Source organism: Paenibacillus sp. JT31N7 (assembly GCF_059692095.1).
Genome location: NZ_JCAUAT010000003.1, coordinates 1 through 229,187, shown reverse-complemented (window position 1 = coordinate 229,187; position 229,187 = coordinate 1). Strand labels below are relative to the sequence as shown.

230 protein-coding genes, 1 tRNA gene, 1 rRNA gene, 2 pseudogenes, 1 riboswitch and 1 other annotated feature (1 of these 236 running past the window's edge) are annotated in these 229,187 nt (G+C 54.0%); of the genes and pseudogenes, 41 read left to right on the top strand and 193 right to left on the bottom strand.

From position 1 onward, the window contains the following. The 43 genes from aroB to AC58P5_RS15405 all read right to left on the bottom strand — a co-directional run. A protein-coding gene (gene aroB / locus AC58P5_RS15615) for a 3-dehydroquinate synthase (RefSeq protein ID WP_497387991.1) crosses the window boundary here: on the bottom strand, positions 1-567 show its 5' portion. 528 nt of this gene lie to the left of the window's left edge; 567 of the gene's 1,095 nt are visible here — the first part of the coding sequence; the start codon lies at positions 565-567; its stop codon lies beyond the left edge, outside the window. Position 568: 1 nt separating this feature from the next. Further along, positions 569-1,732: a chorismate synthase gene (gene aroC / locus AC58P5_RS15610; protein WP_497387989.1), complete on the bottom strand. Its 1,164-nt coding sequence runs from the start codon at positions 1,730-1,732 to the stop codon at positions 569-571. Between the two features lie 195 nt (positions 1,733-1,927). Then, entirely contained in the window at positions 1,928-2,092 is a 165-nt protein-coding gene (locus AC58P5_RS15605) for a hypothetical protein (RefSeq protein WP_181024370.1), read from the bottom strand. A 62-nt stretch (positions 2,093-2,154) separates the two neighbouring features. Further along, complete coding sequence (locus AC58P5_RS15600; protein ID WP_497387987.1) at positions 2,155-2,934, bottom strand: CheR family methyltransferase; 780 nt, start codon at positions 2,932-2,934, stop codon at positions 2,155-2,157. Positions 2,935-3,052: 118 nt separating this feature from the next. Next, the gene (gene ndk, locus AC58P5_RS15595) at positions 3,053-3,496 is read right to left on the bottom strand and encodes a nucleoside-diphosphate kinase (protein WP_497387985.1); all 444 of its coding nucleotides are present in this window, start codon (positions 3,494-3,496) and stop codon (positions 3,053-3,055) included. Positions 3,497-3,620: 124 nt separating this feature from the next. Continuing rightward, positions 3,621-4,595, bottom strand: a complete 975-nt coding sequence (locus tag AC58P5_RS15590) for a polyprenyl synthetase family protein (protein WP_497387983.1) — start codon at positions 4,593-4,595, stop codon at positions 3,621-3,623. Continuing rightward, on the bottom strand, positions 4,592-5,455 hold the full coding sequence (locus tag AC58P5_RS15585; protein WP_497387981.1) for a menaquinone biosynthesis protein: 864 nt from the start codon (positions 5,453-5,455) through the stop codon (positions 4,592-4,594). The genes AC58P5_RS15590 and AC58P5_RS15585 overlap by 4 nt, the downstream gene beginning before the upstream one ends. Continuing rightward, positions 5,415-6,050 (bottom strand): UbiX family flavin prenyltransferase, encoded by a 636-nt coding sequence (locus AC58P5_RS15580; RefSeq protein ID WP_497387979.1) that lies wholly within the window; start codon positions 6,048-6,050, stop codon positions 5,415-5,417. Before AC58P5_RS15580 ends, AC58P5_RS15585 begins: the two co-directional genes overlap by 41 nt. Then, positions 6,047-6,931: a UbiA-like polyprenyltransferase gene (locus AC58P5_RS15575; protein WP_497387977.1), complete on the bottom strand. Its 885-nt coding sequence runs from the start codon at positions 6,929-6,931 to the stop codon at positions 6,047-6,049. The genes AC58P5_RS15580 and AC58P5_RS15575 overlap by 4 nt, the downstream gene beginning before the upstream one ends. Beyond that, positions 6,912-7,661, bottom strand: coding sequence for a demethylmenaquinone methyltransferase (locus tag AC58P5_RS15570; protein ID WP_497389092.1), 750 nt, complete (start codon positions 7,659-7,661; stop codon positions 6,912-6,914). Before AC58P5_RS15570 ends, AC58P5_RS15575 begins: the two co-directional genes overlap by 20 nt. Before the next feature lie 14 nt (positions 7,662-7,675). Further along, complete coding sequence (locus tag AC58P5_RS15565; RefSeq protein WP_497387975.1) at positions 7,676-8,539, bottom strand: heptaprenyl diphosphate synthase component 1; 864 nt, start codon at positions 8,537-8,539, stop codon at positions 7,676-7,678. Between the two features lie 82 nt (positions 8,540-8,621). Further along, entirely contained in the window at positions 8,622-9,155 is a 534-nt protein-coding gene (locus tag AC58P5_RS15560) for a hypothetical protein (RefSeq protein WP_497387973.1), read from the bottom strand. 71 nt (positions 9,156-9,226) lie between these two features. Continuing rightward, positions 9,227-9,448 carry a trp RNA-binding attenuation protein MtrB gene (mtrB, locus tag AC58P5_RS15555; protein WP_009672001.1) on the bottom strand — a complete coding sequence of 74 codons (222 nt, stop codon included), beginning with the start codon at positions 9,446-9,448 and terminating at the stop codon, positions 9,227-9,229. Positions 9,449-9,534: 86 nt separating this feature from the next. After that, positions 9,535-10,824, bottom strand: coding sequence for a PQQ-dependent sugar dehydrogenase (locus AC58P5_RS15550; RefSeq protein ID WP_497387971.1), 1,290 nt, complete (start codon positions 10,822-10,824; stop codon positions 9,535-9,537). 181 nt (positions 10,825-11,005) lie between these two features. Then, positions 11,006-11,082, bottom strand: a tRNA-Pro gene (locus tag AC58P5_RS15545). Positions 11,083-11,206: 124 nt separating this feature from the next. Next, positions 11,207-11,479: an HU family DNA-binding protein gene (locus AC58P5_RS15540; protein WP_009671985.1), complete on the bottom strand. Its 273-nt coding sequence runs from the start codon at positions 11,477-11,479 to the stop codon at positions 11,207-11,209. A 283-nt stretch (positions 11,480-11,762) separates the two neighbouring features. Beyond that, positions 11,763-13,241, bottom strand: coding sequence for a stage IV sporulation protein A (spoIVA, locus tag AC58P5_RS15535; RefSeq protein ID WP_009672005.1), 1,479 nt, complete (start codon positions 13,239-13,241; stop codon positions 11,763-11,765). Positions 13,242-13,530: 289 nt separating this feature from the next. Continuing rightward, entirely contained in the window at positions 13,531-14,289 is a 759-nt protein-coding gene (locus tag AC58P5_RS15530; RefSeq protein WP_497387968.1) for a YphF family lipoprotein, read from the bottom strand. A gap of 42 nt (positions 14,290-14,331) precedes the next feature. Then, a complete protein-coding gene (locus AC58P5_RS15525) occupies positions 14,332-14,685 on the bottom strand; it encodes a 2Fe-2S iron-sulfur cluster-binding protein (RefSeq protein WP_497387966.1) in 354 nt (117 codons plus the stop codon). A 118-nt stretch (positions 14,686-14,803) separates the two neighbouring features. Next, positions 14,804-15,439: a nucleotidyltransferase family protein gene (locus AC58P5_RS15520; RefSeq protein WP_497387964.1), complete on the bottom strand. Its 636-nt coding sequence runs from the start codon at positions 15,437-15,439 to the stop codon at positions 14,804-14,806. Between the two features lie 10 nt (positions 15,440-15,449). Then, positions 15,450-15,743: a 2Fe-2S iron-sulfur cluster-binding protein gene (locus AC58P5_RS15515; protein WP_497387962.1), complete on the bottom strand. Its 294-nt coding sequence runs from the start codon at positions 15,741-15,743 to the stop codon at positions 15,450-15,452. A 153-nt stretch (positions 15,744-15,896) separates the two neighbouring features. Next, a complete protein-coding gene (locus AC58P5_RS15510; protein WP_497387960.1) occupies positions 15,897-16,169 on the bottom strand; it encodes a stage VI sporulation protein F in 273 nt (90 codons plus the stop codon). 88 nt (positions 16,170-16,257) lie between these two features. Beyond that, positions 16,258-17,298 carry an NAD(P)H-dependent glycerol-3-phosphate dehydrogenase gene (locus AC58P5_RS15505; RefSeq protein WP_497387958.1) on the bottom strand — a complete coding sequence of 347 codons (1,041 nt, stop codon included), beginning with the start codon at positions 17,296-17,298 and terminating at the stop codon, positions 16,258-16,260. Positions 17,299-17,333: 35 nt separating this feature from the next. Beyond that, the gene (gene plsY / locus AC58P5_RS15500; protein ID WP_497387956.1) at positions 17,334-17,930 is read right to left on the bottom strand and encodes a glycerol-3-phosphate 1-O-acyltransferase PlsY; all 597 of its coding nucleotides are present in this window, start codon (positions 17,928-17,930) and stop codon (positions 17,334-17,336) included. A gap of 12 nt (positions 17,931-17,942) precedes the next feature. Beyond that, entirely contained in the window at positions 17,943-19,265 is a 1,323-nt protein-coding gene (gene der / locus AC58P5_RS15495; RefSeq protein ID WP_497387954.1) for a ribosome biogenesis GTPase Der, read from the bottom strand. 105 nt (positions 19,266-19,370) lie between these two features. Then, a complete protein-coding gene (locus AC58P5_RS15490; protein WP_497387952.1) occupies positions 19,371-19,553 on the bottom strand; it encodes a capping complex subunit for YIEGIA in 183 nt (60 codons plus the stop codon). A gap of 3 nt (positions 19,554-19,556) precedes the next feature. Further along, positions 19,557-20,465, bottom strand: coding sequence for a YIEGIA family protein (locus tag AC58P5_RS15485; protein WP_497387950.1), 909 nt, complete (start codon positions 20,463-20,465; stop codon positions 19,557-19,559). Next, the gene (locus AC58P5_RS15480; RefSeq protein ID WP_497387948.1) at positions 20,462-21,088 is read right to left on the bottom strand and encodes a YphA family membrane protein; all 627 of its coding nucleotides are present in this window, start codon (positions 21,086-21,088) and stop codon (positions 20,462-20,464) included. The genes AC58P5_RS15485 and AC58P5_RS15480 overlap by 4 nt, the downstream gene beginning before the upstream one ends. Before the next feature lie 54 nt (positions 21,089-21,142). Beyond that, positions 21,143-22,198 carry a type 2 isopentenyl-diphosphate Delta-isomerase gene (fni, locus tag AC58P5_RS15475; protein ID WP_497387946.1) on the bottom strand — a complete coding sequence of 352 codons (1,056 nt, stop codon included), beginning with the start codon at positions 22,196-22,198 and terminating at the stop codon, positions 21,143-21,145. 27 nt (positions 22,199-22,225) lie between these two features. Continuing rightward, on the bottom strand, positions 22,226-23,482 hold the full coding sequence (gene rpsA, locus AC58P5_RS15470) for a 30S ribosomal protein S1 (protein WP_497387944.1): 1,257 nt from the start codon (positions 23,480-23,482) through the stop codon (positions 22,226-22,228). Between the two features lie 107 nt (positions 23,483-23,589). After that, the gene (locus AC58P5_RS15465; protein ID WP_497387942.1) at positions 23,590-24,177 is read right to left on the bottom strand and encodes a lysophospholipid acyltransferase family protein; all 588 of its coding nucleotides are present in this window, start codon (positions 24,175-24,177) and stop codon (positions 23,590-23,592) included. Beyond that, the gene (cmk, locus tag AC58P5_RS15460) at positions 24,174-24,857 is read right to left on the bottom strand and encodes a (d)CMP kinase (protein WP_497387940.1); all 684 of its coding nucleotides are present in this window, start codon (positions 24,855-24,857) and stop codon (positions 24,174-24,176) included. Before cmk ends, AC58P5_RS15465 begins: the two co-directional genes overlap by 4 nt. 129 nt (positions 24,858-24,986) lie before the next feature. Continuing rightward, a complete protein-coding gene (locus AC58P5_RS15455; protein ID WP_497387938.1) occupies positions 24,987-25,223 on the bottom strand; it encodes a hypothetical protein in 237 nt (78 codons plus the stop codon). Positions 25,224-25,285: 62 nt separating this feature from the next. Beyond that, the gene (locus AC58P5_RS15450; protein WP_497387937.1) at positions 25,286-25,945 is read right to left on the bottom strand and encodes a flagellar brake protein; all 660 of its coding nucleotides are present in this window, start codon (positions 25,943-25,945) and stop codon (positions 25,286-25,288) included. A 127-nt stretch (positions 25,946-26,072) separates the two neighbouring features. Next, positions 26,073-27,458, bottom strand: a complete 1,386-nt coding sequence (gene ypeB / locus AC58P5_RS15445; RefSeq protein ID WP_497387935.1) for a germination protein YpeB — start codon at positions 27,456-27,458, stop codon at positions 26,073-26,075. Positions 27,459-27,576: 118 nt separating this feature from the next. Beyond that, positions 27,577-27,741: a hypothetical protein gene (locus AC58P5_RS15440; protein ID WP_497387933.1), complete on the bottom strand. Its 165-nt coding sequence runs from the start codon at positions 27,739-27,741 to the stop codon at positions 27,577-27,579. A 64-nt stretch (positions 27,742-27,805) separates the two neighbouring features. Beyond that, positions 27,806-28,504: a glutamic-type intramembrane protease PrsW gene (gene prsW / locus AC58P5_RS15435; RefSeq protein WP_497387931.1), complete on the bottom strand. Its 699-nt coding sequence runs from the start codon at positions 28,502-28,504 to the stop codon at positions 27,806-27,808. 42 nt (positions 28,505-28,546) lie between these two features. Next, the gene (locus AC58P5_RS15430; protein ID WP_497387929.1) at positions 28,547-29,797 is read right to left on the bottom strand and encodes a Glu/Leu/Phe/Val family dehydrogenase; all 1,251 of its coding nucleotides are present in this window, start codon (positions 29,795-29,797) and stop codon (positions 28,547-28,549) included. Positions 29,798-29,985: 188 nt separating this feature from the next. Further along, positions 29,986-30,591, bottom strand: a complete 606-nt coding sequence (locus tag AC58P5_RS15425) for a genetic competence negative regulator (RefSeq protein WP_497387927.1) — start codon at positions 30,589-30,591, stop codon at positions 29,986-29,988. A 248-nt stretch (positions 30,592-30,839) separates the two neighbouring features. Next, a complete protein-coding gene (locus tag AC58P5_RS15420) occupies positions 30,840-31,202 on the bottom strand; it encodes a hypothetical protein (RefSeq protein WP_497387925.1) in 363 nt (120 codons plus the stop codon). A 224-nt stretch (positions 31,203-31,426) separates the two neighbouring features. Further along, positions 31,427-31,657, bottom strand: coding sequence for a hypothetical protein (locus tag AC58P5_RS15415; protein ID WP_497387923.1), 231 nt, complete (start codon positions 31,655-31,657; stop codon positions 31,427-31,429). Positions 31,658-31,663: 6 nt separating this feature from the next. Continuing rightward, positions 31,664-32,275: a CPBP family intramembrane glutamic endopeptidase gene (locus tag AC58P5_RS15410; RefSeq protein ID WP_497387921.1), complete on the bottom strand. Its 612-nt coding sequence runs from the start codon at positions 32,273-32,275 to the stop codon at positions 31,664-31,666. A 265-nt stretch (positions 32,276-32,540) separates the two neighbouring features. Beyond that, a complete protein-coding gene (locus AC58P5_RS15405) occupies positions 32,541-32,867 on the bottom strand; it encodes a rhodanese-like domain-containing protein (RefSeq protein WP_497387919.1) in 327 nt (108 codons plus the stop codon). A gap of 215 nt (positions 32,868-33,082) precedes the next feature. Next, positions 33,083-33,319 (top strand) — a binding site (T-box leader). 57 nt (positions 33,320-33,376) lie between these two features. Between AC58P5_RS15405 and serA the strand changes: the two genes are divergently transcribed. Then, complete coding sequence (gene serA / locus AC58P5_RS15400; RefSeq protein WP_497387917.1) at positions 33,377-34,960, top strand: phosphoglycerate dehydrogenase; 1,584 nt, start codon at positions 33,377-33,379, stop codon at positions 34,958-34,960. 310 nt (positions 34,961-35,270) lie between these two features. On the opposite strand, the gene AC58P5_RS15395 is transcribed toward serA, so the two are convergent. The 9 genes from AC58P5_RS15395 to AC58P5_RS15355 all read right to left on the bottom strand — a co-directional run bounded on the left by AC58P5_RS15395 (position 35,271) and on the right by AC58P5_RS15355 (position 44,864). Continuing rightward, complete coding sequence (locus AC58P5_RS15395) at positions 35,271-37,139, bottom strand: sensor histidine kinase (protein WP_497387915.1); 1,869 nt, start codon at positions 37,137-37,139, stop codon at positions 35,271-35,273. A 1-nt stretch (position 37,140) separates the two neighbouring features. Then, a complete protein-coding gene (locus tag AC58P5_RS15390) occupies positions 37,141-37,854 on the bottom strand; it encodes a response regulator transcription factor (protein ID WP_497387913.1) in 714 nt (237 codons plus the stop codon). Positions 37,855-37,908: 54 nt separating this feature from the next. Continuing rightward, on the bottom strand, positions 37,909-39,168 hold the full coding sequence (gene ccsB / locus AC58P5_RS15385; protein ID WP_497387911.1) for a c-type cytochrome biogenesis protein CcsB: 1,260 nt from the start codon (positions 39,166-39,168) through the stop codon (positions 37,909-37,911). Further along, entirely contained in the window at positions 39,165-40,832 is a 1,668-nt protein-coding gene (gene resB / locus AC58P5_RS15380) for a cytochrome c biogenesis protein ResB (protein ID WP_497387909.1), read from the bottom strand. The genes ccsB and resB overlap by 4 nt, the downstream gene beginning before the upstream one ends. Before the next feature lie 36 nt (positions 40,833-40,868). Next, positions 40,869-41,408: a thiol-disulfide oxidoreductase ResA gene (gene resA / locus AC58P5_RS15375; RefSeq protein ID WP_497387907.1), complete on the bottom strand. Its 540-nt coding sequence runs from the start codon at positions 41,406-41,408 to the stop codon at positions 40,869-40,871. Between the two features lie 61 nt (positions 41,409-41,469). Next, positions 41,470-42,216, bottom strand: a complete 747-nt coding sequence (locus AC58P5_RS15370) for a pseudouridine synthase (protein ID WP_497387905.1) — start codon at positions 42,214-42,216, stop codon at positions 41,470-41,472. A gap of 301 nt (positions 42,217-42,517) precedes the next feature. Next, positions 42,518-43,054 carry a spore maturation protein gene (locus tag AC58P5_RS15365; protein ID WP_413002323.1) on the bottom strand — a complete coding sequence of 179 codons (537 nt, stop codon included), beginning with the start codon at positions 43,052-43,054 and terminating at the stop codon, positions 42,518-42,520. Between the two features lie 7 nt (positions 43,055-43,061). After that, entirely contained in the window at positions 43,062-43,661 is a 600-nt protein-coding gene (locus AC58P5_RS15360) for a nucleoside recognition domain-containing protein (RefSeq protein WP_497387903.1), read from the bottom strand. A gap of 27 nt (positions 43,662-43,688) precedes the next feature. Further along, positions 43,689-44,864 (bottom strand): D-alanyl-D-alanine carboxypeptidase family protein, encoded by a 1,176-nt coding sequence (locus tag AC58P5_RS15355; protein ID WP_497387901.1) that lies wholly within the window; start codon positions 44,862-44,864, stop codon positions 43,689-43,691. A gap of 237 nt (positions 44,865-45,101) precedes the next feature. Here AC58P5_RS15355 and AC58P5_RS15350 point away from each other — a divergent pair, with 237 nt between their 5' ends. After that, positions 45,102-46,526 carry an ArsB/NhaD family transporter gene (locus AC58P5_RS15350; RefSeq protein WP_497387899.1) on the top strand — a complete coding sequence of 475 codons (1,425 nt, stop codon included), beginning with the start codon at positions 45,102-45,104 and terminating at the stop codon, positions 46,524-46,526. Positions 46,527-46,614: 88 nt separating this feature from the next. Here the strand turns inward: AC58P5_RS15350 and ytfJ are convergent, their stop codons facing one another. From ytfJ to ribD, 8 genes and pseudogenes are all read right to left on the bottom strand, one after another. Then, positions 46,615-47,088, bottom strand: a complete 474-nt coding sequence (gene ytfJ, locus AC58P5_RS15345; RefSeq protein WP_497387897.1) for a GerW family sporulation protein — start codon at positions 47,086-47,088, stop codon at positions 46,615-46,617. Between the two features lie 126 nt (positions 47,089-47,214). Then, entirely contained in the window at positions 47,215-47,949 is a 735-nt protein-coding gene (locus AC58P5_RS15340) for a DUF2953 domain-containing protein (RefSeq protein WP_497387895.1), read from the bottom strand. 372 nt (positions 47,950-48,321) lie between these two features. After that, a pseudogene (scpB, locus tag AC58P5_RS15335) lies at positions 48,322-48,924 on the bottom strand (SMC-Scp complex subunit ScpB); the annotation flags it as partial. Further along, the gene (locus AC58P5_RS15330) at positions 48,893-49,675 is read right to left on the bottom strand and encodes a segregation and condensation protein A (RefSeq protein ID WP_497387893.1); all 783 of its coding nucleotides are present in this window, start codon (positions 49,673-49,675) and stop codon (positions 48,893-48,895) included. The gene AC58P5_RS15330 and the pseudogene scpB, both read right to left, overlap by 32 nt. Before the next feature lie 98 nt (positions 49,676-49,773). Beyond that, positions 49,774-50,244 (bottom strand): 6,7-dimethyl-8-ribityllumazine synthase, encoded by a 471-nt coding sequence (ribH, locus tag AC58P5_RS15325; RefSeq protein ID WP_009674421.1) that lies wholly within the window; start codon positions 50,242-50,244, stop codon positions 49,774-49,776. Between the two features lie 65 nt (positions 50,245-50,309). Continuing rightward, on the bottom strand, positions 50,310-51,533 hold the full coding sequence (locus tag AC58P5_RS15320; RefSeq protein WP_497387892.1) for a bifunctional 3,4-dihydroxy-2-butanone-4-phosphate synthase/GTP cyclohydrolase II: 1,224 nt from the start codon (positions 51,531-51,533) through the stop codon (positions 50,310-50,312). A 38-nt stretch (positions 51,534-51,571) separates the two neighbouring features. Then, the gene (ribE, locus tag AC58P5_RS15315) at positions 51,572-52,240 is read right to left on the bottom strand and encodes a riboflavin synthase (RefSeq protein WP_497387891.1); all 669 of its coding nucleotides are present in this window, start codon (positions 52,238-52,240) and stop codon (positions 51,572-51,574) included. Further along, positions 52,225-53,364, bottom strand: a complete 1,140-nt coding sequence (gene ribD, locus AC58P5_RS15310; RefSeq protein WP_497387890.1) for a bifunctional diaminohydroxyphosphoribosylaminopyrimidine deaminase/5-amino-6-(5-phosphoribosylamino)uracil reductase RibD — start codon at positions 53,362-53,364, stop codon at positions 52,225-52,227. The genes ribE and ribD overlap by 16 nt, the downstream gene beginning before the upstream one ends. 534 nt (positions 53,365-53,898) lie before the next feature. Next, positions 53,899-54,082: riboswitch (FMN riboswitch) on the bottom strand. Positions 54,083-54,381: 299 nt separating this feature from the next. Here ribD and AC58P5_RS15305 point away from each other — a divergent pair. Then, the gene (locus AC58P5_RS15305; protein ID WP_497387888.1) at positions 54,382-54,645 is read left to right on the top strand and encodes a hypothetical protein; all 264 of its coding nucleotides are present in this window, start codon (positions 54,382-54,384) and stop codon (positions 54,643-54,645) included. 48 nt (positions 54,646-54,693) lie between these two features. On the opposite strand, the gene AC58P5_RS15300 is transcribed toward AC58P5_RS15305, so the two are convergent. The 5 genes from AC58P5_RS15300 to AC58P5_RS15280 form a co-directional block, all read right to left on the bottom strand. Beyond that, on the bottom strand, positions 54,694-55,125 hold the full coding sequence (locus tag AC58P5_RS15300) for a peptidylprolyl isomerase (protein WP_497387887.1): 432 nt from the start codon (positions 55,123-55,125) through the stop codon (positions 54,694-54,696). Between the two features lie 173 nt (positions 55,126-55,298). Continuing rightward, a complete protein-coding gene (gene lysA / locus AC58P5_RS15295; RefSeq protein WP_497389091.1) occupies positions 55,299-56,630 on the bottom strand; it encodes a diaminopimelate decarboxylase in 1,332 nt (443 codons plus the stop codon). Positions 56,631-56,772: 142 nt separating this feature from the next. Beyond that, positions 56,773-59,025 carry a spore germination protein gene (locus AC58P5_RS15290; protein WP_497387885.1) on the bottom strand — a complete coding sequence of 751 codons (2,253 nt, stop codon included), beginning with the start codon at positions 59,023-59,025 and terminating at the stop codon, positions 56,773-56,775. A gap of 18 nt (positions 59,026-59,043) precedes the next feature. Further along, on the bottom strand, positions 59,044-59,463 hold the full coding sequence (locus AC58P5_RS15285; RefSeq protein WP_497387883.1) for a stage V sporulation protein AB: 420 nt from the start codon (positions 59,461-59,463) through the stop codon (positions 59,044-59,046). Continuing rightward, positions 59,460-60,101 (bottom strand): stage V sporulation protein AA, encoded by a 642-nt coding sequence (locus AC58P5_RS15280; RefSeq protein ID WP_497387881.1) that lies wholly within the window; start codon positions 60,099-60,101, stop codon positions 59,460-59,462. The genes AC58P5_RS15285 and AC58P5_RS15280 overlap by 4 nt, the downstream gene beginning before the upstream one ends. Before the next feature lie 194 nt (positions 60,102-60,295). On the opposite strand from AC58P5_RS15280, the gene AC58P5_RS15275 reads away from it, so the two are divergent. Further along, positions 60,296-60,505: a DUF378 domain-containing protein gene (locus AC58P5_RS15275; protein WP_103995167.1), complete on the top strand. Its 210-nt coding sequence runs from the start codon at positions 60,296-60,298 to the stop codon at positions 60,503-60,505. 130 nt (positions 60,506-60,635) lie between these two features. Here the strand turns inward: AC58P5_RS15275 and sigF are convergent, their stop codons facing one another. The 15 genes from sigF to AC58P5_RS15200 form a co-directional block, all read right to left on the bottom strand. Beyond that, positions 60,636-61,391 carry an RNA polymerase sporulation sigma factor SigF gene (gene sigF, locus AC58P5_RS15270; protein ID WP_497387879.1) on the bottom strand — a complete coding sequence of 252 codons (756 nt, stop codon included), beginning with the start codon at positions 61,389-61,391 and terminating at the stop codon, positions 60,636-60,638. Positions 61,392-61,403: 12 nt separating this feature from the next. Continuing rightward, positions 61,404-61,850 (bottom strand): anti-sigma F factor, encoded by a 447-nt coding sequence (gene spoIIAB, locus AC58P5_RS15265; RefSeq protein WP_497387877.1) that lies wholly within the window; start codon positions 61,848-61,850, stop codon positions 61,404-61,406. Beyond that, a complete protein-coding gene (gene spoIIAA, locus AC58P5_RS15260) occupies positions 61,847-62,200 on the bottom strand; it encodes an anti-sigma F factor antagonist (RefSeq protein WP_497387875.1) in 354 nt (117 codons plus the stop codon). Before spoIIAA ends, spoIIAB begins: the two co-directional genes overlap by 4 nt. Positions 62,201-62,320: 120 nt before the next feature. Continuing rightward, positions 62,321-63,496: a D-alanyl-D-alanine carboxypeptidase family protein gene (locus tag AC58P5_RS15255; protein ID WP_497387873.1), complete on the bottom strand. Its 1,176-nt coding sequence runs from the start codon at positions 63,494-63,496 to the stop codon at positions 62,321-62,323. A gap of 193 nt (positions 63,497-63,689) precedes the next feature. Continuing rightward, positions 63,690-66,392, bottom strand: coding sequence for a CHASE3 domain-containing protein (locus AC58P5_RS15250; RefSeq protein ID WP_497387871.1), 2,703 nt, complete (start codon positions 66,390-66,392; stop codon positions 63,690-63,692). A gap of 265 nt (positions 66,393-66,657) precedes the next feature. Further along, positions 66,658-67,038: a cupredoxin domain-containing protein gene (locus tag AC58P5_RS15245; RefSeq protein WP_497387869.1), complete on the bottom strand. Its 381-nt coding sequence runs from the start codon at positions 67,036-67,038 to the stop codon at positions 66,658-66,660. A gap of 167 nt (positions 67,039-67,205) precedes the next feature. Further along, the gene (locus AC58P5_RS15240) at positions 67,206-68,027 is read right to left on the bottom strand and encodes a purine-nucleoside phosphorylase (RefSeq protein ID WP_497387867.1); all 822 of its coding nucleotides are present in this window, start codon (positions 68,025-68,027) and stop codon (positions 67,206-67,208) included. A gap of 253 nt (positions 68,028-68,280) precedes the next feature. Next, positions 68,281-69,180 (bottom strand): site-specific tyrosine recombinase XerD, encoded by a 900-nt coding sequence (gene xerD, locus AC58P5_RS15235; protein ID WP_497387865.1) that lies wholly within the window; start codon positions 69,178-69,180, stop codon positions 68,281-68,283. An 82-nt stretch (positions 69,181-69,262) separates the two neighbouring features. Then, on the bottom strand, positions 69,263-69,499 hold the full coding sequence (locus AC58P5_RS15230) for a DUF4227 family protein (RefSeq protein WP_497387863.1): 237 nt from the start codon (positions 69,497-69,499) through the stop codon (positions 69,263-69,265). Positions 69,500-69,633: 134 nt separating this feature from the next. After that, a complete protein-coding gene (locus AC58P5_RS15225; RefSeq protein WP_497387861.1) occupies positions 69,634-70,443 on the bottom strand; it encodes an SDR family oxidoreductase in 810 nt (269 codons plus the stop codon). A gap of 228 nt (positions 70,444-70,671) precedes the next feature. Beyond that, positions 70,672-71,199, bottom strand: coding sequence for a ferric iron uptake transcriptional regulator (fur, locus tag AC58P5_RS15220; protein ID WP_497387860.1), 528 nt, complete (start codon positions 71,197-71,199; stop codon positions 70,672-70,674). 102 nt (positions 71,200-71,301) lie between these two features. Continuing rightward, positions 71,302-71,943 carry a stage II sporulation protein M gene (gene spoIIM, locus AC58P5_RS15215; RefSeq protein WP_497387859.1) on the bottom strand — a complete coding sequence of 214 codons (642 nt, stop codon included), beginning with the start codon at positions 71,941-71,943 and terminating at the stop codon, positions 71,302-71,304. Between the two features lie 380 nt (positions 71,944-72,323). After that, complete coding sequence (locus tag AC58P5_RS15210; protein ID WP_497387858.1) at positions 72,324-72,827, bottom strand: PCYCGC motif-containing (lipo)protein; 504 nt, start codon at positions 72,825-72,827, stop codon at positions 72,324-72,326. A 56-nt stretch (positions 72,828-72,883) separates the two neighbouring features. Next, a complete protein-coding gene (locus AC58P5_RS15205; RefSeq protein WP_497387856.1) occupies positions 72,884-74,113 on the bottom strand; it encodes an endonuclease Q family protein in 1,230 nt (409 codons plus the stop codon). Then, a complete protein-coding gene (locus AC58P5_RS15200) occupies positions 74,113-74,679 on the bottom strand; it encodes an NUDIX hydrolase (RefSeq protein ID WP_497387854.1) in 567 nt (188 codons plus the stop codon). The genes AC58P5_RS15205 and AC58P5_RS15200 overlap by 1 nt, the downstream gene beginning before the upstream one ends. A gap of 216 nt (positions 74,680-74,895) precedes the next feature. Here AC58P5_RS15200 and mciZ point away from each other — a divergent pair, with 216 nt between their 5' ends. After that, positions 74,896-75,033 (top strand): Z-ring formation inhibitor MciZ, encoded by a 138-nt coding sequence (gene mciZ / locus AC58P5_RS15195; RefSeq protein ID WP_497387852.1) that lies wholly within the window; start codon positions 74,896-74,898, stop codon positions 75,031-75,033. A 36-nt stretch (positions 75,034-75,069) separates the two neighbouring features. On the opposite strand, the gene AC58P5_RS15190 is transcribed toward mciZ, so the two are convergent. Together AC58P5_RS15190 and AC58P5_RS15185 are read right to left on the bottom strand one after the other, a co-directional pair. Next, positions 75,070-76,089 carry an LCP family protein gene (locus AC58P5_RS15190; RefSeq protein WP_497387851.1) on the bottom strand — a complete coding sequence of 340 codons (1,020 nt, stop codon included), beginning with the start codon at positions 76,087-76,089 and terminating at the stop codon, positions 75,070-75,072. A gap of 260 nt (positions 76,090-76,349) precedes the next feature. Continuing rightward, a complete protein-coding gene (locus AC58P5_RS15185) occupies positions 76,350-77,486 on the bottom strand; it encodes a M20/M25/M40 family metallo-hydrolase (RefSeq protein ID WP_497387850.1) in 1,137 nt (378 codons plus the stop codon). 71 nt (positions 77,487-77,557) lie between these two features. Between AC58P5_RS15185 and prli42 the strand changes: the two genes are divergently transcribed. After that, on the top strand, positions 77,558-77,659 hold the full coding sequence (gene prli42 / locus AC58P5_RS15180) for a stressosome-associated protein Prli42 (RefSeq protein ID WP_016423989.1): 102 nt from the start codon (positions 77,558-77,560) through the stop codon (positions 77,657-77,659). A 6-nt stretch (positions 77,660-77,665) separates the two neighbouring features. Here prli42 and AC58P5_RS15175 read toward each other — a convergent pair whose 3' ends face one another. The 4 genes from AC58P5_RS15175 to lpdA all read right to left on the bottom strand — a co-directional run bounded on the left by AC58P5_RS15175 (position 77,666) and on the right by lpdA (position 82,640). Continuing rightward, the gene (locus AC58P5_RS15175) at positions 77,666-79,072 is read right to left on the bottom strand and encodes a dihydrolipoamide acetyltransferase family protein (protein WP_497387848.1); all 1,407 of its coding nucleotides are present in this window, start codon (positions 79,070-79,072) and stop codon (positions 77,666-77,668) included. Between the two features lie 14 nt (positions 79,073-79,086). Next, positions 79,087-80,067 carry an alpha-ketoacid dehydrogenase subunit beta gene (locus tag AC58P5_RS15170; protein ID WP_497387846.1) on the bottom strand — a complete coding sequence of 327 codons (981 nt, stop codon included), beginning with the start codon at positions 80,065-80,067 and terminating at the stop codon, positions 79,087-79,089. A 26-nt stretch (positions 80,068-80,093) separates the two neighbouring features. Further along, positions 80,094-81,095, bottom strand: coding sequence for a thiamine pyrophosphate-dependent dehydrogenase E1 component subunit alpha (locus tag AC58P5_RS15165; protein WP_497387843.1), 1,002 nt, complete (start codon positions 81,093-81,095; stop codon positions 80,094-80,096). A gap of 120 nt (positions 81,096-81,215) precedes the next feature. Then, positions 81,216-82,640 carry a dihydrolipoyl dehydrogenase gene (gene lpdA, locus AC58P5_RS15160; RefSeq protein WP_497387840.1) on the bottom strand — a complete coding sequence of 475 codons (1,425 nt, stop codon included), beginning with the start codon at positions 82,638-82,640 and terminating at the stop codon, positions 81,216-81,218. 315 nt (positions 82,641-82,955) lie between these two features. On the opposite strand from lpdA, the gene AC58P5_RS15155 reads away from it, so the two are divergent. Further along, the gene (locus tag AC58P5_RS15155; RefSeq protein WP_497387838.1) at positions 82,956-83,213 is read left to right on the top strand and encodes a DUF2627 domain-containing protein; all 258 of its coding nucleotides are present in this window, start codon (positions 82,956-82,958) and stop codon (positions 83,211-83,213) included. A gap of 238 nt (positions 83,214-83,451) precedes the next feature. On the opposite strand, the gene AC58P5_RS15150 is transcribed toward AC58P5_RS15155, so the two are convergent. Continuing rightward, entirely contained in the window at positions 83,452-83,817 is a 366-nt protein-coding gene (locus AC58P5_RS15150; protein WP_497387837.1) for a carboxymuconolactone decarboxylase family protein, read from the bottom strand. Positions 83,818-83,956: 139 nt separating this feature from the next. Beyond that, positions 83,957-84,166 (bottom strand): hypothetical protein, encoded by a 210-nt coding sequence (locus AC58P5_RS15145; protein ID WP_497387836.1) that lies wholly within the window; start codon positions 84,164-84,166, stop codon positions 83,957-83,959. 218 nt (positions 84,167-84,384) lie between these two features. Here AC58P5_RS15145 and brfA point away from each other — a divergent pair, with 218 nt between their 5' ends. Then, a complete protein-coding gene (brfA, locus tag AC58P5_RS15140) occupies positions 84,385-84,639 on the top strand; it encodes a ribosome rescue factor BrfA (RefSeq protein ID WP_497387834.1) in 255 nt (84 codons plus the stop codon). Here the strand turns inward: brfA and AC58P5_RS15135 are convergent. Then, positions 84,582-84,857: a hypothetical protein gene (locus AC58P5_RS15135; RefSeq protein ID WP_497387832.1), complete on the bottom strand. Its 276-nt coding sequence runs from the start codon at positions 84,855-84,857 to the stop codon at positions 84,582-84,584. The genes brfA and AC58P5_RS15135 overlap by 58 nt on opposite strands. 108 nt (positions 84,858-84,965) lie before the next feature. On the opposite strand from AC58P5_RS15135, the gene AC58P5_RS15130 reads away from it, so the two are divergent. Beyond that, on the top strand, positions 84,966-85,235 hold the full coding sequence (locus tag AC58P5_RS15130) for a hypothetical protein (protein ID WP_103995191.1): 270 nt from the start codon (positions 84,966-84,968) through the stop codon (positions 85,233-85,235). Positions 85,236-85,363: 128 nt separating this feature from the next. Here the strand turns inward: AC58P5_RS15130 and AC58P5_RS15125 are convergent, their stop codons facing one another. Together AC58P5_RS15125 and AC58P5_RS15120 are read right to left on the bottom strand one after the other, a co-directional pair. Then, positions 85,364-87,346, bottom strand: a complete 1,983-nt coding sequence (locus AC58P5_RS15125; RefSeq protein WP_497387831.1) for an ATP-binding cassette domain-containing protein — start codon at positions 87,344-87,346, stop codon at positions 85,364-85,366. Further along, positions 87,327-88,280 carry an energy-coupling factor ABC transporter ATP-binding protein gene (locus tag AC58P5_RS15120; RefSeq protein ID WP_497387830.1) on the bottom strand — a complete coding sequence of 318 codons (954 nt, stop codon included), beginning with the start codon at positions 88,278-88,280 and terminating at the stop codon, positions 87,327-87,329. Before AC58P5_RS15120 ends, AC58P5_RS15125 begins: the two co-directional genes overlap by 20 nt. 77 nt (positions 88,281-88,357) lie before the next feature. Between AC58P5_RS15120 and AC58P5_RS15115 the strand changes: the two genes are divergently transcribed. After that, the gene (locus AC58P5_RS15115) at positions 88,358-88,957 is read left to right on the top strand and encodes a biotin transporter BioY (RefSeq protein ID WP_497387828.1); all 600 of its coding nucleotides are present in this window, start codon (positions 88,358-88,360) and stop codon (positions 88,955-88,957) included. 79 nt (positions 88,958-89,036) lie between these two features. On the opposite strand, the gene AC58P5_RS15110 is transcribed toward AC58P5_RS15115, so the two are convergent. Next, positions 89,037-89,486 carry a FixH family protein gene (locus AC58P5_RS15110; protein WP_497387826.1) on the bottom strand — a complete coding sequence of 150 codons (450 nt, stop codon included), beginning with the start codon at positions 89,484-89,486 and terminating at the stop codon, positions 89,037-89,039. Between the two features lie 319 nt (positions 89,487-89,805). Here AC58P5_RS15110 and AC58P5_RS15105 point away from each other — a divergent pair, with 319 nt between their 5' ends. Next, positions 89,806-91,638 (top strand): UbiD family decarboxylase, encoded by a 1,833-nt coding sequence (locus AC58P5_RS15105; RefSeq protein WP_497387824.1) that lies wholly within the window; start codon positions 89,806-89,808, stop codon positions 91,636-91,638. A 371-nt stretch (positions 91,639-92,009) separates the two neighbouring features. Here AC58P5_RS15105 and AC58P5_RS15100 read toward each other — a convergent pair whose 3' ends face one another. Then, positions 92,010-92,477 carry a DUF6884 domain-containing protein gene (locus AC58P5_RS15100; protein WP_497387822.1) on the bottom strand — a complete coding sequence of 156 codons (468 nt, stop codon included), beginning with the start codon at positions 92,475-92,477 and terminating at the stop codon, positions 92,010-92,012. Between the two features lie 163 nt (positions 92,478-92,640). Between AC58P5_RS15100 and AC58P5_RS15095 the strand changes: the two genes are divergently transcribed. Beyond that, positions 92,641-93,564: a S66 peptidase family protein gene (locus AC58P5_RS15095; RefSeq protein WP_497387820.1), complete on the top strand. Its 924-nt coding sequence runs from the start codon at positions 92,641-92,643 to the stop codon at positions 93,562-93,564. A 61-nt stretch (positions 93,565-93,625) separates the two neighbouring features. Here the strand turns inward: AC58P5_RS15095 and AC58P5_RS15090 are convergent, their stop codons facing one another. Then, positions 93,626-94,063, bottom strand: coding sequence for a hypothetical protein (locus AC58P5_RS15090; RefSeq protein WP_497387818.1), 438 nt, complete (start codon positions 94,061-94,063; stop codon positions 93,626-93,628). A gap of 611 nt (positions 94,064-94,674) precedes the next feature. On the opposite strand from AC58P5_RS15090, the gene AC58P5_RS15085 reads away from it, so the two are divergent. The 4 genes from AC58P5_RS15085 to AC58P5_RS15070 all read left to right on the top strand — a co-directional run bounded on the left by AC58P5_RS15085 (position 94,675) and on the right by AC58P5_RS15070 (position 97,804). Next, on the top strand, positions 94,675-94,986 hold the full coding sequence (locus AC58P5_RS15085; protein WP_497387816.1) for an ArsR/SmtB family transcription factor: 312 nt from the start codon (positions 94,675-94,677) through the stop codon (positions 94,984-94,986). 338 nt (positions 94,987-95,324) lie between these two features. Beyond that, positions 95,325-96,281, top strand: a complete 957-nt coding sequence (locus tag AC58P5_RS15080) for an LLM class oxidoreductase (RefSeq protein ID WP_497387814.1) — start codon at positions 95,325-95,327, stop codon at positions 96,279-96,281. Positions 96,282-96,499: 218 nt separating this feature from the next. Further along, complete coding sequence (locus AC58P5_RS15075) at positions 96,500-96,796, top strand: DUF3219 family protein (protein ID WP_497387812.1); 297 nt, start codon at positions 96,500-96,502, stop codon at positions 96,794-96,796. A 6-nt stretch (positions 96,797-96,802) separates the two neighbouring features. Next, positions 96,803-97,804, top strand: a complete 1,002-nt coding sequence (locus tag AC58P5_RS15070) for an LLM class flavin-dependent oxidoreductase (RefSeq protein ID WP_497387810.1) — start codon at positions 96,803-96,805, stop codon at positions 97,802-97,804. Positions 97,805-99,172: 1,368 nt separating this feature from the next. On the opposite strand, the gene AC58P5_RS15065 is transcribed toward AC58P5_RS15070, so the two are convergent. The 3 genes from AC58P5_RS15065 to AC58P5_RS15055 all read right to left on the bottom strand — a co-directional run bounded on the left by AC58P5_RS15065 (position 99,173) and on the right by AC58P5_RS15055 (position 105,893). Continuing rightward, positions 99,173-103,492, bottom strand: a complete 4,320-nt coding sequence (locus AC58P5_RS15065) for a polysaccharide lyase family 8 super-sandwich domain-containing protein (protein ID WP_497387808.1) — start codon at positions 103,490-103,492, stop codon at positions 99,173-99,175. A gap of 34 nt (positions 103,493-103,526) precedes the next feature. After that, positions 103,527-104,585, bottom strand: a complete 1,059-nt coding sequence (locus tag AC58P5_RS15060) for an Ig-like domain-containing protein (RefSeq protein ID WP_497387806.1) — start codon at positions 104,583-104,585, stop codon at positions 103,527-103,529. 471 nt (positions 104,586-105,056) lie between these two features. Then, positions 105,057-105,893 carry an SHOCT domain-containing protein gene (locus AC58P5_RS15055; RefSeq protein WP_497387804.1) on the bottom strand — a complete coding sequence of 279 codons (837 nt, stop codon included), beginning with the start codon at positions 105,891-105,893 and terminating at the stop codon, positions 105,057-105,059. A gap of 27 nt (positions 105,894-105,920) precedes the next feature. Between AC58P5_RS15055 and AC58P5_RS15050 the strand changes: the two genes are divergently transcribed. After that, entirely contained in the window at positions 105,921-106,046 is a 126-nt protein-coding gene (locus AC58P5_RS15050; protein WP_497389089.1) for a helix-turn-helix domain-containing protein, read from the top strand. Between the two features lie 276 nt (positions 106,047-106,322). Here the strand turns inward: AC58P5_RS15050 and spo0A are convergent, their stop codons facing one another. The 26 genes from spo0A to AC58P5_RS14920 form a co-directional block, all read right to left on the bottom strand. Then, complete coding sequence (gene spo0A, locus AC58P5_RS15045; RefSeq protein WP_497387802.1) at positions 106,323-107,117, bottom strand: sporulation transcription factor Spo0A; 795 nt, start codon at positions 107,115-107,117, stop codon at positions 106,323-106,325. 198 nt (positions 107,118-107,315) lie between these two features. Beyond that, the gene (gene spoIVB / locus AC58P5_RS15040; protein ID WP_497387800.1) at positions 107,316-108,650 is read right to left on the bottom strand and encodes a SpoIVB peptidase; all 1,335 of its coding nucleotides are present in this window, start codon (positions 108,648-108,650) and stop codon (positions 107,316-107,318) included. A 111-nt stretch (positions 108,651-108,761) separates the two neighbouring features. Beyond that, positions 108,762-110,492 carry a DNA repair protein RecN gene (recN, locus tag AC58P5_RS15035; protein ID WP_497387798.1) on the bottom strand — a complete coding sequence of 577 codons (1,731 nt, stop codon included), beginning with the start codon at positions 110,490-110,492 and terminating at the stop codon, positions 108,762-108,764. Between the two features lie 32 nt (positions 110,493-110,524). After that, positions 110,525-110,971, bottom strand: coding sequence for a transcriptional regulator AhrC/ArgR (gene ahrC, locus AC58P5_RS15030; protein ID WP_009674923.1), 447 nt, complete (start codon positions 110,969-110,971; stop codon positions 110,525-110,527). Beyond that, entirely contained in the window at positions 110,968-111,438 is a 471-nt protein-coding gene (locus AC58P5_RS15025; protein WP_497387796.1) for a hypothetical protein, read from the bottom strand. The genes ahrC and AC58P5_RS15025 overlap by 4 nt, the downstream gene beginning before the upstream one ends. 118 nt (positions 111,439-111,556) lie before the next feature. Next, the gene (locus AC58P5_RS15020) at positions 111,557-112,399 is read right to left on the bottom strand and encodes a TlyA family RNA methyltransferase (protein WP_497387794.1); all 843 of its coding nucleotides are present in this window, start codon (positions 112,397-112,399) and stop codon (positions 111,557-111,559) included. A 122-nt stretch (positions 112,400-112,521) separates the two neighbouring features. After that, positions 112,522-114,423: a 1-deoxy-D-xylulose-5-phosphate synthase gene (gene dxs / locus AC58P5_RS15015; protein WP_497387792.1), complete on the bottom strand. Its 1,902-nt coding sequence runs from the start codon at positions 114,421-114,423 to the stop codon at positions 112,522-112,524. A gap of 94 nt (positions 114,424-114,517) precedes the next feature. Next, positions 114,518-115,408, bottom strand: coding sequence for a polyprenyl synthetase family protein (locus tag AC58P5_RS15010; protein WP_497389088.1), 891 nt, complete (start codon positions 115,406-115,408; stop codon positions 114,518-114,520). 8 nt (positions 115,409-115,416) lie between these two features. Then, positions 115,417-115,692: an exodeoxyribonuclease VII small subunit gene (xseB, locus tag AC58P5_RS15005; RefSeq protein WP_497387790.1), complete on the bottom strand. Its 276-nt coding sequence runs from the start codon at positions 115,690-115,692 to the stop codon at positions 115,417-115,419. Then, positions 115,676-117,043 (bottom strand): exodeoxyribonuclease VII large subunit, encoded by a 1,368-nt coding sequence (gene xseA / locus AC58P5_RS15000; RefSeq protein WP_497387788.1) that lies wholly within the window; start codon positions 117,041-117,043, stop codon positions 115,676-115,678. The genes xseB and xseA overlap by 17 nt, the downstream gene beginning before the upstream one ends. A 3-nt stretch (positions 117,044-117,046) precedes the next feature. Beyond that, complete coding sequence (folD, locus tag AC58P5_RS14995) at positions 117,047-117,919, bottom strand: bifunctional methylenetetrahydrofolate dehydrogenase/methenyltetrahydrofolate cyclohydrolase FolD (protein WP_497387786.1); 873 nt, start codon at positions 117,917-117,919, stop codon at positions 117,047-117,049. A 148-nt stretch (positions 117,920-118,067) separates the two neighbouring features. Next, entirely contained in the window at positions 118,068-118,529 is a 462-nt protein-coding gene (nusB, locus tag AC58P5_RS14990; RefSeq protein WP_497387784.1) for a transcription antitermination factor NusB, read from the bottom strand. A 104-nt stretch (positions 118,530-118,633) separates the two neighbouring features. Continuing rightward, positions 118,634-118,864 (bottom strand): DUF2273 domain-containing protein, encoded by a 231-nt coding sequence (locus AC58P5_RS14985; protein WP_042228629.1) that lies wholly within the window; start codon positions 118,862-118,864, stop codon positions 118,634-118,636. A gap of 14 nt (positions 118,865-118,878) precedes the next feature. Next, positions 118,879-119,445: an alkaline shock response membrane anchor protein AmaP gene (gene amaP / locus AC58P5_RS14980; RefSeq protein WP_497387781.1), complete on the bottom strand. Its 567-nt coding sequence runs from the start codon at positions 119,443-119,445 to the stop codon at positions 118,879-118,881. Positions 119,446-119,523: 78 nt separating this feature from the next. Continuing rightward, complete coding sequence (locus tag AC58P5_RS14975) at positions 119,524-119,934, bottom strand: Asp23/Gls24 family envelope stress response protein (RefSeq protein ID WP_103995217.1); 411 nt, start codon at positions 119,932-119,934, stop codon at positions 119,524-119,526. An 85-nt stretch (positions 119,935-120,019) separates the two neighbouring features. Further along, a complete protein-coding gene (gene accC / locus AC58P5_RS14970) occupies positions 120,020-121,378 on the bottom strand; it encodes an acetyl-CoA carboxylase biotin carboxylase subunit (protein ID WP_497387779.1) in 1,359 nt (452 codons plus the stop codon). Positions 121,379-121,396: 18 nt separating this feature from the next. Next, positions 121,397-121,891: an acetyl-CoA carboxylase biotin carboxyl carrier protein gene (gene accB, locus AC58P5_RS14965; RefSeq protein ID WP_497387777.1), complete on the bottom strand. Its 495-nt coding sequence runs from the start codon at positions 121,889-121,891 to the stop codon at positions 121,397-121,399. 170 nt (positions 121,892-122,061) lie between these two features. After that, complete coding sequence (locus AC58P5_RS14960) at positions 122,062-122,847, bottom strand: SpoIIIAH-like family protein (RefSeq protein ID WP_497387775.1); 786 nt, start codon at positions 122,845-122,847, stop codon at positions 122,062-122,064. A 98-nt stretch (positions 122,848-122,945) separates the two neighbouring features. Further along, positions 122,946-123,587, bottom strand: coding sequence for a stage III sporulation protein AG (spoIIIAG, locus tag AC58P5_RS14955; protein ID WP_218229760.1), 642 nt, complete (start codon positions 123,585-123,587; stop codon positions 122,946-122,948). A gap of 43 nt (positions 123,588-123,630) precedes the next feature. Further along, positions 123,631-124,416 (bottom strand): stage III sporulation protein AF, encoded by a 786-nt coding sequence (locus AC58P5_RS14950; RefSeq protein ID WP_497387773.1) that lies wholly within the window; start codon positions 124,414-124,416, stop codon positions 123,631-123,633. 142 nt (positions 124,417-124,558) lie between these two features. Next, entirely contained in the window at positions 124,559-125,758 is a 1,200-nt protein-coding gene (gene spoIIIAE / locus AC58P5_RS14945; protein ID WP_497387771.1) for a stage III sporulation protein AE, read from the bottom strand. A 50-nt stretch (positions 125,759-125,808) separates the two neighbouring features. Next, entirely contained in the window at positions 125,809-126,201 is a 393-nt protein-coding gene (gene spoIIIAD, locus AC58P5_RS14940; RefSeq protein WP_326056325.1) for a stage III sporulation protein AD, read from the bottom strand. Between the two features lie 10 nt (positions 126,202-126,211). After that, the gene (gene spoIIIAC, locus AC58P5_RS14935; RefSeq protein ID WP_009674926.1) at positions 126,212-126,415 is read right to left on the bottom strand and encodes a stage III sporulation protein AC; all 204 of its coding nucleotides are present in this window, start codon (positions 126,413-126,415) and stop codon (positions 126,212-126,214) included. A 15-nt stretch (positions 126,416-126,430) separates the two neighbouring features. Next, entirely contained in the window at positions 126,431-126,952 is a 522-nt protein-coding gene (spoIIIAB, locus tag AC58P5_RS14930) for a stage III sporulation protein SpoIIIAB (protein WP_497389086.1), read from the bottom strand. Positions 126,953-126,968: 16 nt separating this feature from the next. Next, positions 126,969-128,150, bottom strand: coding sequence for a stage III sporulation protein AA (locus tag AC58P5_RS14925; protein WP_497387768.1), 1,182 nt, complete (start codon positions 128,148-128,150; stop codon positions 126,969-126,971). A gap of 68 nt (positions 128,151-128,218) precedes the next feature. Further along, positions 128,219-128,485, bottom strand: coding sequence for a YqhV family protein (locus tag AC58P5_RS14920; RefSeq protein WP_009674897.1), 267 nt, complete (start codon positions 128,483-128,485; stop codon positions 128,219-128,221). 147 nt (positions 128,486-128,632) lie between these two features. Here AC58P5_RS14920 and comA point away from each other — a divergent pair, with 147 nt between their 5' ends. The 3 genes from comA to AC58P5_RS14905 all read left to right on the top strand — a co-directional run bounded on the left by comA (position 128,633) and on the right by AC58P5_RS14905 (position 131,068). Further along, positions 128,633-129,478, top strand: a complete 846-nt coding sequence (gene comA / locus AC58P5_RS14915) for a phosphosulfolactate synthase (protein WP_497387766.1) — start codon at positions 128,633-128,635, stop codon at positions 129,476-129,478. Beyond that, on the top strand, positions 129,468-130,205 hold the full coding sequence (locus AC58P5_RS14910; RefSeq protein WP_497387764.1) for a 2-phosphosulfolactate phosphatase: 738 nt from the start codon (positions 129,468-129,470) through the stop codon (positions 130,203-130,205). Before comA ends, AC58P5_RS14910 begins: the two co-directional genes overlap by 11 nt. Before the next feature lie 398 nt (positions 130,206-130,603). Continuing rightward, positions 130,604-131,068 carry a DUF441 domain-containing protein gene (locus tag AC58P5_RS14905; protein ID WP_009674889.1) on the top strand — a complete coding sequence of 155 codons (465 nt, stop codon included), beginning with the start codon at positions 130,604-130,606 and terminating at the stop codon, positions 131,066-131,068. Between the two features lie 163 nt (positions 131,069-131,231). Here AC58P5_RS14905 and AC58P5_RS14900 read toward each other — a convergent pair whose 3' ends face one another. From AC58P5_RS14900 to AC58P5_RS14865, 8 genes are all read right to left on the bottom strand, one after another. Continuing rightward, on the bottom strand, positions 131,232-132,488 hold the full coding sequence (locus AC58P5_RS14900) for an aspartate kinase (RefSeq protein WP_497387761.1): 1,257 nt from the start codon (positions 132,486-132,488) through the stop codon (positions 131,232-131,234). Positions 132,489-132,704: 216 nt separating this feature from the next. Next, complete coding sequence (locus AC58P5_RS14895; protein ID WP_497387759.1) at positions 132,705-133,499, bottom strand: ABC transporter ATP-binding protein; 795 nt, start codon at positions 133,497-133,499, stop codon at positions 132,705-132,707. Beyond that, positions 133,486-134,409, bottom strand: coding sequence for an ABC transporter permease (locus tag AC58P5_RS14890; protein WP_497387757.1), 924 nt, complete (start codon positions 134,407-134,409; stop codon positions 133,486-133,488). Before AC58P5_RS14890 ends, AC58P5_RS14895 begins: the two co-directional genes overlap by 14 nt. A gap of 64 nt (positions 134,410-134,473) precedes the next feature. Further along, positions 134,474-135,505, bottom strand: coding sequence for an ABC transporter substrate-binding protein (locus AC58P5_RS14885; RefSeq protein ID WP_497387755.1), 1,032 nt, complete (start codon positions 135,503-135,505; stop codon positions 134,474-134,476). A gap of 226 nt (positions 135,506-135,731) precedes the next feature. Then, positions 135,732-136,289, bottom strand: coding sequence for an elongation factor P (gene efp / locus AC58P5_RS14880; RefSeq protein WP_009674902.1), 558 nt, complete (start codon positions 136,287-136,289; stop codon positions 135,732-135,734). A 26-nt stretch (positions 136,290-136,315) separates the two neighbouring features. Beyond that, the gene (locus AC58P5_RS14875; protein ID WP_497387753.1) at positions 136,316-137,386 is read right to left on the bottom strand and encodes a M24 family metallopeptidase; all 1,071 of its coding nucleotides are present in this window, start codon (positions 137,384-137,386) and stop codon (positions 136,316-136,318) included. Between the two features lie 4 nt (positions 137,387-137,390). Next, positions 137,391-137,834, bottom strand: coding sequence for a type II 3-dehydroquinate dehydratase (gene aroQ, locus AC58P5_RS14870; RefSeq protein WP_497387751.1), 444 nt, complete (start codon positions 137,832-137,834; stop codon positions 137,391-137,393). 94 nt (positions 137,835-137,928) lie between these two features. Beyond that, complete coding sequence (locus tag AC58P5_RS14865) at positions 137,929-138,483, bottom strand: YqhR family membrane protein (RefSeq protein WP_497387749.1); 555 nt, start codon at positions 138,481-138,483, stop codon at positions 137,929-137,931. Positions 138,484-138,643: 160 nt separating this feature from the next. On the opposite strand from AC58P5_RS14865, the gene AC58P5_RS14860 reads away from it, so the two are divergent. Beyond that, positions 138,644-139,594 carry a DUF1385 domain-containing protein gene (locus AC58P5_RS14860; RefSeq protein ID WP_497387747.1) on the top strand — a complete coding sequence of 317 codons (951 nt, stop codon included), beginning with the start codon at positions 138,644-138,646 and terminating at the stop codon, positions 139,592-139,594. Further along, the gene (locus AC58P5_RS14855; protein WP_497389123.1) at positions 139,591-139,878 is read left to right on the top strand and encodes a hypothetical protein; all 288 of its coding nucleotides are present in this window, start codon (positions 139,591-139,593) and stop codon (positions 139,876-139,878) included. The genes AC58P5_RS14860 and AC58P5_RS14855 overlap by 4 nt, the downstream gene beginning before the upstream one ends. Positions 139,879-140,066: 188 nt before the next feature. Here AC58P5_RS14855 and AC58P5_RS14850 read toward each other — a convergent pair whose 3' ends face one another. Continuing rightward, positions 140,067-141,032: a patatin-like phospholipase family protein gene (locus AC58P5_RS14850; protein WP_497387745.1), complete on the bottom strand. Its 966-nt coding sequence runs from the start codon at positions 141,030-141,032 to the stop codon at positions 140,067-140,069. A 119-nt stretch (positions 141,033-141,151) separates the two neighbouring features. After that, positions 141,152-141,586 (bottom strand): transcriptional regulator MntR, encoded by a 435-nt coding sequence (gene mntR, locus AC58P5_RS14845; protein WP_497387743.1) that lies wholly within the window; start codon positions 141,584-141,586, stop codon positions 141,152-141,154. A 207-nt stretch (positions 141,587-141,793) separates the two neighbouring features. On the opposite strand from mntR, the gene splB reads away from it, so the two are divergent. Further along, the gene (gene splB / locus AC58P5_RS14840; RefSeq protein WP_497387741.1) at positions 141,794-142,852 is read left to right on the top strand and encodes a spore photoproduct lyase; all 1,059 of its coding nucleotides are present in this window, start codon (positions 141,794-141,796) and stop codon (positions 142,850-142,852) included. Positions 142,853-142,872: 20 nt separating this feature from the next. On the opposite strand, the gene AC58P5_RS14835 is transcribed toward splB, so the two are convergent. From AC58P5_RS14835 to AC58P5_RS14800, 8 genes are all read right to left on the bottom strand, one after another. Further along, entirely contained in the window at positions 142,873-143,586 is a 714-nt protein-coding gene (locus AC58P5_RS14835) for a cytochrome c biogenesis CcdA family protein (RefSeq protein ID WP_497387739.1), read from the bottom strand. A 33-nt stretch (positions 143,587-143,619) separates the two neighbouring features. Beyond that, the gene (locus AC58P5_RS14830) at positions 143,620-144,423 is read right to left on the bottom strand and encodes a metal ABC transporter permease (RefSeq protein WP_497387737.1); all 804 of its coding nucleotides are present in this window, start codon (positions 144,421-144,423) and stop codon (positions 143,620-143,622) included. Positions 144,424-144,477: 54 nt separating this feature from the next. Next, positions 144,478-145,251: a metal ABC transporter ATP-binding protein gene (locus AC58P5_RS14825; protein WP_497387735.1), complete on the bottom strand. Its 774-nt coding sequence runs from the start codon at positions 145,249-145,251 to the stop codon at positions 144,478-144,480. A 66-nt stretch (positions 145,252-145,317) separates the two neighbouring features. Beyond that, positions 145,318-146,274 carry a metal ABC transporter substrate-binding protein gene (locus AC58P5_RS14820; protein WP_497387733.1) on the bottom strand — a complete coding sequence of 319 codons (957 nt, stop codon included), beginning with the start codon at positions 146,272-146,274 and terminating at the stop codon, positions 145,318-145,320. A gap of 213 nt (positions 146,275-146,487) precedes the next feature. Continuing rightward, a complete protein-coding gene (metG, locus tag AC58P5_RS14815) occupies positions 146,488-148,506 on the bottom strand; it encodes a methionine--tRNA ligase (RefSeq protein ID WP_497387731.1) in 2,019 nt (672 codons plus the stop codon). A 466-nt stretch (positions 148,507-148,972) separates the two neighbouring features. Next, positions 148,973-149,194: a membrane protein insertion efficiency factor YidD gene (gene yidD, locus AC58P5_RS14810; protein ID WP_497387729.1), complete on the bottom strand. Its 222-nt coding sequence runs from the start codon at positions 149,192-149,194 to the stop codon at positions 148,973-148,975. Next, on the bottom strand, positions 149,191-149,604 hold the full coding sequence (locus AC58P5_RS14805) for a Fur family transcriptional regulator (protein ID WP_103995248.1): 414 nt from the start codon (positions 149,602-149,604) through the stop codon (positions 149,191-149,193). The genes yidD and AC58P5_RS14805 overlap by 4 nt, the downstream gene beginning before the upstream one ends. A gap of 203 nt (positions 149,605-149,807) precedes the next feature. Next, positions 149,808-150,701 carry an MBL fold metallo-hydrolase gene (locus tag AC58P5_RS14800; RefSeq protein ID WP_497387727.1) on the bottom strand — a complete coding sequence of 298 codons (894 nt, stop codon included), beginning with the start codon at positions 150,699-150,701 and terminating at the stop codon, positions 149,808-149,810. 191 nt (positions 150,702-150,892) lie between these two features. On the opposite strand from AC58P5_RS14800, the gene AC58P5_RS14795 reads away from it, so the two are divergent. Together AC58P5_RS14795 and AC58P5_RS14790 are read left to right on the top strand one after the other, a co-directional pair. Then, the gene (locus AC58P5_RS14795; protein ID WP_497387725.1) at positions 150,893-151,528 is read left to right on the top strand and encodes a DsbA family oxidoreductase; all 636 of its coding nucleotides are present in this window, start codon (positions 150,893-150,895) and stop codon (positions 151,526-151,528) included. Positions 151,529-151,696: 168 nt separating this feature from the next. Next, the gene (locus AC58P5_RS14790; protein ID WP_497387723.1) at positions 151,697-151,801 is read left to right on the top strand and encodes a sporulation protein YjcZ; all 105 of its coding nucleotides are present in this window, start codon (positions 151,697-151,699) and stop codon (positions 151,799-151,801) included. Between the two features lie 88 nt (positions 151,802-151,889). Here AC58P5_RS14790 and AC58P5_RS14785 read toward each other — a convergent pair whose 3' ends face one another. Continuing rightward, positions 151,890-153,203, bottom strand: a complete 1,314-nt coding sequence (locus AC58P5_RS14785) for a hemolysin family protein (protein ID WP_497387721.1) — start codon at positions 153,201-153,203, stop codon at positions 151,890-151,892. Positions 153,204-153,576: 373 nt separating this feature from the next. Between AC58P5_RS14785 and AC58P5_RS14780 the strand changes: the two genes are divergently transcribed. Beyond that, positions 153,577-154,395: a divergent polysaccharide deacetylase family protein gene (locus AC58P5_RS14780; protein WP_497387719.1), complete on the top strand. Its 819-nt coding sequence runs from the start codon at positions 153,577-153,579 to the stop codon at positions 154,393-154,395. A 181-nt stretch (positions 154,396-154,576) separates the two neighbouring features. Here AC58P5_RS14780 and AC58P5_RS14775 read toward each other — a convergent pair whose 3' ends face one another. Continuing rightward, positions 154,577-156,259, bottom strand: a complete 1,683-nt coding sequence (locus AC58P5_RS14775; protein ID WP_497387717.1) for a fibronectin type III domain-containing protein — start codon at positions 156,257-156,259, stop codon at positions 154,577-154,579. Between the two features lie 209 nt (positions 156,260-156,468). Continuing rightward, positions 156,469-157,470, bottom strand: a complete 1,002-nt coding sequence (locus AC58P5_RS14770) for an NAD(P)H-quinone oxidoreductase (RefSeq protein ID WP_497387715.1) — start codon at positions 157,468-157,470, stop codon at positions 156,469-156,471. A gap of 265 nt (positions 157,471-157,735) precedes the next feature. Between AC58P5_RS14770 and AC58P5_RS14765 the strand changes: the two genes are divergently transcribed. Next, positions 157,736-158,851, top strand: a complete 1,116-nt coding sequence (locus AC58P5_RS14765; RefSeq protein ID WP_497387713.1) for an NAD(P)H-dependent flavin oxidoreductase — start codon at positions 157,736-157,738, stop codon at positions 158,849-158,851. Between the two features lie 514 nt (positions 158,852-159,365). Here AC58P5_RS14765 and AC58P5_RS14760 read toward each other — a convergent pair. The 13 genes from AC58P5_RS14760 to AC58P5_RS14700 form a co-directional block, all read right to left on the bottom strand. Continuing rightward, complete coding sequence (locus AC58P5_RS14760) at positions 159,366-161,048, bottom strand: alpha/beta hydrolase family protein (RefSeq protein WP_497387711.1); 1,683 nt, start codon at positions 161,046-161,048, stop codon at positions 159,366-159,368. 161 nt (positions 161,049-161,209) lie between these two features. Beyond that, positions 161,210-161,665, bottom strand: coding sequence for a Dps family protein (locus tag AC58P5_RS14755; protein ID WP_497387709.1), 456 nt, complete (start codon positions 161,663-161,665; stop codon positions 161,210-161,212). Positions 161,666-161,898: 233 nt separating this feature from the next. Next, positions 161,899-164,046: a DNA topoisomerase III gene (locus AC58P5_RS14750; RefSeq protein WP_497387707.1), complete on the bottom strand. Its 2,148-nt coding sequence runs from the start codon at positions 164,044-164,046 to the stop codon at positions 161,899-161,901. Between the two features lie 217 nt (positions 164,047-164,263). Beyond that, on the bottom strand, positions 164,264-165,439 hold the full coding sequence (locus tag AC58P5_RS14745; protein WP_497387705.1) for an MFS transporter: 1,176 nt from the start codon (positions 165,437-165,439) through the stop codon (positions 164,264-164,266). Between the two features lie 40 nt (positions 165,440-165,479). Further along, the gene (locus AC58P5_RS14740) at positions 165,480-166,115 is read right to left on the bottom strand and encodes a KinB-signaling pathway activation protein (protein WP_497387703.1); all 636 of its coding nucleotides are present in this window, start codon (positions 166,113-166,115) and stop codon (positions 165,480-165,482) included. A 79-nt stretch (positions 166,116-166,194) separates the two neighbouring features. Beyond that, the gene (locus AC58P5_RS14735; RefSeq protein ID WP_475716111.1) at positions 166,195-166,548 is read right to left on the bottom strand and encodes a DUF1516 family protein; all 354 of its coding nucleotides are present in this window, start codon (positions 166,546-166,548) and stop codon (positions 166,195-166,197) included. A gap of 245 nt (positions 166,549-166,793) precedes the next feature. Beyond that, positions 166,794-167,780: a Gfo/Idh/MocA family protein gene (locus AC58P5_RS14730; RefSeq protein ID WP_497387701.1), complete on the bottom strand. Its 987-nt coding sequence runs from the start codon at positions 167,778-167,780 to the stop codon at positions 166,794-166,796. Further along, positions 167,773-168,777: a Gfo/Idh/MocA family protein gene (locus AC58P5_RS14725; RefSeq protein WP_497387699.1), complete on the bottom strand. Its 1,005-nt coding sequence runs from the start codon at positions 168,775-168,777 to the stop codon at positions 167,773-167,775. Before AC58P5_RS14725 ends, AC58P5_RS14730 begins: the two co-directional genes overlap by 8 nt. 109 nt (positions 168,778-168,886) lie before the next feature. After that, a complete protein-coding gene (locus AC58P5_RS14720) occupies positions 168,887-170,131 on the bottom strand; it encodes an NAD(P)/FAD-dependent oxidoreductase (RefSeq protein WP_497387697.1) in 1,245 nt (414 codons plus the stop codon). A gap of 229 nt (positions 170,132-170,360) precedes the next feature. Further along, positions 170,361-171,581: an NAD(P)/FAD-dependent oxidoreductase gene (locus tag AC58P5_RS14715; protein ID WP_497387695.1), complete on the bottom strand. Its 1,221-nt coding sequence runs from the start codon at positions 171,579-171,581 to the stop codon at positions 170,361-170,363. Between the two features lie 201 nt (positions 171,582-171,782). Then, complete coding sequence (locus AC58P5_RS14710) at positions 171,783-173,456, bottom strand: b(o/a)3-type cytochrome-c oxidase subunit 1 (RefSeq protein WP_497387693.1); 1,674 nt, start codon at positions 173,454-173,456, stop codon at positions 171,783-171,785. Between the two features lie 29 nt (positions 173,457-173,485). Next, the gene (locus AC58P5_RS14705; RefSeq protein ID WP_497387691.1) at positions 173,486-173,956 is read right to left on the bottom strand and encodes a cytochrome c oxidase subunit II; all 471 of its coding nucleotides are present in this window, start codon (positions 173,954-173,956) and stop codon (positions 173,486-173,488) included. Between the two features lie 53 nt (positions 173,957-174,009). Further along, on the bottom strand, positions 174,010-174,183 hold the full coding sequence (locus tag AC58P5_RS14700) for a cytochrome c oxidase subunit 2A (protein ID WP_497387689.1): 174 nt from the start codon (positions 174,181-174,183) through the stop codon (positions 174,010-174,012). Between the two features lie 210 nt (positions 174,184-174,393). Between AC58P5_RS14700 and AC58P5_RS14695 the strand changes: the two genes are divergently transcribed. Next, the gene (locus AC58P5_RS14695) at positions 174,394-176,493 is read left to right on the top strand and encodes a sulfatase-like hydrolase/transferase (RefSeq protein WP_497387687.1); all 2,100 of its coding nucleotides are present in this window, start codon (positions 174,394-174,396) and stop codon (positions 176,491-176,493) included. 82 nt (positions 176,494-176,575) lie between these two features. Here the strand turns inward: AC58P5_RS14695 and AC58P5_RS14690 are convergent, their stop codons facing one another. The 4 genes from AC58P5_RS14690 to AC58P5_RS14675 all read right to left on the bottom strand — a co-directional run bounded on the left by AC58P5_RS14690 (position 176,576) and on the right by AC58P5_RS14675 (position 179,949). Continuing rightward, positions 176,576-177,418: an SMP-30/gluconolactonase/LRE family protein gene (locus tag AC58P5_RS14690; RefSeq protein ID WP_497387685.1), complete on the bottom strand. Its 843-nt coding sequence runs from the start codon at positions 177,416-177,418 to the stop codon at positions 176,576-176,578. Positions 177,419-177,518: 100 nt separating this feature from the next. Next, complete coding sequence (locus AC58P5_RS14685; protein ID WP_497387683.1) at positions 177,519-178,730, bottom strand: ROK family transcriptional regulator; 1,212 nt, start codon at positions 178,728-178,730, stop codon at positions 177,519-177,521. After that, on the bottom strand, positions 178,723-179,259 hold the full coding sequence (locus AC58P5_RS14680; RefSeq protein WP_497387681.1) for a chromate transporter: 537 nt from the start codon (positions 179,257-179,259) through the stop codon (positions 178,723-178,725). Before AC58P5_RS14680 ends, AC58P5_RS14685 begins: the two co-directional genes overlap by 8 nt. Before the next feature lie 15 nt (positions 179,260-179,274). Continuing rightward, positions 179,275-179,949 (bottom strand): chromate transporter, encoded by a 675-nt coding sequence (locus AC58P5_RS14675; protein ID WP_497387679.1) that lies wholly within the window; start codon positions 179,947-179,949, stop codon positions 179,275-179,277. Positions 179,950-180,329: 380 nt separating this feature from the next. Here AC58P5_RS14675 and AC58P5_RS14670 point away from each other — a divergent pair, with 380 nt between their 5' ends. After that, the gene (locus AC58P5_RS14670) at positions 180,330-181,340 is read left to right on the top strand and encodes a phosphatidylinositol-specific phospholipase C/glycerophosphodiester phosphodiesterase family protein (protein ID WP_497387677.1); all 1,011 of its coding nucleotides are present in this window, start codon (positions 180,330-180,332) and stop codon (positions 181,338-181,340) included. A 406-nt stretch (positions 181,341-181,746) separates the two neighbouring features. Here the strand turns inward: AC58P5_RS14670 and AC58P5_RS14665 are convergent, their stop codons facing one another. The 14 genes from AC58P5_RS14665 to AC58P5_RS14600 form a co-directional block, all read right to left on the bottom strand. After that, positions 181,747-181,980 (bottom strand): CsbD family protein, encoded by a 234-nt coding sequence (locus AC58P5_RS14665; RefSeq protein ID WP_497387675.1) that lies wholly within the window; start codon positions 181,978-181,980, stop codon positions 181,747-181,749. A 267-nt stretch (positions 181,981-182,247) separates the two neighbouring features. Continuing rightward, positions 182,248-182,940, bottom strand: a complete 693-nt coding sequence (locus tag AC58P5_RS14660) for an HD domain-containing protein (protein ID WP_497387673.1) — start codon at positions 182,938-182,940, stop codon at positions 182,248-182,250. A gap of 322 nt (positions 182,941-183,262) precedes the next feature. After that, positions 183,263-183,982: a KDGP aldolase gene (locus AC58P5_RS14655; RefSeq protein ID WP_497387671.1), complete on the bottom strand. Its 720-nt coding sequence runs from the start codon at positions 183,980-183,982 to the stop codon at positions 183,263-183,265. A gap of 44 nt (positions 183,983-184,026) precedes the next feature. Continuing rightward, entirely contained in the window at positions 184,027-185,127 is a 1,101-nt protein-coding gene (locus AC58P5_RS14650; RefSeq protein WP_218229724.1) for a DgaE family pyridoxal phosphate-dependent ammonia lyase, read from the bottom strand. A 77-nt stretch (positions 185,128-185,204) separates the two neighbouring features. Next, on the bottom strand, positions 185,205-185,855 hold the full coding sequence (locus tag AC58P5_RS14645) for a DUF4310 family protein (RefSeq protein ID WP_497387669.1): 651 nt from the start codon (positions 185,853-185,855) through the stop codon (positions 185,205-185,207). Between the two features lies 1 nt (position 185,856). Beyond that, complete coding sequence (locus AC58P5_RS14640; RefSeq protein ID WP_497387667.1) at positions 185,857-186,642, bottom strand: DUF4311 domain-containing protein; 786 nt, start codon at positions 186,640-186,642, stop codon at positions 185,857-185,859. A 77-nt stretch (positions 186,643-186,719) separates the two neighbouring features. Next, entirely contained in the window at positions 186,720-187,058 is a 339-nt protein-coding gene (locus tag AC58P5_RS14635) for a DUF4312 family protein (protein WP_042228729.1), read from the bottom strand. Positions 187,059-187,061: 3 nt separating this feature from the next. Next, complete coding sequence (locus AC58P5_RS14630) at positions 187,062-187,427, bottom strand: glycine-rich SFCGS family protein (protein WP_497387665.1); 366 nt, start codon at positions 187,425-187,427, stop codon at positions 187,062-187,064. Between the two features lie 13 nt (positions 187,428-187,440). Beyond that, complete coding sequence (locus AC58P5_RS14625) at positions 187,441-187,806, bottom strand: PRD domain-containing protein (RefSeq protein WP_497387663.1); 366 nt, start codon at positions 187,804-187,806, stop codon at positions 187,441-187,443. Continuing rightward, positions 187,790-188,929 carry an amidohydrolase/deacetylase family metallohydrolase gene (locus AC58P5_RS14620; protein ID WP_497387661.1) on the bottom strand — a complete coding sequence of 380 codons (1,140 nt, stop codon included), beginning with the start codon at positions 188,927-188,929 and terminating at the stop codon, positions 187,790-187,792. The genes AC58P5_RS14625 and AC58P5_RS14620 overlap by 17 nt, the downstream gene beginning before the upstream one ends. Positions 188,930-188,931: 2 nt before the next feature. Then, positions 188,932-190,854: a BglG family transcription antiterminator gene (locus tag AC58P5_RS14615; RefSeq protein ID WP_497387659.1), complete on the bottom strand. Its 1,923-nt coding sequence runs from the start codon at positions 190,852-190,854 to the stop codon at positions 188,932-188,934. Between the two features lie 195 nt (positions 190,855-191,049). Next, a complete protein-coding gene (gene ptsP / locus AC58P5_RS14610) occupies positions 191,050-192,804 on the bottom strand; it encodes a phosphoenolpyruvate--protein phosphotransferase (protein ID WP_497387657.1) in 1,755 nt (584 codons plus the stop codon). A gap of 8 nt (positions 192,805-192,812) precedes the next feature. Continuing rightward, a complete protein-coding gene (locus AC58P5_RS14605) occupies positions 192,813-193,070 on the bottom strand; it encodes an HPr family phosphocarrier protein (RefSeq protein WP_009677256.1) in 258 nt (85 codons plus the stop codon). A 201-nt stretch (positions 193,071-193,271) separates the two neighbouring features. Further along, entirely contained in the window at positions 193,272-194,528 is a 1,257-nt protein-coding gene (locus tag AC58P5_RS14600) for an MFS transporter (RefSeq protein WP_497387655.1), read from the bottom strand. 207 nt (positions 194,529-194,735) lie between these two features. Here AC58P5_RS14600 and AC58P5_RS14595 point away from each other — a divergent pair, with 207 nt between their 5' ends. From AC58P5_RS14595 to AC58P5_RS14585, 3 genes are all read left to right on the top strand, one after another. Beyond that, positions 194,736-195,953 carry a S8 family peptidase gene (locus AC58P5_RS14595; RefSeq protein WP_497387653.1) on the top strand — a complete coding sequence of 406 codons (1,218 nt, stop codon included), beginning with the start codon at positions 194,736-194,738 and terminating at the stop codon, positions 195,951-195,953. A gap of 305 nt (positions 195,954-196,258) precedes the next feature. Then, the gene (locus tag AC58P5_RS14590) at positions 196,259-198,004 is read left to right on the top strand and encodes an ABC transporter ATP-binding protein (RefSeq protein ID WP_497387651.1); all 1,746 of its coding nucleotides are present in this window, start codon (positions 196,259-196,261) and stop codon (positions 198,002-198,004) included. After that, positions 197,997-199,904 (top strand): ABC transporter ATP-binding protein, encoded by a 1,908-nt coding sequence (locus tag AC58P5_RS14585; RefSeq protein WP_497387649.1) that lies wholly within the window; start codon positions 197,997-197,999, stop codon positions 199,902-199,904. Before AC58P5_RS14590 ends, AC58P5_RS14585 begins: the two co-directional genes overlap by 8 nt. Before the next feature lie 430 nt (positions 199,905-200,334). On the opposite strand, the gene AC58P5_RS14580 is transcribed toward AC58P5_RS14585, so the two are convergent. From AC58P5_RS14580 to AC58P5_RS14565, 4 genes are read right to left on the bottom strand one after another with little or no spacing between them, the layout of a single operon-like run. After that, positions 200,335-201,537, bottom strand: a complete 1,203-nt coding sequence (locus tag AC58P5_RS14580; RefSeq protein WP_497387647.1) for an acyl-CoA dehydrogenase family protein — start codon at positions 201,535-201,537, stop codon at positions 200,335-200,337. Next, the gene (locus tag AC58P5_RS14575; protein ID WP_497387645.1) at positions 201,534-202,376 is read right to left on the bottom strand and encodes an ATP-binding cassette domain-containing protein; all 843 of its coding nucleotides are present in this window, start codon (positions 202,374-202,376) and stop codon (positions 201,534-201,536) included. The genes AC58P5_RS14580 and AC58P5_RS14575 overlap by 4 nt, the downstream gene beginning before the upstream one ends. 25 nt (positions 202,377-202,401) lie before the next feature. Beyond that, a complete protein-coding gene (locus AC58P5_RS14570; protein ID WP_497387643.1) occupies positions 202,402-203,205 on the bottom strand; it encodes an ABC transporter permease subunit in 804 nt (267 codons plus the stop codon). A gap of 31 nt (positions 203,206-203,236) precedes the next feature. Then, a complete protein-coding gene (locus tag AC58P5_RS14565; protein ID WP_497387641.1) occupies positions 203,237-204,283 on the bottom strand; it encodes a sulfonate ABC transporter substrate-binding protein in 1,047 nt (348 codons plus the stop codon). 280 nt (positions 204,284-204,563) lie between these two features. Between AC58P5_RS14565 and AC58P5_RS14560 the strand changes: the two genes are divergently transcribed. From AC58P5_RS14560 to AC58P5_RS14550, 3 genes are all read left to right on the top strand, one after another. After that, the gene (locus tag AC58P5_RS14560; RefSeq protein ID WP_497387639.1) at positions 204,564-205,196 is read left to right on the top strand and encodes a YhbD family protein; all 633 of its coding nucleotides are present in this window, start codon (positions 204,564-204,566) and stop codon (positions 205,194-205,196) included. A 2-nt stretch (positions 205,197-205,198) separates the two neighbouring features. After that, positions 205,199-205,927, top strand: coding sequence for a polymer-forming cytoskeletal protein (locus AC58P5_RS14555; RefSeq protein ID WP_497387637.1), 729 nt, complete (start codon positions 205,199-205,201; stop codon positions 205,925-205,927). 73 nt (positions 205,928-206,000) lie between these two features. Beyond that, a complete protein-coding gene (locus AC58P5_RS14550; protein ID WP_497387635.1) occupies positions 206,001-206,930 on the top strand; it encodes a helix-turn-helix domain-containing protein in 930 nt (309 codons plus the stop codon). A 123-nt stretch (positions 206,931-207,053) separates the two neighbouring features. Here AC58P5_RS14550 and AC58P5_RS14545 read toward each other — a convergent pair whose 3' ends face one another. The 5 genes from AC58P5_RS14545 to AC58P5_RS14525 form a co-directional block, all read right to left on the bottom strand. Next, a complete protein-coding gene (locus AC58P5_RS14545) occupies positions 207,054-207,740 on the bottom strand; it encodes a hypothetical protein (RefSeq protein WP_497387633.1) in 687 nt (228 codons plus the stop codon). A gap of 90 nt (positions 207,741-207,830) precedes the next feature. Continuing rightward, positions 207,831-208,823: an aldose 1-epimerase gene (locus AC58P5_RS14540; RefSeq protein WP_497387631.1), complete on the bottom strand. Its 993-nt coding sequence runs from the start codon at positions 208,821-208,823 to the stop codon at positions 207,831-207,833. A gap of 66 nt (positions 208,824-208,889) precedes the next feature. After that, entirely contained in the window at positions 208,890-210,032 is a 1,143-nt protein-coding gene (locus AC58P5_RS14535) for a metallophosphoesterase (RefSeq protein WP_497387629.1), read from the bottom strand. A 356-nt stretch (positions 210,033-210,388) separates the two neighbouring features. Then, positions 210,389-211,912, bottom strand: a complete 1,524-nt coding sequence (locus AC58P5_RS14530) for a glycosyl hydrolase family 18 protein (protein ID WP_497387627.1) — start codon at positions 211,910-211,912, stop codon at positions 210,389-210,391. 374 nt (positions 211,913-212,286) lie between these two features. Beyond that, complete coding sequence (locus AC58P5_RS14525) at positions 212,287-212,844, bottom strand: NUDIX domain-containing protein (protein ID WP_497387625.1); 558 nt, start codon at positions 212,842-212,844, stop codon at positions 212,287-212,289. Positions 212,845-213,074: 230 nt separating this feature from the next. On the opposite strand from AC58P5_RS14525, the gene msrA reads away from it, so the two are divergent. The 4 genes from msrA (at position 213,075) to AC58P5_RS14505 (ending at position 217,183) form a co-directional block, all read left to right on the top strand. Continuing rightward, complete coding sequence (gene msrA, locus AC58P5_RS14520; RefSeq protein WP_497387623.1) at positions 213,075-214,043, top strand: peptide-methionine (S)-S-oxide reductase MsrA; 969 nt, start codon at positions 213,075-213,077, stop codon at positions 214,041-214,043. A 186-nt stretch (positions 214,044-214,229) separates the two neighbouring features. Next, positions 214,230-214,925, top strand: a complete 696-nt coding sequence (locus tag AC58P5_RS14515; protein WP_497387621.1) for a response regulator transcription factor — start codon at positions 214,230-214,232, stop codon at positions 214,923-214,925. After that, the gene (locus AC58P5_RS14510; protein ID WP_497387619.1) at positions 214,915-216,051 is read left to right on the top strand and encodes a sensor histidine kinase; all 1,137 of its coding nucleotides are present in this window, start codon (positions 214,915-214,917) and stop codon (positions 216,049-216,051) included. The genes AC58P5_RS14515 and AC58P5_RS14510 overlap by 11 nt, the downstream gene beginning before the upstream one ends. A 193-nt stretch (positions 216,052-216,244) precedes the next feature. Then, positions 216,245-217,183 carry a D-alanyl-D-alanine carboxypeptidase family protein gene (locus AC58P5_RS14505; RefSeq protein WP_497387617.1) on the top strand — a complete coding sequence of 313 codons (939 nt, stop codon included), beginning with the start codon at positions 216,245-216,247 and terminating at the stop codon, positions 217,181-217,183. A 210-nt stretch (positions 217,184-217,393) separates the two neighbouring features. On the opposite strand, the gene AC58P5_RS14500 is transcribed toward AC58P5_RS14505, so the two are convergent. The 7 genes from AC58P5_RS14500 to AC58P5_RS14470 form a co-directional block, all read right to left on the bottom strand. Continuing rightward, positions 217,394-219,310: an arginine--tRNA ligase gene (locus AC58P5_RS14500; protein ID WP_497387615.1), complete on the bottom strand. Its 1,917-nt coding sequence runs from the start codon at positions 219,308-219,310 to the stop codon at positions 217,394-217,396. A 520-nt stretch (positions 219,311-219,830) separates the two neighbouring features. After that, the gene (gene cyoD / locus AC58P5_RS14495; RefSeq protein ID WP_497387613.1) at positions 219,831-220,175 is read right to left on the bottom strand and encodes a cytochrome o ubiquinol oxidase subunit IV; all 345 of its coding nucleotides are present in this window, start codon (positions 220,173-220,175) and stop codon (positions 219,831-219,833) included. A 1-nt stretch (position 220,176) separates the two neighbouring features. Beyond that, the gene (cyoC, locus tag AC58P5_RS14490) at positions 220,177-220,776 is read right to left on the bottom strand and encodes a cytochrome o ubiquinol oxidase subunit III (protein ID WP_497389084.1); all 600 of its coding nucleotides are present in this window, start codon (positions 220,774-220,776) and stop codon (positions 220,177-220,179) included. A gap of 30 nt (positions 220,777-220,806) precedes the next feature. Continuing rightward, complete coding sequence (locus tag AC58P5_RS14485; RefSeq protein ID WP_497387611.1) at positions 220,807-222,777, bottom strand: cbb3-type cytochrome c oxidase subunit I; 1,971 nt, start codon at positions 222,775-222,777, stop codon at positions 220,807-220,809. 23 nt (positions 222,778-222,800) lie between these two features. Next, entirely contained in the window at positions 222,801-223,769 is a 969-nt protein-coding gene (gene cyoA, locus AC58P5_RS14480; RefSeq protein WP_497389083.1) for a ubiquinol oxidase subunit II, read from the bottom strand. 486 nt (positions 223,770-224,255) lie between these two features. Next, a complete protein-coding gene (locus tag AC58P5_RS14475; protein WP_497387609.1) occupies positions 224,256-224,534 on the bottom strand; it encodes a hypothetical protein in 279 nt (92 codons plus the stop codon). Positions 224,535-224,920: 386 nt separating this feature from the next. After that, the gene (locus tag AC58P5_RS14470) at positions 224,921-226,039 is read right to left on the bottom strand and encodes a glycoside hydrolase family 88 protein (RefSeq protein WP_497387607.1); all 1,119 of its coding nucleotides are present in this window, start codon (positions 226,037-226,039) and stop codon (positions 224,921-224,923) included. Between the two features lie 139 nt (positions 226,040-226,178). Here AC58P5_RS14470 and AC58P5_RS14465 point away from each other — a divergent pair, with 139 nt between their 5' ends. Next, positions 226,179-227,042 carry a helix-turn-helix domain-containing protein gene (locus tag AC58P5_RS14465; RefSeq protein WP_497387605.1) on the top strand — a complete coding sequence of 288 codons (864 nt, stop codon included), beginning with the start codon at positions 226,179-226,181 and terminating at the stop codon, positions 227,040-227,042. A gap of 66 nt (positions 227,043-227,108) precedes the next feature. Here the strand turns inward: AC58P5_RS14465 and AC58P5_RS14460 are convergent. Then, positions 227,109-227,867 (bottom strand): annotated as a pseudogene (locus tag AC58P5_RS14460) (SDR family NAD(P)-dependent oxidoreductase). A 196-nt stretch (positions 227,868-228,063) separates the two neighbouring features. Between AC58P5_RS14460 and AC58P5_RS14455 the strand changes: the two are divergent. Next, positions 228,064-228,732 (top strand): TetR/AcrR family transcriptional regulator, encoded by a 669-nt coding sequence (locus AC58P5_RS14455; protein WP_497387603.1) that lies wholly within the window; start codon positions 228,064-228,066, stop codon positions 228,730-228,732. 344 nt (positions 228,733-229,076) lie between these two features. Here the strand turns inward: AC58P5_RS14455 and rrf are convergent. Continuing rightward, a 5S ribosomal RNA gene (gene rrf / locus AC58P5_RS14450) occupies positions 229,077-229,187 on the bottom strand; the annotation flags it as partial.

The following is a 229,187-nucleotide window of genomic DNA, read 5'->3' as shown; positions in this document are numbered from 1 at the left end:
CTTGATCATTTCCGACAACCCCGCGGAAATGTCCCGTCGCGGAAGGGTTTGTAAAGTCGTTACGTCGTACAGCACCATCTCCGGCTGGTGAAAAGCGCCGATGATGTTCTTCGCCAAAGGATGATTGACCGCAACCTTGCCCCCGACACTGCTGTCATGAGCCAGAATGGTGGTAGGCATTTGTACAAAGGCGATGCCCCGCATAAAGCTTGCCGCAGCGAAACCGGCGAGGTCTCCGACGACGCCTCCGCCCAGTGCGACAATGGTGGACTTGCGGTCCAGCCCGGCTTCAAGAGCGGCTGTAACGATTTTTTCCAGCATCTGCAGAGATTTCGAGCCCTCACCCGGCGGCACGACAAAAGAAGAAGCCTTGTATCCGCCGGCTGTCAGGCTGTCCATGACGGGCTGAAGATGATGGCGCGCGACCGATTCATCCGTCACGACCAGAAGCGGGGCGCGCTTGCTGATGGCATGTTTATCGAAATACGCGGCACAATCCTTGAGCAGCCCTTCTCCCAAATAGATTGGGTACGAGCGCTCGCCGAGATCAACTTTCAGCTCCATCATCTTAGTAGCTCTCCACTTGCTTCAAATAATTCTCATAGTTGCGGCGAATCTCTTCGAGAGAATCTCCGCCGAATTTCTCCATGAACGCCTGCGCGACTTCCCAGGCCACCACGTTCTCCATGATGACGCCGGCAGCCGGCACGGCACAGGTATCGGAGCGTTCCACTTGAGCCGTGAAAGCTTCTTTCGTATCGATATCCACGCTCTGAAGCGGTTTGTATAGAGTCGAGATCGGCTTCATGACGCCTCTTACGACAATCGGTTCGCCCGTCGTCATTCCGCCTTCGAAACCGCCTGCGCGATTGCTCGCCCGGCGGAAGCCCTGCTCGGGATCGTACTGTATCTCGTCGTGCACGCTGGAGCCGCGCAGTTTGGCCGCTTCGAATCCGATTCCGATTTCGCAGCCTTTGAACGCCTGGATGGACAGAACCGCCTGAGCGATGCGGCCGTCCAGCTTGCGGTCCCACTGCACGTGGCTGCCCAGTCCGACCGGAGCGCCTTCCACGATGACTTCCACGATGCCGCCAAGCGTATCTCCGTCGGCCTTCGCCGCATCAATGGCCGCGATCATCGCCGCTTCCGCTTCGGGATCCGTCACTCGCACGGGAGACTGCTCCGTAATCGCGATGAGCTCGTCGATCGGCAGCTGCGGAGATTTCGCCTCCACTTCGCCGATGCGCACAACGTGGCTCGCCAGCTTGATGCCGAACGCTTCCAGCAGCTGTCTCGCAACGGCGCCGCAGGCGACGCGCATCGTCGTTTCCCTGGCGCTGGAGCGCTCCAGGATGTTGCGGAGGTCGCGCTGGTTGTATTTCAAACCGCCGTTGAGATCCGCGTGTCCCGGACGCGGCCGGTTAACCCGGCGCTTTCCTTCGTCCGTATCCGGCTGCTCTTCTATGTTCATAATGGAAGTCCAGTGCTTCCAGTCGTTATTCTCGACTACCAGGGCAATCGGCGCACCTGTCGTTCTGCCGTGGCGCACACCGCCGGCAATGATTGCCGTATCCTTCTCGATCTGCATCCGGCGTCCGCGTCCGTGGCCTTTCTGCCTTCTATGTAATTGGAAGTTCATTGCTTCAAAATCAATCGTCACATTACTCGGAAATCCTTCAATGATCGCAGTCAGCTGCGGACCATGTGTTTCCCCCGCCGTTAAGTATCTCACTACTCTTGCTCCCTTCTAATCCGTACAAATACGGTACCGACAAACACTTTAGCGCTTTCAAGTGCCTAAGTTTTTCTACCATTATAGTATACCCCTATGCGTTTGACAACCGCGGGCACAAAAAACACGCCCTGCGTGCCCGGCGGCATCAAAGCGTGTTTTATCCGGTTTCCACTACACCTGAACTTCCGATCGTCAGCCTCCGGCCGATTGCTTCTGCCAGGGACCGGACGGATCGGCCATCTTCGGATCGTTCATCATCCCGAGAATCTGCACCGAATCTATGCCTAGAATCTGCGCACACTCCTGCATGGTGATAAAGCCCCGGCGATAAGCGGAAATAACTTTTCGTTTATCCATTTGAGTCCTCCTTGAAAGACAGTACTCCAAGTATCGGTTTAAAGAGGAAAAGTTATACATTCCTACCCCTTTTTCCGGTAAAAAAAGGTATCCGCGGGTTCGAGGTCATACTGGGCCGGAGAAAAAATCTGCTCGGTGGAGCCGACGAACAGAATGCCTCCCGGTTTCAACGCTTTTGAAAACTTCTGATACAGCCGATGCTTCGCTTCTTCCGTAAAATAAATGATGACATTGCGGCAGACAATCAAGTCGAAGCCGCTGTCGAAACGGTCCTCCAGCAGGTTCTGCTTCTGGAATTTCACGGCTTTCTTGAGTTCGTCGGACACGTGGAAACCGAGCTGCTCCTGTTTAAAATACGTTTTTACGTAGTGGGGCGGAACGTCTTTGAGCGATCTTTCCACATAAATGCCGCGCCGCGCCTTTTCCAGCGCTCCCTCGTCAATGTCGGTCGCAAGAATGGAGGCGTCACGCAAAGCGCCCAGATGAGACAAGATCATAGCCAGCGTATACGGCTCCTCACCGGTTGAGCAGGCCGCGCTCCAGACTTTGAGGTTCCGGCTCGCGTTTCTCAGTTCCGGCAAAAATTTCTGTTCCATCACTTCCCAGCGGTTCGGGTTCCGCCAAAATTCGGAGACGTTGATGGTCATCCGGTCCAGAAATTCGTAAAAGAGTTCTTTATCTTTCGTCATGGCATCGAAATAGGCCGAGAAGGTATTGTAGCCTTTTTTGATCCGCAGCGTCGTCAGACGCCTTTTCATCTGAGCTTCTTTGTATAATGCGAGATCTATTGATGTGAAGTCCTTGATTTTGCGGATAAATAACGGAAAATCGTCGTTTTCCATGTTGTATCCCACCCCTGATGTATTTGTCCAGTGTTGATATTCCCTATCCGGGGCAAATTCTCCTGCAAAAAAGAAAAAGACATAGGCAAAAATGCCCATATCTTTTTCCCTAGTCTTATTAAAGCCAGCGGGATACGTCGCGCTTGTAATCCAAAATTTCTTCCGGTTTGAAGAAATGGTTGATCTCGCGCTCCGCGCTCTCCGGTGAATCCGAGCCGTGTATAAGGTTTAATCTCGTATGTAAGGCGAAGTCGCCGCGGATCGTTCCGGGAGCCGCTTCCAGTACGTTCGTTTTACCGTTCAGAATGCGGGAAAGCGCAATAACCTGCTCGCCCTGCCACACCATGGCAAATACGGGACCGGAAGTAATAAACTCTACAAGCGGTTCGAAGAAGTCTTTGCCTTTATGCTCGGCATAATGTTCTTCCGCCTGCTCTTTAGTCATCTGCATCAGTTTAGCGGCTACCAGCTGGAAGCCTTTCTGCTCCAGTCTCTTGACGATCTCTCCGATCAGTCCGCGCTGGACGCCGTCCGGTTTTACCATTAGAAAAGTTTTTTCCATGTAATCTGCCTCCAATTGGTAGAAAAGTAATCTCTCTTACTGTACCATCGTTTCAGCAGCACGTACAATGAACAATTGCACACATCCGTGAAACCGGAGCCGGCCGGGCCGATAAAATATAGGATTAGTGCGTGCGGTTGCCGATAAAATGGGCGACCTGGATAAGATCCTGCTTGGCCCGGATGTTCGGAAGCGTGTCCAGAGCCGCAATGGCTTTTGCGATATAGCGGTCGGCAAGCGCGCTGGATTTCTCGATCCCTCCGCTGCCGCGGATCATGTCGAGAACACGGCTGACATCCGTCTGCCCGTCCGCTTTCTGAATGCGTTCGATCTCGCTCAAAATCGGAACCCGGAGCTTCTCCTCCTGCAGGGCGAAAATAACAGGCAGTGTAATATTGCCCTGTTTAATATCGCTGCCGGGCGGTTTGCCGATCTCCTTCTCGGTACCGCACAAATCAAGGATGTCGTCCCGGATTTGAAAGGCGAGCCCGACGTTATAGCCGAACGAATACAGCCGGTTGGATACGTATTCATCGGCTCCCGCCACCATAGCTCCGAGCTGGCAGGAAATCGCGATAAGAAGAGCCGTCTTGCGCTTGATGCGGAGAAGATAATCGCGCAGCGTCTGCTCCGTATGGTAGAAGAAACGGATCTGCTCCATTTCCCCGATGGACATTTCCACCAGGGCCTTCGACAGGATCATATGAACGCGCGGGTCTTCCAGTCTGGCGGCAATCTCCAGCCCTTTGGCAAAAATAAAATCCCCGGTATACATCGCAATCCGGTTGTCCCACTTGGACTTCACGGTATCCTGGCCGCGCCGCGTATCCGCATCGTCGATCACATCGTCGTGAACGAGCGAAGCCGAGTGGAAAAGCTCCAGCGGCACCGCTATCATTTTCAACCGTTCGATATCATAGGTTCCGAATTCGCCGCCCAACAGGACAAGAACAGGCCGGATTCTTTTGCCCCCGGCCTTTAGCAGATGCATGGACGTTTCCGTCAATAACGCGTGGTCGGTCTGCAGGTTGGCTTCCAGTTCCCGCTCGACAGCGCCCACGTCTTTTTTCTTGCGCACGTATATGTTAAGAATTTTCATTCCGTCACCCGCACCCTCGTATTATCGGACCAGATCTGGATGGAGACCTCTTCCGGTAAAAAACCAAGCTCCCAAGCATAGCGGTAATACAGCTCCAGACCGCTCCACTGCTCGGGACCAAATTCGTAGCAAAGATTTCTGAAGTAATGTTCCCAATAAGATTCCGTACCGCCGATTTTCAAGACGGCTTCATTAATAACGCCCGTAAGATCCTCCAGCGACTTGCGTTTGCTTTCCACAAAACCGTCGAAGATCCTTTTAACCAGGTCCGACGACCGTTCGATGGTATCCTTACGGACGGCCCACACGGCAAAAGACATCCAATGGCCGGTCCATTCCTTCCATTCTTGCCCCAGGTCGGTTACGGTATACCCGCTGCCCTGCCAGTTGGCTTTGATGGCATGGTCTCCGATTAGGAGGGCCGCGTCGTTGTCCTTCATCATGTCTTCCAGCACGGGCGGAGCATAGCTGTAGGTCGGATTGCCGCCGTATTTTTTGTTCATGATGATCTTCAGCAGGTTCGTCGTCGTTGCGGAGGTCGTCGGAAGCGCAATTCTTCCGTTTTTCAATTGTTCCAGCGGTTTTTTATGAAAAAGCAGCAGTGAATTCACATATCCGTAAGCGCTGACCGACAAATCGGGAAACAGGACGTAATCCCGGAAATTTTCTCCGTAAGAAAACGAAGAAATGGCGCTCATATCGATCTCTCCCGCCGCCAGAGCCCGGTTTAAACCTGTCGGGACCTGACTTACGAACTCAACTGAATTTGCCAGCTTCTGCACCGGAAAATGGTAAAACACAGGCCAAGCATTCGTAAATTCAATTCTCCCGATGCGCAATTTCTTCTCTGTTGTCGTCATTGCCTTCTCCCCATCTTCTGAACAATTCATGATCCAAATCCATGTTGTCTAGTACCTTCCCCACGAGAAAGGCAACGATGTCTTCCAATGTCTCAGGTCGCTGATAGAAGGCCGGCATGGCCGGAATCAGTTTCACGCCCATTTTGGCAAGGACGAGCATGTTCTCCAGATGAATGGCGTGCAAAGGCGTCTCCCTGGGAACGAGAATGAGCCTGCGCCCTTCTTTCAGCATCACGTCGGCGGCACGCTCCAGAAGATTGTCCGAAGCTCCGCGGGAAATTCCCGCCAAGGTCCCCATCGAACACGGCATAACCACCATGCCCTCGGTGCGGAACGAGCCGCTTGCTATGCCGGCCCCGATGTCCTGGAGCGGATAATACGTGTACGGGCCCGGAAAACCGCCGAAATGAGCTTCCAGCGTTTCTTTCCGCTTGGCGGCCACCCAATCCAGTTCTTCGTGAAGTACCCGCCAGCCGGCCTCCGTAATGACCAGATGGACGGGAACGCCCCTTTTCAGAAGCTCCTTAATGAGCGTCACCCCGTAAATCGCGCCGCTTGCCCCCGTAATGCCGACGACCCAGCCGCGTTTCTTCATCGGAATGTCTCCACCAGAATATCGACCAAAGTAAAGACGAAAACGACGGTGCTGAGTATCCCGTTCATGGTGAAAAATGCCGTATTCAGCTTAGATAAATCCGTCGGCGAAACAAGGCGGTGCTCGTAAAACAAAATGATATACGCGATGATAATGCCGACGAGATACCACCAGCTGAGATTCGTCATAAAGAAAAGCGAAATCAGACCTACGGCAGTCAGCGTATGAAGAATGCGCGCCGTAATCAGCGCCGTCGGAATACCGAAGCGGCCCGGATAGGAATGCAGGCCTTCCTCCCGGTCAAATTCCACGTCCTGGCAGGCGTAAAGCAGGTCGAATCCCGCACTCCACATCGCTACGGTGATGAACAAGACAAGCGCGGCCGGCGTGATTCCTCCGGTAATCGCCACCCATCCGCCGAGCGGAGCAAGGCCCAGGGTGATGCCGAGAACAAAATGGCACGCCCACGTAAACCGTTTGGTGTACGAATAGAAGACAAGAAAAAAGACCGCAACCGGTAGCAGGTAAACGGACAGCAGGTTGAGGTGATAAGCTGACCAGAAAAGCAGCAGGAATGAAAGGATAATAAATACCGTAACTTCCGCGACTGAAATCAGGCCTGCCGGGATCGCCCGGTTTGCCGTCCGCGGGTTTTTCTTGTCGTACTTTTTGTCGATGACCCGGTTCAAGGACATCGCGGCGGTGCGGGCGCCGATCATCGCTAGCGTGATCCACATGATCTGCGTCCACGTCGGCAGGTCCCCCGTTTCCACAACGGCTCCGAGAATAGAACCCATATAAGCGAAAGGAAGGGCGAAAAGGGAATGCTCGAATTTGATCATTTCCAGGAAAATTTTTGTTTTATGAATGAGTTGTCGCATCTGTCTTACTCTCCTGACTCGAATTCCCTTTGACGCCTATATGAAGCGCCGCAATTCCTCCGGTCAGCGGGTAAGCTTCGACCTTGTGAAGCCCCGTTCCGCGAAAAATTTTGGCAAGCTCTTTATAGTCAGGGAAACTGATTAGCGATTCCGGAAGCCATCTGTACTGCTCGTAAGACTTGGCAATCAATTTGCCGAGCACCGGAAGCACTTTCTGAAAATAAAAATAATACAAAGCTTTAAAAGGCCGCCAAGTCGGCTTGGACAGCTCCAGAGAAACGACGAGCCCGCCCGGTTTCACAACGCGCTGCATTTCACGCAGCACCTGCTCCACGTCCGGCACGTTTCGAAGCGCGAACCCGATGGTGGCGTAATCGAAGGTATTATCGTCGAAAGGGAGGCTCATGGCATTGCCGTGCACGAGACGGATCTGGTTGTCCAGTCCCTCTTCACGGATTTTGCCCGCGCCGTAATCAAGCATGTTCTGGCTGAAATCCAGCCCGACCATCTCCCCGGTGCCGCTTGCCTTCGCCATGGAGATCGTCCAATCGCAGGTGCCGCAGCAAATATCGATCGCGGTTGAGCCCGGCTTGACGTTCATTTTGGCCATCGTAAATTTCCGCCAGGCTTTATGCCTGCGGAAGCTTAGGATGCTGTTCATTTTATCGTATTTGGGCGCAATACTTTCAAACACGGAATGAACAAATTGTTCTTTCGTTTTGCCTTGCACGGCTTTCCCCACCTTTATCTCTCTTCCAGTAATCTGGTTTTGGAAATGAAACGAAAAAATGGCTCGCCAATGTGAAACAGTTCACTTGCGAGCTTGTCCGAATCAAGCTGCTTTACTTTCGCTTCCAGCTGTTGAAGCTGGGCGGCAAGCAGGTTGTACAATTGGGACGGCACGTTGTATTTGTGAATCAGCGCTTTGAGTTTAGCCGGGTCCTGCTCCTGAGCTTCAAGCAGTTTCCGCTCTTCTTTGGAGCCGTTCTGGATAATGTGCCAGTAGCCCCAGCTTCCGTGAAAATCCTGAAGGGATTCCGAACGGAAAATTTCCTTGAAAATCACTTCGCAGCGGGTAAACGATTCGAGAATTTCCGGCCATGCGCGGCGGTTTACTTCTTCCATCAGTCCTCCGAACGACTTGAACAGATGGGACTTGATATCCACGGACTGCCGCACGTAGTCTTCAGCCGTGACTTTGAGATGTTTCATCGTCACATAGAGGTTCGTTTTGAGCCGGTTCAGCTCGCAGATGGCCGTGGACAGCCGTTTGATCAGGTCGATTTGACCGGCTTGCGAAAGCAAGTGGTAAAAACGCGAGCTAAAATAATCGCCGGCCAGCACTTTCAGCTGACGGGATCTGGCGGCTTTCTTCTCTTTCACCTCATTAGAAACCGTTACCTCGTCATGCGTATCGAGTCCCATCTGGACAAGCGAAGTGACGAGCGCAAACAATTCGGACGAAGGGTTAAGCCGGGAATCCCTGCTCAAAAAAGCATACAGAAGCTGCGCCCGGAAGTTCGGGAAATCAGGCAGATCCGTATGCTGGCGGATCATGTCATAATCCGTATATTGTTTAGCGATCTCAGGGATCCGATATGGGTTCATACAAAAGCCTCCGTACGTGTGCCAGTTTCATAGATCGTATCTAAGTAATTATAGCATAACCTTTTGAGTGACGCACAAGCAATTATTCTGGAAAGTGGCGCTGCCATTTCTTTGTAAAGGTCAGAAGAAATCTGCGCTGAAGCTCGGCAGCCACCTTGTCTTCGCCGTCGCTTCCTTTCAAGGAGGAAAGTGCCTTCGCCTCCGTACGGGCCGCTTCCATCGCCATGACAAGCTGCGGACCGCTCTCGCCCGGTTTCGGGCCGTATTCCACGACCCTGACGAGCACCCGGCTAATGTTGGAGGTCCGGAGCAGGGACGATTGCGCGATCCGCAGCAGATCGCCGTAAACAACCTTCTTCTCGGCGGTTCCCGGCAGCAGCAGGTCCAGCGAGAGAATGGAATGCGTAAGCTCCACCTTGCGCACGCGCAGCTGAAGCGGGAGACCGTTTACGTAATCGGGCAGATTTGCCTCCGTCAATTCCGGGCCGGAAATACTTCTCCAGGCTTCCGGGCCCTGACTGCCGTTCTTTCTGTCCAAAAACGGGACGAACGCCATAGCGAGCACAACGGCCGCCGACAGGCCGGCTATCGTCAGCAAACGGGCAACTTTGTTCATCGTACAAGGGCACCTCCTGTCTATATCCCATTGTACAATGAAAAAAAGCAGGCTATGCCTGCTGGCGCAAATTATTGTTCGGTTTCGATATTGCCGAACTTCGTCATGATCAGCGCCTTGCCGCGGACCTTCACCGCCGAAGTATGTTCCGTGAACTGGGCGATCATAACCTCGCCTTTGTCCAGCTTTTCGGTATGATGAAAGCGCGTGTCGTGCCCTCTTGTCAGGCCGATCACATGCACGCCGTTTTCTTTCGCTTTAATAATAAAATAATCTCCCTGTGTCTGATCCATAACTCCGCACCCCCTTCTATCCGTACTGCTTATCCGTATGTGGCTTACAATTTATCATGCTTTAAAAAGAAGCCGCCTGTCAACCCTTATTGCCTGCCGGGATGTTTCGGTTTAAGGCGGATGATTTTATCGTCGTCTCCCGCCGGTTTGCCGCGCCCGTCCCGGTTGTTCGTCAGCAGGTACAGAGAGCCGTCGGGACCTTCCGTTACCGAGCGGAGCCGTCCGTAGCTGCCAGCGAACGCGGCTTCCGCCTTGGTGAGCTTGTAGCCGGGTACGGAAGCCGCGGCTCCCGGAGCCGGAGTGCGGTCCGGTTCGAGCGTGAACAGCAGCAGCTTCGTTCCCCTCAGCCCCGCGACGGCGAGTCGTCCCTGCCACGGTCCCCTGCTGACGAACGTCATCCCCGAAGGGGCCCACGTGTCTTTGCCGCTGTGCAGAAGCGGCGGGATAAGGGGTCCCGCCGCCTTGGGCGATCCCGTTTCGTCCCCTTCGATCAGGGGCCAGCCGTAGTTTCCTCCGGGAACGATGACATTCAGCTCGTCATGAGCCGACTGCCCGTGTTCGGAGCTCAGCAGCGCACCGCTTCGCGGGTCCCACGCCAGGCCCTGGGCGTTACGGTGTCCCCAGGAGTACACGGGCGAGCCTTGAAACGGATTGTCTCCGGGAATCGAACCGTCCGGCCGTATCCGGAGGATTTTGCCGCCGAGGCTGTTCATGTCCTGAGCCAGGGGCGGATCATATTTCTCGCCCGTTGTGATATAGAGCATTTTGTCGGGGCCGAATTTGATCCGGCCGCCGTTATGATTCTCTGCCCCCGGTATCCCATCGAGCAGCACACGGTCTATTAGAGCCCCGTCACCTTGCAGCTTCAGCCGCAGCACCCGGTTCTTCGTTTCGCCTCCGACGGAATACGTGTGGTAAACATACAGGTAGGAGTTGGCGGAGAAGTCGGGATCGAGCGCCAGACCGAGCAGGCCGCCTTCCCCGCTGCTGATAAAAGGGTCCTGCAGCTTCAAAAGCGGCTTTTCCTGCAGCTTGCCGTCCCGGATCACCCGCAGTTGACCCGGCCGCTCCGTGAAGAATATACGGCCATCCGGCGCAAAAACCAGTTCCCACGGCACATTGAGGCCGGAAGCAACGATTTCCCGCGTGTAGTCCTCCGCTTTCTGCTCGACGAGTTCGGGCACAACGGGAGCATTCCCGGACCCGCTCTCCTGTGCCTGGCCGGAGGGTTTTTGCCCCGGCGCTTCCGTACCGGCAGGGCCTGCCGTGCCTCCTGTGGAAGCAGGCTTCCCTTCGCACCCCGATGCCATCACGGCTATCGCTGCCGCCGCCGTAAACAGGACGCTTTTAACACGTGTTTGACCGTTCTGCCGCATTTCCGTTCCCCTCCTGCGGATTCGTTGAATCTATCGTAACACAATTGGGCACCGCTTCCAAAAAAAGACCGCTGCCTGGCCGAAAGGAGGAAGGAAATTACCGAGCCGAGCCGCACTAAAAAAATGCTTCCGTCAGGATTTGATCCTAAGCGAAAGCATTTGTGTGTATGTATGGGTTTCATGGTCGGAGTAGCGGGATTCGAACCCACGGCCTCACCCACCCCAAGGGTGCGCGCTACCAGACTGCGCCATACCCCGACGCCGTATCCCCTATTATACGGGATAATCGCAAGTTGTCAATGCGGAAAAAGGGGCAAACAAAAACTAAACCGCGCGCCCGGAGGCACACGGTCTACACAAAATCCATATGTAAGAGAAGCGATTATTGAATGCCGTCTCTCAGCGCTTTGCCAGGTTTGAAAGCAGGAATTTTGCTTGCAGGGATTTCGATTTCATCGCCTGTTTGCGGGTTGCGTCCTTTACGTGCGGAGCGCTCGCGAACTTCGAAGTTGCCGAAACCAACAAGTTGAACTTTGTCTCCCTGCTGAAGAGCTTCGGAAATTGCATCGAATACAGCGTCAACCGCTTTCGTCGCATCCTTCTTGGAAAGCTCGGAGGTCTCAGATACTTTAGCAATCAGTTCGGATTTATTCATGCCTTTCACCTCCCTCCCAAAATATCTACTGTTTTACTTTCTGTTTTCACCGTTTCGTTAAAAAATATACATGAACCGGGCAAAAGCCCAAGCCCATCAACGAAAAAACGAGTACCGAAGAAAACGAAACAAACTTATAGTAATATACGCTAGAGCTTATTTCAAGTCAAAGTCGCTGATTTTGTGGAAAATGCACAAAAAAACAGGGAAATTCTTGGAGAACGTGAAGTTCTCTGAAGAATTTCCCCGGTAAAAATAGTAGAAAATTGAAATGTCAAGTTCGTTATAAAATAATGGCGATGAGCCCTCCGGAGCCTTCGTTGATAATACGTCCGAGCGTCTCCTGGAGCTTGTAGCGGGCGTTATCCGGCATCATGGCCAGCTTGCCTTGAATGCCTTCCCGGACAATAGAGTGCAGGGATCGGCCGAAAATATCGGACTCCCAGATTTTGAGCGGGTTGTCCTCGAAGTCCTGCATCAAGTAACGCACCAGCTCCTCGCTCTGCTTCTCCGTTCCGATAATCGGGGAGAACTCCGACTCCACATCGACACGGATCATATGTATCGAAGGAGCCGTCGCCTTCAGCCTCACACCGAAGCGGGAGCCCTGACGGATAAGCTCAGGCTCATCCAGAGCCATTTCCGCCAACGTAGGCGGCGCGATCCCGTAGCCGGTCGTTTTGACCATTTCCAGCGCTTCGGCGAACTGGTCGTATTCCCTTTTCGCATGGGTGAACTCCTGCATCAGCTGAAGCAGGTGATCCTTACCGCGAATCTCGACGCCGACCACTTCGACCAAAATTTTATCGTACAGTTCATCCGGTGCGTACAGGTCGATCTCGGCTACACCCTGCCCCATGTTCATTCCTGCAAGAGCCGCCCGGTCGATGAACTCGTATTCGGAGAATTGTCCGACAACCCGCTCTACGTCGCGCAAACGGCGAATGTCCTGGACGGTATCGCGGACGGAATTTTCAAAGTGAGTACGCAGCCAGTGCTTCTCCGGCAGCACCATTACCCAGCTCGGCAGGTTCACGTTCACTTCGTGCACCGGGAATTCGTACAGAACTTCACGGAGCACGCCGATCATCTCGTCTTCGCCTGCCGTCGCCACGCTCATCGTGACAACCGGGATGTCGTACTTGCTTTGCAGTTCGCTGCGGAGTTCCTGGGCCGGCTCGCTGTTCGGTTTTTGCGAGTTAATGACAACGATGAACGGCTTGCCGACTTCTTTCAGCTCCGCTATGACTCTTTCTTCCGCCAGCACATAAGACGAACGCGGAATATCTGAAATCGTTCCGTCGGTGGTCACGACAACCCCCAGCGTCGAATGCTCCTGAATGACTTTGCGTGTGCCGATTTCGGCCGCTTCCTGGAACGGGATCGGTTCGTCAAACCACGGCGTCGAAATCATCCGGGGACCGTTCTCGTCCTCGTAACCTTTCGCGCCTTCTACCGCATAGCCGACGCAATCGACCAGCCTGACGTTGACGTTCAGTCCTTCCGCTACGGAAATCTGCACGGCGTTATTCGGCACGAACTTCGGTTCGGTCGTCATAATCGTGCGCCCTGCCGCACTCTGCGGGAGCTCATCCGTGGCTCTGATGCGATCGGTTTCACTCTGGATGTTAGGCAGTACAACTGATTCCACGAAGCGTTTGATGAAGGTCGATTTTCCCGTACGGACCGCTCCAACGACCCCCAGGTAAATATCTCCTCCCGTTCGCTCAGCAATGTCCTTAAAGATATCCACTTTCTCCAAGAGAATCCCTCCTACAGGTTGTTAAATGAAGCGAGAGCCACGATACGTTCTTCAGCCGGCCTTCCCTTTGCCATCCGTATGCGACATAACTCGTACATCATTTGGACTTGTAACAAATATATGTGCCGGTCGTCGAAATATGCCTGGCAATAATCTCTGAAAAAATATATGACTCCGGGAGCCCGAATATGCGGAAGACACGAAAAACCCCTTTTCTCCATGACGAAGAAAAGGGGTTCGGAAGCCCGTAAACATCGGATAAAGCCGCCTTGTTGGCTCTGCTGCAGGACTATTTCAAGACAGGAACAGGCTTGCTTGTCGCGCTGTCCCATTTGTACTCAAACGACATGACAGGTACGAAATAGGAGTCTTCCACCAGCAGGGGAAGAAGGTCCTGACCATCCTTCAGCGCAGCCTGAAGCTGCTTCTCCCTGATCTTTTGAGCCAGATCGGGTGCATAATCAATCGCAACTTTGCCGGAGTCATGAACAAGGAAATTAATCAGGCTCTGACGGTTGTAGACGCTTTTGATTTCGGGCGTCTTCATGCCGATTTTGCCGAAATCGACGTATTTGAAGCCGGGAGCGTAGGTTTCCCCGCCCGGAACGGCACCGTTATTTTTGCTGATATAGTCGTTTACTTTCTTCTGGATGTCGGCCGTGGTGCGGTAGGCCACCAGATCGAAAAGCTTTACTTTCGCCTTCGCGTCGGGTTCGACGAGCACATAAATAAAATCCCCGCCGCTTTCGTAGGCATTGCCCGGCAGGTTGGACAGGTAGCCGCTGTTTTTCAGCTTTTGAAAATCGATGACATACTTTTCGTAAAGCGGCGTATCCATTTCGCTGTTCTTAATGGGGTAAACGCTTTTTTTGGTATGATACTCGTCGATGCTCTGCTGGACTACGGCAATAAACTCACCCGGATTGGTCTGGTTTTCTTTGCGCATTTCTTTGGGATACATGCAGCCGCCAAGCAAAGCCAGCGAAAATAAAGCGGCCATCAGCATCGTCAGGCGCCCTGTAAGAGCGCCCTTTGCGATATTCATCATCGGTTCTCCTTTGGTTTCGTTTCTCCTGATCGCTGAGAGGTTCTAAGGCCAGTCGTCCTCTTCCCGCTGCTTGGCCAGTTGGGCGCGTACGGCGGCTTTCAGCGGGTCTTCGGGGACGGTAACCGTCACATCGCCCGTAATCCGGGCCTGACAGGACAGGCGCAGGCCTTCCTGCAGCTGGCTGCCGAGCTTGAGCCGCTCGTTCTTGTTCGGCTCGGCCAGGCCGCTCTGGTCCCCTGCGTGCACTTTGCACATCAGACAGGCTGCCTGCCCGCTGCACCGGGTACGGATGTGCACATTGGCCCGCCTTGCGGCATCCAGCAGGGTGGTATTCAAGCGGACGGATGCGCTGCGGTTGTCCGGCATAAACGTCACCTTCGGGTTGGTCTGGCTCATTCTCGCCCCTCCCTCTGTCTAAAACATTTGCTTATTTCTAAACTGCGGCTCGTTTCCCCTGCACTGCGGCTCCGGCCATGGAGACGGAGGCCGCCGCTGCGGTAACCGGCGGACGCTTCTATAAACCGGGAATAAGGCGCCTGACGACGGACAAAGCGGGCTCTCCCCAGCTGTTCCTGGAAAGAAGGTCTGTCAGAGCTGCTTCATGCCGCGATGGACAGCTGTTGATCGTCCTTGCGATGGCCTCGTACCGGTCGGGGCGTTCGCGGAGGATGTTAAAGAGGAATTCGTGAGCAAGCGGCATTAATGCCAGTCTCTCACCCTCCAATTGCCGGACTTCCGCGTGTTTATCCCGCAAGTAGGCCGCTTCGACTTTGTACTGCGACCCCGCCGTACAGACTATAAACCCGCCGACGAGCTCCACTTGAATGCCGCCGATGACGTAATGACTGAGCAGCGATTCGTAGATGCCCGTGCAGTCCAGCTTCTGCTCATCGACGGCATAGGGCTCCAGAATGCGGGCCGCCGCCGCAGCCTGATCCGTATCCACGTACAGATCCAAATCCCGCGGCTGCGCCCCGATCTCCACGCCCTGCAGTGCCAGTCCGCAGCTCCCGCCGATCAGCCAGCCGGTGCCGGTGCCGTTAAGAAGACGGGCCGCCTGCCGCATGCCTCGGACTAACGGCTCTTCCAGAGAAAGACTCGGACGCATTTCGAGCGCAATCTGCCGCTCCTTTGATTGTTCGCTTTTCATGCGGGTCCTCCTAGAAGTAAGGCTTGTGAGTAACGGAAACATCGCCGGTTTCCCGGATCACGGCCTGACACCCCAGACGGTAGCCCAGCTCGATTTCTTCGGGTTCCAAACGGTCGAGTTCCGCTTCCGTAGGCGGCGCGAGCCGTTCCCGGCCTTCTTTGACGAAACAGCGGCAGCGCGCACAGGTTCCGCGCTTGCAGGAATGTCCCCATTCGAGTTTATGTTTGAGGGCCAGTTCAAGTACGGTAAGCCCCGTCTCGCTTTCGACCGTCTTGTCCCCTTTTCTCGTACGCAATGTGATCATGAATGTTTCCCCCTTCGGTGTAAACGATGCTGCTTCATTCCTAGGTTGATTATAGCATTTCGGCCGAAACTTTGTGAATCACGAGTAAAAGGACCGCGGGCTGCCTTACGGCCTCCTACGGTCCCCCTCCCTGCGCTTCCGCTGGCGTGATCGCTATTGTTTCATGATGAGATTCATCATCTGCTGCATGTTGCTGCCGTCCAGCTTGCTGCTTTTAACCGCATGGACGATTTCCCTAACGGTTTCTTCCGGTACATTAATCCCGACAAGCTGGGAAACCTGCTTAATCAGCTGCCGCAGTTGTGCTTCATCCTGAACGGTTGACGGTTTCACGCCGCTGGCCAGCTTCTGGATATCTTTCTCGGTTACGCTTTTACCCGTTTTTTTCTTAACGGCATTAAGAATGTCTTTCGGATTTTTAGGCACACTGCCGCCTCCCAACCATATTGTCCGCTATAAGAAACTGGACTTGAATCTATGGTAGTGTATGAAGGCTCGGCAGGAATGGTGTAGGCTAAAGAATCCATTTATCCGTCTGATTGGCGACCTCTTCGATCTCATGCGTACGGCCGCGGCCCATCAGATCTTCAACCGCCGCCCGGGGAGTTTTGCCTTCGAACAGAACGTGATGAAGCTCGTTCGTAATCGGCATGGTCACGCCGTATTCCTGTGCAAGCGCATAAGCGGACTTCGTCGTCTTAACGCCCTCGACGACCATGCCCATCTTGTCGAGAACCTGGTCCAGCGGTTCACCCTGCCCGAGGAGATAGCCCGCCTTCCAGTTGCGGCTGTGCGTACTGGTACAGGTGACCACGAGGTCGCCGATTCCCGCAAGACCCGCGAAGGTCATGGGGTTGGCGCCCATCTCCGCCCCGAGGCGTGCGATTTCGGCGAGCCCCCGGGTTAAAAGAGCCGCCTTGGCGTTGTCACCGAACTGAAGACCGTCGGAGAGACCCGCGCCGAGGGCGATGATATTTTTGAGTGCTCCGCCTACTTCAACTCCGGTTACGTCCGGGTTCGTGTAGACGCGGAAATACGAATTGATGAACAGATCCTGCGCCGCTTCGGCCGCTTCGATCGTCGGAGATGCCACAACGACAGTCGTCGGGCATTCCCGGATCACTTCCTCCGCATGGCTCGGTCCCGACAGAACGACGATACGTCCCGGATCGCACTGCGGAAGCTCCTCGGCCAGCACGGTTGTCATCCTTTTCAGCGTAAGCGATTCGAAGCCTTTAGTCGCATGAATCACGAGCGTTTCCGGGCTTAAGAATTCTCTCACTTGGGCCGCCACCTCGCGCATTCCTGCCGAAGGTGCCACAAATACGACGGCGTCCTTATTTTCAACCGCTTCGCGAATCGATGTAGTGGCACGGATGCGTGGGGACAGCGCGATGTCCTGCAAATAACGGCTGTTGGTATGTAAGGTATTGATCTCTTCCGCCTGTCCGGCGTTTCTCGTCCAAATCGTTACGTCCAGGTCGTTAGCGGCCAGTACGGAGGCAAGAGCCGTTCCCCAGCTTCCCGCTACCAGTACGGATACGTGTTTAGTCATGGCTGTCTCCCTTCTAAGCCGATTCATCGAGCAAGCTAAGCCTTTTTGGAGCCGATCTTATTTTCTCGGCCTTGAACCAGTTTACTGATATTTGTACGGTGCCGCCAAAAAGTAAACACTCCGATTACGATGACGCCCCACAAGATCTCGACCGGTCTTCCCATGCCCCAGACGAAAAAAGGTAAAAGTGCGGTAAACAGCAGGGAGCCCAGTGAGACGTAACGGGTCAGAAAAATGGATGCAATGGCGATAATGCCCGCGAAGAGCGCGGGAAGAAAGCACAGGGTAGCCGTTACACCGATGGCAGTAGCTACGCCTTTACCGCCCCGGAAACCGAAAAATACCGGCCAGTTATGACCGATAATTACGGCGAGCCCGCAAGCGACATGGACCCAGATCAGATCCGGAGCCATCCACTTGCCGATCCAGACAGCCAGAATCGCTTTCACGACATCCAGCGCAAGCACCAGGATAGCCGGTCCTTTGCCAAGCACGCGGAGCGTGTTGGTGGCTCCGGCATTTCCGCTTCCGTGCGCACGGATATCAATCCCCTTGACCAATTTCCCAATTATAAAGCTGAAGCTGAGCGAACCCAGCAAATAAGCTGCCACTACGGGAATGATGTAGATCAAACGAACTCTCCCCTATTCGTCGTCGGATTTTCTTCGCGTGAACAAACGGATCGGGGTTCCCTCAAAACCGAAAGCTCCGCGAATTTTGTTTTCAAGATAGCGCTCATATGAGAAGTGCATCATATCCGGCTCATTCACAAAGAAAACAAAGGTCGGCGGCTTAACGGAAACTTGCGTGGCATAGTTAATACGCATACGCTTGCCCTTGTCGGTCGGAGGAGGGTTAAACATGACCGCATCGGAGACCACGTCGTTGAGCACGTGAGTCTGAACGCGCAGCGTATGCTGTTCCGCCACTTGGTTGACCATGGGCAGGAGCTTCCGGACACGCTGGGTCGTGCGGGCGGACACATACAGAACCGGCGCGTACGTCATAAACAGGAAGTGATCGCGGATTTTCTGCGTGAACTGGTGCATGGTTTTGTCATCCTTCTCCACTACGTCCCATTTGTTGACGACGAATATGGCCGCTTTGCCCGCTTCGTGCGCGTAGCCGGCGATATGCTTGTCCTGCTCGATAATTCCTTCTTCGCCGTTGATGACCACAAGCACGACGTCGGCGCGCTCAATGGCTTTCATGGCGCGCATAACGCTGTATTTCTCCGTATTCTCATATACTTTACCGCGTTTGCGCATGCCTGCCGTATCGATAATCACATATTTCTGTTCATCAAGCTCGAAAGGCGTATCGATCGCATCCCGGGTCGTACCGGCCTGTTCGCTTACAATGACCCGGTCTTCTCCAAGGATGGCGTTTACAAGCGATGACTTGCCGACATTCGGTCGTCCGATCAGCGCGACCTTGATGACTTCCTCGCCGTATTCTTCGTCCGCAGAGTCCGGGAAATGGGCGGACGCCGCTTCCAGCATATCGCCGATTCCGATGCCGTGCGCGCCGGAAATCCCGATCGGGTCCCCGAAGCCGAGGCTGTAAAATTCATAAATCTCATCCTGCCGCTGAATGTTATCCACCTTGTTAACGGCCAGGACAACCGGCTTGCGGGACCGGAAAAGAAGCTGGGCAACCTCCTGGTCCGCTGAGGTAACGCCCGCCTTGGCGTCTACCATGAAAATAATAACGTCCGCTTCTTCAATCGCGAGCTCGGCCTGGACACGGACGGACTTCATGATCTGGTCTTCGCCTTCGACTTCGATACCGCCGGTATCGATGACGCTGAACTCACGGTCCTGCCATTCGCCGATCCCGTACAATCTGTCTCGGGTCACGCCCGGTTTATCTTCAACGATGGCCAGCCGATCGCCGATTATCCGGTTAAATATCGTCGATTTACCGACGTTCGGACGCCCCACAATCGCTAGAATGGGTCTTGCCATTCGGTTCACTCCTTACTGATGGTCACTCAAATTGTCGTTATTGGAAATTTCACATTCTTCATCATAGCAAAAAAGCGCTGGATTGGCTAATGTTTTCAGTGAACGTTATCCCTTGTGGTCGACAAGGATGAAGGTTCCCGGTTTCAAAACGTGAGCATTGACATCCAGAATTTTCTCTAGATTAAAAGCAAGCTGCTGGAGTTCCGTTTCGTCTTTCGCATAAAAAATGGGAGCTCCGCCATCGACTTTCACGCCTTCCACAACCGCAACAGCTTTGATCGTTGCCACTTTTTACGCCTCCTTGTTAGGCCCCGCCGCAGACTCCGTCGGCATGCGGATGGCGCTTTCCAGTACGGGTACCCGTATGAGCGCTGCCGCCGCCTTCTGTACGTCCTTCACTTGGGGAAGGACGAAGATACCGAGTGTCCCCGAGTCCAGATGAAGCTTGGCCATCGGCATCAGGGCCGGTTCTCCGCTGTCCCTGTACACGCCGAGGACGGTGGAGATGTCGTGCAGGATAGCCTGGCGCTGGCCCAGATTCGCCAGTGTGACTCGGGCGTCGGGATTTTTCGGAACGGCCAGCAGGCCTACCCCCTGCCTACCGATCAGTTCCCGGTCGCTCTCCAGTCCGACGTTCATGATGTAAATATCGCCTACATACAGATTCGGGCCGTCCAGTCGGACTTCGCTGATCTGAATATCCGCGATGTGGGTCATATTTTTTCCCGTCTTGAAATAAATCGATATTCCGACGGCAACCAGCCCCGCTACCGCTCCCCAATACCAGGCAAAAACCAGGGTGAACAGCGAAGCCATCATCGAGGTAAAAATAACCAGGTAGTTGCGTCCTTCGAAAACCATGGCAATGCCTTCAATGTAGGATACGCCCCGCGGGACAAGCTCCATCTGATCCACCTGCATCAGGCTTTGGCGCTCCATATTCCGCACATCGCGGAACTGCTGGGCCGCAACGGTCAAAAATGTGACAGCCGTGTAATTTTTTTCCAGTAACGCAGGTACCGCCACCGCACCTAGACCGGCTGCAATCACTCCCAGCGAAACATGAATGATTTTGCCGTGAGGATAAGTCGGATATTGGCGATAATCCGTTCTTAATAAGTATAGCCGGGACGCGATACCGAAAAACAATCCGACAAAAACAGCGACCGTTTCTTTTTGCGACAGCATTTGCGCTATCATTTCTTCCAACCTCGCTTTCGCTGGATCCATTGCCGGGCGGTTGTCCTGCATCCCGAATAAACCGATTCAAGTAAGACGGTCAGCAACCGCGCCGTAAAAAAGGAGAGCCACCATTTGTCAAGAAACGAGGGTGTACCGAGATGAACCGGCATCGTGCCGCCATGCATACAGGCAAAAGAAAGGTCTCCCGCAATCATGGCCACCGTCAGAGAGACATACTGCTCGGCTGCTCCCCGGTGCATGCCCATTACCAATACCGCAAGGATAATGGCGATATCCCATTCGGGTTTCAGCACAATCATGACGGGATCCACGCTGTACAGCTCCAGCATCAACAAATGAACGGCCCCGAGAAGCAGACCGGTTGCGAACAGATGTCCGCCTTCCCACAGGCTCTTTTTGCGGATACCGACGAGAAGAGCCGCACAGATGGCGACCGGCACGGTGCCGTTGATAAGAGCGCCTCCCGCGGAGAAGGTCGTCAGGGCGGCAGGCAGCGCGAACATAAAAAAAAGAAGTATGCCACGTCCGGATATACTTCTCATAAAAATTTCCCGCCATCCGCTGAGCAGAAATATGACAGAGATGGCGAGGAGTACGGAAGCAAGATAACCTGGATTCATAGTTTGTCACCCTAGCTTGTTTCTTTACTCCTAGTATGACAAAACATCCCGTTTTTACTCCGCTTCCGTTCTGCAGGCATATTCAGTTAAATCGATCCGCCGAGCCCGGCACCATTCCGCGGTCGTTCCCGCGATGATCACAGGACGTGTCCACAACTGCTCGATGCGTACCGTTCCAAGAGCGGTCATCATCAGAATGATGCCATGATGCAGCTCGTCGATGTGATCGATTAAAGCTTGCGTACCTTCGCTTCGCAAAACTTGAAGCAGGGCTCCCGCCATGCCGGCCGCCGAAGCGCCAAGGGCAAGCACCTTGACGATGTCTTCGCTGGTGCGGATGCCTCCAGTCGCCATGACGCGGCCGCGTTCATAGACTTGCAGCGCTTCGATCAGGGTCACGCTTGTTTTCATGCCCCAGTCGTTCAGCCAATCGAGAGGCACTTTTCTCCGCGCATTCTCGATAGCGGCGAAATTGGTGCCGCCGGAGCCGCCGACATCCAGAATTTGTACGCCTGCGGATTTGAGCATTCTCGCGTTTTCAAGCGGAATGCCGAAACCGACTTCTTTGACGATCACAGGCACTCCCGTGCCTGTCACAATACGGCTTACGCGCTCCAGCATACCGTGGAAGCTGCGGTCGCCTTCGGGCATGATAAGCTCCTGCATGACATTCAAATGGATTTGAAGCGCATCTGCTCGAAGCATATGCACGGCGCGTGCCGCCTGCTCCACAGTCGCTTCACTCCCCAAATTCGCAAAGACGAGCCCGTCCGGATTCATTTGACGGACAATCCGGTAGCTCGACTCCTGCGAGGGATCCCGCAAAGCGGACATTTGGGAGCCGACGGCCATCGCCAGTCCGCGTTCCCGGGCCGCTACTGCAAGCTCACGGTTTATTTCTTCGGTTTCGCGTGCTCCGCCGGTCATCGCATTTACGACAATCGGCGAACTCAAATTGAGTTCGCCGATTGTCGTAAAGAGAGCGACTGACTCGGTGGAAGCGTTTGGCAGGCAGTTAGGCACCAGCTTGACATCCGTCAGCCCCTGGTTGCCGGACTGCCCAGTCTGGAGCGCAAACTGCACGTGATCCATTTTGCGCGATGAGCGCATCCCGCTTCCTCCTGTTCAAGTCATCCATTATTTTTTGAATTTGGAAAGCTTGTCGCCGAAGCGCTCGCCGAGCGTCATGGACAGGCCTTGATTGCTCAGGGAAACATTCTCGTTGCCAGCCAGTTCTTTCTGGTGGTTGGAGGATCTTTCCGGTCTGGAAGAATAGTTGGAAGGCGCGGAAGATGCGGATTGAGCCGGAGCTTCTTCCGTTTCCTTGATGCTGAGGCTCACGCGCTTCTCAGCCGCGTTTACGTCTAGGACTTTCACCTTAACTTCTTGGCCTTCTTTCAGAACTTCCTGTGGAGTCGCGATGTGACGGTGAGCGATCTGGGAAATATGAACCAGACCTTCAACGCCCGGAGCGATTTCAACAAACGCGCCGAAACCTGCAAGACGTTTTACCGTACCGGTAATGATTTCGCCGGTTGTGAAAGTTTTTTCGGCCTTTTCCCAAGGACCTTCTTGAGTCGCTTTCAGGCTCAGGCTCACTTTATCTTTCTCCGGATCTACTTTCAGGACCTGCACGCTTACTTTATCGCCTTCTTTGACGATTTCGGAAGGGTGCTCAACGTGGTGCCAAGCCATTTCGGAGATGTGCACCAGACCGTCGATGCCGCCGATATCCACGAACGCACCGAATTGAGTCAGGCGCTGTACGGTACCTTCGTATACTTTGCCCACTTCGATATTGCTGATGATGTCTTTCTTCTGAGCTTCGTATTCTTCATCCAGAACGTCTTTCTGGGAAAGGATCACTTTGTTCTTCTCGCGGTCGATTTCTTTCACTCTCAGGCGCAGCGTACGGCCTTTGTAGTCGGAGAAATCTTCGACAAAGCTGCGTTCTACCATGGATGCCGGCACGAAGCCGCGCACGCCTACGTCAACAACGAGACCGCCTTTAACCACTTCAGCCACGACAGCTTCGATGATGACTTTCTCGTCCAGTTTTTGCTGCAGGGTTTCCCATGCTTTTTCACTGTCAACAGAGCGCTTGGAAAGAACCAGCTTTTCTTTGTTGTCGTCAATCGTTACGATTTTAAGCTCAATCTCCTGACCCTCTTGAACCGCTTGATCCGCGTTCTCGATTTGGACGGAAGACAGCTCGCGAAGCGGAATCGTGCCGTCGTACTTGTAACCGATATCTACGATTGCTTGATCCTGCTCGACTTTGATGATTTTGCCTTTGACGATGTCGCCTTTCTTAACAGCTGCGACTTGGCTCATCGCTTCTTGAGCTTCTTGGCTTTCGTTCGTTTGATTTTCGTTTTTGATTTCTTCTGACATGGGATACCCTCCTCGAAAATAAACACACCGACGGTTAATTTTGTATAGGCATCTGCACAGCGCGGATTGCGCGGCAGGATTTCCTTACAACCGGGTTCGTTTTTTAGTTAAGCGACTTCTTTCCGGTGCTCCCGGATCAAAGTCTGAATAGCTTGCATGATATACTCGGTCACCTGCTCCAGATCGGCCGATCCGGCTTCGCTGAATGCGGACAAGTCAAGCGGTTTCCCGTAAACGACCGTCATTCTGCCGAACAGCTTGTAATCTCCGATGATTGCGGCGGGTACTACGGCCGCGCCGGATCTCAGGGCAAACATCGCTGCGCCCTTCTTTCCCACACCGGGATTTTTGCGGCTTCCTTCCGGAAAGATGCCAAGTACATTTCCATTCCGAAGCAAGGTAAGCGTTCCCTTGATCGTTTCCTTGCTGACACCTCCGCGTTTAACCGGGAAAGCGCCAATTTTATTAATTATTAGACCAAAAACCGGAATTTGAAACAGCTCCGCCTTCGCCATGAAATGAACTTTGCGATGGAGGCGGATGCCGACAAGCGGAGGATCCAAGTTGCTGATATGATTGGAACAGAGCAGCACGCCGCCGTGCTCGGGGATGTTATCCTTGCCGATCACGCGAATCCGGAACAACAGGGAATACACCACATTGCAGACTCCCCGTGCGAAATGATAAAAGCTCATGTTCTTTCACCGCCTGTTCTCAACCGGCACATCTCCAGGATGCTCTCCACTACTTCGGGAATGGTCAGATCTGTACTGTCCAGCATTACAGCGTCGGCCGCTTGTACAAGGGGAGATACTTCCCTGCCTTCATCCAGCATATCGCGGCGGGCAATGTCCTTTTCCATCTCTTCGAGAGTCGTCGCCATTGCCGTGCCCTGAACTTCTTGAAACCTTCTTTCGGCGCGCTTGCGCACGCTCGCGGTTAGGAACACCTTCACTTCCGCATCAGGAAGCACATGCGTGCCGATATCCCGGCCGTCCATCACGATGCCTTTGGAAGCGGCCATCTGCTTCTGCTTGTCTACCAGAAGCTTCCTCACTTCCGCGATGGCGGCGATTTGTGAAACCTGGTCCGTGACGAGTTTGGTACGGATATCGGAAGATACATCCCGGCCGTCTACAAATACCAGCTGGCCGTCCGGCCCCGGTATGAGTTCGATCTTCATGCCGGCAGCCGTTCTTGCCACAGCCTCCGGGTCCAGAGGATTAACCCCGTCCTGCAGCACCTTCCAGGTGACCGCCCGATACATCGCTCCCGTGTCCACATAGACAAAACCAAGCTCGCCGGCGACCTTGCGGGCTATGGTGCTTTTCCCTGCACCGGCTGGCCCATCTATCGCGATATTAAATTTAGTCAAAACAAAGGCTCCTCCTAACAAAACCTTACGAACAAAAAAGCAGGCGCAGCCTGCTAACGCTGTAAATTATACCATAGCCGGAAGACAGATGCAAAAGTCTGGGGCCTTCCTGAATTTGCCGGAAAGCGATTATTCCTCCGCATGCCGGACGTACGGCACTCCCTCCAGAGGATCCACCCGGGTGATTTCTTTTCGCACAGCCGGAAATTGAAGAAGGAGCTGGCTGATCAGCAAACCGGCCAACAGTACATATAAACTTCTTAAGAGCATTTTCTCGACCCGCTCGGAAAATTCAATGAACAGCCGTTCGTAACGTTCATAAGTTAATGGGCGTTGCTGCCCGGACCTCCGGATATTCACTGGCATCCTCCCGCATAAGAGCCTTGTTTGGAATGCAGTGTTTCCCGAACGGGCCGATTTTATGTAAGTTATTTTTTGCGGAAATCGAATTGTTTCTCAAAGCAGTACTGAATCAGCTTCTGACGGTCTCGGTCCGTAATTTCGCTGAACTGCAGCATGACGATTTTGCGTCCCGTTTCCAGCGTTTTAACACGTACGACTTCCGCTTTGAAAGGCAGATGCTCCAAGGTCCCGTTCTTGTAGGTCACAAGAAGCCAGCAGTTCACCTGAGTGACGTTCTCCGGAAATTCGCTGCCTGAGCAGGTGAAGGAAACCCCGCCTCCTCCGACGTCCTCCGTCAAGGCTACGATAGGAACCGCATCGCCCGCCTGCACGGAAATTTCCAGCTCCGCCGGAATACGCAGAAAGCTTCTGCGCTGAACTTTCGTAATCGAGGCCGGATCGGGCATGGCCAATGCGACCAGCCGGATTCCGTCTTCCTTGAAGCCGATGACCGAGGTCTGGAAATAATTTTTCACGCCACCGTCCGTAACAAAAAAGGCGCTTACTTCATCCCCCGTGTATAGCCGTTTCAAACGGCCCGTCCGCTCGTTAAGGGGAGTTTCGATCCACAGACGGTCCGGGAGCACGTCCGAAATTCTCGCTTTGTATTCTTGTCTGGCTTCTTCCTCGTCAATCGTATTGACGTGAAGATGCAGCAACTGGTTGATTTTCATAAGCTGAGCCACGGTAACCTCATCCTTTTTCGGCTGAATCCTGCATGTTTCTACTTGATTATAGCATGCCTCCACCATTTAGGAAGACACAAAAAAGCGGCCCCGGGTTCACCGAAGCCGCTTATTCGAACGGATCCCGTCAAGTGCCCTGCTTGACAGGCTGCTGCTTGGCCTGCTCGGCGTCTTCCTTGCGGATCGTTTCCACTTTTTCTTCCGTACCGTCTTCGCCGTTGACATAAATCCGGTACGTTTGACCGTTCAGACTGCCGATAAATTCGTGGCAAAGTACTTCCTGATTGAGATCGTTGACGATAAGCGCCTTGGTGTGACGGGTCACTTTCAGCTGTGAGCTCAGGTGGCTTCTTGCCTCTTCTTTCGAAAGCTTCGGCTCCTGGTCGATATTTTTGTGATTGCGGTTGGCAAACACGAAATCGGTGGCCTGCAGACCGAGGATTTGGCCGTCATCCAGAGCGACGTTTACGACGAGCTTCTCCGGATAAATGACGGTATCTTTTTCCTGCTTGGCGAACGTCATATTGCAGATGTTCTGGTGACGGTCGAAGCTGACCGCCGTCATATTTTTATAGCCGTGCCGCTCAAGAAACTGAGCCGCCGCTTCACGCGTATGCTCGACCTGAAGGTTGGTTGACTTCACTTCGCGGGGATTCATGAAGTAGATCAGCTGCCCGCCTTTTTTCGTGAAGTCCATCGTAATGTCGGCCCCCTTGTTACCGGGAAGGGAACACGTATACGATTCGTACTCGACCCCGCCGCTGCCGTTTTTGACCACGTTAAAGATGGCCGGATTGTTTATCCCCAGGAAAGCGGCCGCTCTCTTACGGACTTCTTGTTCATCAATCTCGGGACCCGTCAGCATTTGGGCCGTGTATTTCGACTGCGTAGACATGGTGAAAGGGCCTTCTTTCAGATCGTTGTATGCCCCGACTTTTTTGTCCACCGTCTTGAAGCCGTCGATAATCGTATTGTCGTTCGGTTCCTTGTTGGCCCCAAGCGCCAGATCCACGTCCATCCAACGCAGGTTGTTGGCGATAACCTTCTCCTGGACTCCGCGCAAATCCCCCGTAATGTCTTTGGAATGCTGGTACAGGGTGCTCAGCGTTTTTAATTCGCCGTCAGACAGAGGCTTTTTCGTCAAATCCCTCGTTGAGGTCTGGTAGCTGAATTTCGCCACGTTGGACAGGAACTCTTCCGTTTTGTTAAAAGGAAGCAGGCCCAGCGGCAGCTGGTTCACTTCGTTTTGCGCCTGGCTGGTCAGCCTCCAGACATTCACCAGACCTTTACGATAGGTGTCATTAGAGGTGGAATTGATCGCCAACGTGTTGCCCAGCTCCGTATGTAGCTTCTCGATATGATAGGACAAATCATGAAAAGCACGCTGATACTGGTTTTCCGCCTTAATGGAGACCGCATTTTTCTGTTTTTGCTGAGAATAACCCCAAACCCCCGTACCGACCAATGCCGCAGCGCAGACTGGAAATAAAACCATACTCATTTTTCTGTACATGCTTGTAAACTCCTTTCTTAGGCGATATTGCCGTTATTGTCTGCCTTCGAAACGAAGTTTATACAGCAAAAAAAGCCTGCACGCCATGCGCAGACTTTCTTGCTCTTCTTACTTAAATTCAGTTGGAGTACTCTTCCGTTTCTACCTCTAAATCGTGCTCGTTGTCACAGATGCAGCGTTTGAAGCCGGTCTCGATTTTGCCTTTGTCGCGGCGTCCCTTCAGGATAAATCGTTCTCCGCACTGTCTGCAACGGATCGTAACTTTCACCCGGTTCACGGTCATGTGTTCACCTTCCGCGCCTTCGGTTGCGCAACAAATAAGTGTTTCACAACCAGTATAGTCACGATTATCCGATTTTAAACTCCTCTTCCCCGCGGATAATGCGGAGCGGAGAACGGTCGTTGGCACGGTCCACCTTCCAGAGCGTACGTATCCAGAGAAGCGTCATAAACGGCAGCATAAACCAGATCCAGTTATTCGCCGCCACCAGCAAGATGTAGTCGAACGCCCCGTGCCATAAAATAGGCAGGAACAGAGAGGCGAGCAAATACTTGCGTTCCTGGGAACGCATAAACTTGGCTTTGCCGAGGTAATACCCCATCATAACACCGAAAAGCGCATGTCCCGAAACGGGAAGAAGGGCGCGCATAAGCAGCGATGACATGCTGATACCATTGGCGAACGCATAGAGGATATTCTCCAGTGTTGCGAATCCAAGGCTGACGGCCACGGCGTAAACGATCCCGTCGTACGGTTCGTCGAACGAATCGTGGCGGTATATCAAATGGTACACCACGAACCATTTCAGGAACTCTTCCAAGCCGCCGGAGATGAAGAAAGCGAAGGTAAAATGGTTATCTCCGCCAATCTCCTGCATAAACGAATTCTGAAGCACCATGGCAGGAATTACGAGTAAAACCCCGCATAAAAACAGCTTGCCGACCAGATGAATCGGCTCCGTTTCATAACGGTCCTTCAAATAAAAATAAGCAAGAAGGGAGATTCCGGGAGCGACCGCCGCCATTAGAACGGAAAACACGTTCATCCCATTTCCCCCTTTCTGATCCGGTGAACGATTCCGTTCTTCTTATACCCAACCACGGAAACGGGCGGCTTCCGCCATTTTGCGAACGCCGGTCATATAGGCCGCCAGACGCATATCGATTCCGCGTGTTTTATGAATAGTATAGACATTTTCGAAGCCTTTTTCCATCACTTCTTGAAGTTTGGAATGAACTTCTTCTTCTCCCCAGTAATATCCTTGGTTATTTTGTACCCACTCGAAATAGGACACAACAACACCGCCGGCGCTTGCCAGGACGTCCGGAACGAGGAGCACACCGCGCTCCGTCAAAATTTTGGTCGCTTCAAGCGTAGTCGGTCCGTTCGCCGCTTCGACCACGATGCCCGCTTTAATGCGGTGGGCATTCTCACGCGTGATCTGGTTCTCGATCGCGGCCGGCACCAGAATGTCGCAGTCCTGCTCCAAAATTTCCGTGCTAGGCATTACATTCGGGAACAAGTTCGTCACGGTTCCGAAGGAATCGCGGCGGTCGAGCAAATACTCGATGTCAAGGCCGTCCGGATTGTACAAAGCCCCGTTCACATCGGCTATCCCGACCACTTTCGCCCCGGCTTCATGCATAAACTTGGACAAGTAGCTCCCCGCGTTACCGAATCCCTGCACGATGACACGTGCGCCTTGAAGCGGAATACCGCGCTTCTCCAGCGCTTTATTGATCATGATCGTGACGCCTTTTGCAGTCGCCGTTTCGCGGCCGTGGGAACCCCCCAGCACAATCGGTTTGCCCGTGATGAATCCCGGAGAATCGAACTCGCGGATGCGGCTGTACTCGTCCAGCATCCAGGCCATGATCTGGGAGTTCGTCATCACGTCCGGTGCCGGAATGTCCTTGTTCGGACCTACCAGCTGGCTGATCGCCCTTACGTACCCGCGGCTCAGTACTTCCAGCTCGCGGAAAGACATGCTCCGCGGATCGCAGATAATGCCGCCCTTGCCTCCGCCGTAAGGAAGATCCACGATACCGCATTTGAGACTCATCCAGATGGAGAGGGCCTTCACTTCGTCTTCGGTGACGCCGGGATGAAAGCGGACTCCGCCTTTCGTAGGACCGACCGCATCGTTATGCTGGGCACGGTAGCCCGTGAACACCTTGACTTTGCCGTCGTCCATCCGGATCGGAATACGAACCGTCAGCACACGGAGCGGCTCTTTGAGAAGCTCGTACATTTCGTCGGAATATCCAAGTTTTTTCAGGGCTTCTTCAATAATTGTTTGAGTTGATTCCAGCACGTTCAAGTTTTCGGTGTTAGCCATGTTGACCACCTCGTTTATGTATTATAACGCAATGAAAATAAAGCACCCTGCAAAAACAGTTGTTTTTGGAGAATGCTTTATGAAGCAGGTGCCGCCTATATCTTGTCCGGCATGCAACCACCCGAAGCCGTGCACATTGGGGCAAGGTCGGGAATGGTCCACGCCGGTAGTTGGAGTGTCAGGCATAATCATGCGAAATGCCGGCATAATTCTTGGACCGCGTTAGCTTCAATAACAGCTTTTCCATACTCTTCGAGCACGGCCTTCGTCACGTTGGTCGCATCTCCGTACTCGGATAGGACGGCGATGAGCGTCTGGAACTTGCCTTCCGGCAGTTCAGTCGGTTCGAGCTGAAGGATCCATTTGTTTTTATACGTATAAAGCGCTCCACCATCCGTTAGCATAGGATTGACGACTTTAGAAGCACGCAGCAAATCTTCGAAATCGCGGAAAGTGTAAGAAACAATGTCGCTTTGTTCAAGCGTCACTTCCATTTCGTACACTTCTTCGTCATCATGGTCATCCAGCAAATCCGCTTGTAAGGACAAGTCCATGCTGCCCCTGGTCACAATAACGACCATTCCCTGGGCAGGGAGCGCAAAAACTTCTACAGCTAAAGGTCCTGCAGGTTCGAAACCCAATTCGGAATAGGCCTGATCCATCATGTCGCTGAAAAGATCGTGAACTTTGGGGATTTCCCTCCACATGTCATCTTTCTGGATGCCCCGTTCCGTCAAATCATCGAATGTAAGGAAAATCCGTATTTTGTCCGGGCTTAAACGTTCGATTTTCATGACAGGATCCTCCTTTCCATGACACCTCTGTTTGAATGGTTATAAACAAAATATGCCGGTTTGAAAACCATGGTGTGTGCGCTTGCGGAAACAAGCACGCTTATGGGTGCCACCTAGTATTAGTATACCATGTTAGAGCCAAAATGTTAGCTATACGGCAAAAATTTAAAGGCACCTTCTCTGCGGAATGCAGAAGAGGTGCCTTTCGGTCGTTCACGCTCCCGGAGGTTCGGTGCGCGTCTTTACACTCAGTGAGTCGCCTGAGAAGACGCGGCGTTTTTCACCAGAATTTCGTCTACAGCCGCTTTCACCTGCGAATCCTTGGCGATCAGGTTTTCCAGCCCTTCCTTGCCCTCCGAAGAAGAATGAGCTCCGCCGGATCCTTGAGAAGAGCTGGAGCCGTGATTCGCGTGCTGCTTCGATTCTTCCTTGCGGCCGCCTTTTCCCGAAACAAAATTTTTCGTCTGGCCGATTACATCGTTAAACGAGCTGCCGATCCCGCTGCTTTCCGAGCTGAACATAGCGGACCTCATGCCTCTTATCCGCTTGCCGGCATACAAAGCCAGCGCAGCGCCAGCAACGCTTCCGATAAGGAAACTGCCTAATTTCATCCCGTATCCCTCCAAGTTTTTAGAATGTATGAGTCTTGATTAGGGTGTGTCCGATCCGCGGGGGCCATGCGCCCCTAAAGTGGGAATAGGAGGGATTCGGACCTTGGAAGTAAGCCGCCCGACAGGACAACAAAAGCCTGACGAACTCGGGGACGAAACGGCTTGTATAGGCCGCGCGTCTTAAGGAGTTGTCAGGCATCTGGATTGCGACCGGACTCCACCTTTCAAGTTCCGGATGTATATCGGATTCCCCACCAGCCGAGGCCCATGACGAGAAGAATGAACAAAAACAGAAGCAGACGGTAGAACCAGCGTGTAACTTTGGCCCGTTCGGACGGATGTACCGAGCTTCTGGGGGGAAGGTAGTGGCTTTCTTCTTCGTTATCATTGGATAAATCGTTTTCTGCGAGTATCGGCTGTTCGTACTCTATCTCCTGTGTCTTGTTGCCTTCCATGCCGGATTACTCCTCCTTGCCGTAACGTAAGATGCAGCCCGAAATAAAATCAATCATAAAATGGGCGAAAATAGCTGTCCACAGGGAACCGGTATGGATAAAAATCCAGCCGATCCCGTAGGAAATGCAAAAAACAAGACCCGTCATCAGCCAGTGCTGGAGATAACGGATATGAATAGCCGCAAAAACAATGCTTGTCCAGTATGGACCCAGGTAGTGCTGAAGGCCCGCGCGGAACAGGAGTTCTTCGCATATCGAAACCAGTACGCAGATGAGTGCGATATGCCACAACGGACGCCTGCCGAAGATGCGTTTGTTCACTCCCCCGTCGTCCGTGACTTCCTCCGGGACATATTTGGACACGATTAGGTCCGCGGCCAGCACTGCCAGTGCGATACCGCCTCCCCAGAGGACGATCGACCAGCCGGGCGCGAAGCTGAAAAGGCTCCGCCAATCCGCCCCTTGAACGAGAAGCATAATAACGCCGATCACCAGCAGAAGCGCCTGGGTTCCATATAAGTTAATAAGCAGCATCCGGTCATTGAGGTCATCGATCCGGACGTCCGTCTTAATGCGGATATTTTTGAGATTTTTCCATTTCCAGTTCCATTTTCTCATGATGGTCCTTCCCAGGGACTTCCCCCTATCCGTGCCTTGTTATTTGTACATGATGCCGAGTCTCGATACCATCATAATTCATACTTAATTAACATACCATGAATCTCACATAGAGGAAATCTTGTCCTTCTTAATAGAACGGATAAGTCCGGTAAAAGTTCCGCGCCGAACATAAAAAAGCGCCTATCCGCAATGGATGACGCTTCACTTCACTCAGCCGGGCAGTGCCGCGCCTCATCAAAAAGCGCGACCAGGCTGACGTCTCTTAATCGTAGGCAAAACCACGCAGCATCGCCAAAGCCGCCATGCCGCCTTCGACATTAACCAGCTTGTCCGGATCGAAGCCGTTTCTCTCCAAATAGCCGCACACCATCTCGCTGCGCACACCGTGCGCGCATACGACATACAAGTCGGCGTCACCGTGCAGCTCATCCATTCGCTCCGGAATCGTATTCATGGGAATGAGCTCCGGTTCATCCAGATGGTAATAGTCCCATTCGTACGGCTCACGGACATCGATAATTTTGATCCCTTTAAGCATCTCCGGTTTGTCCAGGAGCTCGAGAAATTTTTCGGGCGCAATATGTTTCATGCAGGCTTCTCCTTTTTTTACATGCGCTTACATGTGGAAAATTTTCGCTTTAACTGAAGAATAGCGAATATTATATCCGATTACAAGGGGAATAGTACGGATTTATCAGCCTATTTGGCGTTTCGTTTGTTAAAACGTCGTGAATATTCGGGTAACCCTATTGACACGTTGCCGGGGCCATGTTACATTAAGTGAAACTTACAGACATATACCACGTTAAAGCGTTGACGGAGACCCGTATGGTTGGACAGCCTTTCAGAGAGCCGATGGTTGGTGGAAATCGGCAGGACGCCTGCATACCAAGCACTCCGGAGCATTGAACCGAAGCGAAAGCCGCAGGCTCAATCGGCAGAACCCGTTATCGTTCCGGTCCCGACACGGACCAATAAGGCCTCGCGTGAGAACGCCGGGTGAAGCAGGGTGGCACCGCGAAGATAACTTTCGTCCCTTCATACGGGTTACGTATGAGGTTCGGGAGTTTTTTTATTTCCCAAGAGGAGGCTATATACATGTTTAAAGTACTTGTATCGGATCCAATCAGCGATATGGGGATCCAAATGCTCTACGACGCAAGCGATGTTGAGGTAGATAAGAAACCGGGATTAAGCGAAGACGAGCTTGTCGCCATCATCGGCGAATACGACGCCCTTCTCGTGCGCAGCCAGACCAAGGTTACGCCACGCATTATGGCGGCCGCTCCCAAACTGAAAGTAATCGGCCGCGCCGGTGTCGGTGTCGACAACATCGACCTCGAAGCGGCGACCAAGAACGGCATCGTCGTTATCAATGCGCCGGACGGCAACACGATTGCAACCTGCGAGCATACTTTCGCGATGATGATGTCGGTAGCCCGCTCCATTCCGCAAGCCTACAAAAAGACCGTCGGCGGTGAATGGGACCGCAAATCGTTCGTCGGCGTCGAGCTCCGCAACAAAACGCTCGGCATTATCGGAATGGGCCGCATCGGAAGTGAAGTCGCCAAACGCGCCAAAGTCTTCGGAATGAAAGTCATCGGCTACGATCCTTTCCTTACGGAAGACAGAGCGGAGAAAATCGGCGTCAAGCTCGGTACGGTCAACGATATTGCGGCCGCAGCCGATTTCATTACCGTCCATACGCCGCTGACGAATGAAACGCGCCATATCGTAGGCCCGGCTCAATTCGCCATCATGAAGAAAGGCGTGCGGATCGTCAACTGCGCACGCGGCGGAATCATTGACGAGAACGCTCTCGTAGCCGCGATCGAAAACGGCACGGTAGCCGGAGCCGCATTCGACGTATTCGAGCAGGAGCCGCCTCAGGCGAGCCACCCGTTCCTGAACAACCCGAGCATTATTGTCACGCCGCACTTGGGCGCATCGACCATTGAAGCTCAGGAAAACGTAGCCATCGACGTCTCGGAAGAGCTTCTGCATATTCTGCGCAACGAGCCTTTCAAAAATGCCGTGAACATGCCGCCGGTACCGGCTACCGTAATGAGCAAACTGCAGCCTTACTTCAACCTCGGGGAAAAGCTCGGTCTTATCGCGGGTCAGCTGACCGAAGGACCTGTCAATGAAATCGTCGTCAGCTACTCCGGCGATCTCGCCGATGTCGACACGAATCCGTTGACCCGTTATATCGTCAAAGGCGTTTTCACCCAGCATCTCGAAGGCATCAATCTCGTTAACGCCATGCATATGGCGAAATCCCGTGATATCAACGTCACGACGCAGCAATCGTCCACAACCGGAACGTTTACCAACCTCGTGACGATTACCGTAAAATCCAAGCAGGGCGACCGCACGCTGGCAGGTACGCTGCTGGCCGGTTACGGCGAGCGCATCGTGCGCATCGATCAATACCCGGTTGACTTTGCGCCGGAAGGCTCGCTTCTTCTCATCTCGCACAACGACAAACCCGGCATTATCGGCCGCGTAGGTACGCTGCTCGGAAGCAATGACGTGAACATTGCGACCATGCAGGTAGGCCGTACGGTCGTCGGCGGATCGGCGATCATGGTTCTGACCATTGACAAGACCGCTCCGAAAGAAGTCATTGCCGATCTGGAAAAACAGCCGGAAATCGTCAACGTTCGCCAACTGGGCATTTAAGCACTTCTCGGCCTGTTTATACCGGGCCGGCGCTTGTAACATACGTTACGGCGACGGCCTCTTCTTATCCGGCCTGCGAAATGTTTCACGAACAACAAGATTAAGTTCGTTTTTTCAACAAAAAAGGCGGAAAGCAGCTGAATGATTCAGCAGGCTTTCCGCCTTTTGCATGTAATCTTGTATAGCTCGGGCCACAGCCGCCGGAAGCCTTTTACGCTTCGTTGGCTCCGTCTCCGGCTCCGGATGTCTGCTCTCCTACCCGCTCTTCGTCGTTATGGAAGTTACGGGGATTAAACGGGCCATGCGTGCCTTAACACGCTTTGCACGGCAGGACGATGGTAAACGTCGTCCCCTGCCCGAGCTTACTGCGCATCGTAATCGTTCCCTGATGGGCGTCCACGATGTTTTTGACGATGGCAAGTCCCAGGCCCGTGCCGCCGGTCGCTCCCCGTGTCCGGGCTTTGTCCGCTTTATAGAAGCGTTCGAACACGTAAGGGACATCTTCGGCCGGAATCCCCTTGCCTTCGTCCGTCACTTCAAGCTTGCAGCCGGGAGAAGACTTGTACGCGTAAGGCTCCGCCTTAATCGTAATCGTCTTCCCGCCCGGCGTGTGCCGGAAGGCGTTGTCGAGCAGGTTGGTCAGCACCTGCTCGAGCCTGTCCTCATCCGCCGTACAGAGCAGCTCCCCCTGCGGGAGCTCGTAATTCAGGCGGATGTCCTTCTCTCTCGCCAGGACCGTAAATTTGCGGTGCATCCGTTTCACGAGCCCGCCGATATCGGTCCTGTTCGAGTTCATCTCGAGATGCCCCGCTTCCATGCGGGCCAGATCGAGAAGGTCCCGGACGAGGCGGCCCATGCGCAAGGCCTCGTCATAGATCACCTGAGCGAGCTCCTTGCGCTCCTCGGGGGACCCGGCGATGTCGTCCAGCAGCGCCTCGCTGTAGCCCTGCACCATCGACAACGGTGTGCGCAGCTCGTGCGAGACGTTCGCGACGAAGTCTTTGCGCAGCTTGTCGAGCCGGAATTCCTCCGTCACGTCGCGGAGCACGGCGACGGCGCCGCGGACCCCGTCGCGCGAATGAAGCGGCGTCATCGCGACGGACCAGACCTCGTTCTCGACGTGAAGCTTGTCGGTTTGTTCCCTGGCCTCCGTCACCACCTGATGGAACATGGGCTGCAGCGGAGCGGGAATATGCCGGTCAAGCGGCAGAGGAAGCGCAGCCGGAACGCCCCCGTTGACAGGCGGCCCGTCCGGGTTCCAGGAGAGTTCTTCCCACTCCTGGATGATTTTGTCGCCCTGCGGGTTCGTCACAATGACTTTGCCGCCGGCATCGAACGTCATGACCGCGTCGGTCATGCTCCTCAGAACGCTGGAAAGGTTCTCTTTTTCATGCCGCAGAGCTTTTACGTTCTCCTGGAGTTCTTCTCCCATCACGTTGAACGATTTGGCGAGCTCCCCGATCTCGTCGGAAGAAAGAATCGGAACCTTCGTCCCGTATTCCCCGCGGGAGATTCTGCCCGCCGCGTCTTTGAGCTGCAGCAGCGGCCGCGTGATCCGGTAAAACAGGAAGAACGCGAACACGGTCGTCATCAGGAACCCGATAATCGAAACGATCACGAACAGCCGGAATACGTCCCACTGGGTAGCTTCCAGGGATTTCAGGGATTGATACAGGACAATAGCGCCCTGCGTAGCTTTAGCTCCTCCGTCCGGCGTGTGATAGAGCGGCACGGCCACGGCGATATAATCGTTGCGCTGGTTTATTTTTCCCTGTTTGTTATAAGGGATTCGTTTCTCCAGCATTTGGCCGTTCAAGACGGAATTCAGCTCCGCCTCCGAAAAAAAGTCCGCCGCTTTGAACCGGAGAAGCTCCTGGTTTTTGCCCTCGACGGACGGATTTAATTCTTTCAGACTTTTATCCAGCGCAATCATGCGCGCATCCTGAAGTTCCAGGAGCTGATTGGCCATCCTGTAAAACTCTTCGTCTTGCAGATGAAGAGCGGCTCCGTTCGAATAATCGCCCGCAAGCTGCTTCAGATTGTGAACCTGATCCTCGGACTGGGAAAAATACTGTTCCAGCGACTGCACGAGAAACACGCCGAGCGTGATCAGAATAACCGCCACAAGACCGATAATCGTCAGCCACAGCTTGCCGACTACGCTGCGCAGGCTGAACATGTTACTTCGGCACCTCTAGCTTGTAGCCTACGCCCCACACCGTCGTAATCATCGCGGCCGCATCCGGCGATACTTTGTTGAGCTTCTCGCGCAATCTTTTCACGTGGGTATCGACTGTGCGCAAATCCCCAAAAAATTCGTAGTTCCAGACATCCTTAAGCAGCTCTTCCCGTGAAAATACCTTATCCGGCGATACGGCCAAATAATGGAGCAGCTCGTACTCCTTGGGCGTCAGAGCGACTTCCTGGCCGCCTGCCGTTACGCGGTGAGCGTCGTGCTCGATAACCAGATGCGGAAAGACGATGTTGTTGCTCGAATTCGCATCCTTGGACAGAAAAGCCGTTGCGGACGAACGCCGCAGGATCGCCTTGACCCGGTAAATCACCTCGCGCGGGCTGAACGGTTTCACGACGTAGTCGTCGGCCCCGACTTCAAACCCGTGGACGCGATTCGTTTCTTCGCCCTTCGCGGTCAGCATGATCACCGGCGTGGACTTGACTTGGCGCAGACGGGCGCAAACTTCCGTCCCGTCAATTCCCGGCAGCATCAGATCGAGCAGAATCAGATCGAAATCTCGCTCGGTCGCCAGCGTCAGGGCCGTTTCGCCGTCTTCGGCTTCCTCGATCCCGTAACCCTCTTTTTCCAGATACATCCTAAGCAGACGTCTGATCCGTTCTTCATCGTCTACAACCAGAATATTCAATCTCTGTTCCATGACGTTCACAATCCCTTCCGTCCATAAACGATTGTAGTGAATGATTTGCTAAAATTATACACCCGAATAGGAGTGCAGGCCAGCGATGACCAAGTTTACCCCGACAAGCGTAAACATAACCACGACAAAGCCGATTACGGCCAGCCATGCGGAACGTTTGCCCTGCCAGCCGCGGGAAAGGCGGAGATGCAGGAATACCGCGTAGAACAGCCAGACGATCAAGGCCCATACTTCCTTCGGATCCCAGCCCCAGAAGCGGCCCCACGCTTTATGGGCCCAGATCATCGCGAAGATGAGGGCGCCGAGCGTGAAAATAGGATAGCCGATAGCGATGGAACGGTACCCGATCTCGTCGAGGTCTTCCGGGTCCATGCCTTTCATAATGGGCGAAATCGCCTGCCCGATCGGCTTACGCAGGATCAGTCTGAGCAGCGTGTACAGAAGGACGCCGATCAGAACCGTCCAGATTACCGTGTTGAACTTCCTGCCGGCATTTTCACCGCTCATCCAGGAAGGCGCCGTGAAGAGCGGCTTGTCCATGCCGAGGAATGTGTCCATGGATTCGAGCGTCGTCTGGTATGGAGCCACGATAGGCGGCAGTACGTAAGTGACGGTCTGGCTTACTTTTTGCTGGGTGCCGTCTTCTTTGGCCAAGATTTGTTCCTTGACGAACTTGGCTTCATAGCCTGCGGCATTGAACGTGAATACGGAAGCGATAAAAGCGATCAGCATAAAAATAATGAGCAGGGTGAATTCCACCCCTCTTTGTTCCTTGCGGTCCGAGGCCGTTTTACCCTGAAAATTCACCGTCCGGATCAAATACATTAAACCCGCGGCAAAGCCTACAGCGAAGAATGCTTCACCCGCGGCCGCGGTCGTTACGTGGATTTTAAGCCAGTAGCTCTGCAGCGCCGGAATCAGCGGCTGGACTTCGTTCGGGAAGACGGCCGCATATGCAATGATGAGCACGACGACCGGCAGAGCAAATACCCCGAGAACCGGGGTACGATAGATGGCGTATACGATAATAAAGGCAATCATGATCATCATACCGAGCATCGTCATGAATTCGAACATGTTGCTGGTCGGAATGTGTCCGCCCCCGTACCAGCGGGTGAAGAAATAAAGAAGCTGGGACACAAGGCCCAAAACGGACAGGCCGTAAGCGGCTCTGCCCCATTTGCGCGCGTGAACTTCGGGATCCCGGTTGCTCCATGTTTTGCCGGCGATTGAAAGTACAAACACCAGAAAAGCCACACAGTAGATAACAAATGAAACCAGCAGTGCGTTCCCGCTGAAATTTAACCAATTCATGTAGCTTTCCCTCCTTTTTCAAGCGTTTTCTGATCCACGGTAATGCCTGTTTTGTTCAGTGCGGCTGCTACTTCTTTGCGGACGCCGAACCAGTTCTTGTTCGTGTGCGCGCCTAATGCGAGCCGTCCGTCGTCGATCCGGAGCCATACTCGGCGGTGCTGCCAGTAGAAGCCCATGATGAGACCGATCATTCCGATCGCGGCTCCGATCCAGATATAGGGAAGGGCACGGTCCGTCCGGATATTCAGGTAAGAGGTATAGGAGGAAAACGTAACGTTTTCCATCGATCCGACAGATAAGTCGAATTTAGCGCCTATTGATCCGTTAATTTCGTCCTGGCGGAACTCCTGCTTGTCTATTTGTCTCGGAAAATAGATGTAAGGCTCGCCGCTTGGAGAAAGCCCCGGCCCCGTAATCTGAAAAATAAATGCAGGCGCTTTCGCTTCATTCGATTTCGTAATAGGCTCCCCTTTGTCGTCCAGGCCGAATTCCGGGAAATATCCCTTCAGCGACAGCTTGTAAGGGCCTGCCTGGTACGTATCCTGAGGATCCTTCATCGGAAGCTCGAAGCTTCCGTAAGATTCGCCCGTCTGTTTGTTCGTCAGCGTCGGCTTGACCGAAATGAGCAGGGGGGCTTCTTTATAATCGTATTGAAAAGCGAGAAGGCCTTTGTAATCGAGCGGTTCGTTCACGATAATTTTTTGCCGGTGCACTTCCTGCAGCTCCGGTTTTTTGCCGGGAGTGTCGCAATCCGCTTTACAGCTGTAGATCACGGCTTCGGTTTCATAAATTTTCGGGACGGCCCGTTCTCTTTTTTTAAACTCTTCGGTCATTTCTTCGGGCTTGTAAAAATCGATGGTGAACTTTTCATTCTTGATATAGAGCGACGTATCGGGGATTTTCTTGATCTCCCCTTCGCGAAGCCCCATATATTCATCCATCTGCCAGCCCGGGAAGCTGCGCATCAGTACGGCCAGCAGAAAAATAATGAGGCCGATGTGAAGCACATACGGTCCCCAGCGGCTGAACCGGTACTTCTCGGCAAGAAGCGCGCCTCCGTCCGTATGAACGCGGTAATGTTTTTTGCGAAGCTGGCGGGCCATCTGCTCTGTCCATTCTTCCTCGCTGATTCCTTCCGGAATGCGTCCGTCGTAAGCGACCTTCTGACGGAGCAGGAAGCTGTGGTGCTTCTGGATCTTCTGCTTGGAAAGGGCCCGGTACAACGGAAGAACGCGGTCCAGGCTGCAGATCACCAGCGAGGCGCCGATCATCAGAATCAGCAGCTTAAACCACCACGATTCGTACGTATGGGATAAGCCAAGCAAATAATACACATGGCCCAAAGTTCCGTATGTATTCTTATAGTAAGTGGAAGGGTCTACCTGAATAAAATTGCTTTCCTGCGGATAAATGGTGCCAAGCGAAGAACCGATCAAAGTCAGGACGATAATCGTCACGGCCACCTTCACCGATGAAAAGAAATTCCAGATCCGGTCCAGCCAGGACGGATTTTCACGCTGGGACCGCCGGGCGACCCCATCATATTTCATTTCAAGCGGTTCGGTCGAAAACGCTTCTTCGGTCAGCGGCTTGCCGCACGATTCGCAGAGCAGAGTCCCTACATGGTTCTGGTGCCCGCAAACGCACTTCGTGTTCTGAAACACGCCGCATTCCCCCTCTATGCTGTTGAAATTGAAACTTTACTGGCCGCTGACGGCCGTGAGCTTTTTCAGCGTGTCCGCTATAAATGCCTCGTCCATTTCGCCCTTATGAATCTTCATGACCGTCCCGTCGGGTTTGACGAAGAACGTTGTCGGATACTCCACGACTCCGTACTGTTTCCGCACGTTTTCCTCGTTATCGAGCAGGATCGGCAGCCTCAGATTGTACTGGTCCACGAAGTTCTGAACCGTCACTCGGCTCGTGTCCAGGTTGACCTCCAGAAACTCCACGTTCTTGTCTTTCCATATGTCGTACTGCTTCTGCAGAGCCGGCATTTCTTTCTTGCAGGGAGGACAGAAGGTTCCCCAGAAATTAATCAGGACGCCTTTGCCGTTGTAATCGGAAAGTTTGTAGGACTTGTTATCGAGTCCGGTGAGTGTAAAGTCGGGCGCTTTCGAGCCCTCGACCGGATATTTTTTATCGTCGGCGGATGTTAGGTTATTGACGATCGTAAATACACCGATGATAAGAACAAGGCCTAAAATGATAATCTGAACCCATTTTTTGTTCTTTTTCATAGCCAGCACCCTCAAAAATAAGACATAACTATCCTCATTATAACGAAAAAAAAGGCCAAGCTTAGCGGCCTTTTTGAATTTTATGTGACTGCAAGGCCGCATCGCGCAGGCTGTTAATTTCGTCATTGCGCAGGACTCTGTACTTTGCTCTCGGAAGACCGGCAAGCAATAAGGGTCCGTATTGTACCCGTCTTAATTTGACCACCGGAAAAGACACGGCATCGAACATTCTTCTCACCTGGCGGTTCCGGCCCTCGTAAATCGTAATGGAAATAACGCTCTCATTCTGCTCCGGGCGCACATCCACGTATTCGACTTCGGCGGGAGCGGTCATGCCGTCCTCCAGCTCGATGCCCGCTCTCAAGCGGTCGAGAACGGAACCGTGCATGACACCCTTGACGGTCGCATGGTACGTCTTGGCCACATGATGCCTCGGATGCATCATCAGGTTGGCGAATTCCCCGTCGTTCGTCAGAATCAGCAGACCCTCCGTATCGTAATCGAGCCGGCCGACCGGATACACGCGCTCCTTGATCCCCGGAAGGTAATCGGTTACGACTTTGCGGCCCTTAGGGTCTGCAGCGCTCGTAATAACGCCTTTCGGCTTGTTCAGCATCACGTAAACTTTCGTCTGCTGTTTAATGGCCCGTCCGTCTACGGTTATTATATCCTCAGCGGGATTCACTTTCACGCCAAGCTGCGTGACGACTTCTTCGTTCACGCTCACACGGCCGGCCAGGATCAGCTCCTCGCTTTTCCTGCGGGAAGCTATGCCCGCCTCGGCCAGCACTTTCTGCAATCTCTCCATCCTCAACGTTCACCTCAAAGCTAATGATAACCATCCTTGCGTGAAATCACAAGTTCTCTCCCGGCGAATCCGCAAATGTTTTTCAAGGGTTGCCGGGCGAAAGCCTCCCCTCCCATCTTTCATGGACGGGCGGTAACGGATGAAACGTCATAAGCAGGCGGGTATATCGGGCGGTATGATTTTGAAAGGTTCTTCTGTAATCGTTCCCTTATGCGGCGGGAAATAATCATTTTTTACCAAAATAGAGGCAGGGCCTACTGGTTTCCTTGAAAACAAAGAAACCGCCCGGTCCGGGCGGCCTTCAGGTTGCGAACACAAGCAGGCAGATGACGATGGAAGCGACGAAACCGACCACATCGGAAATAAGGCCGACTTTAAGCGCGTATCCGGCTTTCCGGATGCCGATCGCCCCGAAGTACACCGTTATGACATACAGCGTCGTATCCGTGCTTCCCTGGACCGTTGAAGCGATCCGGCCGACCAGCGAATCCGGGCCGAACTGGGCGATCAGATCGGTCGTGAAGGCAAGGGAGCCCGCGCCCGTTATCGGGCGCAGGATAGCCAGCGGGAGCACCTCGGACGGGACACCGAGGGCTTGGAACAGCGGCTTCAACCAGCCCAAGGTCAGTTCCAGCGCCCCCGATGCCCGGAACACGCTGATCGCAACCATCATGCCGACGAGATGCGGGATGATTTTAACCGCCGTATCGAAGCCGTCCTTGGCGCCGTCCGTGAACGATTCGTACACGGGCACTTTCCGGTAGGCGGCGTACAGCGGAATGAAGACAATAAGGACCGGGATGGCCCACGCCGAAAGCACATTCACCCATTCGTACATCAGCGGCTCATCCTTTCACTACAGGGCTCGCCGGCAGCTTGCGCCTGTACCAGCGGTCGACGATGATTGCGGCGGCGGTGGATACGACCGTAGCCAGCAATGTCGTGCCGACGATTTCCGACGGATTCATGGAGTTGTAATTCATCCGGATGGCAATCAAGGTCGTCGGAATGAGCGTGATGCTGGCCGTATTCAGTGCCAGGAGCGTACACATGGCGGGACTCGCCGTATCCTTATGGGGATTCAGCTTTTGCAGCTCCTGCATCGCCTTAATTCCCATCGGAGTAGCGGCATTGCCGAGGCCCAGGATGTTCGCGCTCATGTTGGACATGATGTATCCCAGCGCAGGGTGATCCTTCGGGATGCTGGGAAACAGGAAGCGGACGACCGGACGAAGCAGAACGGCCAGCTTGGACAGCAGGCCGGCATCCTCGGCAATTCTCATCATGCCGAGCCAGAAGACCAGCACGCTGATCAGGCCGAAGCAGACCGTCACGCCGCTTTTGGCGCCGTCGAAGGCCGCCTGCGTTACGGCTTCGACGTTGCCCTGGACTGCGGCAACCGCAAAGCCGGTTACGATGAAAAACAACCAGATCCAATTCACCATCGTTCCTTCCTCCTTTCCTGTACTTGCTTACGTGCCGGGTGACAGCACCGCGCGGACAGCTTTGCGCAAGGTTACACTCCATGCGTTCCAGACGCTCATGCCCGCTTCGGTGGCCTGAAAGCCGAATGCCGTCTTGTCCGCCGCTTTCAGCCGCGGGCTTGCCGGGTCCACCAGCGGCACGGTGCCGAGCAGGCGGTCGTCGAGCTTAAGCAGGAGACGGCCTTTTTCACCGAGACGCGCGTCCAGAGACTCCAGCGGATACGACTCCGTTTCGGAAGTGACGCGGTCTTTTTCCACGGAGAGCAGCGGGTACGAGAAATCTCTCTCCGCCACATAAGGCGTCCCTTCAACCGCCTGGCCTTTTTGCAACAGAGGAACCAGCGGATAATGCTCAAACCCCCACTGCAGCAGTCTGGTATGGTCTGCCCAGTCATCGCCGTCGTTTAACGTCACGACGACCAGCTGCTGACCGTTCCGAGTTGCCGAAGACACCAGACACCGTTTGGCCAGCTTCGTATAACCGGTTTTAACCCCGTCGGCCCCGTCGAAAAGGCCCAGCATTTTGTTTTTGTTAAACCAGGTATACTCCCACGATTCGTTCGGGTTAGGTACTTTGATCATTTTCGTCTGGACAATTTCCTGGAAAGTCGGATTTTTCAGGCTATAGGCCGCCATTTTAGCCAAATCGTTGGCGCTGGAATAATGATCGGTACTCTCGTCCAATCCCGACGGGTTCGTGAAGTTCGAGTGATCGAGCCCGATCTGCTCGGCTTTCCGGTTCATCATCACGGCAAAACCTTCCACGCTGCCGCCTACATGCTCGGCTACGGCCGTCGCCGCATCGTTGCCGGAACGGAGCATAAGCCCGTAGAGCATATGCTTCAGGCTCATTTCCTGCCCCGCCTTCAGGTACAAGGACGAGCCTTCCTTTCCGGCCGCGCGGGTGCTCACTTTGACAATGTCCGTCAGCTTGCTCTCCTCGATGGCCACGATCGCCGTCATGATTTTAGTCAGGCTCGCTATCCTCATCGGCCTGTCTCCCCGCTTCGAGTAAAGAACTCGGCCGGATCTCACGTCGACGAGGGCCGCGGCCTCCGCATTCGTTCCTATCGCCGGGGGTTCCGCCGCCAAGGCCGCTGTGCCCGTCAGATTCAGCATGCACAAAAACGCCAGCATACCGGATACCCACATCCGCTTGCTCATATGCCCTTCCTCCCATTGCCCCTCGCATCCGGGTCAAGACTTGTCTTCCCTACAGGGAACTTTGTACAAGTATATGCTTGACCCGCCCGCTTATGACCCGCTTCTCTGACCCAGGCGGTTCTTTACAAATTCCCGGAACTCCGGTATACTTTTTTTGGATTGTTTAAGAAACGGCCCGGAACATCAAGCAATTAAATACGGAGATCACCGGAGGAGCCTGTCATCACAGGCTCCTTTTTGCGTTTTTTCCTCTGCATCCGTTCCGCCGGGCAGCCGCGCAGCGCTCTGAATCCGCCCGAACGTGAAGATGCGAGAACGCTTGAAAAGCCGCTAACAAGAAGGAGAGATCGCCTCATGACTCAAGTCTGGATCGCACTTATCGTTTTCCTGGCAACGTATGCCGTCATTATTTCAGAAAAGAAAAATCGCGCCGTCGTCGCCCTGCTAGGGGCCGCCATCATGGTTATCTTCGGTATCGTAGACGTCCATAAGGTGTACACGGAATATATCGAATGGGGGACCATCGCTCTGCTGGTGGGCATGATGATTCTTGTCGGAATCACCAACAAAACCGGCGTGTTCCAGTACGTAGCCGTACGCGCGGCAAAGATGGCCAAGGGAGACCCGATGCGCATTCTCATCTTCTTATCCCTTCTGACTGCGGTCGGTTCAGCCATGCTCGACAACGTAACGACCGTGCTTCTGGTCGTACCGGTCACTCTGTCGATAACCCGGATATTGAACATTAACCCGGTGCCTTTTCTCATTTCCGAAATCATCGCTTCCAATATCGGGGGGACCGCTACTCTGATCGGAGATCCGCCCAATATTATGATCGGGTCGGCCAACCCCCATCTTACGTTTAACTCTTTTCTAAGCAATCTCGCTCCGGTGACCGCAATCATTCTCGTCGCAACGCTGGCGATGCTGCGCGTCATCTATAGAAAGCAGCTTAAAACCAGTGCCGAGCACAAAGAAAAACTGATGAAACTGGACGAAAAATCGTATATCCAAGATCCCGTTCTCATGAAAAAATCGTTGATTATTCTCGGAATCACTATTCTCGGCTTCGTGCTGCATTCCGTCATTCATGTGGAAGCCGCTGTCGTAGCCATCACGGGCGCCGTGCTTTTAATGCTTTTCGGATTAAAGGAAAAAGAGGTCGAAGAGGCTTTCGATTCCGTGGAGTGGGTCACCATTTTCTTCTTCGCCGGCTTGTTCGCTCTGGTCGGAGCCTTGCAGGAAGTCGGCATCATTAAAAGTCTGGCTCAGCAGGTGCTCAACGTTACGGGAGGAGACGTGCGGCTCGCCGCGCAGCTCATTTTGTGGGGATCGGGGATAGCGTCCGCCACCATCGACAACATTCCTTTCGTCGCGACCATGATTCCTCTCATTAAAGATATGGCCGTGAACATGCAGCTTCCTGCCGATTCCATGGAAATTAACACGCTCTGGTGGTCTCTGTCTCTGGGAGCGTGTCTTGGAGGCAACGGGACACTGATCGGCGCTTCCGCCAATGTCATTGTAGCGGGCATTGCCGCCAAAGAAGGCAAAGGGTTCAGCTACTTGGAGTTTCTGAAAATCGGAGCGCCGATTACCCTCGTCTCCCTTCTTATTTCGCAGCTGTATCTCTATTTCCGCTATATGATTTTTCTGCCCTGAACGGAAATCCGTTAACCTGCCAAAAACGGTAAAAAGCCCGAAATCGGTTTTATCCGATTCCGGGCTTTTCGCATGACGGGAGAGCAAGTTAGATTTTGATGGTGTCCGCTTCGATGTTAATGTTCGAAGTACCCGTACCGCCAAGACCCGAAGCGCTTCCGCCCTGCTTGAACATCGACTGAACACGGTCCACGATTTGCGGAGCGGAGTCGATCAGACGCTCAATCAGATGAGTCTGATTGTCGAGCGGCACGATCTTCACGCCATGGATGCCTACGACAAGAAACGCGATCGGAGTAATGGACACACCGCCGCCGCTTCCGCCGCCGAACGGCATTTCCACGGCCGCTTTCTCAAGGCCTCCACGGCCCACTTCGGGAAGAGTTTCCGTCGTGAATTCGCTGCCGCCTGCGGCGAAACCGAACCCGACTTTACTGATCGGCATAATGACGCTGCCGTCCGGTGTTTCTACCGGATCGCCGACAATGGTGTTCACATCCACCATTTGCTTGATGTTTTCCATGGCTGTTTTCATCAGCCCTTGAATCGGATGATCGGTCAATGAAGTCTCCTCCTTTGGTCCCTTCAAAGCGGAAGTTCCATGCTTGAAGGAGTGTTAGGTCTGCATCCGATAGATTGCCCCGGGAATGATCTTCGTATGTAAACCGCCTGAGGCGACTCCCGTTTTTTACGTCGCGGCCGGCTCCGGTCTTTTCGTACGTCCCCCGTCTTTCGTTACCACCTGGCGCAGAAGCCGGAACCAGGCGCGCATTCCTCCCGGTGTTCGAAAAATCCTGTAGATCAGCCTGCATCCGGAAAGACCCAGAGCTGCCGCTTTAGCCTGAACCACACATACAAACTGGATTTGAAAGGCGGTGCGGTTATACTGCGGATTTACGGCCAGTTTCGGCACGGCGGACAGCGGAACATATTTCGTCAGCAGCCCGACAGCCGCCGATTTCAAAGTCCATACGGTTCCGGCCAGAATAGCCGTCTGTACCGCGTCGCCCGCCCCGATTCCCGTGCTCCATTTCAGCTCCGTGCAGCGAAAGACGCCCAAGGTACGTTTAAACCAGTCGTTTAGCCCTTGCGTGTGCCGCAAAAGGTCTTTTCCTTCGCGGTAAAAAGCCTGAACAAATTCTTTATCGATTCTGCTTTTGCTTTTTTTAGTGATATCCATCTCATTCTGATCGGCCCGGTTGATTTTCAGCGTCAGTCCGTCCATCAGATTGTTGAACTGAATGGCCGGCACATTAAACCGGTATTTTATCCAGCCGTACAGTGCACGGACCTGAACGTACATTTCGTCATTTTCCCCGACCCGGTTCCAGTAGAACGTAAGCTGAACGGAGCTGAGCATGACCAGGACGGCCGCCAGGACCAAAACAAGCAAAATGGCGGTTATAATTCCCCCGATTAACACAGGCACCCTCCTCTGGCAAATCGACCTTCCTAGTATCACCCGCTTCATCCAGATCATTCAAACATTTTAAGAGACCCGAGCATCGGTCCCAACCCAAAAAAAGCGCCCCGCTCGCATATGGCAAGCCAGGACGCTTCTCTTCGCTTATTCTTTGTCGGGTACGCCCGGACCTTTAACATGCCCTTCAGGCAGTTCAGGCAGTTCAGGCAGTTCCGGAAGTTCCCAATCGTTCGGTTCCGATGCCGCAAAATCGTACGGGTCCGGATTCGAGGCCGGATGCTCGCCGTTATTTTCCAAGAGCGTCAAGTCTTCCCCGTTTTCCACGGACAAACCGGCGTTCTTGGCATCCAGCCCGTCCAGCAGATCCCGTCCCAAATCTTCGAAAGTTAGCTGGTCTCTTCCGTCCCCGTTCAATTTGTCAAAGAGAAGCTTCGTCTCTTCCTCGAGATCGAAATCGCCGACAAAAGCCGGCGACTCCGGCAGATCGTCGATCGAACTCAAGCCGAAGTATTCCAGGAAAGGCTTCGACGTTCCGTATAAAATCGGCCGTCCGATCGCTTCCGCGCGCCCCGTTTCCACAATGAGCTCCTTCGCCATAAGCGTATGGAGGGCCCGTTCGGATTTAACCCCGCGGATTTCCTCGATCTCCACCCGGGTGATCGGCTGTTTGTAAGCAATGATGGATAACGTTTCGAGCGCGGCCTGCGACAAAGAAGAACGGGAAGGAGAATAGGCCAGCCGTTCGAAATAAGGCGCATGCTCCGGAACCGTCGTCATCTGGTAGGCACCGGCAACCCTCGTAATCTGGATGCCCCTGCCTCCCCTGCGCAAGTCTTCCTGGAGCTCTTCAACCAACTCGGTGACGACGTGAGCGTCCGTCTCCAGAATATCGGCAAGCTGTTTCTTGTCCAGCCCCTCGTCTCCCGCCACGAAAAGCAGCCCTTCAATAATCGATTTCATCTGTTGAAAGTCCATCCGTCGTCTCTCCCTCTTTGGCCTGAATGACGATGTCTTCAAACAGCCGGTGCTGAAAGCATTGAATCTTTTTCATCTTCATCAGTTCCAATAATGCCAAAAACGTGACCACGATTTCCTCGCGGCTGCATTCCTTTTCAAAAAGCTTCGAGAACAGGAGCCGTCCGCCTTTATTGCGCAGAAGCTCCATCAGATCCACGATCCGGTCCTTCACGGATATTTCGTCCCGCCGGATTTTCGTGACCTGATTGCGGTGCACCATCTTCCGCAGCGTCCGCTGGAAGGCCAGCATCAGATCGTTGACGTCCAGCCCTTTAACGGGGTTCTCCTGCACCTGGGGAACGTACGGCGTCAAGTCCTCGGGCTCGCGCGTAAATACGAGGCTCCGCTCCACTTCCTTGTCGCGCAGCAGATCGGCAATCGCTTTGTATTTGCGGTATTCGATCAGCTTCTGCACGAGTTCGGCCCGCGGATCGAAGTCGTCCTCTTCGTAATAATCAAAGTCCAGATCGAGAACCGGAGGCTTCGGCAGCAGCATTTTGCTCTTGATCGCCAGCAGCGTCGCGGCCATGACCAGAAATTCGCTCGTCACTTCCAGCTCCAGCTCGTGCATAGCCTGGACATATTCCATATACTGCTCCGTGATGTCCTTGATCGGAATGTTGTAAATATCCACCTCGGACTTATCGATCAAGTGAAGCAGCAGGTCGAGCGGCCCTTCGAACGCTTCAAGTTTGTACAGCATTTTCATGAATCTGCTCTCCCAAAAAAAGATCCCCGTCCTAAGTGGCCGGGGCTCCGAATCGCTTGCCAAGCGCTGTAGGGAGTGCGCGAGCTCAAAAACCGCGGTCAGCCCTGCAGCTGCTTCGTAAGATTAGCCATTTCTATCGCGGTAACGGCGGCATCCCAGCCTTTGTTGCCCGCTTTCGTGCCGGCCCGTTCAACCGCCTGTTCGATGGAGTCGGTCGTCAGGACTCCAAAAATAACCGGAACACCCGTTTTTAATGAAATGGCGGAAACGCCTTTGGCCACTTCGTTGCACACATAATCAAAGTGAGGCGTGGAGCCGCGAATAACGGTTCCCAGCGTAATGACGGCGTCATATTTGCCGGTTTCCGCCAGTTTTTGTGCAATCAGAGGAATTTCGAAAGCGCCCGGTACCCAGGCAACTTCGACTTCGGTATCTTCCACACCGTGGCGCTTCAGCGCGTCGAGCGCTCCGCCCAGCAGCTTAGACGTAATAAATTCATTGAAACGGCCCACAACGATGCCGTATCTTTGTCCTTGGGAAATCAGATGACCTTCATAATTTTTTACCACAATAACCGACTCCTTCTAGTATACAAATTGATGACGCAGATAAAAAGAGATTTTTGAAAAAAGCATCAGTTTGGATCAAATTGGAGCAAATGACCGAGCTTTTCCCGCTTGGTATGCAAATATCTGGCATTATCTTCATTATGCGGCATCTGGATCGCGACTCTCTCGACGACTTCCAGCCCATAGCCTTCCAAACCTTTGATCTTGCGAGGATTGTTCGTAAGCAGGCGAATTTGCCGGATTCCGAGGTCTTTCAAGATCTGGGCCCCCACTCCGTAGTCGCGCAAATCCGGAGCGAATCCCAGCTTGACGTTCGCTTCGACCGTATCGAGTCCTTCTTCCTGCAGCACATAGGCCTTAAGCTTGTTGATCAGCCCGATGCCGCGCCCTTCCTGGCGCATGTAGAGCAGCACGCCCGTCCCCGTATCGTTAATCTGCTGCAGAGCGGCAGCGAGCTGGGGACCGCAGTCGCAGCGGTGAGAGTGGAACACATCTCCCGTCAGGCACTCGGAATGCACGCGAACCAGCGTCGGGACCGAACCGTCGATATTCCCTTTGACAAGCGCGACATGCTCCTTCTGGTCCAGCTGATTTGTATACGCGATAGCCTGGAACGTGCCGAAATCCGTCGGCAGCTTCGCTTCCACTTCCCGCTTGACCAGGTTTTCCTTTTCGCTGCGGTAGTGGATGAGGTCTTTGATCGTAATGATTTTGAGCCCGTGAATGCGGGCAACATCCATCAGATCGGGGACCCGGGCCATCGTTCCGTCTTCCTTGATCACCTCGCAAATAACCGCCGCGGGATACGAACCGCTCATGCGGGCCAGGTCGACGGCCGCTTCCGTATGACCGGCGCGGCGCAGGACGCCGCCCTTTTTCGCAATTAGGGGAAATACGTGCCCCGGCCTGCGGAAATGAAGCGGCTTTGCTTCCGGATCAATCAGAGCCCGGATCGTTCGGGAGCGCTCGTGGGCGGATATCCCCGTAGTCGTCTCCGCATGATCGACGGACACCGTAAAAGCCGTCCCGTGATAATCGGTATTGCGGGATACCATGGGAGGCAGGTCCAGTTCCTGCGCTCGTTCTTCCGTGATCGGAGTGCAGACGAGTCCGCGGCCTTCCTTGATCATGAAATTAATGACCTCGGGCGTCGTTTTGTCGGCCAGGGCTATGAAATCGCCTTCGTTCTCGCGGTCCTCGTCGTCCACGACAATAATGACCTTCCCTGCAGCCAGGTCGCTGATCGCTTCTTCGATGGAATGAAACGAATACGTTTCTCTCTCCGTCATTTTGTTCCCTCCTTCAAAAAATACTGTCCGGCTTGCCTTTAGAAAAATCCGTTCTCCGCCAAAAATTTCTCGGTCAGCCCGCCCTGTCCGGCGGAGGAAAGTGTCCTCCCGCCCGTACCGGAGCTGAGCAGTTTTTCAATATATTTCCCAAGCACGTCGCATTCGATGTTCACGCTGTCCCCGGGCTGTTTGTCCTGAAGAATCGTCTGGGCGAGCGTATGCGGAATGATCGAGACGGCGAACGTGCTGCCGGTCACGTCGACAAGCGTAAGCGAGATGCCGTCGATGGTGATGGAACCGCCCGCAATCATGTAGCGCAGGATGGCATCGTCGTCCGGCTCCAGCCGATAGACGACCGCATTCTCTTCGGGCGTTCTCGCCCGAATCCGGGCGGTGCCGTCCACGTGTCCCTGCACGAGATGGCCGCCGAAACGGCCGTTCGCCGGCATCGCCCGTTCCAGGTTGACGCGGGCTCCCGTCTGCAGCGTGGCCAGGTTCGTTTTGCGATACGTCTCCGGCATGACATCGACGGAAAAGGTCTCCTTGTCGTAAGCGACTACGGTCAGACAGACGCCGTTGACGGCTATGCTGTCGCCGAGCTTCACATCCTCCAGCACCAGGCGTGCACCCAGGGTCAGGACCATCGCCTGCCCCTGCTTGTGTATGCGGCGCATAACGCCGATTTCTTCGATTAATCCGGTAAACATGATGAAGCCTCCTTCTCGGCGTACTGCGGATAACCCGTGAGACAGACGTCTTCGCCGACGGTCTCGACGGTCATCCGCGCCAGCCGGATCGCCTCGCTCATACGGCCGAATCCGGCGAACGCCGCGTTGTCCGGCGCCTCCGGTCCGCCGCCGATCCATTTCGGGGCGAAAAACAGCACCGCCTTGTCCACCAGGCGGTTCTCGAGCATCGCCCCGCTGAGCCGTCCTCCGCCTTCCAGGAGGACGGAGGGCACCTCCCGCTCGCCCAGCAGCCGCAGCGCGAGCGGAAGATCGACGTGCGGGCCGCTGCCGCACGCCAGCACTTCGGCGCCGAGCGCTTCAAGCGCTTCGCGCTTGGCGGGATCGGCGCCGGCCGTCGTCAGGATGAGCGTCGGCCGCTCATCCTGCTGCCGCAGCACCCGCGCGGACAGCGGCGTCCGAAGCTGCGAATCGACCACGATTCGCAGCGGGTGGAGCGCCGGCACGTTCAGCCGGGTGGTCAGCTCGGGATCGTCGGCAAGCACGGTGCCGATGCCGACCATGATCGCGGCGTGGCGGTGCCGCATCGCGTGGACGAGCTCGCGGGCGGGCGCGCCGGTGATCCACTTGCTGTCGCCGGTTTTGGCGGCGATCTTGCCGTCGAGCGTGCTCGCGGATTTCATCGTGACGTAAGGCAGCCGCGTCACGATAAACTTGTTGAACGCCTCGTTCAAGGCGTTCGCCTCGTCCGCGAGCAAGCCGGCCTCCACGTCGATGCTCCGGCTCCGCAGTCTCGCGATCCCCGATCCCGCCACGAGCGGGTTCGGGTCTACGGTCGCGACGACGACCCGGCGGATGCCGCTTTCGATAAGCCGGTCGCTGCACGGCGGCGTCTTGCCGTAATGGCTGCACGGCTCCAGCGTGACGTAAGCCGTGGCGCCTTCGGCTTCGCGGCCGGCCATCTGCAGCGCGTGCACTTCCGCGTGGCCCTCTCCCCGCTTCAGATGGGCGCCCATGCCGACGATGCGGCCGTCTTTGACGACGACGCAGCCGACTACGGGATTGATGCCCGTCTGTCCGAGCGCCGCCTGGGCCATCTGCAGCGCCAAGCGCATATACGTTTCGTCCTGCAGAGGTTGAAGCATGAGCTGTCTCCTTTCTTTCAGGGAAGAGAACCGGAGACGGCTTTTCTCATGTAAGCACCCGTCAAGCTTGCCGGTTTAGCCGCCTGACGTCCTATCGCCCTGTCTCCAGCCGTCTTTTCGCCTATGTATAGTCTCTCCCGCTTCCGCCAAAATGTTGAACCTGAAAAAGCCCCTGTCCGTTTCGGACAAGGGCGGTTTTATGGAATAGCAAGAACGTGCGTGAAGCCAGTCTGCGGGTACGTGAAAATACCGCCGGCCCTAGCTGGGACCGGATACGAGGTTCTCCGGCAGGTATGCCAAAGAAACGTGCTGCTACCCAACATTCGAATCTCGCTTGCAAAAGGGACGTCATCGGAAATGACGGCAGTGGAAAGACGCACAAGCTAAGGCCGCAATGGCCCATCGTCCGTTCTCGCCGCTGCGTATGAACTTCAGAGCACAAATAAGCCGGCCGGAACATGGCCGTGTATGTACTTAAAGAAGCCCTTGCTGCGCGAATGCAGGTAAAGCTGCGTATGCAGACTGAATCGTTTCGTTCTCCTTCTCCCATCCAGACTTTAACTGTCGGTCTCGGACTCTCACCAAGTCAGCCGGATTGTCCTGCGTTCGAACGCTTAAAAGAACAGACAAACCGGGTCACGGACTGAGCTGCAGACCGGATAACCGGTACTGCGGCAACACCGCCGGTAGGGACTTTCACCCCGCCCCGAAGGATTGATTCAATCTTATTCGATTGTTGACTGAATAGTACCATTGTCATTTCCAAAATGCAAGTGTCAAGTTGACTAGTCCGGTCGGAAAACGGTATAAGAAGGGCCGAATCGGGGAAAGGCTGGATAGGTCATTCATTTGCCGAAACGAGCGCGGAACGGGTCTCGATCAAGGAGTGCTGTCTATGTACCGTACGAAAACGGAGATTGCTGCGGAGGGACGGATCGGCTTATAGCCATCCGGATATCCGAGCAAATGCCCGGAAAATAATAGCGAACATCCGATACGAAAGGGATGCCGAATAAAATGAAAAGGAACACAGACTTTTTTCGGAAGGGCCAGAAGGCCGTCAAAAGCACTGCGGCTGCCGATCCCGCAAACCCATGCCGCTGCGACTCTGCCGCGATCCCTGTTATTGTGTCCGGCCGTGTACTCCATGAGGAATTGGCAGCCTGCGGATGGGATAAAGCGCGGCTCTGGGACGGGCTCGATAAAGCCGGCGTAGATTCCCTGCTGGGTGTCGCGTACGCGGAAATTTGCCGCGATTCCTTAATCCTGAAAAGCCCCTGACCAGCCGCTTTCTTACAGCGGTTGTCCAGGGGCTTTTGGGTGCATTCATTAAACTTCGACTATTTCAACTTTCTCCATCGTGTCGCGGCCTTTGAAGGCATCCACATATTCCATGCCTTTGGTTACTTTGCCGAAAACCGTGTGCTGGCCGTCGAGATGAGGCTGCGGCTGGTAGCAGATGTAGAACTGGCTGCCACCCGTGTTGCGGCCGGCGTGTGCCATTGCAAGCGTTCCGCGCTCATGCTTGTTCGGATTGATTTCGCAGTCGATCGTATATCCCGGACCGCCTGTGCCGGCGCCTTCAGGGCAGCCGCCTTGGGCTACGAAGCCCGGAATAACGCGGTGGAAATTGAGTCCGTTGTAGAAACCGGAATTAGCCAGTTTCTCGAAGTTTGCCACTGTGTTGGGGGCATCCTTTTCAAAGAGGTCGATCAGCACTTCGCCGCCGCCTGCCATCGTGATTTTCGCTTGTTTTGCCATGTGGGACACTCTCCTTTTATGTATCGGTTCCTGCTTAGATAGCGGGTAACATGATTGTGAAAAGCAATCTCTCTCATTGTACTCGATATTAGATGGATGTACAAATAAACAAGCCGGAGGCAGCCCTCCGGCTTGTGGGCCGTTTCCGGGAAATCATACCCAAACTCTGAAAATCAGCGGACCGGCTGAATATGTTTCATCCGTTCCGGCACGACATCGTTGCGGACCAGATCTTCGTACGTTTCCCGTTTGACCGCCACGTCGGCCATTCCGTCTTTCACGAAAACGACGGCGGGTCTGCGGATTCGGTTGTAGTTGCTGGCCATGGAGTAATTGTACGCTCCCGTACTGGCAACGGCCAGTATATCTCCCGACTGCACGAGTGGAAGCTCCACGTCCCAGATCAGCATATCGCCGCTTTCGCAGCACTTGCCCGCGATGGAGACCGTCTCCCGAGACGGTTCCGAAGCCCGGTTCGCCAGCATCGCTTCGTACTGGGACTGATACAAGGCCGGACGGGGATTATCCGTCATGCCACCGTCTACGGAAACATATTTGCGGACACCCGGAATATCTTTGTTCGTTCCTACGGTATACAAAGTCGTACCGGCATCACCGACGATACTCCGGCCCGGTTCGATCCAAATCTCCGGCATCGGATAAGAAACGGCCTCAAAGCGGGTTTTGACCGCTTCCGCGATCGCTTCGACATAGGTCGACATCGGCAGAGGCGTGTCACCTTCCACATAGCGGATTCCAAAGCCGCCACCGAGATTGATGACCGAGAAAACCACGTGTAGCTCATCCCGTACCTGCGAGGCAAACTGAGCCACCTTCTCGGCTGCCACCCGGAAACCTTCGACCTCGAAAATTTGCGATCCGATGTGGGAATGAACACCGAGCAGGAGCAGGTGATTCGCCGCGGCGGATTCTTTGACCGCTTCGAAAGCGGCCCCGTTCCCGAGGTCGAATCCGAACTTCGAATCGATTTGGCCGGTCGAAATATATTCGTGCGTATGGGCTTCGACGCCCGGTGTTATTCTCAGCAGTATCGGTACGCGCATGCCTTTCGAGCCCGCAATCGCATCGAGCATGCGCAGCTCCGTGAAGTTGTCGACAACGAAACAACCGATTCCGGCGTCTAGCGCCATTTCAATCTCGGCCGGCGTTTTGTTGTTGCCGTGGAAGTGAATGCGCTCGGGAGGAAAACCCGCCTGAAGCGCCGTAAACAGCTCTCCGTCAGATACAACGTCCAAGGATAGTCCTTCCTCGGCTACGATGCGGCACATCGCCATGACACAGAATGCTTTGCTTGCGTAAGCAACCTGAAATTTTAACCCGGACGCTTGAAAAGCATCGACAAACTCGCGGCAGCGTCTGCGAACGAGCGCCTCATCCACAACATATAACGGTGTTCCATAACGGGCGGCCAGTTCCGTGGTATCCACACCGCCGACTTCCAAATGGCCTTGAGCGTTAACTCGGCTTGTTCCATGAAGATGCATCGTCCGTTTCCCCTCTTCGTTATCCGTATCCATGACTGCTTCCGTTTTGTTTCTCCATTACATTATTAACTAAAGTAACACAATGTCACTTAGCTGACAATACAACTTTCACGGAAGCGGGCATGCCGGACCGGACGCGCCGTCATTCGGGCGCAGGCTGGCGGGTTCCGTCTTTCGAACGCGTGATGCTGAGCCTTGTTTTGTGCTCCAGAACCGGCAGGCGCAGCACGATGTTCAGCAGTCCCATCGCGTTGAACGGAAGGAAGGGCCACATGTAAGGAGCCGTATGCGAGCGCTGGAGAGACAGGAACATCAGCCACAACGTGGATGCGATGACGAAACCCGGAACTTTGAAGAGCGCCACCGAAAACAGCAGGATAAGCCGGACAATCCGGTTGGCGAGACTCAGCTCGTAGCTTGGGGTGGCGAACATGCCGATCGTCGCGATTGAAATGTAGAAAATAATTTCATTCGTGAACAGCCCCGTTTTAACGGCAATGTCTCCGATTAGAATGGCCGCAACCAGCCCCATGGCAACGGATAAAGGCGTCGGCGTATGAACGGATGCCATACGCATCAGATCGACCCCGAGTTCGGCCAGAAGAAACTGGACCAGAACGGGGATTTTACCCGGATTTTGCGGTCCTATGAATTCCAGTCCGGTCGGTTTGAGACCGGGCTCCAGTACCATCAGGAACCATAAGGGCAGAAGAAACAGGGAAGCCAGTATACCCAGAAAACGGACCCAGCGCAAATAGGAGCCGATGATGGGAAGCTGACGGTATTCCTCCGCGTGCTGGAGATGATGAAAGAACGTCGACGGCATGATCATGACGCTGGGCGAAGTATCGGACATCAAGATAACGTGCCCTTCCAGCAGATGAGCGGACGCCACATCGGGTCTCTCCGTGTAGCGGACCAGCGGATACGGGTTCCAGCCTTTCGCCACGATCGCTTCCTCCAGCTGCTTCTCGGCCAGTGGAATGCCGTCAAGGTCCACGTTTTTGACTTTATCGCGTATGGCCTCGACCAGCTCGGGATTCGCAATATCGTCGATATAGCCGATGCAGATATCCGTGCTCGTCCGCTTTCCCACCTGCATGATTTCGACCCGCAGCTTCGGATCGCGCACCCTTCTTCTGACGAGCGCCACGTTCGTCATCAGCGTCTCCACGAATCCGTCCCTTGAACCGCGCACGACTCTTTCGAGGTCTGGCTCTTCCGTGGAGCGGACCGGGAAGTTTTTGGCGTCCACGGCGAGTGCCGTGCCTTCGCCCTCGATAAAGATGCCGGTCGCCCCGGTCATAACCTGGCCGATGACTTCTTTCATCGTCTGGTACGGCGACACCTGGATATGCGGAATGAGATACTCTTTCAGACTCTCGGCCGGGTTATCCTCCATCGTGGCATGATCCGCGTAACTTAACCGGTCGAGAATCATCGTTAAGACCTGATCCTTAGCCAGTCCGTTTACATAATAGAAGCCTACGCGGATCGAACCGAATACCATTTCGCGCAGCACCAAGTCGAACGAGGTTCCGAGACCCGAACGTTCTTCCAGCATATCCTTGACTTCCCGCATCGATAGCGGGATCGGGTCATCTACCGGCTTGGAAGCATCGCCGTTAGACGCCTCGTTGCCCTTTTTGCCTTGCTTGTCCCCTCTGCCGCTCCCCCGCTTCTGCTGTCCGGTGTTTGAGTTCTCCAGCTTGTCGCCTGCCGCGCCGCGTTTGTTTTCCGCGTTCTCCGGCTGACTTCCGCTCTCATGCTGCCCGTCTTGATTTGCAGCCGAGCGCTTCCGGGAGAAAGAAGCTTGAATGGGACCCTTGTTCCCATCCTGCAACAGCTTCTTGATCCCGAAAGCTTCTTCTTCCGGCTTATCCCCTGAAAGATGCCGCTCCTTGCTTCCGGTGTCACCGCCCGAGGATTCTTCCGGGGATCGCGGTCCGGCCCGGAAGCCCTTTCTTGCTTCAGACACTTTACCGGATCGGGCAGCACCGTCCGATTGGTCGTCGCGGGTTCCGGCTCGCAATCCGGCGGCGGAGCCGCTGTCCCCTGATCCACGCCTGGATTCGTCCAGCTTTCCGGCTCCTTGCGCCGATTCGAGCCTTTCCAGTCCGGGCGCTTTTTTTTCCGGAATTTCTTCCGTAGTCTTACCCCGGCTTTGCAACTGATCCTCGCGGCCGGTATTTCCGGCGTCTTCATTCAGCTCCGTCCCCGATGGAGCATTCTCCTCCTCCGCCTCCGGAGCGGCAAAAACATTGCCCGCTTCATCGATCTGGAGGGCGTGAGCCTTCGATCTGTCACCGGCGGCGGCATCGTGACCGGAATCTTCGCCCGGCCCCCCGTGCCGGCGGTCTTTATCTTTTACCATCTTACCGATCAACTTCTTCATGCATACTCCTCCTCAGCCTCAATAAATAAACCATTCGAACAAGGAGCCCAGAACCTTGCCCGCGATCATGGCCGTGAGCAGCCATACCATATAAGACGTCACGCCCACCCGTTTGGCGAGAACCGGCAGGACATTGATGATTTCCGTCAGGGCTGCGGACAGCATGCCTATAAACGCTCCCGCAAACAGCCCGAAAACACCGGTCCACCAGACAGGAGCGGACAGCTTCCAGTTAAAGAAGTCCATAACGGTAAAAACCAGCGAACCGGTAATGACCGCGATCTCGCAGCTGCGGATGCGGTTTTGAGCCCGGCTTACCTGCAGCAGTCTCGGTATGATATCCAGCACAAGCAGGAAAGCCACCATTCCGCTGCCGACCGCGATGCCCCCGGCAAGTCCGGTCACGACCGCAGCAGACCAGCCCAGCAGTGTAATCATGAGGATGATTTCTCCCTGTTCTCGCGGTTTAAAGACTGGTATTCCTCGGCTATCGTATAGCGGTCGATATTTTCCTGATAAGTGAACATCTCGACTTCGAGCGGGCTCGGCTCTTCATTGAATTTTTTCTTAAAGAAGTGATTAAAAAAAACCGCCATACCGATTCCGATTCCAAGCGAATACGGAATTTGCAGAAACAGCGGGTGCTCGGTCTTTTTGCCGGTTACAAGCTCGTACACCCGCTGATGCACCTCCAGCATGCTGACGTCCGCATGAAAATTCATAATCGTAAGGCCCGATCCGATAAAAAGAAGCACCCAAACCGCGGCGAGAAACAAAAAGTTGGGTTTACGGGAGCCGGAATCGATCTCCACCAGCGTATGCGGTTCGCCGAAATGTTCAATCTGCAGCTTAGGGTGCATGTGCTTGACAGCCGCCACGATGCTGAGCATATCGATCAGAATACGGTTGCCGTCCTTGAGTTTCGGTTTGACCAGTACAAGGTCCCGTAGCGTGCTTTCATATTCGGGTTCGACGATCATCTGGGCGACCTTCCCCAGGGTGACCGGTTCCCGTGCCGGTACCCGTATTCTGCGGCGCAAACGGATATAGAGACAGGCGTCTGTGGTTTGATTCAAACCCTCATCCCCCCCAAAAACATCCTTTTGACAGTAGTATGCGGCGCATTCGGCAGAATCATCCAAGGAACGGCTCCCAAACTTTGCACGCAGGTGCAAACCGCACTTAATTCCCATCATGTATAAAAAATTCCCGCCGAGGAACATTAGGAATGAACAAGCTTTTCCAACTTCCAAACAGGTGGTGAACACCCATGTCTCGAATTGCTCTTACCCTGATTATCGTAGGCGCGCTGAACTGGCTTCTCGTAGGAATCTTCGAGTGGGATCTGGTATCCGCGATTTTCGGCGGTGAAGTGCACCGCGAATCTTCCGCTTTCAGCCGCATCATTTATACGCTGGTCGGATTGGCGGGCATCTACAGCCTTTCGTTCTTCTTCCGGGACGATGCGGCCGTACGTTAACCAAGATTTCCCCCGGCCCTGCTCCAGAGGGAAAGACCGGGACGGGTCCACGAAACGTTTCAGCTCCCGGCGAGCGGACGGATCGTGGATTTTTTTGCTTCCGCTCCGGGAAAAAGAAAAAACCAGAACGCTATTGAGCGATCTGGTCTTTTATGGATTGCAATATTTTTTTCTCCAGCCTGGATACCTGGACCTGGGAAATGCCGAGCCTGCTGGCGACCTCCGACTGGGTCTGATCCCGGAAATACCGGAGATATACGATCAGCCGCTCCCGTTCGTTAAGAGCGCCGATGGCTTCGTTAAGAGCCAGCTTCTCGAACCATTTATCTTGGGTTTCGTCGGCGATCTGGTCCATCAGCGTGATGGGATCCCCGTCGTTCTCAAAAACCGTTTCATGGATCGAGGAGAGCGGCTTGCTTGCCTCCTGGGCGAAGACGACTTCCTCCGGCGTAATCCCCAGCGCTTCCGCGACCTCCTTGATCGTCGGAAGGCGGTTCATGCCCTTGGAGAGCTCGTCCTTGGTCTTGCGGATTTTACTGGCCAGTTCTTTAAGCGATCGGCTGACTTTCAGCGTCCCGTCATCACGGAGAAACCGCTGGATCTCCCCGATAATCATCGGAACCGCATAAGTCGAAAACTTCACATCGTAGGACAAGTCGAACTTATCCACCGATTTGAGCAGTCCGATGCAGCCGATTTGAAACAAATCCTCGGCTTCGTAGCCGCGGTTCAGAAAACGCTGAACGACGGACCAGACGAGCCGGATGTTGGAGTTAACCAGCCGTTCCCGGGCGAGCGAATCGCCCGATTGGCTGAGTGCGATCAAACGCTTGACTTCACTGTCATCCAGGAAACTGTGCGAGGAACCTTTCAAATCGACATCCATCGTATCAAACCCCTAGTTTACCAAAGCTTTTTTGGATTCAATTCTCTTCTTCATCCGGATGCGGGTGCCGACACCGACTTCGGTAACCACGTCGACCTCATCCATAAAGTTTTCCATAATGGTAAATCCCATTCCGGACCTTTCCAGCTCCGGTTTGGATGTATACAGCGGCTGTTTGGCTTCTTCCAGATCTTCGATACCCGCTCCGTTGTCTTCCACCGTAATATAGACCTCTTCGTCCACAATTTCCGTCACGATCGTTACGACTCCGTCGGGTTTGTTGTCATAGCCGTGGATAATGCAGTTCGTTACCGCCTCGGAAATGACGGTCTTGATATCCGTCAACTCGTTCATGGTCGGATCGAGCTGGGAAATGAACGAAGCGACGGCGACACGCGCGAAAGCTTCATTCTCGGACTTGCTGGCGAATTGAAGCTTCATGAAATTCGATTCGCTCATAACGCGACCTCCAGACTGGAGATCGCGGATCTCTCGTTGTCTTCAATGGACACGATCTTGAACATGCCCGACAATTCGAACAAGCGGTAAACTTCCGGAGAGATGTCGCAAACCACCATACGGCCGCCCTTGCCCGTAATCTGCTTGTAGCGCCCGAGAATGACACCCAGACCCGAGCTGTCCATGAAGGAAAGATCCTTCAGGCTCAAAATGAGGTGCTTGGTATCCTGCCGGAAAATGGCATCTTCCATGCGGGTTTTGACCACATCGGCCGTATGGTGATCCAGTTCCCCTTTCAGACGAACGACCAGCGCTTTACTTCTGTGCTCAAATTCGATTTGCAAACTCATGTGCCATGTCACTCCTTCCCACATGACTCACAAGTTCTACAATCCCTTTGGCATTTCCTGCCTGCTGACAAAACTAGAAGAAAAGCGCCAAAAGCTCTTCGGAAGCGGGAAAATGCGACTTTATTCTCCGCCGAACAGGCTGCGCGCCGATCTCTTCATCAGTGTCCACCAGCCGGCTTTTTTGACATCGGCGGGAGACTCGATCGGGTACTCCGTCAGCACTTCGTTGTTCTTGTACACCACGATTTTGCCGATAGGCTGTCCCTTGGCGACCGGCGGCTTCAGATCATGATTAAGCTGCAGCTCGTGGCGGATTCCGTCTTTGCCTTCGCCCTTTTTCATCAGAATGCTATAGGAACGAGTTGCGGTCAGAGGTACCGAAGCGACATCGCCCTTGCTGATCTTAAGCTCCCCCAGGGCGTCTCCGGCTTTGAAGATCGGGAAATTGCTGTACTGGGCAAACGCGTAGTCGAACAATTTCGTCACTTCGGCATTGCGGGTTTTCGTGTTCGGTTCGCCGAGCACGACGGCAATCACGCGAAAACCGTCGCGTACGGCGGTTGCGGACAAGCAGAACTTCGCTTCGCTCGTATACCCGGTTTTCAAGCCGTCGGCTCCCGAGTAGAAACGGACGAGCTTGTTTGTATTGACGAGCCAGAACGGTTTGGCGGAATCTTTCCGCAGATGGTCCTGGTAGTTGCCGGTAAACTTCGTAATGCCGGTATGTTTGAGAAGTTCCCGCGACATAATCGCGATATCATGCGCCGAGGTATAATGGTTTTCCGCCGGCAGCCCGTTGCAATTGGAGAAATGGGTGTTGTTCATCCCGAGCTGCTTGGCACGCTCATTCATCATCGCGACGAAATTTTCCTCGGAGCCCGCCAGCTTCTCGGCCATCGCTACGGACGCATCGTTCCCCGAAGCCATCGCGATACCCTTGAGCATTTCTTCAACGCTCATCTCCTCGCCGGGCTCCAGGAAGATTTGCGAGCCGCCCATCGAAGCCGCATATTCACTGGTGCTTACCTTGTCCGTCATTTTAATTTTTCCGCTGTCTACGGCTTCCATGATGAGAAGCATCGTCATGATTTTCGTGATACTGGCCGGCGGAAGCTTGGTATCCATGTTTTTGTTCACAATAATTTCGCCCGAGTCCGCGTCCATAAGAACAGCCGATTGCGCATTAGGAGCGAGATCAACCTGCTGAGGTTTCTCTTCTTTGGCCCATGCGGCCGGTCCGGCTGCGCTCAGCAGCAGGCTCAGCGCCAGAACCGCGCAGCTCATTTTCTTCCACATCGTCTTCTACCCCTCCTGCTCAACAATTAGACATACGATTCACAAACTGGGTGGCTAGTATGCAAACCGGGAATTTCATTAAGCAGTCTTGACGGAACCGGGCAAAAATATTCCAGGGATTCCCTGATCGGGACAAAAAGACTTCAACAAAAAGAGCGGGCTTCTCAGCCGCGCTCTATCCTTAAGAAGTTTTTCAGTTTTCGCTCAACCATACATTCAGCAGAGAGATCAGCTGATTTAAATCTACGGGCTTGGAGATGTAGTCCGATGCACCGGCTTCGATACATTTATCCCGGTCGTTCTTCATGGCCTTAGCCGTGACGGCGATAAGCGGAAGCTCCGCCCACTCTTCGCGCTGCCGGATGCGGGTCATCGCCTCATAGCCGTCCATCCCCGGCATCATGATGTCCATCAGCACGACGTCGATAGCCGGCGTACGTTCCATAAGCGCCAGACATTCGATCCCGTCGCCGGCCGTCAGCACCTGCATCCCTCTGCTTTCCAGCGCTACGCTGAGCGCCGTAACGTTGCGGGGATCGTCGTCCACGATAAGCACGGTTTTCCCGGCGATAATCGTTGCGTTCCGGCCGGAAGCTTCGCGTTTGGGCTTGGCGGGCGCCGGCAGGGCAGCCGCCTCCGCTTCCAGTGCGGACGCCGCTTCCAGACTGGCCGTATCCGCCCGATCCAGGCAGCAGATATACAGCGTGAAGGTGCTTCCCGCTCCTTCTTCGCTCGCCAGATGGATGCAGCCGTTCAACAGGCCGGCCAGATCCCGGGAAATGGATAGTCCCAACCCCGTGCCTCCATACTGCCGGCTTGTCGCTCCGTCCGCCTGTCTGAAAGCCTCGAAGACGTGCTCCTGCTTGTCCTTCGGGATGCCGATCCCCGTATCCCGGACGGATATCGCCAGTGCCGTCGTCCAGTCGAGACCGGGCATCAGGTCATTCTCTTCGTCCTCTTTCGCCCGCCGGAGCGTGAGGGTTACTTCACCGTATTGCGTAAACTTGACCGCATTCGACAGCAAATTCTTGACGATCTGCTCCAGCCGCTGGCCGTCGGTCTGGATGATCTCCGGCAGTCCGGGCTCCATCATACGTTTGAACGCAACGTCTTTGTCCTCCAGCATTTTGCCGAAAAGATGCTCCATCTTATCGGGCAGCTCCGTCAGATTGAACGGCTCATAATTGACTTCCAGCTTACCCGCTTCCACTTTGGAAAGGTCGAGAACATCGTTAATGAGGCCGAGCAAATCGTTGCCCGCCTTATGAATCATCTCCGCGTATTCGAGTTCCTCTTCACTCAGCGTGTTGTTCTGATTTTCGGCGAGGAACTGCGACAGCAGCAGCATGCTGTTCAGCGGAGTCCGCAGCTCGTGGGACATATTTGCCAGAAATTCCGATTTGTATTGGGAAGCCAGCTGCACCTGCTCCGCCTTGGCTTGAAGCTCCAGCGACGCCTGCTCGAGCTCCAGCGTTTTTTGTTCCGATACCCGGTACTGGGCTTCGAGTTCCTCGTTGGTGACCTGCATTTCCTCCGTCTGGGTGCGCAGCTCTTCGGACTGGACTTGAAGCTCCTCCGCCATGACTCTGGATTCCTGGAGGAGACGCTCCACTTCCATGCGGCTTCCCACACTGTTGAGCATGATGCCGAACGAAGTGAGAAGCTCTCTCAACACTTGGCGCTGAGAAGCCGTAAACGGTTCGAAGGAGGCAAATTCCACCACGGCCGCAACCGAACCTTTGAAAGCAGCCGGGGCAATCAGAATATGCCGCGGTGCCGCTTCTCCGAGGCCGGAGCGGACCGTCACATAGTTTTCGGGCAGGTGGTCGACGGCCAGGACCCGGTTTTCCTCCGCGCACTGTCCGATAAGTCCTTCGCCCAGTTTAAACATGCGGGAGCGCTCCCCGTCTCCGCCGTCGGACGCGTACGCCGCCATCCGGTGAAGGCCGTACTGACCTTCTACGGTTTGAAGCACATAGACCACGCCGTACGGGGCACGGAACAGTTCCGCCGCTTTGCGGACGAACATTTCGGATAGAGCCGCCGTGTCCGTAAAGCCCTGCAAGGCAGTCGTCAGCTCCGCCACCTGTGTTTTCTCCTCGGTTTCACGCTGCACGTTGTCGAGCAGACGGTTCGTGGCGTCCCCGAGGTCGCGAATTTCATCGCGCGATTTGACCTCGATCCGTTCGGATAGATCCCCGTCCGACGAAGCCAGGTGGTTGATGGCGCGAATTACCTTGTGGATCGTTCGCTGGATCGACCGGGAGATGAGAACCGCTGCCGCGATGGCTACGGCCGCCACGCCAAACATCATCAGGTACAGGGCGCTCCGCATATCTTGGTTCCGTTCGTCCAGGTTAGCTACCCGGTCCACCGTCAATTTCGTTTCCGTGCTGCGGAACGTGTCGATCATCACACGAATCCGGTCCATATATTTTTTACCGGGATCTTCTTGAAAATACTGCTGGATTTGCGGGGCATTCCCGGCTTTTTTCCAGGCAATGACCGGCTGTCCCGCTTCCCCGATCCATTTCTCGATTACGGACCGCAGCTCCTCCAGACGTTTTTGCTGGGAAGGATTGTCGGCAACAAGGCCGTGAAGCGTATCGTAATCCGCCAACCAGTTCGCCTGCGCTTTCTCGTATGGTTCCAGGTAGCGGTCGTCCCCGGTAATGACATACCCCCGCTGGCCGGTTTCCATGTCGAGAAGCTGCTTTTCTATCTCTGACGTCAGATCATGCACCTGAATATCGTGCTCGGTAACAAAATCAATTTCGTTCTGCAAGGATACGATCCGTCCGTTTACGGCAAATATCGAGGCCCCCAGGCAGACCAGGATAAGCAGGTAGCCGGACATAATCTTCCACCGGATACTAAAACGCCGTGCTTGCGCCACTCTTACTCCCCCTAGCTAGTTATCCATCTCTTTAACGAACAAAAGGGCACGGCTGAAAAAGGCCGTATACCCCGAAAGGCATACGACTTCGTATAGGCCTGACTAACATGACCTTTCGCATTCGTAATTAATCAGCTCAATTTAACTAGTATACTCTTGATCTCTATTATTTGCGAACCGGCTTTACTAGATTTTTGTAAAACTTTCCTCCGCTTGGGGAAATAAAAAGGAGCCCTCCTGGGACCCCTTTTCAAACCCGGCTTACTTATTCGACAACCAGCACCGATTTCATGTCATCATGGCCTTCGCCGCAAGGCAGGATACATTTAATTTCGTATTTGCCCGGCTTCTCGAAGTTTACTTCCTGAGACTTGTTCGTTCCGTCCAGTTTAACGTCAACGCCTTCACCCGTGATGTCGATGGCATGCACGCCTTCTTTCAGGATGAGAGAAACTTTGGTCTGGCCTTTCGGAATTTTGTACTCCGCTTGATCGAATTTCCAGTTGGATGCTGCAATTTTGAGAGAAGCGCCGGCTGTTTCTTCCGCGGCTCTTTCCGCTTGTCGGGCATTGATATCTTGAAAGAGGAAACCCACTCCCATAGCACTCGCGCCGATAAATAGTACAAACATGATCCACTTGTACATGAAGATCCCCCCATCGCGTAATTACCTAATTATTGTACCTAAAATAACGGAAATTGCCTAATCCTTTCCTGAGGCAAACTTCGAATAATTTGTGACAATTCCGTGATAATTGATCCGCCGGCCGCTTCGGACCTTGAACGATCCAAAGCAAATCCATTTGCGGAAACCTAAAGTTCCTCGATAATGCCGAGAACCAGCTGCAGAAACTTCGGCTTGACCCGCTCCGTCGTCTCCATCACTTCCTGATGGGAAAGCGGCTGGTCCAAAATGCCCGCGGCCATGTTCGAGATGCAGGAGAAGCCGAGTACTTCGATGCCGGCATGACGTGCGACAATCACTTCCGGCACGGTCGACATACCGACGGCGTCCGCTCCGAGCGTACGAATCATGCGGATTTCAGCCGGTGTTTCGTAAGTCGGGCCGAGAAGCCCGAGGTAAACCCCTTCGCGCAGAGAGAAGTTCTGCTTCTCGGCAACGCTGTGCGCAAGCTTCGCAAGTCTTCTGCTGTAAGCCTGCGACATATCGGGGAACCGAACTCCGAGCTCGTCGTCGTTAGGACCGATGAGCGGATTGCGGAACATGAAGTTGATATGATCCTGGATCACCATCAGATCGCCGACTTCAAAGGAAGTGTTCACTCCGCCCGCCGCGTTAGTCACGATGAGCGTCTGAACGCCCAGGTCTTTCATGACGCGAACGGGGAAAGCGACCGTCTCCGCGCCGTAACCTTCGTACTGATGAAAGCGACCTTTCATCATGACGACTTGTCTGCCTTTTATCGTGCCGGCCACAAGCTCGCTTGCATGACCTTCCACGGTCGAAACCGGGAAGTGCGGGATATCGCTGTAGTCGATAACGACCGCTTCTTCGATAAGATCGGCCAGGACGCCGAGTCCGGAGCCGAGGATGAGACCGACGGTCGGACGGAAACCGATCTTCTGCTCGATATAGGACGCCGCTTCGGTGACGCGTTGTTTTTCTGTGCTCATGTAAGAACACTTCCTCTCTTATTGTGTCCGATTATTTGAATTCCTTGAATAAGGTTGTTCATTTGGACAACCCCCTCCGGTTGTCAAATGCGGGTTTAAAGCCTGGTAATTTTTTATGTAAGGCAAAAACAGCATGGACATTATCTCATTATTGCCTCCGGGATGCAAAAATACCCAATAACGCATTGCCGCGTTAAAGGCTTTACCTGTTCCCTCAAAAGGAAAAGCCCCTAAAGGGGGCCCGGGTAACCGTTCACGTCATTTTCGCTCTCGGATGCGTCCGGTCGTATACTTCCTTCATCTTGGATTTCGTCACATGCGTATACACCTGTGTAGTGGAAAGGTCCGCATGGCCCAGCATTTCCTGCACCGAGCGCAGATCCGCCCCGTTCTCCAGAAGATGTGTGGCGAAGGAATGCCGCAAGGTGTGCGGCGTAATGTCCTTGTCCACTTCGGCGTCCAAGGCATAGCGCTTGAGCATTTTCCAGAAGCCCTGGCGGGTCATGCGCGTACCCAGATGATTCACGAACAAGGCCGTTTCCGGCTTGTGCGCCTTCATCAGCTGCGGCCGCGAGGCGGATACGTATTCGTCGACCACTTTGGCGGCCATGCTTCCGAGCGGAATGATCCGCTCCTTGGCCCCGCTTCCGACGCAGCGGACAAATCCGAGGCTCGTGTTGACGTCGCCGACATCCAGGCTGATCAGCTCCGATACGCGGATGCCTGTCGCGTAAAGCACCTCCAGCATCGCCTTGTCCCGGATGCCGTTGCTCGTGTCCGTCTGCGGCGCCCCGAGCAGGCGCTCCATCTCGTCCATGGTCAGCACCTGGGGCAGCTTCTTCTCCTGCTTGGGATTCTCGATGTCCCGCGTAGGGTCGAAATCCATCCTCCCGCAGCGGATCATATAACCGTACAAGGAACGGATCGAAACAAGCGTCCGGGACTGGGTCGCCGTTGCCCTGCCGAGCTGCTTGAGACGGGAGATGTAACTGACCACATGCACCTTGCTCGTCTCGCCGAGCGTCCGGACGTTCTGCCGCTCCAGAAATTCTATATACTGCTGCAGATCCCGAGCATACGATTCGAGCGTATTCCGGGACAAGCCTTTCTCATGTTCCAGATAGTCCATGAATACTTCCAGATCTTCTCTCAAGGTTCCTTGCTCCTTCATGGCATTTCTAAGCTAGCCGGTTTTAAGTCTATATACCATTCGTCATAAAACCGATAATTCCTCTTTATTCCCCGTACCAATAAAACAAACGGAGCCTCGCGGCCATACTCTCGCTGCCTTCCGTCTTAATCGCGTGCTGCTGGAACACTTTTACCGAGGTTCCGCTGGGATGGCGGTACTTGTCAACCGGTTCGACCCAGACCGAAAACAGGGCAAACACCCGATACAGGACATAAGTCAGCGTTACGAACAAAATGAGAAACTTGGTCCTCTCCAGCCATTTATGTACGGATACGATCATACAACCCGTCCCCCCTTTATAACAAGCGTATGACCGGGGAACGCCGGATATGCGGCTCCCGCCGCACCTGTGTAAGGTTTCGGGTATAAAAAGAAGGAGCACCCGGCAGGCACTCCTTCCTCCTTCCTTGACCGTTAAAGAAGCGATTCCGCGCCGTCGATGAAAACTTCCGTGCCCGTAACGTGGCCGGACAGGTCGGAACCCAGGAAGACCAGCAGGTCCGCCACCTGCTCCGGCGTTCCGGGACGGTCCGCCAGCGGCATGCTCGTTTCCGGATATTCGACCGGTATCCGGATTTCCTCCAGCTCCGGCGTACGTTCCGTGCTGTCCTCGATGTTCGTGTTGATCGAACCGGGACAGATGACGTTGACGCGGATTTTATAGCGGGCCAGCTCGAGCGCAGCCATTTTGGCGAAGGCCACCTGCCCCGCTTTGGAAGAGCTGTAGGCCGTGAACCCGAAGTTTTTGAAAATCCTTGTTCCGTTGATGGAACTGGTGATCACGATGCTGCCCCCGTTTTCTTTGAGCAGCGGCACCGCGTATTTTACGGTCAGGAACGTGCCCTTCAGATTGGTCTGCAGAGTTGCGTCCCATTCCTCCGGCTCCAGGTCTTCGATCGGCGCTATTTTGCCGTTAATGCCCGCGTTGGCCAGCACGATATCCAGCCGTCCCCACGTTTCCCGCAGCTTCCGATAGGCCGATTTGACCTGTTCCGGGTCGGAAATATCCGCTTCGGCGACAATCGCTTCGCCGCCCTTGCGCATAATAATTTCCTGGACATCTTCGGCATACTCTTTGCTGATGTCCACCAGGCAGACCTTGACTCCCAGCTTGGCGAGTCTCAGCGCAGCCGCTTTGCCTATCCCCGAGCTTGCTCCCGTGATAAGCGCCGTTTTCCCGGCCAAGCCGTATTCCCCTGTATGTACGCTATTGGTTTGCTCCATGGTCCGTCCTCCTCTGAAAGCCGATACCTGCAGGGCAGCGGCATGTTGGTAGTGGGTATGTTCCACTGCCTCCTTACCCGGTGAACCGCCCGAAGAAACGAAAGAACGCGCCCGATATTCGTCTCCGTTCAGCAGGGCTGCAGAGGCGGCAAAAAGCCCGCTGAACCGGCAGCGGGCTTCCAGGAGCTTGCGGACGCATCAAACAGGCAAAAAACCTTCCGCGCCTGTTTAAACGAGCGAGGAAGGTTTTGCGCTTGCATGATGATGGTGGTGATGGTGCTTCGGGTTAGTGTCCTTATTTTTCGGCTGGTCGGCGCCTTTCTCCTGACATCTGTGACAGATACCCTGAAAATCGAGGCGGTGATCCAGCACTTTAAAGTTATATTCACGGGCGAGCCGTTCTTCCAGCGGTCCCAGCCAATCTTCCATAATTTCGTCCACTGCGCCGCACTGCACGCAGATCAAATGATGATGATGGTGATGGGTGCTGTCGCTGCGCAAATCGTAACGGGCTACGCCATCTCCAAAATTCATTTTCTCCAGCACATGCATATCGCTAAGCAATTCGAGCGTCCGGTACACGGTAGCAAGTCCGATTTCAGGAGCTTTGTCCTTGACGAGCATAAATACGTCCTCGGCGCTAAGGTGATCTTCTTCATTCTCGAGCAGCACTCGAACCGTCGCTTCCCGCTGGGGAGTCAGCTTGTAACCTTGGGATTGCAGCTGCTGCTTGATCTTCTCAATACGTGCTTCCATACGCCTCCCCCTCTTACAACGCGTCTAAACGGCGCGATAGTTTCCCTTTTTTTATTATAGAGGGAGGAAGTCACGAAAGTCAAACGACTATTTAGAATTATTCTAGTTAGTAAAAGCCGCCAGCATCGGCGTAACCCACTTCATCATCGTCGGAGACACAAATGCTTCCAAAAGCGCCGCCCCAAGCATGCAGACGCCCATCGCCAGCGTAACGCCCGAGTAACGCATGAACGGGTGGTAGATGGTTCCGCTCCGGCGGATGAGCCTGTTTTTAATAATGAATAGAGAGAAGCTGATGGAAACGACGCTGCAGATCAGAATGGCGGGAACCACGATCAAATTCGGAGGCGCAATGGAAACGAGGGCGAAAGTGATGCCTTTCCACGAAAGCTGCCCGACCATAAAACCTACGCTGAAGCCGATCAGGACCCCTTTGAGAAAATCCAGTACGAGAATGAGCGGCAGCCCGATAACGGACAGACCGAGCGTCCAGATGAGCAGAATCCATTTCATATGAAGCGAGAACGCCGCCAGCATCGACTGCTTCCCGTCCACCTGGGCCCCGTCCTGTATCGTCCGGTAGAACGAACTGAGATAGCGCCCCAGCTCCTGTTTCTGTTCGAGAGACAGCGCATTGACCATGACGGCGCCGAACACGACACCCACGACGAAGAGGACCGAGACGAATAGAAAGAGCGTAAACTGTTCTCTAAAATACTGTTTCAAGGTCTGCATAGCCGGCATGATAAGTCCTCCTTGTCCGCTTGTTCACTATAGGCATTCTATGCGGCGGATAACCGGGATAGACCAAGCCGTACGACGATGCGAAAAAAGCAAAAAGCCCTCTTGGCTTGAGGGCTTTGCTTCGCTGAATAGCGGCTGGCGGTCATCCGGCAGGAGTGGCTTCCGGCGGTCCTCGCTGGATTTTGACGGATATCAAAGGCTTTCTCGGCATCGCCAATATCGCCGAATCTCTTTGGATATCCGCAGATAACGCCGGATACAATCAGACAACAGAGCAAAACGCAGGATACCGGCGTATCTCTCGCCGGATCTAGCCGATTCCGGCGGATACGTCTGTGCGGCCGCGGTCACCTGCGCTTGTATCACAGGTTCTGCCTCTCCTACGCCTCCGGCAGAGGCGTGTCGGTCGGCTTGCCCGCGGTACCTTTGTAGGTCTCGTCGACCACCTTGCGGATCTCCAGCGGCGTCTTTCCGTCCTTCTTGAGCGAGATGGTCTTTACCGCGATCTCCATGCAGATCCCGCAGCGCGTCCCGTGATCGTCCCAGACGACGGAACCGTCCGCGTTCGTTTTGCGGATAAAGCAGTTCTGGTTGCTCTTGTGACCGGCGCTTTCGCCGCAGCCGCAGTAGCACGGCATGGACTGCAGCAGGTCCGCGTTTTTGCCGGCCAGCTCGTAAACAAGCCGGATCTCTTCGCGCTGCTTGTTCAGAAAGGACGGCAGGACGGCGGACGAAGCCGTCTTCTCCTGCAGGTCCCCGTTCGCGGCGGGATGCGCCGCGCCGTCTCCGTGCGCATCCCGCTTGGCTTCGCCGCTTCCGCAGGCGGCTGCCAGCATGCTTGCGCACAAAAGGGTGGCCGTAAGCAGGCCCCATTTTTTCTTCATGTTCAGATTCCCCTCTCCCTGCGCGGGAATTAAATCGCTGCTAGTACGGACACGCGTTATTGTTTGGCACGGGTGCCGCTCGCTCCCTTTTCAGCCGGCCGCGCTTTCGCCGGCGCTTTTACTTTCCCGTAGGTGCCTCCGCCGCCCACCTGGAGATCAAGGACACCCGAACGGGCCTCCAGGATCATCCGGGCAATGTCGTCTCCCACCGTCTCGGCCAGCTCGCTTCGCGTTGCCCGGTGCAGGATGTTCATTTCGGTGCCGAATCTGGCCAGCAGCCCGTCCAGCTTTCTTTTGCCCAGCCCCGGAATGAACTCCAGAGGTACCTGGTAGTAGTAGGGCGGTCGGTAATCCGGCACATGCGGCTCCTCGCGTCCTGCAAGCTCCAGAATGCGGTCCATAACGCCGCGCACTACTTTGGGGCTGCCGCAGTACAGGCACCTTCCCACGGCGGCCTCGCTCTCGTCCAGGATGCTTTCGCAGCTCAGACAATAGGTGCGGTGATACTTGCCGAGCCGCGGATTCAGGCCGTAGTTCGCGGTAACCGCACGGCCGCCTTCTCTCCGGAGAGCGAGCACAAACTCCGCGAACGTAGGCTCCGCCAGCCGCAGCTCATTGTACTCGCGGCCGATTTTTCCGAGCGAATGGGCATCCGAATTCGTGACGTACGTGTAGCGGTCCAGTTCCGGCAGATAGCCCGCCATCTCGGAATCGGAGCTCAGCCCGAGTTCGACACCCGCCAGCCCGTCCAGATCCAGCATGTGCTCCATGCGGGTCGAACCGCTTCCGTAAATGCTTTTGTGCGGCGTAAAAATGTGGGCGGGAATCATAATGCCTCCGCGCCCGAGCACTTCGGCCTGCAGCTCCCTGGCCGTGACATACATGCGCTGGGAGCTCAGCTCCACATTTTTCATCCGCGGACGCATCCACTCCGTAAACTCTTTCATCTGGGCCAGCTTCGGAAGAAAAACGAGCAGATGCACCGGTCCCATTCCCGGATCGCGCACCTCGATTTCGCTTCCCAGCAGAACCGTGGTCTGGTGATAGCGGATGCCCCCGCCGTCCAGCTCCTTCATTTCGCCGGCAGCGAGATAGTGCTCGATTTCTTCCTGCACCGCCGGCGAATGGCAGTCGATGATGCCGACGATCTCGATCCCTTTGCGGTCGGACGCTTCGCGGGCAATGTTGTAGAACGTCAAGTTCCGGGCTCCGCTGATCTTGACGGCGGCTCCCTTCTCCGTCCGGCCGATATGAATGTGAAGATCCGCGTAGTACGTCCGCAGCATCAGAACGATCCTGTCAGCTTGTACGCCTGCCAGGCATACACGGCCGTGATGGTTTTGGCGTCGCTGATGCTCCCGCGCGCAATCAGCTCTTTCGCCTCCTGGAGGGTGATCGCTTCGCACTCCAGAAATTCGTCCTCGTCCGGCCGCGCTTCCCCGCGGACCAGGTTTTCGGCTACGAACAGATGTAGAATTTCATCGGCAAAACCCGGAGACGTATAAAAGGAGCAAACCGGACGCACCGACACCGAACTGTAGCCGGTTTCTTCCTCCAGCTCTCGGATCGCCGCCCGGATCGGCTCTTCGCCGGGATCGAGCTTGCCGGCCGGAATTTCCACCTGGCTTTTTTCCAGCGCCTTGCGGTACTGCTCCACCACGATCATCCGGTCGTCGTCGGTTAAGGCCAATACCGCCACGGCACCCGGATGCTTCACGATTTCGCGCGTGGCCGTTTCCCCGTTCGGCAGGCGCACATGATCCACCTGCAGCGTAATGATTTTCCCCTTGAAGATGGGTTCGGTTTTTATCGTAACTTCCTCAAATTTCCGATTGTTTTGTTCTGCTGACATGTCTCGCTCCTCCCCCGGGTGAATCCCGGAAACGCTTGTTTTCTCCCCTATTATATCAAATGGCTGAAAAAAAACGGCTTTACCCTGTGTTGAATTATGGCAAAACGGGGAAAGAATGAATACAGGGTTTTGTGCCTTATTTTAACAGCTGACATAACTCGTCCCTTACTCGCATAGGTTTTAACCTAAACTAATTGCGGAAATGAGGAATGAATCATGAAAAATTTTACAGCTTCCGAAAGTCTGTGTCTCGTCGGAAAGGCATGGGAAATCAAACAATACCTGGAGCTTGCCGTTAAGAAAGGCGGGCGCGATTTGCCTCTCGTCGTTTTCTTGGAACAAAAATCCGGATGACCTTGCGCTCTTCGGCCCCAGGCAAGCATCAACCGTTTACGGCCTCCCGAACCGGCTTCCGTTCCAGGGCTCAATCTTGTCGTAAATCCCGTACGATTGTAAAGGCGCCGCGCCAGGTTCCGGCTGTTTACGGATGAGCTGCTGCAATTCGGCCGCGATCCGGCTGCGCTCGCTCTCCGCTATATTCATATACGATACTCCTCCGATCGTCGCCGTAGTGGCTTCCAGCGGCATCGTAACCACATCGTTTCCGGTCAGCGCGGAAAATGTGCTCCCCATCTGGAAAATGGTTCGGGCCGGGATGTCCATACGGACATTGCCTCCCATAATTTTAAGCAGGTTGTTAATCTTGGCCACGTTGCGGTATTGAACCGTCTGGGTAAGAAGCTCGCGCACAACCTGCTGCTGGCGGCGCATTCTGCCGAAATCTCCGTCCGCATCTCCCCGGTACCGGGCGTAATTAAGCGTCTGCTGACCGCTCAGCGTCTGCCGGCCTTTCTTGAGATACACATGACGATGGGTAATCCGGTCGTCGAAGTCCATATTTTTCTCCACGTCAACAGACAGCCCTCCGAGCGTATCCACAAACTCTTTGACTCCGTTAAAATTAAAAGCCATATAGTAATCTACCGGGATGCCGAAAAACGCTTCGACTGTTTTCACGGCCAGATCCGCTCCTCCATATGCGTAAGCGTGCGCCAGCTTCTCTTTGCCGTGTCCCTGAATACGGATTCGCGTATCCCGCGGGATCGAAAGCAGCGTTATTTTCTGGCTCGAAGAATCGGCGACGGCCAGCATGTTCGTATCCGAACGCCCCTGCTCCACGTTTCCCGAGTCTATTCCCAGCATAAGAAATACATACGTCTGCTTGGCAAGAGTTTCACGGACCGGCGCAGGATTTACCGGGTTGGTTTGCGGAACTCCCGTTTCGGTTCGTTCTTTGTACACCAGATTCCAGCTGCGATAAGCGTTCCAGCCGTAATAGCCGCAGACCGCGAGCAGCACGGCAAGGGGTAGTGCCGCCCAGAGCCATCTCTTCTTTCGTTGTCGCTTCATCCGTCCCGTCTCACCCCCCGATTCTGCAAGATGTGCAATATCCGTAGTATGGGGAAACCGACGACAAAAAAAAGATCCCCGCCCCTAACATCTTCTGTAGAAAGCGGCAAACTTTGTGAAACCAAAACAAAGACGTACTTCTCCCCCGGGAGCCGTACGTCTTTGTCGATAAATCGGGGCAAAACGGAAACCCCTAAGCAAAACCTCCATCCGGATTGCCGTTAGGCCTGTCGGGATGGAGGTTTTTGGGTTGGGACTGCTTATTTCGCTTGTTCCGTTACTTCTCGGACGATAGCCACGACCGCTTCCGCTGTTTTCACGAGATCGGATACGGCGATATGTTCGTTGGTGGTGTGAATTTCCTTGTAACCTACCGCCAGGTTCACCGTAGGAATTCCCATGCCGTTGAAAATATTCGCGTCGCTGCCCCCGCCGGAATGGAACGTGCCGGTTTTGCAGCCCATGCCTTCCAGGGCCTTCATGGCCAGCTTCACAACCGGCGATGTTTCGTCGTGCATGAAAGCCGGATACACGATATCCGCTTCGAAATCGCACGTCGTGCCGAAATCGGCCGCCGTATCTTTGCACGCCTGCTCCATCGCGGCCAGCTGAGCTTCCAGCTTGCTTTGGACGATGCTGCGCGCTTCCGCTTCGAGGAGCACGCGGTCGCAGACCACGTTAAGGGGACCGAGGCCGGAGAAGCTGCCGATGTTGGCCGTCGTCTCCGAATCCAGACGGCCCAGCTTCATGCGGGATACCGCTTTGCTTGCCACTTGAATGGCCGAAATGCCGTCTTCCGGGTTCACGCCCGCGTGAGCGGATTTGCCGTACATGACGATCTTGATTTCGGCGCGAGCCGGAGCGGCCACGGCGATTTCGCCGATCTCGCCATTGGAGTCCAGCGCATAGCCAAACTCCGCCTTCATGACGGACGGATCCATCGCGCGGGCGCCTTTCAGCCCGGATTCTTCCCCTACCGTGATCACGAACTGGATCGGACCGTGAGCGATATTTTGCTCCTTCAGCACCCGGATAGCTTCGAACATGGCCGCAATTCCGGCTTTGTCGTCACTGCCCAGAATCGTGGTTCCGTCGCTTCGGATAATTCCGTCTTCACCGATTTGCGGCTTGATTCCGTTGCCCGGAGCTACCGTATCCATATGGCTGGTAAAGAAAATGCACGGAGTGGACTCCGGTGCGCCGCTCGCTTCCAGCATACAAATCAGATTGCCTGCACCGTGCCCGGTTTTCTCGGCTGCATCGTCCGTCTGGATGGAAAGACCGAGTTCCTTGAACTTCGCCTGCAGGACTTCACTGATCTCCTGCTCGTATTGCGTCACGCTGTCGACTTGTACAAGCTCGATAAATTCTTTTATTAACCGTTCCTGCTGGATCATGGGTTCCCTCCGTTGTTGCAATGGTTTACAATAGAGTCAGCGAAAAGTTTGTCCGAATAGGAGTGATTGGTATGAAACGCAACCGTCTGTTCAAAATCGTCGTGTACATCATGCTGTTCAGCATGGTCGCATCGACCTTGATGGTCTCCCTCAGCTTCCTGACAACCTCATAATACGCCTCAATACAGCTTGGTTTCAAGATTGTAGGCTTCCATATTTTCCTTCACGCGCTGTAAAAAGCGTCCGCAGATAACCCCGTCCAGAATCCGGTGGTCCAGCGACAGGCAGATGTTCACCATCGAACGGACCGCGATCATATCCTGGATGACGACCGGCCTTTTCACGATGGATTCGAAGGTCAGGATGGCCGCCTGCGGATAGTTGATAATCGGCTGCGAAAGGATGGAACCGAAGGACCCCGTGTTGTTCACGGTAAAAGTGCCCCCCTGCAGGTCGTTTAACGACAGCTTGCCGGTGCGGGCCTTTTTCGTTAGGGTGTCCGCTTCGAGGGCAAGCCCGGCGATATTCATCTGATCCGCTTTCTTGATCACGGGCGTCAGAACGGATTCTTCCGTACCGACCGCAAGCGCGAGGTTAATGTCCCGCTTGATAATGATTTTGTCGACCGCCCAGACCGAGTTCATGATCGGATAGTCTTTGATGGCGTTGACGACAGCCTTGAGAAGAAACGGAAGATACGTGAGATTGATCCCTTCACGACGCATGAATTCTTCTTTGACCTTGCTCCGCAGGGTAACGAGATTCGTTACGTCCACTTCGATCATGGTCCAGGCGTGCGGTATTTCCGATACGCTCTGGCGCATGCGGCTCGCGATCGTGTTGCGGATCGGCGTCACATCGATGAACGTTTCGCCCCGCGAATCGGAATTCGCGTCGAATTCGAGCGGCGTCGGCGGATTCTGCGAAAGGTGAATGCCGCTGCTGCGCACCGGAATTTGCGGTTCCGGTCTGTAAGGATTGACAACCGGCGCTTCCGCAGACGGACGATGATTCGGCGCGGATGGCGTTTGCTGCGCCGCGGGAGCCGCCTGCGTCTGCTGTACCGCAGCTTGGCTGCCGCCGTTCGCAGCCGCCGGTGCTCCGCCCTGCGCTATGTAGGTTTCGACGTCCTTGCGCGTGATGCGCCCGCCGAAACCCGTCCCCTTGACGCGGCCGAGATCCACGGCGTTCTCCGCGGCAAGACGCTGTACGGCGGGCGAGTACCGGCCGCGCATGCTCTGGTCGGCGCTTTCTTCCGCGATTGCCGCCGCGGAGTCTCCCTGAGATGCCGGGCCGCCGCCTGCGCCCGCGGAAGCCGCGTCCGCCGTCTCCGGTACTTCCAGGAGGCAGATCGGGTCTCCTACGGCTGCGGTCTCGCCGCTGCCGACAAGGATTTTGACCAGCCGGCCTTCGATCGGGCTGGGCATTTCGACGTTGACTTTGTCCGTGTACAGCTCGCAAAGCACGTCGTACTGCTGGATATAGTCACCGGGCTGCTTCAGCCAGGTACCTACCGTAGCGGAAACGAGACTTTCCGCAAGATGAGGTACCGGTACTTCGGCCAGCCGGAATTTTGATTCGCTCATATCGCGTTCCCCCATTAAAACTGCGCGAGTTCTCTCATCGCGTCCGCTAATTTGTCCGTGTTAAGCAGGAAAAACTTTTCCATCGGCGGGTTCATTCCGACGGCCGGAACATCCGGGCCGCATAAACGGCGGATCGGCGCATCGAGATCGTACAGCAGCTCTTCGGCCACGATAGCCGCGACTTCGGCCCCGATCCCGCCTGTTTTGTTATCTTCGTGGGCGATTAGAACCTTGCCCGTTTTTGCCGCCGCTTCCAGAATCGCCTCGACGTCAAGCGGCTGGATCGTGCGCAGATCGAGCACGTGGGCGCTGATGCCTTCCTTCGCCAGCTCTTCCGCCGCCTGCAGGGCATAATGCACCGCAATCCCGTAAGCGATCACGGTCAGATCCGTGCCTTCGCGCTTCACCTCGGCTTTGCCTATCGGTACGATATAATCGCCCTCAGGCACTTCCGCCGATAGCGAGAGGTAGCACTTCTTATGTTCAAAATAGAGCACCGGGTCCGGGTCCCGAATAGCCGCCAAAAGCAGCCCCTTGGCGTCATAAGGATTGGACGGCGCGACCATTTTGAGTCCGGGCGTTCCGAAGAATACCGATTCCGGGCACTGCGAGTGATAAATCGCTCCGCCTCCCGCCGCTCCGTAAGGGGCACGAATAACGATCGGACAGCTCCAGTCGTTATTGGAACGGTAGCGGATTTTGGCCGCTTCGCTGATAATCTGGTTGGTCGCCGGAAAAATAAAGTCCGCGAACTGGATTTCCGCGATAGGTTTCATCCCGTACATCGCGGCTCCGACCGCCGCTCCGACGATAGCCGATTCGGCCAGCGGCGTATCGAGCACGCGGCTCTCGCCGTAAAGGTCACGAAGACCTTTCGTCGCGTTGAGCACGCCGCCTTTGCCGACGTCTTCTCCCAAAACAAATACATTTTCGTCGCGCTGCATTTCGTCCTGCATCGCCGAACGGATTGCTTCCAAATAGGTAATTACTGCCACGTTGCTGCCTCCCTCTGCTCTTGCACTTACGCTTGGGCGTATACGTGCTTCAGCGTATCTTCGCCTGTCGGATAAGGAGCCGCGTCCGCATAGGCTGTCGCTTCATTGATTTCCTGCTGAATCGCAGCCTGCAGCTCCTGGTCCTTCTCTTCGCTCCAGATGCCGCAGTCGATCAGATATTGACGGAATTTCGGCAGGCCGTCTTTGGCGCGGTTCTCTTCCACTTCTTCCTTCGTGCGGTACAAGAGATCGTTATCGGACGTGGAGTGCGGAGGAACCCGGTACAAATCCGCCTCGATCAGCGTCGGACCTTCGCCCCGCAGAGCGCGCTCGCGGGCTTCTTTCACCACGCGGTACACTTCCAGCGGATCGTTGCCGTCCACCTTCACACCGGGGAAGCCGTAGCCGATCGCCCGGTCGGCGATATTGCCCGCAACCTGCTTGTGATGCGGAACCGAAATCGCATACCGATTATTCTCGCACATGAGAATGACAGGCAGCTTGTGGACGCCGGCGAAGTTGCAGCCTTCGTGGAAGTCACCCTGGTTGCTGGAACCTTCTCCGAAGGTAACGAATGAGACGAGCTCGTCGCCCTTCATCTTGGCGGCCAGGGCAATCCCGACCGCATGCGGCACCTGCGTCGTAACCGGGCTGGAGCCCGTCACGATACGGTGCTTCCGGTGTCCGAAGTGACCCGGCATCTGGCGGCCGCCGCTGTTGGGATCTTCCGCTTTCGCAAATACCGAAAGCATCAGTTCCTTCATGGTCATGCCCACCGAAAGAACAAACGCGTAATCGCGGTAGTAAGGCAGGAAATAATCTTTCTCGGCGTCGAGAGCGTATGCCGCTCCGGCCTGAGCCGCTTCCTGGCCTACGCCCGAAACGTGAAAGGCAATTTTGCCGGAACGCTGCAGAAGCAGGGACCGCTCGTCGAATTTACGCGCGAGCAGCATGGATGTATACATTTGAATGACTCTTTCATCGGAAAGTCCTAATTGTTGATGCTTAACGTATTGACCGATGGACATTGGGGCTGCGCCTCCTTTTTGTTACCTGGTCTTAATACTAGACACTATAAGTTTATTATAAACGGTATTCTTGTCCAATTCAACGGACATTTGGCACAGACAGCCGTTTTCAACCCTTGGTTAAATGTGGATAGCCCGTCCTTCGGCGGCCAGAACCGCTTCCGCGAACGCCTCCGAAAGCGTCGGATGCGGATGGATCGTGCTGCCGATTTCCCACGGGGAAGCTTCCAGAAGCTGAGCCAGTGCGGCTTCGGCGATGTAATCCGTAACGTGAGGCCCGATCATGTGAACGCCGAGCAGATCGTTCTTGTCCGCATCGATCACGACTTTGACAAACCCGTCGTTCTCCCCGTATACGATGGCTTTGCCGAGCGGCTTGAAGCCGAACTTGCCGGTCTTGACCCGGAAGCCTTTCTCTTTGGCTTCCGCTTCCGTCCAGCCGACGGACGCGATTTCCGGCCGCGTATACACGCATCTCGGGATGCGGTGCGCCTCGTGCGTGTGCGGCTTCAAGCCGCAGATATGCTCCACCGCGACAACGCCTTCGTGGCTGGCCGCGTGGGCCAGCTGCAGACCGCCGATCACATCGCCGATGGCGTAGATGTGAGGGATGTTCGTCTGCATGTACCCGTTCACGCGGATGAAGCCGCGCTCGAGCTTCACATCGGTGTTCTCCAGCCCGAACTGTTCCACGTTCGGGGCTCTTCCCACCGATACGAGGATCTTGGCGGCGGCGAGCTCCACGCGCTCGCCTTGCTGCTCGGCGGCGACCGTGACGCCGGAAGCGTCTTTGCGGAGCGTGTCCGCGAGCACGCTGGCGTTCGTGAGCACCTTCACGCCGCGCTTGCGGAGCAGCCGGTCCAGCTCGCGGGAGATTTCCTCGTCCTCTGTCGGCACGAGGCGGGGACCCGCTTCCACGACGGTTACGTCCACGCCGAAATCGTTCATCATCGACGCCCACTCCACGCCGATTACACCCCCGCCGACGATGATCAGGGAATCCGGCAAGGTTTCAAGCGCCAGAGCCTCGTCGCTCGTCAGGACGTGTTCTCCGTCCGGCTCCAGACCGGGCAGGACGCGCGGCCGTGATCCCGTGGCGAGGATAAGGTGTTCGGGAATCAGTGTCTCGAAGCTGCCGTCCGGCATTTCGACGGAAAGCGTTCCGCTTCTCGAAGAGAAAATCGACGGAGCCATAATGCGGCCGATTCCGTTAAAAACGTCGATTTTATTTTTTTTCATCAAATACTGCACGCCCTTGTGAATCTGCGCCACGATCCCGTCTTTCCGGGACTGCACACGCGTGAAATCCAGGGAAACCTCCGGCGCGATGATACCGAACTCCTCCGCTTGTCTGGTCGTCGCCAGAACCTCCGCACTTCTCAAAAGCGCTTTGCTCGGGATACAGCCGCGGTGCAGACAGGTTCCCCCCAGTTTGTCTTTCTCCACCAAAGCCACTTTCTTGCCGAGCTGAGCCGCACGGATTGCGGCCACGTAACCGCCCGTTCCTCCTCCGAGAATAACGATATCGTATGCTTGTCCACTCATTCCTGTTCCTCCTGTTCTTTAACAAGGCCTGTTACCTTGGGTCATTCATGCTTCTATGTGTATGAACCTTTTATGTAGGGCAGGGCTGATTCGTCCTCATTGTACAACGTACAAGGGCCTTCCGTAAAAGTCGGCTGCCGGGCAGGGCGTGCCCCCGTACGGCCGATCCCCGTCCCGTTCATTGTAACCCCTGTACGCCCTTAAAATATAGTAGTCGCCCGAAAATAGACAGAACCATCCGGACACGGTATCATGGAAATAAAGGCGCTTAGCCCCCACTTATTCTCTTCTCTGATTTGTAAAGGAGCCGCATTTATGAAAGATAAATTAAGCCGTTTTGTCGCGATCATGCTTCTCGTTATTCCCGGCGTTATGGCGACCTACGGTTTTCTGTCCATGAAAGACGCGTTTTTCCATCAATTCGAGGCGGAAGGCTATATGCAATGGGGCAAATTCGTCCTCGGTTTCATTCTTTTCGGTCTCGGCGTCGCCTTTATCGGCGGCTGGACCTTTTTCCGCGACCGCAAGCGCAATTACGTTGCACCACGGTTCAAAGTAAAGCGCAGGCGGTAATAGTCAGTTGGGTCAGGCCGGCGAAAAGGAATCCGCAGCTCCCGGCGCTCGGTTCGGCGTCGCATGACGGAAGACGGCGGGTATCCGCCCGGCACAATTTATTCCGGTCCGGTTTTTAATGGAGGACAGCCACCTTCACCTATGCAAGCCCCGTCTCAAACAAACAGCCCCGCCGCCGGAAAGGGAATCCTTTCAGCAGGGAGCTGTTTTTTTATGCCGCGGTAAAAATCATCAATCGTTAATGAACGACACTTTGGAGAGCCTGCTCCACCCGTGTGACTCCCTGGGACATGGCATGTCCTCCGCCGATTGCGGCCGCGACCGCGACCGTTTCCATGATTTCCTCGGCGTTCGCCCCTTTGCTCAGCGCTTCCTGGACGTGGTAGAACGTGCAGACCTCGTTGTTGGAAAAAAGCCCCATGCCCAGCGCAATCAGCTGCTTGGTCTTCGCGGGGAGCGCGCCGTCCTTGAAGCATTCGCCCGTAAACTGATGATAAGCGTCCGCAACCGCAGGCAGCTGTTCCTGCAGCTGCGAAATTCCGGCTTTATAGGCGTCGATCTTGGCGTCCATCGCCCCGCCGTCCGCATGTGTTAAAGAACTCATTGTATTCACCCCACTGGCAGATTCCGTTTGGTCTCCTGTAGAGTGCCCCAAGCGCCTTGCGCCAATACGAAAAGCAAATAACGGCGTCGGCGCCGTTCCGCTCCGCATATCTAACAGCCTGAACACCGGACGCTGCGCTTCAGCCTTCTTCTTCGTCTTCGGGCCGCCGGGGGTGCTCCACGATTTCCCAAGAGATTCCGATTTCCCGGTCCGCCCAGCTGCGGATATTGATCTCAACCGCTTGCAGAAGTTCCTCCTCCGTTAAATGATCCACTTTGCGATCCTCGATCTGAAGAAAAGCTTCTTTTATGTTCTCGCCGCCTACGGATAGGTCTATTCTGATTTTCACGGTTCCCGGCACCTCCCTATATATGTTTGTGGTCTTTGTAAGACAGTAAGCGTCCCGTTAGCTTCAGGCCCGGCCGTCCCGCCTTGCTCGCTCGGTGCGGTATGTTAGGGCTCACATCTTCGCTGCCGGTACTATTCATTGTCAATCCGGCGTCTAAAGGAGTATACTAGATAGAGTATTCAAGAGTCTGTCAAGACTTAAAAGGAGGCCAACCCGACATGGCGATCAGTCGAGCACGCAAGCTGCGGGACAAAAGTATCCGCGAAGGAAAACTCGATCCCGCAATCAAACGGAAATCGTGGACCGGCGTTCAGCCCGCCACCAAATCCACACCGACTCTGCAGGAGAAAAAAAGAAGAGTCGCGCACAAACATAAACGGAACTCGTTCCCGCATACGGAGGACGGTTCCGTTTATTATTTTACACCGGCATCTTCATCCGGGAACACCCAGGGCAGAGCAAGCGGGTTATAAGCGTTTAAGTAACGGACAAGCTGCTCCTTCTCGTCCGGCTTGAAGGTGTATTTGCAGGCAAAGCCGTTAAACAGCAGTTCCAGGCTGCGTATGCGTCCTTCCGGCGAAGCCAGAATATCCACGACGTAATAGGAATCCGGCTCGTCTTCGAAATGGACGCCAACGGCAAGATTCAGTTCGTTCTCTTCCGATATCACTTCCGCATAATCGATCTCCACGGGGCCTCCAACCTTTCTATTGAATACAACGTGCTGAATTTATTATAATATAAAAATCCACTGCCTGTCTTTGTCCGAAGACGCAGGAGTGACTAAGGAGGAAGAAACATGGCATATGATCCGCAGGTTGTTGAAGCAACCAAAGTAAGCGATAACCCGAAAAACGGCTTGTTTGAAGTCGTTGTCGTTCTGAAAGACCGTACACACGGCCGTATTTTCTTCGAACGCAATCTGCAATCCGGAGAAATCAAACCGTCCCGTATTTCCCGGCTGCTGAAGGAGCCTTGCCCGATCTGCCGCAAAGATTTCCTTTGCAACTGCCTGGATCGGTACCTGGACAACATTTCCGGCCAAGCCCTTCAAAAAATCGAATCCTAACCCTTCTCCGGAAGAAAGCATAAAAAGCCTGTGGAACGTTCATCCGTTCTGCAGGCTTTTTATATGCCGGGCGTATGAGATGCCCAGGGACACGGCATCCGTAAGGAATTGCGGGAAGGCCGGTGTGTTTATCCGACCAGGCGGGCGAGGGCGGCCAAGCATAGAAATACGAGGAGAAAAACACCCATCGCGGCATAATCGCGAGCCCGCATCCGGAGTGTCCGGCTTCGGGTCCTGCTGTCTCCCGTACGGCTGTAGCCCCTGATCTCCAGAGCCGTCGAGAACTCGTCGGCCATGCGGATCAGGGAGAACATGAACGGCAGCGTCATAATCCGGAACTCGGCAAGCCCGAGCCCGCTTTTACCGCTGCGTCCTTGTCCCCTTGCTTTAGCGATACGGCCGAACCGGTTCCACTGCCCGCCGATGAGCGGAATAAACCGGAACATAAGCGAAGCCGTCAGGGCAATGGCCTCCACCGGAAACTTCAGCCCCGCAAGAACGGCCAGCCCCTGCTCCACTCCCTGCTTCATTCGCAGATAACCCACCGTAAGCGGAAAAAGGACGCCAAGGACAAGCACCAGCATCAGATTCGATAACGCCCGGACCGCCGAGAGGGCCGCTTGGGGATCGAAGCCTATTGGACTTCTTCCTCCTTGACCGGCCCCAATCGTCAGTCCGGCGATGATAGCCGACAGGCCCGTGAAGATCAAAAAGGCGCGCAAGGGCTTCCAGACCGCCCTGAAGGAGACTTGCGACAGCAGGACGGCCAGCACGGTTACAGCCGCGGATACAGCCAGGCCGGTCAGCGAATGCTGTAGCAGGATCCCCGCCGACAAAAGCACATAGCCGATCCAGAAGGTTCGCGGATCGAAGCGGCGGCCGACCGGTAGAGCGGGCGAATTGGGGGCCGCTGCCGGGGATGTGCTGCTGCCGGAAGCCGGAGACCGGTCATCGGCCGGGGTGCCGGCCTGTACGGTCCCTGCGGCAGAAGAGCCACCCTCGATAGTCGGGGAGCCGGCCGGTATGCCGCATTCAAACGGGCCGGCTGAAACTACATCGGCCGGGGCGGTCGCGTTGCCGGAAGCGATGGTTGGCGGGCTGCCGGAAGCGGCAGACGCGCCAAGGCCGCAAAGCACGGCCCCGCGGGGCGCGCTGCCGAGGCTCACAGGCGCGTGCGCGGAGGCCGGGACGCTTAGCGCTGGCGCCCGCTCCTCCGTGGCGGCAAGGCCCGCCGCAGCAGGCGCGCTTTGCCCGCGCCGCGCCCCCGCCGCCAGTGCGGCGGCAATTGCCTGCGCCGTCTCTTCCGGCGCGGGAAGCCCTGCCGGCACGTCCACGCCGTGCCGGCGAAGCAGGCTGCCGAGCGCCAGCGCTTCCGGCAGCAGAAGCCCCGCGTCCCCCAGCATAGCGGGACGCGCAGCCAGCTCCGCAGGGGTACAGTCGTGTACGACTGTACCCTGCGAGAGCATCACGATGCGGTCCGCCACCGGCAGGAACGCATCGAGATCGTGCGTCGCGACGAGCGCGCCGCCGCCCGTCCGCCGCGTCCAGTCGCGCAGCGTGCCGGTGAGCCTCGCGGCCGCCTCGTGATCGAGGCCCGCCGTCGGCTCGTCGAGCAGCAGCCAGCGGGGCCGGGACACGAAGACGGACGCGAGGGCCGCTCTGCGCTGCGTGCCGCCGCTGAGCTCGTGAGGACGCTCGTCCAGCAGCTCCGGGCCGAGACCGAACAGCTCCAGCGCTCCGGCTATGCGGGCTTCCCGCTCTTCCCTGCTCAGCTTGAACGGCCTCAGCGTATAGTGAAACTCCCCCCGGACCGTCGCCGCGAAAAGCTGCTCGTGCGGATGCTGGAAAACAAGCGCCAGCTTCCGCCTCGCTTCCCTTGCGCTCTGTTTACTGCCCGGCCACAACTCGGTATCTCCGTACCGGATGCTGCCCCCGCCCGGAGCGGACAGCCCTCCCAGCATATCCAGCATCGTCGATTTACCCGCACCGCTGCGTCCCACGAGCAAAGTGATCTCTCCCGGCCCCGCGGTGAAGGATACGTTCCGGACGGCAAAAAAAGCCTCCGTCCCGCCGACGGATTTGGAAAGGTTTTTAACGTGCAGGGAGTCCATATCGCTTCAAAACCTCCATCAATTCGCCCGGCGTTACCGGCCGTTCTTCAATACCGAGGGCTCCCAGCCCGTGAAGCTCTCGCGTCACCTCTACCGTGTAGGGAAGCTCGTATCCCTGCTCCAGACAAGGAGAAGCAGCCGTTCCGATTCTTCTACCTTTGCCGCGAGAGCCTTCATCCGGCATGCTCCCATACAAAAAATCCCTCACATCGCCCGAATAGACGGTTTTCCCCTCATCCAGCACGATAACCTTATCCGCAAGAGCGAGTTCATCCAGCCTCTGAGTGATCCAGACGATAGTCACGCCCTGCCCGTGAAGCTGCGAAAGCGCTTCGAGTACCATCCTGCGCGAAAAGGAATCCAGCATCGAGGTCACTTCATCCATCAGCAGAACGGAAGCTCCGACAGCCAGCGCTCCCGCCACAGCCGTCAGCTGTTTTTGGCCGCCCGACAAAGCTTCGCAGCTGTCATGAAGCCTGTCCGCCAAGCCGACGAGCCCCAGTACGTGACGGGCTGTTTGGGGCATCCGCTCGGGATTCATTCCGGCGTTTTCCATTCCGAAGCACAGATCTTCGTAAACAGTCTCGCCGATAAGCTGGGTATCCGGATTTTGCAGCACCATGCGCATCCGCTCCCCGGCCGTCCAGCCGGGTTCGATAGATCCGCCCGCCGCCGGAATGAGCCCGGCCATCACTTTCGCCAGGGTGCTCTTGCCGCTTCCGTTGCGGCCGACGATGGCGAGCCACTCGCCTTTATGCAGCTCTATATTTATTTCGTTCAGAAGTGTTTGATCCGCGGCGGAGACGCCCTCCGCAGGCTCTCCTCTTTTGACGACGGACACTTCGTGCATTCTATAGGGGGATTGCGTAAGTTTCTCGTGATCGTTTTCCATTTCCCGTGCAAATACCTCCAGCCTGTTCACAACCCTATTCACAAAACCGCCCCTGCTGTGCTACAATGCGGATTGTCAACCAAAATACATATTACAAAGTTAACAAATGATTGGAGAAGATGCAATTGAAACGTTCGTCATTCACCGTCCGCGGGATTACGTTCAGCGCGATGTTTGCGGCACTGCTTGTTGCGCTAAGCTTCGTCAATATTCAATTCGGCTTTTCGCAGGTGCCTTTTACGCTGGCGAATTTCGCCATTATGCTGGCGGGAGCTCTGCTGGGCGCCCGTTACGGCTTTTTCAGCATTGCTCTCGTCGTAGGCTTGACGGCTTTGGGGCTCCCGCTTCTGCACGGAAGAGGAGGACTGGATCTGGTGCTCGGTCCGACAGGCGGGTTTATCTGGGCGTACCCTTTCGCCGCTCTGCTCATCGGCCTCCTGGTTCCGCGCATCAAAGGCAGCGGAGTCACCGCCTTCGTGCTTACTTTCTTGACTCTCTTCGTATTCGGCTCGCTGCTGCTGTACGTTCCCGGTGTTCCCTGGATGGCCCATGTCGTTACCAACATGACCTTGACCAAAGCTTTAGCCGTCGGCTGCTTTCCTTATCTCCCCGGCGATGCCGTAAAAGCGTTTATCGGAGCCTTGATCGTCCTGCCTGTCAGAAAAATGTATCCCGTTTCCCGGCTGGACGGTGCGGGGAGCGCCTGGGCTTCCAGGTAAGCGTTGTTTGGGTTTGCGCCCGCGTTTCATAGCAAAAGCCGTGTCTGCTTCCGCAGATCCGGCTTTTTTACGTGCGCTGCTATTTCTTCTTCGTGTTCTCTTCGAACGTCTTGATCTCTTCATCGGACACATTGCCGGCAATAATTCTCTGCTTGGGCATGATGTGCTGATTGCGAGCGATTACATGAGTCCGGACAAAATAAATCCCGTCCTCTTTAAACGTGTTTTTTACGCTATAGACCCCCTTGTCCTCGTAGGCTGCAACCACATTTACGGCGGTGTCGACGTTCTTGATATTCCAGATTTCGAACTGGATATCTCCCGCATCTTTGACGGGCTCCTGCCCCTGCTTGACCTCTACCTTCAGAACGGTTTCCTGGTTCAGCGGCACTTTTTCCGGCGCCATAATGGTCACGGTTAACCCCTCTGCGGACTCCTGCTTGGTCCCGCCCGAAGTGTTTGCCGTCTGCGAACAGGCCGATAGCGCCAGTGAAGCGGCCAATAACGTTATTGCGAGTATTTTTTTCATAGTAGACGCCTCCGGTTATCCGTTTAGCTTTACGGGCCGCGGTAACCTTCTATTCGAATCCACACGTTCTCACTCTCTTAGAATAGGAGATTTAAGCACGTTAAACAAGCCTTTTTTACAAACCCTTCCACGCAGCGGCATTTCTTATCGAAGCGGATAATACCGCTAAAAAATCGGATCAAAAGCGATAATATCCACGCAACTGCCTCAGCTGAGACGGATTCATTTGACACCCGGCCGAAATTGGCTTTAACTGATTTTAAGGGCTGGCGAACCTTCGCGTAAACAGCCGACCTCAAGAGAACGGAGACTATCGACCATGTACGCCCATTTAGAAGATTGCATAGCCGATTTGGAAAAAAACGGACACCTGATCCGCATCAAAGAAGAAGTCGACCCTTACCTGGAAATGGCGGCCATTCATCTAAAAGTCTATGAAGCGGGTGGTCCGGCGCTGCTCTTCGAAAAGGTTAAAGGCTCGAAGTTCCGGGCGGTTTCCAACCTGTTCGGCACGCTGGAACGAAGCAAATTTATTTTCAGACATACATGGCAGGACGCCGAAAACATCATCGCCCTTCGAAACGACCCGGTCAAGGCGCTTAAGCAGCCGTTCAAAACCGCGGGCAACGGCCTTGCCGCTTTTAAAGCCCTTCCGTTAAAAAAAACCGGCCTTCCCGGGGACTTCAGAGAAATCTCGATTTCCGATCTTCCCCTGATTCAGCACTGGCCCATGGACGGCGGAGCCTTCATTACCCTGCCGCAGGTTTATTCGGAGGACCCGGAGAAACCGGGGATCATGAACTCCAATCTGGGCATGTACCGCGTCCAGCTCACCGGCAACGACTACGAAACGGACAAGGAGATCGGCCTGCACTACCAGATTCACCGGGGCATCGGGATTCATCAGGACAAAGCGACCAAGCAGGGCGCTCCTTTAAAAGTGAGCATCTTTGTCGGCGGTCCTCCCGCTCACACGCTGTCGGCCGTTATGCCTTTGCCGGAGGGACTGAGCGAAATGACCTTTGCCGGCCTGCTTGCCGGACGCCGCTTCCGCTACAGCTATACGGACGGCTACTGCATCAGCCACGATGCGGATTTCGTCATTACGGGAGAGATTTATCCCGGCGAAACGAAACCGGAGGGCCCTTTCGGCGACCATCTCGGCTACTACAGCCTGACGCACCCGTTCCCGGTTCTGCGCGTGCACAAAGTGTACGCCCGGGAAAACGCGATCTGGCCGTTTACCGTCGTGGGACGTCCTCCCCAGGAGGACACCTCGTTCGGCGAGCTCATACACGAATTGACGGGCGATGCGATCAAGCAAGAGATCCCCGGCGTCAAGGAAGTTCATGCCGTCGATGCGGCGGGTGTGCATCCGCTTCTGTTTGCGATCGGCAGCGAGCGGTATACGCCTTATCAGCAGACTAAGCAGCCTGCGGAAATTCTTACGCTGGCCAACCGCGTGCTCGGCACAGGTCAGCTGAGTCTGGCCAAGTATTTGTTTATGACGGCGGAAGACAAGCAGCCGCTCGATTCCCATAAGGAAAAAGATTTTCTCGCCTATATCCTTGAACGGATCGATTTGAGACGGGACATACACTTTTACACGAACACCACGATCGATACGCTCGATTATTCGGGTACGGGCCTGAATACCGGAAGCAAGGTGCTTTTTGCCGCTTACGGGGATAAGAAAAGGAACTTGTGCACGGAAGTCCCCGCTGCTCTGACGGAACTTTCTCCCTTCGGAGGGGCACGGCTCGTCATGCCGGGCGTTGTCGCGATGCAGGGACCTGCCTTCGAGACGTACGAGAAGGCTTCGTTGGAGCTGGAGCATCTGTGCGGCGATATAGCGGGCAAAGGACCGCTGCCAGGCTGCCCGATGATCGTTTTGTGCGACGACAGCGAGTTTCTGAGCGCGGACTTCGCGAATTTTCTGTGGGCCACGTTTACCCGCAGCAACCCGTCGCACGATATGTACGGCGTGAACAGCGCCTACGAGTATAAGCACTGGGCCTGCGACAATGTCATCATTGACGCGCGCGTTAAGCCGCATCAAGCTCCGCCTCTCGTACCCGACCCGGAGGTCGAGAAGAATATCCGGCGGCTGTTTGCCCCGGGAGCAAGCTTGGGCGGAGTGTTGAAAGGCTAACCGGCAGCGGCATCTTTAACGGTTTTTAGCAACCGCAAACCGCACTGGACTTCACACATGGAAGGTGCCGAAGAACTTGGTCTCGCCCCAAGCGGGCGTACCGGCTGCAATCGATTGTTTGTATCGGACATCACAGGCTTCAAGCCTGTGGTGTTTTTTTATTTTCAGCAGGGAACCTATCGGTTGGATCTAACAGCTCATCCGTATTCAGCCAGGAAAATCGCTAAAAATAACAGCTGCTAATTTCGAAATTTTTCGGTAAATCGTTTTAATCTTTTCTCATACTTTCGGCGTGCAGTTTTTTTCAGTCGGCTTTAGTTTTCGGTTTATTTCGATGCGTACGCCATCACTTTAATCGTTCATAGGACCTTTCATTCAACGTCCGCCTCTTTCGTCATCCGTACTGTCCAAGCATCGAGCGAGTGCAGCATATCCCCGATTCCACGGCTGTTTTGGAGAGGAAAATAAACGGCTGCCGCACCTGCCAGCACCCCGATAATCGGACGAAACTTTTTGCCGCCGAGCACTTCAATCCGGCTGTAGGTGTAAAGCCCTTTCTCTGTCCACTGCCGGGCCAGATCCTCAGAAGAGATGATGTCGGCATGCGCAGCTCCGAAAGCTGTATCGTAATTGCCGGGTACCGTATCCTCTGGCGTCAGGAAGCCGTGTTTCGCGGATAAAATGACCCAATCGTAACCGCATGCTTCCGCGTAGGCCCGCGCTTTCCGGTTCAAGGTTCCGGTGTAAGCGTCTCTCGCCGAAGCCGGTCCGTGGGCGGCATCCCGGTCCCATATTTTTCTTTTGCCGGGAGGAATAATGCACAAGGTGTCCGATTGCATACTGGCTTCTCCATTCAAATGAGTTTGCCTTAAGTGTATCAGATATCATCTGCCAGTGCTCCCGAAGCCGGATCGGATCAGCAGATTTGACTCAAGTTACTAGCCTATTCCCCCTCCCTCTCTCATACGTTAGTAATAAACGAGCGGGAAAGGAGGCGGTTCTATGGCGATCAAGCCAGGCGCACTGCTGCCCGGCGATACGGTCGGAATCGTCACCCTGGGCAGTCCGCTGAGCGCCGAGACCATTCAGGCACGGATTGCCTATTTGCAAAGCTTGGGACTAAACGTTCTTCTGGGCCGATACGTGTACTCCGTAAACGGGTATCTCGCCGGAACAGACCGGGAACGCGCGGAAGATTTTATGTCGGTCTACGCCGATCCCCGTGTGAAAATGATCCTGCCGACAAGAGGCGGCGTAGGCGTCGCGGACATCCTGCCGTACCTGGATTATGCTTTTATCCGGCAAAATCCCAAAATCGTGTCAGGTTACAGCGATATTACCGTGCTGCTGAACACCCTCTATAAGCTGGCGGATCTGATTACGTTTCACAGCCTGCTGCTCCTCGATTTCAGGCCGGACACGCCGTCGTACAATTTCGAACAATTTTTTACGGCGACATCATCCATTGCGGCTCCCCGCCCCATCTCGAACCCTCCGGGCATTCCCTTGGTTGGTCGAGTTGCCGGTAACGTCTCCGGCCCGATCATCGGCGGAAACCTCACCTCCCTGGTGGGGTCGCTGGGAACGCCGTTTGAAGTCGACACCACAGGAAAAATATTGCTCCTGGAAGAAACGCACGAGCCGGTCAACACCGTGTACCGCTACGTCGACCAGCTTCGGCTGGCCGGTAAGCTTCAGGCTTGCGCCGGTATCGTCATGGGCGAATGCACCAACTGCGTGACCGCCTACGGCAAGACGTACGAGAACCTCATCAGCGAAGTGATCGTTCCCTTGGGGAAACCGCTGCTGACCAACCTCGCCTCCGGGCACGGCTACTACAAAGCCGCCATCCCGATCGGCGCCAATGTGAATTTGAACGCGTCAGCAACAGCGCTCACGCTGCTGGAGTCGGCTGTAAGGTATTGAACGTTAAAAGCTCACTCTGCCGCAAGGACGGGAGTGAGCTTTTACTATGCTGTTTACTATTCTACTGCTTTTCGTTAAATTTCATCGTTTGCAGTAATTGCTGAAAGTTTTCAAGCGAATTTTTATAAGTTTCCGTATAGGATGAGTTCCTGATCGTATAAAATCGGGAATCCGATTTGAATATGATAAGCGTATCAATTCTACTGTCCCAATCAAGATGGTTTTTGTAAGTCAATTGCACAGCGTCAAATCCGAACACACTCATTTGTTTTTCATCTAAGATATCTTCTTTAGAAATGGCCGCCTTCTTTTTGACAAAATCCACGTATTGTTTGAGCGTAAAGTTTTTGGTCTGCTGGTTTTCGGGTTCATCGGCTATAAATAACATCGTATAATTAAAATACTTTAACGCCAAGCGGATATTTTCCTCATCTTTTATGCTGATATAATCTTGAGCTACTTCATCCACTTCAGGTTGTATAGAATCAATTCCGGTCATATTTCTCCAGAGCCCGTATGCTGTAAAGCGGAACTTGTTATCGGTACAGTATATCAGAATATTTATGGTGTTTCACCTCAAATGTATTCGGCTTTACTTGCGACAAATGCAGTTGGTCTAATTCTTGGTTCCCAGGTTGTTGGGCGGCTCAATCATTTGATGGCAGAACGCAGTTTTCTTATTCTTGCATTAATTCTTTCTTGTATTAGTAGTGTTTCAGCATTGTCCGTTATTCTTTTACACGGGCCGTTAATGCCTCTAATCGCGTCATTATTTGTATTTATGGCTTCTATGGGCATGACATCGACATCCACATCCACTTTCTTACCGGCTTTATCACATTAGTGATCGTTGTTGGAATAAAGGATCGTTCTTTATCAGGATTAAAAATCCTATTAAGCAAAAGGCTCCATGGTGGGTGTGGTTAGGGGGAATCTTTGTTGTAAACTTTTTGATATAGGCAGGGTAACATTTTAGGGACACCGTAAGTATTTCATTCTCTAAACGCTATCCTTTATTTGTGGAGCTTCAATCTACTGAAGAGCTATGGTGATAACTTTTTACAGCACAACACATTGACAAATTACAATATGTTAGTATAATATGTCTCTATGGAGCAAATTGAAGTATTTAAAGCATTATCAAATGAGGCTCGTTTGCAAATCTTAGAATGGTTGAAGAATCCGGCAGTATATTTCTCTCCCCAAGAAGGGATTGATCTTGAAGAAATTGGGGTCTGTGTAAGTAAAATCACGGAGAAATTAGGTATGAATCAGTCGACAGCCTCTCAGTACCTTGCAATATTGCAACGAGCTGGTCTAATTACCGCTACTCGCATTGGTAAATGGACTTATTACAGAAGAAACGAAGATGCAATTAATCAAGTAGGGTTATTTTTGAAAAAAGAATTTAAAAAAGACTGAATCCAGGTTTCAAATCTGTTTTCAGTATTTTTTTCAGATTAAATATTTACAATTTGCGATATAACAATGTAATTCTATAATTTAGAAGGGAGTATAAACAATGAGTAATGAAAAAACAAAATTTGGTGCTGTAATTGGGGGTCTTGGTTGGAATCATATAGCGACATCCTCTTTTATTTACGCCTTATATATTGACATATTTTAATATGTTGATGTGTTAGAACGCATATTACTATTTTGTTTCATATCATCCATTCGTAATATGTTGATTCATTATGTGTACTTTTGTGATTTCTGCTTTATTGACTAACTACATTCATGTACGGAGGATAAGAAAAATGGATAAATTCGCTTCACATACAGGCTATTCAAACATGTTTAAAGAGAAGGAACTTACTCTCGGGTTGTATTTCCCTTTAGAGTCTTATGAGGGAAGTATCGCGGAGATGGATTTGGAACATCAAATGAACTTGGCAAAAAAGGCAGAAGAAGCACGCTTTGCTTCATTATTCGTTAGAGATGTGCCGTTAAATGTCCCAAGTTTTGGAGATGCAGGACAGCTATACGATCCATGGGTTTTTCTTGGTTACTTGGCTGCCCATACAAAACAGATTTCATTGGGTACCGGAAGTATTGTCACAACGCTACGCCATCCGCTGCACGTGGCAAAAGCAGCAGCTTCTGTTGATCGAATTTCTGGGAAACGACTTGTTCTTGGAATTGCTACGGGTGATCGCCCTAGCGAGTTTTCAGCGTTTTCAGTAGATCGAGAACAACGGAGTAATTTATTTCGAGAATCTTTGCATGTCATGAGAAAAGTGTGGAATGAAGAATTTCCGGAAATTCATTCACCAAGTCTGAACCTTCAGGATGGCGATCTGTTACCCAAACCGGAATTAAAAGATATTCCAATTTTGGTAACGGGTCATTCGACGCAGACGCCAAAATGGATAGCAGAAAACAGTGATGGCTGGTTTTATTACCCACGAAATATAAATAATCAAGCAGCGCTTATTAAAGAATGGCGTACATTGACAAATAAATTTAAGCCTTTTAGTCAGTCTTTATATATAGATTTATCAGAGAACCCGAATGAAGGTCCCACTCCTATACACTTAGGATTCAGAACTGGACATCAATTTTTAAATGAATACCTCAATGCTTTAAAAGAAATCGGTGTAAACCATCTTGCATTCAACTTGAAATATGGTCAGCGGCCGGTTGAAGAGGTAATCCAAGAATTAGGGGAGGAAGTGGTGCCATTCTTCCCGGCATTATCCAATAAAAAAGTATAAAGTTTTTCTGTTAGGTACGAGAAATGGCTTAAATCAGCGAGCGGCACGATAAAAAGGCTACGTGGATCATCTGGACATTATATGTGTATTTAATAGAAAACACATATAATGTCTAGTTTCAATTTAATATCAGAGTGTTACAAAACTTTCCGTTTCAACTAATATTTATAATTTATCCATTTTTGTGTTTAATATTAACTGAAGAAGGAGTGTTTTTTTTGGTGAAAAAGATGTTCTTAAATGACACTTTGATTTATTTACGTAGTTATCAGGAAGAAAAAACAAATGGATTGTATAAAGTTTCAGTTGATTTTAACGTAACAAGTGAAGAATATCATGACATTTCGACTTTGCTCTACAACGGAACATTTGACGTGAAGATTCCCGAGAGAGACTTAACATTTAGGGGAACCATTTATGAGTATTCTACTTCCCTTACTAATTTGTACGTAAAGGACCAAGTCGGACAATATAAATTGACTTTGATGGAAGTAGGTCATGAAGCAAAGGGCTGAGTTGGAATGAGATTAAGTATATTAGATCAATCCCCCATATCTTCAAATCAAACAGCTAATGATGCATTGATTGAATCAATGAAGTTAGCGCAAGCTGGAGAAGCACTAGGATATACAAGATATTGGATTGCCGAACACCATGATTTACCTGGACTTGCCTGCTCTGCACCTGAAGTGATGTTAAGTTATATCGGGGCTAACACGAATCGAATTCGAATTGGCTCTGGGGCTGTTTTGTTACCTCATTATCGACCCTATAAAGTTGCAGAAGTATTTAATATGTTAGCTACTCTATTTCCGTATCGGATTGACATAGGGATAGGACGAGCGCCGGGTGGATCAGCTGAAGCGACGAACGCTTTATCTGACAACTTTTTGGAAAAAGTTCGGGAGTTACCTGCGTTAGTGAAAGAATTACTCCATTTTTTAGAGGATGGTTTTTCAGCAGATCATGAGTATTCGAAGATTTCCGCGTCTCCCATACCTGAAAATTCGCCTGTTCCTTGGCTTCTTGGTACAAGTGAAAAAAGTGCGCTACTTGCAGCAAGAAATGGCATGCCGTATACTTTTGGTCATTTTATGAGCGACAATGATGGGATAGCTATCATCCAGGCATATAGGGATGCTTTTAGACCAAGAAAGGAAGCACAGACTCCACAAGTCATCGTAACTGTTTCAGCCATTTGTGGAGAAACTACGGAACAAGCAGAAGAAATTGCAGAAAGCTTTCTCATCTGGTCTCTGCAAGGGGAGGGACATCAAGGTGTTCCCTCGATTAAAGAAGCTAAGCAATACAAGATAACTGAAAAAGAAAAGGATTCGTTAAACAAAATGAGACCGAACATGATCATCGGCAATCCTCATGAGGTGAAACGGAAATTAATGGAGTTACAAACTAATTATCAAGCAGACGAAATCATGATTAACACAATTACGTACTCTCCGAAAGATCGGATTCAATCATATAAACTAATTGCAAAAGAGATATTTTCGAAAGAAAACCATTGAATAGGTGTCTGCTAATTCAATGAATAGTGCAGCCTTTATTTTTCGGTTCAGCCGAGAAAGAGCCAATCAAATTCAGGAGTGGTATGAAGCAGGGGCGATGGATATCTTAATCGTAAGACAGGAACATAAAGCAGATATATTCATAACTTAACAGTTAAGGCACAATCCTTCTTCAACAATCGGGCGCGATTATTGAACAAGAAGTAAGGGAGTTATACATATTAGTCATGTAAAATATGTATAACTCCTTATTTTTTATGACTTTTTTTGATTTAGGTCTTGATAAGAAATGAAATGCCCTCTTTCTCCCCTTTTACTGTTCGGGTTTGTTCATCCCAAGTAATGTTCAGATTCATCCGTTCAAAAATAGGCCGGATACGATCAGCAGCATCCCTACATAGTTAAACAACCTTCTTGACATCGGAACACGTCCTTTATGTATTTAAATTTCACGCAAAAAAAAGATCGAGCATTGGCGCTCGATCTTCCTCTGCACGCGCTATCATAACGCTATCTACTAAACTTGATCGTTATTGCCGGAACCCGGTTGCCCGGTAAACTTTGAACCTAATTGGACGGACTTTACGCATCAAGAGACTTGCTTTAATAGATTTAAAGCCCGTCCTTTCAGTATTTATTTGGCTTCTATAAAAGAATTTGAGATCATGATTGTCTTCCAATAAGAATAGTTCTCAAGAAAAATTTTGTCAATTATAAATAATAGAAAGGAGGATGGCTTTGCGTATACCCGCTTACGGAGCTCAAAATTCGAGACTGTCAATAGGCATCAGCATAGTCAATAGTTATTCACCTACATATCTTGAACTATGAATTTTTAATGAATACCTGATTAAAGGAGTGGATTCAAATGTCATTTTTACAACCTCCGCCGCCTCCTCATCCTCCTGCATTCGTACAACCAAATCCCTGTTTATATAAACTAACTTATGTCCAGCTCTGGACTGGAGAGAAATTCTGGTTCTATCCAATTAGTGTAGCGTACAATGAAGCTTCAGGTTATATATGGACTGGGGCATTCTGGGTCCGTTATCGGTTTGATCCAAGATTAGCTTATATCTTCGATTGTTCTCCCGTGCCAACGCTTTACTGAGCCCGCCACCATCTCGATGAACTCGTAATTCGCCGGCTTCGACTTCATCGGACTTTGCTCTTGAGAATTGCAGCTTCGCGATATTCGTACGACCTGGTTTACCCATGAAAAAACCCCTTCGAATAGACAACATAGAGACTATCTTAGCAGATGTCTCCATTTCGTTGTCTCCCGTAAGGGGTTAATACCCATCGTAAAAAACTACGTGAGAGGCTCCTGTTTCTTTTTTTAATATAAAATGCTCTTTCGAGTCTGAACTACTTCCTCAAGGATAATAAATTCAGAAGAATGACAACCGCTTCCGCACGAGTTGCCGGTGCTAGAGGAGCGAATGTCTGGTTATCCCGCCCTGTAACGAGGCCTTTGCTTACTGCAGCCGCTACCCATCCCCGTGCCCAGACGGGAATATCGGCTTGGTCAACGAAGGATATTAAATCTGGAGATTGTTCCACCAGATTCAATGCCTTCACCGCCATCACCGTAAGCTCTGATCTCGTTATATCCTGTTCAGCACGGAATGTGTTGTCTTGATAACCGGAGATAATTCCCTTTTTTACCGCCTTCGCGATGTCCGGCTTTGCCCAATGATCCATTAGATCGTGATCGCTGAACGTAAGCTCGGTCTCTTCATCCAGCTTTAATCCTCTGACGAGCAAGGAGGTAAATTCGGCGCGCGTGATCTTCTTGTTCGGCTGAAATGATCCGTCCGGGTATCCTAAAATCAACCCTTTTTTAGCGGCTTCTTGTATTTTTTCTTCTGCCCAATGACCACTCAAATCATTTAGGACGATGGCTTCCGTATCGTCTTTGTCTGGTTTGTCCGTTGGAATTTCGGGCTGTACATGGCCTCCATTATCCGTACCGTTACCATTACCGTTATCAGTTCCGTTACCGCTTCCGCTTCCGTTTCCATTGCCGTTGCCATTATCAGTTCCGTTTCCATTGCCGTTATCTCCCGGGTCAGGTTTAACCGGACCAGGCCCTTCTGTTGAAGCTTGGACGCTAAAATGAAGAGAACTCGGTGTCACCGACATTTCGCTTCCCTGTTTATCGGCAAGGATCGCTTGGACCACCTCAATCTTACCGCTTACAGCCTCCGTTGCTTTTTTGGCTTTAAATGTAAGCTTCAATAAGTCGGCGTTTCCTTGGATTTCTTGTCCCTCGCCGGCAATCACGAGCCGCAGCCGTCCGGTGTCTTCCGCCTTCGACTTGAGTATGGATACGCCTCTTTGCACAGACTCGGCTGAGACAAAATCCAGCACATGAGCATCATAATCGAGTGTCAAGTCATGGGCATACATATCGCTCACTGCTTTTTTGATTCGGTAGGTAACAATCAGCGGCTCACCCTTAATGACTGACTGATTTCCGCTTAATTCAGTATCCGCATTAGCTAGGACGACGGTCAATTTCTGTGCTTCTTCCATATTGCCGGCCTTGTCTATCGAGCGATATTCGATGTTATGCACACCTTTTTCTCGAATAACGACCTGACCTGCTTTAACTGCCATCCATTTCCCGTCATTGATTCGATACTCGCTCCTCAAAACACCCCAGCCGTTCGGATCGTCCACCGCGGTAAAGTGTAGGGTTACGTCCTTGTAATTCACTTGATCCGCTCCGCTATTTCCATCGACACGCACAGAGGTTGCAGGCGCTTTCGAGTCTTTAAGCAGCACTTCCAAATAAGCTTGATATTTTCCTTCTTCACTTTTGCGGCTTCGAATCGTTGAAGCCAAGTTACTTCCGACCTGCTGCAAAGCAAAACTTGCCACTTTGTCTCCTTGCTGCTGTGTCAGTACGAACGGAGTCACATCGAATTTACGCCATTGTTCCGGTGTGGTGAACGTAGCCACATCAATTTGTTTACCTGGCGCGGGCTTATTCGCAAAAGTTAAGGTTGTTTCTGTCCAGCTATCGTCGGGCACCTCATAAACGCCGATATCCGAGATATTACCGCTTCCGTCTTTCGTCTCCCCATATACATGAAGGCTCACAGAATGAATTTCCTGCAAAGAGGAAGGCAGCGCAAATTTCAGAAAAACTTTACGATCTGTGTTACCGCTTCCATTTCGAATATTTAAAAATCCTCTTGTTCCGAAATTGTTGTTCGCATCAGTCCCGCCATTGACGAATGTATCTTCTGTGACCGGAATTCGAACCTTTGCGGCCGGGTCAGGTTCATAATCGGTTTCCGCTGGAAGCTCCACTTCCTGATCCGGATTAATTTTCAATTGAATCGTATGGCTTTTTCCCAAAGAACCTCTAGTATCTACTTCTAGCTGCAGGGTTGGCAGCATTCGCAATACTTTCACGCTAGGATCATTTGTAAGCACCTGCGTAGCGGCGGCCGCCAGCTCCACTTTCACTTTGGACTGGGATTGCGTCGGGTCGGACACCGAAATCGTAAGCTCATCGCCTTTTTCCTTCATCATCAACGAAACAGGCTGGTAAGCGCGTATGCGATCCAACGTCCCCGGTACCCAAAAGTGAACGCCGGTCAAGCCCAATTTGGTTTCTTGAACACCTTGAATTTTCGCCGTGTTGCTCAAGATACGCACATCCGGGTTTTCACTATAAGATTGGGTAGCCGCCGCATTTAAAGTAGGCAGCAGCACGTAGGAATAAGATTGATCTGTCGGCTTGGTTCCATGATCAATCGCTAAGCTTACATAATTACGCGTGATGGTGTCCGTCGGGCCTGTCGGATTAATATCTCTCCACGAACCTTTTCTCGCTTCCCTTAAAGCGCTGACATTTGCCGTTTCGGGAAAATAATAGCCGATATCGGCTCCGGCTGCCGTACCTTGCAAGTTGGCCCATTTCACTCCTGTAAGATTCTTGGACCAGCCCAGATCACTCGACATAGTCTCGCCGTTCACAATCAGCTTGTTGTTTCCCGCCGAATTAATCATCCGGTTCTCAACAATCGTTTCGACTTTTCGGCTATCGGAGGTTGTGATCCCCGCTCCCAATGCAACAATCTCGTTATCGAACATAAACCACGATTTTTTTCCTGTTAATTTACTTCCCGGCGGAGCCAAGTCCATTCCTGCCGCACCGTACAACTGGTCCATCGATGCTCCGCCGACCCAGCTTTTAGAGGTTACTTTACTGCCTGTCCTTGGCAAGCCGTCAGAGGTTGTTCCCGGCATCCGATAGGAATCCACCGTCGGCCAGAATGCGTCTCTGAACTGAGCCGCATCATTATTGTACAAATACGTCATGCCGTCGCCCGTGTACCAGCCCTTCGAATGCTCGCCGTTGATTCCTCCCTCATAGTTGGAAATCCGCGAGGACGACATACTGATCGCATAGGCAAATCCCTTCCGCGCATGAACAATACGATCCATGGCCGAAAATTGATGATGGACAATCAAATCCCCGCGCGGAACGACAGACGTATCCTTCATTAAGGCTTTGAAAAGAACAAGATCCCGAATCGGCATGCCCTCATATTTGTTGGACACACTCGTATCCGATAAAACCCATTCTTTGACCATGCTCTTGTAACGGGCCGCAAGCTCAGGAGGAGCAAATTGCGACATCCGATTAATGGTCCACGCAGTTCCGCGGGTATTGTTGTTATACCGCGATACCGCCCGCCCGCTAACCATTTCCATCATATGTCCGCTGTAAATGAGCGGCTCGAACGAATTGGTGATCCAATCGTATGTATTCGCCAAGTTCGGATCTTGAATCGGCCAAGGCGAATCATTCAATATCGTCAAAAGCTTAGCCATATCGCCAAGCAGGACGCTTCCGTAACTTCCGGTATACGCAATATTATTATGCTGAATAAAAGAACCGTCGGCATAAAAACCGTCTCCGCTTGTTACCGGCGGGAACACCGAGCTAATGGAGCTGCGCGCCTGAACGATTTTCGTTTCACTTTTACCGATAACTCCTCGAATCAGTACCGCCAATGCTTTATCCAAAAGGTTTGCGCCTGTTTCTTTCAATGTGCTGCCCAGCCGTAGGGTGGGATCGGGTATAAACTTGTCAATCGTTCGGGTATAACGGGCAACTTGCTCAGGAGAAAGGTGATCATACATTAAAGTCATGATATCGCCGAGAGACAGAGGTGATCCGATTTCCCAGTCCCACCAGTTATTGTATTTCGCTTTATTCTCATTAAAGCGATTCGTATACATCCAATCCAAACCCGCAATAATAGCTTGTTTTAGCTGCTCATTTCGGTACAAGTTCGAGCCTGGAGTCGAGTAAGCAATCGCCATGTCTTTCAAACGGTTATAAGAAAGGGTAATATGGCTTGAATCCGTCGTACTTGCATAATCCGCCCACAACGATTTGCGGGCCGGGTCTTTAAGGAGCAAGTCCCAAAAGCCGGTTTTTTGGTCGTTGGTTACCTTTTTGGCATTGGCCTCCACCGCTTGACGAATTTCTTCATCGTTCAAATCGATTTGCTGGCCGCCCGTCAAAAACGCAAGCCACTTGTCCCTCATGGAATCAATCGGGTCCGGCTGCTGGGCCTGAACAGAAACGGGATAAGAGGTAAAAATGAGCGCGACTACCGTTAAAGCAATGACTGCAACTTGTAAAATGGACTTTTTCATGAAAATAAACACTCCTTTCGTTCATCTAACTGACTTATGGAAAAATCCGCTCCGTGAACCACATCAGGTCACTACGATCGATTTTATGGTCTCCATTCACATCAGCAGCCTTTACCGTTTCCCACTCCGGTCTGTTTGTATCTTTACCGAAATGTGCGGCTGCCATGGCTAAATCACCGATGGTTATTTTTCCATCGTTTGTAAGATCACCCTGGATGCTTGCTTCTTTTACCGTAATCTCACTTGTCGCCGTAAAAGTACCGTCTTCTGTCATCACCGTTACGATCGCCTTCCCCGGCTTCAAAGCTGTCAGAACAGCAAGAGGACCTTGAGCTTCTACCTGTACAACATCTTTGTTGTCTACCCGCCACTGGAGCGATAAACCGCTTACATTTCCAGGCGTCACTCGGGCCGTTAAGACTGCGGTTTGCATCTTTTCCAGCGTTACGTTCGTTTGGTCCAGCGCCAGGCCCGTCACGCTGTTCCATTTGACTAAAGAAATATCATCAAACCACACCGTGCCTGTCCCTGTTTCGAAAAATGGTTCCAGCCGGATATAGTTCGCTTCCTCTGGAGTGGATATGATGACTTCCCGCTTCATCCAGTCCTGAGTCCCCGTTAATTCCTCCGTCGAGGGCCCGGACCCTATCTTGTCATCTTGCGTTTTCCCGTCAAGACCTTTGATGCTTTTAAAAAACTGCGTTCTTACAAATACGCCGATGCCTGAATTGACATCCTTCGTTTTTACCCAAATGCTCAGTTTATACGTTTGTCCACCCGTAATCGGTACATCTTGAGAAAGGCCCGTTCTGCTCAGTGCCAAATGTTCAAGCTGGACCGCTTGAGTCCCCGTATGGTAAACATCCCTAGTCACAGAGGCCTTTCCTGTCCCGCTTGCTAACCATAACCCCCAACCAATGGGTTCAACTCCGGCTTCCCACTTTCCTGCCCCAGACTTTACACTTTCAAATCCGCCATTTGAAACCAAATCCGGCTGCGGCTCGCTTGCATGGACGGCCGTCCCAAATGAAAGCGCCTGCATCATGAAGCAAAAAAACAAAATTACAGAGATTCTTTTGCTTATCGATGTCATTCCACTTCGCTCCTCTCTCATTCTAAATCTCAAGAAAAAATTTCTCTCAACAATATCATAGAGAAATATTTAGCAGCGTCATAGTTCATTATTTTGCTCTATCGTGAACGATTTTGACTTCATTAGGTCTATTTTTTACCTTAGACTGGCATCTTTGCAATAAACACTTCCCTTTCGTATTAGCGGGGGAGGCAGATGGCTTGGGGATTCAGGAGTCAAAATAAAAAAATACCGCCCTTCAGTGGATTTTTGCAAACCCAATAAATAACGGTATTGGTTGGTATGCTACATAGAAGTTCCCTGCCGCGCATTGAAAAGCGCACAATGCTCTCAATACGGCGAGAAGTATTAGGATTCGGATGATACGGAAGTCATCAGGCAGTTAAGAGAACTAATCAAACGATAATAATACATCGCCTGATAAAATAATAAACCAGTAACCGGTCTCCTTCTGTTACTGGTTTATTCGCTTTAACTTATCAACTTTTTCTTCTGTGCTTCAAACTCATCTCCGCTTATTATTCCCTCATCTCTTAGCTGGACAAGTTTTCTAAGTTCATCAGCAACGGCCACATTTCCTTGAGAATTATTGCTACCCGTTGAAGTCTCTTTTCGCTTATCCTCCTCGTCGGCTTGCTTGATAAGAACACCGATCAATTGATGGCAATGATATGCTGTGTTGTAGCCATCTTTATATTCCTGACTGTTCTTTGCATATGCGGAATATTCCGAATCTAAAAATGCAATCTTACATATCGGGTTTGCTGTATCATTGACAATCACGTTCAACTCAATCTTCTTCACTTTTTCTTGGCTTGTCGTCGAGCCAGAAAGTCCTCCTATCAATGCCCCTACTCCTCCAGCAAGCAAACCGCCTAACAACGCTCCTCCTAATTGGCTGCCCCTATTCGTAGAAGTAACACTGATACCATCAGTCAAAATCTCAGATTTCAAAATATCATGATAGCTATAAACTCTATCTTTGTATAAATTAAGGGATACGAATGATATTTGCTTGTTCGTCTCGTCGATAGATAATGTAACATCTCCGTTAGCTGATGTGTACCGTTGTGACGATTTGTAGTTGGGAATACGCTTTAACCTATCATCCGTTTCATGTCGCATCTGTGCCATTTTTTCTTCTTCAAGTTCTTTATGCTTCTTATAGCAGTACCACGAACTAATTCCAAATCCTATAAACAGAACCCATGCTACAATTGGATAGTTGCCACCGCCACGAGTTGCAAAAATTACAAAAAAGAAAATAAATGCCATGAATGCTGAAATACCACCAAGAACCCCAAACATATTATGACCTCCAAGTTGTTGTTATAAATACTTTTTATAATATCGTTTATATCGGAAAAATCTGGTATCGACATTACATATATTTCTGATATTGACCGCGGGGAACGAAACATTTCAATGGAAACGTTGGAGAAAGTGATTATCGCTTTATAGCAGTAAATCCCGTCGAAGTATTTAGATTCGAGGGTATTGAAAGCACTTGAGGAACAGTCTGATAAGAAGAAGTTAATGCAAGCGCTAACCTTGTTATCAAGCTGAAATTCAAAATCGGTCATAAAAAATGTCACTCCTCTACTGGAAATTTTGCATCCAATAGATAAGTGACATTTATTGATTCGATGAAAAGTAATTAGTTGCCTTTGAACCGACATTTCCATACCCAAAACAGAAAATTAGTTGGGATCTAATTTCAAAAATCTACGCCTACGTTCAGCTTACCTTATGCTCAATTCGCAGCTTATCCGCCACCATCGCGATGAACTCGCTATTTGTCGGCTTCGACTTCGAAATATTCACGGTGTAGCCGAAAATAAACGAGATGCTGTCGATGTTGCCGCGCGTCCAGGCGACTTCAATCGCGTGCCGGATGGCGCGTTCGACGCGACTCGGGGTAGTCTTGTATTTTTCCGCAATGGCGGGATACAGCGTTTTGGTGATGGCGCCGAGAATTTCGATGTTGTTGTACACCATCGTGATCGCTTCGCGCAGATATTGATATCCTTTAATATGCGCAGGTACGCCGATTTCATGTATGATGGTCGTAATATTTGCGTCCAGATTTTTGCTTTTCGGCATATGAACGACATTAGCTTTCATGGAACTGGTCGACGTGACAGCCGGCTGGTTGCCCACCAGTTGACGAATCCGGTTCGTCAGAACCTCCATGTCAAACGGCTTCAAAATATAATAGGAGGCGCCAAGCTGCACGGCTTTCTGCGTAATATTCTCTTGGCCGAAGGCCGTGAGCATGATGATCCGCGGAGTCGGATTTAAGTTCATTTCGCGAAGCTTCTCGAGTACACCCAGGCCATCCAGATGGGGCATGATGATATCCAAAATGAGAATATCAGGCACATCCTTCTGCGTTTCCATAAAACGGAGCACTTCGTTTCCGTTATAGGCGATGCCTGCAATCTCCATATCTTCCTGTTCACTGATAAATTCGGAAAGTAAATGTGTAAACTCTCGGTTGTCGTCCGCTAACAAAACTTGAATCTTTTGCAACTTGAAAGCCTCCTTTATTTGTAAAAAAATCGAGGGTTTTCTAATTCCTTGTTGTATCATTTCGACATACCAAATCAAATTCCTTCTGTCGAAAAATTATTTTCTTTATTTTTGTGAGCCGTTATTTTATAATAGAGTTTTATTTGGTTATTTCAACATTTTTCGACAAATCGTTCGTAAAAAAGAAAGAACCAAAGGCTAGCTCGCCTTCAGTTCTTTCGCATCTGATTCGGGTCGGAGCAGTATTCCTGCATCCTGGAGCATCCATTCGATAAAGCAGCCATACCCGCTGGACGGATCGTTCACGAATACGTGGGTAACGGCGCCGATCATTTTGCCGTTCTGGATGATCGGGCTTCCGCTCATCCCCTGCACGATACCGCCTGTCTTCTCAAGCAGCCGTTTGTCGGTTACCTTGATGACCATCCCCTTGGTTGCCGGGCTCCCCTGCTTGGCCACATGCATAACCTCAATATCGAACTTCTCCACTTTCTGTCCGTTCACGACCGTGTAAATTTGAGCGGGTCCTTCTTTTACCTCTTCCGCGAATGCGACCGGAATGGGAGTTCGGGATAAACTATACTCAGGAGCTTCTTCCATTTTACCGAAAATGCCGAACGGGGTGTTTTTCTCGATCGACCCGATCACCTTGCTGTCCCGGAAAATTTGCGCATGCTTCTCGCCGGGCTCGCCGTTCTGGCTTTTGGCGATCGACGTTACGTTGGAGTGAACGACCTCGCCGCTGCCGACCACGATCGGAGTCTGGGTGTCCATATCGGTAATCACATGGCCCAAAGCGCCGTAAACGTTCTGCTCGGGGGCGTAGAAGGTCAGGGTGCCCACTCCCGCCGCGGAATCGCGGATGTACAGACCGAGCCGGTAAGACTTATCCACGACGTCATACGCAGGCTTCAGCTTTAGCTCGAAGCGCTGATTGCCTCTTTGAACCGTCAGCTCCAGCGGTTTCTTGCTTTGACCGGCTTTATTCACGAGACCGGACACTTTGGACACGTCCGCCGAAGGACTACCGTTGATCGCAACAATCAAATCACCGACCTGTACCTTCGCTTCTTCACCCGGCGAGATCTTCTGCTTCTCGGTCACGGCGACCAGATGATGGCCTACAACCAGAATGCCGGCTGACTTGATTTTGACGCCAATGGTTTGCCCGCCGGGGAGGACTTTCAGGTCCGGCACGACATTTACCTTAACGGTCTTGAGAGGAATGGCTCCGAACAGCTTCAGTTTCATCTCGGTATAACCCTGCTGCTTGGACTGGAGGGAAATCGGATCTTTCAAATTAACTTGAAATGAGTGCCGGGAGTTCCCGTTAACCTTGACTATTTCAGGGTCTTCCACCGTAAGCATGGCGTTGACCGGCATGGAAAGCCTGAGTTCTTTGGCTTGCCCGCTAAAAAGCCGGAGCTCATCGGGGAAGGAGGCGAAGCTTTGGAAAGGGGCGGATACACTTAGGATACAAACGAAGAAAACGAGCAGGAGACCGATGAATCTTCTACGACGATTCGATTTCACAAGACACCCTCCTTCTGCTTTCTTGCCCTGACGAACCCTCGTCAAATGCGTATCCTTAAGGTATCCTCCCTCCATTCGTTTTATAACTGCAAATGCTTCTAGAGGCCTCAGTTAGTTCCTTGACTTTTTTTCGTCTGCCAAAGCAAGCATTTCTTGAGCATGATGCAGGGTCGTTTCCGTCACTTCGACGCCTCCGAGCATCCGGGCAAGCTCTTCGATACGGCCGCGGCGGTCCAGATCGGTCACGCGGGTAAACGTGCGTTCCCCCTGTACTTCTTTATGAATGTAAAAATGTACGTCGGCCATGCATGCCACCTGCGGTAAATGCGTAATGCTAAAGACCTGGCAGCTGCGCGAAAGCAGCGAAAGCTTCTCCGCAATCGCCTGAGCGGCACGTCCGCTGACCCCCGTGTCCACCTCGTCGAATACGAGGACGGGTATCTGATCCAGCCGGGCAAAAATGCTCTTCATGGCGAGCATGATGCGGGAAAGCTCCCCGCCCGATGCGATTTTGCTGAGTCCGCGGAGCGGCTCTCCGGGATTCGGCGCCATGAGGAATTCGACCAGATCGATTCCGTCCCGGGTGAATTTAACGGGCTTGTCGCCGATCTCCAGACCGCCAAGAGGGACCGGAGTATGCGACACCTGGACGCGGAACTGTGTGCGCTCCATATGCAGGTCGCGGAGTTCCGTTTCGATTTCGCCGGCCAGCCGGTCCGCGATTTTTTTGCGGGAATCGGACAGCTTCCGGGCCGCTTTCGTGAGCTGGACGATTTCACGGTCGAGCTTTTCCTGCAGCTTCTGGATAATCTCGTCCTTGTTCTCAATCGTGGAGAGTTCGCCGCTGATTTTCTCGCTGTAGGCCAAAATCTCCGCAATCGTGTCGCCGTATTTACGGCGCAGCGAAGCGATTAAATCGAGGCGCAGCTCGATTTCGTCAAGCCGTTCGGGATTGAATTCGATGTCGTCGCGGTAATCCCTGAGCTGGTAAGCGGCATCTTCAAGCTGGTAAAACGCGCTTTGCATTTGCTCCAGCAGAGGCGCGATTCCCGCGCTGTCGATGGCCGCTACGTCCTGGATGCGGGCGATGGACTTGCCTATGGCGTCCAGCCCGCTGCTCGCGCCGTACAGCGTGTCGTAGGAGCCTGCCACGCTCGAATATAGCTTCTCGGCGTTCGCCAGCTTGCTTTTCTCCTCCGCCAGCTTGACGTCTTCGCCCTCCTTCAAGGAAGCCGACGCGATTTCGTCTACCTGGAAGCGGTACAGGTCGATCATCTGCAGGGACTGCTTGCTCGTTTCCTGGAGCGCCTTCAGCTCTTTGCGGAGCTTCGTGTACCGGTCGTACGATTCACGGTATGCCGCCAGGTTGGGACCCACCTCTTTATCTCCGTAAGCATCCAGCCAGTGGATGTGTTCGTCCGATTTGAGAAGAGACTGATGCTCATGCTGGCCGTGAATATTCACGAGCCAGCCGCCGACTTCGCGCAGCATCGTCAAATTGACGAGCTGGCCATTGATCCGGCTGGAGCTTTTGCCGCTCGCCGTTACTTCGCGGCGGATAAGCAGCTGCTCCTCTCCCGCGGCTTCGATACCGAGCTGGGCAAGCGTCGCCCATACGGGGTGTCCTTCGCCGATTTCGAAAACAGCCTCGATTTCGGCCTTCTCGCTGCCGTAGCGGACCAACTCGGAGGAACCCCGGCCGCCGACAATCAAGCTCAGTGCATCAATAATGATGGATTTACCGGCGCCGGTCTCACCCGTCAGAACATGAAAGCCGGATTTAAATCCGATATGAACGTATTCGATAACCGCCAAATTGCGGATAGACAGTTCTGTGAGCATAGGTCCTCCCCTGAATTCGCTGCATGACCAAGTCAGATCAGCGACATAATCTGATTCACGACTTTCTGGCTGACGTCCTTCGTCCGGCAGATGATCAGAATCGTGTCATCCCCGCAAATCGTCCCCATGATTTCATTCCATTCCAAATTATCGATCAAGGCGCAGATCGTATTTGCCGTTCCCGGCATACACTTCATGACAACCAGATTTTCCGTAAAATCGATGTTGATAAAATGATCGCTTAGCGCCCGTTTGAGCCGCTGCATCGGATTGTAGCGCTGATCAGCCGGCATTGAATATTTATATCTTCCGTCATCAAGCGGGACCTTGATCAGATGCAGTTCTTTGATGTCCCTGGAAACCGTCGCCTGAGTCACGTTGAAACCCGCCGTGCGCAGCGATTCCACCAGCTCGTCCTGAGTTTCGATCTCATGGCCCGTAATGATTTCCCGGATTTTAACGTGGCGTTGCCCTTTCATTCGAACACCTCAATGGTAAACGTAATTTGTTTGATCTTGCGTCCGTTCATGTCCACGTACAGCACTCCGGCCGCTTCCGGCACGAGGAGCGAGTACACCAGCAGCATGTCGCGGATAGCGCTTCCTGTCATCTCGAGCGGCTTGCGTTCGCGAGCCACCTTAACGAGATACAAATGGTCCTCTTTTTCTGCAAAATAGTCGATAAACAGGCGGCTGTACAGCTCTTCCTTCTGATTAAGCGTCATCGAAATCGGGATTTTGGTTTTCCCGCCTACAACGTCAAACCCCGCACCGATCAGAAGTTCGACGACTTCATCGTCTTCCGGAACTTCGTTATAGTCCGTTATGCGGATGGGTTGGAAGGAATCGGCGTAAGGCTCATACAGCCACTTTCGGAAACTTATGCCGGCCCATGCTGCGAGAAGTCCTAAGAGCAAAATTAGGATAAGCGTATCCCCGTGCTGCATACCGGATCACCTCGACGTACCTATTCGCTAAGGAAGGCGGGGATTCCTTTTGGCTTTGACGTCTTTTTCCAAGTGTTTTCCTGCGGAAAACCCGGCATTCGTTCCAACCGCACTTTCGTCAATACCGGGTTTCCGGTTTTGCGAACATGGCCTTCGCTTCCGGAACGACACGGTCAATCAGGGATTGAAGAGGTTCTTCCAGCTTTTCCGGATCTTCGGGGTTGCAGGTCCAATAAGCGAGGAACTCAATGTTTCCTTCGCCTCCGGTAATCGGGGAAAATGTAAGCCCTTTTAAGTGAAAACCGATTTCCTTCGCGAATCCGAGGACACTTTCCAAAACGTCCTTATGCACTTCGGAATCCCGGATTACCCCGGATTTGCCGACTTTATCGCGTCCCGCTTCGAATTGAGGCTTGATCAGGGCGACTGTCTCTCCTGTTATACCTAACATCGTTTTCAGCGGGGGCAGAATAATTTTCAGGGAAATGAAAGAAACATCGATCGTGGAAAAAGACGGAGACGGACCGGTCAGTTCCTCCGGCGTCAAGTAACGGAAATTCGTGCGCTCCATAACCTGGACACGCTCATCTTGACGAAGCGACCAGTCGAGCTGGTTATATCCCACATCGATCGCATATACATATGAGGCTCCATTCTGAAGCGCACAGTCGGTAAAACCGCCGGTAGAAGCTCCGATATCGAGCATTACCGCGTTTTTCACGTCGATGTCAAACTGTTTCAACGCTTTTTCCAGTTTCAAGCCTCCGCGGCTTACGTATGGATGGACCGCCCCCTTTACTTTCAAGGCGGCCGCACGGCTAATTTTCATTCCTGCTTTATCGACAGGCTCCTCATCAGCAAAAACAAGGCCAGCCATAATGGCGGCCTTGGCTTTTTCCCTGCTTTCAAAATAGCCTTGTTCGACGAGCAGCACATCAATTCGTTCTTTATCTGTCGCCATTCCGTAAGCTCCTGTTTTCGTTCGTCGTTTGGACCGGCTATTGCCGGCACGTGCAGCTGGTTCCCGTGGCTGACCCTCGTCATGTGACGCCAAGCCCTGCCCGCCGGGATCCTCGCGCGGTGTTAGGCGTTCAGGCCGGCGGAACGCTGGCGTTTGCGCGGCAGCAGCGTGTGCACCTGCGTTATCAGGTGTTCGGCGGTTAAGCCGACTTCCTGGCGCTGTTCTTTGATGGAACCGTGCTCCACAAAGTAATCCGGCACGCCCATCGTACGGACACGCACGCCTTCGATGCCCTGCTTCGCGTAAAATTCAAGCACCGCGCTGCCGAAGCCGCCTTGTTCCGATCCTTCTTCCATGGTGATGATCGGCATATGCTCTTTGGCCAGTTGGAGAAGCATCGCCTCATCCAGCGGTTTAATAAACCGGGCGTTGATAACGCGGAGGTTGATGCCTTCTTTTTTCAGCATATCCGCCGCTTCCAGAGCGACCTGATTCATCGGCCCGACGGCCAGTACCGCCATCGTATCCCCTTCGGTCAGCGTCTCCCAGGTGCCGATCGGAATCGGCTGCGGATTCTCATCCATCGGGATGCCGAGCCCGTTAATGCGGGCATAACGGACGGCGATCGGTCCCTCGTTATAGTCAATCCCCGTCCGCATCATGCGGCGGAGCTCGTTCTCGTCTTTAGGCATCATAAGCACCATATTCGGGATACTGCGCAGGAAGGCGATATCGTATACGCCCTGGTGCGTTTCCCCGTCGGGGCCTACAAAGCCGGCGCGGTCAATGGCAAACATGACATTCAGCTTGGGACGGCAAATATCATGCACGACTTGGTCGTAGGCACGCTGGAGGAAAGTCGAGTAAACCGCGAATACCGGTTTCATCCCTTCCGCCGCCATGCCTGCACATAATGTAGCCGCATGCTGTTCGGCGATGCCTACATCGATCATGCGCTTGGGGAAACGGGCGGCGAAATTCATCAGCCCCGATCCTCCCGGCATGGCCGGCGTGACCGCCACTACGCGCTCGTCTTTCTCGGCAAGCTCAATAAGGGTATTGCCGAATACTTCGGTATACATGGGATTGCCCACGGCTTTAAGGAACTGGCCGGACTCAATCTTGTACGGGCTGGCTCCGTGCCATTTGTGGGAATCCATCTCCGCGGGAGAATAGCCTTTCCCCTTGGTCGTAATGACGTGGATGAGCACGGGGCCCTCCACTTTCTCGGACTGCTTCAACGTCTCAAGCAGCAGAGGCAGATTATGGCCGTCGACCGGACCGATGTAATTGAAGCCCAGTTCCTCGAACCATACTCCGGAAACAAGCAAATATTTTAGACTATCCTTGACTTTCTCCGCCGTCTTGGCCAGAGTCCCTCCGATAGCCGGGATTTTCTTAAGGAGACTTTCGACTTCTTCTTTCGCTTTGCGGTAATGCTTGTCGGACCGGATCTTGCTCAAATAATTGTGGATCGCGCCCACGTTCGGGGCGATAGACATTTCGTTGTCGTTCAGAATAACGGTCAGATTCTTCTTCTCGTGGCCGATATGGTTCATCGCTTCAAGCGCCATACCGCCCGTCATGGCTCCGTCACCGATCACGGCAAAGACACGGAAGTCTTCGCCTTTCAGATCCCGGGCCATGGCCATCCCCATCGCCGCCGATAGCGAGGTGCTGCTGTGTCCCGCTTCCCATACATCGTGATCGCTTTCCGCCCGCTTGATGAAGCCGCACATCCCCTTATACTTGCGCAGGGTATCGAAACGGTCTTTGCGCCCGGTTAAAATTTTGTGCACGTACGCCTGGTGCCCCACGTCGAAAATAAATTTGTCCCGGGGACTTTCATACAGCGTATGCAGCGCGATGGTCAGCTCCACTATGCCCAGATTGGAGGAGAGGTGCCCGCCGGAAGCAGACAGCTTTTCAATGAGAAATTGCCGGATTTCCCCTGCCAGCTGTTCAAGCTCCACCGTAGACAACCTCTTTAAATCCTCTGGCTGGTTAATATGATCGAGCAGCACATTAATTTCCTCGCTTTCCAAAGGTGAAAATTAGCAAAATTTATGAAATACGTTCATGTGTTCGTGTATTTGATTTCACCATTATACCACAATTTCAGCGGTCACGCTTCATCAGGTAATCGGCCAGCTCCAGCAGCTTTTGCGGTTTAGGAAGAACCCCTCCGGAGATCGCCGTTTTGGCTTCGTCCGTCAACTGCGCGACCCGACGCTCCGATTCCTCCAGCCCGATGAAAAAGGGATACGTCACCTTCTGCTGCTTCTCGTCGCTGCCGACGGCTTTGCCCAGCTTCTCCTGCGTGCCGGTCACATCCAGAATATCGTCCTGGATCTGGAACGCCAGCCCGATCGAGCGACCGAATTCCGTAAGCGCTTCAAGCTGCTTGTCGTCCGCCCCGGCTATCCGGCCGCCCGCGCGGAGCGAGAAAATAATGAGATCGCTCGTTTTGTGCTGATGGATATATTCCAAGCCGCTCAGCTCCGTAATCCCCTGCTCGCCGTTCATGTCGGCCACTTGTCCGCCGACCATTCCCCGGGCGCCGGAATATTCGGCCAGCTCCTCGACAATTGTCAGTACTTGTTCGGCCGGAACGCCGTGCCTGCGCGCCTGTGCAGCGCTGTAAAACGCCTGCGTCAGCAGAGCGTCTCCCGCAAGGATAGCCATCGCTTCTCCGTAAACTTTATGGTTGGTTAGTTTGCCCCTCCGGTAGTCATCATTATCCATCGCAGGCAAATCATCGTGAATCAGCGAGTACGTATGCACCATTTCAATGGCGCAGGCTACCGGCATAGCGGCTTCCTTGCGTCCCTCCAGGGCTTCCGCCGCCGCAAGAACGAGAATCGGCCTTAGCCGCTTGCCTCCCGCATCGATCGAATACTGGGCGGACTGCCGCAGCACATCCGGAATGTCCCAAAGCAGGGGGAACAGCTCCTTAAGCTCTCCCTCGACTTCTTTCGCATAGGAAGCGATATATTCTTGGATGTTCATGTCAGTGTTCAACGGGGTTCCCCTTTATCCTCGATCATATTGGCGCCGAACGGCTTCTTCGAGAGGCCGGCTTCGCTTTCTACGAGCATTTCGATCTTCTTCTCCACCACTTCAAGCTTCTGACCGCACAGGTGAGACAGCTTCATGCCCTCCTGATACAGCTCGATTGCCTGCTCGAGAGGCACATCCCCGCTCTCCAGCTTCGCTACGATTCCTTCCAGCTTGTCCATCGCTTCCTCGAAGCTGATGGCGGTTTCTTCCTGCAGATTACTTTCGTTCCCCATTTGTTTTCTCCTCCATCGCCCAGACATGGCAATCGAGCCGTCCGTCGGTCAACTGAACTCGGACCATATCGCCGATCTGAACCTGCTCGATCGAATTTAATACGCGTTTTTCTTTCTCGTCGTAAACAAGGCTGTACCCCCGCTGCATAACTTTAAGCGGGCTCAGCGCATCCAAGTGGCGCAGCGTGGATACGAGCTGCTGCCTGCGGCCCCTGGCGACGCCCTGCATCGCCAGCGTAAGCGCCCGCTCCGCGCCTTCCACGCGCTTCCGGGCGTAGCGTACCTGCTCCTGCGGGTTGAAACCCGACAGGGTGCGCTCCAGACGCATGCGGCGGTCGCCGGCCCGGCCGACAAGCTGACGCATGCGGAAAGAGAGCTGCTCGCCCAGGCGGTCCAGCCGCTGGGCCGGATGCTGGAGCAGCTGCCGGCGCGGATTGGTCAGGTAAGGCGAGCGGCGAAGCCGGTCCAGCCGGTCCTGACGGCGCTGCAGCTGCTGCAGCAGGCCGCGGTGAAGGCGCTGGCTGAGATGAGCCATCTGCTGCTTCAGCTCCAGATGGTGAGGCACCGCCAGCTCCGCCGCGGCCGTAGGCGTCGCCGCCCTGAGATCGGCGACGAAGTCCGCGATGGTGAAGTCGGTCTCGTGGCCGACGGCCGAAATGACGGGGATTGCGGAGGCGAAGATGCTGCGGGCAACGATTTCTTCGTTGAACGCCCACAGCTCCTCCAGCGAACCCCCGCCCCGGCCGACGATCAGCACGTCGACTTCACCGAGCGTGTTCATCGTCTCGATGGCACGGACGATGGACGGGGCTGCCTGAGCGCCCTGCACCAGTACCGGATGAAGCAGAATCGGCACATTCGGGAACCGCCGCTGCAGGGTGATGATAATGTCCCGGACGGCGGCTCCCGTCGGCGAAGTGATCACGCCGACGGCCTTCGGCATCCGGGGAATCGGTTTCTTCCGCTCGGTGCGGAACAAGCCTTCGCCTTCGAGCTTCTGCTTGAGCTGCTCGAACGCGAGGTACAAGCCGCCGATTCCGTCGGGCTGCATCTGCGTGACGTAGAACTGGTACTGCCCGTCCCGTTCGTAGACGGAAACGTTCCCCCGGGCGATCACCATCGTTCCTTCCTTCGGACGGAACGGAAGCCGCTGGTTGTACGACGCGAACATAATGCTTTTGAGACGGCTGTCTTTATCTTTAAGCGTAAAATACATATGGCCGCTGGAATGATGCGTAAAGTTGGAAATCTCCCCGCGCACCCAAACGTCTTGAAGGCGGTTGTCGCCTTCCAACTTCATTTTAATATAGCGATTGAGATCCTTAATGGATAATACGGCGCGCTCGCTCATGCGTTACACGCCCGCTTCTGTACCCGTATTGGACGCGCGGCGGGCCGAGCTCAGCGTATTCTTGAGCAGCATCGTAATGGTCATCGGACCTACACATCCCGGAACCGGTGTGATGTAGCCCGCGATTTCTTTAACGGCATCGAAGTCGACATCTCCGCACAGCTTGCCTTCGGCGTTCCGGTTCATCCCGACGTCGATCACGACCGCACCCGGTTTCACGTGTCTGTCCTCGATCACGCCGGCCTTGCCTACCGCGGCAACCAGAATGTCCGCCTGGCGTGTAATATCCTGAAGATTCGGCGTGCGGGAGTGGCAGATCGTAACCGTAGCATGCTCGCGGAGCAGCAGCATAGCCATCGGTTTGCCGACGATGTTGCTTCTTCCGACGACGACGGCATGTTTGCCCGCCGGGGATACGCCGATTTTTCTCAAAACTTCCATAACGCCGGCAGGCGTACAAGGAAGCATGCCTTCTTTGCCGATCATCAGATTGCCCACGTTAACCGGGTGGAAACAATCCACGTCTTTCTCCGGAGTTATCTCGTCCACAACCTGCTCCTCGTTGATGTGACCGGGAAGCGGAGACTGTACAAGAATACCGTGGAACTCCGGATTCCGGTTATACTCATGGATCAGCTTGACAAGCTCCTCCTGGGAAGTATCTGCCGGAAGACGGTGCACATGAGACTGGATACCGACCTGGGCGCAAGCTTTTTCCTTGTTATTGACGTAGACATGGGAAGCCTGGTCATCGCCTACGATAATCACCACAAGTCCGGGTGTCGTACCCCGGGCGGTAAGTTCCTCGACTTCCCGCTTGATTTCTTCCCGAATGGAACGGACGATTTCTTTGCCGTTAATCACTTCTGCTGCCATGACGGTTCTCCTCCCTATTTCTCCGTGAATAGTTTTGTTTGTTTTCCTGTTGTCGCTGTTGTTTCCCTATTGTAGCCCGCAATAAGCAGATAGCGCAAAGCTGCCCGGACGACTTCTCAGAAGTCCCGACAACCGTGCGCCCGGTTCATTACTCTTTGCCGCTGCGGATATTCTCCCTTAGCGTATCTACGTCTTTGATCATCTTGCCGAGTACGCCGTTCACGAACTTGCCGGAATCGTCCGTACCGAAATGCTTCGCCAGATCGATGGCCTCGTTAACGACGACTTTCGGCGGGACATCTTCCTGAAACAGCATTTCGAATGCGGCCAGACGCAGCACTTCACGGTCTACGCGGGAAAGCCTGTCCATTTTCCAGCCTTTCAGATAACCGGCCAGAAGCTGGTCGATCCGTTCCCGGTTGCTTAATGTACCGTCCACGAGTTCTCGGATATACTCCGGCCTAATTTTTTCCTTATGATCTACCTGGGCCTCGTTATCGTTCTCCGCCTCATGTACGGCAACGTTCACCGCCTCCGCCGCCGAGACCCCGTTCATATCGATCTGATACAAGCTCTGCAAAGCTATTTCTCTGGCTACTCTACGCCTCATTGTATGCCTCCCACATCTTAAACCGCTAGTTCGTTCGTCTACGTCTAGTATACGTCATTTTAAATCCAACCCAAACAAAAAAATCCAAGGATGAACCCAGGATTTCAGCGAAACATTCTCCATTTTTGCGTAAGAAATTGCCAAAGGTTCTGAAACGGGAGCAGAAGATCCTCGCCCCGGTCTACTTTTTTGCCGATATAATACCCCAGGAACACGATAAAAGCAAAGATCAGCATATTCCAGAAGCCGAAAAACAGATAGACCAGGCCCAGAACAAGTCCGGCTCCTCCGCCGGTTATCGTTCCAGGATGCTCCTGCCACAATTTTCTCCACATGAGAGGACCCACCTCTATTCTACCCGGCTTTTAAACGTTGGGGTATTCTGCACGATATTCGCCACATAGACGGATACGACGGAGACCGGGATTCCCGTAATCTCTTCCACGTGGTTCTTGACCGCGGACTGCATTTCCTCCGTAATTTCCGGAATGGAGGTTTCACCGTCCACTACGGTACGGATTCCGATCTCAAGTCCGGCTTCGCTCACCTTCACACGGGCACGCAGATCGCGTACGCCCCGGCTTCTCCCGGCCGCTTTCAACGACAGATTTTCCACCGTTTCCACCGAAATCCGGATATCCCCGTATTCACTGCGCTGGTCGATAGACGGCGCCTGCGTGCGGCTTCTGCGGACGGATATGTAAAAAAAGCGGAGGCTGATTAGAAAAATGACGATTCCGGCACCGATCACCCATGCCTTGGATACGGTAAAACCGCTGTCGAACACATCCTGGAGAAAATAATCGGTCGATCTCATCGGAATGAGCTGAAAAGCTGCGAGTACGGCGATTGCGGATAGGAACATGATCGCGAGGCTGAATAGAAATAACAGGAGTCTGTCCAATAGTTTGACCACAGCAAATGGCTCCTTCCGAAATAAGTGAGGAACCCCCGTCCTTAGCGGTTGGGGGTCAATGTGTAGCCGCTGCTATTATTATTTTACGCGCAGTGCGGCCGAATCCTCTTCAACCGGCTTCTCGGCCGTCTTGAATTGGACGTCGTGAATGTGAACGTTTACTTCCACGACACTCAGCCCTGTCATCGATTCGATTGCCAGTTTCACGTTCTGCTGGATCTTGCCGGCCACTTCGGGAATCCGGTGTCCGAATTCCATTACGATCGACACGTCGATCGCCGCTTCGCGCTGACCGACGTCCACCTTGATGCCTTTGGCAAAGTTTTTGCGTCCGAGAAGCTCGGTAATGCCGTTGACAAAACCTCCGCTCATGCCGGCCACGCCTTCAACCTCGACGGTAGCGAGTCCCGCAATTACTTCTATGACTTCCGGAGCGATCTGAATGGTGCCCATATCTGTCTTCTCATAATCCGCTGCAATCATCGTCATCCTATGCACACCTCCTGCACGTTTGGGATAAGCCCACTAATTTAATACTATACCATTCCGGAATTTTTATGACAACGAATCCCGCTTAGGATTCCGGGTCGTTCACGTCGTGCTCTTCCAGGAATTTAATATCGAAATCTCCGCTCAGGAATTTGCGATGATTCAGAAGCTTCAAATGAAAAGGAATCGTGGTATGAACGCCATCGACTTCAAACTCCGCCAATGCCCGCTTCATCCGGTTCACGGCTTCTTCACGAGTCGCTCCCCATACGATCAGCTTGGCGATCATGGAGTCGTAATGCGGAGGAATCACATAGCCCGGGTAAGCCGCACTGTCCACGCGGACGCCTATGCCGCCCGGAGGCAGGTAGAAGTTGATGCGTCCGGGCGACGGCATAAAGTTGCGCTCGGGATCTTCCGCGTTAATCCGGCATTCGATCGACCAGCCGTTGATTTGAATATCTTCCTGCGTAAACGGAAGCGGGTTGCCTTCGGCGGCGCGGATCATTTCCTTGATGAGGTCGACACCCGTTACGTATTCCGTGACCGGATGCTCGACCTGAATACGGGTATTCATTTCCATGAAATAGAAGTTCCCGTCCGGTCCGAGCAAAAATTCGAGCGTGCCCGCGCCGGAATAGTTGACGGCCTTCGCTGCGCGAACGGCCGCTTCCCCCATCGCCTGACGAATTTCCGGCGTCAAGGTCGGGCAAGGCGCCTCTTCGACGAGCTTCTGGCGGCGGCGCTGCACCGAGCAGTCGCGTTCGCCGAGATGGACCGCGTTGCCATGCTTGTCCGCAATGATCTGAATCTCGACGTGCTTCATCCCCGTGAGGTATTTCTCTAGGTAAACGCCGGAGTTGCCGAAGTTCAACTGAGCTTCCTGCTGGGCCGTCATAATATGCTGGATCAGCATATCCTCGCTCTCGGCGATCCGGATGCCTTTGCCTCCGCCGCCGGCCGTTGCTTTGATAATCAGCGGATAGCCGATGTCGCGGCCGAGAGAAATGGCATCGTCGAGGTCCTCGATCAGTCCGTCGGAGCCGGGAATAACGGGAACGCCCGCTTCCTTCATCGTCTGCTTCGCGACTGCCTTGTCCCCCATTTTGGTAATGGCTTCCGGGGAAGGACCGATGAACGTAATGTTGCAGCTTTCGCAGATTTCCGCGAAATCCGCATTTTCCGCCAAAAACCCGTAACCCGGGTGAATGGCGTCCGTATCCGTAAGCGTGGCCACGCTCATGATATTTGTAAAATTCAAATAACTGTCTTTGGAAGGCGTAGGTCCGATGCAGTACGCTTCATCGGCAAGACGGACGTGAAGAGCGTCCCGGTCCGCTTCCGAATAGACGGCAATCGTCTGAATGCCAAGTTCACGGCAGGCGCGAATAATCCGCACGGCAATTTCACCGCGGTTTGCAATTAAGACTTTCTGAAAACCCATTTTGTTCCCTCCGTTCAATTACTCCGGCTTCACCAAGAACAGAGGCTGGCCGTACTCGACAAGTTGGCCGTTCTCGACCAGGATTTCGACGATTTCACCTTTGACTTCCGCTTCGATCTCATTCATCAGCTTCATGGCTTCCACAATGCAGACGACCGATTTCTCGTTGACGTTCGAACCTTTCGAAACAAACGGGGCAGATCCCGGCGAGGAAGACTGGTAGAATGTGCCTACCATAGGCGATACGATTTTATGTAAGGTAGAATCCGATTCCTTCTGTTCATCCGCTTTCGGAGCTTCTGCTGCCACTTGTGCGGGAGCGCTTCCGGGTACCGCTTGAGCAATGGCCGGTGCGTACGCTTGTTGCACGGGAGCCGCCGTAACGACTACGGACTCGGTTTTGTTAGGTTTGCGTATCATCAAACGCGCACCCTCGTTTTCGATTTCGAGTTCCTGCAGGGACGTCTGGTCCATTAGTTTCATTAATTCTTTAATTTCGCTCAGCTTGAACATCCATGTCACTCCTTCAAAAATGGTGAACCGATGCCGTAATACGACGTATGTATTATATCACAACCGCAAGAAATGGAAAGAGTCCAGTTTGTCCGGACTCTTTCCATTTCTGATTCCTATGCGGTTAAAGGCTTTCTCCCGGCCGTTTTCCGGACCGTTTTTCCTGCCGCTTACTTCACGTACTGGACCGAAATTTCGGGTCCCACCTTCAGTTCTTTCATCACGGTTTCCACGATGGAAACCGCCTGGCTTTTCTCCAGTTTGTCCGACTGTACAGTCACTTTCCACCTGCTTCCGTCCTGGGTCAGAACCGCATTCGGATAGTCTTTGGAGAGCACATCCTCCACATTCGTCACGCGCGTATTCGTGTCTTCGATTTGCTGAAGCTCCTGCTGCGCTTTGCCCACCGCTTCGGAGGACTGTTTTTTATCGGTGATGAGCGTCAGCAGCTCTTCGGTTTTCTTGGAAAGGGCGTCCTGGCGGTCCAGTTGGAGCTTCGTCAGGTAGTCACGGCCGGATTTGCTGCTGGCCTGCGTCTGCTGGCTTACTTTGGCTTCCGCCGAAGCCGGTGCGGCCGCCGCATCTTTGCCGTCCTTCGAGGCAGTTGCGTCCGTTTTCGTGTCCTGAGCCTTGGAATCGCCTGTTTTGGCCTCCGCTTTCGCATCGGTTTTCGCATCGGTTTTCGCATCGGTTTTCGCGTCTGTTTTCGCATCGGCCGTCGCTTTCGTATCGCCCGCCTTCGCATCGGCCGCTTTGTCTGCGGATGCTTTACCCGCTTCGGCGACAGCCTGCTCCGGGGATACCTGGCTCAGATCGATCTTGACTTCGTCCGCTTTAGGAGCCGTGGAAGCGACGTCCACCTTGCTGACATCCTCGGTAAACAGATAGTAGGCGGACAGTACGACCATCAGGCTCAGCATGGAAACGAGCCATATTGTTTGTCTTTTGGCATTCATGGAATAATTCCTCCTAACGGATTAATAAGAAATGGGATGGCTGTAAACCTGCTTTTACACTTATGCCGGAATGCCGGAGTCCTACTTGCAAGCCCCCGTTATTCAGCGGTTTTTCTCGGGAGAATGGAAATCCTGTGAACCGGAACGTCGATGCCCCTGGCGACGGCTTCGATCATCATTTTCTTGACGGTCAGATCTTCGGCCCCTTTGGCGACTACGAGTACTCCGCTCACTTTGGGCTTTATCGTCTTGACGACAAGGGGCTGCTGGTCCCCCGACACCTGATAGAGCACGACTTTGCCTTCTTTCGTAATCTGGGAAATATTCCGGTTTGCGCCATTGGTATCTTTTTCCGTCGTCAGCTGCTGGTTTTCCTTCGAATCCTTCTCCACGACGATTTCTTCCGTAGATTCGATCGTAATCAGTACTTCCACATCCCCTACGCCGACCACCTTGCGAAGGATATCCCTGAGCCGGGATTCGTAGGCTTCCTCGTATTCCCGGAAAGGCGTCTTGTCCTTGGCCGCTCCGCCCATAAACGTCTCTTTGCCCGGCTGGGTCGAAGGAGACGCCCGGCTGTCGCCTGCAGGCTCCACTTCTTTGAAATTGAGAAACGAGCTTAAAATCATCAAGGCGGCACCGACCAGACCGAGCAGTACAATCCAAAGAAAGGAATTGGAACGTTTGCCGTCCTCGCCTGTCCCGAACCATTTACTCCTCCACTGCTTCCAAAAGCCCATCCGCTCACCTCACCATCGCTCCCTGCCGCTTCTTCTGGTTTTCCTAAAGCTTCGACTGTTCCTTCGTCCATTGCACCGAAATGTGAGACGGGTCAACCTTCCAGCCAAGCTCTGCGGCCTTGGCGAGCTTCTGCTCCGCTTCCCGCTGCGCCGGCGTCAGCTGCTCCCCGGTCTGGGCGGGAACGGCTCTGCCGCCCGGGCCGCCGATGCGGATGTCCACGGGCGCAACAGACGCAATGGGCGCGACGGGCTTGACCGGGGCCATGCCGGATCCTCCGGCTTCACCCGCGAGGGCGCTGCCGTACTCATCCGGCTCCGCAGCCGGAAATGCCGCGTCGTCCAGCGTCAGCTCGACGCTCGCTACCGTAGCGGTGCCCTGCCCGTCCACCGCCGTCTTCACCCGGATATCCCGGATGGGATAAGGCGTTTCCTTCTGCAGCGTCTGCCTCATCTCGGCGGTGAGCTTCTCTTCCAGCAGGCGGACCGCTTGTTCCCGGCTGCCCGCCTGAAGCCGGTCCGCCTGCTCCATGACCGCCTGCAGCGATGCCGGCTGGCCGGGCGGTCCGGCCCCTGAGGGCGTCTGACGTCCGCCGGCCGTGCCGCCGCCCCCAGGCTGCTGCCCCTGCTGTGCCTCGGCGAGAAGCCTTGCCGGGTCCCAGCTTTTACGGGTCAACTGCAGCACGGGCGAAAGAAGCGTCAGCAGGATGAACAGGCTCATCGCCGTCCGGACATACCGCTGCATCTTGTTCGTCGGGAGCATCAGCTCGGTAAACGTGGCGAGCAGAATCAGGGCGACGACCGTCTTGAGCCAACCGCCTAGCCAATCCACGGGGCAAGCCTCCTTCTTAGGCGAGCAAGCCCCCATCCGGCAGCTCCAGGTTGTATGAGCTTGTTCGCCTATGCTTGTATATATTCGTTTGTATTGCGGGATATACCAACTTTTTTAACGAGAGCTTGCGGGTCATGCCAACCTAACGCACCATCACGGCGATATTCCCGGCCGTTATCATAATCGTAAGAGCAAGGAAGAACATGAGGCCAACGGCCGACAAGGCGGCGAACACATACACCATGCTTTTGCCGATCGTGGACAGGCAGGCGATGATGGGGCTGTCGCCCAAAGGCTGCATGACCGCCGCACAAATATGATAGATCAGGGCCAACACCAAAATTTTGATCGCCGGGAACGCGCACAGCAGAATAACGATGACGACCCCGGTCAGACCGACCGCATTTTTCACAAGCAGGGAGGCTCCCAGCACCGTCTCCGTCGCGTCCGAGAACAGCCTGCCCACGATCGGGATAAAATTGCCCGCAATATATTTGGCGGTCCGCAGCGTCACGCCGTCGGTTACGGCCCCCATGCTCCCCTGCACGGAAATGACGCCCAGAAATACCGTCACGAACACGCCGAGCGTGCCTATGGCGATTTTCTGGAGAAGCTTCGCCAGTTGGGTCACTTTATACTTGTCCGTCATGGAGCTGACGATGTGGAGAACGGCCGAGAAGAACAGCAGCGGGAACACGAACACATAGATCACCGTACCGATGGTATGAATCATGAACACGATCAGGGGATGCAAAATCGCCACCGACGTGATCCCCCCCGATGAAGCGAGCAGAGACAGCAGAAGGGGCATGAGGGCGATCATAAACTGGATCATGGACGAGATCGCGCCGTTGGCGTATTCGATGGCCACCTGAAAGCTGTTTACGGCTATGATCAGCAGCACGAGATAAGACACGACGAAGGCAACCTTGCTGACATTGTTCCGTTCAAACGAGCTCTGCAGCGTCTCCAGCAGCATGCTGAACACCGTCAAGATCACAATGGACACGAGAAGCTTCCCATTGACCACAATCTCGTGAAACAGGTATTTCAGTGCCCCTTTCCACAGGTTGGAGAAATCGAACGTTTTGGCGCCGGTGATCAGATCGGAGAAGCTCGGAGGCCGGTTTTCGGGAAAATAGCCACCGTATTCTTTCATCAGCTTGTCCCAGAATTTCTCGACAGACTCCGTATCGAGCTGGGTCGTCTGCTCTTTTACAAGTGTATCGATCGGGTTGGCGGGATTTTGATTTTGCGCCCCTGTGTGGCTGAGGAAGCCCAGAAATAGTGCGACGAATAAGACGAGGGTTGTCCACGTCCGGTGCGACAGCTGCTGCGCCAATGCTCTCCACTCCCTATCCGGTCCGCTCCGGCACACGCTTGTCCGGTTGTTCAGGTGGCCGGGAACAGTTTAATCACGGTTTCGATAATGACGGTGATGATCGGAATAGCCATGACCATAATGAGAATTTTGCCGGAAAGTTCGATTTTCGAAGCGATCGATTCCTGCCCCGCATCCCTTACGATCTGTGCCCCGAATTCCGCTATATACGCGATGCCGATGATTTTAAGGATCGTTTTCAAAAACACCATATTGACGCCGGACTGCTGCGCCAGATTATGGAGCACTTCGATGACCGAGGCGATTTTGCCGATCAGAAAAAGAAAAATAAGGATGCCCGTAAACGCCGCCAGCAGGAAAGCGAACATCGGCTTCTGTTCCTTGATAATGAGGATGAGGACGGTGGCGACCAGGCCGAGTCCGACGATTTGAATAATCTCCACGTCATCCCCCCTACTGGAACAAAAAGATGGTTTTGATTTCCTGGAACAAATTATCGAGCAGCCTCACCACCATAAACAGCACGACGACGAAACCGATGACGGTTACCCAATGGGCCATGTCTTCTTTCCCCATCTGCTTCAGCACCGTATGGATCATGGCGATAATAATCCCGATCCCGGCGATCTGAAAAATGGCGTTTACATCTACGTTCATGCTCGGCACCCCACTTTAATACATCAAAATAACGATCAGTGCTCCCACCAGGACGCCCAGGCTCTTCCACATCGCTTCGTAGCGCTTCTGCTCTTCCGCAGCCGTCGTCTCTTCGGCCTGGAGCTGGAGAACCGACAGGCGCAAATGCTTGGCCTGATCGGTACGGTCGCTGGCCCCGAGCGTCTGCCCGAGCCGGAGGACGACCTGCAGCTCGGCCGGTTTCATCGCGGAGTTCCGCCAGCCTTGCTGCACAGCGTCGCGCCAAATGGCGCTCAGCGTGTCGTCTTGCGGCTCCGACAGGCGGTCCGCCACCTCGCGGAACACGCCCGCCAAAGGCGCCCGCGTCTGCTCGCTCAGCGTTGCGATGGCATCGGGCAGCGGCGTCGAGCCGTAGACGATTTCCGTTTCCAGCCGCTGGAGCGCCTGAATGACTTCCCGGATCTGCTGCGGCCGTCTCCGGTACCTCCTCGCTTTGGCGAATCCGAAGCCCGCTCCGGCTCCAAGCACGAGCGCGGCTCCCGCAAGTTTGACCCACATCGCCTCATCCCCTTCCTCAGGTTGAAAATAAAGCATCCCAGCCGTTCGCCTTCTCCACGGCCGGAGCACGGTAAGCGGCGAAGACGGCAAGCTGGCGGCCGTCCCCGTCCAGCACTTGCACGAGGCGCCCGCCCGCTTCCGAGCGGCCGAGAATCACGTAGCGGCCGAAAACGCCGCTTTCGAGCAGGTCCCGCAGGACCGGTCTGCGCTTTACATCGCCCAAGTCCCGGCCATGGGCCGTGGCGATGACCCGGATGCCGGCATGAAGAGCCTCGCGGATGGCCTCGGCGTCTTCATGGCGCCCGATCTCGTCCACGATCAGCACCTCCGGGGACATCGAGCGGATCATCATCATCATGCCCTCCGCTTTCGGGCAGGCGTCCAGCACATCGGTGCGCGGCCCGAGGTCGAACCGCGGCACCCCCCGCTCGGAAGCGGCGATTTCGGAGCGCTCGTCGACGATGCCGACTTTCCAGCCGCTGCTCCTCCGCGGATTGTCCTGCACGGCCGGCCTGCGGGCAGGCTGCGGGCTTCCGGCATCCAGACCGGCACCGGACGGCGAGCTCCCGGTGCTGCCCGTTCCGCCCGGCAAGGCTGCTTCGCTCCCGTGGTTGCCGCAGGAGCCGCCACGGGGTCCGCCGGCCGCCGGAAGCGGCGTTTCGCCGCTGCTGATCATCCGCGCCAGATCACGGATCAGCGTCGTTTTTCCCAGCTGGGGAGGGGAAATCAGAAGCGTATGGTGAACCGTTCCCGCTTCCGGGTCAAGAAGATGAGGCAGAACCGGTTTACCGGCTCCGGCCAGCTCCCTCGCGATCCGGATGTTAAACGAGCTGACATCGCGGATATGTTTGACGCTTCCCCCTTCGAGGACGACCCGTCCCGCCAGCCCTACCCGGTGACCGCCCGGAATCGTGATATAGCCGCGCTTCAGTTCCTCCTCGAAGGAATAGAAGGAGTGACGGGTTAACTGTTCGAGCAGACTTTTACACTCTTCACGGGTGGGCCTGTACGCCCTCGAGGCTTCGGCGTCCGGCAGACCTTCCCGCGTAACGAACGCGCAGCGCCGGTCAAATACGATCTCGAGGGGCCGGTCCTGACGGATCCGGATTTCTTCCAGCCCCGTACGCAGGCGCTCCGGCAGCGATTCCAGTATCCCGCGTATGGAAGCGGGCAGATGGGCGAATACGGACGCAAGCACAGCCTCACCTCCGGAATGTCTTGTCCTTAGTCTTTATATGTATGTCCCGGTGCAGTGAATATGTCGGTTTACTTTTTGAGAATGCCGATAAAAATGCAGCTTACGCCGGCCACGACCCAGAGCATTTTGCCGAATGAAAGTTTCTCCGCAATGCCGACCAGTCCGATGGTGGTCGTTGCCAGAAGAATCAGTGGTCCCGCCATAGCTAAACCCGTATTGACCAGGAGCGCTTTCTCAATCTGGTTAAAACGGATCATCAGCAGCGCCGCAATAATTTCCAGCGAACCCGACAGCAGGCGCAAAGACGCCATACTGAGCACGATTTTGTTAATCACAGCCGTCACCTCTCCTTTTTTTGCAGCTATTCGTTTCACCATATGCGGGCCTGTCTGATTTTAGGCATACGCGGCACCTACCCGGAAGCGCCCGCATAAGATGACTACGAAATTTACTCCACCGGAAAGTACTGAGGTGAGAACGTTATGGAAGAGTCTTCTTGCAAAAAGTGGCATCCGACTCTCGCCGATCCGACAGGGTGCCGTCAGAGCAAACCCCGGGCACTCGGGAAAACGATGGTGATGGATAAAGGCCTCGGCCTGAACGCTTACGACGATTTACTGCAGGCCGCAGGAGAACATGTAGACTATATAAAGCTGGGCTTCGGCACTTCCCCGCTCTATCCGCGAGAGCTGCTCCGGTGCAAGATCGAACGGGCGAAGGCCTTGGGGATCGACGTTTATCCCGGAGGCACATTTCTGGAGGTGGCGGTTCAAGAAGGACTTATTTCGTCTTATTTCGACACCGTCGCGGCTTTGGGTTTCACCTGCGTCGAAATATCGGACGGAACGATTGAGTTGGACCGCAGTCTCCGCAGCGAGCTGATCGTCCGGGGCATCGAGGCCGGGCTTAAGGTCGTCACGGAGTACGGCAAAAAATGCTGGGGATCTTCGGTAGATATGGATGCATTGGTCGCTACGGTAACCGGCGATGTGGAAATGGGCGCGGAACTCGTTACGATCGAAGCGCGGGAATCGGGGATGGGCGTCGGCATCTTCGATGGGAACGGCGCCTGTAAAGACGAAGAGCTGAACGGTGTGCTCCGCTCGGTCCCCAGCCCGGATATACTCCTCTGGGAGGCTCCGCTCAAAAACCAGCAGATTCATCTGCTGGAGCTGCTGGGTCCGGACGTTCACCTGGGCAATGTCGCTCCGTCCGATGTGATCGCCCTGGAGGCGCTGCGCCGCGGCCTGCGTTCCGATACGTTTCATTTCGGAGAAAGACTCAGAAAAAGCGGCAGGGAAGAAGGCGCCGAAGTCCATGCGGATTGACGTCATCCCGGCCCTGAGTGAAGTGCGAAGCGAGCTGCTGACCGGGCGGACCGTGATCGTCATCGATGTACTGAGGGCGACAACCACAATCGTAACCGCACTGGAAAGCGGCAGCTCCGGCGTCCTTGCCGCCGAGTCCGTCCAGCAGGCTGTCATGCTGCGCGGGAAGCGGGATGTGCTCGGCGGGGAACGCCGCTGCCGGCGTATTCCCGGCTTCGACCTCGGCAACTCGCCGCTGGAGTACACGCCGGAAGCCGTAGGCGGCCGCCGGGTCGTGCTGACCACGACCAACGGCACACGGGCGCTGCAGAAAGCGGCGCCGGCGGACAAAATCGTGGCCGCCGCTCTGCTGAACGGCGAGGCGTGCGCCAGGGCCGCTGCCGCGTGGAAGCGCGACATCGCGGTTCTCTGCGCGGGAACGGCCGGCGCGTTCTGCTTCGAGGACGGCCTCTGCGCCGGACTCATCGTCTCCGCGCTGCAGCGGATCTGCGGGAGCGCCGCCGACGTCTGCGATCTCGGCCGCAGCCTTGCGGGCTGCTACGAGCGGCATGCGGACGATCCCGCCGCGCCGCTGGCGGCCTGCGATAGCGGGCGCAGGCTGGCCTCCATCGGCTGCGAAGCGGACACGGCCTTCGCCGCCCGCGTGAATGTCTCGGAGGTCGTACCTGTGCTGAAAGACAACGTCCTCGTCCCCTGTGTGCCGGCCAGGGAGCATCTTACCCGCTGAGCAGCAGCGCACCGGCAGGTGCCCGGCAGCCAGTCGGCTGATTGTAGACTGGCTGCCCGCTCGTTTATGAGCTGTCGCAGCCATCTGGCTGCCTGCTGTCGCTTATTTTCAGCCATCTGACTGCTTGCTGCCGCTTATTTTAAGCCGTATGCCAGCCACTGGCTGCCATTCGTTACCGGCCGGCTGTTGATTGTGGGCCATCTGCGTTGCTGATTGTCCATCGGCTGCATGCTCGTTTTCTGCTTCTTGCGGTCATCGACTGACAGGCCCCGCCCTCCGCTTGTTGTTCGCCGCCCGTATTGGAAAGTTGAAATCCTGCACGCCTGCAAAGAGCTCCTTCGTTCTAAAACCTGTCCCCTCTCATACAATAAAGGGAGACTGGTACAAGGGGTTTTCTCATGAACGGAGATCTGCTTCTCGTTATTCTGATCATTGTCGGCCTGATCGGACGCTCCCCCATCATTACAACGGCGGCTTGTGTCCTGCTCGTCGTCAAACTGATCAGCCTGGACCGCTATCTGCCCGCCATCGAACGAAGAGGGCTGGAACTCGGACTGCTGTTTCTGACGATGGGCGTGCTCGTCCCTTTCGCGAGCGAACGGATTTCGTATAAAGATATCTTGACGGTATTTACGACCTGGCCCGGCATTCTCGCGCTGTCCGGCGGCGCCATCGCCACCTACATGAACGGCAAGGGGCTCGATTTATTGAAAATCGATCCGCAACTGATCGTCGGGCTCGTGATCGGCTCTATTTTCGGCATCATTTTTATGCGTGGCATACCCGTCGGGCCCTTGATGGCGGCAGGCATTACAGCCGTTCTGCTGAAAATATTCACGTTCGTCGCCGACCGCATTTCCTGAGTTCCGACGTCCGGATTTTGCAGCCTGTAAATAAAAAAGCGCCGAACTGTCCGAGGACAGTTCAGCGCCTTGCCGGCCTCTAGAGGCCGGTTTTATTTGGGTTATTTTCATGCTGCAGCTTAAAAGGTTGCGGACGGACGACTAGCCTGAACGGAACGGCGAATTAACGTCTGTCCTGCGGGCCGCCCACGATTACCTGCTCCTGGGCGTCTAGCCCGTAAGCCGTGTGGAGAGCTTGCACGGCTTCCGCCAGCAGCTTGCCTTCGATCACGCAGGAAATTTTGATTTCCGACGTGGACACCATGTTGATGCTGACGCCGATTTTCGAGAGCTCGTCGAACATTTTCGCCGCCACTCCAGGTGTGCTGACCATGCCTGCGCCGACGATCGAGATTTTAACGAGATCGCCTTCGGAAGTCACTTCGCGGAAACCGATCTCACCACGGATGCCTTCGATGGTCTGAAGCGCCTTGTCCCGGTCGGAAAGCGAGACGGAGAAGGAGAAATCGGCCAGGCCGTTTAACACGCCGCTTTGTACGATAATATCCACGTCAATCTGTTCAGCCGCCAGGGATGTAAAAACTTTGGCCAGCTGGCCCGGTTTGTCCGGTACGCCCAGAATGCTGATTCTTGCGATATTTTTATCGTAGGCGATGCCTCTTACGACGATTCCTTGTTCCATCTCCGCTTCCTCCTTGACGTACGTGCCTTCGTTTTGAGTGAAACTCGAACGAACGACAAGCGCCACATTGTAATTTTTGGCATATTCCACTGCACGGGGGTGCAGGACCGCGGCTCCCAGATTGGCAAGCTCCAGCATCTCGTCATACGAGATTTCTTTCAATTTTCGCGCATTTTTGACAACACGGGGGTCTGTTGTGTAGATCCCGTCTACGTCTGTGTAAATTTCGCATAGATCGGCTTGAATCGCCGCGGCCATCGCCACAGCGGTCGTATCGGATCCGCCGCGTCCGAGCGTCGTGATCTCGCCGTCTTCGGTCATGCCCTGGAAGCCAGCCACGATCACGACGTTGTCTTTCTCAAGCGCCGTGTGAAGACGGTGCGGCTGAATGTCGGTGATGCGGGCTTTGCCGTGCAGGTCTTCCGTGATCATGCCGCTCTGCCAGCCGGTGTAGGAAACGGCGGGTTCGCCCAGATTTTGGATCGCCATCGATAAAAGAGCGACCGAAACCTGCTCTCCCGTAGTCAGCAGCATATCCATTTCTCTTGCCGGCGGTGCGCCGTCATATAACTGTTTGGACAGATCGATGAGATCGTCCGTCGTGTCGCCCATCGCGGAAACGACCACGACACAGCGGTGTCCTTCTCTTTTGCGGTCCACGATCCGCTTGGCCACGCGTTTCATCCGTTCGGCATCGCCAACGGAGCTGCCGCCGAATTTCATCACAATTAAAGACAACCCTGTTCACTCCCTATGCTTGCAAATGAATAATTGTAGATCATTATAGCATAAACGTTCGGAATTGTGGGAGCAGAAAACAACACTTCCCGACATTTCCCCTTATCCCTAGAAGATATGGAGGAAATCCCGTTTTAATTGTCCGTAAAAAAAGAAAGCATGCCTGCTCCGTTGTCCGGAAGCAGACACGCTTTCCTTGACGATCGACCCGATAGATTAACCCAGTACCACCCGGTCGTCGACGAATTTCTCGCCGCGGATTTTCTCGAATTCCCGGAGCAGTTTCTCCACGGTCAGATCCTGTTTCGAAGCCGCCGGAATGTCGAGGATGATCCGGCCTTTGTCCATCATGATCAGCCGGTTGCCGAGCCGGATGGCCTGCTCCATGTTGTGCGTCACCATCAACGTCGTGAGCTTGGACTCCTCTACGATCTGCTTCGTCAGCCGGGTAATGAGCTCCGCACGCGACGGATCGAGAGCTGCCGTATGCTCATCCAGCAGAAGAATATTCGGCTGCGTAAAGGTCGCCATCAGCAGGCTGAGCGCCTGGCGCTCCCCTCCGGAGAGAAGACCGGCCTTGGCGTTCAGCCGGTTCTCCAGGCCGATGCCGAGCCGCTCCAGATGTTCCTTGAACGCGAGTTTCCTCTGCTTGGTCACACCGAGACCGAAGCCTCTTTTGCCCGCACGGGCATGCGCCATAGCAAGGTTTTCCTGGATGGACATGGTCGGTGCCGTGCCCGCCATCGGGTCCTGGAAAACGCGGCCGATCCAGCGGCTCCGCTTGTGCTCGGAGAGCGACGTGATGTCTTTGCCCTCGATTCGGACGACGCCGTAATCGGGCTGCATGACGCCCGAAATGACGTTCATGAGGGTGGATTTTCCGGCTCCGTTGCTGCCGATGACCGTGACGAAATCGCCGGGAGCGAGATGCAGTTGAATGTCCGAAAGAGCAACTTTCTCATCCGGGGTCGCGGGATTGAATATTTTCGATACGCGATCAATGTGAAGCATGCTCCACACCTCCGCTCTTCTCCGCAAGTTCCGCTTTCCGTTTACGGATAACCGCCTTCTGTTTCAGAGAACTCTGGATTTTCGGCAGCGTTAACGCGATGATGACGATTAGTGCGGTCATCAGCTTCATGTCCGTCGATTCCAGACCGACCTGAAGCGCGATCGCCACGACGAACCGGTAGACGATTGCACCGAGCACAACGGCTAATGTGGCCCGGATAATCGTTTTAGACCCGAATAGCGCCTCCCCGATAATGACGGAAGCCAGGCCGACGACGATCATGCCTACGCCCATCTGCATATCCGCAAAACTGAGATATTGGGCGAACAGCGCGCCGGACAACGCCACCAGTCCGTTCGAGAGAGAAACTCCGAGGATAATGGTGTTACCGGTATTGACGCCGAAGCTCCGGATCATGCGTTTGTTGTCGCCCGTGGCCAGCAGCGCAAGTCCCAGCTCCGTGTGAAGAAACCAGTCCAGCGCCAGTTTGATGGCTACCACAAGGATCGGCATGATATACAGCAGCGATTCCTTGTTGATTAGAATCTCGCTTCCGAACAACGAAATCGTAGCCTTGCCCATAATTCTCAGATTGATCGAATACAGCGCGATCATCATAAGAATCCCCGAAAGAAGGGCGTTGATTTTGCCTTTTGTGTGCAGCAGACCGGTAATAAGCCCGGCGACCGCTCCTCCCGCGAATGCGGCCAATGTGGCGAGCAGAGGCGATATCCCGTGGGTAATCATTACCGCCGCGATGGAAGCCCCTGTCGTAAAGCTTCCGTCCACGGTCAAGTCCGGAAAATCCAGAATGCGGAAGGTAATGTAAACGCCGAGTGCCATAATCGCAAAAAGCAGCCCTTGTTCCAGCGATCCCTGCGCGACCGCTCCCCAATCGATAGTCATCATGTTCACTCCGTTTCGTGTTCAATCATAAGGCGGCTTCGAAATCCGAAGCCGCCCCCATTCTTTCTTATTCAAACAGGTTGGCCTTTTCTTTCACTTCCGCTTTCATTGCGTCCGTGACTTCAACGCCCATATTTTTAGCCGCTTTCATGTTGATGGCCAGATCGAGCTTTTTCGGATACCCGACCGGAATGTCCGAAGGCTTTTTGCCGTTTTTCAAAATTTCGACGGCTTGAAGACCTGTCGTATACCCCAAATCATAGTAGTTGGAGCCGTAGCCCGCAAAACCGCCGGCTTTAACGGAATCGTTCTCGCCTACGAATAGGGGCTTCTTGCCCTGCTCCGCGACCTGGATCACCGCGTTCAAGGCCGAAACGACCGTGTTGTCGAGCGGCACGTACAGCGCGTCGGCTTTGCCGATCAGAGACTCGGCTGCCTGTTTCACTTCCGAACTGTTGGAAGGCGATGCCTTCACGACTTTGATATTATGCTTGGCGAAAGCTTCCGTCGCCTGCTTCACCTGCACCTGGGAGTTCCGCTCCCCTTCGTTCGCAACGATTCCGATCGTCTTGACGTTAGGGAATTGCTTACCCACGAACTCCGTCAACTGGTCGACGGCTTTGGGATCCAGGTCCGAGGTGCCTGTCACGTTGCCGCCCGGCTTCTCGATGCTTTTCACGAGTTTGGCGTCGACGGGGTCCGTAACGGCCGTAAACAGAACGGGCGTGTTTTGGACCGTCTGCGCCGCAGCAAGTGCGGACGGGGTCGCAATGCCCAGCACGAGGTCTTTTTTGTCGGCTGCGAATTTCTGGGCGATCGAAGTGTTGTTGTTCATATCGTTCTGCGCATTCTGGTAATCGATCTCGGCCGTCTTCTTGTCTTCATAGCCGTTGTCCTTGAGGGCGGCGATAAAGCCTTGGCGGGCGGCGTCCAGAGACGGATGCTCGACGATCTGCATAATGCCGATTTTCACTTTTTTGCCTTCTGGAGCCGTGGAGCCCGTGCCGCCGGTTGTCTCCGGTCCCGCCTGTTTGCCGCAGCCCGCAGCGGTGACCAAAGAAGCCGCCAGTAAAAGCGTGACGAACGGTTTCATTTTCATTTTTGTTTTCCCCCTAAAATTAACCATCGGTTGAATTAATGTTTTACTGCATGAAAGCATAAAACCTGTAAAGCGTTATTGATATAATAACCCGCTGGCCTAAAGTCGTCAATGAAAACGTTTCATTCTTGAAACGATATTTTTTGCGCCCTTTTCCCGCGGTCCGCCGGAGCGCAAAAAGCCCCCGATTCCTTGGCGGGAATCGGGGGCTTGCCGTGCCAGTAAACTAGGCGCGGGAGATATATTTGCCTTCGCGCGTATCGATCAGAAGGACGTCGTTTTCGTTGATGAAAAGCGGCACCTGAACGTTCAGACCGGTTTCCACCTTCGCACTCTTCGTTGCGCCTTGAGCCGTGTTGCCTTTAACGCCCGGCTCGGTTTCAACCACTTTGAGCTCAACGCTGTTAGGCAGGTTGATCCCGAGGATTTCTCCCTGGTAGCTCATGATGTTGATGTTCATGTTTTCTTTGAGGAAGTTCAGCTCCCATTTCAGCTGCGCTTCTTCCAGGGAGATCTGGTCGTAAGTTTCCGTATCCATGAACGTGTATTCGGAACCGCTCGCGTAGAGGTACTGCATTTCGCGGTTTTCGATATGAGCGCGGCCCACGTTCTCGCCTGCGCGGAATGTTTTCTCCACGACGTTGCCGTTGCGCAGATTCTTCAGCTTGGAGCGTACGAACGCGGCGCCTTTACCCGGTTTCACGTGCTGGAAATCGATAACGGTGAATAAATCATTATCTACTACAATCGTCAAACCTGTTTTGAAATCGTTAACTGAAATCACGTCTCAAGTTCCCTCCTGGAAATAAATCAAATGGTGATAAACTCTTTCGTGGAATGCGTCAGCAGGCGGATGCCGCTTTGCTCGATGACGACGTCGTCCTCGATGCGGACGCCGCCGAAGCCCGGAATATAAATGCCCGGTTCCACCGTCACGACCATGCCGGGTTCGAGAACGCCGGCAAAGCCTTTGGCAAGCCGCGGCTGCTCGTGGACTTCCATCCCGAGGCCGTGTCCCGTACTATGGCCGAAGTTGTCCCCGTATCCGTAGCCGGCAATAATATCGCGGCAGAGCGCGTCGCCTTCGCTTCCCGTCATGCCGGGCTTCAAGTTGCCGACACAGTTCAGCTGGGCTTCGAGTACGATGCCGTAAATTTCCTTGTGCCTGTCCGAAGGCTGACCCAGCACGACGGTGCGGGTAATGTCGGAGCAGTAGCCTTTATACAAGGCGCCGAAATCCAGTTTGACGAATTCGTTGGGCTGAAGCACCCGGTCGCTCGCCACACCGTGAGGAAGAGCCGATCTTTCGCCGGAAGCGACGATCGTATCGAAAGAGGAGGATGTGCCTCCGTTCTCCCGGATGAAAATTTCCATCTCCAGCGCGATCTGCTTTTCGGTCACGCCCGTTCTCAATCTCGTAAGTATGTAAGAAAAAGTCCGGTCCGCCAGATCTGCGGCTTCCTGCATGATTTTGAGCTCGGACTCGTCTTTGACGATCCTGAGCTTCTCCACAATACCGCCGGTCGGGATCAATTCAACCCCTTGCAAATCGCCAGTATAGCCGGAATAAGCGGAATAAGTCAAGTCATTTTCTTCAAAGCCGAGCTGCTTGATCGACTCTTTGCCGAGAATATCCAGAATGGTCCGGCCGATTTTACCTTTATGGTCGATAACTTCGTAACCCGCCGCTTCTTTCGGAGCCTGCTCCATATACCGGAAATCCGTAATAAGGACGGCTCTGCCGCCCGTTACCAGCACGATGCCCGCGCTGCCCGTAAAGCCCGTCAGGTATCTGCGGTTAATGGCATTCGTAACGAGTACCGCAGGGATTCCCTGCTTGGTCAGCTGCCGGCGGAGACGTTCTAGACGCTTGTCCTGCATAATATCACCTAGCTTCCAAAAAATGTTGATGAAGCGCTCTTAATCCGAGCTCATAGCCGAAAGCCCCGAAGCCCGCAATCTGCCCTACCATCACGGCGGCCAGAACGGAACGGTGCCGGAACTCCTCACGCTTGTGAATGTTCGACAAATGCACCTCTACGGCCGGGAGACCGACCGATGAGATCGCGTCGCGGATGGCGTAGCTGTAATGGGTGAAAGCCCCGGGATTGATCAGAATCCCGTCCATCGTCCCGTGGGCTTCGTGAATCCAGTCGATCAACTGGCCCTCGTGGTTGGACTGGTGAAAGGTCAGCTGGAGGTCCAGCGTTCCCGCTATTTCCGTCATCGCCGCTTCGATGTCCTTGAGCGACATCTTTCCGTAAACGGCCGGCTCCCGTATACCGAGCATATTCAAGTTCGGCCCGTTAAGGACCAGCACTTTATTCACGCTAAGGCGCCTCCTTCATAGCCGGCCGAACGTGCTCCGGCTTCTCGCTTTACCGTAGCCATTTTACCATAAGTTGCTTGGAAAAGGTAGCTGGCTAAGCGGGTTTGCGGCTGTGCTCCTCCGTAAATTCGAAGGCGGTCGAATAGCCGATGAACATCCCCCAGAGCAGAAACAGGCAAAAATCCGTCAGGATCGTATTCCAGTCGCTGTAATACAGCCAGCCCATCATGCCGGTCCAAGGGCCGATCGCCAGATAGAGCAGACACCACCACGCAATCCCGTATCCGACTCCCATCCAGGGCCCTTTTACTTTCCCGAAAAGATACATATAGATGAACGACGCGAGGATCGAAAAACCGATAAAAAACAGCCAGCCCACCAGTGTTCCCTGCCAGGTAATCAAAAAGTCGTGCCGGTAGAACGGTTCGGCCAGAAAAGCGGGAATGATTCTCGTAAACTTGAAGATATATTCGATGATTTTAACGGCTCCCCAGATCACTCCCGCGAAAAAACCCAGATACAGAGCGAAAAAAGCACGGCTCGTCTTCTTCTCGCCTCCGGCCGCCCCGTTCTGCGAAAACGATTTTCTTTGGCCGCGAGCGGTTTTTCCATTCCCTTCCGTGACTGTTCCCTGCGTATTTGTAACCATTTTTCCTTTTCCTCCCGGCTAGTCCATTATCCGTAACTTTACGTCTAACCTAGTATGTACCAATTCCCTCTTCTTAATCGAAACATAAAGCGGTGGCATTCTGCTGGAAAATTCGCTAAAATAGAGAAGAAACCAGCTATTTAGAGAAGGTGGATAAATCGTGTCACAATCCAATACAAGCATTTACGGCGGACAAGCCGTTATTGAAGGCGTCATGTTTGCCGGGCGGAATGTTCATGTTACGGCGGTCCGCAAGAAAGACCGCTCTATTGATTTTCTTGAAGTTCCCAAGACCGAAATCGGCTGGGTCAACAAACTAAAGAAAATCCCGCTGCTCCGCGGCATCGTCGGTATTATCGAATCCAGCGCCAAAGGCGCGCAGCACCTCAATTTCTCCGCCGAAAGCTTCGCGGAAGAAGAGGAAGGCGAAGGCAAAGCTCCCGCCAAAGAAGAGAAGTCGGGTTTCAGCCTATCGATGATTCTCGGGGTTGCTGTAGTCGGCGTCCTGTCCTTCCTCATGGGGAAAGTGATCTTCACTCTCGTTCCGGCTATTCTGGAGGATGTCATGTTCGGCAGGTTCTTCGAACAGCATCAGATCTGGCATAACATCATCGAAGGACTGATCAAGATCGTTTTGCTCGTGTCCTATATTTACTTCATTTCGCTTACGCCGGTTATCAAACGGCTGTTCCAGTACCACGGCGCCGAGCACAAAGTCATTTCCGCCTACGAAGCCGGCGTCGAGCTCAATGTCCGTAACGTCCAGCAGTTCAGTACGCTTCATTACCGCTGCGGCAGCAGCTTTATCGTCTTTACCGTCATCATCGGGGTCATCATTTACTCGTTCTTCACCTACGACAATATGATTGACCGCATCGTACAGCGTCTTGTTCTTCTGCCGGTCATTATCGGCGTCTCTTACGAAGTGCTCCGTTTTACGAACTCGCTTCGTGAAGTGCCGGTTCTCCGTTTCCTCGGTTATCCGGGGCTCTGGCTGCAAAAGCTGACGACCAAAGAGCCTACGGACGATCAGGTGGAAGTTTCGATCGCCTCATTCAACCGGATGCGTGAAGCCGAAAGCCGGCTCACCCAGTCCAAGGCAAGCGCATGAACCGCCGCTGGTCGGCCGCTACCGTCGTCATCGCGGCGCTCGCTCTGATCGGTCTTGCCTACAGCTTAAACCAGTTTCTCATTCCCATCCTTGTACTCGGCCTGATTTTCGTCCTGTACAAGATGGGCACCCGGAAGCAGCAGGGCTCCTCCTACAAAACGCGCTCCGCGAGCCGCAAGCCGGACCGGCTCTCCGCGTCGGAGCGGAAGCGGAAAGCCAAATTCCGGGTCATTGAAGGCAGCAAGCCTTCCGACCCTCCCGAGGATCCGCCGAGATACCACTAAGAAGACGGAAACAAAAAAGCGAACCTTTTCGGGTTCGCTTTTTTTTATGGCCGGATACGCTGCCGGTCCCGCGGCTTTACTCTTGTACACCAATATTGTGCGCAAGGCCGGTACAACTTTTACATCCTTTGGGTATTTGGGATACCTGCAGCCGTCAGGCGAATCCAACCTATCCGGCCTAGACCCGCTCATACCGGCTTGCGCAGGACGTATTTTTCATAAGCGGATTCATACAGATGCATGGACCACTTGCGGAAATAGTCGTCGGAAGCCCGGTACCCCGCTTCATACAGGTTTTCGCTGTCCTCGAGCGTCAAATTGAACTGTGTCGAATTTACATTGAGCGCGGGAATTTTGATCGTCCGGAAATAGTTGTTCTCTTCGATGTACCGGGTATCGTGAGCATCCATCATCGTCGTAAACAAAGCCTGGAACATGGAGATAACCCCGTTGATTTTATGAATATGCTTCGGTATTTTGCCGACCAGAGAGAAGCCCAGGGTCGGAATGCGGCTCGGCTGCTGCTCCGGCTCGTCGAAAAGCCACAGCGGGAAGTTGCTCAGAATGGCCCCGTCCACAATGTACACAAACTGGTTGCGGAACGGTTCGTCGTGCCTGGTCTGCCGCGCGGGCTTCCGGATTTTCACGGGATCGAAAAAATACGGAATCGACGAGCTCATTCTAACGGCCCGGGCAATGGAAAAACGGCCGGGATCGATTCCGTACTGGGCAACGTCGTCAGGAAAAACGAGCAGCTTTCCCTGGGAAATATCCGAAGCCACGATTCGCAGCTGATTTTTGCGCAGATCGCCGAACTTCCGGATCCCCTTGACCTCCAGCTTCCGCCGGACCCAATCTTCCAGGGCGTCTCCGGAATAGAGCCCTTTTTTCCAAATCAGCCTGGCGGCCGATCCAACAATCCCGGTATCGAAAATGGGAGCGCGCTTTAAAAATTTGTGAAACGGAGTTTCAATAATAAGCCGCTTAATTTCTTCCCCCGTGTACCCCGCCGCGAGAAAAGCCGCCACGATGGAACCCGACGAAGTTCCCGCCACGTCGTGAAACTCGAATCCGTTATCCAGCGCCGAGCTGACAGCCCCTGCAAGTGCGATTCCTTTGACACCGCCGCCTTCGAATACCGCGTTTATTTTCATTCCGCCACCTCCGCACACCCTCCCTAGGTATGTATGCGGCAATGGACGTTCCTAGACGCGATTTTCGTGTTAAAAAACGAAAAAACGTCCGCCTTCTTGGTTCGGCAAACGTTTCGGTCTTATTCGGAGTCCGAGCTGCTGTCCAGCTCTGTCCTTATGTTTCGGAGATCTTCCAATCTGGCCGGATCCCGGTTCAAATATTCAATCAGCGTTTCGATGCAGGTAATGGAATCCCAGCTTAGATGATGCTCGATTCCTTCCACATCGCGGTAAATATTTTCTTCCTGAACACCGATGACGGTTAAAAACTGTTCCAGCAAAGCATGTCTGTCTACCAGCCGCTTGCCCATTTTTTTGCCTTTTGAAGTCAGAACGAGTCCGCGGTATTTCTCATATACCAGATATTTATCTTTATCCAGTTTCTGGATCATCTTCGTCACGGAAGAAGGATGCACTTCAAGGCCTTCGGCAATGTCGGACACACGGGCGTAGCCTTTCTCGTCGATCAGTTTGTAGATCCGTTCCAAATAATCTTCCATACTGGGCGTCGCCATCCCGAGTTCCCCCTGCTTTTGTTAAAATTAGTCGCTACCTTATTTGCTTAAGTATAATACCGTTTATTAACTAATAATGCAAGTTAACGGAATGCGCCGAAGCCTTTTCCGCGAACTTTTCCCACGGGTACGAGCCGTGTGCCGGGTGCAGACTATAGCCGAACGGAAGGACCGCTTCCGTTACTCCCCGTCTTAAAGGAGCACGCCATGGCTACTGAGCAGATGACCCGCACCCGAAGCACCGCGTTGTTCGTGCCTGAGCTCGTTTATTTCGAACCGGATGCCCTTTTGTATCCCAAAGGCAAACGCATCCTGGAGTGGGCCCAGAGCAAAGGACTGCCTATCCACATGACGACTTCCCACAACCGGATTACAAATCTGCCGGGCGAAACCGAGCTGGAAAAGTACCGGATCGCGAAGCGTACGCTTGTGGTGGGTATCCGCAAGACGCTGAAGTTCGATACGTCGAAACCGTCCGCCGAATATGCCATCCCTATTGCGACAGGCTGTATGGGACACTGTCATTACTGCTACCTTCAAACTACTCTGGGCAACAAACCTTATGTACGGGTCTACGTCAATACCGATGATATTCTTAAAGCCGCCAAGCAGTATATCGAAGAAAGGGCACCGGAAATTACCCGGTTCGAAGCGGCTTGTACATCCGATCCCGTCGGTTTGGAGCATATTACCGGCTCCCTTAAAGAATATATCGAATTTATGGCAAACGAACCGCTCGCCCGCCTTCGTTTCGTTACGAAATATCATCATGTCGAGCCTTTGCTTGATGCGAAGCATAACAAGCATACCCGGTTCCGGTTCAGCGTAAACGCTGATTATGTCATTAAAAACTTCGAGCCGGCCACCTCGGCGTTTCATGAACGCATCGAAGCGGCCGGCAAAGTTGCCTGCGCGGGTTTTCCGCTCGGCTTCATCATCGCCCCGATAATTTGGCACGACGGCTGGGAAAAAGGCTATGAGGAGCTGATCCTCAAGCTTCACAATGCTCTGCCCCCGGAAGCGCTCGACGACTTGACGTTCGAGCTGATCCAGCACCGTTTCACGAAGACGGCGAAGAATGTGATCGAACGCCGCTATCCCAAGTCCAAGCTGGAAATGGACGAGGCCAAGCGCAAATATAAATGGGGCCGCTACGGCCGCGGCAAGTATGTATATCCCGATGAGCAGGCGACCGCTCTGCGCGAGTTTATAACGGAGCAGATTTTCGATAAGTTTCCGAACGCCAAAATCGAATATTTTACCTGATCCTCCGGTCCGTCACAGGGTCAAAATTGCAGCCATTGGGGCGTTATGTTGTTCAGCCAGATTGTGATTTTGTACATCTGATTTGTGTACAGCAAGACGGCGAATACAATCATGACGCCTCCCCCTATTTTCATGATAGTGGCGGAGTAGCGTAAAATCCATTTGGTGGAACCGATAAAAAAGGATAAGACGAAAAACGGAATCGCGAATCCGAGCGAATAAGCGCTGATCAGCGGCAGCCACGAATCCGGTTCGGCGGCAGCCATCACAAGCATGGACGACAATATCGGACCGATGCAGGGCGACCAGCCGGCGGCGAATCCGATTCCGATCAGGACGGATCCGAGATAGCCCGCAGGTTTCCATTTCAGTTGAAGTTTGCGCTCTCTCATCATCCATTTCGGCTGGAAAATGCCGAGCAGGAACAACCCCATCACAAGGATAAGCAGAGCCGCAATTTGCCTGAGAAGATCCCGGTTCGTTACAAAAAACTCCGAAACGGAGCTGGCCGCGAGCCCCAGACTGTAAAAAATGATTGAAAATCCGAGAATGAATGCAAGCGTATGGGCCATCGTCTGCAGTCTGGCCGCGCCTTTCGTCTGCCCCGACTTAAGCTCACTGACCGAAATTCCGGTGATGTAAGACAAATAAGAAGGGTACAGCGGCAGGCAGCACGGCGAGATAAATGAAGCGAACCCGGCCCAAAAAGCGAGCCAAACATTAACATGCTGCATGTGTAAGCATTCCTCCTGCTTCCGGCCGCCGGTTTAAGCGCGGCGGACCGTTTTCCAAACCAACTGAACGATGAGGACGACGATCAGGGAAAGAACGATGGTCGCTCCAGGCGCAAAATCGTACCACGCCGCCAAGGCCAGTCCCGCGACGACACCGATCTCCGAAATGATGACGGACAGCACGACCGAATGCCGGAAGCTCTTCGCCGCAAGAAGGCTGCAGGCGACCGGAATCGTAAGCAGCGCGGATACGAGCAGCGCTCCTACGATCTTGATGGACACGGAGATGACCAGCGCCGTCAGCATCGTGATCATGATGTTGTACACTTTCAGCGGCAGCCCGCTAACTCCCGCCGCTTCCTCGTCGAAGAACATGAGGAACAATTCCTTAAAATGCAGGGCAACGACGGCGAGTACAAGAATACACACGCCGAAAACGACCCACAGGTCGCTGGAATCGAGTGTGTAGATGCTGCCGAAGAAATAGCTCATCACATTAATATTATACCCTTTGCCCAGCGTAAACAACAGCGTAGCCAGCGCTACCCCGCCGGACATGATGATGGCGATGGACAGCTCCGCGTACGTTTTGTACGCCTTGCGCAGCCGCTCGATCGCAAACGATGCCAGAAGCGCAAAAAGCAGCCCCATGCCGATCGGATATACGCCGAGAAGAAATCCGAGCGCCACCCCCGCGATGGAAACATGCGCAAGCGTATCGCCGATCATCGAAAGTCTCCGCAGCACCAGAAAGACACCCATCAACGGAGCGGTCAGCCCGATCAGGATGCCACCGATAAGTGCTCTTACAAAAAACGGTTCCGTAAAAATGTCCAAGCTGCTCGCCCCTTACTTACTTCCTCTTAATGCCTGTCACAAGGCGCTCTGCCTTCATTGACTAGTTTGAAGCTCTTTTACGGTAGAATGCGTCAGATCGGTCTCTTCGCAATTCTCGGGTTCGTGCGTGTGCTTCACGAAAAACTTCAGTCCGCCGCTCTGCGTCTGCGGCTCCGAACCGAGATAGGACCTCATCATTTCCCGGTCATGAGACACCATGATGAAGGTCATGTGATGATGCTGGTGCATATGGCGGATCATGTTAAAGAATACCGCCTGGCTTTCCGCATCGATCCCAACCGTCGGCTCATCCAGAATGAGCAGCTCGGGATTGTTGGCGATAGCACGTGCAAGGAACACCCGCTGCTGCTGTCCGCCCGACAGTTCCCCGATTCTGCGTTTCGCCAGATCTTCGATGCGCATCGCTTCCATCGCATCGTCACAACGGCGCATATCCTCTTTGGTCAGGCGCTTGTACAGTTTCTTTTTCGTGTACAGCCCTGACATAACCACTTCGCGGACGGTTGCCGGGAACAGCGGATTCAGCGAATTCTTCTGCGGTACGTACCCGATACGCTCCCAGTCCCGGAACTGCCGGATCGGCTGTCCGAACAAGCGGATATCGCCTTCGGTAGGCTTATGCAGGCCGACCAGCATCCGCAGAAGCGTCGTTTTACCCGCTCCGTTCGAACCGATCAGACCTACAAAATCTCTTTCCAGAACATCAAAATTTAAATCCGTTATAACCGGCTTGCTTCCGTAGGAGAAGGAGATGCCGCTAAATTCCACGATTTTGTTATGGCAGGCGTCCGGTTTCCACGTTTCCATTCCGTTCTTCTGCTCCCTTCGCCGCCAGGCGGCTTTCTCTTCTGTCACTTCGATATTGAGTCCCTTCTATTGTAAAGCTTTCGTCAAATTTTTCAAATTTTCTTCCATCACGGAAATATAATCTTTGCCCTGCTTAACCTGCTCTTCGGTCAATCCTTCCAGCGGATTCAATACGAGCGTTTCGACGTTCGCATCTTTGGCCAGCGTTTTCGCCAGTTTGTCCGAAACCAGTTCTTCGAAGAAGATATATTTGATCCCGTGATCCCGGATATACTCTCTCATTTTCTTCATATCCTGAGCGGTCGGCTCGGCATCCGGAGAAAGGCCCATAATGGCCATCTGGGTCAGCCCGTAGTCGTGGCATAAATAAGCGAAAGCCTGGTGGGACACGGCAATTTCTTTCTTCGGCAGCCCGGAAAGGCTCTCCTTATACTGCTTATCCAGAGCGTCCAGTTTGGCCGCGTAAGCCGAATAGTTCGCTTCATAGTCGCTCTTGTGCGCCGGATCGGCTTCTACGAGAGCGTTTTTGATGTTCTCGGACATTTTTTTGGCATTCTTGGGACTCAGCCATGCGTGAGGGTCCGTATCTTTTCCGGCTTCTTCCGTGTGATTGTGTTCGTCCTTGCCGTGATCGTGCCCGTCCGCCTCTTCCCCGGCTTTAAGAAGTTCGACTCCCGTGCTCGCTACGACCGGTTTTACCTTGCTGTCTTTCAAACTTTTGAGGAAATCGTCCACCCAGCCTTCAAAACCCGCACCTTGATACAGGAAAAGCTGGGAATCGCTGATGTTCTTGATATCCCGGCCCTTCGGTGTCCAGTCATGCGGCTCCACGCCCGCCGGTACCAGGTTGATGACATTCACATAGGAGCCCCCGACCTTGACCGCAAAATCATAAAGCGGATAAAAGCTCGTCGTTATATTCATTTTATCCTCTACGACCGCCGACTTTTGGCCGCCTCCGCAACCTGCCAGCAGGAGAGATATCGCCAGTGTCAACCCTGTAAGTATACGCCGTCTTTTCATAGAAAATAACTCCTCTCAGCAGCCTGTCACGATAATCAAGCTGTGTAAATCGTAATTATTTTTATTTACCTGCTGATTATACGGAGACAACCCGCCGCCTGTCAATACTAATCATAAAGATTACGATTAATAGACAAAAATTCCTTCCACCCATGTCAAAACCCGGAAAAACGCGAAAGATATCCGCATTTTTTCCGGGTCGGGAAAGGGTGTTTATTTCACGATTGCGCCGTTCGGCATCGAATCCGGCACGGTCGCCAGCGTCAGCCCGTCGCCTTCGGAAGCCGCCAGGATCATCCCCTGCGACTGCACGCCGCGAAGCTTCACCGGCTTCAGGTTCGTCACGCAGATGACCTTGCGTCCGACAAGTTCTTCGGGCTTGTAGTACTTCGCGATGCCGGAAACGACCTGCCGCTGCTCGTAGCCGAGATCCAGCTGAAGCTGAAGCAGCTTGTCGGCGCCCTTGACGGGCTCCGCCGCCGTTACCTGCGCCACGCGCAGCTCCACCTTCGCGAAATCGTCGATGCCGATTTCGGGCTTCGCTTCCGGCGCGGGCTTGGCATCCGCCGCCGGAGTATTCACGGCCGGAGCGGACCCTTCTGCCGCGGATGCAGGCTCGGCTGCGGCTTCTCCGGCCGGCGCTTGGCCGCCTGTCATTGCGGCGGCAATGAAGGCGACCTCCTCCGCCATATCCAGGCGCGGGAAGAGCGGATCGCCTTTGGCCGTTTTCGTGCCGGGCGGCAGCAGTCCGAACGTGTGGGCGCTGTCCCACGCGGTAAGCGCTCCGGCCTGGATGCCGAGCTGCTCCCAGATCTTCGCCGGCGTGCGGGTCAGGAACGGCTGCAGGAGCACGCTGACGATGCGCTGCGTCTCGAACAGGGCGTACATGACGGAGCCGAGCGTGCCGTGGTTAACGTCGTCTTTGGCCAGAGCCCACGGCTGCGTCTCGTCAATGTATTTGTTGGCGCGTCTGACAAGCGCCCAGATAGCCGACAAGGCGGTGGAGAACTCCATTTTCTCCATCTGAGCTTCCACGGTTTCAACCGTTTCTTTCGCCGTTGCGATCAGTTCCTTGTCAAAAGCCGTTGCTCCCGGCTGGAAGTCCGGAACGACGCCGTCGAAATATTTGCCGAGCATCGCCAGGGTCCGGTTGAGCAGGTTCCCCAGGTCGTTGGCGAGATCGTAGTTGATCCGCTCGACAAACGCTTCGGGCGTAAAGGTGCCGTCCGATCCGAAAGGCACTTCGCGCAGCAGGTAATAACGCAGCGCATCGAGGCCGAAATGGTCGATCAGCGTTACCGGATCTACGACGTTGCCTTTGGATTTCGACATTTTGCCGTCCTTCATGAGAAGCCAGCCGTGCGCGAACACTTTTTTCGGCAGAGGCAGGTCCAGGGCCATCAGCATGATCGGCCAGTAGATGGTGTGGAAGCGGACGATCTCTTTGCCCACGAGATGGACGTCTGCCGGCCAGTAGCGCTCATACTTAGACGGATCTTCGCCGCCGTAGCCGAGGGCCGTAATATAATTGGTCAGCGCGTCGATCCAGACGTAGATGACATGCTTCGGATTGCCGGGCACTTTAATGCCCCAGTCGAACGTCGTCCGCGACACGGCCAGATCTTCCAACCCCGGCTTGATGAAGTTGTTGATCATTTCGTTCTTACGGGATTCCGGCTGAATAAACTCCGGGTTTTCTTCGTAATACCGTAGCAGTCTGTCGGCATATTTGCTCATGCGGAAGAAATAGCTTTCTTCTTTCACCCATTCGACGGGGCGGCCGCAGTCCGGGCATTTGCCGTCGACCAGCTTGTTTTCCAGGAAAAAGGATTCACACGGCGTACAGTACCAGCCTTCGTAAGTATCCAGGTAAATATCTCCCTGCTCAGTCAAACGGTCGAAGATTTTCTGGACGGTGTCCTTATGCCGCTGGTCCGTCGTACGGATAAAATCATCGTAGGAAATATCGAGCCGGCTCCACAAGGATTTAATGCCGTCGACGATTTCGTCCACGAACGCCTGGGGAGTCAATCCCTTTTCCTTCGCTTTACGCTCGATTTTCTGACCGTGTTCGTCCGTGCCCGTCAAATACATGACATCATAGCCGCGAAGCCGCTTGTAGCGCGCCATGGCGTCTCCCGCCACCGTCGTATAGGCATGCCCGATATGAAGTTTGTCGCTGGGGTAATAAATCGGTGTCGTTAAATAAAAGGTTTTGCGGTTGTTGTCCATGTTACCCATCCTCTTTCTTCGTAATGTTCTATAAAAACGAGACGCGGAAGCGGAAAATCACAAAAAGCCCCCGTCCAACAAAGGGACGAGAGCTGTGCTCACGCGGTACCACCCAGATTCCTCCGCCTCTTGCGAGGGCGAAGCTCGGCAGCCGCCGGCTGCCCGGCGGCTCTGTCCGTTAACGCCGGACAAGCGATGCCCCCTTACGCCCTGACTGCGGAAGTGCACTCCTTCCTCATCGGGGCCGCTCGAAGGCATGTTCTCCGGGACCATACTCCGGGGTTCGGACAGCACCGGCTTTCACCTGACCCGGCTCTCTGCAGCAGCTTCCTCCCGTACTCATCCGTTCATCGAACATGTATATTCCTATAATGAAGATCGCTCTAATTCCATTGTTCCCGCGAAAAGGCAGGTTTAACCAACAATATAGCGAATCCCGCAAATTGTGTCAACCGGTATTTCGCCCTTATTTCCTGGGTGCCGGAACCGGATCTACCCCGCCCGGGTGAAAAGGATGGCAGCGGCAAATCCGCTTCGCCGCTAGCCATGACCCGTATAACGGCCCATGCCGCTCTATCGCCTCCAACGCGTACTGGGAACAGGTCGGATAGAAGCGGCAGGTAGGCGGTTTGAGCGGGGACAAATATTTACGGTAGGCATGAATGGGTGCCTGAAGCACCTTTTTCATTTCTGGCATTCTTTGCAGTACCCGTAAATTTCGAATTTATGTTTGACCGCCTTGAAGTCTTCCGGCAAACCCTTCACCTCGTCCATGGGACAAAAGACGAACGGAATCGTTTTCTCGCACTGCAGGCAGATCAGATGATGATGATGGTCCATTTCCGAACAGCGGGCACGGAATTTAATCCCGTCTTCGAAAACAAACTGTTCCAGGACGCCCATGTCGTGCATGATTCTCAAATTGCGGTAGACCGTATCAAAACTGAGGCCGCCGTATGTTTTTCCCATGCTTTCATACACGGCTTTCGGTGTCACATACCCTTCGGACTTGGCGAACAATTCCGCCAGCGTGCGTCTTTGATCGGTTATCCGCATCCCTTGTTCGGACATGGCCTGTATAATTTCTTCGGCTTTCACTGCGGTCCCTCCAAGCTGCATCTTATCTCTTAATAATGCCTTATTAGGACACCAGCGTCAACAAGAGTGGGCCGAAGGTCCCTCTTGAAGAGGGCGGCAGCGGGAAGATACCGGTCCTTCCTCATTCCGGCTTGCGGCAGACCTAATACACAGACGGCTTATCGGCAATGCCGGGAAAGTCGCGCAGGTTGCTTAAACCCCGTTTACCCTCTCCCGCTTTCTTTCATTTCGTCGTCCGCATAGTAAATCAGCCGCTCTCCCGGAGCAAACAGCTTAAACTTCTGGTAAGGATACGTATGATGGACATAGTCGACAAAATAGGCCGGATTCTCCGTATTGAACGCGAACAGGTCGTAGTGCATGGGCACAATCAAATCCGCTCCGATTCCGACTCCGAGATCCGCGGCTTCCCGGAAATTCATATTGCCCATGAGATTCGCTTCGTATCTCTTGATATCCCGGCCGTTAATAGGCAGGCAGGCAATATCGATCCGGTGCGGGCGCAGCGTCTCCAGAAGGCCCGCGTACCCGACCGTATCTCCGGCATGATACAGCGTAACCCCGTTAAGTTCCACGACATAGCCGAGATAGCGGTGATTCCCGTTCTCATCCGTTTCGAACTCTTCGTGCTTGCCGGCCACGGGCATAATCCGCATATCCCGGAAATCGATCATCTGCCCTGCGCGGGCTCCGATGACCGCGTCCGGAGCAATTCCCAGCTCCGTCAGCTGCGGAACCACCGGGGCCGGACAGATCCACGACGCTTGCGGGGAAGCGATAGCTATAGCGCGTACGGAGACCGGATCGAGATGGTCGGGATGATCGTGCGTGATCAGGACGAGATCCGCGTGCCCGATGAGCTCCGGTGAAAGAGGCGTTTCGAAGTTGCGCGGCGAATTGCCGAACTCGTCATCTATGTAATTGCTTAAATACGGATCCACATATCCGATAATTCCCGCCGCTTTAAAAGCCATGCCTTCCTGGCCCAAATGCCAGAGCGCAATCGCCTTATCCGGAACGAGCGTCCGGTCGATTTGTCCGATTATCGCTTCGCCCCGCATTGTTTTGTCTTTATCTTTGTCTTTTTTATCTGCCATCTGACATCGCTCCTCTTCGCTGGATTGAGAACTCCATCCGGTTTTTTAGCCGTTTTCTCCTTGTCTCAAACAATTTTCCGGGTTTTGGCAGGGGGGAGCGTTTCGGTTTCCGGCAGGAAGTATACTATAATGAGTATGGCTTTATTCGATAAGCGCACGGAAAGATTCTAGGTCGGAAGGAGCTGACTCTATTGATTATCGATGTTTTTCAGGATACTGTATGTCCCTGGTGCCGGATCGGCAAGTCCTATCTGGCGGAAGCTCTCGATTTACGGAAAGGCGAACAAGTCACTGTCCGCTTCCGGGCCTTCCGCCTCGACCCGTCTATCCCGCCTCAGGGCGTCCCCTTTACGGAAGCGATGAACCGGAAGCTGCAGGACCCCGGCGGAGGAAAGCTGCAGGCCGTACTGGACGGTGTCACGCGGGCCGGACGGCAGGCAGGCGTTGCCTTCCGTTTCGACCGGATCGCGTCGATGCCCGATACCCGCCTCTCTCATCAGCTGATTGCCGCCGTACCGGAGAGCTCGAAATCACTTGTCCTGGACCGCATTTACCGGGCCTATTTTGAAGAAGGCCTCGATATCGGCATGGAATCCGTACTGCTGCGGATTGCCGGAGAATGCGGATTAAATCCCGCCGAAACCTCGAAGCGCCTTCATCACGATGACGTGGAAAACAGCGTAAGAGCCGATTATGCTCTTGCTAAGCGGCTGAACATAAACGGTGTGCCTTTTTTTATCCTCAATAAAAAAGTCGGTTTCTCCGGAGCAAGACCTCCCGAGGCTCTGCTGGACATTATGAAGCGCGTAAGCGAGGACCAGGGATAGCGCTGGCTGTACGGACGGGATGCTTCCTCCCGCAAGTTGGCACGAATCGTTAGACGGCTTCCCACTTAAATTTCGCCTTCCCGGGCATACGTCCATAACAACCGCCCCTGCCCTTCATAAGATATTCTGTAAACAAAACATGAACTTAACTTCAAGGAGGCGTTTTATATGTCGGGTTGCGGAACAGGCGGAATCGGCGGCGGTTGGTACACGAGCACAACGGTCATTTTGGTCCTTTATATCCTGCTGGTCATTATTCTCGCTACATTCTAAGCGGGTAATAAACAAGGTCTTACAGTCTTCACCATAGAAAATAAACACAAGAAAACGCCGCGGAAACGCAGCGTTTTCTTGTGTTTTATTAGGAGACGACCTGTTGAAGCAGCACTTCTTCTTCAGGACGTTCTTTGCGTACGATCAGCCGCACGATCCGCATATGCTCCACTTCGTCGATAATAAACTGAAGCGGGCCGAGATGGATGCGCTGGTTTTTCATAGGCGGAATTTCCACCTGGGAATAAATCCAGCCGCCGATCGTATCGTAATGCTCCGTCTCGATTTCCGTACCGAAGTGATTGTTCACTTCTTCGATAAGCATCATGCCGTCGATCGAGTACGTAAATTCGTCTTTCTTCTCCATAACGGGACGCTCATGGTCGAATTCGTCCTGAAGCTCGCCAACGATTTCCTCCAGAATGTCTTCAACCGTTACAAGCCCCGAAGTACCGCCGTATTCGTCGATCAGCAGCGCCACTTCCGTTTTGCGTTTCTGCATCAGCTTCAGCAGCGTGCTGATCGGCATCGATTCCGGCACTGTCATGAGCGGTCTTATAATCTTGCGTATGTCGTCAAGCTCGTCGCTTGCTACTAATAAATCCTTGATATGGACAAAACCGATAATGTTGTCTTTGTCCGGGTCGCAAACCGGATAACGCGTGTAAAGCTCCTGAATGGCCATTTCCTTGTTTTCTTCGAAGGAATGGGCGGCATGCAGGCACACCATTTCCGTACGCGGAATCATAATTTCGCGTGCGTTCGTATCCGCGAATTCAAAAATATTATCCACCAGGGTAAGCTCCGTATTGTCGATCAGCCCGTTCCTGTGGCTCTCTTTCATCAGCAGGCGGATCTCGTCCTCCGTATGAACCGTATCGTGGTCGCCCTCGGGTTCAATACCGGATTTGCGGAGCAGCCAATTGGAGGTTCCGTTCAGCATCCAGATGAAAGGATACATGATTTTGTAAAAAATCAGCACCGGACCGGCAACCCAAAGAGTCACTTCTTCCGATTTGCGGATCGCATACGTTTTGGGAAACTGCTCCCCGATAATAATGTGAAACGCCGTAATAACCGAGAATGCGATAATAAAAGAAATGGTGTGAATAATAACAGGTGGTACACCAATGTTGACCAATAGCGGTTCGAGTACAGATGCCACCGTAGGCTCGCCGATCCAACCAAGCGCCAAAGACGTCAGGGTTATGCCGAGCTGGCAGGCGGACAAATACGCATTCATGTTCTGAACGATTTTGCCGGCGAAACGCGCCTTCACATTCCCTTCCAGGGCGAGCGCATCAATACGGCTTGCGCGCACTTTCACCATCGCAAATTCCGCCGCCACAAAAAATCCGTTCAGTAGAACGAGAACCACAATCAGTACAAAATTAAATAACACTGGTAAAGGGTCACTATCCAATTAATCCCTATCCGCCTCTTGGAAGCAGACAGGTACACCTCCTTTTAAGTTGAAAAATGAAAGATCAAAAAGGTTTGAATCTTTCCTACTTTACAGTATAGCGTCTCGCGGTTTTTGAAGTCAAAGCCAGGGATAGCCAGCATGAAGGCGCGAACCGGAGCATCGTCCGGATTGTGACACCCCTTTCGCACTTTTTAAGGATTTACTCCATGCTATTCGCTGCGGCTTGGAATTTATACCATTTTCCGCACTGGAGCGGCCTCCATTTTCTAATCCGCGCATAAGTTTCGTCATGCATTCCCATATTAAAATAAGAACTTCATCAAAAACTACCGCCGGGAGGAATGTGATTATGCCTGGTATCCGGTACCGGTCCTGCAGGCAGCTTGTTGCGGCCGTTTTGGTGGCAGGCGCGTCTCTGTTTACGGGACCCGGAGGGTTAGCGGCGGCACACCGTGAAGAGCCTCCGGCCGTCACCGTCCGAAAGGCCGCCATCATCATCGACGACCTCGGCAACAACATGAAAGGCACCGATGCGATTCTGGATTTGCCTTTCGCGATTACGGCCGCCGTTATGCCGTTTCTCCCTTCCTCGCACAGCGATGCCGAGAAAGCGTTCGGCAAAGGCCACGACGTGATCGTCCATCTTCCGATGGAGCCCCGCAGCGGCCGTAAGAGCTGGCTTGGCCCCGGTGTGATAACCACCGATCTGAGCGACGACGAGATCCGCAAACGGGTTAACGCCGCCATTGATGACATCCCGCACGCTATCGGAGTGAACAATCATATGGGCTCCAAGGCAACGGCCGATGAGCGCGTGATGCGGCTTGTGATGGAAGTGCTGCGCGAAAGGGGACTCTTCTTTCTGGACAGCCATACGAATTACCGCAGCATCGCCTGCCGGGAGGCCAAAAAAGTCGGCGTGCTTTGTTTGGAAAACCATCTTTTTCTGGATGATATCCATACGAAAAGCAAAGTAACCCAGCAGATTCAGCTGATCGGCGCCCACTCCAAAGCGCATCAGCCCTGCATCGCCATCGGGCATGTCGGTGCCAAGGGGGAAATCACGGCCTCCGCCCTAAGGGATACGCTGCCGAAATTGAAGGACACGCTGTCCTTCGTCAAACTCAGCGAGTTGTACAAGCCTCCCGTGCCCGAAACGGCTCCGTGAACAAGCCGGATCGTCTCTACCCTAATTTTCGAATACGAAAATGGTGACCGGCGCCGTTATGCGACTCTGTACTTACGGGCAGGGAGCAGCGCACGAATATATACAAGAAGCCCTTGATCGTCTTTACCTGATCAAGGGCCTTTTGTCGTGAAAGCTTATCTTTTTCCGCTGAAGTTCCGATTTATAAATTGCCGGGGTCTTCGGGATTAACCGGAGGCGTGGTTTCGCCTTTGCCGTTATCGTAGGCGTTCACTTCGAACGTAATGATTTTGTCGTACAGGATGTAATCCTTGCGGTTTTTAAACGGTCCCTTGTTGTTCTCGTGCTTGTCGATCGCGAACATAACCGGGCCTTTGCCTGCCGCACGGCCTTCGTACCACGCGATAAATGCGTTAACTTCGTTCATGGAAAGGTCGTACTCTTTCTCGGTTCCGTTGTTAAGCGTAATGACGAGAATGGCGCTGTCACCGGATTCTTCCTCCGGCGGAATGACTACGTCTCCCGCTTTAGGAGTGGCGGACGCTTCGTTGGACGGCGCGCTCTCTCCCGCTGCGGCTACCGCCGTTACTACATAGTAATAAGTCGTGCCGTTAACGACATTTGTATCGGTGTAGCTATAAGTCGCGCCCGTAACCGAACCAACGGTTACGTACGGACCGCCTGCGGTTGTGCTGCGTTTTACGTTGTAGCTTGTCGCATTGTTCACGCTGTTCCAGGCAAGCGTAACTTTCTTATCACCGCCTGCGGCTGTCAGGTTAAGCGGAGCTGCAACCGGCGGCTCGACGGCTTTGCCGAAGACGTTCCATTCACGGAAGTTACCTTCCGTATGTTTAAGCACTACCGAGGTCACGTTTTTCGCGGGAGACGGTAAATTTTCTATTTTGTTGTTCAAAGTCGGTACATAAGGAGTGTCGATGAGCTTTTCATCCGCATCATAAAATTCTATTGTTGAGCCCGGAGCGCCATAGACAATAATCGACTCAATATTCACTGGCGTCTTAAAAGAATACCAGGCCATTCCGCGAACAAGCTGCATGCTGTATCCATCGTTATCAGTCATAATACGGGTCGTTCCTGTGGAACTGCCGAAGGTTTTACCAAGATCCAGTACTTTACGGTCCAATAATCCGCCTGTGTATATGGTCGCTTCCGGTTTTATCGATCTTTCTAAAGAGGGAGCACTTTCTCCGGCTGCATTTACGGAAGTTACTACGTAATAATAAGTTTTCCCATTCACTACAGACTCATCGGCATAGGAAGTTCCTTTCACATTCGCGATCAGAGCATACGGCCCGCCAGGAGAAGCGGATCTTCTCACATTATAGGATTCAGCCCCGGTCGCTTTCCAATCCAAATCAACCGATTTGTCACCTGCCTGAATCCAAGTAATCATTGTGGGCTCTGCTTTATAGATCGCCGTTTCAAAAACGTTCCACTCGAATACATTTAAGAATGGATGTTTTAAGACAATAATCGATACATTCTTTGCAGGTTCAGGAAGAGTTTCAACACCATCGTTCATGATTGGAGTGTAAGGATCAGCCACTTGTTTATAATTCGAATCATAAAATTCGACAACCGCCCCTTTAGCGTTCACAATTACGGCACCTATAGTTTGCGGAGTTGCGAATTGATGCCATACAATCGGGTGCTGCATATAATGCCTAGTTGAAGCATCGCCATCCGTTATTGCTGTTACATCGGCGCCTGTCGGCTCATGATAACTAGGACCCGTTTTCAGCGGAACTTTATCCAACAAGCCGCCTGAATAGGTTCCTGCAGCAGCGGCTTCGTTTTGACTAACAACACAAATAAAAAAAGCCAAAAGAAATGCAAATAAACCCAACTTTTTATTCATTTTCATTTTTCCTCCACTAATAACACATTTTATTTATTATAATATTACTATAGACCTATAATATAAGCTATATATTTTTAAATATAATCTTAAAAACCTATAAATTTATTTCTAAGTAATATTATTGAAATAGAATGACATAACAAAAAGAACTCCAACTAAACTTTATAGTTGGAGTTCTTTTCTGGTTTTTCACCGATTTTAAACCGATTCAATTATTCCGCATCCGCAGTAATATCCAGAATCACTTTGCCTTTGTTCCGGTTCGCTTCCATCCACTCGTGGGCTTCACGCACACGGCTCCACGGGAAAATCCGGTCTACGACCGGATGGAGGGCACCGTCCGCAAAGCCGGGACCTGCCTGCTGCCAGAACTGCTGGGTCAGCCGGATTTTGTCCTCGCGGCTGCGGCTGCGCAGCGTGGAACCGATGATGGAAATCCGTTTCATCAGCATAGGATTCAAATCAAAGCTCTCCATCGGGACTTCGGAACCGCCCGTCATGCCCACGAGGACGATACGTCCGCCTACGGCCGCACTGGCCAGATGGTCCGTAAAATACGGGGCACCCACGAGATCGAGCACAATGTCGCTGCCATGTCCGCCCGTTACCTCCTTAAGCCAAGGGACGAAGGAGCCTTCGCGGTAATTCCAGCCGCCTTCCGCGCCAAGCTCCCGGCAAAACTCCAACTTTTCGCTGGAACCCGCCGTCACCAGGGCATGCGCTCCGAATTCCCGGGCCAGTTGAATGGCAGCCGAACCGACGCCGCTTGCACCCGCATGAATGAGCACGTAGTCTCCTTCCGACATTCCTCCCAGTTTAACGAGGTTCAGATAAGCCGTCAGAAATGCCTCCGGAATAGCCGCTCCTTCCGCATAGCTCAGGTTAGCCGGCAGACGCATCGCCATTCCCGCGGGAACGGCTACCCGCTCCGAATAACCGCCTCCGGGAAGGAGCGCACAGACGCGCTCGCCTTCTCTCCAGCCGGTAACGCCGCTTCCTACACCTATAACAACGCCTGCCATTTCCAGGCCGAGTATATCCGATTCCCCGGGAACCGCGGGGTATTTACCTTCACGCTGCATCAGATCCGCACGGTTAAGACCTGCCGCCTTTACTTGTATAAGCAGTTCGCCTTCGCCCACAACAGGGTCCGGCTTTTCCCCGATATACAGCTCTTCCGGTCCGCCATATTGTTTGATCTGTACCGCCTTCATCGGGATCACTCCTCTGGTTGATAAACATCTGCAATAGGTATTAGTATACCACGCGCGCAGGGCATTTGCTTGTCCGCCCCCCGGCAGCAAAGTTGTTCCAACCGAGGTATACTTAAACTATCCGCTTGAACTTTAGACTCCGGGACGACATTAACCGTAAAACCGCACTTTTTCTTAAAAAGACATCCCTGCAGCCAACCAGCAATCAGCAATCAGCAGTCAGCCGTGCCCGCAAAAAACAGAACAGAAAGCGAGGCTCCCGATCATGACTCCTTCCAATCGATCCAACCGAATTTGTTCGCTTTTTCAAATCCGCTACCCCCTTATCCAGGCCGGAATGGCCGGCGGAAGCACGACGCCGGCACTCGTAGCCGCCGTATCCGAAGCCGGCGGCCTCGGGACGCTCGGCGCCGGCTACATGACGCCGGAGCAGATTTCCGCCGCCGTCCGCGAAATCCGCAGCCGGACGAGCCGCCCTTTTGCCGTCAACCTGTTCATTCTGCCCGAACCCGGGCAAGGACCTCATGAACAGGAGCAGCGGCAAAAAGCCGACGAAGCGTGGCGGCTGCTCGCTCCCCTGCGGGAGAAGACGGGCACCCGCGAGGAGCGTCCTCCCGCCGTGTGGAGCGAATCGTACCGGGAACAGCTCGCCGTCCTCCTGGAGGAGCGGGTCCCGGTATTCAGCTCCACATTCGACGTGCCGGATGCGGCGGCTCTCGCGGAATGCGCGCGTCTCGGCATCCGGACGATCGGCACCGCGACGACCGTGCGGGAAGCCGCCGCGCTGGAGGAAGCCGGGGTCGACGCGATCGTCGCCCAGGGCAGCGAAGCCGGCGGCCACCGCGGCACGTTTCCCCGCGAACGCGACGACGAGCTGCCGCTCATCGGCACGATGGCCCTCGTGCCTCAGATCGCGGACCGCGTCCGTGTGCCGGTCATCGCCGCCGGCGGGATCATGGACGGCCGCGGCATAGCCGCCGCGCTGGCCCTCGGGGCGGACGCCGTGCAGCTCGGCACGGCGTTCCTCGCCTGCGCGGAAAGCGGCGCTCACGCCGTCCACAAGGAAGCCGTACTCGCCGCAAGCGACGAGTCCACCGTGCTCACGCGGGCGGTGTCCGGCAAGCGGGCCCGCGGCATCCGGACGGCGCTGCTGGAAGAGCTGCAGCCTTTGGACAGCCTGCTTCCCTCCTACCCCGCCCAAAATGCTCTTACCCAGGGCATCCGCCGGAATGCCGCCAAAGCGGGTAATCCGGCCTATATGGCCATGTGGGCGGGCCAAGCCGCCTCTCTCGCCAGAGGCAGCGGAGCCGCGCAGGTCATCGAAGAGCTGATCCGGGAAACCAACGAGGCGTTAAACAGGATGAGCGGACGAAAGCTCTGATCGTGAGCTGCCTGTCTGCAGCTTAGGGATTTGATAAAATCCCGCTAAAATCCAAAGAAAAAGGGCCCAAATCCCGCTTCTGCCAACGACACCGCAAACGCTCTATAAGAGGAGAACTGCTCCCGGCGTGCGGGTGTGGCTACCGTCATGCGGCGCAGAACCGTTCGCCGGGAGCAGTGAAAAGGTGTACCCTCGCTGCTTCTTTGGCATCGCTGTGCGGTTGCGCTTGCTCAAATGAGCCGCATGTGATCGACCGGCCGCAGTCGTGCAGCGAAACACCGCGCGCTGGAAACCCCGAGGAGTTCGATGACAGCCCTATCGGATCCAGCCAGCCATGATGCAAGAATCTACACGGTTGGAGTAGCCCCACTCGTTGTCGCGGATAGACACGCGCAATCGTGCAATATCCGTAAAATCCGCCGAAATCGGCCGCCAAGCCGCCTATACAGGCAAAAAGCCTGCCCGGAAAGGAAATTTCCTCCCGTGCAGGCTTTTGCATTTTCGGCTAGGCGCCTTACTTCGTTTTCTTCACCCAATCGGCGATATCTTTAATGACGGAAACGGGTGTATTAGCCGGCTCGCTATACTCCGCACCGGTCGATTTTTCTTCAACCTCGGCAAATACGTGGTTCAGCTTCGGATACAGCTTGTACTCCACGTTCGTGCGCTCTTTAAGGGCTTCTTTCCATTTGTCCAAATGATAAGAAAGCACCTGGGCATCGTTATCCCCCTGCAGGATAAGCATCGGCTTGTCCTGTTTTTTAGCGATTTCGGAGGCCGAGTAGTTGCGGAAATCCATCCACCAGTAGGCGTTGCTCAGCGCCAGGTCTTTCGGAAGCTTGTCCACGGAATACTGCGGATCTTTGATCAGCTTAAGCTGCTGTTCCCAGAAAGCGACCTGCTGCTCCAGCATGCTCGTATCGAGTCCGAGTTCCCGGTTTACTTCCAGCTGGTATTTGGACTGCTCCAGTACGACGTCTTCGATAGAGTTGGTCGGTCCGGCCAGCACGACGGCACCGGCCAATTTCACTTCCTTGACTCCGTCGATAACGCGCGGAACGACCATTCCGCCCTGGCTGTGGCCCGCTACGAAGATACGCTGGGGATCGATATCCGCCGTCTTCGCCAGCTGATTAACCGCGTATACCGCATCCGTTACAGTCTCGTCCTGTACGGTAAAAGCAGGCGTCGCCGATTTGAACGGGTGCTCGCGCGTCACTTTCTCGTAACGGAGAGTGGCGATCCCCTCGGCTGCCAAACCGACCGCCAAATCCCGGAACAGCTTGGAGCCGCCGATCGATTCGTCGCGATCGTTCGCGCCTGAGCCGTGAACGAGGACGACAACCGGATGCGGGCCCGGTTTGTTAGGCAGCGTGAGCGTTCCCGGAAGAGCAAGCCTTCCTTCGCCGAGCTTCACCTCTTTTTCAACATAAGCGCTGGAATCGTCGTAAGACGGCTTCCGGTAAGTATCCGGAGAATAGTAGGGCGGTATGTATAAATCGTCGATTCGTTCCTGCTTGTCGAACCGGACTGTCATCTGGAACGGAAGCGTGCTCTGCGTTTCATAAGTCAAGTACACATTCTCATGCACGGAAGTGCTTGTCGTCCCGGCCTCAAGCTGTCCGGTTATCGGCCCGTACATGTTTGTGTAGTACTGCGATATGTAATGAAGCTGATTGGCATTCAGAGATTTTTTGAGATCTTCGTTAAAATAAGAAACCGCGCTCTCGCTCTCTCCCTGAAGCCAGTGGCTGGCGAATGCGCTTGCCGCGGCTTTCAAGTCCCCTTTCGGGATGATCAGCTTGCCGGTTTGCGGATCCCAGGAGACAGCCGTGTGCAAAGCCTCCGTCATAAACTTCAAAGGAACGAACGTTTTGTCGTCTTTGATTTGGACCGCAGCCCCTAAATCCACTTCTTTATCGTTGATCCGGGCTGTAGATTTTCCGATCGTGAGTGTAATCGTATCGCTCCCAAGAGACAAAGTTACGGTACGCTCTTCGTTGTTCCAGGCCACCTTGGCACCGGCCGTTTCGCTTACAAGACGCAGAGGAGCAAGAACGGTTGCCGCCTTCGTATCGGAAGCGGAAACGGGCTGGGCAGCCGATGTATCCGCGGAAGCAGCGGCCGCGGGCTGGGCACCGGCGAGAAGCATGGAAGCAACCACGGCGGATTGCCAAACAGGCAGACGTTTTTTCATGGGGTCACCTCAATTATGAAATAGTTGGAGAATCTAGCAGCCTATTTCTAGCAGCCGCCATCTATCAGTATAGCACAATCTTCCATAGGGTCGACGGGACTTAAGTAGGAAGTACGCCAAAAAGACAGGTCCCGCAGGAACCTGCCTTTACTAAGAAAAATTTAACCGCGGCCAAGAAACGCGCCCAGCATCCAAACGTGTTTCTGAAGCGATGCCTGCAGCTCGGTCAGCATATCCGCCGTCGGTTCGTCGCCTTCTTCTTCGGCTGCCGCGATGCCTTCCTGCAGAAAACCGACCAGCTGTTCAAAGTCGCCTCGCACGGCTTCTACCATCTGCTCCGCGGATTCGGAACCCGCAGCCTCCTGCAAACGAGCCAGCTTTAAAGCCTCGGCTAGTGTAGCTACCGGTCTGCCTTTCAACGCCAGCACCCGCTCGGCGATTTCGTCGATATGCTCGGACGCTTCGTTATAAAACGCTTCGAATTTTTCATGAAGCGTAAAGAAATGAGGTCCGCTTACGTACCAGTGGAAGTTGCGCAGTTTCATGGAAAGGACCGTCCAGTCGGCGGCCAGATGATTTAATTGGGTCACGGTTTTCGCTTGAGTCACAGTTTTCATGGTTAGTTTCCTCCTTGATGATCCTCGTTAGGGTTCATTTATTCTTCTTTTGTTGCCATGCACTTAGTTTACCACCACCCTTATTTAAAATCAATACTTAATTATAATAATTCTAAATAAGAAGTGTGGAAAAGGCAGGAGCTCACTCCCGCCCTTATGGTAGATACCGCTTGGGGCTCGTCCGACTATCGGGCCGTGTCGCTACACACGCCTGGATTCGCGAACGTTGGATGTTAATCGTCTTTCTTGGCTAAAGCCGCCTTAAGAGCATCCCCGAGACTCGACCCTAAATCTTCTTGCTTGCTGTACTGTTTGACGAGCTTCTGCTGCTGATGCTTGGCGACTTTCCCCGTACTTTCTCCCAGCACTTCGACGACATTGCACGGGAGACACTGGACATATTTTCCCGCTTTGCCGGTTTTCAGCTCCATCTTCTTATGACACTGAGGGCAGCGGCGGTTAACGAGCTGCTTCTCCGCAGAGCGGCGGTATTCGCATTCGCGGTTTGCGCACACGAGCATTTTGCCTCGCTTGCTTTTCCGCTCCATTAACCTTTCTCCACATTCGGGACACCGGCTATTCGTCAGGTTGTGAGGCTTGTATTCTGTTTGGCTCGTTCTTACGCCGGTTACAAGCTGCTTCGTCATGTCGCGGATTCCGCTGAGAAACGTTTCGGTGCGGCCCCGGCCCCGGGCGATATCTTCAAGCTCCTGCTCCCACTTAGCCGTCAGCTCGGGAGAACGCAGCTCCTCGGCAATCAGCTCGATCAGTTGGGTGCCTTTGCCTGTCGGGTGGAGGAACCCGCCTTCGCGCTCGATCGTATCGGAGTTGACGAGCTTCTCGATAATTTCCGCCCGCGTTGCAGGCGTACCGAGATGGTGCTTCTCCATCTGCGTCAGGAGGGTAGCCTCCGTATGCCGCTTCGGCGGCTGGGTCCGGTGCGTGCCGACGCGGCAGCGGACTGCTCCGGCGCTATCCCCGGCGCTCAGCGCGGGAAGTTCCTGCAGATCCGCGCGGTCAGCGCCCTCTGTGCCGTCCTCCTCGTCGCCGTCTCCGGAGTCCACGGCGGTTCCCGGACCGTATACGCTCCGCCAGCCCGCATCCTTCACGACGCGGCCGGTCACGTGGAACGGCTCGCCGTCCGCTTCGACGACCATCGAGGTCGTCTCGTAACGGGCAGCCGGATAGAATAGCGCCAGAAAACGCCGGACGATGAGGTCGTACAGCTTTCTCTCGTCCGTTGAGAGAGCGGACAGATTCACATATTCGTCCGTCGGAATGATCGCATGGTGGTCCGACACTCTCGAATCGTCCACAATCCGCTTCGACACGGGCAACTGGCCCTTCATGAGGGGTTTCGCAAGCGGCGCGTACGGACCGACGGCAACGGACTGGAGCCGCTCCTTGAGCGTGCCCGTCATATCACTGGTGAGGTACCGCGAATCCGTCCGCGGGTACGTCACGAGCTTATGCTGCTCGTAGAGCCGCTGGAGCGTCGAAAGCGTATGCTTCGCCGAGAAGCCGAACCGGCGGTTCGCATCCCGCTGGAGCTCCGTCAAGTCGTACGCGAGCGGCTGAGGCTCCGTCTTCTCGGACTTCTTGACGGAGATGACTTTGCCGCTCTTGCCCGAGACGCGCTGCACGAGCGCGTCGACACGCTCGCGCTCGAAGAGGCGGCTCTCGCCGGAGCGCTGGCGCCACGTCCCGCGGAACGCGCCGAAATCCGCCTGCACGGTCCAGTATTCCACGGACCGGAAGCCCCGGATTTCTTGCTCGCGGTCCATGATCATCCCGAGCGTCGGGGTCTGGACGCGTCCGGCCGAAAGCTGCGCGTCGTACTTGCTCGTGAGCGCGCGGGTGATGTTCAGGCCGATCAGCCAATCGGCCTCCGCCCGGCAGACCGCCGACTGGAACAGGCGGTCGTACTGTTGGCCGGGCTTCAGGTTCGCGAAGCCTTCGCGGATCGCCTTGTCGGTCTGCGAGGAGATCCACAACCGCTGAAACGGCTTGTTCCACCGGATCATTTCCATGATCCACCGGGCGACAAGCTCGCCTTCGCGGGCGGAGTCCGTCGCGATGATCAGCTCCGCCAAATCTTTGCGCTTCGCCAGATCCGCAATGGCGCGGAACTGGTGGGACGTTTCCTTCAGCACTTTAAGCTTCATGCGGCCCGGAATAATCGGCAGATCTTCCAGGTTCCACTTCTGATAACGGGTATCATAATCTTCGGGCTCCGCAAGGCCGACAAGATGACCGAGCGCCCAGGTCACCACATGTCCCGGACCTTCGTAATACGATTTATGCTTTTGACCGCATCCGAGCACACGGGCGATTTCTTTTGCCACGCTCGGTTTTTCGGCCAGTACAAGTGATTTGCTCATCGAATTCTCCTTTTAATAAACCGGTAACGGGCCGGAAAGCCTGATTAGGGGCTTACCCGTACCGTTCCGCTCGTTTCCTTCTTCTATTGTAAAAACGTTTCCGGCGCCGCGTCAACCACGGACGCCCTTCGGAGCTTTTTCCACGGTCCGCGCAAACGGAAAAAACCCGCCGGGCCCAGGCGGGTCTTCATCTTTACGGTTAGAAAGATCAGGGAGGCTAAACATTCCCTTGCAGCTCTTCCCCCGATTCGCGGTCGAGCTGACTGAAACGGAGCAGCAGCAGGCCGGCCAGCACCGAAACGACGGCTCCGGCCGCGAAAGGAAGGCCGTGCTGGATGCCGAAGAGCGAAGTGCCCGTAATCGGTCCCGCGATGCGGCCCAGGCTGTCCATGGACGAGCTGAGGCCCGTTGTGACCCCTTGACCGTGCCGGGTGCGCTGGGTGAGCAGCGAGTTGATGCAAGGCCGGATCATCGCGTTGCCGGCGCTGAACACGGTCAGGGCCAGCGTGGCCGACCAGAAATCGGCGGAGCCGAGCACGAGCAGGAAACCGGCGGCCGAGGCGAACAATCCGCACAGAATGGCGAGCTTTTCCTTCTTTTTCTTGGCAATGACCCGAACGAGCCCGCCCTGTACCAGCGCATCGGCAAATCCGCTGAACATAAACATCAGGCCGATCTGCAGCGGCGTGACGTCGAAACGGGAGATCTGGAAGTACTGGAAAGTCGCTTCCAGACCCGCGAGCGAGAAAGTGACGAAGAAAGTCATCATATACAGATAACCGAGCTTTCCGCGGAGCAGAGACCAACGGGACGGCTTGTCCCCCTGGTGCTGTCCCCTGTTATCCGGCAGCGATTCTTTAAGCTTCATGAATCCCGCGCAGAAAATTCCCGCGGATAGAAGCGCAGCTCCCCAGAACGGGAGTGACAAACTGACCACGCTTAAGGTTCCCCCGATCGCCGGACCGAAAATAAAGCCCAGTCCGATCGACATTCCGACGAATCCCATCGATTTCGTCCGTTCCTCATGGGTCGTAATATCCGCGACATAAGCGAGCGCGACCCCGCTCAGCGCTCCCGAGCAGATGCCGCCCAAAATGCGGGACAAATAGAGGAGCGGCAGATTCGTTCCCGCCAGCGCAAGCAGGATGAAGGAAATCATAAAGCCGAAAATTCCGGTCAGCAGAACGGGTCTGCGGCCGATTTTATCCGATAGGCCTCCCCATAAAGGAGAGACCAGGAAGGACATGACGGAGTAAATGGAGAGGACCCATCCCAGATGCGTCTCTCCTTTCGGTATCCCGTGCAGCAGCTCGGGCAGGACGGGGATAATTAATCCGAATCCGAGATAGACTGTAAACATCAGCAGCATGATGAACACGACACGTTTGTTCATACGATCGGCCCCTTTGGAAGTACTTGTACCTGTGTAAGAATTACGCTTTCTTAACTTGCGCTTTTTTCATCTGCTGGTGCTTCTTCGTATTTGTCAGCTTGTGGAAAATAAGAATCTGCCACGCGTTGCAGGCGAGCAGAACGAGCGAGACGTACAGCAGCGAAGTCAAATCGTTGATGCTGAATGCCGGGAGCATCTCCAGGCAGGTGACCACGATCATAAAGAACAGCGTCGGAATTCTGGCCGAAGCATTGGTCAGCTTCACTTTCACTTGCGAAACGATCAAACCCGCCACAGCGATCAAGACCGGAGTACCGGCATACATCGCCAGGCTTTCCTTGCCTTCCGCAAAGCTTTGATAACGCAGGAAAAACAAGTTGGCGATAGCCATGACGATAAAGAACAGTTGAAGACCCGACCAGGCGCCTTTACGGTTCCGGAGAATTCCGATCATGTAGTAATTCGTCATCAGGTAGGCGAAATACCCGACTACGCTGATCATACACATGGTAAGTGTCGCCATAATAATCATGGAAAATTCACTGGCGCCGCTCACCGCGACATCCATGGACACAAAGTCCGGGAAAACAGCCTTGCCGATTCCCCAGACGGCAATACCGAGAACAAGCCCGCCCAACATCGTAGACCAGAACAGAAACAGCATCGGTTTTAACATGATTTCTCTCCTTAACCGGATACACGGACAAAACCGTCCCCCATTCACGCAGGGACGGTTCTACCGCTTTTTCGTTTACTTAAAATATTCCGTAGCCGAGAAGCACGACGATCAGGATCAGAACCGCCCAGACGACAAAAAGAATCTTCGTGGACGATTCCTTGCCTTGTCCTCTTTTCATACGGCCGAGAATCATTTCCATCAATCCGATCACAACGATGGCGATAATTCCCTTCACCACGTACTTGACCGGGAAGCCATAGCCGATCAGCATGCCGATTCCGGAAACCAGCATAATCAGATAAAACAGTCTGAGAAGCATAGGAGTAATTTTCTGCCGGTAAAAAATGGCGCTTACCACAAACAGGATGACGATGAATGCCCACGATCCCGCATGCGATTGGTGAAAAATGTTTAAAAGCTTGTCTGACATGTCGATTCCTCCATGTTCATATATGTATTCCTTGTAGACGCAGCAACGCCCTTATCATATCAAGCCGTCCGTGGGTTTACAAGGTCTCGGGGACAATAACCCGTTCAATAAGACACTAGTGTCGGAAAGTGTTCACAAAACTTTAACCGGTTAAAAGGCCGAAAAAAACCCTTGCGAAACCGGCGCGTGTCCCTGCCCTACGCAAGGAACCCGCCGGAACGCAAGGACCTGGGATTTTTAAAAGTTTATTTCAATACGACCGGCTTGCCCGCCTGCGCCGACTCGTACGCGGCCAGGCCGACGGCCGCCGCTTTAAGCCCGTCTTCGCCGGTAACCGGTACCGGCTTGCCGCCGAGCAGGGCATCGACGAATCCTCTGATCATATATTCGTCCATGTTGTCTCCCCAGTAACTCCACTGGGCCTTGCCGGTCACATCGCTGAAAACCTCGTTCTTCTGCGCGAAGGAATCGACGGAAATGACCCCTTTCGTGCCGGTGATTTCCATTGTTACATCGCCCCAGGTCGGGAACGATTTGCTGCGGGACCAGCTCGGATCCAGCACGGCAAAGACGCCGTTCTCGAACCTCACGTGCACCATGCCGGCGTCGTCGATATCGAGTTCGTGGAAGCGGGTATCCGCATAAGCGAACACTTCACGGACGTCGCTGCCCAGGAACCACCGCATCAAATCCATCACATGGACGGTATGGTCGAATACGGCCCCGCCGCCGGAGAGCTTTTTGTCCACAAACCATCCGCCCGGCATGCTGCCGCGGTTGGTTCCTTTAATGGCGATAATCTCGCCGATTTCCCCGCGGTCGACGGCTTCCTTGGCCTGCACCACAGCCGGTATGTAGCGGCACGGAAACGCTGTCATCAGCTGCACGTCATGGTCCCGGCACACTGCGATCATCTCCTCCATCTCCGCCGTGGAGATGCCGAGCGGCTTCTCGCACAGGATGTGCTTCCCGGCTTTGGCGGAAGCGATCGTAAGTTCCGCGTGGCGGGAATTCTCGGAACAGATCACAACGGCATCTAGGCCGGTTTTCAGCAGTTCCTCCGCATCGCTGTAGTACGGGATTCCATAGGTGTCCGTTATTTGGGCCACACGGTCCTTGTCTTCATCGGCAATCCCGGCAACCTCGACCTCCGGCATGGCGTTCAGTGCGTTAAAATACGAAAACGCATGACTGTGGGCGAAGCTGATCATTCCGATTTTAAGCTTACTCATGCGCTGCGCCTCCTTTTACCGGCAGTCTGACAGGCTGTCCCGTACGTGCGGATTCGAGCGCCGCCAGCACGATTTCCAGGGCCCGGAGCGCGTCTTCCGCCGAAACGAGAGGTTCCTTATCCTCGCGGATACAGGCAAGGAAATGCTCCAGCTCGTAGTAGTAAGGGTCTTGGTAAGACGGGCTCTTCGGCACCTGTACCCCGCGTGCGCCGGCCGGTGCCGCCCCGCTTCTCATCAGCTTCAAAGAATTCGATTCCCCGCTGTTCAGCCGGATGATGCCGGCCTTTCCTGCGAATTCGGCGGCTGTCGCAAAAGCGCCCGGATAGCCCCAGTGGCCTTCAAGGTTCGCGATGGCGCCGCCTGCAAACCGCAGGGTCACGAGAGCGTAATCCTGCTCTTCGCTGCGCCGGTTGAGGGCGAATACTTCTTGCACTTCGCCGTACGCCCAACGGGCAAAGTCGATATCGTGAATCATCATGTCCATGATGACGCCGTGACTTTTGTCAAAATCGTTGTACCAGTCCTTGGCGGTTCCCGGATGCGAGCCTACCCGCCTTAGATGAGCCACTCCCGGTTCTCCGGACACGCCGGCATCCAGCTTGCGTTTGAGATCCGCATATTCCGGGAAGAAACGGACTACATGGCCGATGAACAGACGCACACCTTTCTTTTGACAGTAGGCGATCATTTCTTCGGCATCTTCCAGCGTCAGCGCAATCGGTTTTTCGCAAATTACGTGCTTGCCCAGATCGGCCGCTTTCATGACGTATTCCTTGTGCAGGTAGGTAGGCAGAGCAATACTGACCACGTCGATGTCCGCCTCCGCCATCATGTCCTCGAAAGAAAAGTACGCTTTCGTCTGCACTTGTCCGGCCAGTTCCCGAGCCGTTTCCCGGTCGAGATCGCACACTCCGGTTAATTCGACTCCCGGCAGCAGATGATAATCCGTTCCGTGAACGGTCCCCATTGTTCCGCAGCCAACTACGGCGACTTTCATGCTTGTTCTCCTCTCCCTGAAGCAAAATCTGTGCGGTACACAGCTTCCTTCATTATATAGGATGTGGGGAAGCCATAAAATGTCTGTATGTTAAGCAGACATTAATTTTCTAACCTACTTGCTTGACTTCGGAGGCAGGCGGGGTATGACGGGGTCTGTCGAACCGGAACAGTCTCTCCCCCGGATGCGTAAGACCTTGCAGCCGGTTCACAATCATTTCGGCGCCCAGCACAGAGTATACCGTTCCGTTCCCGCCGTATACGAGCGAGAACATGCTGTTCGGAAATCCGTCCTGCACTCCGATCAGTGGATACCCGTCATGCGTTTCACCGAAAACCGCCGCCCACGAAAATTCCGCGCGAAGGTCAAGCTCCGGAAACAAGGCTTTCGCTTTGTCCAGCAAAATATCCGTCTTGACCGCAAGGCGGTTAATCCGTTCTTCTTCGGGAAGCATGTCTTCGTCTTCCCCTCCCACAATAATCCTTCCGTCCACGGTCGTTCGCATATACAGATAAGGGCGGGCGGTCTCCCAAATCATGCACTCCTTGTACCATCCGGGAAATTCGCGCACCGGTTGAGTAGCAATCGCGTAGGAGGTGAGCAGCTTGGCATTGCGGTTGCGTTTCATTTCCTGGGTTTCGTATCCCGTCGAATAAACCGCATACTTCGCCTGTATCCGCCGCCTTTCTTTCGTATAAAAGACCGTGCCGTTCGGCGTTTCCAGACGTGAATCGATTTCGGTCCGGGCATATACTCTCATTCCCCTTGCGGCCGATACCTCGATAAGGCCGTTAACGCAGGCGTACGGATTGATGGCCGCATCCCCGGACGCGAGGATAGCCCCGGGTTTTGTGAAAGAGAATTTATCCGCTATGCCGCTTGGCTGCAAATACTCGACTTCAAATCCGTATTTGTTCAGCGTCCGGTATTCTTCCTCCAGCATCGGCACATCCGCTTCGGTGGAAGCCATATAAAGCGATTCCCGCCGCTGAAACTGGGCGTCGATCCCTTCCTCTTCGCAGATCCGCCCCAGGGTGCGGACCGCTTCCTCGCACAGCTTGTAGAAGGCCACGCCGTTCTCCTCCCCGTAGGTGTGAATGCAGCTCGTTAACGTTTTGTCGTTGAAAAATTGAATGATGCCGGTATTCGCCATCGTGCTGCCGCCTGCTATTTCCCTTGAATCCACAAGGACGGTATCGAATCCCGCATTCGTAAGCATGTAAGCGCTCATGGCCCCGGACATTCCGCTGCCGATGACCAGAACTTCGCATTCTATATCTTCCTCCAACCGGGGAACTTGCTTTTTTCCGCTACTTGTATGAGGCCAGAGGGGATTTCCTGTAATCAGATCCATTGTTTCACGGCTCCTTAGTCGTCTGTGTATTCTACCGTTCACTACCCCTTTCCGGAAAAGTTCTAACTGGAAACCCATTCCTGCTTGCTTTTGTACTAAATAAGCCAAAAAGCCCGCCCCGTATTTCACGAAGCGGACTTTGTCGAATATAGGAGGGGAAGAGGCCGTAAAATATCTGTATTTATTAAAAAAAGATTAAGTTTGGGGCGGCCGGGGCCGCACCCGCTCTTTAGCTAATGTCCGATCCGTTTCGATCAAAACGGAATAACGATTCACCGGGATGAGGGCGGCCTTTTGCAAGACTGGCAATGATCTCGGCCCCCAGTACCGAGTATACGATCCCATTCCCTCCGTACCCCAGGGAAAACAGGCTGTTCGGAAAACCCGGCTGGGTTCCGATCATAGGATAACCGTCGTGAGTCGCCCCGAAGATACCCGCCCATGCGTATTCCGCCTGAAGATCCAGATGTGGAAAAAGTTCCTTCGCTTTATGCAGCAAAACGTCTTTCTTTACCGTCAGGCGCTTGGCTCGCTCTTCTTCTGTCATCATCGGCTCATCCTCTCCCCCAATTATAATCCTTCCGTCTCCGGTTGTACGCAAATACAGGTAAGGGCGGGCCGTCTCCCAAATCATGCATTCCTTATGCCAGCCCGTTATTTCTTGAAGGGGCTTTGTCACGAGAGCGTAGGTGGTAAGCAGCTTCGCATTGGGATTTTTTCTTATCTCCTGGGATTCGTGTCCGGTGGAGTAGACGGCGCAGCGGGCACGGATGCGGCGGCGGTCCCGGGTCGTGAACACGATTCCGTCCTTTGTATCCACACGGGAAATGATTTCGGTTCGTGTATATACCTTCATCCCCTTGGCTGCCAAGGCCGCTATCAAGCCGTGTACAAGGGCATAAGGATTAATGGCGGCCCCTTCGGCGGTCAGAATGGCTCCGGGTTTTGTAAACGAGAACTTCTTCGCGATCTGATCCGGCGTTAAATATTCGACTTGAAAACCGTATTTCATCAGGTTCCGGTATTCCTTCAGCAGCAAGGGCACATCCTTCTCATCCGAAGCCAGGTATAGCGAATCCCGCTTCCTGAAGTGGATGTCCAGCTTCTCTTCGCGGCAGATCCCGCCAAGGGTCCGGACCGCTTCCCCGCACAAGTTGTAAAAAGCGACGCCGTTTTCTTCTCCGAACGTATGAATGCAGCTGGTCAAGGTTTTATCGTTGAACACATGCACAATTCCCGTGTTGACTGCCGTACTCCCCCCGGCGATATCCCGGCTGTCTACCAGCACCGGAGTGAATCCCTCCTGGACTAACCTATAAGCGGCCAGCGCACCGGACATTCCCCCTCCGATGATTAGAATCTCGCATTCGGTATCGTTTTCGAGTTTCGGATACCGGGCGGTTTCCGGCTGAACATGCGGCCAGTACGGTTCTCCTGAAATGAGATTCATACGATCAGGCCTCCTTCCTTTTGAAATCGGCGTATTCGCGAGTGCCGTGGCTTCCGTGGCGGGTATCGATCTGAAAGCGGCTATACCGTTATCATGCCCATTTTGGGAAACCTCTACCTTTAAAACGGCCTTTTTTACGCTTGCGGCGCGACAAAAAAACCGCCTGACGCAGCATCTGCGTCAGACGGCCTTCCTCCGTTCTTACCAGGTTACAAAAGGGATGGAGCCCGGCGTATCCCCGCCCATCATCTGGGCGACCGGTATCGTATAGGCGACAAGGATCAGTACGGCGGTCACGCCGAGCCAGAGTCCCCAGCGCTCGAACAGCTTCGGAGTCGGCTCCGATGCGTCGCGCACTTCGCCGAGCGGATATTCCGTCTCCCCTTTAGGCGAACGCATAAGCGCGATGACGTTATAGATCATCAGGAGCACGGCTACGAAAAGAATCATGCCGCCGACCGCCATCGCAACGTGGTACGGCATCCACAGCACCGTGTCGGGATGATTGTCGTACGTCGTATACGCGGTTCGGCGAGGCGAGCCGAGCAGGCCGACGGTGTGCATGGAACCCGACATGAAGAACATGCCGACGCACCAGAGAATCGTCTGCCAAATCCCCAGCTTGTGCAGCCTTTGCGTCAGCTGCCGGCCCGTGATCGCCGGGATCAGCCAGTACGTAATGCCGAAGAAAGTAAGGGCCACGCTAGTCGCGACGGTCAGGTGAAAGTGCCCCGTAACCCAGAGGGTATTGTGTACGACCTGGTTCATCTGGTTGCTGGCGTTAATGATCCCGCCCGCTCCCGCCGGGATGAAGACCAGCATGCCCATAAACGGAGCGAAGAAGCGGACGTCTTTCCAGGGGAGGAACTTGAACCAGCCGAACAGGCCCTTGGCCCCTTTTTCCCTGCCCGTCGTTTCAAAGGTAGCGAACAGCGAGAACGCCGTCATCAACGAAGGCACGATGACCATGAAAGTCAATATAACCTGGAGAAACTTCCAGAACGAGCTGATTCCGGGTTCCGTCAGTTGATGGTGGAATCCGACCGGAATCGAGAACAGCAGGAACAGGATAAACGAAAGCCGGGCCAGCGCATCGCTGAATATTTTACCGCCGATGACTTTCGGAATAATCGTATACCAGCAAATATAGGCGGGCAGAAGCCAGAAATAAACGAGCGGATGACCGAAATACCAGAATAAGGTACGGCTCAGCAGGACGTTTACGGTGTCGACCCAGCCGAACGACCAAGGAATCAGCTGAAGCAGAATCTCCGCCGCCACCCCGATGGTCGCGACCTGCCAGAGCAGCATCGTAATGACCGCCATGAAGGAAAACAGCGGCGAAAGCTGCCCTTTATGAGTCCGCTTCCAGTAGCGGTAATTGATGAAGATACCGAAGCCGCTCATCCAGCTGCCGACGACAACCATCGTCAAAGCGATATAGAAATAAGGCGACGCTTTAAGGGGAGCATAGAACGTGTACAGCACGGACGCTTTATTGAGCAGGATAAAAACCGTCCCCAGCGCCGTTCCGCCCGCCATCAGGCCGAATCCGAGCCAGGCGAGACGCCGCGGCAGCGGCAGCAGCTCGCCTCCGAGCGTTTTGGAAATACCGGAATACAAGAATCCGATAATGAAAAAGGTCGTAAAAATGAGCGCCATGAGTACGCCGTGTGCCGTCAGCAGCTGATAATAGCCGATACCGGCGGGCAGCTTGACCATGCCTCCGCGGACCAGCCCCTGCAGCACTCCGGCGATACCTCCGAGAAGAAGAGCACCGAAAGCGAATAGAATGTGAGCGAGAACGAGCTTGCTGTCTTTCGGACTAAAGGAAACGGCGGCTTGCCGAGCCGGTTGCGTTTCGGTTCCGTTCATACATAACGACTTCCTTTCTGCCGGTGGGTTTAGTTAACGACTATCGTCGTTTTCATCCATTCGTGGGCTCCGCCGCAGTATTCGTTGCAGAGCACGAGGTAAGAACCCGGCTTGTCGAACTTATACGTAAGATGGTTCACTTCACCCGGAAGCACCATCATGTTTACATTTGTGCCCGGGATTTCGAACCCGTGGACTACGTCCTTGCTTGTGATCATAAAATGCACGGTCGCTCCCGCGGGAATTTCCATCTTGTCGGGCTTGTAGCCGAAGGCGAAGGCGGTCATCACGGCTTCGTATTCGTTCTCCCCGACTTTCTTGAGGCCCGGATGATCGAAAGGCGGCGTCAAATCGACCTTCGCCGGATCAATCGTGTGCGCATGGCCGGTCGGCGGGTTCATTCCCATCGCAAACGCGGATACGCCGATCACGGACAGAAAAACGATCAGCATGGAGATGCCGAAAACGATCCAGATTTTCTCCAAACGATGAATATGCATGTAATATCCCCTCTTTTTTTCCGATTCGCGGAACTTTTTGCGCATTTGCCCCGTTATCTTCTTATAAGGTACAGAGCAAATACGCCGAACCAGGTAATCAGAATAAACGCGCCCAGAATCATAACCGATGCGAAAGCGCCTTTCAGCTCCGGCTCCTTCTCGTTCGCCCCGCTTTGCGGAGCGGGCTTAATGTCCTGCTTTTCCTTGGCTGGCGCCAGCTTTGTCATAGCGGCATCCCCCTTTGTCAATGAAGCTTTTCATGGTTTCATCTTACCTTCGGCATGAGCAGCCACATGTGATAGAAATCACAAAATCTTTATCAAATTGTAACGATTTTGTTACAAGGTTTTAGGTATCGAGGCCTGGTTCTACATGGTATAATGGCATAGCAAATCATATGTAAAATGTTTGTAAATTGAATGAACAGGAGATCTGTGATGCAGAAAGGTATTCATTTTATAGCGCGTCGGCTGCACTTATTCGTTTGGCCCCTGCTGCTCGTTGTCTTCATTGAGTTTTTAAATCGGGGAGGAGTAACGGCCGCCCTATCCTGGGTCAAGCACAGTCCGGGGGAAATGGCGCTGAACTATTTGCTGACCTTCTGCCTGTTCCTTGTTTTTACCGCTTTGACCGGCCGTAGCCGCATCGCGTTCTGGATCGTAGCCGCTTTCATGCTGATCTGCGGTCTAATTAGCGGAATTAAATTCAAAATTCTCGGCGTGCCTCTTCTGCCCTGGGATTTGTTTCTCAGCAGCGAGACAACCGATATCGTCCAATACTTGAACGGTTTGTTCGATAAAACGATCGTAATCGGCATAATCGTCTTCCTTGTGGCCAGCGTCGCCCTACTCTATTTCGTTCCCTGGACCCACTCCCGCTTCCGCTGGAAAGAGAACATCGTTCTCGGCGTCCTTGGCGTGGCGCTCGCATGCGTCGTCTATTTCGACAAGCCGCTGCCGATCAAATCCGCCCTTCATATTTCCACCATTCCCTGGAACCAGGCCGATAACTATCATGTCAACGGGTTTATGCTATCCAGCGTCATGAATATCGAGCAGATCATTATCGATGCTCCCCAGGGCTACAGCCAGGCGAATATGGACACCTTCGTGAAACGGGTCGAACGCCGTACAAACATAGATCCGAATGTAAAACCTAACATTATCGTCATTCTCGGCGAAGCTTTCTGGGACCCTACCCGGATGAAGAACGTAACGTTCAGCGAAGATCCGGTCCCGTTCATCCACCATCTTCAGCAGAACTATTCGAGCGGTTATATGCTGTCGCCCCAGTTCGGCGGCGGAACCGCCAATGTCGAATTCGAGGTGCTCTCGGGCAATTCGATCCGGTTCCTGCCGGAAGGCGCCATTGCCTATAACCAGTACATGAACAGACGCGTCGATTCACTGGCCAGCATTTTAGCGCGGCAAGGGTATCAGACGGCGGCCGTCAACCCGTTCCATAACTGGTTTTTCAACAGCCGCAACGTGTACCAGAACTTCGGGTTCTCCAAATTCATCTCCCAGGAGTATTTCGAGCCCGAGTACAACGGCCCTTATCTGACCGACAAAGCGGTGATGAACAAAATCATCGAGCAGGTCGACAGCACGTCGGGTCCTGACTTCGTATTCGCGAACACGATGGAGAATCACGCACCGTTTACGCCGGATAAATTCAAACAGAACACCATCAAAGCGAGCGGCAATTTCCCCGAGGAAACGAAGGGCATGATCGAGACACTCGCCCAGGGCGTTCATAACACGGATGCCGCGCTCAAAATGCTCGTGGAGCATTACGAGAAGAAAGGCGAGCCGACGATCATTATGCTGTTCGGCGACCATCTTCCGGCCATGGGCAATAACTTCCAGGCTTACAAAGATACCGGATACTTGAAAGACGATGACGATTCCGCAGCCGTGCTTGACAAAATGTACACTCTGCCGGTCGTCGTCTGGGATAATTACCTGCCCAAGCATCAGGATAAGCTCGACATGAGCGCTTCCTTCCTCGGGCCTTATCTCTTGAATCTGGCGCAGCGCGAAGGAACGCCGTATACGGACTACCTGTTCTCCTTGTCCAAAAAGTTCCCGATGATCCCGCCCCGGAATCATTACGACCGGATGAAGCTGACCGAACAGGATGTCACGGAGTACCGGATGCTGCAGTACGACGTTCTGTTCGGGGAGCAGTACAGCTTTAACGGCTTCCGCGATAAAATCATTAATCCGAAATACACACTCGGCTTCGGTGAGATGACGATCGACAATGTGTCGCCGCTTCATCAAAGTACGGCCGGAGGCGGCAGCGGAGAATCTTCCGTTGAAATCAGCGGCAAGAACTTTGCTCCGGGCTGTGTCGTCTATTTGAACGACAAGGCTTTGAAGACGACGTACGAGAGCCGCCAATCGCTTGCCGCCATCGTACCGAAAGATGCTGTCGAACCCGGAAAACCGGTAAGCCTGCAGGTAAAAGTGATCGATTCCAAAAACCTGCCGATCCAAACGACACCGGTCAAACAAGTGAATGAACTGAAATAACGGCAACAAAAAAAGACTTGGCCGTGCGCTTCCCGAAGGAAACGTACGGAACCAAGTCTTTTTTGTTGCGCCCGAAAATCGTCTAAGAAGGGACGACCCCGCTCAGTACCCGGCATCTGCCGGGAGCGTCGGTGCGGAACTTTTCCACGTTGCCGTTGTCCGCTACGGTGACATAGACCGTTCGGCCGTCCGGTCCGCCGAAGGTCAGATTGGAACAGTTTTTGCCGTGCAGAACGACTTCCTGAAGAATTTTGCCCTGAGGGGAAATCTTCAGGACCGTTCCTTTCCCGAAACGGGTGCTGTACAGATTGCCCTGCGAATCACAACGCATGCCGTCCAGTCCGAAGTCGGGAAATTCGATTAGCAGACGTTTGTTGGAAATCGCGCCCGCTTCGGTCAGATCGTATACCCAGATCCGGCGCTGAACGGATTCGTTCACATACAGCCTTTTCCCGTCCGGTGAAACTTCGATCCCGTTGGCTGTCCCCATTCCGCTCTCCAGAAGCGTCACATTGCCCGGGGTCACCCGCCAAATCTTCCCCGTGCTGTTGCTCCAGTTCGGATCGCTTGCAAAAACAATATCGTTAGCCGAGATCGCAATATCGTTCGGCTGGTTCATTCCGGGTCCGTGCGCCCAGACCGAAACGGCTTTGGTCTTCATATCTACTTTCAGCACGTTGTGGTTCGCATAATCGGCAACCAGCATCTCTCCGGCCCTCGTAAAACGGATCCCGTTGCCGATGCTGCCGTTCGGAAGCTCCACGAACACGCTGCTTTCACCTGCCGGCGTTACTTTGCCGATGGTACCTTCTCTCGCATAGTTAACGGCATACAAATTCCCTTTGGCATCGCAGGCCGGACCTTCGATTCCTCCCGTAAAACCGTGCGGAGGCGTAAATACTCTGCTTGTGAACAATTTCTCCAAGTCTGATCTCTCCTTTTTATCAACTCCACCAATTAAAGGATATCGTACCTAGCCGAATCAGCGCTCGGCTTTTTTACGAGATCGGGAACCGCCTACAAACTTAAATCGCTGACAGCTGGCGGATAACCAGGCCTGCAGCCCCGATGGCGAGGGCTTCCTCTCCAAAGCTTCCTTTGCTGAATAGCACCTGATAGTCGGGGTAATAATAAGTTTTCTTTATCGCGGTCTGTGTGGCGGTATAGAAGAATAGATCATTCGTCGAAATAAGCGGTCCTCCGAGCACGACCTTCTCCGGATGCAGCATATTGAGCAGGTTGGCCAGCCCGATGCCGAAATACACGGCGGCCTGTGTGATGACTTCAACCGCCAGCGGGTCCCGGCTGTGAAGAGCCTGAATAATCTCTCGGAACGTAAGGGCATCCGGACTGCCAAGCGAGGATAACACACTGGGCCGTCCCTGCTTGAGCTTCGAACGGATTTCGCGCTCGACGGCATAAATGGACGCGTAAGACTCCAGTGCCCCGTAATTCCCCTCTGGGGACCGGGGGGCGACGCCATCCGTCTGGATGATCATCTGCCCGAGCGAGCCTTCCATGTCGACTGCCCCGTAGATGAGCTTCCCCTCGCTGAGCATGGACGAGCGGAGGCCGACGCCAAGGTGTACATACAGCATATGACGGAAGGAGCGTTTCTGTCTGGACCAAGATTCCGCGAGAAGCGCCGTATTCGCTCCGTTATCGAGGAGCACGGGCAGCCCGAGCCTCTCCTCCAGCATGCTCTTCACGGGCACGCCTTGCCAGCCTGGCGTCGGGAAATAACGCGGATTCAGAATAACGCCTTCCTCGCGGTCTACAGGGCCTACGGCTCCGACACCCATGCCTAGCACGTGTCCGGCAGAAAAGCCTCTGCGCTGCAGCATGGCTTCCGCTTCGTCGGCGACGGACGCCAGAAGCACATCCGGCGTCAGCCCCTCCTTCATTTCCCACGTTCTCGATTCAAGCACCTTCATCTGCATGTCGGTCAGGACGAGACGGGAAAGGGTACGGGAAATATCAACGCCGAATACACAGCCGTAATCCGCCTGAATCCGGTAAAGAACCGGTCTGCGTCCGCCCGTGGACGGGCCGTGCCCGGATTCGGCGATCAAGCCCTGCGCGCAAAGCTCGTCCAGAAGCCGGGTAAGTGTGCTTACGGTCAAGCCGCTTTCTTCCAGCAGCTCGATCTTGGAGACCGTTCCGCCTTGACGGATCAGCTCGAACAACTCTTTTTGTTTGCGGTTTCCGATACGCTCGGAAATCGGACTGTTAACCATATATCGCTACACCCACTAACGCACTAAGTAGAATAACGGACAACGGATGCATCCGGTAACGGGTAAGCCCCAGCAGCGCCAGCAGGAAAATGGCCGCCGAAACGCCGGTCTTCCAGGTCCACCATTCCGCCCGGAAATAGGTGATGCCAAAGCGCAGAGCCGCCACCACGACCAGCGCGGCCACGACGGGACGCAGCCCGTAAAAGACGGTTTTGACGGTGCGGTGCGTCCGGATGGCATAGAAGAAACGCGCAACGGCCGCGATCAGAACGACCGACGGGAACACCATGCCCAGCACGGCCGCAGCCGCTCCGGGCAGGCCCATCGTCATTTTGCCGATATAAATCGCGCAGTTCGTCGCCAGCGGCCCCGGCGCCATGCCGGAAATCGCCACGGCCTCGGAAAACTGCTCCGGCGTCAGCCATCCCTGCAGCTCGACCTCGTGCTGAATGGCCGGAATCATCGCGAATCCGCCCCCGAAGGAGAGAATGCCGATTTTCAGGAACGTCCAGAAAAGGGTGATCAGCATCTTGACTCTCCCCCCTTATATACCTTCGCCGAAATAACATTCGAGCTCGGGATAACGGGGAACGGCCGGGTCAGCGGACCGCTCCCGTCTCCGTTTTTTAGGCTCTAAGCGAACGGCGAAGCCGAAATGTCCTTTTGCCAGCACCAGCACACAGCCGGCGGTGACGCCAAGCAGCATGACGAGCAGAGGGTGGATTCCCGTCAGAAGCAGAGCCGCGATTGAACCTGCGAAGACAGACAGCGAGGCGCCGTCGAATACCGAAGAGCGCAGCAGCTTCAATCCCGCGTAAGCGATCAGGGCCAGAACCGCCATCTGAATGCCTTCCATTGCCGCAATAACTTTAGGATACTGCCTGAACGCGGAAAAGCCAATAGCGAGTACAAGCACCAGCAAGAAGGTAGGCAGCATCATGCCGAAAACGGCGGCAATCATGCCGGGAACGCTTCCGAGCTTGTAACCGATAAAGGCAGCCGCGTTCACGCCTACTCCGCCGGGAGCGACTCCCGAGACCGAGATCACTTCGCCGAATTCGTCCTCGTCGAGCCAGCGGCGGCGCCGCACGATCTCCCGTTCTAGAATAGGCAGCATGGCAAAGCCTCCGCCAAAGGAAACGGGCCCGATGCGGGCGAACGAACCGAATAATTGCAGCAGCAGTTTCAAACGGGCAGCGGAAAATTTCAAGAGAGTCATCTTCTTTCGTGTCTGAATAGGTGGATATCTTTATTTTAAACGACTTTCTTTCATTTTGGAATAAACTTATGCGTATTTCTCTGAATTTAGACGTATTTTTAATTATACAGGCGAATCAGCAAGAACTTTTTCTGTTATTTATATAAAAGTTGGGATTTTTAACGTCAACCCCCTCTCTTTATACACCTAAAATCCGATGCTTATAATAGGACTAAAATTCCAAATTTCGACAAAATATAAGCTTATCCGCCTATTTTCCTGTTTCACTCCACCTTTACCGGGTAAATAAAGTTAGTTTCTAACAACCCTTACATCATGCGCTCATTCCCCGTTTTGAGGAGTTGAGACAGAAGATGAATAACAGGAAGGAGGTTGTTTTAGTGAAAAAACACTTAACGGGAGTTCTGGCTCTTCTGCTTACGCTGACCGTGCTGCCTTTCCAGCATGCGTCCGCCAAAGAAGCGGAACCTTGGACCGATCAGACGCTGATCGCTCATGCGATGGGCGGAATTTCCGGTGAAACTCTCACTAACTCATATGAAGCTTTTCTGATTAATTACGAAAAAGGGCATCGCCTTTTCGAGGTCGATCTTAACTTGACATCGGACGGCCAGCTTGCGGCACGGCACGACTGGCTCCGTTATTTGTCCGACCGGCTGCAGCCGACTCTTCCCGATAATCTTAAAGACGGACCGATCACCTTGGCTGAATTCAAACGCCACAAAATTTTGAACAAATATACGCCTCTCGACCTCGATTTGCTGCTTCAACTGCTGGAGCAGTATCCGGATGCTTACATCGTCACCGATACGAAAAGCGAAGACCCGGAAACCGTACAGAAGCAGTTCCAGCTTATCGTTCAAAAAGCGAAAGAGGTAGATCCGGCGCTTCTGGACCGCATTGTTCCGGAATTGTATGAAATCGACATGATCAACCAAGTGAAAAAAATTTACGATTTTCCAAACTACTTATTCTCCATCTACATGACCAGCTACTCCGAAAAAGAAATCATCTCTCTGGCGAAAAAAAATAACATCAAAGCGGTAGCGATGCCGGTAGAACGGGCTACCTCCACGATGATTGGCGGACTAAGCGACTTAGGCGTTCCCGTCTATGTCCATACGGTGAATGAGCTGAAGGAAGTAAACAAGCTGAAAAAAATCGGCGTGCATGGCTTCTACACCGACTTTCTGACTTACCGTGAGGTTTCGCCGAATTCGGCGGCCGCTAAAACACAAGAGACTACGGCCGTCAAAACGGCTTCGACAGATCCGGCGGACAACCCGTCCGGCAAAGTGGTACAAGCAGGCGAGAAACCGGCTGCCGAGGCCCCTAAAGCGACACTTATGCAAAAGCTCGCTTCGCTCGTAATTCAGGTTTTCGAAAAATAGACAAAAAAACGGGTCCGCTCATGCAGCGGCCCGTTTTTTTGCGGCCCGGCAAACCGTGCCTCCGGTATTCTCATCGGCCCTCGCTCTCTATGTCCCCTTTCCCCGGTAGACGTTCTCGCATCATACGCCAGTCGAGCGGACAGCCCCACTCCCTCGTGTCCGCCGGCCATCTCCCGATACTCCGGGTACTTCGTCTGCTTCAGTCAGGTTTCCGCAAGGTACTTCCGGGCCATTCGATACATAGCCTTATCCGGTCCTATAACCGCCCGGCATTAAGAATGCCCAACAACCGCTTGTATCGCTTCCGCTCTACCCCCGGGTACGCAAAGAAACCGGATCGCTAGAATCCGGTTTCTTCCTATAAGAACGGAGCATTTCTCCGTCTCTTTCTTGTGAATAGGCCTGCTTAGACGCGGCGATCGGCGTCCGCAGGAGCGTCATCACGGTAGCTGCTGGACCAGCGGTGGTATTCGTCCTCCGCGGCATCCTTCGTATGTCCGTAACGCTCTTGAAGCTTGCCTACAAGTTTATCTTTCTCGCCATTGATAACATCCATATCGTCGTCTGTGAGTTTTCCCCACTGTTTTTGCGCTTCCCCTTTGAGCTGTTTCCATTTCCCTTTAAATACGTTGTTGTCCATGGTATCTCATCTCCTTAGAGGGTTATTTGTTATCTCTACATCCTTTACTTACCCTCTCAGGTGTTTGATGAAACCCATACTGATGAAACCCATACTGTTGCCGGAAACGGCCCGACATCAAAAGAGCCGACTCTCTTGGAATCCAAGCAGCTGTCGGCTATCTTTATTACAACACACTTCCTCCCGCCGCGGCAGGGGGAAATTTTTACAGAAGGGGATACATATGTACACTGAAAGGGGACGCTTCGTTATCCCTTTGCGAGAACGTCAGTCCGTTAACCGTCCACTGCTCTCGCCTGCCTGAGTCGTAGTCCCTTCCCCCAAGTTCCATTCGGAATAAAAACGCACCAGATACCGCTCCATAAACTCATGCCGCTCTTCGGCCAGCTGCCTTCCGGTTTCCGTATTCATCAAATGTTTAAGCTTAAGAAGCTTCTCGTAAAAATGGTTGATCGCGGTGCTTTTACCTTCGCGGTATTGTTCCGCCGTCATTTCCGACCGCGGTTCGAGCTGCGGATCATAGATAAGGCTTCCCCGCGCCCCAGCGTAAACGAACGCCCGTGCTATGCCTATGGCTCCGATCGCATCGAGCCGGTCGGCATCCTGGACGATCCTGCCCTCCAGTGTGCTCATCTTTGTGCCGGTACCGCCCTGAAAGGACAAGGTTCCGATGATGCCCAGGATATGCCGGGCCGCTTCATCCGGCACCCCGTTGTCCGCCAGCCACTCGGCGACTTTCGCGGTTTCCTTCTTCTTGTCGTCCACCAGCTTCTCGTCAATGAGATCATGCAATAAGGCAGCCATTTCGCACACAAACTCGTCGGCGTTCTCCTTCTTCGCGATAAGCTTCGCCATGCGCGTTACCCGGTGAATATGCCACCAGTCGTGTCCTGTCGGTTCGTTCTTCAGCTTTTCCCCTGCCAGTTGATACGCTTTCTCCAAAACAGTCTGTAGTTCCATAGCATACAATCCTTTTTAAATGATAATTGTGGAAAGAACGCCTCGATTTTGCCCCGGTTTGTTACTGATTTGCAGCGGATCTGATCTCCGGACAAAAAAAAGTGTACTCCCCGGAATTGCGAGAGTACCAGAACGTGTGGAGTGTGAAATTGAAGCTGACCCGTGCCTTTATTACACCATAAATAGACAAAGTTCATAAGGGATAAATTCGGCGAATAAAGGGCACAATTATCTACTCTTTGCTTGGATTTGCCTTTTCTTAGAAAAAATACCGCATACGGCTCCAGCCTGCATGCGGTATTGGGGCTTTTTACGGCGCCTATTAAGAAATCGCGCGGAACAATTCCTTCACATCTTCAATGCGGGTCAAGCCGGTTGCGGAATCGATAATCGACGTGTACACGTGAGGAATAATGATTTCCGCTCCGTTTTCCGCACAAACTTCCACGACTTTGCCGATGGTATCGATGTCGATGCCGCCGGTCGGTTCGAAAATTTTGATTCCCTGCGCGACGGAAGCTTTCACCATAGCCGCCAGCTCGTCAAGATGCTTCGTTCCGCCGATCGGATAGAACTTGACGGAGTGAATACCGATTTCAGCCAGCATAGCCGCTGCCGCTTCGCAAGAAATCGTGTCGTTTTCAAAAGAAGCGCTGGTCGGTCCCGTTGCGATTCTGACCTGACCGGCCGTTCCGCTTGGCGTAATCAAGGCGTTCACGAGCGTATCTTCGCCGCCCACCGCGCGCATAGCGCCGAGGGTGTAGCCCGCCGCCGGGAACACTTGGTTCACGTGAGCCGGTTTGGTACGGACGGAAACGTCCACAACCTTGCTCCACATAGCCGGATCGCCGGCGCCAAGACCTACGGAAACCGGTACGCCTGCGGCTTGAAACTCTTCTACGGTTTTAACGGCTTCGTCCACGGACGGGAAGTTCTTAACCATCAGGCCTACATACACACGGCCTTCCGCTGCTTCTACGATCTGCTTGGCGTTTTCAGCCGTTTTTGCTAATAGGTTTAATTTAATCGTCGGTTGTGCCATTTCGTTCTCTCCATCTCCTTTATCTTTAAGGGGGTTTTGAAAGACTAGGCTTGCAGGATTTCCTTGATTCTCTGAGCGATTACTCGCTCCTGGCCTTCCAGCAGAGGACGCGGGTCCACGCTGATGATTCCGAGGTTGGAGTAATGATTGCGCGTGTAAACGGCCGGGCTGCCGGATTCGAGCTCTTTGATGAGCTCATAGGCGGTTTTGCCTGCCGCTTTCGCGTCGATGGTGAGCTGCGCGCGGTAGATGGCGCGTCCGGCTTCGTCCTGAGTGATAGCACCCTTCACGCCGGGAACGTCTTTCAGCTCCGCGATGAGCCATTCCATGCGCTCACGCTGCTGCTGGGACTCGTCCGGACGGTTGTCGTAACGGCGGAGCGCGGTCAGGAGGCCGATGATGCCCTCCTTGCCGATCTTCATCGGACGGCCGACGCCTTTGTACTGCGCCCGGCAGGCGACCATCAGGTCCGCGCGTCCGCAGATAAAGCCGGACGTCGGGCCTTCAAGCGCTTTGCCGCCGCTGTACACGACGATCTCCACGCCCATCGCGATGTACTTGCGGAAGTCTTCTTCGGCAGCCGCGTCCACGATAAGCGGAATGCCTTTGTCCTTGGCGATCGCCGCCATCGTTTCGATGGACTGCATGCCCTTCTGCACCGCGTGGTGAGACTTCACATACAGCAGGGCGGCGGTTTTGTCCGTGACCGCTTCCGCGATGTGGTCTTTCTCCACGTGGTTGGCTTGGCCGACCTCGACGACCTTGCCGCCGCCGATGGCGATCATCTGCGGAATGGACGCTCCGAAATGGACGGAGTGGCCTTTCTGGATGACGATCTCGTTGCGGAGGCCGTCGGTGAGCGGAATACGCTCGATCAGCGACAGGCTCGTGCCGGCGATAACGGCCGCGACCGAGATCGCGATGCCGCCTGCCGCGCCCGTGGTCGGACAGCCGTCTTCGGCGCCCGTCACCTCGGCGATGACCTTGCCGGCCTGTACCATCAGCTCGCTGATGTCCACGTAGTCCATTGCCGCCTCGGCAACCGCCGCCGCCACATCTTTGTGAACGGCGCTGGCTCCCAGTGCGGTCATTTTGCCGCTTGCATTGATGACTTGCTTACAACCGTAACGCTCAAAAATACTCATGGTCTCTCTCCTCTATCCTTGATTTGAATCCATGGTATGAACATCTTGTCGTGCAGAGCTGACTTTCGCCAATTTCCTTATTTCGTTACGATCGGGAAGATCGCGCCGAGGATCATGGCTCCGATAATCGCGCCGCCGGCGATCGGCTTTTTATAATAGTAGAAGATTGCAGCGCCGATAGTCGCACCGATTCCGACCGGAATGGAAGCCATAACGGCGGAGATAACAATCAACGGGCCCAGATAACGGCCGGAGGCGTTCCCGGCGCCCATCATGACATCCGCTCCGAATGTCGAATTCGATGCGTTGATCGTAAACTTACGAATCAGGATGATGACTGCACCGACGGCTAGGCCCAATACGGCTCCCGTGAGAAGAGCCAGCGGGAAATTCGTCAGCGGTGTCGTCATACCTGCGCCGAGCATAAGAGCCGGCACACCGATGCCGATCCCGGTTTGAAGCGAGCCGCCGATGTCGAGGATACCGACCAGAGGAGCTTCGAGAATACGGGCGAACAGGAAGCTTGCGCCGAATGCCGCCGCGGCTCCGTAGCTGCCGCCTTTCAGACCGGCTTCCAGCATGGCGACGATCGCGATATCGTTAAAAGCGCCTACATGATATACATAGTATAAGTGAGTTCCGGCGAAAATCCCAGAAGAAAGACAAGCTACGAATAAAACAAATGCCCACTCGGAATACCAGAACCCTTTTTGTAAGTTGTTTTCCATGTTATTTCACCACCGATCCGAAGAATGCGTGCAGGTCGATCAGCCACTGCGGTGTCGTCAGGCTCATGCTCTTCAGAAGCGCCACGTCAAACGCGCGGAAGAATCCGCTGAGAATGAACAGCAGGATAACGGCAACAAACATGGTCTTGGTAATCCGGTTCCAGCCGCTGTCGTCTACACCCTTACCGATCAGAATACCCAGCACGATACCCGGTACGGCGTTGCCCATTACGAGGTGGGAGAAACCGCCGAGTACGGTCGCCCATACGCCTGTCCGCCTGCCCGCATCCATGGCTGCGGTCCAGAATACGATCGGCATGATCGGATTGATCAGCCAGTTTGCCGCCGGGACAAGTACCTTCGTCGCCACGGATTGCAGCGAAGCCGGAATTACGGCGGCGGTCGAGTTCAGAAGCGCGACCACCACGGCGCCGATAATCGCGCCGGTCCAAGCCATTTTACGCGGATCGTGGAGAGTTTCCTCCAGCTTTTTGTTGCGGGAAAGCAGCGCAGCGGCAGACCAGTGCGGAATGATCCGGTGGTCGACGTCCTGGGTCAGAGCGCCCGCGCCCACGACGGATGCCCAGGCATTGAACAGGAAGCCGAGGCCGAACGAGAAGTGAGCGACGGCGTCGCCTTCGCAGGCGTTCAGTTCGCCGAAGGTCCGGAACGCGCCCATTCCCTGCACGTTCGGAGCGTGGAACATGCGCGCCGCGCCGGCTCCGACCCCGAAACCGACCAGGAGTCCGATAATAATGGACTCAAAAACGATCATCAATGTGTTCATGTGTATCCCCCAAAACTTCAGTATACAGGTGGTCTCCAGTTCTCTCTATCCTCACACGAAACAGCTGCCCCGGCAGCTCAGCGCATATGAAGCAAACGCTGATACTTGCTCAGGTTCTCTTTATTTTCTGTAAATTCCACTTCCGAGAGGTTCACATATTTCAGTTTGACCGTTATTCGCAGAGTCACCTCGTAGCGAGTTCTCGTCCGCGGAAATAGGAATCCGAGAAACTTCTCACGGTATTGCGTCAAATGGGCCGAAACGACTTCTACATCCTGAGGCTCGATTTGCAGAAGAACATCTGACGTCTCCTTCGAAATTTGGCTTTTCATGCGGGTCAGAGCCTGTTGAAAAGCTCCCTGCTTGGTTTCCGACATCCCGCTTACGACGAGTGTTAACGGCTTTTCCTGAAACATGGTTTACCTCCCGTTTTTCTTGATAAATTCTTCGGTTAAACGGCGGCCGAGTTCTTCGACATCCATGAAACCGAACCCAAGCACTTTTTTGCCTTCGCGGATCGCCGTGACGCCCGCATCAATGGAACGCATACCGAATTCCATCGGATATTTATATTTGGTATTCGCCGTAACCGCACCCGCCCCGCCGCTTCCGCAGAAGGAGATGCCGAAATCCGCGTTTTCCTTGTTCATCACGTCGCCGAGCTTCATGTCGGCGCCTACGCCCGGAATCACGATAGCAACGCCGCCGGCAGCCTCTACCCCTTTTGCCACGTTCTGGCCTTTACCGAGACGGTCGCCGATAATTACTTTCACTTTGTTTTCCATGAACTTTCACTCCTTAAAGATTGGTTTTGGCCGCTTCGAAATGAACAGCAAGGAAGAATACTTCCGCGGCGTCCAGCTTTCTTTGCGGCGGCAGGTTGTAGTCGGAGAATAAGCGCTTGCTGAGATCTATGGACTCCGCACTGATTTCTTCGAACATCTCCGGCTCGATTTCCGGCAAATATTCGTCCTGATCGACTCTTCTCAGGAAAGCGAGAAGATGAATGCCGATAATGACGGCTTTCGTGTGCGGGATACTAAGCCCGATCTCTTGCGACATCGGACGAAGTTTCGTTAACAGGTCTTTTACCACTTCGAGCTTTTCGGGAGAAGCTTCCGTTTTCTGCGGAATTTCTTCCAGGACTTCATTCAGGTTGTACATGATGTATCTCTCCAGCTCTTAAAGTATATTGCGGCTGCAGCTGCTGATCGTATTGAACTGTCTTGCCTTCCGAATCCGTAAGGGAAACGGGCTCCTGCACAAGCCGGAATACGGTGATATCCGCTTCGGCGCCTTCGCGGAGAGTGCCGATTTCGTTTTCGCGCTGAATGGCTTTGGCCGGGGCTACGGTGGACCAGGCAACAACCTGCTCCAGGGAATAGCCCATCGCCAGGAGCTTCGTCATCGTCAGGGCGAGGCTGTAAACCGGTCCGCGCTGCAGATTTTCCAGATACAAGTCCGTGGAGATGGAGTACGGATCAATGCCCAGCTCCTTCGCTTTCATTAACGTATCGAAGCTGAAGCTGGAGCTGCCGTGTCCGACATCGAACAGGACGCCGCGTTCAAGCGCACGGACCGCCTGCGGAATCAGACCTCCGTCCGGGCTCAGGATGCCGCCCGCTTTGCCGTGGAAGGCATGGGTGACAACGTCGCCGGCTTCCAGCAGGTCCAGCACCTCTCCCAATGCGGGAGGGGCGTTGCCGATATGGACCATTACCGGGAGGCCGGCTTCCCTTGCCGTATCCTTGGCAATTTCCAGAGGGCGGATGCCGCTCGTTTTCACGACCGATCCGCTCATGCGGGCTTTGATCCCGATAATAGGGTCCCGGTTGCGCTCGATGACCGCAAGGACTTCCTTCGGATCAAGCTTCGTCAGATCGGCCAGCTCCGAGCGTCCTTCGACGAGGCCGGGCGCCGCGATATTCAGCCAGGCGTAAACGCGGCTTTTGCTCGGCTCGATGCTTCTGCGGACGAAATCGTCGAAATTGGCGGCTCCCGAGCTGCCGGCGTCGACAACGGCCGTTACCCCTTGGTCGATTCCGACGCGGTCAGGGGCTACGCCCATGGCAGGCACGCCTTCATAAATGTGGGTATGCATATCGATGAAACCCGGCGATACATAACTCCCCGAAGCATCGAGCGTTTGCCCGGCCTCGACGGCAGCCGTACCCGGCTTGTAAACACCTGTGATTTTCCCTCCGCTGACCGCAACGTCAAATGCACCGGATATTCCTGTGGATGGATCGATTACTGTTCCTCCGTGGATCAACAAATCCGCTTTCATGGTTACGCACTCCTCTCAAAGTACCGTAGAATGGCCATTACTTCGCCTTCCGTCGCGTGGATGCGATGCTCGGAAAGCAGCATTTTTAATTCCTCCGCCAGCTCGCCTTCCGCCCCTTCGGCTGAAGGAGCGGAGCCCGTTTGGATATAAGCCGTATCGAATGCGATGCGGTTCATCATAAAAAGCAGATGAAGCGTCAGGCCTTCGAGTCTCTCTTCATTCAGATACGGAGCGAAACGTGTCCGGATTGCCCGGCTCAGTTCGAAGCCTTTCCAGATAATATCCTGGAATTTCTGCTCCAGATAGGAAAGCTCGGGCCGCTGCAGGCTCGATGACCGGCCTGCCGACGCACCCTTCGCACCCCCATGCTTCTCCAAGTTCTCAAGCCTAAGCCGGATCGATTTGAAATCGTTCTTATCCGGAATCGGATTGACGACCACAACGGGTACGTGCGCTTCAATCGGGAAAATACTGATCACCAGATCGAAATCGCCGACAACCTGCTTGTCGAACTCCATCACGGAACAGAAGGCCGCGACCTGGAGTGTCTTGATTTCATTTTCAATGACCGTCTTCAAAAGTTTGGACGTCCCCCGGCCCGTTCCGCATACAACCAGCGCCCGGTACCGCTGGATATCCTGCTTGCGTTCGAAAGCGGCTTGAAAGTGAAGGACGATGTAGGCGATATCCGAATCCGACAGCAGAATGCCGTAAGGGGAAAATACTTCTCCGCAGGCGGACCTCACGGTTTCAAACATGGTCCGGTAAGATCTGAGTATTTCTTGAAGAAGCGGATTCGGTTCCGCGACTCCGTAGCTGTATTTGTTCAATTTATCTGCGATATGAGCGTGAAGATGCTGCATGAGATCCGGATCTTTGCGGAACCGGACGTGGACCGACCCGCTGACTCTGTCGATAAGTTTCTTCGTCACGGCAAAAGCGTCGGGCAGCTGCGCCCCTTCCTCATCCCTCGCTTTAAGCAGCGGGGGGATCAAACCGATCGCCGGCAGGCTGATGTAGCGGATGTTCTCCTCGGATAGAGGAAGCTCCAGTTCCGTAAACAGTGCCGTAAGCTTCTGACGGAACAAATCCGAGATGCTCAGATGATAGCCGGCCAGCGTCCGCTGATCGAAGGTGACGGCGCTTTCTCCGGATTCGGCCGCAGCCTGTTCCTCCGCCGGGCACTGCCTCTGAATGACGATGCAGAGCCGGATAAACACTCCGATGATCGCATTGTCCGTCAGCAGGAGCTGCGTCTTCTCCCGGATTTCGCGAACCAGGGAGCCGACTTCCTCGAACACGCGGTCCAAGTCGCGCACCGGCTGCAGAAACCATTCCAGCAGCTTGCTGAAGTGAAGGTGCGGCCGCCGCTCCTGCACGACTCCCTGCACGATCTGGAACATGTCGTTCCCGTCCAGCAGGTCCTGAATCACATGCTCCAGGACGGCATGCCTTCTCATTTCGGAACCGCTTACTCGAATTCCGTGCCGGGTCCGGTTAAGCGTGAGTCCCGAGTTGGCGAGCAGCTGATCGGCCAGAGCCAGATCAGCCTGAACGGTGTTCCGGCTTACATCGTGCTTGACGACGAGTTCGCCGATAGTGAGGTATCCGTCCAGCAGCAGAAGATCGATCAGCATGTGCCTCATCCGTTCCTGCTGGTTCAGAAAGACGTGCTCGCCGACCGCATCCAGCTTTTCCAGCAGATGAATGCGCTCCGTATCGCTGCAGTCGATCCAGATTCCCCGGCTCGGCTTGGAGAGCAGTTCGATCTGCTCCTGCTGCAGCCAAAGCCGGATGGATTCGAGATCGTATTTGACGGTTCGTTCGCTGACCTGAAACTCTTCCGCACATTCCTTGATGCGGAGCGGACTGTGGGAATAGACGATTTTTTTGAGCAGTGCACGAGATCGCGTTGTGAGCGTCATGATATCCCCTCCTGCATATTCATCCTGTTAACGTCTATTGTACCACTACCCGCCCGCCGGTACGGAAGAAAAACAAGGCCTTCCCGCCGCGGTACTGCATCTACAGTTTCCGCTGATTTCACTCGTAAGCGTGCGTTTTTTCACTTGGAGGTATTTATAGACTTATCGGTATATCGGGCCGGCCCGGGCAAAAGTTTACAGCCACTCCGCCACGGCCGGAACCCGGCTTATAATGTGCTTGCGAATTTCTTCGGCCGTATCAAGTTCCAGCGCTTCGTCCGCCAGACGGCTCAGCTCGCTCCGGTCCAGCTTGTGCATCAGCGCCCGCGCCGTAGCCACGGAGCCGCTTCCCATGCTGAACTCATCCAGCCCCATGCCCAGCAGCAGCGGAATCGCGATGGCACTGCCGGCCATTTCGCCGCACATGCCTACCCAGCGGCCTTTCGCATGCGCCGCCCCGATCACGTGGCGGATCAGCCGGAGCACGCCCGGATTAAACGGTTCGCTCAAATGCGCGATCGTTTCGTTCATCCGGTCGGCCGCCATCATGTACTGCACGAGGTCGTTGGTGCCGATGCTGAAGAAGTCGGCTTCGCGCGCCAGTTGATCGGCCGCCATGCCCGCCGCGGGCACCTCGATCATAATGCCTACCTCGATGTCCTGCGCGTATTTGACGCCTTCCGCGTCCAGCCCGGCTTTCGCATCGGCCAGGACCGCGTTCGCCTGGCGGAGCTCTTCGATGTTCGAGATCATGGGATACATGATCTTCACATTGCCGTAAGCGCTCGCACGGAGTATCGCGCGCAGCTGCGTGCGGAACAGGTCCTTCCGGTCCAGGCAGAGGCGGATGGCACGATAGCCCAGGAACGGGTTCGCTTCCTTCGGCAGGCTCAGGTAAGGCAGTTCCTTATCTCCGCCGATGTCCAGTGTCCGGATGACGACCGGCTGGCCGGCGAACATTTCGGCCACGACCTTGTAGGCCAGAAACTGCTCTTCCTCCGTCGGCATCGTATCTCGCCCCATGTACAGGAACTCCGTCCGGTACAGTCCGACACCCTCGGCTCCGCCGTCTCTGGCGGCCTGGGCGTCCTGCGGGCTGCCGATGTTCGCGGCCAGCTCGACATGATGCCCGTCCGCGGTTTCCGTCGGGCGTCCGATGTAGGCGCCCAGCCGGGAGCGGCGCTCTTCGTACCGGGCCTGCTTGCCCCGGTACAGCTCCAGAAGCCCGGCATCCGGATTGATGTGCACGATGCCTTCGCCCCCGTCCACGATCACGTAGTCGCCGGGCTGTACCCGTGCCGCTCCCGCGCCCATGCCGACGACCGCCGGAATTTCCAGGGAGCGGGCCATGATCGCCGAGTGCGAAGTCCGGCCGCCCACCGCCGTAACGAAGCCTGCGATACGGCTGCGGTCGAGCCGCGCCGTATCCGACGGCGTCAAGTCATGGGCGAAGAGGACGACGGCTTCGCCCTCACCGCCGATGTCGCCGGCGGATTCCCCCCGCAGCAGGCGCTGAAGGCGGCCCGCCACATCGCGGATGTCCGAGGCGCGTTCGCGCATGTAGGCGTCGCTCATGTTCTCGAACAGCTCCACGAGCGCCTTCGCCGCGTCTTCTACGGCCGCTTCGGCGTTCAATCGCTCCGAACGGATGGCTTCGGCCGCCGCTCCGACGAAATCGTCGTCTTCGAGCAGCAGCATGTGCGTCTCGAAGATTTCGGCGTGAGCCTCACCCAGTTTGAGAGCGGTTTCTTCTTTGAGGCACTGAAGCTCGTCAAGAGCTTCCCGTGTCTTCTCCTCCAGCCTTGCAACCTCGGCTGCGGTTTCTTCTTCCGCCAGCGTTCTGCGCTGTGCTTTCTCTGCCTGCGGCTGCCACAAATGAGCCTTCCCCATCGCATAGCCCGGTGCGGCCGCGATGCCCTTCACGCTTTCCGTTTCTCTCTCCACTATCATCCGGTCACCTATTCAAGTACGGACTCGAGCATGGTTCCCAGCTCATTTACCGCTTCTTCTTCCTGTTCGCCGGAAGCTTTAACCGTTACTTTATCGCCGTAACGCATTTCCAGGGAAAGCAGTCCTACGATGCTTTTCGCATTGACGCTCTTGTCTCCCTTGGCAATCGTGATGTCACATGTAAATGCTTTTGCTTTTTTCATAAGTGCCCCTGCGGGACGCGAGTGAATACCTAACGGATTCTGTACGGAAAACTCTTTCTCCATCAATGGTATCTCCTTCCGATTTAAAACGGTTTCTGTATGGCTTAAACATTTTGTAAAGGAAAGGTTCCTGTAAACTCAAGATAACGCAACCGCTTCCAACTGAAAAGATCAAACCTTTTGCACCATCCGTGGTGCAAAAAGAAAACCGGATCTGGGAAAATAGTCCCAAACCCGGTTCTTCAGTTCCTGCCATGCAGGGAATTACGCCGGAAAATTAGGCGGCTGAGGCAGATGGCCATCCTCCCCGAGAGGCTCCGTCTCCTCTCTTTTTTTGCGGCCGTCGGCCATCAGCCTGACTGCCTTCGCCTGTACGACCGGAATCGAAATCAGACTGACGAGCGTGACTCCGATAATGGAAATATACAGCCAGCCCTCCAGTTTATCCAAAGACATAATGAATATCAGCAGCACAATCCGCATCCCGACCAGCATCGTTTCCCGCCAGATGAGAAAGGCCGCTTTCCGGCCCGGAGCGTAGTCCTCAATACATTGAAACTGCTGGGCGTTCCAGATCATCGCAAAGAAAAACATGCCGAACGCCGTAAGCACATTCGAAAGGATCAGCAGCGGTTTAAGGGGAAACATCGCGATCACAAACCCGGCCGAAAGCAGAAGAACCCCGAGCCAGAGACAGAAATTGTCGTTCCATTTGAACTTGCGGTACAGAACAAGCCCGAGAAAAGCCGACCCGGTATACAGCAAATTCAGCAGCGCGATAAGCAGCTTATCCTGGGTGACCGTGAAGGTGAAAACAAGCGTAAACAGGTTTTGAAACTGAAGGAATACGCCTCCAGCCAAAATCGAAAGGATCAGCCAGACGGAATGCCGGCCGCCGAAAACTCGCTTCCACTGAAGCTGCTGCCAGAAGCCCAGCCGGGGCGTTTCCATTCTCGGCAGTGCGATACGGGGCATCGTAGCCGAGAAAACCAGCATGACGATCAGGAAGACAAACATCAGGACGAACGAGCTCTCATACCCGAACCAGCCGATAAACTGGGCCGAAACAATAGGAATGACCATGGACAATATCGACGCGATCAGATTGTTGGCCGCGAAAAAGGAAGCGATTTCAGTTCCTTTACCCGAAAAAGAAACGCTTAAATTTTGGGCGACCGTATAAAACCCCCACATGAGACCGACCGGAAATCCGATCAGGGCGATCCACAAAATCCGGCTCTCCAGCGTCAGAAATGTCAGCATAATAAATGCGGCCGTACCCCCGAAGGCGGACAAGGCGAGCAGCAGGCGGATCGTGCAGTGATAAAGCAGCTTCGCCCCGAGAACGAATGAGAATCCCCAGCCGAAAAACATCACCATGTTGAACCAGGAAATTTCAAAAATGCTGGTATTGGCCTGCCAAATGTACAGGTTCACGAAAATCCCGATGTAAATAAAAATGATGGACGACACAAAGTTCATGATCAGCATTTTTCGCATGTTCGTCGACAACGGATTCACCCTTCCGGCTCAAGCATCCAATCGATCGGGAAAATTTTCCGATTCTCAAGCCCTGTTCGCATTATAAGCATAAGTTGTAAACGCGTCCATGATTAAATTTGTTAATTTACGCGATTATTTTTTTGTAAAGGGACAACCCCCCAATCCTCACTATCATCCGGTTCATAGCATAGAGAGATTTCCAATCGAATCCGGGAGGAATGATCCATGACGATTTTGATCACCGCGCTCGTTTTTATTGCCGCCGCAGCCGTCGTTTATTTGTTTTTCCGTAAAAAAGAACAGCCGAAAGAACCCCATCAGCCCCACCAGCTTATCGTAAGGTTCAAGCCGGAAACACCGGAAGAGCTTGTCTTGAAGCTTCATAAGAAATACAAATGCAAGGTGCTGGAACAATGCAGCACGCTCGGTCACCAGGTATTGTTCACGAAGCAGCCTCTTCTCAAAACGATCAAACGCTATGAAAAACACGAAGTGCTGGAGTACGCCGAATTAAACTATATGTATCAGGCGTTCGATTCCACGCCTTCCGGCGGCAAGAAGCAGGGGAAGGGCCAATCCTCTCCGGATGCGGATGCGTTTGCCATCCCCAACGATCCTTATTTCAGCCTCTATCAGTACGGTCCGCAGAAGATTTCGGCGCCTTCGGCTTGGGATGTGGCGCAAAGCAGCAGTTCCATCGTCATCGCAGTCCTGGATTCGGGAGTCGAGCTGACTCATCCGGATCTGGCCGCGCATCTGGTTCCCGGTTACGATTACGTGGACAATGATTCGATTCCGAGCGACGGCAACGGACACGGCACCCATGTGGCGGGCATTGCGGCCGCCGTTACGAACAACGGGATCGGAATCGCCGGCGTCGCTCCGCTCGCTTCCATCCAGCCTATCCGTGTCCTTGACAACTCCGGCAACGGGACGGTCAGCAATATTTCCAACGCAATCATATACGCCTCTTTCTTCGGCGCCCAGGTGATCAATCTGAGTCTCGGCTCCCCATACAGTTCGACGACTCTCCAATACGCGCTCGATTACGCCTGGGGCAAGGGATCGGTCATGGTGGCTTCGGCCGGGAATGACGGAAGCACGACACCCAACTATCCGGCCGCCTATTCAACAGTCATTTCAGTAGCTTCCACGGATTCGGCCGACAATATCTCCTCCTTCTCCAACCGCGGAAGCTGGGTACAGGTGGCCGCGCCCGGATCGACGATCCTATCGACGTTCCCCGGCTCCAGCTACGCCTATCTCAGCGGCACCTCCATGTCGGCTCCCCACGTGTCGGGTGTAGCCGCTCTCCTCGCGGGACAAGGCCGCACGAATGCGCAAATCCGCGACGCAATTCTGCTTAACGCCGATCCGATTGCCGGCACAGGCACGTACTGGGTGTACGGACGGGTCAACGCCGACCGCGCGGTACGATCCTGAACAGGCGGATATCCGAAGATCGCCGCCTCTTGCGGCGGTTTCCTACCCTTCAGATATACACAAGAGTAAAAGCTCCCTTGCCGGGAGCTTTTTTATTGTTCCGCCTCTTATTTCAGCCGTTCTTTAGCCATTCAATTGGAGACGTTCTCCAAATCTTTCGATTTTCTCGGAAATAAACCGCTTTCAGCCCGTTTTGTCCGCCGTACGGTCTCATTTCCGCCTATATGAGGCTCTATCTGCCTTGCCCGCTTTTTCCATTGCCCTTTACAATAAAGAAATGAGTGTATCCCTGAGGAGGTGGTGGCATGGGCAGTCAGAGGCTGCTTCGGAACTATGTGAAAGCGAACCTGGGACTGTATTCGGTCGGGGTCGCCTTTATTATCCTATCTAACGTGGTGCAATCGTTTTTCCCCCGAGTTCTGGGAGAATTTACGGACGATCTGCAGCTTAAAGTCGCCACATCCCACACGGTTGCAAGCTACAGTATGCAGCTTCTCGGAATCGGTGTGGCTTACGGCGTGCTCTTCGGCATCGGCCAGTATACGAACGCACGGCTCGGACGCCGGTTCGAATACGCAACGAGGCAAAAGCTGTTCCGTCATTTCTCCACGCTCAGCGAGCATTATTTCTCCAGGCACGGTGTCGGCAAGCTCCTCAGTTACGTCATGAACGACGTGACGGCCGTCCGGGAATCCATCTCGAACGGAGTCAACCAGACCACCAATGCCATCTTCTTTATTCTCTCGGCTTTTGTCATGATGTCCTTCAGCTCCATTCCTTTCGGCTTGATAGCCTTGAGTCTTGCGCCTATGGCTTTTATTCCGCTCATCGTCGTGTTCCTGGGGCCGCGTATCCGCTCCCGTTCTCTCGATGTGCAGGAATCGCTCGCCACGATGACCGAATCGGCCGAAGAACAGTTCGGCGGCATCCGCGTGACCAAAACATTCGCGGCCGAAGAAATCGCCTACGAGCGTTTCGGCCGGAACGTCGACGCGATCCGGGAAAAGCAGCTTCGGCTTGTCCGGATGTCTTCGCTATTTCAGTCCCTTCTGCCCCTGATGGGCTCGTTCTCGATGATCATCGCCATTCTGGCAGGGGGCTATATGACGCTGCATGGCCAAATTACGCTCGGCAGCTTCGTATCCCTTACCTTCTACCTGCGGATGATGATGACACCTCTGCAGCAGATCGGCAACGTGATCAATATGATGCAGCGTTCGCGCGCGTCGCTGGAGCGGCTCAATGACCTGCTGGCCGTAAAACCCGATATCCGGGAGGAAGCAAAAGCCGAGCGGTTGGAAAACGGGGCGGGAGAGCTGGAAATCCGCGGATTGTCCTTCTGTTATCCCGGTTCGGACCGCCGTGCTCTGGAAGCCATCGACCTGAAAGTGGAGCCGGGCAGGACGCTCGGAATCATCGGACGCACGGGCAGCGGCAAAACGACGCTCGTCAAGCTGCTCCTGCGCATTTACGATCCGCCTGCGGGCACGATTTATATCGGCGGCCACGATATCCGCCGGGTTACGCTGGAGAGCCTGCGTTCGCAGATCGCCTATGTCCCTCAGGACGGCTTTCTGTTCAGCACGACGATCCGGGACAACATCGCCTTCTCGAGACGGGATGCGGCGGACGACGAAATGCAGCAGGCCGCCCGCGAGGCGCAGATTTACAGCAGCATCACGGAGCTGCCGCGCGGCTTCGAAACGAAGCTCGGCGAACGCGGCATCACCTTGTCCGGCGGGCAGCGCCAGAGAGCGAGCCTGGCCCGCGGCTTCATGAAGCAGGCGCCCATCCTCATTCTCGATGACAGCGTAAGCGCCGTGGACGCCGTGACGGAAACGAACATCGTCCGCCAGATCCGTGCCGCCCACCGCGATAAAACAACGCTGATCATCGCTCACCGGATCAGTGCGGTCAAATATGCGGACGAAATCGTCGTCCTCGATGAAGGCCGGATCGTACAGCGTGGCACGCACAAGGAGCTGCTCGCCCGTCCGGGCTTGTATGCCTCCCTCTATCAGATTCAAGAGGAGGGGACCCAGCATGCCTGATCCGAAATCACCGGACACGAACGCTTCTAGGGAGTCAGCTTCTACCGGTTCAGCCGGGCAAAATACCGCGGAGCCCCCGCAAACGTCGGACACCGCTAAGAGCGGCGAAGCCTCCGAACCGAAAGGCGGTCCGAGTCCGAGCAGGCTTGCCGCTTTCAAGGCGACGCTCACATACGCCAAGCCGCACAAGCTGACGTTCATCGGCATTTTCTTCTGCTCGCTGATCGCCATCATCGCCGAGCTGCTGCAGCCGTATCTGGTCAAAATCGCCATCGACGACCACCTCTTCGGCGGAAGCGGAGCCATGCGGCCCCTTCTGATCATCGGACTGTTTTACCTGGGGCTGTCCGTCGTGAACTTTGCTTTTACCTACGTTCAGAACAACCTGCTCCAGTATGCCGGACAAAGCATCGTCGCCAGTATCCGCAAAAATTTGTTCGCTCATATTTCGAAGCTGTCGATGTCTTTCTTCGACCGGTATCCGATCGGAAGCCTGGTCACGCTCGAATCGAGCGATACCGAGACGATCAGCCAGTTTTTCACCCAGGTGTTCCTCAGTCTCGTCCGGGACGGGATGACTCTGGTGCTGATCATCTTTTTCATGTTTCAACTGGATGCTACACTCGCCTGGTACAGTATGCTTCTTCTGCCGGTCATCGCCCTCATCGCCGTCCTTTTCCGTTCCATGCTGCGAAAAGCTTACCAGGAGACGCGGGCGCAGCTGTCCCGTCTCATCGCTTATCTGGCTGAAAATCTCGCCGGGATGAGCCTGATTCAGACCTACAACCAGCAGGATGAACAGTTCGGACGTTTCAGCGATCGCAACGGGCAGTACTTGAAAGCCAATTTGAAAGAAATCCGCACGAACGTGCTGTTCAACCGGTCCTTTGATATTTTCGGCAACATATCCGTCGCTCTTCTCGTCTGGCTCGGCGGACTCGCTTTTCTCGGCGGCAGTATCGAATTCGGTGTGCTCTACGCTTTTATTACCTACATCCGCCAGTTTTTTCAGCCGATCAACCAGATTACCCAGCAGTGGAATACCTTGCAATCGACCTCCGTTTCGATGGAGCGGCTGTGGAACATTTTATCCACGGAGCCCGATGTAAAAGAACCTGGCGGCGAAGATAAAGTCGAAGTCGACTGGAAAAAAACAGCCGGAAAAATTGACTACAATCACGTGGATTTTTCTTATGTAGAAGGAAGCAGGGTCCTCCGGAATTTGGACCTGCACATTAAACCGGGGGAAATGATCGGGATTGTCGGAACGACAGGCGCCGGCAAAAGCTCGCTGATATCGCTGCTTACCCGCTTTTACGACGTGAACGCCGGAAGCGTCACGATCGACGGTACGGATATCCGGCGCATTCCGCAGGATACGCTTCACCGGATGATCGGGCTCGTCCAGCAGGAGCCGTACCTGTACTCCGGGACGATCCTCGACAACGTACGGCTGTTCCGGCAGGAAATCAGCCGCGAAGAGGTGACCGCCGCCTGCAGGGCGGTCGGGGCCCATCCGCTCATCACCCGGCTCAAGGACGGGTATGATACGAAGCTATCGGAACGCGGCAGCGGCCTCTCGGCCGGCGAGCGACAGCTTCTGTCGTTCGCGCGCATTCTCGTGTTCAAACCGAGAATTCTGATACTCGACGAAGCTACGGCCAACCTCGACTCCCATACGGAGCAGCTCGTGCAAAAGGCGCTCTCCGTCGTCTCCGAAGGCAGGACGGCCTTGCTCATCGCCCATCGGCTGTCCACGATTATGCACGCCGACCGGATCATTGTCATGAAGCACGGCGAAATCGTGGAGGAAGGCACCCACAGGCAGCTGCTCGCCAAGAAAGGCTACTACGAGGAGCTGTACCGCCACTCGCAGGGCATGCAGGCGATCGGGTCCTGACTGTCCGCCCCGCTTGTATAAAAAGACCCGCAGCCTCACGTTCGGTTACGAACGCGGACTGCGGGTCTTTTGTGTCGGCTTGCTTCCGGCACGCGGTGTTTGGCTCCGCATGAGGGCGGTAACCCGCATGCTTCTAAACGGCGGCTTGCTTGCGGCAAGGACGCGAAACCGAGTTTGCTCTCCTTGGAGCCCGCCGTACATTTTGGGGAGGGAGCGCCGGTCGCGGATACATAGCCATTCCCCCGTGAGCGGCTCCTGGAGCGGAATGGACCCTGCTTGCGGCAAGCGCGACATGGCCATAGCGCGCCAACCCTACTTGCGGCGGCTTGCCTTAGCATGCAAAAAAGCCGCGTCTTTTGTACGCGGCTGTGCCGGGTCTGCTTTCGGAGAGCCCGCGCTCCGCAGCGGCAGGCATGACACGCCCTGCTTCTTACGCCTCCGCCGTTCCCGCAGGCGGAGGCAGCAGCTCGCGCTCCGCCCGGTCGGCCAGCTGCTTCAGCGTGACGTCGTCCATCGGGGGATTGTGCAGCCCGAACCGCACATCCCGGTACAGCCGCTGAAGCGGGTGCGTCATCGCCAAGCTGTGCGCGCCCGCGATCCGCATCGACTTGTCGACGACAGCGAGGGCCGTCCGCACGGCGAACGTCTTGACGGCGCTCAAGTCCGCGGCGAAGGCTCCCGGATTTGCGGGGGCGCTCTCCCAGCGCTGCGCGACCGCGTAGAGGAAATGCCTCGCCGCGGAAAGCTCCAGCTCGATCTCCCCGATCAGCTGCCGGATATGGGGCAGCTCCAGAATCGGGTGAGGAAGCGAGTTCGGCCGGTAATCCGCCGCGAAAGAGACCGCTTCCCGCCTCGCCGCAAGAGCGATGCCGAGGTAGCAGGCGGGAATGTGCAGCAGATACGGATGAGCCGCCGGCCCGGGTCTGCTCGGTTCGCTGCGGGTGTGCTTTACCCTCGCCTCTGGCGGGACAAGCACATCCTCCAGCACCAGGTCGTGACTGGCCGTTCCCCGCATGCCGACCATATCCCACGTCGGCTCGATACGGACGCCTTCCGTCGCGACGGGAAAAACAAACTCGCCGTGACTTCCGTCCGGCTCCAGGGAAGCCGTCACAATGACAAGGTCAAGGGCGGGAGCCAGCGTCGTAAACGTCTTGCGGCCGTTCAGACGGTAACCTCCTTCTACCTCTGCCGCCGTTGTGGCCGGACGGCCTCCGCGCGACGGGCTCCCCGTCCCTTTTTCCGTAGCCGCACGGTTAATCAGAAGGTTGCGTGAGGCGATGTCTCTGCACAGCGCCTCGTATTTGTCCTGCCAGGCAGGCTGATTCGCCAGTTCCAGAACGATGCCCAGATGCCAGCCGATTCCGAGTGCAGTGGCCGCATCTCCCTGAGCCAGCCTTTCCTGCAACAGGACAAACCCGTACAAGGATGCTCCGGCTCCTCCATATTCGGCCGGGACGGTCAGCGAAGGATAACGGACTTCCTTCAGCGCGTCGATAGCCCCGTAGGAGAAGCCGTTCTCCTCGTCCGCTCTGGTTGCTCCTTCGCGCAAAGTGTCGGCCAGCCGGCCGATCTCATCGAGACGCTCCTGCTCTTCCGCTGTTCGGGCGAAGCTGAACGGAGACAGGTTCATCGGCCGTTCACCCCGCCTGTCCGCATGATCCGCTCCAGAACCCGCTTCTCCAGACGGGCGAATTCGGGATCGGCCTGGTCCCTCGGCCACGGCGCCGGGTTATCGGCATCGAGCGCGATTCTTCCGTCTTCGATAAGAAGAATCCGGTCCGCCAGACGTACCGCTTCGCTGACGTCGTGCGTGACGAGCACGGTCGTGAAGCCGTGCCGCTGCCAGAGCGTGCCGATCAGCTGCTGCATCTCCAGCCGGGTCAGCGCATCCAGGGCGCTCAGCGGCTCATCCAGCAGCAGAAGCTTCGGCTGGCGGACAAGCGCCCGCGCCAAGGCGACCCGCTGCTTCTGGCCTCCGGACAAGACACCCGGCCATTCGCCGGCCCGATCCGTCAGGCCTACCTGTCCGAGTACGTGCAGGGCACGCGGGCGCCAGTTCCCGCTTAAACCGATCCCCACGTTGTCCAGCACGGTTTTCCACGGGAGCAGGCGCGCCTCCTGGAACATGACCGTGATATCCCGGCCGATGCCGGATACGGGCCTCCCGTCGATCTCGATCCGACCCCCGGTAGGTTTCTCAAGCCCCGCCAGAAGTCTCAGCAGCGTGCTTTTTCCGCTTCCGCTTCTGCCTGCAACGGCAATAAACTGGCCCGGAGAGATCGTCAGATCCAGTTCGTGAAGCACCTTTTTGCCTCCGAACGATTTATGAACGCCCTGCAGCCGGACAGATGCTCCGAACAGGCGCTCCCCGCTTTGACCGGCGCCTTCGCCCGAAACCGCCCTTCGCTTATCACCTGCCAAAGCTTCCGTATATAAAGCCTCCTCGGCCAACTGACTCCACCCGCTCAATTGCGGCACCTCCGTTTACGTTGTTCTAGGCTTTCCGGTAGCTTACATTCCACTTGAGCACAGTATGCTCCAGCCATTTGGCGATCACATCCGCCAGCTTGCCCAGCAGCGCGTACAGCAGAATACTTAAAATGATGATGTCCGCCTGCATAAACTCACGGGCATTTAAAGCCAAATACCCGATTCCTTTATCCGTTGCGATCGTCTCGGCTACGATCAGCGTCAGCCACATAATTCCGAGCCCGTATCGGATCCCCACAAAAACGGAAGGAAGCGCCCCCGGCAAAATAACATGGCGGAAAAGCTGCCAGGAGGTGAGTCCGTAGACGCCCCCCATTTCTAAATACCCCCGGTCGATGGATCGTATTCCGTGAAATGTATTTACGTAGACCGGGAAAAGCACGCCTAGAGCAACCAGAAACACCTTCGCTCCTTCGTCGATTCCCATCCATAATATCACAAGGGGTACCAGCGCAAGGTGCGGAATATTCCGGATCATCTGGATCGACGTATCGAACATCCGGTAGGACGTCACAAACAATCCGTTGGCGGCCCCCAGCAGCAGCCCGATTCCCCCGCCGATGACAAAGCCTGCTGCCGCGCGCCCCAGACTGACGCCCAGATGATACGTAAGCTGGCCCGAGGAAAGAAGCTTCCAACCCGACCTCGCCACCTCAAGAGGAGGCGGGAACAAGCGCTGGGAAACGGGCCCGTAGACGGCGGCCAGATGCCAGCCCGCCAGAATAAGCACCGGAAGCAGCCAGGGAAGCAGCGCGGCCGCCCATGTATCTCTTCGTCTCGTATCCGCTTGCCGAATGCTTACCGACATTTCGTCATCTCCCTCAAGTTATGATCCGCCGTCATTTTCCGATTGCCCACGCCTGCTGGGCGGGCATCAGCGGAGCGACATCGATTTTCTCCCCGATGAGTCCGATCCGGTGGAACGTATCGGCCAGTTTTTGCTGCGGCCCGACGATTTCCGGAGTCAGATTTTCTACCCCGTACGTTCGGCGGTTTACCGCCCGTTCGATCGCCTTTTGGTCGATGCCGAGCGCTTCCGTCAGCTGCTTGACGACCTCCGGCTTGTTCGTATTGGCCCATTTGTCGGAGACGTCGATTTCTTCCAGAATGGTTTTGATCAGCTCGGCATTTCCTTTCGCGAACGCTTCATTGGCGTAATAAAAAGTCCGGTTCGGTGAAAATCCCGTTCCGTCCGTCAGCGTCACCGGCGACAGATCGTTCTCGACCGAGGCAAAGAAGGGATCCCAGGAGCCGAGCGCGTCCACCTGCCTCGTTTCAAACAAGGCTCTCCCTTCCGATGCGTCTTTGACGAATACGAATTTGACATCGTCCAGTTTGAGACCGGCTTTTTCTATAGCCAGAACAGCCAGGTAATGATGATTCCCGCCCTTCGCCACCGCGATCTTCTTGCCTTTCAAATCCGCGACGGTTTTTACCGGCGAACCCGCATGAACCACAATTCCCATCCCTTCCGGATTGGGAAGATCACAGCCTACGTAGACAAACGGTTTGCCTCCGGCCTGCGCGAATACGCCCGAGCCGTCTGCCGCATGCCCGAAATCGATGCTGCCCGCCGTTAACGCTTCCAGCAGAAAATTCCCGCCCGCAAAAACTTTCCATTCCACGGTGATGTTCTTCTCTTTCAGCCGTTTCTCCAAATTGCCGTGCTCTTTCAAAATATTAAGCGTATTTCCTTTCTGGTACCCGATCCGGAGTACCTTGGAGTCTCCCGGTACGGCGGATTTCGCCTCATTCGGTGCTGTTGCGGCCTCCTTGTCTCCGCCTGAAGAGCATGCGGACAGAACGGCCGCAGCGGTCAGCATAAGGGCCGCCAGCCATGCCTTTGTACGTGCGGAACGCTTCAGCCACCCGGATATCGTTGTCATTTCCTTCTCTCTCCCCTTCATGTTCTTCCGCTCATCCGAAAAAAAAGAAGACGCACTTTCCCCTGACAGGAAAAAAGCGCGTCTCCGTTCGAACGGTAGACTATCGTTTCGATAATTCCGATTGGATTAGTATGCTATCGAGTTTCAAGTAGCTTAGCACACGTTTTTTTGAAGTGTCAACGTCTTTTTTACGACTTTATAGGTAAGCGGGGTCCCCACCCTATAAGGCGATTTACAGCGTAACAGTGTTATGTTACAATCTTTTTCAAGAGGTGTTGAGATGACACAGGAATTGATTTCGAAAAAAGATCTGCTCGAATTGACCGGCATATCGTACGGCCAGCTTTACCGCTGGAAACGCAAAAATCTCATACCGGAAGCATGGTTTATCCGAAAATCAACCTTCACGGGGCAAGAAACGTTTTTTCCCAAGAAAGAGATTCTCGTCCGCATCGACAACATTTTGCATCAAAAAGACGATTTGTCGCTGGATGAGCTGGCCGATCGTTTTTCCCCACGCCCCTCCGACCTGAGCATGACAAAAGAAGAACTTATCCTTCATAACATTGTTTCGAAGGTGGCGCTGGACTATTTCGTCCGGCTCAGCGGAGACGCCGAAGTGTGGACCTTCGAGCGTATTTTCGCCGTCTATCTTCTTCACACGCTGCTCGAAACCGGGGAAATCAGCTTGGAGGAAGGAAGCGGCCTTATCCGGCTTATGACCGACGAGTATCCGAATATGAGCGACAGCGACGGGGAGCTCCTTTTTATCCGCAAAATGGGGGTGTCCACCTGTCTTCTAAAGCAGGGCACCGGGGAGATTTATCTGGAAAAGGGTGTGAAAGTGGCGGCGCGCCTGCAGCTTTCCGCATCCGTTGAAGCGTTAAAAACAAAAATTTGGCGGGAGGCCTGACCATGGAAGCACAGCCTAATATAACGAATGACTTGTCCATCGCGGGATCGGGTTCGGCAGACGGCGGACGTTACCGGAATACGAGAATTAACGGAAACGGCCGGATAGACGGGGACCTGGAATGCAGAAGCTTTAAATCGGCGGGTCACAGCAATGTGTACGGAAATTTGGCCGCCCTGGAAGTGATCATACGCGGAAGCGGCTCCGTATCGGGAAATGTCCGTTCCGAATTGCTGAGTGTCAGCGGAAACGGGGAATTCCGGGGCGACGTGGCTGCCGGCCATGTCAAAGTGAACGGATCGGCCGGCATCGGCGGCTCCTTGACCGCAGACACGGCGGTCATTCGCGGTTCCGTACAGATCAATGGAGACTGTGAAGCGGAAAAGTTCGAAGCCTACGGCGGTTTTGAAGTCGGCGGTCTGCTGAATGCGGGCATCATCGACATTCGCCTGTTCGGACCGTGCCGGGCCAGAGAAATCGGCGGAGAATCCATCCAGGTGAAGAAGAACGGTTTTCTGAACTCGCTGGCTTCTCTTTTCGGTTCCAAACGCACCTCCCTGGAAGCCGGAACCATCGAGGGGGACGTCATCTACCTGGAGCATACATCCGCCTCCGTCGTACGCGGTAGAGACGTGAAGGTCGGTCCGGGCTGTGAAATCGGGCGGGTGGAGTACACGAACACCCTGTACGTAGATAACGATTCGACCGTTGCCGAACGACAGCAGCTGTAAACCGCAAGAACGATCAAGTCCCGTCCGGCTCTCCATGGTAAGCTGATAGCGGAAAGGCAGGCGATACCCGGCTATGGTGCAAGCAGCCCTACATTCGGAAACGGTCAACCGGACCCTTTCCTACATTGAGGCTCATCTGAAGGAAGAGTTGACTCTGGAAATCCTCGCCGAGCGGGCGGCATTTTCCATGTATCATTTTCACCGGATCTTCCAGACTCAGGTAGGCATGCCTCCCGCCGACTATATCCGCAGGCGCCGGCTGTCCAGCGCGGCATGCAGCCTGCTCGGAACCGAGCGGAGGATTCTCGATATCGCGCTTGATTACCGTTTCGATTCCCAGGAATCGTTTACCCGCTCTTTCAAGCGCATGTTCCTCATGACACCCGGCCAATATCGTTCCTACTACCGCAAGCTTACGATGCAGAAGGAGAGTGAATTCGAAATGGCCGAACAAGCGGAACAAATGAATGCTTTACAAGGTGAGCCCCGGGGCTGGCTTCTTACCGGCACCCATTCGGAAGATTACGTGATGGGGGTAGACCGGCTTGAGGTCCACCACGGCAAATCGTCCGGCTATCTCCGTTCGCTTACAGAACGGGCCTACGGCTTCGGGACCATGATGCAGATGTTCAAGGCGGACGCTTACTCGGGAAGCCGGCTCCGGCTGAGCGGATTTGTCAAAACGGAGCAGGTCAAGGTCTGGTGCGGCCTGTGGCTGCGCATAGACGGCAAGGATCATGACGTGCTCGGGTTTGACAACATGAGCGGCAGACCCATCCGCGGAACGACGGGCTGGAGCCGATACAGCCTGGTGCTGGACGTGCCCAAAGAGAGTGTCGCTATCGCGTTCGGCGTTCTGCTGAACGGCAGCGGCCGGGTCTGGATCGACAGCCTCCAGTTCGATACCGTCAGCCAGCAGGTGCCTGTGACGAATCTGGAGGAGGTTAGCGCGCTGCCCGACGCTCCGGTCAACCTGAACTTTGAAGAAGAGCCCGGATTGTAGAGCTTTGAAACGAAACAAAGACGATTCCCATCGGGAATCGTCTTTGTTTATAAATCACTCGCCGGGACGGCACGATAAGCGGCACCGTTACCCGGTAGTTGAGCATCGGATAGACGGAATCGGTTACGTACGCTCCGCTTCCTGCTGATGCTCTTCATGGATTTTATAGAGCGCCTGAACAAGCGGATCGGCCGGATCGCGGTTCAGCAAGTGAAGCGTCATCAGAAACTGGAGCGGAAGGGCAAACGTATTGTTGCCTTCTTTGATGGACGGGAAGCCCACTTCCAGAACAGGCCCCGCTTCCGGGTGCATCTCCAGATCGACGTAGATCTGTTCTTCCGGAAATTCGCTTCTTACGCTCTCCGCGCAGTGAGGCACGATATATTTGTCCAGCAGCTCTTTCGCTTCTTCTTCGCTCTGAGGAGCGGCCGGAAGCGGACGATTGTCGGAGCTGCGAATCAAGTCCACGAAGAAGGAAGACATCCATAGACCCGGATTCTCCTTGTTCTGGAACGTATGCACGAGCTCGTTGAGGAAAAAGCCGCAGGAATAGCTGTTATCGTTTTGACGGACCGTGTAGGCGAACAAAGGACCGAAGACGGGGTGCTGTCCTACCTGTCCTTCAACTTCGTAGTCGGAAAACTGCTCTTTCAATACCTGTTCGGCGTGCTTGAACCAGGCAAAAATAATTTCGTTCTGCTGCTGCTGCTCCTGCTGTTCTTTGGCTGCCTGTTCTTCGGGAGACAGCTGCTCTTCTTCTGTCGCTTGAGCTTCGATAGGCTGATCGCCGGATTCGTTAGGTGTGGTCATATATACTCCTCCTTGCCTCCCATCTTATCATGTTCTGGAGATGATGGGAAAGCGCCGTCTTCTTTTGCCGCTTCGGTTAAAAAACGGCCGTTATTTCACATAAAGCCTTCCGGTCTCTTCCCAGATTTCTCCGGGTTCCAGCCCGAACAAGCCGATTTCCTCCGCCGGCAGCGGACTGTTCGGCGCGTTGACGAGATTCACCTGCGGCTCCGGGCAGAAAAAACCTTCCTCCCCGAAGTGGTTCCAGATCATCCACTGCTTGTAGGACGTGCCGACATCGTAAACGAGGGTCACGTTGTGTTTCGTATCGGTCAGCTCCATGCGGTTGCGCCCGTTCCGGGCGGACACCGTATAATGGTTGTCCAGCGGTTCGTAGAAGGGATAAATCCCTTCGTCCCGAAGCTGCTCTTCTTCCCGCGTCAAGGGCTGCTGCCTGCCTGTAGGAAGCATGCGGTCGTTCATTTCCCAGCGCTTGCCGATCGTCAGCTTCACCCGATAATCCTTCGCCGAAGCATCCGGCGCGAAAGGAGCGTTAACCGATGTATGAAAAGCAAGCAGACAAGGCATCCGTTCTCCTCCTTCGTTGCGGATAAACAGATGCTGGGCCAAGCCGTCCGCGCCGAGCGAATAACGCAGGCGGATCGTAAAGCGGAACGGCAGAAACTTGTACACTTCATGGGCTTCATCCACCCGGACGGACACGCTTACGAAGCTTTCGCTTTCCGTCGTCCCGTATTCGTCGACTTGCCAGGGAATCTTATGTAGAAATCCGTGCAAATGGTTGCCCGTTGCCTCTTCGTTAATCGGAAACCGGAGCACTTTGCCGTTCCACGGAAACTTGCCGTCTTCGTAACGGTTCGGCGGAAAAAGCACGGGAATGCCGTGGATTCCCGGATTCGCCTTAAAGGATTCCAGCTCTTCCTCAGCCGGTTCGTGCAGAAACCGGTAGCCTTTATCCGTATCCCTAAACGCGATAAGGTTGCCTCCGTAATCCGGGAGCATGACGGCTTCATAGGCGCCCCATTCCAGGCGAACGGCTTTCATTCCCTGATAATCACTCTCATACGCACGGTTGTGTGTCATGCTTCTCTCTCCCCTCGTCAGTTCCAGTGCGGCCTTTTACCAGACTATTATATCATGAAAACTCTTTCATTCCGCCTCCCCAAAATCGAGAATAAGCTCGATAACCTCCGAACGGCTGGCGATCCGTATGGGCGGTCCCCATGTGCCGAAACCGGACGATACGACGACATGCATCTTCTCCTTTAGCATGTAACCCCAATCCAGCTCGAACAATCTTCCCGTGATCCAGTGATTCGGCGCGAACTGCCCGCGATGCGTGTGGCCGCACAAAAGCACGTCAGCTCCGGCAGCGGCGGCCTTGGCGAAATGATAGGGCTGGTGGTCCATCAGGAGGATCGGCTTCGAATGATCAAGCCCGGATAACAGTTGGTCCACTGCCATACGGCCGCCGGTTTCGAACGACTCCGCCGTCTTGTCTTTGCGCCCCGCGATATGGAAAGCGTCCTCCACGGAAACCGTCTCGTCCCGCAGCACGCGGATACCGATCCGCTCCATTTGGCGGATGTGCTCTTCGATATGGCCCCCGTAATATTCGTGGTTTCCCAAGACCGCATATACCCCGTATTTCGCCTGAAGCTGCTTCATGACCTCCGACATCCCGTTGCGGATATACGGCTCGATGCTGTCATCGATAAGGTCGCCGGGCAGCAGAACAAGATCGGGCTTCATCGCGTCGACCGTCTTAACCAGCCGGGCCAAATGCCGTTTTCCTACAATATTACCCAAGTGAATATCGGATGCAACGGCTACCCGGAGCTGCCGCAGCTGACCGGCCCCCTTATCGACCCGGGCCCGGTACGTCCGGACGATGGGCGTCCAGGCATTCCAGTATCCTTTGGCAAGCAGGATAATCAGAATCACGAGCACGACGCTTCCCGTACCTCCGAAATATACGGCGGGCGGAAATCCCGCAAGTTTCAAGAGCCAAGCGGCCAAATCTCCCAGCGGAAGGAGAATCACGGCAAATTCCAGAACGGCAAAGTAATAAGAGCCGATAACCTTCAGCAGCCTGCCCGGGGGACCCGGAACTAAGGGAGAGCGGCCCAGCATGTAAGCGAGAGCCAGTACCGCCAGTAAAGTCCAGTACAACCCGCCCGGCACGGAAATTCCCCAGAAGTCGAGAAACCTCTCGCCATGCCAACCGATGTAAATATTAAGCCCCCCATAAACGAGCAGGGCCAAAACAAGCAGAACAAGACGCGATTTCACTAGAGTCCGACTCCTTTATTTAACAGGTAAACAGATAAGATGTCCGCATTATACCACGGGGAGACGGCACGGAACCAATCCGGTCCCATCCGCTGAACATACCTGTAAAAAAGGAGGTTTTCTCCAGAAAGAAATGAAGAGTAAGACCCTGTGACGATTAGCATTTTACGCCATAAAAATACACTCCCTAGAATTCACCGGATGAACCCGAAGATTCCCGTGCGGTTCTAGAGAGTGTATTCAGCTAAAATCTAGCCTTCCGTTCAAATAACGGACTGCCGGCTGCCGCATCCCATCCTCCGCTCAGCAATCCGAGCATGAGCAAAGAACGGGATTGCTGTCGGACGGCCGCTGTCTTACCGGTCCAGCGATTCCGCCAACCGCGGCAGCAGCTTGCCGTCCGGGTCGCCGTTCAGCTCCCAGAACATAGCTCCGCCGAGGCCTTTTTCCTTGATGAATTCAGCTCTGTAGCCGACCGATTCCTCGTCCTCATAGGAGACAAACTGGCCGGTTTGCTTGTTGTAGAGGTAAGGAACCTTGGCACGGTCGTTCCAGTAGCGCTGGAAACCTTCCGGCTTTTCGGTCCAATCCACGACATCCCCGCCTTTGCAGGCCTGGTAAAGACCGTTGTTTACGGCTTCGCAGCCGCCCCAGGAACGGCCGTAGAATGGAATACCCAGCACCAGCTTTTTGGCCGGTACACCCGCATTCAGGTGCCCGTTCACAGCCGCTTCCACATAGAAGCGGTGGGCGTTCGGATCCGGATCGGCCGGATCGTAGTACAAGGCGGCGTTGTTGTTGCTCGTCGGCTCCCAGCTTCCGTGCAGGTCATACGTCATGATGTTCACGAAATCAATGGCCTCGGCCACTTTATCGAGCTCCGTATCCCTCACGTAGTTCGGATTCGCGCCCGATGCGATCGTGAGCAAATAATGACGGCCGTCTTCACGTCCGGCTGCTTCCAGCTTTTCACGGATGGTGTGCAGCAGCAGGGTAAAGTTCGTGCGGTCCTCCGGACGGCGCACGTTCGTTTCCAGGCCTCCCGTCACCGGATACTCCCAGTCGAGATCGACTCCGTCGAAGCCGTTCTCCCGGATAAAACGGACCGCGCTGTCCGCGAATTTGGTGCGCGAAGCTTCCGTAAGCGCCGTGTCCGAGAACCGGCCGGACCAGGTCCATCCGCCGACGCTCACCAGCGTCTGCAGGTGCGGATTCGCCTGCTTTAATTTCGCAAGCTCTTTGAAATCGTTTACAAATTTAGCGCAGTCGTCTCCTTTGCACGCTCCGGGGTAAGCTTCTTCCTGCTCCTTGGGCGAACTCAGCGCCACCTCGCCGTCCACGATATTGGCGAACGCGTAGTTGATATGCGTCAGCTTGGACGCGTCGATTTCGGAAGCTTTCAATTTCCCCCAGGAGGTGAAGTAGCCGACGACTTTAAAGGTAGGGCTGACGATGGCCATCCTTCTGGCCTGATCCCACTCCACCAGGCTGCGAGACGCCTCCGATACGAAACGGAGTGGAACGTAAAGCGCGTCTCCCTGCTTGACGGGAGCGGTCTGAAGGATAGAGAGCTCGTTGTTCACGCGCGCTTCCTTAGAGCCCAGCTTCAGCTCGATGAAGACGCCTGTCTTGGACAGCGTAAAAGTTCCATCCTCTTTCAGAGGGCTAAGTTTTAGTTGAAGCTGCTTGGCCAGCTCCTGAGCGGGTACGGTCAGGGTATCCCCCTGCAGAACGGGCTTCTGCTGCTGCACGGCGACACGGCTGCCGTAAGCGATGCTGATATCCCCGGCGGATGAAGCTCCCATAGCGGGAACGGCTCCCAGCGCAAGCCCCAGCGTTAATGCGGTCAATAAAGAGGGTTTCCATTTTTTCAAGAACATGACCTCCTATACATGATGGCGGAAGATTCGGAAAGCGTCCCGTTAGGCGGAAATCTGTTAGGAAGTGGCTTATGCGGGGAACGTTAGAAAAGAGGACTTGATGCGGAGCCGAAAATCGTCACGTCCGCTTCCCAGGAAAACGCTTCCAAATCTTTCTATGGCACTAAGATAGCACAGGAAACTTCCATCTGTACAAGGAATTTTTATTACGAATTTCAACACTTTTGGAGAATAATTTTACCAGCTGAAATCAAGAATTTAAATCCTCCCCCGGCGGCTGCTTTCATGCAGATTTTTCTGCTGAAAAAAAAAGCAGCTTCCGGCAATTGCTGCCTTGGCTGCATGCTTTGTATCCGCTCCGCTGGGAAACCGTGCTAAACACGGAAAAGTCCGTGCCCGTCCAGCGGCACCACGGGATCTGTGTCGATAACCAGCCCTTCGCCCCGCCCGTTCCAGGCCACATCGGCCAGCCAGCGTGTGAAAGGAGCCACGTTCATCGTCTCCATTTCTTCCAAGCTGTAAAATCCGGCTGCATCCACCTCGTGATCGTCCGGTACGGGTTCGCCGCTTACGTAATCCATCGCGAAGGCGATATAAATGTTATGAATGCTTTTCGGCATATCCCGGAGCGCCACCACTCTCTTAACGGAAGCCTCGATGCCCGTCTCCTCCAGCACTTCCCGCGCAATCGTCTCGTGAATCAGCTCAAGCTGTTCGATAAAGCCGCCCGGATTGGTCCATCTTCCCTTGCCCGGCTCTTGCGCCCTGCGGACGAGCAAAAGTTTTCCTTCCCGCATCACAAGAGCCCCCACGCCCGCACTGTAGCTGCCCCAGTGGACAAAGCTGCAGGCCGGACAGGCCCTGCGCAGCGTTCCGTCCATATCCCGCGTTTCAAGCGGAGTTCCGCACGTCATACAATAATTCGCTTCCATCGAGGTCACCTGTTTCGTTTCAGAATGGACTGCATACGTTCACGCAAGGGCCATTATACTCCTTTCGCGGCGTTCGTGAAAGAGCGGCTGGCCATACGACAGACGGGGCAAACGGCAGGCTCCCGTGCCCGGCGGCGGGATTTCTTTTTTCGGGCGGAGAAATGGTATAATGGAAAGGTCAGGAATCTAACCGACATTAAAGAACGTTTAAATAAAGGAGCTGGGAAACCATGAGTTTGGAAAACAAATCATCCGAGCTGGCGACATTTGCAGGCGGCTGCTTCTGGTGCATGGTCAAGCCGTTCGACGAGCAGCCCGGAATTCTCAAGGTCGAATCCGGCTACACGGGCGGTCACCTGGAGAACCCGACGTACGAGCAGGTTTGCTCCGATACGACCGGCCATTACGAAGCGGTCCAGATCACATTCGACCCTGCCGTGTTCTCCTACGAGCGCCTGCTTGAGGTATTCTGGCAGCAGATCGACCCGACGGACGCGGGCGGCCAATTTAACGACCGCGGCCAGTCGTATCAAACCGCCATCTTCTATCATAGCGAGGAACAGAAGGCGGCGGCGGAGAAATCCAAGACGGAGCTGGCCCGCAGCGGACGGTTCGACAAACCGATCGCCACGGAAATTTTACCGGCCAAGCCTTTTTACCCGGCTGAAGAGTATCATCAGGGCTATTATAAAAAAAATCCGCTGCGCTATAAAGCGTATTCGGTCGGATCAGGGAGGGCGGCATTTTTGAAAAACACTTGGAAAGACCACGCGAAAGATCAGGATCTCAAAAAACGTCTCACGCCCATGCAGTACGAAGTGACGCAAAACAGCGGCACCGAACCGCCGTTCCGCAATGAATTCTGGGATCACAAAGAAGAAGGGCTGTACGTCGATATCGTATCCGGCGAGCCGCTTTTCAGTTCTCTGGACAAGTTCGATTCGTCCTGCGGATGGCCTTCCTTTACGCAGCCGCTTCAGGGCGAGCAGGTAACGGAGCATGTGGATATGACCCACCATATGGTCCGCACGGAAGTCCGCAGCAAAGAAGCGGATTCCCATCTGGGGCATGTATTCGAAGACGGCCCGGGCCCGAACGGGCTCCGCTACTGCATCAACTCGGCCGCTCTGCGCTTCATTCCGAGAAACAAACTGGAAGAAGAAGGCTACGGCGATTACTTGAAACTGTTCACGAAATAAGAACCGGGGCCGTGTTCCGCTTTTGGGGACCGGCCCTTTATTTGAGCCGCGGGGGCATCCCCGCTTTTTTTATTGAAAGAATTTCTTAACCTTTTTGTAAAAAGATCCTAAGCAACAAATGATACAATGGAACCATTATGACTGCCTGCCCGCGGCAACCGGGCAAAACAAAGGATGAACACGAACATGGACAAGCATATTCTGATCGTCGACGACGACGACAAAATCGCGCAATTAATCGAAATTTATTTGCAAAATGAAGGTTATACGGTCTACAAAGCGAGCAATGGTCCGGATGCCCTGGAAATTATGGCCGCGCAGACGGTTCATCTCGTGATTCTCGATATTATGATGCCGGGCATGGACGGACTCCAGGTCTGTATGAAAATACGCGAAAAGCAAATGACCCCCATCTTGATGATCAGCGCCAAGGACGGGGATCTCGATAAAATTACCGGACTGATGACCGGGGCGGACGATTACGTCGTAAAGCCCTTCAATCCGCTGGAGCTTATCGCCCGTGTGAAGTCCTTGTTGAGACGGGCTTATTTCCAGGCCCAGGCATCCGTTCCCGCCGAAGAGCATACGACCCGGATCGGTTCTCTGCTGATCGACAAGCAGACTCACACCGTTACCGCCAACGGGCGCCTCGTGAAGCTGACGCCGATCGAATTCGGCATTCTGTCCCTTCTGGCTACCCATCCGGGCCGGGTTTTCAGTTCCGAAGAAATTTTCGAGAAAATCTGGAAAGAAAAATATTTCGAATCCACAAACTCCGTAACGGTTCATATCAGCCGCCTCCGCGACAAACTGGAGAAGGAAATGGAAGGCGAGAAAATTATCCACACGATATGGGGGGTCGGCTACAAGCTTGAAAACTAATTGGAGCAGAGCCCTGCTGTACAGCCTCGGTTCATCCCTGATCGTGCTGCTTCTTATTTTTCTCCTGGGCCGCACGCTTTTCTATTCCTATCTTTCGGAGCGGATCAGCCTGGAAAATATTTTGATCTGGATCAACTACCGGATCGGCTATCCGGATGCTTATATCCAGGCCGGACTGATCATCTTCCTTCTCTTTTTCATTTACTTTTACCGGCTGGAGCAGCGTCACCGGGACAAGCGCACGCTCGCGCAGATTATCGAGAATATGCAAAAAATCACCGACGGCGATTTTAATCACCGCGTTCCGGCGGGAGGCTCCGGCGAGCTCGGCCAGCTTGCCGTACACGTTAACCGGCTTGTGGACCGCCTGAAGCTCTCTCTGGAGGAAGAACGCCAGGCCGAACAGGCCAAAAACGATCTGATCACGAACGTATCCCACGATCTCCGTACACCGCTCACTTCCATAACCGGTTATCTGGGGCTTGTGGATCAGGACAGGTACCGGGACGAGGTGGAGCTCCGCCACTACATCGGGATGGCTTACGAGGAATCCCAGCGGCTGAACCAGCTCGTTCAGGATTTGTTCGAGTACACGCGGCTCCGGAACAAAGAAATGAAACTGCAGCTCGTCAAAATCGATCTGGTCGAAATGCTGCATCAGATTTTCTCCGCTTTTCAGCTGCAGCTCAAGGAGGCGGACATGGACACGCGGATGACATTCGAGCAGCCACGTCTCTACGTGCTAGCGGACGGCAACAAACTGCGCCGGGTGTTTGAAAATCTGATCACCAATGCCATCAAGTACGGGCATGACGGGGCCTATCTCGACGTCACGGGACGGATCGAAGGCAGCGAAATTGTCCTGTCCGTAACCAATTACGGAGAATCGATCCCCGCACCCGATCTTCCGCGGATTTTCGAGCGGTTCTACCGCGTCGAGAAGTCCCGTACGAAGCATCTCGGGGGCTCGGGAATCGGACTCGCCATCGCCAAGCAGATTATCGATCTCCACGGCGGAACGATCGAGGCTTACAGCGATCCGGAGGAGACGGTATTCACGGTACGCCTGAGGACGCTGAATCCCGAAAGCCCTCCCCCTTCCTCCGTCGGTTCCGGTTCATTTTAGACGCGATCTCCCGCCGGGGGGATCGCCTTTTTTATCCCCAGAATAACGGCTGTTCCCGGAACTCTCAAAATCTGTCTAAAATCACAGAGAAACGTAATTATTTCGTAAGGTTTTCTTATCGGTTTATTAAACGTTAGGGTCCAATATAGAAAGAGAGCCGTTACCGCCTCAAACCTGAAAGGAGCACTACCCTATGAAACTAAAATCAACCCTGCTGGGACTCACGGCCGCCGTATTCGCCCTGACCCTGGTTTCGGATCCCTTACATGTCATCAAACCTCGTGCGGCTTCCGCACTATCCACACTGCGCACAGGACTCTTTGGCGGAAGCGGGAGCCCTTTAACCTCCTCCGTCGAAGGAGAAGCCGCCGTACTCATGGACGCGGATACCGGCAAGGTCCTCTTCGAGAAGCAGAAGGACTCGCGCCTTTATCCCGCCAGCACCACCAAAATCGTGAGCGCCATGATCGCCCTCGAGAAAGGCAGCCCCAAGGACCTCATCACCGTCGGCGACGAGATCCGGCTGAAAACATCGGGAGAAAGCACCGCCGGACTGTGGGAAGGCCAGCGCCTTTCGCTCGAGGATCTTATCGCCGCAATGATGCTTCCTTCCGGCAACGACGCGGCAAGAACCGTCGCCCGCTACATTGCGGAGAAGGATAGCGGCCGGAAGCTCTCCGCGGAAGAGGGCATCGACTATTTCGCCGGCCTGATGAACAAGAAGGCCTCCGCGGTCGGCGCGAAGCGCTCCCATTTCACCAACCCGCACGGGCTGCACGATCCCAAGCATTACACGACTGCGGGCGATATGGCATTGCTTGCCCGCGAAGCCATGAAGAACAAAGTGTTCCGCGGCATTGTCGATCAGCCCCGGCATACGGTCGCTTCGGCCGGACATAAGCAAACCTTCGTCAACCGGAACCAGCTTCTCCAGGAAGACGGCGCCTACTACTTCAAAGGCGTTAACGGCGTCAAAACAGGCTTCACCGACGAAGCCGGGTACTGTCTCGTCTCATCGGCGGATCTCGACGGGAAGAACCTCATTACCGTCGTACTCCGGTCAAGCTCCGGCGGCGTCTATACCGACACTCATGCGCTGCTTAAGCTTGCCGTAAACAAAGAAGCCGCCTAAGCTAGGACGGCCCCGTACGGGCAGGGCCGGGTGGTTGCCAATCCCTCACGCACGTCGTCACCGGACAGGTTAGAACCGCTTTCTTTGATCGAATTCGTTTTGCGCCCGTTCACAGCTAGCCGCACTCTCCTTGTCCGTAAGGCAGCTCCCCCGCTTTAACGGAGCTTGAACCTGCGGACAAGGTCCGGCATTCCGTGCTCGCCGGAAGAATTACATCCGTTCAGGAGCCGGCAATCCGAGCACATCGAGCGCCTCGCCTAACGTTTCACGGAATTTCCAGGTCAGCCAAACCCTCAGCTCCACCCGATCGGCCGGACCCTTCACTATCGGACAAGCTCCGTAGAAATTGTTGAACAGCAGCGACAGCTCGAAAGCATAGCTGCAGATCAGATTCGGAGCCAGCTGCCGGACGGCGGCATCCATCACTTCAGTCCAGTACGCGATCTGCTTCAGCAGCTGACGCTCCGGGGGTTCCAGCCCCGTACTGTCAACGGAAGGCACCGGAGGCTCCTTGAACGCTTGCCCGCCCCCCTTCTGACCTGCGCCTGCCTTCTCCAGCACACTTCCGGCACGGGCGTAAGCGTACAGCAGATACACGCCCGAGTTTCCGCTTACTTCCGTCGCCTGACGCAGATCGAAAACGACTTCCGTCTGAAGATGATACTTCAGCAGGTAATATCGGATGGCCGCGGCTGCAATCTCCCGGCTGGAAAGCCCCTCCTGCCGGGAGCGTTTGGATTCGATGCCCTCCTCCATCACCTGGAGCAGCTCGGCCACCTTGATGCCTACTCCCTGGCGTCCCGACATGGCATACGAGCCTTTACCCGCGGTAGTATCGACACCCAGACTGCCTGCCGTTTCGGGGCTTAACGAAACGACTCCGTAGCTGACATGCAGCAGCCTGGCCGCCTGCTCCTTGTAACCGAGCGCCTCCAGCGCCAGCTTGACCATCGCCTGCGGATATTCCTGCCGGTAATCGATCACGTTGATCACCGTTTCTCCACGGCCGAACGGCATCGCGTGTCCTTGCGAATCGGTGGACCAGACGCCTTCCGCATAGGGCATATACGTAAAATCTTGGGTAAATAAACCGAACTTCCACAAATGGTACGCGATATCTTTCGCCGTATAAGTCAGAATCCCGTTCGACCGGACGAGCACCTTGTCCGCCTGATGCGCTTCCGGGTCTGGGCTTTGGGACCCCTCCGATTCTCCGCTGCGCTCTCCTCCGTGCCGCAGAACCCAGCAGCCGGCGAGCTTGCCTTCTTCCACTTTATAAAAGGCTTCGGTAGCCTGGAGATGTTTAAAAGCAGCTTCCCACAGCCCTTCGGCTACAATGCGGCTTTCCCATACGAGCACGTCATAGCCGATGCCGAACGCCTTCATCTCGTGAAGCTGTTCCCGCACAATCTTCTCCGCCGTTAAACGTCCGATCCAAGCCGTGGCAGATGCACCTTCCTCCAGCTCGTGCAGCACCCTCGTTCTCTCTTCCTGCAAGCCGGGGTGCTCTTTGTACGTTTTGTTCACCTTCGCATACGTATCCCAGCAAAAATCACCGAAACGGAGATGTTTCCCTTCCGTCTTCGTATGAAGAATACCGACTACCGTATCGGCTAACTGGTTGCCCAGATCATCGATGTAATTGTGAATTTCGACTTCGCGGCCGGCTCTCGATAACAGACGCGCCAGGGTATCTCCGATGCAGGAATTGCGCAAATGTCCGATATGGGCGGATTTGTTGGGATTGATCGACGTGTGCTCGATCACCACCTTCCCCTTTCCCGCATCTCCCTTATAAACCGAATACTCCCTGTGGCGGTTCATCCAGACATTCCAGTCCATACTAACATTTAAAAATCCCGGTGGAGCAGCCTCCACCTTCGAAAAAATCCCTCCCGCAATCCCGGCCTGCTGCAGCTCTCTTTTTAGCCTTTCCGCGATCTCCATGGGTGGTTTTTTTAACGTTTTGGCCAAAAGCATGGCGACGTTCGTGCTGTACTCCCCGTGCTCGGGATGGGCGGGCTTATCCACCAGCACTTTAAGCCCTGCCGGCCACGGCGTTCCGGCTTCGTCCAGCAGCTTCCGTACCCCTCTTTCGATTTCGCCGCATAACTGTGTGGAAATCATATTCTCAGCCTCCTATTTTTGTCGATGAAACGCAAAAAAGCCCCGTCTCTATGAAGAGACGAGAGCTCGTAAGTTCCCGCGGTACCACTCTAAGTGCCCGGCTGCCGCATAGCCTATGCGAAAAAACCGGACCTCTTTTGACCGATAACGGCGCTCAGCCGGATCTTCCTACTTCCGTTCGGAAGACCATCTCCCGGGCCCGCGGCCAATCAGACATCCGTACCGGCTCTCACCTTCTCCGGCTCGCTGCGACTCTCCGTCTGAATGCCAATCCCGTTCCTAAATGTTCCCATCATTGTCGTTTGAATAATTAGATTTATTTATACAGGATCTTCAACGTGTTGTCAAGGTCACTGTTACGTTCAGCGTTCCCATCGGAAGCCGCCGCGTCATTCCTATGAATCGCTTTACCTATTGCTTCTACTTCTCTCGTGCTCCTTTACGGAATAACCATTATCTTACTAGCGCCCATAAAAAAAGAGCTTCCCCGCATGAACGGGAAAGCTCTTTCATACCTCGCTCAGTGAGCGACGGTGTTGTAAGTCATAATCCAGATGGAACCTGCTACGATCGTCGTCAAAATCACGAGACCGAGAATCAAAGTCATCAGGTTGTAACGCGGCCCCTTTTCGTCCGTCAAGTGCATGAAGAACAGCAGCTGCACGGCGAACTGGAGAACGGCGGTAATAAGCAGGACCAGAATGGCCGCCTTGCCCGTTACCATTTTGTTCAGGATCACGACCAGCGGAATAATCGTCAGCACGATCGACAGCAGGAAACCGATGACGTAAGACTTCAGAGAACCATGCGATTCATGGTGTTCATGGTCATGCGCTCCGCCCGAATGGGTCGTATGTTGTGCCATCTTACATCACCCCCATCAAGTAAACGAACGTGAAGACGAAGATCCAGACCACGTCCAGAAAGTGCCAGTACAAGCTGATAACGTTCACTTTGCGGCGTGTTACCGTGTTGATGCCGTGACGGCTCAGCTGAATCATCAAAGCAATCATCCATACCAGACCGACGGATACGTGAATTCCATGCGTTCCGACCAGGGTGAAGAACCCGGACAAGAAACCGCTCGTGGAGATCGTCGCGCCTTCATGAACCATTTTTACAAACTCGGTTACTTCCAGCGTGATAAAGGAAGCACCCAAAAGTGCCGTTACGGCCAGCCAGCCGATCAGGCCTTTACGGTTGCCTTTGTTCATCGCCAGCACGGCCAGACCGCTTGTAAAGCTGGACGTGAGGAGGATGAACGTCTCCGCGATAATACCCGGCATTTCGAACAGCTCTGCCGGAGTCGGACCGCCGTTTGTGTTGCCGTGCAGAACGATGTACGTAGCGAACAGCGTACCAAACAGGATAACGTCGGTGATCAGGAAGATCCAGAAGCCGAACATCCGCAGCGATTCAAGGTCATGATGGCCATCATCATGGCTGTGATCGTGCTGGTGAGACATCGCTTTATTGTGACTGCTTGCTTGTGCCAATTAGACCGACCCCCTTGCCGCGGCTTCCGTGCGTTCAATCTCATCCACCGGAATATAGTAATCTGTATCATAGTTGAAGGAATGCGCGAGCATACATACCGCCACTCCGATCAAGCCCGGGATGGCGAAGAACATCCAGCCGAACACGAACCCGAAGCCCGCGATGAACCAGCAAAGCGATTTGATGAACGGAATCGCCGAGTTCTTCGGCATGTGAATCGGTTCAAGCTTCGCCTTAGGCGCCGGTTTGCCGCCCTGTTCCAGACGCTGCTTCTCTTCCCACCAAGGATCCTGCACGCTTGCCGTAGGAATTGTCGCAAAGTTATAAAGCGGAGCCGGCGAAGGAATGGACCATTCCAGCGTACGTCCGTTCCAAGGATCGCCTGTTGTGTCGCGCTCCATGAATTTGATGCTGTGGGCGATTTGCCACACTTGGAAAATGAAACCGACCCCCATCAGGAAGCCCCCGATAGTGGAAGTCAGATTCAAGCCGTACCAGCCCGAATCCCAACCATACGTGCTGAGCCGCCGTGTCATGCCGTCCAGACCGAGGAAATACTGCGGCATGAAGCAGACATAGAAACCGATATTCCAAAGCCAGAATGCCCATTTACCGAGCTTCTCATTCAGCTTGAAACCGAAAATCTTCGGCCACCAGTAGTAAAGACCGGCGAAATATCCGAATGCGACACCACCGATGAGCACCTGGTGGAAGTGGGCAATCAGGAAGTAGCTGTTGTGGAACTGGAAGTCGGCCGGCGCTACGGAAAGCAGCACCCCTGTCATCCCGCCCACGATAAAGCACGGAATAAATCCGATTGTCCACAGCATCGGCGTATCGAACCTGATTTTACCCCGGTACATGGTGAACAGCCAGTTAAACACCTTCACGCCCGTCGGGATCGCGATAATCATCGTCGTTATGGCAAAGAAGGCATTGACATTGGCCCCCGAACCCATCGTGAAGAAGTGATGCGCCCAGGTAAAGAACGAGAGAACGCTGATAATCATCATGGCGAACACCATGGATTTGTACCCGAACAATTTTTTCTTCGCGAAAGTCGAGACGACTTCGGAGAATATACCGAATGCAGGCAGAACGACAATGTAAACCTCAGGGTGACCCCACATCCAGATGAGGTTGATGTACATCATCGGGTTGCCCCCGCCGTCCAGCGTGAAGAAGTGCGCGCCCATGAAACGGTCCAGGAACAACAGGGCCAGCGTCACGGTCAGGATCGGAAAGGCGAAAATGATCGCGATACAGCTGGAAAGCACGGACCAGGAGAACATCGGCATTTTCATGAGCTTCATGCCCGGTGCGCGCATTTTCAGGATGGTCACGATAAAGTTAATACCCGTCATCAAACTCCCGATACCGGAAATCTGAATCCCCCAGATGTAGAAGTTCTGCCCGACCCCCGGACTGTGGGAAAGCTCCGACAACGGCGGATAGGCCAGCCAGCCCGCATCAGGCGAGCCTCCGATAACGAAAGACATGTTGAACAGCATCGCGCCGAAAAAGAACAGCCAGAAGCTGAGCGCGTTCAGGAACGGGAACGCAACGTCGCGCGCCCCGATTTGAAGCGGTACGGCGATATTGAACAAGCCGAACATAAGCGGCATCGCCATAAACAAAATCATGATTACACCGTGCGTGGTGAAAATTTGGTTATAGTGCTCCGGCTGCAGGAACTCCATATCCGGCATCGCCAGCTGCGTTCGCATAAGCAGCGCATCGACGCCGCCGCGGAACAGCATCAATATCGAAGCGATGATATACATGATACCGACACGCTTGTGGTCAACCGTAGTCAGCCATTCGCGCCACAGCCATGTCCATTTTTTAAAATAAGTAAGTACAAAGATAATGGCGATTGTCGCCAGAGCGATACTCACGTCAGCGCCGTAGATCAGCGGATCGCCGGTTACGAAGAACGTGGACGCGAAATCTTTGATTTTATCCAACATGATGGATGTTCCCCCTTTCCTCTCTATTCATGGCCCGTGTGAGCTGCGGAAGCTTCTTGCTTCACTGCGCCCGAGCCTTCCGTTGAACTGCTGCCGGCGGCTTTGTCGGAAGTACCCGACTCGGTTCCGGCGGATGGTTTGGCAGGTGCAGGTGCACCGAAGCCTCCATGGTTATGGGACGGGGAATATCTTGTTACAATCTTCTCAAACAGCCCTTCCGGGAATTTGGAGAAAGATTGAACTTCGGATACGCCGGGCTCCGCAAGTTTCTTGTAGCCGTCCAGTGTAAGCTCCGGAGAGCTTCCTTTGATTTCTTTGACCCAGGAATCGAAGTCGGCCTGAGTCGTTGCTTTCGCGACGAATCTCATCTTACCGAAATCTTTACCGCTGAAGTTAGCGCCCGATCCCATATATTCGCCAGGCTCGTCGGCCATCAGGCTCAGCTTCATGGCCATCCCGGACATGGTGTAAATCTGTCCGCCAAGCTGCGGAATCCAGAAGGAGTTCATCGGTGCGTCGGAAGTCAGTTCAAAACGGACCGGCACATCTTCCGGAAACTGAACATAGTTAACTGTCGCGATACCTTGCTCCGGATACTTGAAAAGCCATTTCCAGTCCAAAGACGTAACTTGGATCGTGATCGGCTTAACCTCTTTCTCGGCCGCAAGCGGTTTGGAAGGCTCCAACGCATGCGTGTAACGGACCGTTATGATACCCAGTACCACAATAATCAGAATCGGGATCCCCCACCAAATGGTTTCGAGCTTGGTGCTGTGCTCCCAGTTAGGCGTATATTTCGCCTTTCTGTCCGGCTTGTCACGGTAGCGCCATACGATTACAAAGGTAATCACGAGTACGGGTACGATGATGACCAGGCAGAGCAGAGTCGAAATCACGATCAAATCCATCTGCTGCTGACCGACGGGACCTTTCGGATCCAATACGATCGGACTTTTACAGCCTGCGGAAACGACCGTCATCAAGACCAGCATGAATACTGCGCTAAAACGCCGGAATAAGTTCCCCTTCTTCAATTATCCTCATCTCCTGACTAACGCCCCCGCCATCAGAAGATGCGGAGATCGTTCGTTCTTTCATGTATGTGATAAACATAACAGAAACGGAATCGAACATCTGCCCTGTTAACAAAGGTGTCATCGAACCGTTGAAATTCCGTAATAGAAAGTTCAACGTTTCGACGTTTTTTTGTAATGAATAGGCAGAAAACCTTATCAGATCTACGTTTTCACCAAAACTTGGATGAAATCTCGCATCCATCCGGCTCTAATTGTGAACGCAAAACCTGTTCGATTATGTCGATTCGTAGACACACCTTTAGGTTCATTACCCGAAACGGCCATCTTCTAACAGCCCGATCCGGTTCATTAGGCGCCGTTTCTCTTACACGGTCATATTTGAGGGCAATAAAAAGAAGCCCTCCACCCTTTCGGGTCCGGAGGACTTCTCGTTCATTCCGTTTATTCGGTTACTTCTCCGTTCTCCTGCTGTTCGAATTTACGCTCGTGCACCAGATGAATCGCCGTGCCGATCGTGTAAATGAACACGCTGCCAACCATAAAGCCGATACCGACCATCAACGTAAGGTTCTTGTCGCTAAAGTGGAACACGTTCCACAAGCTCATAACAACGCCGATTACAAGCGCGCTCCATGCCATAATATTCATAAAAGAAAATAAGCGACCAACTTCGCGTTCGTTTTTTTGTCTTTGCGGTACAGTTAATGTTTTGGTTGTCATTGAAATCACTTCCCTTTCGTGCAGTAAGGGTCTATTTGTGTCTATTATAGCACAATCTTTAAAATTTGTTCAAACAATTTTCAAATTTTGATCAATAATTGGACACTTTTTATTACCCGAAACGAGAAGGAGGTAAACATTAGGTAAACAATCCTCCATTATCTGTACTGCTGCGTTGCAAAGACTCCTTTTCCCGGTTAATCCATTTGAAATGGCCTTTATGAACTTACGGCATCTCCCTCTTTCGATAGTTGTATGGCTGTCCCAAGGAGTCGGTTCCCTAACTACATGGATAGGGTTCCGTTAATAAAAATCCGTTATCCGCTTTATGAACGGCCTGTAGTGACTTTCTGCTTTGTCTGGCTATATTTCGTTCCTTTCACTCTTTAAAAAATGCTTCCCTGCCATCCGTTCAGCTTTGCGGCCGCCTCGACAAAAAAGTAATCGCCGTAGATCAAACCTACGTCGACGTTCTGGCCGGCAGGCTTATTTCCCGTGCCTTCCCGAAGGATCGCTTCGCTCTCGTCATCCCATGAAGCGTACGAACCTGCCAAAGCCGCCATGATCCTCACCGCTGCCCGTTCATACAGGGATCTTTCAGAAACAGACACATGCTTTGCGATTTCAAGCAGCCCGGACGCCGCGCAGGCTCCCGCCGAAGTATCTCTTGGCTCCCCTTCCGCATTCCCGGTACGGAAATCCCAGTGGGGCACGGCATCCTCCGGCAGGGAAGCCAGAAAATAGTGGGCGACTCTTTTTGCCGCATGAAGGTAACGGATATCGCCGGTGTACCGGTACACATTCGCCATGCCGTAAAGAGCCCACGCCTGACCGCGGCTCCATCCCGATTCAGGCGAATGTCCCTGCCCTCCCAGCGCTTCCAGGAAAGCCCCCGTCTCCGGATCGAAGCTGACAATGTGTCTGACCGATCCGTCTTCCCGGATAAAATGCTCCAGCACGGTATCCGCATGAGCCGCCGCTATATGACGAAAGCGGGGATCTTGGATTTCTTCCGCCGCCCAGAAGAGGAGCGATAAATTCATGCAGGAGTCAATGATGGCCCAGCCGGTTTTATCCTGATTCCAAGCTCGCAGAAAACGCCCGGCCAGATTAAACCGCCCCGCCAAGAAATTCGCCGCCTGAATCCCTCTTCTGCGTGCATCCGCATCTCCCGTAAGCTTGTATTTGATCACGGCCGTCGGAAGAAACTGAAATCCGACGTCATGGTGAAGGTTCGAGTCGTTCACCATGCACTGCTCCAATCTCGCATCCCAGTTCCAGGCTTTCTCCCAGAGTGACAGATCCCCCGTCATTTCATGCATAATCCACAACATTCCCGGCCAGAATCCGGAAGTCCACCAATCGATCCTCATATCGTCGTATACCCCGTCAAAAGCCACATGTGGTGATTTATCTCCCATTTTTTTGGCCATAGCGGTCACCTTTTTATACAAACTGCCCCATAATTCTTCCTGATTCACCGTTACCCCTACCTTCCAGGCCATCTGTCCGGCATCTCACTCCAGCCGCTGCAGACTCCGTTAGTATTATGATTCTTCTATCGTAGCAAACACCGGTTGGGCTAGTTTTGGGAATATTATGATATAATGTTGTCATATTACGAATTCATTGAGGTCGATCACCATGAGACTTGATAATTATGCCGATCTTGGACGGCATCCCGTGCAGCTTTCTCTTTGTCTGAACCGTTCGGAAAGCTTTCGCGATATTTTCCACGCCCATCAGGGAATCGAAATTTTATATGTCCACCGCGGCAGCGGAAGGGTCATGATCGGGCAGGAGCTGTTCGAGATGAAGCCGGGCACGCTTCTTTTTTTCAAACCCTTCCAGCTTCATACGATTCGGATGAGCATTACCGAACAACAACCATACATCCGTTCCATGCTGCTGTTCGATCCGGCCGTTTTGCTCCGGTATACCGAGCCTTACCCGTCATTAAACAGTTTCTTGCTGCATATCTGGAAGCATCCTTTCGGGCATCAGTGGGTGGACGTGCCGGATACGGAAGCTATGGATGCTCTTTTTCATTTTTATAAAGGTGACACCGCGGTGAACCAGAGCTCCCCCGTCCAATCCGAAAAAGTTCTGCTGGATACACTCTCCCTCCTCCAACGGATTCAGTCTCTTTTTGAAAAGCAATCTGCCGCAGGCAGGGTCGGTTCCGCCCTTCGCTTTTCTCCCTCCGTGGCTGCCATACTCGCTTGGATTGAAACCAACTACGCCTCGGAATTCCGTTTAACCGATTTGGCCGGGCACGTGCATCTGACTCCCAATCATGTCTCCTATCTGTTTCACAGGGAGACCGGGAGCACCTTAACCAGCTATCTGACCGCTAAAAGGCTGCAGCAAGCCTCCTTTCTTCTCAAAACGACAAATTTATCCGTCCGCGAAATCGGCCATCGAATCGGATTTTCTAACTTCTCTTACTTTTGTCAACTGTTCAAAAAGCACAACGGTCTCTCGCCTGCAAAATATCGCACGAGCTAGGCACCAAAAAAGGCAGGAACGTCCTCGGACGCCCTGCCTTCTTCTTTTTTTACCCTTATGCTGCTGTTACAGAGTCAAACCGCCATCGACTACCAGAATGGAACCCGTCATATAGCTGGACTTATCCGATGCCAAGAAAGCGACTGCCCCGGCCAGTTCTTCCGGCTGCGCGTAACGGCCCATACGCATAGTGGAAACCTCGTCCGGTAAATATCCGGTCGCTTTGAACATTTCGGTCACGCTGTTCGTCAATGCGGTCTCAACTCCACCGGGACAAATCGCATTTACGCGGATGCCTTTTTTGACATACTCAAGAGCCGCAGCTTTCGTTAATCCGACAACCGCATGCTTGCTGGCCGAATAAACGTTCACACTGTGCTCGCTCCTGATGCCGGCTGTAGAAGCCGTGTTAATGACCACGCCGCTGCCCTGCTTTTCCATCACCTGCAGCACCTATTTCAGACCGAGAAATACTCCTTTTACGTTCACGTTCATAATGCGATCATATTCATCTTCCTGGACTTCCGTCAGCGGACTGAACTTTTGAATAATACCCGCGTTATTAAAGAAAATATCGATGCGGCCGTATGTTTCTACCGCCTTATTTACATAATTCTGTACATCTTCGCTTACAGCCACGTTAGCTTGAACAAAAAAGGCTTCTCCGCCCTGCTCTTGAATGAGACGAACCGTTTCTTCACCGGTTTCCTTGTTAAGGTCTACCGCCACGATTTTTGCGCCGTCTTCAGCCAGCTTCAAGCTGCTTGCTCTGCCGATTCCGCTGCCTGCTCCTGTCACTACTGCGATCTTTGCTGATGTTGTCATATTATCCATTCCCCTTGATCCAGAGCATGATCATTAAATGATAGTTATACTATCATCATGAATGTTATTATATCACTCTTGAAATTAACTCTCAACAGCATTTCATTGGAATTGAAATTCAACAGTATTGACAATTGAGGGAAGGTTTGCTAGGATGGCAATCAGCCGAACCGGGATTGAAAGGACGTGAGCTTCGATGCCTCCCAAAACCAGATTGGAACAAGAACGCCGCGACGGCAAGCAAATCAGAAAAAACAGCCTGATCGATGCCGCCGAAAGAGTTTTTATACGCAAAGGTCTCGAAAAAGCTACCATGCAGGAAATTGCAGACGAAGACAATATCGGAATCGCCACTGTTTTCCGCTATTTTCCCAAAAAGGATAAGCTCATCGTAGCGGTTGCCGTGAAAATTATCGAGTCCCAAATCTCGATTTTTCAATCCGTAGCCGATTTGCCCTGCACTTGCATGGAGAAACTGGATAAACTGTTCGATCATTTTATTTCGTTCATTGAGCCGCAGCATTTGCGGAACACCCGGTTTATCGAAGCTTTCGAGAGTTATGCGGCCCAATCCTCCGATCCTATAGCGGACATCGAGTTTTACAACGCGGTTATCCGTAAATTCAGCGCCGTTCTTACCGAAATCATCAAAACAGGGCATACCGACGGTTCTATCCGTACCGACATCACTATTCAGGATACGCTCTCCAGCATCATTCATGCTTTCGGCATTTTCTCCAAGAAGCTTTCCATGCAAAAAAGCATCGTTATGTTGGAAGCCAAGCTCCCGCCCGAGACGCAGTTAACTATCCTAAAAGCTATTTTTCTTGACTATCTTAAGCCGCCGACCAAAGGCACACCTTAAACATCGAATTTCATTAAAAGGCCATCCAAGCTGCAACGAGTTTCCACGGCGTTTATCGCTTTGAAGCCTTTTTTCACACACGAATCCATTTAATGCAAAAGAACCATGTTGAGAATTTTCAACAGGGTTCTTTTCGTAAAGACAGCCAAGGACAGCTGTCTTGCCTTCGTAAAACTGCAGTTTTTGATATTACACATCATGTTAATAAAACCGTTATGCTTATTCTAGCAACTTGGCGATGATAACACTCTGCTGCCCATCACCCCATATGTGACACCGGTAAAATCAAATCTACAAACAAAAAGAGCCCTCTTGAACGGTTACGTTCAAAAAGACTCTTGTGTGCTTGGCAACGTCCTACTCTCCCAGGACCCTTCGGTCCAAGTACCATCGGCGCTGGAAGGCTTAACGGTCGTGTTCGGGATGGGTACGCGTGGTTCCCTTCCGCCATCGTC

Excerpts from the sequence above, each read along its gene's own strand:
- AC58P5_RS15605 (WP_181024370.1), bottom strand. The coding sequence starts at position 2,092 with ATGGATAAACGAAAAGTTATTTCCGCTTATCGCCGGGGCTTTATCACC.
- AC58P5_RS15600 (WP_497387987.1), bottom strand. The coding sequence starts at position 2,934 with ATGGAAAACGACGATTTTCCGTTATTTATCCGCAAAATCAAGGACTTC.
- ndk (WP_497387985.1), bottom strand. The coding sequence starts at position 3,496 with ATGGAAAAAACTTTTCTAATGGTAAAACCGGACGGCGTCCAGCGCGGA.
- AC58P5_RS15590 (WP_497387983.1), bottom strand. The coding sequence starts at position 4,595 with ATGAAAATTCTTAACATATACGTGCGCAAGAAAAAAGACGTGGGCGCT.
- AC58P5_RS15585 (WP_497387981.1), bottom strand. The coding sequence starts at position 5,455 with ATGACGACAACAGAGAAGAAATTGCGCATCGGGAGAATTGAATTTACG.
- AC58P5_RS15580 (WP_497387979.1), bottom strand. The coding sequence starts at position 6,050 with ATGAAGAAACGCGGCTGGGTCGTCGGCATTACGGGGGCAAGCGGCGCG.
- AC58P5_RS15575 (WP_497387977.1), bottom strand. The coding sequence starts at position 6,931 with ATGCGACAACTCATTCATAAAACAAAAATTTTCCTGGAAATGATCAAA.
- AC58P5_RS15565 (WP_497387975.1), bottom strand. The coding sequence starts at position 8,539 with ATGAACCCATATCGGATCCCTGAGATCGCTAAACAATATACGGATTAT.
- AC58P5_RS15560 (WP_497387973.1), bottom strand. The coding sequence starts at position 9,155 with ATGAACAAAGTTGCCCGTTTGCTGACGATAGCCGGCCTGTCGGCGGCC.
- mtrB (WP_009672001.1), bottom strand. The coding sequence starts at position 9,448 with ATGGATCAGACACAGGGAGATTATTTTATTATTAAAGCGAAAGAAAAC.
- AC58P5_RS15550 (WP_497387971.1), bottom strand. The coding sequence starts at position 10,824 with ATGCGGCAGAACGGTCAAACACGTGTTAAAAGCGTCCTGTTTACGGCG.
- AC58P5_RS15540 (WP_009671985.1), bottom strand. The coding sequence starts at position 11,479 with ATGAATAAATCCGAACTGATTGCTAAAGTATCTGAGACCTCCGAGCTT.
- AC58P5_RS15530 (WP_497387968.1), bottom strand. The coding sequence starts at position 14,289 with ATGATGAATATCGCAAAGGGCGCTCTTACAGGGCGCCTGACGATGCTG.
- AC58P5_RS15525 (WP_497387966.1), bottom strand. The coding sequence starts at position 14,685 with ATGAGCCAGACCAACCCGAAGGTGACGTTTATGCCGGACAACCGCAGC.
- AC58P5_RS15520 (WP_497387964.1), bottom strand. The coding sequence starts at position 15,439 with ATGAAAAGCGAACAATCAAAGGAGCGGCAGATTGCGCTCGAAATGCGT.
- AC58P5_RS15515 (WP_497387962.1), bottom strand. The coding sequence starts at position 15,743 with ATGATCACATTGCGTACGAGAAAAGGGGACAAGACGGTCGAAAGCGAG.
- AC58P5_RS15505 (WP_497387958.1), bottom strand. The coding sequence starts at position 17,298 with ATGACTAAACACGTATCCGTACTGGTAGCGGGAAGCTGGGGAACGGCT.
- der (WP_497387954.1), bottom strand. The coding sequence starts at position 19,265 with ATGGCAAGACCCATTCTAGCGATTGTGGGGCGTCCGAACGTCGGTAAA.
- AC58P5_RS15485 (WP_497387950.1), bottom strand. The coding sequence starts at position 20,465 with ATGATAGCGCAAATGCTGTCGCAAAAAGAAACGGTCGCTGTTTTTGTC.
- AC58P5_RS15480 (WP_497387948.1), bottom strand. The coding sequence starts at position 21,088 with ATGAATCCAGGTTATCTTGCTTCCGTACTCCTCGCCATCTCTGTCATA.
- fni (WP_497387946.1), bottom strand. The coding sequence starts at position 22,198 with ATGCGCTCATCGCGCAAAATGGATCACGTGCAGTTTGCGCTCCAGACT.
- rpsA (WP_497387944.1), bottom strand. The coding sequence starts at position 23,482 with ATGTCAGAAGAAATCAAAAACGAAAATCAAACGAACGAAAGCCAAGAA.
- AC58P5_RS15465 (WP_497387942.1), bottom strand. The coding sequence starts at position 24,177 with ATGAGCTTTTATCATTTCGCACGGGGAGTCTGCAATGTGGTGTATTCC.
- AC58P5_RS15455 (WP_497387938.1), bottom strand. The coding sequence starts at position 25,223 with ATGCCAGTGAATATCCGGAGGTCCGGGCAGCAACGCCCATTAACTTAT.
- ypeB (WP_497387935.1), bottom strand. The coding sequence starts at position 27,458 with ATGTACAGAAAAATGAGTATGGTTTTATTTCCAGTCTGCGCTGCGGCA.
- AC58P5_RS15440 (WP_497387933.1), bottom strand. The coding sequence starts at position 27,741 with ATGACCGTGAACCGGGTGAAAGTTACGATCCGTTGCAGACAGTGCGGA.
- prsW (WP_497387931.1), bottom strand. The coding sequence starts at position 28,504 with ATGAACGTGTTTTCCGTTCTAATGGCGGCGGTCGCTCCCGGAATCTCC.
- AC58P5_RS15430 (WP_497387929.1), bottom strand. The coding sequence starts at position 29,797 with ATGGCTAACACCGAAAACTTGAACGTGCTGGAATCAACTCAAACAATT.
- AC58P5_RS15425 (WP_497387927.1), bottom strand. The coding sequence starts at position 30,591 with ATGAAAATCGAACGTTTAAGCCCGGACAAAATACGGATTTTCCTTACA.
- AC58P5_RS15420 (WP_497387925.1), bottom strand. The coding sequence starts at position 31,202 with ATGAAATTAGGCAGTTTCCTTATCGGAAGCGTTGCTGGCGCTGCGCTG.
- AC58P5_RS15415 (WP_497387923.1), bottom strand. The coding sequence starts at position 31,657 with ATGGAAGGCAACAAGACACAGGAGATAGAGTACGAACAGCCGATACTC.
- AC58P5_RS15410 (WP_497387921.1), bottom strand. The coding sequence starts at position 32,275 with ATGAGAAAATGGAACTGGAAATGGAAAAATCTCAAAAATATCCGCATT.
- AC58P5_RS15405 (WP_497387919.1), bottom strand. The coding sequence starts at position 32,867 with ATGAAACATATTGCGCCCGAAAAATTTCTCGAGCTCCTGGACAAACCG.
- serA (WP_497387917.1), top strand. The coding sequence starts at position 33,377 with ATGTTTAAAGTACTTGTATCGGATCCAATCAGCGATATGGGGATCCAA.
- AC58P5_RS15395 (WP_497387915.1), bottom strand. The coding sequence starts at position 37,139 with ATGTTCAGCCTGCGCAGCGTAGTCGGCAAGCTGTGGCTGACGATTATC.
- AC58P5_RS15390 (WP_497387913.1), bottom strand. The coding sequence starts at position 37,854 with ATGGAACAGAGATTGAATATTCTGGTTGTAGACGATGAAGAACGGATC.
- ccsB (WP_497387911.1), bottom strand. The coding sequence starts at position 39,168 with ATGAATTGGTTAAATTTCAGCGGGAACGCACTGCTGGTTTCATTTGTT.
- resA (WP_497387907.1), bottom strand. The coding sequence starts at position 41,408 with ATGAAAAAGAACAAAAAATGGGTTCAGATTATCATTTTAGGCCTTGTT.
- AC58P5_RS15370 (WP_497387905.1), bottom strand. The coding sequence starts at position 42,216 with ATGGAGAGATTGCAGAAAGTGCTGGCCGAGGCGGGCATAGCTTCCCGC.
- AC58P5_RS15365 (WP_413002323.1), bottom strand. The coding sequence starts at position 43,054 with ATGTACGAATGGGTGAATGTGCTTTCGGCGTGGGCCATCCCGGTCCTT.
- AC58P5_RS15360 (WP_497387903.1), bottom strand. The coding sequence starts at position 43,661 with ATGGTGAATTGGATCTGGTTGTTTTTCATCGTAACCGGCTTTGCGGTT.
- AC58P5_RS15355 (WP_497387901.1), bottom strand. The coding sequence starts at position 44,864 with ATGAGCAAGCGGATGTGGGTATCCGGTATGCTGGCGTTTTTGTGCATG.
- AC58P5_RS15330 (WP_497387893.1), bottom strand. The coding sequence starts at position 49,675 with ATGAAAATGCTGTACAAACTTGAAGCGTTCGAAGGGCCGCTCGACCTG.
- AC58P5_RS15320 (WP_497387892.1), bottom strand. The coding sequence starts at position 51,533 with ATGACGGAGAGAGAAACGTATTCGTTTCATTCCATCGAAGAAGCGATC.
- ribE (WP_497387891.1), bottom strand. The coding sequence starts at position 52,240 with ATGTTTACCGGATTAATCGAAGAAATCGGCGTTATGCGCCGCATACAC.
- ribD (WP_497387890.1), bottom strand. The coding sequence starts at position 53,364 with ATGCTTCAACCTCTGCAGGACGAAACGTATATGCGCTTGGCGCTGCAG.
- AC58P5_RS15305 (WP_497387888.1), top strand. The coding sequence starts at position 54,382 with ATGAAAAGGAACACAGACTTTTTTCGGAAGGGCCAGAAGGCCGTCAAA.
- AC58P5_RS15300 (WP_497387887.1), bottom strand. The coding sequence starts at position 55,125 with ATGGCAAAACAAGCGAAAATCACGATGGCAGGCGGCGGCGAAGTGCTG.
- lysA (WP_497389091.1), bottom strand. The coding sequence starts at position 56,630 with ATGCATCTTCATGGAACAAGCCGAGTTAACGCTCAAGGCCATTTGGAA.
- AC58P5_RS15290 (WP_497387885.1), bottom strand. The coding sequence starts at position 59,025 with ATGAAGAAGTTGATCGGTAAGATGGTAAAAGATAAAGACCGCCGGCAC.
- AC58P5_RS15285 (WP_497387883.1), bottom strand. The coding sequence starts at position 59,463 with ATGATTACACTGCTGGGCTGGTCTGCTGCGGTCGTGACCGGACTTGCC.
- AC58P5_RS15275 (WP_103995167.1), top strand. The coding sequence starts at position 60,296 with ATGTCTCGAATTGCTCTTACCCTGATTATCGTAGGCGCGCTGAACTGG.
- sigF (WP_497387879.1), bottom strand. The coding sequence starts at position 61,391 with ATGGATGTCGATTTGAAAGGTTCCTCGCACAGTTTCCTGGATGACAGT.
- spoIIAB (WP_497387877.1), bottom strand. The coding sequence starts at position 61,850 with ATGAGCGAATCGAATTTCATGAAGCTTCAATTCGCCAGCAAGTCCGAG.
- spoIIAA (WP_497387875.1), bottom strand. The coding sequence starts at position 62,200 with ATGAGTTTGCAAATCGAATTTGAGCACAGAAGTAAAGCGCTGGTCGTT.
- AC58P5_RS15255 (WP_497387873.1), bottom strand. The coding sequence starts at position 63,496 with ATGTGGAAGAAAATGAGCTGCGCGGTTCTGGCGCTGAGCCTGCTGCTG.
- AC58P5_RS15245 (WP_497387869.1), bottom strand. The coding sequence starts at position 67,038 with ATGTACAAGTGGATCATGTTTGTACTATTTATCGGCGCGAGTGCTATG.
- AC58P5_RS15240 (WP_497387867.1), bottom strand. The coding sequence starts at position 68,027 with ATGAGCACAGAAAAACAACGCGTCACCGAAGCGGCGTCCTATATCGAG.
- AC58P5_RS15230 (WP_497387863.1), bottom strand. The coding sequence starts at position 69,499 with ATGATCGTATCCGTACATAAATGGCTGGAGAGGACCAAGTTTCTCATT.
- AC58P5_RS15225 (WP_497387861.1), bottom strand. The coding sequence starts at position 70,443 with ATGGAGCAAACCAATAGCGTACATACAGGGGAATACGGCTTGGCCGGG.
- fur (WP_497387860.1), bottom strand. The coding sequence starts at position 71,199 with ATGGAAGCACGTATTGAGAAGATCAAGCAGCAGCTGCAATCCCAAGGT.
- spoIIM (WP_497387859.1), bottom strand. The coding sequence starts at position 71,943 with ATGCCGGCTATGCAGACCTTGAAACAGTATTTTAGAGAACAGTTTACG.
- AC58P5_RS15210 (WP_497387858.1), bottom strand. The coding sequence starts at position 72,827 with ATGAAGAAAAAATGGGGCCTGCTTACGGCCACCCTTTTGTGCGCAAGC.
- AC58P5_RS15205 (WP_497387856.1), bottom strand. The coding sequence starts at position 74,113 with ATGCTGCGGACGTACTACGCGGATCTTCACATTCATATCGGCCGGACG.
- AC58P5_RS15200 (WP_497387854.1), bottom strand. The coding sequence starts at position 74,679 with ATGTCAGCAGAACAAAACAATCGGAAATTTGAGGAAGTTACGATAAAA.
- mciZ (WP_497387852.1), top strand. The coding sequence starts at position 74,896 with ATGAAAAATTTTACAGCTTCCGAAAGTCTGTGTCTCGTCGGAAAGGCA.
- AC58P5_RS15190 (WP_497387851.1), bottom strand. The coding sequence starts at position 76,089 with ATGAAGCGACAACGAAAGAAGAGATGGCTCTGGGCGGCACTACCCCTT.
- AC58P5_RS15185 (WP_497387850.1), bottom strand. The coding sequence starts at position 77,486 with ATGATCCAGCAGGAACGGTTAATAAAAGAATTTATCGAGCTTGTACAA.
- prli42 (WP_016423989.1), top strand. The coding sequence starts at position 77,558 with ATGAAACGCAACCGTCTGTTCAAAATCGTCGTGTACATCATGCTGTTC.
- AC58P5_RS15175 (WP_497387848.1), bottom strand. The coding sequence starts at position 79,072 with ATGAGCGAATCAAAATTCCGGCTGGCCGAAGTACCGGTACCTCATCTT.
- AC58P5_RS15165 (WP_497387843.1), bottom strand. The coding sequence starts at position 81,095 with ATGTCCATCGGTCAATACGTTAAGCATCAACAATTAGGACTTTCCGAT.
- lpdA (WP_497387840.1), bottom strand. The coding sequence starts at position 82,640 with ATGAGTGGACAAGCATACGATATCGTTATTCTCGGAGGAGGAACGGGC.
- AC58P5_RS15155 (WP_497387838.1), top strand. The coding sequence starts at position 82,956 with ATGAAAGATAAATTAAGCCGTTTTGTCGCGATCATGCTTCTCGTTATT.
- AC58P5_RS15150 (WP_497387837.1), bottom strand. The coding sequence starts at position 83,817 with ATGAGTTCTTTAACACATGCGGACGGCGGGGCGATGGACGCCAAGATC.
- brfA (WP_497387834.1), top strand. The coding sequence starts at position 84,385 with ATGGCGATCAGTCGAGCACGCAAGCTGCGGGACAAAAGTATCCGCGAA.
- AC58P5_RS15130 (WP_103995191.1), top strand. The coding sequence starts at position 84,966 with ATGGCATATGATCCGCAGGTTGTTGAAGCAACCAAAGTAAGCGATAAC.
- AC58P5_RS15125 (WP_497387831.1), bottom strand. The coding sequence starts at position 87,346 with ATGGACTCCCTGCACGTTAAAAACCTTTCCAAATCCGTCGGCGGGACG.
- AC58P5_RS15115 (WP_497387828.1), top strand. The coding sequence starts at position 88,358 with ATGCAATTGAAACGTTCGTCATTCACCGTCCGCGGGATTACGTTCAGC.
- AC58P5_RS15110 (WP_497387826.1), bottom strand. The coding sequence starts at position 89,486 with ATGAAAAAAATACTCGCAATAACGTTATTGGCCGCTTCACTGGCGCTA.
- AC58P5_RS15105 (WP_497387824.1), top strand. The coding sequence starts at position 89,806 with ATGTACGCCCATTTAGAAGATTGCATAGCCGATTTGGAAAAAAACGGA.
- AC58P5_RS15100 (WP_497387822.1), bottom strand. The coding sequence starts at position 92,477 with ATGCAATCGGACACCTTGTGCATTATTCCTCCCGGCAAAAGAAAAATA.
- AC58P5_RS15095 (WP_497387820.1), top strand. The coding sequence starts at position 92,641 with ATGGCGATCAAGCCAGGCGCACTGCTGCCCGGCGATACGGTCGGAATC.
- AC58P5_RS15090 (WP_497387818.1), bottom strand. The coding sequence starts at position 94,063 with ATGACCGGAATTGATTCTATACAACCTGAAGTGGATGAAGTAGCTCAA.
- AC58P5_RS15085 (WP_497387816.1), top strand. The coding sequence starts at position 94,675 with ATGGAGCAAATTGAAGTATTTAAAGCATTATCAAATGAGGCTCGTTTG.
- AC58P5_RS15080 (WP_497387814.1), top strand. The coding sequence starts at position 95,325 with ATGGATAAATTCGCTTCACATACAGGCTATTCAAACATGTTTAAAGAG.
- AC58P5_RS15070 (WP_497387810.1), top strand. The coding sequence starts at position 96,803 with ATGAGATTAAGTATATTAGATCAATCCCCCATATCTTCAAATCAAACA.
- AC58P5_RS15065 (WP_497387808.1), bottom strand. The coding sequence starts at position 103,492 with ATGAAAAAGTCCATTTTACAAGTTGCAGTCATTGCTTTAACGGTAGTC.
- AC58P5_RS15060 (WP_497387806.1), bottom strand. The coding sequence starts at position 104,585 with ATGACATCGATAAGCAAAAGAATCTCTGTAATTTTGTTTTTTTGCTTC.
- AC58P5_RS15055 (WP_497387804.1), bottom strand. The coding sequence starts at position 105,893 with ATGTTTGGGGTTCTTGGTGGTATTTCAGCATTCATGGCATTTATTTTC.
- recN (WP_497387798.1), bottom strand. The coding sequence starts at position 110,492 with ATGCTCACAGAACTGTCTATCCGCAATTTGGCGGTTATCGAATACGTT.
- ahrC (WP_009674923.1), bottom strand. The coding sequence starts at position 110,971 with ATGAAAGGGCAACGCCACGTTAAAATCCGGGAAATCATTACGGGCCAT.
- AC58P5_RS15025 (WP_497387796.1), bottom strand. The coding sequence starts at position 111,438 with ATGCAGCACGGGGATACGCTTATCCTAATTTTGCTCTTAGGACTTCTC.
- AC58P5_RS15020 (WP_497387794.1), bottom strand. The coding sequence starts at position 112,399 with ATGGCGACAGATAAAGAACGAATTGATGTGCTGCTCGTCGAACAAGGC.
- AC58P5_RS15010 (WP_497389088.1), bottom strand. The coding sequence starts at position 115,408 with ATGAACATCCAAGAATATATCGCTTCCTATGCGAAAGAAGTCGAGGGA.
- xseB (WP_497387790.1), bottom strand. The coding sequence starts at position 115,692 with ATGGGGAACGAAAGTAATCTGCAGGAAGAAACCGCCATCAGCTTCGAG.
- xseA (WP_497387788.1), bottom strand. The coding sequence starts at position 117,043 with ATGAGCGAGCGCGCCGTATTATCCATTAAGGATCTCAATCGCTATATT.
- folD (WP_497387786.1), bottom strand. The coding sequence starts at position 117,919 with ATGGCAGCAGAAGTGATTAACGGCAAAGAAATCGTCCGTTCCATTCGG.
- nusB (WP_497387784.1), bottom strand. The coding sequence starts at position 118,529 with ATGAGGCGTAGAGTAGCCAGAGAAATAGCTTTGCAGAGCTTGTATCAG.
- AC58P5_RS14985 (WP_042228629.1), bottom strand. The coding sequence starts at position 118,864 with ATGTGGAGAAAATTGTGGCAGGAGCATCCTGGAACGATAACCGGCGGA.
- AC58P5_RS14975 (WP_103995217.1), bottom strand. The coding sequence starts at position 119,934 with ATGACGATGATTGCAGCGGATTATGAGAAGACAGATATGGGCACCATT.
- accC (WP_497387779.1), bottom strand. The coding sequence starts at position 121,378 with ATGGGTTTTCAGAAAGTCTTAATTGCAAACCGCGGTGAAATTGCCGTG.
- accB (WP_497387777.1), bottom strand. The coding sequence starts at position 121,891 with ATGTTCAAGCTGAGCGAAATTAAAGAATTAATGAAACTAATGGACCAG.
- AC58P5_RS14960 (WP_497387775.1), bottom strand. The coding sequence starts at position 122,847 with ATGAATGCCAAAAGACAAACAATATGGCTCGTTTCCATGCTGAGCCTG.
- spoIIIAG (WP_218229760.1), bottom strand. The coding sequence starts at position 123,587 with ATGGGCTTTTGGAAGCAGTGGAGGAGTAAATGGTTCGGGACAGGCGAG.
- spoIIIAC (WP_009674926.1), bottom strand. The coding sequence starts at position 126,415 with ATGAACGTAGATGTAAACGCCATTTTTCAGATCGCCGGGATCGGGATT.
- spoIIIAB (WP_497389086.1), bottom strand. The coding sequence starts at position 126,952 with ATGTGGGTCAAACTTGCGGGAGCCGCGCTCGTGCTTGGAGCCGGAGCG.
- comA (WP_497387766.1), top strand. The coding sequence starts at position 128,633 with ATGGAAGAGTCTTCTTGCAAAAAGTGGCATCCGACTCTCGCCGATCCG.
- AC58P5_RS14910 (WP_497387764.1), top strand. The coding sequence starts at position 129,468 with ATGCGGATTGACGTCATCCCGGCCCTGAGTGAAGTGCGAAGCGAGCTG.
- AC58P5_RS14905 (WP_009674889.1), top strand. The coding sequence starts at position 130,604 with ATGAACGGAGATCTGCTTCTCGTTATTCTGATCATTGTCGGCCTGATC.
- AC58P5_RS14895 (WP_497387759.1), bottom strand. The coding sequence starts at position 133,499 with ATGCTTCACATTGATCGCGTATCGAAAATATTCAATCCCGCGACCCCG.
- AC58P5_RS14890 (WP_497387757.1), bottom strand. The coding sequence starts at position 134,409 with ATGATGACTATCGATTGGGGAGCGGTCGCGCAGGGATCGCTGGAACAA.
- AC58P5_RS14885 (WP_497387755.1), bottom strand. The coding sequence starts at position 135,505 with ATGAAAATGAAACCGTTCGTCACGCTTTTACTGGCGGCTTCTTTGGTC.
- AC58P5_RS14875 (WP_497387753.1), bottom strand. The coding sequence starts at position 137,386 with ATGCAGGACAAGCGTCTAGAACGTCTCCGCCGGCAGCTGACCAAGCAG.
- AC58P5_RS14865 (WP_497387749.1), bottom strand. The coding sequence starts at position 138,483 with ATGGTTACAAATACGCAGGGAACAGTCACGGAAGGGAATGGAAAAACC.
- AC58P5_RS14855 (WP_497389123.1), top strand. The coding sequence starts at position 139,591 with ATGAACCGCCGCTGGTCGGCCGCTACCGTCGTCATCGCGGCGCTCGCT.
- AC58P5_RS14850 (WP_497387745.1), bottom strand. The coding sequence starts at position 141,032 with ATGAAAATAAACGCGGTATTCGAAGGCGGCGGTGTCAAAGGAATCGCA.
- mntR (WP_497387743.1), bottom strand. The coding sequence starts at position 141,586 with ATGGCGACGCCCAGTATGGAAGATTATTTGGAACGGATCTACAAACTG.
- splB (WP_497387741.1), top strand. The coding sequence starts at position 141,794 with ATGGCTACTGAGCAGATGACCCGCACCCGAAGCACCGCGTTGTTCGTG.
- AC58P5_RS14835 (WP_497387739.1), bottom strand. The coding sequence starts at position 143,586 with ATGCAGCATGTTAATGTTTGGCTCGCTTTTTGGGCCGGGTTCGCTTCA.
- AC58P5_RS14825 (WP_497387735.1), bottom strand. The coding sequence starts at position 145,251 with ATGGAAACGTGGAAACCGGACGCCTGCCATAACAAAATCGTGGAATTT.
- AC58P5_RS14820 (WP_497387733.1), bottom strand. The coding sequence starts at position 146,274 with ATGAAAAGACGGCGTATACTTACAGGGTTGACACTGGCGATATCTCTC.
- metG (WP_497387731.1), bottom strand. The coding sequence starts at position 148,506 with ATGGACAACAACCGCAAAACCTTTTATTTAACGACACCGATTTATTAC.
- yidD (WP_497387729.1), bottom strand. The coding sequence starts at position 149,194 with ATGAAAAAGGTGCTTCAGGCACCCATTCATGCCTACCGTAAATATTTG.
- AC58P5_RS14800 (WP_497387727.1), bottom strand. The coding sequence starts at position 150,701 with ATGGCAGATAAAAAAGACAAAGATAAAGACAAAACAATGCGGGGCGAA.
- AC58P5_RS14790 (WP_497387723.1), top strand. The coding sequence starts at position 151,697 with ATGTCGGGTTGCGGAACAGGCGGAATCGGCGGCGGTTGGTACACGAGC.
- AC58P5_RS14780 (WP_497387719.1), top strand. The coding sequence starts at position 153,577 with ATGCCTGGTATCCGGTACCGGTCCTGCAGGCAGCTTGTTGCGGCCGTT.
- AC58P5_RS14775 (WP_497387717.1), bottom strand. The coding sequence starts at position 156,259 with ATGAAAATGAATAAAAAGTTGGGTTTATTTGCATTTCTTTTGGCTTTT.
- AC58P5_RS14770 (WP_497387715.1), bottom strand. The coding sequence starts at position 157,470 with ATGAAGGCGGTACAGATCAAACAATATGGCGGACCGGAAGAGCTGTAT.
- AC58P5_RS14765 (WP_497387713.1), top strand. The coding sequence starts at position 157,736 with ATGACTCCTTCCAATCGATCCAACCGAATTTGTTCGCTTTTTCAAATC.
- AC58P5_RS14760 (WP_497387711.1), bottom strand. The coding sequence starts at position 161,048 with ATGAAAAAACGTCTGCCTGTTTGGCAATCCGCCGTGGTTGCTTCCATG.
- AC58P5_RS14755 (WP_497387709.1), bottom strand. The coding sequence starts at position 161,665 with ATGAAAACTGTGACTCAAGCGAAAACCGTGACCCAATTAAATCATCTG.
- AC58P5_RS14750 (WP_497387707.1), bottom strand. The coding sequence starts at position 164,046 with ATGAGCAAATCACTTGTACTGGCCGAAAAACCGAGCGTGGCAAAAGAA.
- AC58P5_RS14745 (WP_497387705.1), bottom strand. The coding sequence starts at position 165,439 with ATGAACAAACGTGTCGTGTTCATCATGCTGCTGATGTTTACAGTCTAT.
- AC58P5_RS14740 (WP_497387703.1), bottom strand. The coding sequence starts at position 166,115 with ATGTTAAAACCGATGCTGTTTCTGTTCTGGTCTACGATGTTGGGCGGG.
- AC58P5_RS14735 (WP_475716111.1), bottom strand. The coding sequence starts at position 166,548 with ATGTCAGACAAGCTTTTAAACATTTTTCACCAATCGCATGCGGGATCG.
- AC58P5_RS14730 (WP_497387701.1), bottom strand. The coding sequence starts at position 167,780 with ATGAGTAAGCTTAAAATCGGAATGATCAGCTTCGCCCACAGTCATGCG.
- AC58P5_RS14725 (WP_497387699.1), bottom strand. The coding sequence starts at position 168,777 with ATGAAAGTCGCCGTAGTTGGCTGCGGAACAATGGGGACCGTTCACGGA.
- AC58P5_RS14720 (WP_497387697.1), bottom strand. The coding sequence starts at position 170,131 with ATGGATCTGATTACAGGAAATCCCCTCTGGCCTCATACAAGTAGCGGA.
- AC58P5_RS14715 (WP_497387695.1), bottom strand. The coding sequence starts at position 171,581 with ATGAATCTCATTTCAGGAGAACCGTACTGGCCGCATGTTCAGCCGGAA.
- AC58P5_RS14710 (WP_497387693.1), bottom strand. The coding sequence starts at position 173,456 with ATGAACGGAACCGAAACGCAACCGGCTCGGCAAGCCGCCGTTTCCTTT.
- AC58P5_RS14705 (WP_497387691.1), bottom strand. The coding sequence starts at position 173,956 with ATGCATATTCATCGTTTGGAGAAAATCTGGATCGTTTTCGGCATCTCC.
- AC58P5_RS14700 (WP_497387689.1), bottom strand. The coding sequence starts at position 174,183 with ATGACAAAGCTGGCGCCAGCCAAGGAAAAGCAGGACATTAAGCCCGCT.
- AC58P5_RS14695 (WP_497387687.1), top strand. The coding sequence starts at position 174,394 with ATGCAGAAAGGTATTCATTTTATAGCGCGTCGGCTGCACTTATTCGTT.
- AC58P5_RS14685 (WP_497387683.1), bottom strand. The coding sequence starts at position 178,730 with ATGGTTAACAGTCCGATTTCCGAGCGTATCGGAAACCGCAAACAAAAA.
- AC58P5_RS14680 (WP_497387681.1), bottom strand. The coding sequence starts at position 179,259 with ATGCTGATCACCCTTTTCTGGACGTTCCTGAAAATCGGCATTCTCTCC.
- AC58P5_RS14675 (WP_497387679.1), bottom strand. The coding sequence starts at position 179,949 with ATGACTCTCTTGAAATTTTCCGCTGCCCGTTTGAAACTGCTGCTGCAA.
- AC58P5_RS14665 (WP_497387675.1), bottom strand. The coding sequence starts at position 181,980 with ATGGACAACAACGTATTTAAAGGGAAATGGAAACAGCTCAAAGGGGAA.
- AC58P5_RS14660 (WP_497387673.1), bottom strand. The coding sequence starts at position 182,940 with ATGGAACTACAGACTGTTTTGGAGAAAGCGTATCAACTGGCAGGGGAA.
- AC58P5_RS14655 (WP_497387671.1), bottom strand. The coding sequence starts at position 183,982 with ATGGCACAACCGACGATTAAATTAAACCTATTAGCAAAAACGGCTGAA.
- AC58P5_RS14650 (WP_218229724.1), bottom strand. The coding sequence starts at position 185,127 with ATGAGTATTTTTGAGCGTTACGGTTGTAAGCAAGTCATCAATGCAAGC.
- AC58P5_RS14645 (WP_497387669.1), bottom strand. The coding sequence starts at position 185,855 with ATGGAAAACAACTTACAAAAAGGGTTCTGGTATTCCGAGTGGGCATTT.
- AC58P5_RS14640 (WP_497387667.1), bottom strand. The coding sequence starts at position 186,642 with ATGAACACATTGATGATCGTTTTTGAGTCCATTATTATCGGACTCCTG.
- AC58P5_RS14635 (WP_042228729.1), bottom strand. The coding sequence starts at position 187,058 with ATGTTTCAGGAAAAGCCGTTAACACTCGTCGTAAGCGGGATGTCGGAA.
- AC58P5_RS14630 (WP_497387665.1), bottom strand. The coding sequence starts at position 187,427 with ATGGAAAACAAAGTGAAAGTAATTATCGGCGACCGTCTCGGTAAAGGC.
- AC58P5_RS14625 (WP_497387663.1), bottom strand. The coding sequence starts at position 187,806 with ATGTACAACCTGAATGAAGTCCTGGAAGAAATTCCGCAGAAAACGGAA.
- AC58P5_RS14620 (WP_497387661.1), bottom strand. The coding sequence starts at position 188,929 with ATGAAAGCGGATTTGTTGATCCACGGAGGAACAGTAATCGATCCATCC.
- AC58P5_RS14615 (WP_497387659.1), bottom strand. The coding sequence starts at position 190,854 with ATGACGCTCACAACGCGATCTCGTGCACTGCTCAAAAAAATCGTCTAT.
- ptsP (WP_497387657.1), bottom strand. The coding sequence starts at position 192,804 with ATGATAGTGGAGAGAGAAACGGAAAGCGTGAAGGGCATCGCGGCCGCA.
- AC58P5_RS14605 (WP_009677256.1), bottom strand. The coding sequence starts at position 193,070 with ATGGAGAAAGAGTTTTCCGTACAGAATCCGTTAGGTATTCACTCGCGT.
- AC58P5_RS14595 (WP_497387653.1), top strand. The coding sequence starts at position 194,736 with ATGACGATTTTGATCACCGCGCTCGTTTTTATTGCCGCCGCAGCCGTC.
- AC58P5_RS14590 (WP_497387651.1), top strand. The coding sequence starts at position 196,259 with ATGGGCAGTCAGAGGCTGCTTCGGAACTATGTGAAAGCGAACCTGGGA.
- AC58P5_RS14585 (WP_497387649.1), top strand. The coding sequence starts at position 197,997 with ATGCCTGATCCGAAATCACCGGACACGAACGCTTCTAGGGAGTCAGCT.
- AC58P5_RS14580 (WP_497387647.1), bottom strand. The coding sequence starts at position 201,537 with ATGAACCTGTCTCCGTTCAGCTTCGCCCGAACAGCGGAAGAGCAGGAG.
- AC58P5_RS14570 (WP_497387643.1), bottom strand. The coding sequence starts at position 203,205 with ATGTCGGTAAGCATTCGGCAAGCGGATACGAGACGAAGAGATACATGG.
- AC58P5_RS14565 (WP_497387641.1), bottom strand. The coding sequence starts at position 204,283 with ATGACAACGATATCCGGGTGGCTGAAGCGTTCCGCACGTACAAAGGCA.
- AC58P5_RS14560 (WP_497387639.1), top strand. The coding sequence starts at position 204,564 with ATGACACAGGAATTGATTTCGAAAAAAGATCTGCTCGAATTGACCGGC.
- AC58P5_RS14555 (WP_497387637.1), top strand. The coding sequence starts at position 205,199 with ATGGAAGCACAGCCTAATATAACGAATGACTTGTCCATCGCGGGATCG.
- AC58P5_RS14550 (WP_497387635.1), top strand. The coding sequence starts at position 206,001 with ATGGTGCAAGCAGCCCTACATTCGGAAACGGTCAACCGGACCCTTTCC.
- AC58P5_RS14545 (WP_497387633.1), bottom strand. The coding sequence starts at position 207,740 with ATGACCACACCTAACGAATCCGGCGATCAGCCTATCGAAGCTCAAGCG.
- AC58P5_RS14540 (WP_497387631.1), bottom strand. The coding sequence starts at position 208,823 with ATGACACACAACCGTGCGTATGAGAGTGATTATCAGGGAATGAAAGCC.
- AC58P5_RS14530 (WP_497387627.1), bottom strand. The coding sequence starts at position 211,912 with ATGTTCTTGAAAAAATGGAAACCCTCTTTATTGACCGCATTAACGCTG.
- AC58P5_RS14525 (WP_497387625.1), bottom strand. The coding sequence starts at position 212,844 with ATGGAAGCGAATTATTGTATGACGTGCGGAACTCCGCTTGAAACGCGG.
- msrA (WP_497387623.1), top strand. The coding sequence starts at position 213,075 with ATGAGTTTGGAAAACAAATCATCCGAGCTGGCGACATTTGCAGGCGGC.
- AC58P5_RS14515 (WP_497387621.1), top strand. The coding sequence starts at position 214,230 with ATGGACAAGCATATTCTGATCGTCGACGACGACGACAAAATCGCGCAA.
- AC58P5_RS14505 (WP_497387617.1), top strand. The coding sequence starts at position 216,245 with ATGAAACTAAAATCAACCCTGCTGGGACTCACGGCCGCCGTATTCGCC.
- AC58P5_RS14500 (WP_497387615.1), bottom strand. The coding sequence starts at position 219,310 with ATGATTTCCACACAGTTATGCGGCGAAATCGAAAGAGGGGTACGGAAG.
- cyoD (WP_497387613.1), bottom strand. The coding sequence starts at position 220,175 with ATGGCACAACATACGACCCATTCGGGCGGAGCGCATGACCATGAACAC.
- cyoC (WP_497389084.1), bottom strand. The coding sequence starts at position 220,776 with ATGTCTCACCAGCACGATCACAGCCATGATGATGGCCATCATGACCTT.
- AC58P5_RS14485 (WP_497387611.1), bottom strand. The coding sequence starts at position 222,777 with ATGTTGGATAAAATCAAAGATTTCGCGTCCACGTTCTTCGTAACCGGC.
- cyoA (WP_497389083.1), bottom strand. The coding sequence starts at position 223,769 with ATGCTGGTCTTGATGACGGTCGTTTCCGCAGGCTGTAAAAGTCCGATC.
- AC58P5_RS14475 (WP_497387609.1), bottom strand. The coding sequence starts at position 224,534 with ATGACAACCAAAACATTAACTGTACCGCAAAGACAAAAAAACGAACGC.
- AC58P5_RS14470 (WP_497387607.1), bottom strand. The coding sequence starts at position 226,039 with ATGGCCTGGAAGGTAGGGGTAACGGTGAATCAGGAAGAATTATGGGGC.
- AC58P5_RS14465 (WP_497387605.1), top strand. The coding sequence starts at position 226,179 with ATGAGACTTGATAATTATGCCGATCTTGGACGGCATCCCGTGCAGCTT.
- AC58P5_RS14455 (WP_497387603.1), top strand. The coding sequence starts at position 228,064 with ATGCCTCCCAAAACCAGATTGGAACAAGAACGCCGCGACGGCAAGCAA.